Here is a 184,899-nt window from a genome sequence, read left to right on the forward strand (position 1 = left end):
ATGAGAGACTCCATTTGAATCAAGAATTTAAATAATCTGAGGGGAATTAATTATGTTCGCATCTAAAGAAGGTCAAGCAGTACCACAAGTTACTTTCCACACTCGTCAAGGTGACCAGTGGGTTGACGTAACAACTAACGACCTATTTGCTAACAAAACAGTTATCGTATTTAGCCTACCTGGCGCATTTACTCCAACATGTTCTTCTAGCCACCTACCTCGTTACAATGAGTTAGCATCAGTATTTGCTGAAAATGGCGTAGATGACATCCTTTGTGTATCAGTAAACGATACATTCGTAATGAATGCTTGGAAAGCAGACCAAGAAGCAGAGAATATCACTTTCGTTCCAGATGGTAATGGTGAGTTCACTCAAGGTATGGGTATGCTAGTTGAGAAAGAAGACCTAGGTTTTGGTCCTCGTTCATGGCGTTACAGCATGCTAGTTAAGAACGGCGTAATCGAAAAAATGTTCATCGAAAATGAAGAACCAGGCGACCCGTTCAAAGTATCTGATGCAGACACTATGCTGAAGTACATCGCTCCTGAGCAGAAACTACAAGAATCTATCGCTGTATTTACTAAACCTGGTTGTCCTTTCTGTGCAAAAGCAAAACAGAATCTAATCGACAAAGGTCTACAGTATGAAGAGATTATCCTAGGTAAAGATGCAACAACTGTATCTCTACGTGCAATCTCTGGCCGCAGCACAGTTCCTCAAGTATTTATCGGTGGTAAACACATCGGTGGTAGCGAAGAACTAGAAGCTTTCCTAGGCTAAGACGTCAAAATTAATAATAACAATTGCTTATTTTAAGGAGCTGATTGCAGCTCCTTTTTTATTCCAACGAGAGAGAAAGTCATGAAAACCCTAAACGTTGATGTTGCTGTAATTGGTGGCGGTACTGCAGGTCTAGGCTCTTACCGTGCGGCTAAAGCTTACACTGATAGTGTCGTAATGATTGAAGGTGGTCCGTACGGTACAACATGTGCTCGTGTTGGTTGTATGCCATCAAAACTACTTATTGCTGCGGCAGAAAGCGTACACCAAATTGAAAAAGCACCTGGCTTTGGTGTGCACCCTCAAGGTGAAATTGTCATTAATGGTCGTGAAGTGATGGATCGTGTTAAACGCGAACGTGACCGTTTTGTTGGCTTTGTGCTTGAAGGTGTAGACGAAATCCCTGCCGAAGATAAGATTTCTGGTTACGCAAAATTCATCGATAACAACACCTTAATGGTGGATGACCATACAAAAATTATCGCTAAACGCATCGTTATCGCGACGGGTTCTCGTCCAGCCTACCCTGCAGTATGGAATGAACTGGGTGATCGCCTTGTGATTAACGATGATGTCTTTGAGTGGGATGACCTACCAAATTCAGTAGCAGTCTTTGGCCCTGGTGTTATCGGCTTAGAGCTTGGCCAATCACTTAAGCGCCTTGGTGTTGAAGTGGTGATGTTCGGTCTTGGTGGTCAAGTCGGCCCATTAACCGATCCTGAGGTGATGGCCTATGCGAACAAAACCTTTAATGAAGAATTCTATCTAGACCCTGATGTTAAAGTAGAAAGCATGGTTCGCAATGGCGATGCTGTTGAGATCAAATATCTGGGTAAAGATGGTCAGCTAAAAGAGATCACCGTTGATTATGTTCTTGCAGCAACGGGTCGTCGTCCAAATGTTGATAAACTTGCGATTGAAAATACCAGCTTAGAACTGGATGATCGTGGTGTGCCAAAAGCTGATTACTACACCATGCAAACCTCTGTTGATACGATTTTCATCGCAGGTGATGCAAGTAACCAAATTCCACTATTGCATGAAGCAGCCGATCAAGCTCGTATTGCAGGTGATAATGCAGGTCGTTTCCCAGATATTCGAGCAGGTCTTCGTCGTTCTAAGTTATCTGCAGTATTCTCCGATCCTCAGATTGCGATGGTAGGTGAAACATACAAAGAGATCACGACACGTTTAGGAACTTGTGGTTGTTTCGCAACAGGCGATGTTTCATTTGAAAATCAAGGCCGTTCACGTGTCATGCTACGTAACAAAGGCATGTTGCATGTTTATGGTGAACAAGGTACGGGGCGTTTCCTTGGCGCTGAAATGATTGGCCCAGATGCTGAGCACTTGGCTCACTTATTAGCATGGGCGCACCAAAATCAGATGACAATATCTCAAATGCTGGATATGCCATTTTATCATCCGGTAATTGAAGAAGGTTTACGTACTGCTCTGCGCGATCTCAATGCAAAACTCAACTTAGGCCCTGAGATGATTAAGCACTGCCTAGACTGTGGTCCTGGTTGCTAAGTGATAAAATAATCACAATTACCTCACATTTCCTACGCAAAGCCCTCTTGTCAATGAGGGCTTTTTTATATTTAGGCTATTTCATATTGTGGCTTAAGCCACATTAATAGTGGGGATTTGCTGTGATTGATCAAGGCGCATTTCTAACGCCACTTCATCACAGGCGTGCTGTCGTGGACAACGATCGCAATCTTTCATCACCTTTTCTGGCAATAATGATTTTGAGGTTGGGATAAAGGCTTGCTTCATAAAGAATTCTGGTACTCGGGTCAGTACAAACACTTTACTGATTGCCATTTGTTTCGCTTTTTCAATTAGGTAATCAACAATGGCTTTACCTTGACCTTGCTGCTGCCAACCGGCTTCTACCCCTAAAGATCGGATCTCAGCCAACCCAGAGTCATACACATACAGCGAGGCACATCCAGTCACAACACCGTGATGTTCAGCGACAGCAAACGAGCCAATATCTCGAACTAACTCATTTCGATTACGCGGTAAATTCTCACCCAGTCCAGCCCAGTAAACTACCATACCTTCAATGGCATCAAGATCAGTTAACCGCGCCCCTCGCACTTTAACACTTGGCGAATAGCGCTGCTCTAAACGTTTCTCCGCTTGACCAATCGCATAATCCACTTGATTTGGCGCCACCCCGCCAAGAGCACAGCGTTTTTCCAAACAAGAATCTATGGTCAAAATAGGATACACATCCTCACTGATAACAGGAGATAAACTCTGCAACTCTTCAAGGGAAAGCGCTTCTAATGCACAGCCTTTATCAATTGCCATCACCACGGCAACACCGACAATATGGTGAGCCTCCCTAAATGGGATCCCTTTAGCCACTAAGTAATCGGCTAACTCTGTTGCATTAGAGTAACCTTGCATTGCTGCTTCTAAGGTCCGTTCTTGATTGATTTTGATCCCTTCAAAACACAGCGCAGCCATTTCCATGCATTCATGCCAGCTATCTAGAGCATCAAATAGCCCTTCTTTATCTTCTTGCATATCTTTGTTATACGCTAATGGCAAAGCTTTAACCGTCATCATCATCCCAGCCATAGCCCCATATACTCGGCCACATTTACCGCGAATCAGCTCTAAAGCATCGGGGTTTTTCTTCTGTGGCATTAAAGACGAACCTGAGGTTACCGTATCGGATAGCTCAATAAAATTTGACTCACCCGAGTTATAAAAGATCAGGTCTTCTGCCATCCGTGATAAATGCAGCATCGAAATAGAAGCGGTTGATAGCAATTCCATCACATGGTCACGATCGGAAACGGAATCAAGACTGTTACGTGTCGCCCGGGAAAAACCTAAGTTATGTGCTAGTTGTTCGCGATCAATTGGATATGCAGTCCCAGCCAATGCACCAGAACCCAGTGGACAGGTATCAAGTCGTGCTAAAGCGTCATGCAAGCGCGAATAATCACGTTCGAACATTTCAACATAAGCTAAGCACCAGTGGGCAAAAGTCACCGGTTGTGCTCGTTGTAGATGGGTATAACCAGGTAAAACAGTAGCTTGGTGAGCTCGTGCGACAGTCACTAGCTGGTTTTGTAATTTATCTAGCATTAACAACAGCTGCTGACCTTGCTGGCGACACCAAAGCTTGAGGTCAGTTGCAACCTGATCATTACGAGAGCGCCCGGTGTGCAATTTCTTACCCAGATCACCGACCTTAGCAATCAATTGTTGCTCAACCCAACTGTGAATATCTTCGGCGTCCGATTGTAATATCTGTGCCGGATTTTCCATCACCGCTAATTTGATCTCATTTAATGCCAGTTCCAAATCTAGCTGCTCTTGCTCTCCTAATACCCCAACCTGACGTAAGGCTTTAGACCACGCAATAGACCCTATGATATCTTGTTCTGCTAAACGGTAATCAAAGCGTAAAGAATCATTGAACTGCTTAAATCTGATATCGGCCGCTTGACTGAAACGTCCACCCCATAGTGCCATAATTGCTTCTCCTTGCTGTGACCTATCAGCTTACTCTAGTCGTTATAGAGCTCTTTACACAATTGGTGACTAAGAGCTCGAGTTCGATCATAATTTATCGATTACGCTTTATTTTGATTGTTCATCGCACGAATACGACTGGCTAGAGAATACAGGCGAATAAAGCCACCAGCATGGCTATGATCATAGACTTCGTCTTCCCCAAAAGTTGCAAATTGTTCGGAATACAAACTGTTATTTGAGCGCTTCTGCACCACTGTTGCTTGGCCTTTGTAGAGTTTAATCACGACTTCACCCGATACATCTTTTGCCAATTCATTTGCCGCAGCAAACAGCGATTGGCACAAAGGAGTAAACCAGCGACCGTCATAAATTAAGTGAGACGCTTTGAGACCCACAGTTTGACGAAATTCAAAAGACTCTTTATCGAGAACCAGTTGTTCTACCCCACGCAGAGCTTCCATCATAATGGTGCCCCCTGGAGTTTCATAGCAACCACGAGATTTCATCCCAACCAGACGGTTTTCAACAATATCGATTCGACCCACACCATGCAGAGCCCCTTTCTCATTAAGGTATACCAGGGCGTTATATGGCGTCATTGGCTCACCATCTACCGCGACAACTTCGCCGTGCTCAACGGTAAGTGCGACAAATTCGGCTTGTTCAGGAGCTTGTTCAGGATCGTTCGTCCAAACCCAACAATGCTCATTCGGCTGATTCCATGTCTCTTCTAATACACCACCTTCGGTTGAAATGTGCCATGCATTGGCATCTCGAGAATAAATTTTTTCAAGCGATGCACTACATGGGATCCCACGCTCTGCCAAATAGTCGAGCAAGGCCTCACGACTACGTAAATCCCATTCACGCCAAGGGGCAATAACCGATAGTTGCGGAGCCAAAGCGGCATAAGTACTTTCAAAGCGAACCTGATCGTTACCTTTACCAGTACAGCCATGACACAAAGCGTCGGCCCCTATAGCGAGGGCGCACTCAACTTGTGCTTTCGCAATAATAGGACGGGCCATTGAGGTTCCGAGCAGGTATTTACCTTCATATGTCGCGCCCGTTTTTAGGCTCGGGTAAATATAATCTTTTACAAACTCTTCTTTGAGATCAGCGATATAACAACTAGAAGCTCCTGATGCGATGGCTTTGGCTTCAATACCATCGAGCTCTGCTTCACCCTGGCCCACATCAGCGACGAATGCAACGACCTCACAATCATAGTTCTCTTTTAACCATGGAATGATGGCTGAGGTATCCAGACCGCCAGAATAGGCTAATACTACTTTATTAATTTGACTCATCATTACTCTCCTTGTCACCTTGACGGTCTCACATCACAGGCGAATTAATTACAATGTCTTAAATTTGGCAATTCGCCTTAAACTGAAAATTTGGTTCCAATACTTTGGCCTGAAAATAACAGTGCAAGCTTGTCAGGGTAGCGCCAACTGGCTACCTCAATGGAACGCCCCAACTCTTGCGCCGCTAAAAAAGCAGCGCGTACTTTAACGACCATGCCATCGGTAATTACCGCCTGAGCAATTAGCGCCTCAGCATCATTTTGGGTTAATGACGCAATTAACCGCCCCTTACCATCAAGTACCCCACTCACATCGGACAGTAACACCAACTCTCCATCAATGGCTTTTGCCACTGCTACCGCCGCCTGATCCGCATTAACATTCATCAGCTCACCCTCTGCGGTTAAACCAATTGAACTCACAATAGGAAGGTAGCCGTTTTGTAGTAGGCTTAGAACTAACGCTCCATCACCTGCTTGCGCCTGTCCGACCGCTCCCAATTCGGGATCGAGCTGACTAACCTGACATAAGCCACCATCAGCCAAACTGAGACCAACACTTGGTACTTGAGCTTTTATCGCTTGAGCTTGCAGTAACTTATTGGCCGTGCCCGCTAGTGCCCCCGTAATTAACTCGATTTGGTCGTTAGGCGTAACTCGCAATCCCTGTTTTTTTACCGTTGGTAGAGCCAGTTTTTTTAAAAGCTCATCAACCAAATATCCACCACCATGCACCAAGACAATTGGACGATGCGCTGCTGCTTGATATTGGCTAATTGCGAGAAATAACTTGCTCAATGTCTCCTGACAAGAGAGCACAGCACCGCCTAATTTGATCACTAAAGGACATAAATCTGCCATTGTTTGCTCCTATACAATCGCGGTCATGGGTGGAAAATTGTTACGAATATTTATGCATTGAATAGCCTGTGATGAAGCCCCTTTAAGCAGGTTATCAATAGCTGAAGTTAAGATGAGATACTGGTCATTAACATGCCAACTCAAGTCACAGAAACCGGTATTAACAACAGCCTGTAAATTGGCCGTATTTTGATAGCACAAACGAACCGCATGAGCTTTATCATTAGTCAGGTAAGCTTGCTCCATCGCCTGAGTGATATCAGCAAGAGTCACTCCCGGTTTTAGCTTGGCGGTTATGGTGGCTAAAATGCCACGCTTAAATGAGCCCAAATGCGGCGTAAAAATCACAGGGCAATCAAGATGAGTGCTAATTTCTGGCTGATGACGATGATTAAACACCCCATAAGCCTGAAGGCTCACTTCACAAAAGCTATTATTGAGACTCGCCTTACGCCCCGCTCCTGATACACCACTAATGGCGTTAATAACGGGTGGAACTTGGGGATCAAGTAGATGTGCGTTACAGATTGGCTTTAGCGCTAATTGGCTTGCAGTCGGATAACAGCCAGGCACCGCAATAAGTTGACCTTTAGCAATAGCCTGATAGTTCCACTCAGCCAATCCATACACGGCTTCATCAAGTAAATTAGGGAATTGATGAGTAAATCCATAAAAATCTTGATAAAAGCTGGCTTGATTTACCCGATATGCTCCTGACAAATCAAACACTTGGCAACCAGTTGCTAAAAAAATAGGCGCTAATTGATGGCTAACCTCATGCGCTGTTGCTAATAAAACGACATCTGCCGAGCTAGCTACCGCTTGGGGATCATCGAGAGGTAACAACGGCATTTCTACTACACCACTTAACTGACGATGTAGCTGCGCTATTGACTGATGAGCATCAAGACTTTGACTTGAAACATACAAGCCCGTTAGAGCAAGGTGTGGATGACGTTGAACAAGCGTCGCTAACTCAGCGCCAGTATAACCACTTGCACCAATTACAATGGTTTTAAGCATAGGTAAATCCATTTATCTAAAAAGTAACCGTATAGGTCGAGATATTGCTGCCAGAGAGACAGCTAAAGAGGTAGGCGCAGACGCCCCAAGCGAAGAATTAACGTCGTCGTAACGAGATAAAATTGTGAAGATTCGCCTGGTTCATAACAAAAGCATCCTAATCATCGAAGGGAGTAGACCATCCTGGTCATAAGCAATATTAAATTCACAAGTAGAGTTTTGCGTTTTTATTCAGCCCTCTTGCATTAATATGTTTACCGTCTATTTATTGAGCTGTCAACACTTAGTCAGCCATTTTTCATATAATCTTTTTGTTACATTTTATTATCATTTATTCTTAGCAAGCCCAATGTAACAATCAACAGAAAGAGTTATCTTCTAATATCAAGCACATACCAAATGTGCTTAACCGTTTAATTTAGAAACAAAATTACAGATTCAGGACAGAATTATGACCAAAATCAATGTAGTTTCGGTTTATTACTCGTAAATGTAATGTATATTGACCTTGAAGTGCGATCACAGCTAGATTGTTACCAAGCCTTAGTGCAAGGATGTAACAAAATTACGAGATGGATAACGATATGAACGAAAAATACAGTGCGTTAAAAAGTAACGTCAGTATGTTGGGACACCTGTTGGGTAACACCATCAAAGATGCCCACGGTGAAGAGTTACTTAATAAAGTAGAAACCATTCGAAAATTGTCAAAATCTGCTCGCGCAGGCAATAGCGATGATCGTGCTAAATTGATCAATGAGCTTCAGAATCTACCTGATGATGAATTACTTCCTGTCGCTCGTGCTTTTAGCCAATTTTTAAACCTCACGAATATTGCTGAACAATACCATACGGTTTCTCGCCACTGTGAAACCAGTGTTTGCAGCCCAGACTCAATTGATGGACTCTTTACCCAGTTAGAGCAAGGTGACATCAGCCAGTTTGATACCATTAATGCCATTCGCAATCTTAAAATTGATTTGGTTTTAACCGCTCACCCTACAGAGATTGCTCGCCGCACCATGATCCATAAACTGGTGCAAATCAATAAGTGTCTATCAAAATTAGAACTCAGTGAACTTTCTTCTGCCGAGCGTCAACGCGTCGAAACTCGTCTTGAACAACTTATTGCTCAAGCATGGCATTCCGATGTCATTCGTCAGCAGCGCCCAACCCCTCTTGATGAAGCAAAATGGGGCTTTGCGGTAGTAGAAAATTCACTCTGGCAAGCCGTACCAGACTTCTTGCGCCAATTTGATGATAAGTTGGAAGCACACATCGGTGAAGGCTTACCCATTGATGCAGCTCCTGTGACATTTTCATCATGGATGGGTGGTGACCGCGACGGTAACCCATTTGTGACGTCACAAGTTACCCGTGAAGTACTGCTTCTTTCTCGCTGGAAAGCAGCTGACCTCTACCTTAAAGATATCCAAGAGCTCGTTAGCGAACTCTCTATGGTTAAGTGTAACGAGCAAGTTCGCGCACTTGCTGGGGATGAACACGAACCATACCGAGCGATCTTAAAGAACCTTCGTTCACAGTTGACTCACACTCGCGATATCCTAGACGCTCAGATCAAAGGACAGAGTGTTGCCCTGCTACCGATTATTTCGGATGAATCACAACTTTGGGATCCTCTGTATGCCTGCTACCAGTCTCTGCATGAGTGCGGTATGGGTATTATTGCTGATGGTTTACTGCTGGATACCCTACGCCGTATTAAGTGTTTTGGTATTCATCTGGTTCGTCTTGATATTCGCCAAGAAAGTACTCGCCATTCAGATGTAATTTCAGAGTTGACTCGCTATCTTGGTTTGGGTGATTACGATCAGTGGAGTGAACAAGATAAGGTTGCATTCCTTGTTCGTGAACTCTCATCAAAGCGCCCTCTTCTGCCTCGTCATTGGCAGCCATCGCCTGAAGTACAGGAAGTGATCGATACTTGTAAAACGATCGCCAAGCAACCTAAAGATGCGCTAGGTGCTTATGTTATTTCGATGGCACGTACTGCATCAGATGTACTGGCCGTACACCTACTGCTACAAGAAGCTGGCTGTCCATTTAGAATGGATGTCTGCCCATTATTTGAGACCTTAGATGACTTAAATAATGGCGCGGATGTTATTGAGCAGCTTCTTAATATCGACTGGTACCGTGGCTTTATTCAAAACCATCAAATGGTCATGATTGGTTATTCAGACTCAGCTAAAGATGCGGGTGTTATGTCTGCGGGTTGGGCTCAATATCGCGCTATGGAAAAATTGGTTGATGTATGTGAAAAGGCTGGCGTTGAACTGACTCTATTCCATGGCCGTGGCGGCACAATTGGTCGAGGTGGCGCTCCTGCTCATGCGGCTCTATTATCTCAACCACCACGGAGCCTAAAAGGTGGATTGCGCGTCACTGAGCAAGGGGAAATGATCCGCTTTAAGTTAGGATTACCAGAAGTAGCAGTAAACAGCTTAAGCTTATACGCCAGTGCAACACTGCAAGCTAACTTACTGCCACCTCCAGCGCCGAAACAGGAATGGTGTGAATTAATGGATTCACTTTCTGAGGTATCTTGTAAAGCATATCGTGATGTGGTCCGCGGCAATCCTGAGTTTGTCCCTTACTTCCGCGCAGCAACGCCTGAACTGGAACTGGGTAAATTACCTCTTGGTTCTCGACCTGCCAAACGTAATCCAACGGGTGGCGTTGAAAGTTTACGTGCGATTCCATGGATCTTTGCTTGGAGTCAGAACCGTTTACTGCTTCCTGCTTGGCTTGGTGCTGGTGAAGCGATTCAAAACTCTATCGATCAAGGCCACACTGAATTGCTTGAAGAGATGTGCCGCGAGTGGCCATTCTTCTCAACACGTTTGGGTATGCTAGAAATGGTATTTACCAAAACCAATGTTGGTATCGCACAGTACTACGATCAACGACTCACCGATGAAGCGTTATGGCCATTAGGACAAAAGCTTCGCGATCAATTACAGCAAGATATTAAAACGGTTCTTACTGTAGAAAATAACGATCACCTGATGGAGCAAGATCCATGGGGCGCTGAAGCGATTCGTTTGCGTAACATCTATGTTGAACCATTGAACATGCTGCAGGCTGAATTACTGTACCGTAACCGCCAGCAACAAGAGAGCAGTCCAATAATGGAAGAGGCATTAATGGTGACCATAGCAGGTATTGCTACCGGGATGCGTAACACTGGTTAATTAATCAGCAAACAATAAAATTAAATCGAAAAAGGTCACTGTTTGTGGCCTTTTTTTATGATATTTGTCCAATGACTCAAAAATGACACATCCATTTTTTCTACTTCTACGCTAGGCTAGAAACATACAGCATACAAATTAATAGCACTCAAATAGGATGCAACACTACAAAAAATCGATTTTTGTAGTATAAAGTCTCAAAGATATGCAAAGTAATCGGTATATCTAGGATTGAAAACGATGATATCCTATGAAGTCTCAGTTTGGCACTGCAACAAAGCGATTATAAAACGTCAACAAGAAACGTAACAAAAAGTCGCTGCCTTATATTGAGTTTTTACTAATTATAATTTTAACGGATAGAAGAGATGTCACTACCACACGTTATTTTAACTGTGCTGAGCAACCGCGAAGCGACAGGGTACGATATTACCAAAGAATTCTCACACAGCATCGGCTATTTCTGGAAAGCGAGCCACCAGCAGGTGTATCGCGAACTGAATAAAATGGCTACTAATGATCTGGTAACTTGTCGCCTTGAGCCTCAAGAGGGTAAGCCAGACCGTAAAGTATATTCCATTACCGATTTGGGTCGTCAGGCATTGTTTGCTTGGTTCCAAGAGCCAGCACAAAACCCAACAACTCGTGATGAATTCTCAGCAAAACTGCTGGTTTGTGGAGTTCATAACTCAGAACCAATGCAGCAACAATTAGAAGCACTGATTGAAGAATCTCGCGCTCTAATTAACCATTACCATGAGTTGGAAAAAGTACATTTCCCAAATCACCGTAGTCTTGATCGCCAAACTCGTCTTGAGCGTTTAACACTACGTCGTGGTATCCATAATCGTCAAGCTTGGATTTACTGGGCTGAAGAAGTACTGGCTGAACTTAAAGATATGGACAGTTCTTCAAGTGCAGTAGCAATTAACTAATCTTGCTACCACAATGACTGATTGCTAAAGCCGCTCAATATGGGCGGCTTTGCTTTATTCCCAAATAACCACAAACTTAAATACGCTGGGCTGCCGATAGCGCCTGTTCTAAATCTGCAATCAGATCCCGACTATCTTCTAATCCAACCGATAAACGCAATAACTGAGAAGTGATTCCAGCTTCTTGCTGTGCTTCATCCGACATTGCTCGATGAGTCATACTCGCAGGATGAGCAATCAAGCTTTCTGTTCCGCCCAAAGACTCTGCTAATGAAAATAACGTTAAGGCTTTAACAAAACACTGTAGCTGCTCAAAGCTTCCAGCAAATTCAAAGCTAAGCATAGAACCAAAACCCAATTGCTGCTTATTAGCGATTTCGTGGCCAGGGTGCTCGGGCAAACTTGGATGGTAAAGGGTACCGATTAGCGGATGCTGTTGTAAAAAACCCATCACGGCTTGGGCATTTTCTTCATGAAGACGAATTCGAGGGGCAAGCGTACGTAGACCTCGCAACGTTAAATAAGCATCAAAGGCCGCCCCTGTTGCACCAATACAGTTTGCCCACCATGCAATATCTTCTGCTTGCTGTGAATCTTTACTAATTAAGACCCCACCAACAACATCAGAGTGACCATTAATGTACTTGGTTGTTGAATGCACGACAAAATCAGCACCGAGTGTCAGTGGTAACTGTAATATTGGAGAGAGAAATGTATTATCAACCGCAACTTGTGCCCCAACCGCCTCAGCCTGTTGGCAAATATTAGTAATATCAACCACGCGAAGCAGCGGATTCGAGGGGGTTTCGACCCAAATCAGTTTAGGCTTAAGACTTAATGCTTCAGTTAACGCTTGAGGATCGCCTTGATTAATAAAGCGAACCTTAAAATCCCCTTTTTGTGCCCGCGTATTTAGGAGGCGATATGTACCTCCGTAGCAATCATGAGGGGCAACAACCAGATCATTTGGGCCAAGTAGTGCTGACACCAACAAATTAATCGCTGCAGTACCACAGTTAGTCACTACCGCGCCAGCTCCCTGCTCTAACTGAGCTAATGCCTCAGCTAAAGTATTACGGGTAGGATTACCAGAGCGAGAATAGTCGTATTGAGGCACTTCTCCTAATGCATTAAAGCTGTAAGTTGAGGTAAGATAGATCGGCGGCACGACCGCATTGTATTGGCTATCACAATCAATACCGCTACGCACTGCAATGGTTGCACTTCGTTTATTACTCATACTTGCCATCCCTAGCCCTTTATTGTTGAGTTTTTATTCATCCTGTTCCCACCTTAACCACTAACATTTAGGACGTCAATACTTCCAGACGGCTAAACACCTTTACATATAGCAGTAAGTCCAGCTAAAATTTAGGTCTATTTGGCTCTTGTTATCGACGACAGACCACAGTTATTACTCTTTAGACAAGACAAATAGGTAATGTTGACGTAATATCGCGCCCTCATTATAACAGCGCACATCAATAGCTAACTGAGATTGTCGATTAAGTAAAAGAAGGTAAGACATGGCAGAGTGGAATGGCGAATATATTAGCCCATACGCAGAACACGGTAAGAAAAACGAACAAGTAAAAAAGATCACTGTGTCTATTCCATTAAAGGTGCTCAAAATTCTTACTGATGAACGTACTCGTCGTCAGGTAAATAATTTGCGTCATGCAACAAACAGCGAATTGCTATGCGAAGCATTCCTTCATGCATACACTGGGCAACCACTGCCAACTGACGATGACATTCGTAAAGATCGTCCAGACGATATTCCATCAGAAGCCAAAGCTATGATGGATGAAATGGGGATCAGCTACGAAAATCCAGATGAATAACTCATCACTGCTCACCGCTTAGCTCAATAAAAAACAGCGCCCACTTAATGGCGCTGTTTTTGACTTACAATCGCGGCATATTGTTATTATCACTAAGCGACTCGACCGACCAATAGACTCAATAAAAAGATACTGATCACCGCAGCTAACAGTTTAAGCTCTCGACTCTTCATAACGCTCCTCCTCACTTTGGCTAGTTGGAGTTACAATCAGATAACGAACAACCATAATAAATAAGCCCGTCATCACTAAATTCAATGCCAGAGATAACATACTGATCGTGATCATCGGCCCACCAAACCCGTAACCCAAACTGATCATCAATACACCTGCGCCAACTTCACCTCTTGGCCACATACTAATGGATAACGCTAGACGCTCACGCAAAGTTGCCTCTTTGCGGTAACAAAACAGTGGGAACATTTTGCCTAGATTAGCCAACACCGATATCACTAAAACATGATAGATAATTTCTTTCATCCCCATCGCAGGCATCGCCATTGACAATGATGTTGTAGCAACGGTTTCGCTAACAGCATTAAACAGAGGTGGTAAGCTTAGACCCACCAGCACCATAAATATTGCGGCAACCCAAGTAGAGACTTTTTCATCTTGCTTGGATTCATGCTGTGATTTCATCAAGCATCCCAACACAAAAGCAGGAAGAAGTACCTCGAAATGTATCCCAGAGCGTAAGTAAAACAGCTCACAAACGACAGCGATAATGACAGAATAAAATAAAATGCTACGAGCAGATGATGGAATACTCCATTGATGTAAATAGCGATAACCTAATATCAGCAAAGCAAACATCAAAAATAACGTAACCCCAAGTGCTGGCTGCCAACCTACAATTAAAATAGACAATGGAATCATAAGCAGGACGGTATCGAGATCATCAAAAATCGCTAAGATACGAGCTTTACTGAACATCCAAGTCGCACCAAGCCCAGCCGCTGCTAACATGGCAAATAAAACACCCGCTGATGTAGGAGCGGCAAAGCGTCCAATAACGAGTGTCTCTTTCCATGCATCCGCATTAGTCCAGAGTTCTGCTGGAAATAAGACAAAAATAAAATAAACAACTACTGCAATCCAAGGGAATGTGGCGGTTGTCATCGCAACAATATAATCCCAACGATATTGTTTTAAATTATTTTTATCAATTTCAAATTCACGCCCTACATTAATCATAATATAAGACAATGCGGTCATCGTTGATATCATAATTAATGATTGCAATTGATTATAATGAGTAAAAATATTTGGCAGAAGTTGAGAACCAAATAAACCAACAATTAATAACAACGAGTAGATAATAACTTTCCTCACTCAACACCTCGCAATAATGTTAAATATAACAGCAAAAATAAAAGTTGTTTGTTGCTATTAAAGTTAACGCAAAAAACAGCATCTTTGCGGGACATCACAGTAATATAGCGGGAATAGCGTACTTCTATGATTAATATCAAACTAATTATCTTAAATGAATATCGAGATGCAACTTAATGTAAAATTAAATTAATAAGAGGTAGGTTAAGTTGAATTAATTATTCGTTTTTTACGAAATTAATTTTTAATTTAACAGCGATAATAAATAGCACTTATAAAGGTTAATAAATATAGATAATTGTGGATTTATAAAAGTTATTTTTTGTAATAATAAGTAAAAATAAGATATAGCTATCGATTAAAAGATAAAATTATCAATCTAAGGTAATGAAGTAATAAAGAGTGATTAAGATCGATATATATTTTTATTAGAGAAACTACACTATGGCCAAAACAGATTAGTTTGCTAATTTACCCATAATATAGAGGTGGCTTATGCTCGATTCGCTTATCACCACAATAGGAATGTGCTTAATCGGTGGAAAATACATTTTAATGATCTTTTTGGCTCTACTGACCTTCACAACCTCCGCATCTCCCGATCTACTATTTGGCTATACATGGCCAGATTCTGAGTAGAACCTCAAAAAAACATAAAAAAAAGGATGCCTAAGCATCCTTTTTTTCGAAATTCAATCGAGCAATTACTTGCTAGATAGCGCACCAAAACGCTTGTTGAATTTGTCGATACGACCACCAGTGCTAACTTGACGCTGCTTACCAGTGTAGAATGGGTGACACTTGTCACATACGTCTAGGTTGATATCTTTACCTAGAGTAGAGTTGAATGCGAAAGTGTTGCCGCAAGAACAACGAGCGTTCACTGCAGTGTATTCTGGGTGAATACCTTGTTTCATGGGATAACCTCAGTAGTAAGGCCGTGTCGCTCTCCCGATCCAAAGCCGGGCACCACACGTCGTTAAAAATAGTTGCCACTGATGTGACAAATTAGGCGGCGTATAGTAATCAATCACACGTCACAGATCAACTAATACGCTAGTTTTTTCACCACTTTTTTCATCGTCCTCGTTCATCCTCTTATCCCCTATCTTGCTTCCTGCTATGATGAGCTGTTTTTCTCAAATTCATGGCGACTTAATGACTGGAAATATTGCTCAGGTTGCGTTACCTGTCCCACTAGATAAACGCTTTGACTATAAGATCCATCCACAGCAATGTCCGGTTGTTGGCGGTCGTGTAAAGGTCCCATTTGGTCGCCAACAACTGGTTGGCATTGTAACCAAAATTAGCAATAGTTCTGACTTTCCACTTGAGCAATTAAAAGCGATTAATGAGGTAATTGACAGCCAACCATTATGGTCTGACTCTCTCTACCAATTACTCAATTGGGCCAGTGGATTTTACCAGTACCCTTTAGGTGATACGCTTGCCAATGCTATGCCTACGTTACTGCGTAAAGGGCGAGAGGCTGAGTTAAGCAGTATTAAATATTGGTCCATTACTGAAGAAGGTAAAAATCAAGAGCTCACCTCAGTTGCCAAAAAAGCGCCCAAACAAGCGCAAATTCTTAATTTATTACATGCGGGCAATATGAGTCATGAACAACTTCTTGATGCAGAAGTGAGCCCTGCTGCGCTAAAAACACTCAACGAAAAACAGTGGATCACCACATTTGAGCAAAAACCAAAAACACAAGATTGGCCACAGCAGTTTGCAATTACAGAGCAAAAGCCCCAACTCAATACCGAACAAGCTCTTGCTGTTGCGACGGTAAATGCCAACCCAAACTTTGGTTGTTATCTTCTAGAAGGAATCACAGGTTCAGGAAAAACTGAGGTTTATCTCAATCTATTAGAACCGGTTCTTGCTGCTGGAAAACAAGCGCTTATTTTAGTTCCAGAAATTGGCTTAACACCCCAAACTATAAACCGCTTCCGCCGCCGCTTTAATGTGCCTTTAGAGACCATCCACTCAGGACTCAACGATACTGAACGATTAACGGCTTGGCTTGCTGGGCGGGATAATCAAGCAGGTATCATTATCGGTACTCGCTCTGCCCTATTTACCCCTTTTGCAAATTTAGGGATTATTATTGTTGATGAAGAACACGATGCTTCTTACAAACAACAAGATAGTTTGCGCTATCACGCCCGAGATTTAGCCGTAATGCGAGCAAGCCAAGAAAATATTCCCATTGTGCTTGGCTCAGCAACACCCGCATTAGAAACCATCAACAACGCCAAAAGCGGTAAGTATCACCATCTCACTTTAACCAAACGAGCAGGTAATGCCACTAAAGCTCGACAAGGTGTTATTGATGTCAAAGGCCTGTATCTAGAGGCTGGGTTATCGGCCCCCTTAATCGCTGAAATGCGCAAACACTTAACAGCGGGAAATCAGGTTATCTTGTTTCTTAACCGCCGCGGATTCTCCCCAGCTTTAATGTGTCATGAGTGTGGCTGGTTAGCTGAATGTCCACGCTGTGACGCATACTACACCTTACATCAACAGTCAGGTGAGCTCCGCTGCCATCACTGCGCAACACAGCGCCCGATTATGCATCAGTGTCAAAATTGTGGTTCAACCCAACTGCATGCGGTCGGTGTGGGTACTGAACAACTTGAAGCACAATTGGCTGAGCTTTTCCCTGAATATAAAACGGTACGAATTGATCGCGATAGCACCCGTCGTAAAGGCAGTCTAGAAAATTATTTAGAAGCTATCCGTCGCAATGAATATCAAATTCTGATTGGAACCCAGATGCTGGCTAAAGGTCATCACTTTCCCAACGTCACCTTAGTTGGTCTTATTGATGTTGACGGAGCTCTGTTTAGTAATGATTTTCGTGCTTCTGAGCGTTTAGCCCAACTTTATGTACAAGTGGCTGGTCGAGCTGGACGTGCCAGTAAACCAGGTGAAGTGTTATTACAAACCCATCACCCTGAACATGCTCTACTGCAATCGCTATTGCGCCAAGGTTATGATTCATTTGCCGAACATGCTCTTATTGAGCGCAAACAGGCGATGCTGCCGCCATACAGCTATTTAGTTTTATTTAGGGCGGAATCGAACCACAGTGATCAAGTTCAACAATTTTTGCAGCAAGTGCGCTCAATTTTTGAATCGAGCCCTCTGTTTGATAGCGACAGTTTTGTGATGGGCCCAAATCCTGCCCCTCTGGCACGCCGTGCTGGTCGTTATCGCTGGCAGCTCATAGTACAAGCACCAAGCCGTAAGGTGCTGCAAAATATGCTAAATATCGCAAAGCCTGCTATCAATTTATTGCCACTAGCGAAAAAAGTACGCTGGTCAATTGATGTTGAGCCACAGGATCTAACTTAACGCGCAGAATGGGAACAAGATCACATTAAGCATGTAATTAATGCTATTCGGAGCATGTTTAATCTTTTGTATAATCTCTACAATGAACGCTGCAATTTTGCTCAGCGGTGATTTATCTTATCGGGTTTGGTATCTGCTAAGTTGGCCAAGATCCTCCGATAGACCTTATTTGAGAGAAAGAATTTAGAGAGGAACTGCACTATGGCGACAATGAAGGATGTTGCCCAGCTTGCTGGAGTTTCAACGGCTACGGTTTCACGAGCCCTAATGAACCCAGAAAAAGTGTCGGCCTCGACGAGAAAAAAAGTCGAGCAAGCCGTCATGGAAGCGGGATATTCCCCTAACTCATTAGCACGTAATTTACGTCGTAACGAGTCCAAAACTATCGTAACTATCGTGCCTGATATTTGCGACCCCTATTTCACTGAGATTATTCGTGGCATAGAAGAAGCTGCGATGGAACACGGTTATCTTGTTCTGCTTGGTGACAGTGGTCAGCAAAAAACACGAGAAAATTCCTTTGTTAATTTGGTCTTCACCAAACAAGCTGATGGCATGCTCCTACTAGGAACCGATCTGCCGTTTGATGTAAGTAAACCTGAGCAAAAGAATCTTCCACCATTGGTTATGGCGTGTGAATATGCCCCAGAGCTTGAACTGCCTACTGTTCATATCGATAACCTGACCGCCGCATTTGAAGCTGTGAACTACTTAACTCAAATGGGTCACCGTCGTATTGCTCAAATTTCTGGTCCTAGCAAAGCGGCATTATCAGAGTTTCGCGCACAAGGCTATCAACAAGCCCTACGCCGAGGTGGGATTGAACTTAACCCAGCCTATACCATCACCGGCGATTTCTCATTTGCCGCAGGCGCTCGTGCTGTTACCAATTTATTGTCACTACCAGAGCCACCAACCGCCATATTCTGTCACTCAGATGTGATGGCTATTGGCGCTATGCAGCAGGCTAAACGTCTTGGACTTCGTGTACCTCAAGATATTTCCATTGTCGGCTTTGATGATATTCAATTTGCTGAGTTTTGCGATCCACCATTAACCACGGTTTCCCAACCTCGTTATGAGATTGGTCGTCAGGCCATGTTGATGTTATTGGAATTACTGAAAGGAAAAGAAGTGCAGGCGGGTTCCCGTTTACTTGATGCGAAACTTGTTATTCGTGAAAGTGCCGCTCCGCCTTTGCGCTAATTCTTAAGGGATAAGACACTGTGGGCTTACTCATTTGCTAAGCCCTCCTCATATTTTGCACCATTTTGACGTAACTTTGGCGGTTTTACGTCGCAATGACTAGTCAGTTTCCGTTCAAGTTTGTACCATATATCCTATATCGTTCCTTAACTTATTTGTTGTTATCGTGGCCACTAAAGATTATGTAAAACGCGGTCGAGTGCAGAAAAAAGCGCCGACACGCCAAAGCCGAAAGGCTCCAACAACTGTAGCAGATAGGTTTCCTAAAAAATTAGGAGCGCTGGCGCTTGTCTTAACCGGTTTACTCGGTTACGGACTTTTTTACCTTTCGCACTCTCCAGCCCCTGAAGATAAAACACCTGAAGCATCAGTCACAAAAGAGCAAAAGCAGCTCGATCAACTGATTGAAAAAGTACAGCAAACAGAGAAGAAAAAAGATCAACTGCCGCCTAAACCTGAAGAGAAATGGCGTTATATCAAAGAGTTGGAAAATAAAGTCATCCAACTACCGACCCAAGATGAAAAGCAACGCTTAGCGGCAGAAAAAGCTCAAGCAGAAAGAGCTCGTATTGCAGCTGAAAAAGCAGCTCGAGACAAAGCAGAAGCAGAACGCCGTAAGCAACAACAAGAGGCGGCACAGAAGTCAGACGCTATAAAACCGACGGTGAGTCCAACAGCAGATAAAGTTGCGGATGTAGCAAAACCAAAGCCGGTTCAACCAACTACACCAGTTGTCCCAACCGAGCCTGTTAAGCCACAACCAAAACCTGAGACAAAACCCGTCACGAAACCTAGTGTGCGTTATATCGTTCAGTGTGGTGCGTATCACTCAGCCGATCAAGCCAATGAACGTAAAGCTACTATTGCTTTCCAAGGCTTTAATAGTCAAGTCAGTACCGTAAAAACCTCTTCTGGTACCTGGCATAAAGTCTTTATAGGGCCTTATCCAGATCGCGACCAAGCACTAAAAGCCAGAGGTCGTTTGCAGAGTTCTGGTATTGAGCCTTGCGCAATTCTAAGCTGGAAATAATAGAGAGAGATGCCTTCGGGCATCTTTTTTTATCTCAACTTCTCCTCTTCTCCCCCTTGAAAAAAAACCAATCCTCCCCAAGATCATAAATAACGTCTAATTCGGAACCATATCCGAAGAGAAACAGAAGGATTACACCGTGACAACTATCGTATCTGTACGTCGCAACGGTAAAGTGGTCATTGCTGGTGATGGCCAAGTATCACTAGGCAATACCGTAATGAAAGGTAACGCCCGTAAAGTTCGCCGTCTTTATAACAACAAAGTATTAGCCGGTTTTGCAGGCGGTACTGCTGATGCATTTACTCTATTTGAACGCTTTGAGCGCAAACTTGAGATGCACCAAGGTCATCTACTAAAAGCGGCTGTAGAGCTAGCAAAAGATTGGCGTACTGATCGCATGCTACGTAAGCTTGAAGCGTTACTGGCTGTTGCCGATGAAACAGGTTCGCTGATCATCACAGGTAATGGTGACGTAGTTCAGCCAGAAAATGACCTAATTGCTATTGGTTCTGGTGGTAACTTCGCGCAGGCAGCGGCTCGTGCTCTATTGGAAAACACAGATTTAGATGCACGCGAAATCGCCGAAAAATCGCTGAATATTGCAGGTGATATTTGTGTATTCACAAACCATCATCACACCATCGAAGAATTAGACTACAAGTAAGGAAGTGGCTATGTCGGAAATGACACCTCGCGAAATTGTTCATGAGCTTGACCGTCATATCATTGGTCAAGATAAAGCTAAGCGCGCTGTAGCAATCGCACTACGTAACCGCTGGCGTCGTATGCAGCTTCCTGAAGCATTACGAGTAGAAGTAACACCAAAAAATATTCTGATGATTGGTCCAACGGGCGTAGGTAAAACCGAAATTGCTCGCCGTTTAGCAAAATTAGCTAACGCACCATTTATCAAAGTAGAAGCGACAAAATTCACCGAAGTGGGTTATGTTGGTAAAGAAGTTGAGACAATTATCCGTGATCTCACTGATGTTGCAGTAAAAATGACACATCAGCAAGCAATGGAGAAAGTCCGTTACCGAGCTGAAGAACTGGCAGAAGATCGCATCTTAGATGTATTACTTCCACCTGTTCGTGATGCTTGGGGCCAAAACGAAAATAGCGACACTAATTCAGCAACACGTCAGTCATTCCGTAAAAAACTGCGTGAAGGTCAATTAGACGATAAAGAAATTGAATTAGACATCGCAGCGCCGCAAATGGGTGTGGAGATCATGGCTCCTCCGGGCATGGAAGAGATGACAAACCAACTACAAGGTATGTTCCAAAACCTTGCCGGTAACACAACCAAAAAACGCAAACTAAAAATTAAAGACGCATTAAAAGCTGTAACCGAAGAAGAAGCAGCTAAATTAGTGAATCAAGAAGAGCTAAAAGAGCAAGCAATCCACGCAGTAGAAAACAACGGTATCGTCTTTATTGATGAGATCGATAAAATCTGTAAGCGTGGCGAAAGCTCTGGCCCTGATATTTCCCGTGAAGGTGTACAGCGTGACCTACTTCCTCTTGTGGAAGGTAGTACAGTATCGACCAAACATGGCATGGTAAAAACAGACCATATTCTGTTTGTGGCATCTGGTGCATTCCAAGTTGCAAAACCATCAGATTTGATCCCAGAATTGCAAGGTCGTCTACCGATTCGCGTAGAATTAGAAGCGTTAAGCAGCCATGACTTTAAACGAATTCTAACCGAGCCTAATGCTTCTCTTACTGAGCAATACAGAGCCTTAATGGCAACAGAATCTGTCAATATCGAATTTACAGAAGAAGGTATTGATGCTCTAGCTGATGCTGCATGGCAAGTAAACGAGCGTACTGAAAATATTGGTGCACGTCGTTTGCATACAGTGATGGAACGCCTAATGGAAGAGCTATCCTATGATGCAACTGAAAAATCAGGTGAGAGCTTCAAAATCACTGCAGAATATGTGAAAGAGCGTTTAGGTGAATTTGTTGAGGATGAAGACCTAAGTCGTTTCATTCTTTAATTCATACCTAAAAAACATATTAAAAGGTGCTCAAACGAGCACCTTTTTTTGTTTTTAAGCAAACTGTTGGTCAGATTTATTTGCTCTAGGCTATATTTTCGCCATAATAGTTGTTCGATCTTTTTTTAAGTTGAGAGTTTATGAAAGCATCTTCTTCATTTGCAATCTGGCTTGATGCAGCCCGTCCGAAAACTTTACCTCTTGCGGTTGCGTCCATTGTCTGTGGTAGTGCTGTCGCGGCATGGCATGGTAGTTTCTCTGCTGCAATCTCGCTTCTCGCTCTGTTGACCGCCCTTTTGCTACAAATTTTGTCGAACTTAGCTAACGATTATGGAGATGCCGTTAAAGGAACTGACAATGACAACCGCTTAGGTCCACAACGAGCGATTCAATCGGGTTTAGTTACCCCAAATGCAATGCGCAAAGCGATGGGACTCAATATTGTCTTAACGGCAATAAGTGGCCTTTCGCTAATCTATATCGCTTGCGACAATGCCCATGAGATGTTTGGATTCTTACTATTAGGTTTAATGGCCATTGCCGCCTCGATTGCCTATACCGTTGGTAACAAGCCTTATGGTTATCAAGGTCTTGGAGACTTATCCGTTCTCATGTTTTTTGGTTGGCTAGGCGTTGCAGGAACTTATTACTTGCAAGCTGGCCAAATTGATTCCGTGGTTATGTTGCCTGCTACCGCTTGTGGTTTACTCGCTGTTGGTGTGCTTAATATCAATAATCTACGTGATATCGATAACGACCGTGAGTGTGGCAAATTAACGTTAGCTGTTCGTATGGGGCCTCTTTGGGGGCGCAAATACCATCTGTTCTTATTAGCAGGTAGTGTTCTCTGTATGGCTCTTTTCGCCCTATTTGAGCTTCACTCACCTTTTGGTTGGTTGTTTATTCTCAGCACACCGTTGTTGTTTAAACATGGTAAGCAAGTCTTCCAATCAACTGATGGTGCTGCATTACGTCCTATGATGGCCACCATGGTGAAATGCGCATTAATCACGAATCTATTATTTGCCGCAGGTCTAATTTTAGCGACAGCTTAGCATTGCAATGGATATGCAACTGATTATACTTTCACCAAGACACGGCTCATTTTTTAATTAAAGATAAGTACAAAGCTTATCTTTAATTACCCATTTTCTTTTTGCCGATATAAGAAGTGTGCTTATGGAATACAATACCTCTGAGTTATGTGATATCTACCTGGACCAAGTGGATGTTGTCGAACCAATGTTCAACTCTTATGGTGGTCGTGGATCATTTGGCGGTCAGATTACGACGGTTAAATGTTTTGAAGATAATGGTGTACTACGCTCAGTCCTAGAACAATCTGGAGTGGGCCGTGTTTTACTGGTTGATGGTGGCGGTTCACTTCGTCGAGCTCTAATAGACATCGACATTGCACAACTTGCAGCAGAAAACGAATGGGAAGGCATTGTTGTCTATGGCTGTGTTCGCCACGTTGATGAGCTAGATGAGTTAGATTTGGGTATTCAAGCCCTCGCTTCTATGCCTGTTGGCGCAGATAACCAGAGCGTGGGAGAGGTTGATGTTCCTGTTAACTTTGGTGGGGTTACATTCCTACCTGAAGATCATCTGTATGCGGATAACACCGGAGTAATTCTTTCTCCAGAGCCACTTGATCTCGATTAAGGTACAGATAGAAAAAGACCCTGCAGATTGTTGTTCCTGAAGACAATCGGCAGGGCCCATAAAAGACGATGTAAAAAACCTCGTCTCTTATTCTACATGTTCCATTTTACCTAGAAGAGCACGTACACGCTCTTGCCATGCATTGTGATCTTCACGCAGCTTCTCGTTGTCATGAACTAATGTTTCGCGACCAGAACGAAGATCTTGCGCTTCAGCTGCTAGGCTCTCATTTTTTTCTTTTAGTTCTTCAATTTCCATTTGTAGAAGAGCGATAGTATCTACAGCAGACTGGACTTTGGCTTCCAGCATTTCCAACATTTCTAGAGACATATTGTTCACCTGATCTAAGCCCATATCATTATCCTAACCCATTTAGGACAATACCACACGAGCATGGTTTTAATTCCTATTACCTTATTCTAACGGGGCAGAACACTTTGAGCATCTACTAATCCCGTAGTTTGTGGTAATCGCTGACTTTTTGTTCAATATTGATTGAATTCTTGCAATCATCATAATAATAAATACTCAAGCCATCTTATATCAATATGATAAAAGCAAGTTATCGCTAACTTATCACAACAGAGAAGACGCACATTGATGCTGTTCACACAACCAAAGATGGCTTGAGCAATGTTAACAGACTAACAATATACGCAATAGTTCCCCTTTAAATAGCGATTCAATTATAAAATCCACTTGTCATAACTTTATCAACCTCAAACCACTTTGCCTTTCTGGTCAATTTTTAACACTCATCCACCCGCTATTTTTTAGAAAATGAGAGTTTAATCATGAAATGAGCAAACGATTGCCAAAACAGTTAAAGCGAAATTGTTTTCATGCTCGAACGCACATTTTTCAGTTAAGAATATTTTAATAATAATGAAGTCGGGTACATTACCGACCATAAAAATAATAAGCACTACCCCCTACAATCATTATAAGGACTGAGAGATGACGACTTCGAAGCAACACACCCTGATGGGCGAGTGTATCGCTGAGTTTATCGGAACAGGTTTGCTGATCTTTTTTGGTGTTGGTTGTGTTGCCGCACTGAAATTGACTGGCGCAGACTTTGGTCAATGGGAAGTTAGCGTTATGTGGGGTCTAGGCGTTGCCTTGGCTATCTACTGTACCGCTGGCGTTTCTGGTGCTCACCTAAACCCAGCTGTCACACTGTCCCTAGCCGCTTTTCATGGCTTTGATAAACGCAAAATTGCTCCATTCATTATTGCCCAACTTTTAGGTGCATTTTGTTCTGCTGCATTAATCTATGGTTTATACAGCAATTTATTCACCGAGTATGAAGCAACTCATCAAATTGTTCGCGGTTCACAAGAGAGCTTAGCGACTGCTGGTATCTTCTCAACCTACCCTCATGCAGCCTTAAGCTTCTTCGGTGCATTTGCAGTTGAGTTCACCATTACCGCTGTTTTGATGTTTGCTATTTTGGCCATTGGTGACCAAAAAAATGGAGCTGCACGTGGTGCTCTAGGCCCAATCCTAATTGGTGTATTAATCGCCGTAATTGGTGGTTCTCTTGGTCCACTAACAGGCTTTGCAATGAACCCAGCTCGTGACTTTGGCCCTAAATTCTTTGCTTTCTTAGCTGGATGGGGTGACATGGCACTGACTGGTGGTAAAGATATCCCTTACTTTATCGTCCCAATTTTAGCGCCTATTTGCGGTGCACTCTTTGGTGGCTGGCTATATCCAAAAGCTATTGGTGTTTACCTACCAGGCAATAACTGCACTTTACCAAATCAATGTGAAGGCGCAGAAGAGATCAAACAAGAGGCGGCATAATCCCCCTCTGCACTAAGAAAACGAACATAACTATAGGTGGCAACCTAAAAGGATTGCCACCAACCTACTACCCTATATAGAGACCCATTAGAGGAATTGATCATGACTACTGAGCAAAAATACATTGTGGCACTGGATCAAGGCACCACCAGCTCTCGAGCAGTTGTACTCGATCAAAATGCCAATATCATTTGTAGCTCTCAGCGTGAATTTACCCAAATTTATCCAAAATCAGGATGGGTTGAGCACGATCCTCTCGAAATTTATGCAACTCAAAGCTCGACCTTAGTTGAAGCTTTAGCAAAAGCAGGTATCCGCAGCGATCAGGTTGCTGCAATTGGTATTACCAACCAGCGTGAAACCACCATCGTTTGGGATAAAACTACCGGCAAACCGGTTTATAACGCGATCGTATGGCAATGCCGTCGTACGGCCTATATTTGTGAAGATTTAAAACAACAAGGCCTAACGGATTATATTCGTGATAACACAGGTCTTGTGGTCGACCCTTACTTCTCTGGTACTAAGATCAAATGGATTTTAGATCATGTAGAAGGTGCTCGCGAACAAGCAGAAGCTGGTAACTTATTGTTTGGTACTGTCGACACTTGGCTAATTTGGAAGATGACCCAAGGCCGTGTCCATGTAACAGATTACACCAACGCATCTCGTACCATGCTATTTAACATCAATACGCTAGAGTGGGATGAAAAACTACTCAAAGCGTTAGATATTCCACTTTCAATGATGCCTGAGGTAAAACCATCATCTCAGGTCTATGGCCAAACAAATATTGGTGGTAAAGGCGGTACTCGTATTCCAATCGCAGGTATTGCAGGTGACCAGCAAGCGGCATTATTTGGTCAAATGTGTGTAGAACCAGGCCAAGCGAAAAACACCTATGGTACTGGCTGCTTCTTGCTTATGAATACAGGTAAAGAGAAAGTCTCTTCTAGCAATGGTCTATTAACTACGCTGGCTTGTGGTCCAAAAGGCGATGTAGCTTACGCTCTTGAAGGTGCGGTCTTTATGGGTGGCGCATCCATTCAGTGGCTACGCGATGAAGTGAAGTTACTCGATGATGCAAAAGACTCCGAATACTTTGCCGAAAAAGTTGGCAGTGCAAATGGTGTTTATGTTGTACCTGCCTTTACAGGTCTTGGCGCGCCATATTGGGACCCGTATGCTCGTGGTGCAATCGTAGGTCTAACTCGCGGTGTGAATTCAAACCATATTATCCGCGCAACGCTTGAAAGTGTGGCTTACCAAACACGTGACGTACTTGATGCTATGCAGGCAGACTCAGGTATTAAACTGGGCACATTGCGTGTTGATGGCGGTGCAGTAGCTAATAACTTCTTAATGCAGTTCCAATCAGACATTCTAGCGGCAGAAGTACATCGCCCAGTTGTGACTGAAGTGACCGCATTAGGGGCTGCATACTTAGCAGGTCTTGCGGTTGGTTTCTGGGATTCAATTGATGAACTCCAAAACAAAGCACAGCTAGATCGTAAATTTGTACCTTGCCAAGACGATAATAAACGTAATCGCCGTTACCGTGGTTGGAAACGTGCCGTTGAATGTGCTAAAGGTTGGGCACTAGACGAAGAGTAATCCTCTATCACATAAGTAACATTAGGGCTTGAGTATTTTCTTAAGCCCTTTTTTATTACCCTCTTATTTATACCTACCTTTGATATCTGCGACTTCCGTTATGTTCTCTCCGATTTTTATTTCTGATGACTTAGGCAAATTAATCTAGATCACGGAAAATCGGATCTTTTTAAAATACGCAAACGATTCACTGGCAATTGTGTTACACTTCGCGCCAGTTCAATATCCCACAATTGTTTTATTTTGGAGTGATCATGAAACGCGATTTAGCAATGGCATTTTCTCGTGTTACCGAGGGAGCTGCACTGGCTGGATATAAATGGCTGGGCCGAGGTGATAAAAACGCTGCCGATAATGCAGCGGTTGAAGTAATGCGTACTTTGCTAAACCAAACTGAGATCGATGGTGAAATCGTGATTGGTGAAGGTGAAATCGATGAAGCGCCAATGCTGTACATCGGTGAAAAAGTGGGAACAGGTGGCGATGCAGTTGATATTGCGGTTGACCCAATTGAAGGGACTCGCATGACGGCTATGGGTCAGAATAATGCTCTTGCAGTTCTTGCCGCAACGGAAAAAGGCGCCTTCTTAAAAGCCCCTGATATGTACATGGAAAAATTGGTTGTAGGTCCTGCTGCTAAAGGGGTTATTGACCTAGATGCACCACTGGCTGACAACTTAGAAAAAATCGCAACTGCTTTAAATAAATCACTCCATGAGTTAGTGGTCATTACTTTAGCAAAACCACGTCATGATGAAGTTATTGCTCAAATGCAAGCCATGGGTGTTCGCGTGTTCGCAGTACCCGATGGTGATGTTGCAGCTTCTATTCTTACCTGCATGCCAGACAGTGAAGTTGATGTGATGTACTGTATCGGTGGAGCCCCAGAAGGTGTGGTATCAGCGGCAGCTATTCGTGCTTTAGGTGGTGATATGCATGGTCGTCTACTTCCTCGCCATCAGGTGAAAGGAGACTGTGAAGAAAACCGTCGCTTAGGTGAAGATGAAATTCGCCGCTGTCATGAAATGGGGATTGAGCCTAATACTCTACTGCGCATGGAAGACATGGCAAAGAGCGATAACGTAATCTTTGCTGGAACAGGTATTACTAAAGGAGATCTGTTAGAAGGTATCCATCGCCAAGGTGATATCGCTACGACAGAAACGCTATTGATTCGTGGTAAATGTCGCACCATTCGTCGCATTAAATCGACTCACTATCTTGAGCGCAAAGACGACGCGATCAAACAACATATTCTATAAGGTTTTTGCACAATAAAAGCAAAAGCTATCGCAAATATAAAAACGTGCTTCGGCACGTTTTTTTTATCGCTGTTGATTTTGTAAAGTAATTGCTTTATTTACTAGGCTATAGGGATAATACTCTACATTGAACTTGATCATCAGGACCTTGCTGGGAGTCGCATGAAAACCAACGACAAAATACTTCACTTACTTAAGCGCGAAGGTGCAACCACAGCAAAAAGTATTGCAGAGCGTTTTGAATTGACCACGATGGGGATCCGTCTCCAGTTACAAGCTTTAGAGCAACAAGGCTTAGTGGAATATTTTGATGTTAAAGTGAAGGTAGGTCGTCCACAACGTCATTGGCAACTCAGTCAACAAGGCCATAACCAATTCAGTGATCGCCATGACGATCTGTTAATTCAAACCTTTGATGCAGTAGAAAATCTATTTGGTCATGATGGTCTTACTCGGGTGATCAAAGAGCGAGAACAGCAAAGTTTATTGCACTATCAAGCGCATATACCAGCAGATGCCACGCTCGCAGAAAAACTTAAGCTCTTTAGTGCTCTTCGAGATCAGGAAGGATATATCACAGAGCTGATCCCTCAAGAAAACGGCTTCCTCTTTGTAGAGAATCATTGCCCTATTTGCCAAGCAGCAACGCGCTGCCCCAATTTATGCCAATCTGAACTCTCAATTTTGACTCAAGTATTAGGAAAGCAATATCAAATAGAACGGTCAGAACATATTGTGGCAGGACAACGCCGCTGCGCTTATTGGATTTATCCCATGTCTTAGGAGGTCATTATGGCTAACTGGGTTGAAGCAACTGTTATCAAAAATCATCATTGGAATGACGATTTATTTAGTCTCACGTTAGATGCACCGGTTGAAGCGTTTACGGCGGGTCAATTTACTAAACTGGCCCTCGATATTGATGGCACTCGAGTTCAACGTGCATATTCTTATGTTAATTCCCCTAATGCCCCACTTGAGATTTACGCAACTCGAGTCGCTGATGGTCTGTTATCACCAAAACTCCACGCATTAAAAGAAGGTGATAAAGTCTTCATTACGCCCCAAGCCAATGGTTTCTTCACATTAGATGAGGTTCCAGAGGGTGATATCTTATGGTTATTTGCTACCGGAACCGCAATTGGCCCTTACTTATCAATCTTAGGCGAGTCTACTGTATGGCAGCGTTTTAACACCATTGTATTAGTTCATGCAGTTAGATACCAAGCAGACCTAAGCTATCAACAAACCGTTGCCAAATTCCAAGCCGATCATCCTAATCAGCTTTACTATCAACCTTTTGTTAGCCGAGAATCAATTGCCAATACCTTAGCTGGACGAATCCCTCAAGCAATCAGTAATGGCAGTCTTGAGCAAGTTTTAGAACTGTCACTCATTCCTGAGCACAGTCAAATCATGTTATGTGGTAATCCACAAATGGTTCGCGATACTAGAGAAGCGCTAGAAGGCAAAGGATTTAAGAAAAATCTTCGTCGTAAACCCGGGCAGATTACGATGGAAAATTACTGGTAATCAAACCGAAATCTCAGTAAAACTTCATACTTACCAATATTTCATTGCTGACTATACTCAAATAAGGCATGAGATATTGGTAGGTACCTATGGCATCACTTCCCTCTTTCGATGACTTAATGCAACTGGCTAAAGAAGACCCCAAACAACTGACCATATTACGTCAGCAGTTGTGCCAAGAATTTATTGCCTCTTGTCCTGCATCTAACCAAACACAGCTACAAGCACAACAACATCGCCTAAATCTGTTAATTGCTCGCAGCCAGCACCCACTTCATACCAATGCTCTACTTCGTCAAGAGTTGTTGCGGTTATTGCAACGACTAACCCTAGCAATTGACAGTCCTGAACAGCTTAGTCAGCACAGCGCCAAACTTCATCACATTGCAGAAGGCCGTAAAGTGAAGAAGATCAAATAAGGGTGCCATCTTGCCTCGAACTCAGGCTATAATAATTCCCATTCGAGTGTGTCGATGACCTTTCTGGAATCAAACGGTAGAAACTGTTTTTGCAAAAATATTGCGAACGTTCCATTCACATTTGCTGTGGAAAAAGGTACAAACAAGCACATTAATGATTTTGGACAGTAAAAATATGCATAATGACTGATATATTTTTACTTAATTGATTTCATTTATTTCATCAAATTGACTTGGAGAAAAGCTATGCGCCATCCTGTGGTTATGGGTAACTGGAAGCTAAACGGTAGCAAGGAAATGGTATCTAACCTAATTAAGGGCCTAGACGCTGAACTAAACGGTGTTGAAGGTGTAGATGTAGCGATTGCTCCACCAGTTATGTTCCTAGACCTAGCTGAGCAGCTAATCAGCAAAGCAAACAACAAGATCATTCTTGGTGCACAGAACGTAGACATCCACGAAAGTGGTGCATTCACAGGTGATATCTCTCCTGCAATGCTTAAAGAGTTCGGTGCAACTCACATCATCATCGGTCACTCAGAGCGTCGTGATTACCACAACGAATCTGATGAGTTTGTTGCTCAGAAGTTTGCATTCCTTAAAGAGCACGGCCTAACTCCTGTTCTATGTATCGGTGAGTCAGAAGCACAAAACGAAGCTGGCGAAACAGTAGCTGTATGTGCTCGTCAAATCGACGCTGTGATCAAAACTCAAGGCGTTGATGCGCTAAACGGTGCAATCATCGCATACGAACCAATCTGGGCTATCGGTACTGGTAAAGCAGCTACAGCTGAAGATGCACAGCGCATCCACGCTGCAATCCGTGCTCACATTGCAGAGCAAAGTGAAGAAGTTGCTAAGAACGTTGTTATCCAATACGGCGGTTCTGTTAAGCCAGAAAACGCAGCTGCATACTTCGCACAACCAGACATCGACGGTGCTCTAGTTGGTGGCGCAGCTCTAGATGCAGCAAGCTTTGCTGCAATCGCAAAAGCAGCAGCTGAAGCGAAAAAATAATTTATCGATATTTCGATAAACAAAAGGCCACGATTGTGGCCTTTTTTGTATTTGAATTAAAACAAAAAGCCGATGATAAACATCGGCTTTAATGCAGAATAATAACTATTTTATTAGAATAGCTTGTCTGCAAGAGCGTACAGATCTTTACGAACTGGACGCTTCATGTTTTCAATCGCATCGATGATGTCGTGGTGAACCATCTCTTCGTGTTGAATACCAACACAACGACCACCTTCACCTTGAAGTAGAAGGTCGACAGCATAAGCACCCATGCGAGACGCTAGGATACGGTCAAATGCAGTTGGCTGACCACCACGCTGGATATGACCAAGAACAGTAGCACGTGTTTCACGGCCTGTTTCATCTTCAATGAACTTAGCCAGCTCATTAACATCTGTCATTAGCTCAGTGATTGCGATAATAGCGTGCTTCTTACCCTTATCGATACCTTCTTTAACGCGCTCTAGAAGCTTGTCTTTATTTAGACCTGTTTCTGGCGTAATGATGTACTCACAACCACCTGCAATTGCAGACATTAGAGTTAGATCACCACAGTGACGACCCATCACTTCTACAATAGAAATACGCTGGTGAGAAGAAGAAGTATCACGTAGACGGTCAATTGCATCGATAACAGTATTCATTGCAGTCATGTAACCGATAGTGTAATCAGTACCTGCAACGTCGTTATCGATTGTGCCTGGAAGGCCGATACATGGGTAGCCCATCTCAGTTAGCTTCTTCGCGCCCATGTAAGAGCCGTCGCCGCCGATAACAACAAGAGCATCGATACCGTGAAGCTTTAGGTTCTCAATTGCTTGAGCACGAACGCTTTCATCTTTAAATTCAGGAAAACGTGCTGAGCCAAGGAAAGTACCGCCCTTGTTGATTACATCAGAAACACTTTGACGATCCAGTTTCTTAATTTTGTTCTGGTGTAGGCCTTGGTAGCCATCAAACACACCAAATACTTCTAGACCTTCTGTTAGTGCTGCACGAACAACACCGCGAACTGCTGCATTCATACCAGGTGCGTCACCACCACTGGTCAAAACACCGATCTTCTTAATCATGGTTACCCTCTGATATTGGGAATTGAAAAATCAAATCCGAGACGAGTGATCGAAGTTCCCCCCTATCGATCAAGCACCACTATGATGCTTCGCTACTCGTGAAAACTGTAACTTTCTTACTATTGTCGAAATATTACAATTTTGCTAAAACTTTTCGTTGATTCATATCACGATCACTGGCGACAAAATGACTAAAGTTACCAATCTTATGTTACATAATTTGATAACAATTAAAGCAATGAAACGAATAAATCGCTCAACCAATGGCCGCGAGATATGTAGATTATGCGCTAGTTTACCCTGTTTATTGTAATTATCGAAAACGTATTTTTTGTTACGAAACCACAATAAGCTAACCTCGTACTTTGACAGTAATAGAGAGTTAGTAACAAACTGGCAAACTCATGATGACCATTTTAAGTCATCGCTTATATTATCTCTTGCCGAAGTATAGCGGTTTTTATTGAAAACTTAATCACAAAACCCGATGTAACTGTCATTTTTCTATTCATCTTTTGTTATTTATTAACAAACTTTCGACCAAAGACAAAAAAGCCACAGCAATAGCTGTGGCTTAAGGCAACATAAACTTAAGATTATTTCGCGTCTTTATTCCAGCGTTCCGCACACTGCTTAAGATTTTGCTGACGCAACTCCTTGTACTTTTCTTTTTGTTCAGGAGTCAAAATATTCAATATTTTTTGGCGATTTTCTAACATCTGAACACGACGCTCAACTTGTTGCTGTGACATTTTTTCAGCTAGAGCACGCGCTTGACCTTCATCAAAAGAGCTTGATAGAACTAAATCTTGCATCTGATCATGGTACGCCTTCATCTCTTGACGGTGCTCACCACGATGACTTTTCATTTCAGCTCGGTTTTCTTGACGCAGCTCCTTCATTTTCTCTTTTTGCGCGTCAGTAAGGTTTAGTTGGCTGAAGATTTTTTTCCCGCCATGCATTCCACATTTATCCGAACCATGGTCACCATGATGTTTACCACCAAAAGCCATTGCAGATGCTGAACCTACAACCATTGGTAGAGCAATCGCCATTACAAGAACTTTATTTAATTTAGCCATGAGAGTTATCTCCAAGTGTTATTCGGTTAGCAGGGCTATCCCCTGTGCTTGAGATAAATACTACACCCTATAAAGTAAATGGCTGTCTAACAAACGTAAAGCTGCGTAAAGCTAAAATAGACAACTTGGCGCTTTCACAAAGATTCGCGATACTAGAGTCAGATAATCGCTCGATATATAAGGTCAGATAATGGCAAAAGTTCTCCTAGTCGATGACGACACCGAATTAACAGCACTATTACACGATATTTTAGAAATGGAAGGCTTTGAGGTTGAGCAAGCCAACAATGGTGAACAAGGACTGGAAAAGATCAATGCTAGCATCGATCTAGTGCTACTTGATGTCATGATGCCAAAAATGAATGGCACTGAAATGCTACGCCGGTTACGTGAGAAATACAGTACACCAGTATTAATGCTTACTGCTAAAGGTGATGAAATTGATCGTGTACTAGGTTTGGAACTTGGTGCTGATGACTATCTGCCAAAACCTTTTAGTGATAGAGAATTGTTAGCACGTATGCGAGCGATTTTACGTCGAACTCAAGCTTTAGATAACCGAGTTACACATGGAGATACCATTGATTATCAAGACATTACTATTTATCCAGGTCGACAAGAAGCTTTTTGCCAAAACATCGCTCTCGATGTTACAGGTACTGAATTAGCATTATTGAGTTATTTTATTCAGCATCCTGGAAAAATCATCTCAAAAGAGGAGCTTAGCTTAGAAGTCTTAGGCAAACGGCTGGCTCAATTTGATCGCGCAATCGATATGCATGTCTCGAATCTACGTAAAAAGCTGCCGGAACGCTTAGATGATAAACCGAGAATTAAAACATTACGTGGCAAAGGCTATCTTTTAGTTGAGGAAGGTTAATGCGATTTCCTGCTTTAAACAGTCTCTATGGTCGTATTTTTACTATTTTTTGGCTCACCCTATTAGTGGTCGTCATTGCGGTACTCTTGTTACCCAATCTAGATCCAAGAGCACAGCACACCATTCCTACCTCTCATTTAAAACGCTTACAGCAGATGGCACACAATATTGGTGAAGAAATAGATCAATCGCCAATATCACTACCGAGAACACTCAAAGAGTTAACCAGCCACGAAAAACACCGTAGTGCACAACTCTATTTCACCACAGAAGACGGCGAAATCTTAGCACCACTCAAACGCAATCGGGCGCTACGCAACTTTATTACTATTGCCGATAACCCTAAATCACCTCGCCAACGACTGTATGGCCGCTGGATGATGGCTGGCCCCTTTGTTGTTCAGACTCAGCAGCAAAATCTTCTGCTATATGTTGGTCGAGTCTGGCGTGAGCCACCACCATTTTTCATTCAAATTTTAGATAAGCCATTTCAATTACTGCTAGCGACCATGATTGTCAGTACTCCTTTTTTACTGTGGCTAGCTTGGGTTGTGTCACGCCCAGCCTATCGCTTACAACAGGCTGCTGAACGTGTCGCCAAAGGAGAATTTGAAGTGGACCCTAAATTAGAGCAAGGGCCTCGTGAATTTAAGCAAGCTGGCGCAAGTTTTAATCAAATGGTCGGAGCCCTTAACCATATGATTTCAGGTCAACAGCGCTTGTTATCTGATATTTCTCATGAATTGCGATCGCCCCTAACACGATTACGGATGGCAACCGCGCTTGCGACCCGAAAGCAAGGCAGTAGCAAAGAGCTCGATCGTATCGATACCGAAGCTGAGCGACTTGAAAAAATGATCGGAGAACTATTAGAACTCTCGCGAATGCAGGTCAATAGTCACCAAGAACGCCAACACTTTGATGCTCACTCTCTCTGGTTTGAAATGCTGGAAGATGCTCGTTTTGAAGCTGAACAAAATCATAAGCAGCTAACCTATAATCAACTAGAAGATTGGCCTATTTGTGGCAACCCTAATTTATTGATCAGCGCGTTAGAAAATATCATCCGTAACGCCATCAAATATGGTAACGATCAAATCGAAATCCATTTTCACCAGCAGCACAATCAACTGATTATAACCGTTGATGATAATGGAGAAGGCGTTCCAGAAGAGGAACTAAACGATATATTCCGCCCTTTTTATCGCGTATCAACCGCTCGCGATCGCAGCAGTGGCGGAACGGGATTAGGTCTTGCGATAACGGAAAGTGCTTTACGCCAACACAGTGGTAGCGCACAGGCAAGTCGCAGCCCTCTTGGTGGATTACGTATTACACTGCAACTGCCGTTAGCGAAATAGCCATACAATTGATGACGAGATATTTGCTTGTTGACTTAAGCCTTGTCACAATGCGGTATCACATCGCTAATGTTTAAATAAGTACCAAAGATCATGTTTGATATTGCGCTTTATGAACCAGAAATTGCTCCAAATACCGGTAATATTATCCGTTTATGTGCAAACTGCGGAGCTAACCTACATTTAATTGAGCCTTTAGGTTTTGATTTAGAAGAGAAAAAGCTACGTCGCGCGGGTCTCGATTATCATGACTTAGCACATGTATACCGTCATAAAGATTTTGCGGCATTTAAAGAAGCGATGGGCGATCGTCGTTTATTTGCCTGCACTACAAAGACGACCAATTACCATACCAATGCAAAGTTCGAGCAAGGTGATGTGTTGATTTTTGGTCCTGAAACTCGTGGTTTACCCGCTGAATTTATCGAAAGCCTGCCATTAGAACAACGTCTACGTATTCCGATGCAACCTGATAGTCGCAGCCTAAACCTTTCTAATGCGGTTGCAATTATCGCATTTGAAGCTTGGCGACAGATGGACTTTGCAGGCGCAATCTAATTCAACGATAGATTAAAAAAGGCGATCTTAAGATCGCCTTTTTTGTGGTTATAACATTTAAATACCATCGCCAGAGGTAAAAGTCTGGGCATTGCCATTAAATTGCTGATCCATATCCATTGCGGGTTTAGAGCTACTTGGTCGACCCACAATTTTAGCCGGAACACCTGCAACAGTAGTATGTGATGGCACGGGATTGAGGACTACCGAACAAGAGCCAATTTTAGCCCCTTCTCCAACCTCGATATTACCAAGAATCTTAGCACCCGCACCTATCATGACACCTTCACGAATCTTAGGATGACGATCACCGCTCTCTTTACCGGTACCACCTAACGTCACATCTTGCAGAATTGAGACATCATTTTCGATAACCGCAGTTTCACCAATAACAATACCCGTTGCATGGTCAAACATGATCCCTTGACCAATTTTTGCAGCCGGATGGACATCAACTTGGCAAGTCACCGAAATCTGATTTTGCAGATACACAGCCAAAGCCACGCGATTTTGTTTCCACAGCCAGTTAGCCACACGGTAACCTTGCAAAGCGTGGAAACCTTTTAGGTACAATAACGGTATAGAATACATAGCTACAGCAGGGTCACGCTCGACTACCGCACGGATATCATGGGCTGCAGATTCTGTGATCATACAATCTGCAGCAAACGCCTCTTCTACTACTTCACGAACCGCCATTGCAGGCATTGAAGGGGTGGCCAGTTTATTGGCTAAAATGTAACTTAATGCTGCAGCAAGGTTATCGTGTTTAATGATAGTGGCATGATAGAAACTTGCCAGCATCGGCTCTTGTTCAGCTTGCTCTCGAGCTTCTTGCTTGATTGCTTGCCAAACCTGGTGTTGATGACATACCTTCACAACGTCCTCAAGCTCTTTTGATTTAGGGTATTTACTTAACTTTAACCATTTCTTAAAAAAAAACAACGCGAGCTTAGCACTCACGTTGTTTGATTTTGTTTAAATGTTTAGCCGTTAAACCAAGCATCTAATTATTCGTATTTTTTCTCACGAGCCAGCAGATCTTTTGCCGCGATACGAGCATCTTTACCTTGGTACAACACCTGATAAATCTGCTCTGTAATTGGCATTTCAACCCCAAAGCGCTCTGCTAATGCGTGCACTTCTTTGGTATTGCGATAGCCTTCAACAACTTGACCAATATCGATTTGCGCCTGTTCAACCGATTCACCTTTACCTAAAGCAAGGCCAAAACGGCGGTTACGAGATTGATTATCGGTACAAGTTAATACTAAATCACCAAGGCCAGCCATCCCCATAAAGGTTTCTGGATGAGCGCCAAGAGCTGCACCTAAACGGCACATCTCAGCAAGGCCTCGAGTAATTAACGCAGTACGAGCATTAGCACCAAAGCCAATCCCATCAGACATACCAGCACCAATTGCGATAACGTTCTTAACTGCGCCACCTAATTGCATGCCGATAAAATCGCTGTTGCTGTAGACACGAAATGTCTGACTACAGTGAATTTTATTTTGCAAGTCTGCGACAAACTGGCTGTCAGGTGACGCCACAGCAATCGCCGTTGGCATACCAGCTGCAAGTTCAGTGGCAAACGTAGGGCCAGACAGCACCGCTAGCGGAACCTCTTCACCTAGAGCCTCTGTTGCTACATCTTGCAATAAGCGACCAGTTTCTGGCTCTAACCCTTTGGTTGCCCAACAAACTCGTGAATCTTCGCGTAAAAACGGTTTCACTTGGCGTAGCACCGTACCAAACACATGGCTTGGCACAACCACTAATAAGTCGCGGCTGGCTTGTACCGCAGCTTTAAGATCTGCGGTAACAATCAAAGAGTCAGGAAAAGCAACGCCAGGAAGAAACGCTTCATTTGCTCGATCAATTTCTAGCTGTGCCATATGTTCAGGCTCATGGCCCCATAACACAACATTCGCACCATTACGGGCAAGAGAAATGGCCAAAGCGGTACCGTATGAGCCAGCACCTAAAACAGTCATGGCAATCGGTGAATCTGCGTTTGTATTCATCTTGGTCACACTATTTAATTAAATTATGCGTCAGCTTCTGTATTTGCTTCAGCTTGACTTTGTAGGTAGTTCATAAACAATGCATCAAAGTTAACTGGTGCAAGGTTTAGTTGAGGGAACGTACCTTTAACCACTAGGCTTGAAATTGTTTCACGCGCATATGGGAATAGGATATTTGGACAGAATGCACCTAGACAATGTGCAAGCTGTGGAGCTTCCATACCTAGAGCTGTGAAAATACCGCCCTGCTGAACTTCACATAGGAATGCGTTATCGCCTTCATTCTGTACAGTTACAGTCAGACGTAGCACAACTTCGTATACGCCTTCACCTAGCTCACGGCTTTGAGTATCTAGGTCTAGCTTAACTTCAGGATTCCACTCTTTTTGGAATACATCTGGAGAGTTTGGCGCTTCAAAAGACACGTCTTTTAGGAAGATACGTTGAATTTGGAAGTTTTGTTGTGCATCGTTGTTTGCAGCTTCTGCCATGGTGGAAATCCTTCTTTTTATCTGATCCTGTCAAACCAGGGAAAATATACATGCAACTGCGGTATCCCACCGTCGCTTAATCTTTGTTCTAATTACTTCTTGCTCTTACCGCGAACCAAAGGAAGATTCGCTTCATTCCAAGAGATTAGACCATCTTTTAGCAAGTTTACTTTGGTAAAACCGGCTTTATGTAACAGGTTTGCACTCTCTTGTGCTGTTTGACCTGTCTTGCATACAACTACAATTGGGGCGTCTTTGTAGTTTTCAAGGTTTGCAAAATTCTGATCTTTGATCTGGCTCGGTAAAATGTGAACTGAACCCGCAATATGGCCCTTACGAAACTCTTCTTGCGAACGAATATCGACAAAAACACCCTCTTCGCGGTTAACCAGTAAAGTGGCGTCATTGGCAGTCACTACTTGGTAGCCTGCTGTTTTTTGTTTTACTAATGAGGCAATGATTGCCACTACCAGACCAATCCAAACTATAGATAGCATTGAGTGGCTTGATACAAATTCCATAAATTGTTGCATGTTTATCGCTCTGCTTAAGTCTGACCGTTCGCAATAACAGTCAAGGGGTACATAATAAAAGACGATCGAGTATACCCATCAACATCGGCTTGTACAGATTTCCCCGTCGATTCTGAGCGCTCTCTCTCGCATCCTACAGCCAGTATAAAAGCGAAATTCGCTGTCACCTATTACTAAAATAGAAAAAAACTGTGATTTAAGACTTACACTTCTTGTCATAAATGAATATATTTTGCATTGAAAGATAACATTCCGTTGACAGGTTTGTTTGATCTTAAGCTACAGTTTTGTTCCAATTCTGTAGTAAAATTACGTCAACAACGATAGCAATTGCCTTAGTTTTGCTTTTGACTCAGAAAGTTAAGGCAATTGATATGAATTTTCATTTACTGTACGAGGGGACAGAACATGTCTGCTAAAAAACCACTGGCTCTTGTAATCCTAGATGGTTGGGGTTACCGCGAAGATGCTGCAAACAATGCAATCGCTAATGCAAATACACCAGTAATGGATAGCCTAATGGCTAACGAAGCTCATACTCTGATCTCTGCATCAGGTATGGATGTTGGTCTTCCTGACGGTCAAATGGGTAACTCAGAAGTAGGTCACACTAATATTGGTGCAGGCCGTGTGGTTTACCAAGACCTAACTCGTATTACTAAAGCTATCTCTGATGGTGAGTTTTTCGAAAACGACGTTCTTGTTGCAGCGATGGATGCGGCAATTAAAGAAGGTAAAGCGGTTCACATCATGGGTCTAATGTCACCAGGTGGTGTACATAGCCATGAAGATCACATCAAAGCTGCGGTTGAAATGGCAGCTAAACGTGGTGCTGAGAAGATTTACCTACACTGCTTCCTAGATGGTCGTGATACTCCACCACGTAGTGCACAACACTCTCTAGAGCGTTTCCAAGAGCTATTTGCAAAACTAGGCAAAGGCCGTGTTGCATCACTTGTTGGTCGTTACTATGCAATGGACCGTGACAACAACTGGGATCGTATAGAACAAGCATACAACCTACTAACCGCAGCACAAGGCGAGTTTACAGCTGAGAGCGCAGTTGCAGGTCTAGAAGCCGCTTACGCTCGTAACGAAAACGATGAATTTGTAAAAGCAACGGTTATCCGCGCTGAAGGTCAAGAAGACGCTGCAATGCAAGATGGCGATGCGGTAATCTTTATGAACTACCGTGCTGACCGTGCACGTCAAATCACTCGTGCATTTGAAGCTGGTTTTGAAGGCTTTGCTCGTAAGCAATTCCCACAACTTGCTGATTTCGTAATGTTGACTCAATATGCTGCAGATATCGAACTATCAACAGCATTCCCACCAGCAAGCCTAGACAATACTCTAGGTGAGTGGCTATCTAAGAAAGGTAAAAAGCAGCTACGTATCTCTGAAACAGAGAAATATGCTCACGTAACTTTCTTCTTCAATGGCGGTGTTGAGAACGAATTTGATGGCGAATCACGTCAGTTAGTTGCTTCACCTAAAGTAGCAACATATGACCTACAACCAGAAATGAGTTCTCCTGAGCTAACAGACAAACTGGTTGCTGCAATTAAAGGCGGCGAGTTTGACGTTATTATCTGTAACTACCCTAACGGTGACATGGTTGGCCACACAGGTGTTTATGATGCAGCGGTTAAAGCGTGTGAAGCTCTTGATGGTTGTATCGGCCGTGTAGTTGAAGCAATCCGTGAAGTTAACGGTCAGCTACTGATCACTGCAGACCACGGTAATGCTGAAATGATGATTAACCCAGAAACTGGCGAAATCCACACAGCACACACTAACCTTCCAGTACCATTAATCTATGTTGGTGATAAGTCTCTAACATTAAAAGATAACGGTAAGCTATCAGACCTTGCACCAACTATGCTTGCACTGTCTGATATGGAAATCCCTTCAGAGATGTCTGGTCAGGTGCTGTTTGATCTGAAATAATCTCCTTCATGCGAGATATGATTAAACACCTCAACCAAACTATCCGCGCCGGTGCTCTATGCACTGGCGCTTTGCTATGTCTTGCATTTGTAACGCCAAGTTATGCCACTAGCCCAAACCAGCTTGATAGCGTGAAACAGGAAATTGCACGTCAGAAAAGTCAGCTGGCTAAAAAGCAACAAGAGTTTGCTGCCTTGCAAAAGGAACTTCGCCAACATGAGCTAGGTATTGGCAAAACCGCGAAGCAAATACATCAGGCACAAGCACAACTGGAAACCCTAAAGCGCTCTATTGCTCAATTAGAATCGGAGCAAAAGAAGCTAGAAGCTGAACAGAAAAAGCAACAGCAACAGCTAAAAGCTTTACTGGATGCTCAGTACCGACAGGGTAAAAACAGTGAAATCGCCAACTTATTAAGTGGTGAAAACTCATCAACCTTAGATCGAATGACAGCCTATGCTGAAACTTTCAGCTTAGCGCAGACCAAAGCTCTAGAAAATCTAGAAGTCACCAATACTGAGCTACAGATGAAGTTGCATCAGCTCTCAACACAGCGCGAACAACAACGTGCTATGTTAGGCCAACTGCAACAAGAAAAGGCCGAGCTTGATAGTCAACAAAAAGCCCGAGAAAAAACCTTAGCTGGTATTAAAGGTAAAATTCGCACTAGCAACGACTACATCAACGACTTAAAAGCTAACGAGCGTCGAATGTTAGCAGCCATCGCAAAAGCTAAAGCTGAGGCGGAAGCAAGAGCTCGGGCTGAAGCTGCCGCGAAAAAAGCAGCTGAAGCAGCCAAACGCCTACCTATGAATGGCTTAAGTAGTAGTAAAGGTAAATTACCTTGGCCTGTTCGTGGCAGTGTTATTCACAATTATGGTGACCGTCAACAAGGTGAACTACGCTGGAAAGGCATGGTTATCGCTAAACCTGTAGGCAGCCAAGTGAAGGCAATAAGCTCAGGTCGTGTTGTTTTTGCCGACTGGCTACGTGGTTATGGTCTGATGATCGTAATCGAACACGGCAAAGGCGATATGAGTATCTATGGTTATAACCAGACCTTACTTAAGAAAGTAGGCGATCCTGTCTCGGCGGGTGAACCTATTGCACTGGTTGGTGATAGTGGTGGTCAAGATCGATCTGGATTGTATTTCGAGATCCGTCGTAAAGGATCACCCGTTAACCCAAGAAGTTGGCTTAAATAAAGACTAAAAAACCCCGTCACTCTGGCGGGGTTTCTTTTATAGTAATCAAGATAAACCAAGTAGTTACTGATGTTCTTGCTGCTGAGAATTGTAGTATTCGCGTAACTGTTCAACCCGTTCACGCCCTTTTTCTGTAGCCAGTGGTCGTACAATATTCAGCATTTGAATCACACCATGATAAATCACCTTTTTAGTAATTTTCGCACCTGGCGCTTGCGTAGTCTGATAGCTAATCCAACTTGAAGCAACAAGCTTTAAGGTATCAGCAAGAGCTTGTAGGTCTTCATCATTGAGATTGACCAACCCCATTTGACGAAAGTTTTGCATTAGTCGGGCAATATTATAGTGAAGTTGCTCTTGAGCGGTTAAATACTTAACTTGTAGCACTTCATCTCGACGTAGGATATCGGGTAAGTTGGCGTAGAAAAAACGATAACGCCACATTAAAAAAAACACGCCATCGAGGTAGCCTAACAAGCCATCAGAGGATTCATCCATATTCTGCGGCTGAAAGCGCACACTGAGCTCTTGAGCATATTCATCGAAAATACAGTGTATAATCTCTTCTTTATTACGAAAATGATAATAGAGATTACCCGGGCTAATTCCTAAATGGGCGGCGATATGGTTAGTCGTAACATTTGACTCGCCTTGCTCATTAAAGAGCTCACGCGAAGCCAAAATAATTCGATCTCGTGTTTTCATTATGACAGACTTCCTTCGCCCATTAATTGATACATAATGGTATCATAGATAACAGCGAATATTTACAATAGTAGCGGTAAGCTAAGGTTCAAGAATCTCATTTTACTATTAAAAGCGCTATAACCTTAGAGCACCGATTTACTCAATACCACTAATACAGATATGGCCTTTATGTTAGATCACTACGATAAACAAGCTTATCACCCACAATTTTCTTGGCACTTTCTTCATCCAAAATATTGGGGAACTTGGCTAGCTGTATTTTTTTCAGCGCTATTTTGTTTACTACCCCATAATGCACGTCGTGCTTTAGCAACCCTCTTTGCTAAACAAGCCATTAAGATTAAAAAAGGGGCCAATCTTCGAGCAAGAGTAAATTTATCCCTTTGCTTCCCAGACAAAACAGAGGCTGAACGTGAAGAGATTTTACTGCAGAACCTAATTACTGCAGGCTCTTTCTTGTTAGGCTTTGCAGCATTAAGTATGCGCAACCGCCAATGGTTAGAGGATCATACCGTCATTCGTGGTATGGACAACCTTACTTCACTAACAGAACAAGGACAGAGTGTTATTTTGCTAGTGCCTCATACATGGGCAATCGATATTCCTGCTGTATTACTTGCTTCCCGTGGTCTTCCTGTTTCTGCAATGGCAAAAAAACAGAAAAATGAAGTTTCTGACTGGCTCATGCACAAACAACGTGTACAGTACGGTGGTCGAGTTTATGAACGTAGTGGTGGCATTAAGCCATTTATTAAATCAATTCGTGAAGGTTACTTAGGTTACTACCTACCTGACGAGGATTTAGGTCCAGAACACAGTGTTTTTGTTGATTTTTTTGCAACTAAAAAAGCCACTATGTCCGGCCTTGGTCGTGTTGCAAAACTAAGTCGAGCTAAGATTGTTCCGCTGTTTTCAATGTATAACAGTGAGACAGGGAATTATGAATTAGATTTTTACCCTGCACTGCCATTTCCAACTGACAGTGAAGAACAAGATGCCCGAATGATGAATGAGTGTATTGAACAGTACGTAACTGAACGTCCTGAGCAGTACATGTGGATTTTACGCCTCCTAAAAACACGCCCAGAGGGTGAGTGTAATCCTTACCATAAACAGTGATGGACCCAATGAAAGATAGAGTATTTTCGTTTTTTATCCTATTGCCTTTTATTTGGCTCTCAACCGGAATGTTGATCCTGAAAAATGGCGATAAGACTATGGTCGCAATGATTATTATTTCAATTATTGCAACAGTCTGCCGATATGGCTTAACCAGTATTAAACAAAACCTATCAAATAAAATGTTATGGCTTGTCATTGCCATCGCAGCTTACACACTGTTTTCCTATGCTTATCATGGACTGAGTTCTAGAGAGCTAAGAGCAATTATCGGCTCGTTACTTTTCTTATTGTTTTTACCAACACAATTAATTACGCAAAACCGTTTAATTGGGTTAGTTGTTTTAGGCTCCATTGTCAGTTCATTATATGCTTGGTATTACGGGATTTATTTGGGGCTAGGTCGTGAATGGCCAATTAACCCTATTCCATATAGCACCTTAATTGCTTCTTTTGCCATAATGTCTCTTGGACTTATGCTGGCGAATACAAATAAATTGGTTAAGCTATTAACTTTATTAGCCTTTTTGTGCTGCTGCTTTGCTTTAATTATTGGTGAGACTCGTGGTATATGGCTTGCTACTCTAGTCGCTTTGATAGCAATTGCTACTTATAATATGATCAAATTTTACCAACCTAAATACTGGTTATATTTAGGCGGGTTAACACTACTCTTGATAATTGCAGGGTTCGCTGTTAAACCACAAATTGAACAACGAATTGTTCAAACAGAACAAGAATACCAAGCAATCCAATCAGGAAATCTTTGCACCTCCATCGGTCTAAGATTACAAATGTGGCAAGCAGCATCTATTTTAGTAGAAGATGACCCAATTTTCGGTCTTGGTGATGGGCATTTAAATAAGATTAATGCGCTATATAAACAACACCGCGTTAGTCAATGTTTATACGACTATCAGCCCCCACACTATCATAATCAGTATTTAGATCGCTTTGTAAAAAACGGAGCGATTGGTGCTCTGCTTCTACTAGGACTACTACTTGTACCGTTAAAGAACATAAAATTATGCACAACGACCCAGCAATATTTTTTAGTTGGGATTATTTCGGTCTATGCCAGTGCCTCGTTAACGGATGTACCGCTTAATCACGGACAGACTTTATTTATGTATTTCTTTTATATTTTTGGGGTTGGCAACTGTTTACCATCGCCACAAAGAGAACTTAATTCATGATCGATATTTTTGTTATTAATCTTCCCTCTTCTATAGAGCGTAAAGAAAATATTAGCAAACAATTGCGCCAACTTGATCTGAGTTTTGAGCTCTTTAAAGCGGTAAATGGACATAAAGAGTCATCCCCTCTTTTTAAACTCTATGATGAAGAACTGAGTCAACAATGCCGGGGAAAATCACTCAGCAAGGGACAGTTAGGTTGCTATGCTAGCCACTATCTATTGTGGCAAAAGTGTGTCGAGCTCAATAAACCTATCATTATTCTGGAAGATGACGCTCTTATCTATCCAGAACCTTTTTTAGATATTATTGAAAACGCAGATAAATTAGCAGAACGATTTGAATGTATTCGCCTTTTTGATAATAAGCGCAAAACATTTAGGCATGCAGTTGAATATCCATTACCTCATACAGCTGTACACAAATTTAGTAAGGGGCACATGAGTGCTACTGGGTATTTTTTAACCCCAACTGGGGCAAAGAAATTTCTTACGCACTCTCAAGCTTGGTATCTTGCAGTTGATATCTATATGGATCGTTTTTGGGTTAATGATGTCAATGTCTACGGTACTGTTCCTGCTTGTTTAAGCAATGATCCTAAATTCGATTCAGATATAGGTTATGGTGCTAAACCTAAACGTGACCTGTATTGTCGTTTCAAACGCGAAGTTTTCAATTTAGCCGAACTTTTTCGCCGCGAATATCATAACGCTTGCTACAAAATACGAACAAAGAGAAAACCATAACGATGAAAATTTTAATTGCCAGTTCTTACCAACACGCATGGAACAGTGTGCGACCTGAAGCAGAAATGTTTATTGAGATGGTCAAACAAGGTCATGAAGTAACGATTGCGACACAAGGTGATGCAGATTATGTAGCTCGCTTTCGCGACTGTGGCGTAAAGGTTATTGATTGCTACCCAAGTAAGAAAATCTGCCCAAAAACCATTAAAACACTGCACCATGAATTAAAAAATGGCAATTATGACATCTGTTATGGTTTTAACTCAAAAACCATTCCCAACTTAGCTTTTGCATCCATTGGTACCAAAGCAAAGTTAGTCACTTATCGTGGTACAACGGGGGGTTTATATCGTCACGACCCAAGCGCTTATCTCACCCATCTACATCCAAAAGTAGAAGGGATTATTTGTGTATCTAATGCGGTTCGTGATGATGTACATAAACATGTTTGGCACAATAAAGATCAAGTAGTTACAATTTACAAGGGCCATCAACTGGCCTGGTATCAAGTGCCTCAAACTGAACGTTCCGAATTTGGTTTAACTGATGACCATATCATCGCAGTGTGTGCAGCTCATGTTCGACCAAGTAAAGGTATCTCAGTACTTATTGAAGCCACTCATCATATCAATAACCCTAATTTCCATCTTTTATTGGTTGGCAGTGGTTTTGAACCTCATTTTGATGAAATAAAACAAAGCCCGATGGCTGAGCGAATTCATCTTATTGGTCACCGCCAAGATGTACCATCTATTATGGCAATGGCTGATTTTCAGGTTCAACCATCAATTAGCGGTGAAGGCTTACCTCGAACTATTATTGAAGCGATGGCGAACGGCACAACATCTGTGGTAACAACAGCAGGAGGCTCGCCAGAATTGGTTGATGATGGTCAAACTGGATTTGTGGTACCAACAGGTGATGCACAGGCTTTTGCTGAGGCGATGAATAAACTGATCAATGATAAAACTAAGATCGAGCAATTTAGTATCGCAGCTAAAGAAAAATTAGACCGAGAATTTAATGCCACAATGACTGTTAAGCATCATATTGAGTTTTTTGAGCAGCTACTCAACAAGCAATAATCAAGTAAGGAAATAAGATGAAAAAGTTAGTTGTCGACTTAGATGGCACAATCACCTTAGCCAATACCAATGATTATGCGAACGTAGCTCCTAACTTAGCAGTTATAAAGCAATTGCGTCACTACAAAGCATTAGGTTTTACTATTACTATCAGCACAGCTAGAAATATGCGAACTTATCAAGGTAATGTCGGTATGATTAATATTCATACTCTACCAATCATTACTCAATGGTTGGATCAACATCAAGTACCTTATGATGAGATTTTAGTTGGCAAACCATGGTGTGGGCATGACGGTTTTTACATTGATGATCGTGCAATTCGTCCGTCAGAGTTTTCCTCTTTGTCATTAGATGAAATTAATACGCTCCTGGAAAAGGAAAAGTCATGTTCCTAATCATGTCAGCTGCTTATATTACTTTAGAGTTAGAATCTGAGTTTGGTACTATACCCCCCTCTTTTCTACCTTTGGGTAATCGACGCCTATTCCAGTATCAAGTAAAACTAGCACCTGAAGGATCTCAGATTTATCTGAGCATTCCTGAACATTACCAAGTTAGTGAGTATGATGCCAACTGGTTAAAAAGCAATAATGTGAATCTACTTCGCATCCCTGAAGGTCTATCTTTAGGGGCTTCTTTGATGTCAGCGCTTGCATTATCTGACTTAGTATCAACAACACCACTGCATATTTTATTTGGTGATACACTACTCACTCAACTCCCTGAAGGTAATGATCTTGTTACCATATCTCAAGTTGAAAATAGCTATGACTGGGCGATGGTTAGTCAAGACAGCTCACACTGGCTTAATACCGTTGAAGATAGAAAACTGCTCACATCAACAAATGTCGTTTGTGGCTATTTTAAATTTAATCAACCTCGATACCTGGTAAAAGCGCTTACTATGGCTCATTGGGACTTTATCCAGAGTCTTAATTATTACCATGAAAAACACCATTTAAATTCCGTTGAAACTCAAGATTGGCTCGATTTTGGCCATCTAAATACCTATTACAGCTCTAAGGCTAAATTTACAACACAGCGAGCATTTAACCAGCTAAAAATTACTGATAAGTGGATTCAAAAATCCAGTATCAAAAACAATAAAATTGCAGCTGAAGCAAATTGGTTTGCCACGGTTCCAGCCCCACTACGCGTTTACTTACCTCAATATTTAGGTTCAAGCGAAGAAAACAATACCCTTTCTTATCGATTGGAATATTTGTACAACACCGCCCTAAATGAGCTTTATGTCTTTTCAGCTCTACCCGAATTGGTATGGCAACGAATCTTAACCAGCTGCCTTGAATTTATTGATGAATGCAAAACGCACCAAGCAGCAGATGATGGCCATGCTAATCAATTACAGGATTTATTTGGCAATAAAACTCAACAAAGACTCAATGAATACTGCCAGTCCATTCAGGTGCAATTGAATACACCATGGATATATAACGGCCACCTTTCCGCCTCATTCTCAGACTTATTGGCTAAAAGTGAACGATACTTACCAACAGAAAATCAAATCGGCTCGGTGATGCATGGCGATTTTTGCTTCAGTAACATATTGTATGATTTTCGCAGTAATAAAATAAAAACAATTGATCCACGAGGTATTGATTTACAAGGTAATCTGACTATTTTTGGTGATACGCGCTATGATCTAGCCAAGCTAAGTCACTCAATATTAGGACTTTATGACTGGATTATTGCGGGTTATTATCAGGTTGATGTCGACTATATTAACCATAGTATTCAATTTGATATTCAGCCATCTGACGACATTGCTGCAATTCAAACATTATTCATTGAAATGATTGCCGAGCGTTATCAACTATCCGCCAATGCTTTATATGCGATGCAAATTCAACTTTTTCTATCAATGCTGCCTCTACATGCTGATGATCCTAAGCGCCAACAAGCTCTTATGGCTAATGCATTCCGCCTATATTTACTGATAAAGGATTCAACATCATGATTGTTATTCCAATGGCAGGGTTAAGTTCTCGTTTTTATAAAGCAGGTTATACTCAACCTAAATATATGCTTCAGGCCCACGGGAAAACATTATTTGACCATGCCCTCAATAGTTTTGAGCAATATTTTGCAACAGAGCCATTTTTGTTTATTGTGCGAGATATCGACGGTACGGTGGATTTTGTTAAACAGTCAGTCGAAAAACTGGGAATCCAGCATAGTCATATTTATGTTTTGCAAGAACCCACTCGAGGCCAAGCAGAAACTGTCTATTTGGGCTTAAACTCAGTACCTGAGTATCAAGGTTCTATTACGATTTTTAATATTGATACTTTTCGTCCTGATTTCCATTACCCAAAAGAGCTTAAGCAATGGGATGGGTATTTAGAAGTATTTCAGGGTGAAGGCGATAATTGGTCATTTGCAGAAGCAGAGTCTCCATTATCAACAAAAGTCATTAAAACAGCAGAAAAAGAACCTATTTCTGACTTATGCAGTACAGGGTTGTATTACTTTTCAGATAGCGCGTTTTTTATTGAAAGTTACCAACAATATATACAGCAACCAGTAGAAACATGGGCGAAAGGCGAACTTTATATTGCGCCCTTATACAACTATTTAATTCAGCAAAACAAAAATATTCACTACCATTTGATTCAGCGTGATGATGTTATCTTTTGTGGCGTACCAGATGAATATACAGCATTTTTGGAGACATCCTTTTGAGGCAACAAACATTTGAACAGATCTCCGTGGTCGTACAAGGCCCCGTTCAAAATTATCAAGGGCGAACCCATCATGAAGAAGGGATAACTCAGCGTTGCCTAGAAAGTATTAGAACACATTTACCCGGTGCGAAGATCATTCTATCAACCTGGCCTGATCAAGATTTAGCAGGGTTAGACTATGACCAGCTTGTGATCAGCCAAGATCCAGGTGTTAATTTAGTTGATGGATTGCCACAATTTCCAAAAAACTATGATCGCCAATTAGTATCAACGCAAGCAGGTCTAGCGCAAGTTACAACCCCATACGCAATAAAACTGCGTTCTGATAACTATTTAATTGGTAATGAGTTTGTAGCCATCCAGCACAGCTTTCTAAAAAGTGAATCAGAACACAAAGTGTTTGAAGAAAAGATCGTTATCAATTCAAACCTGTTTCGTCGAACCTCTCATGGGCGCTCAGTACTCATGAGCCCTAGTGATTTCTTTTATTTTGGTCGTACGGCCGATCTTAATAAAATTTGGCAACAGCCATTACTATTGGATAACTCTATTGCCCAACATGTTATTCAGACCATGCAGTCGGCTCCCAAATCGAGCTATCCATTAGAAGCTGAACAAGTTTATTGCCAGATTTGGCTAAAAGCATTACTGCCAGAAACTCACGTAATGCGACATAGATTTGATTATAATAAACACGATATAAAGACTTGGCAGAAATTTCTAGCCAGTAATATCATTATTGCAGATCCAGAAAGTATGGGGCTTGGTTTACGAGCAATATCGAAGAGAAAACTTAAGCGAGCAAATGAATTTAGCCATATTGACTGGCTTAAGTTATATAAAAAGTATTGTGATAATACTGTTGTAATCCATAAAGACCGTCATCAATGGTTGTTAGAATTACGTAGAGCCTTTAAATTACCATTGAGTAACTTGACATCCAGTCTTAAAAACAAATAAATATGATTAAGGCATGGAACTAACTCCATGCCTAACTTCTTCTAACTGCGATCGTTTTCTAACAGCCACAAACCAACATACTTATTAAAGTTCACCTGCGCATAGGTCATCGCAACGATAAACCCAACACTGCCATCAAGAAAGCCACGGCGAATGATATAAATATGGAAAAAAGTCCATATCGCACGGAGTAGAGCCAAAACTAAACCATGAGATTTTTTTCCTTTACGGTGATACTTTTGTGAACCAAGCCATGCATATTGTGCAGCTTTATCAAGACCATGCCCATAATCTCGGTGCGTGTAATGCAGTAATAATCCCTTTAATGTACCGATCTCGCCAGAAGCTGGAATAACCGTTTCATGCACTTCATCTAAAGTATATTTTGCCCCTTCGCGCTTAAATAAACGCAATACTGAACGAGCACTACGACCATACTTTAATGTTGTTCCATATAAAGTTACACCCCAAGGTAGACGATAAGCTGTTTCTTGGATCGACTGTTGTGATAACAATTGAATCAATGCTTGCTTCATCTCCTCATCAAGAGCTTCATCTGCATCAATAGATAAAACCCAATCACAACTTGCCTTCTCTAACGCTCGTTGCTTTTGCTTACCAAATCCTGGCCAATCGGTAATCGTAATGTCATCGGTATAACGGCGACAAATTTCGACCGTATCATCGGTAGAACCACTATCCAGCACAATAATTTCATCAGCAATATCAGCAACTGAGCGTAAACAAACCTCAACACGATCTGCTTCATTTTTGGTGATTAAAATGACCGATAACGTATGTTTTTTCATTAAAATATCCCACTATAGTAGCTAGCTTTTCCCATTGAGAAGATTTGATATGTATTCTGCTCTTTGCTGATATAACGTACCACTGATGTATTTTTCTCGATACGTTTGTTTCGCAACATAAGACGATTTAAAGCTTGTTATCTCTTCATACATTTCTGCACATAAATTATGTTGCTGCTCGATATATTGCCAAGCCAACTGATTATGAGGCAACTTAACAACCTCATTAAATAAATAAAATAGCCAAAAATAAGGGGCCGCATATTTACTTTCAAGATAATTTAATAAAGCAAAGCCAGAGTGATGCTTTGATATAAATTGTGTTCCTTGCGCTAATTGTAATGTAGTTTTTAAGCCAACAATATCTAACCGATAAGGCCTTGGCTGAATTAAGTAATCTAGCGACGCATTAAGAAGGTCAGTAATAATCGGATCCCCTGCTTTTGCGGCTAAAAACCAAGACACTAAATTACGATCATTAGAATGCTTTTCTCTGAAGCAGAAGAAGCTAGTTTGAGAGAGATCTAGCCATTGTGAAAGCGGCTTGATACAAAACGTTGTTGCATCTGCCCATACACCACCATAGCGATTAAGCAGATATAAGCGTAACAAATCACTCTTACCCGCAGCCCCTAACTTTACTGACAACATAGGAAAAATATCATTAAAATCAAAATCTAAATATTGTTCTATATTTGCATTACTCAGTAAAACAACTTGATAATCTGGATTAAATTGACACCAACTTTGATGACTCAGGCGAACAACTTCAGGTGCACTATCGAGACCCGTGTCCCAATACATCCAAATAACCTTGTTTTCCTGTTCAGATAACGGCTGTTTTTTTCTCAATTCAAGTAAAGCTTTTTGGCCTTTACTTTGTATCTCTGCAGATAAAACAGGCTGGGAGCGAAATCTGCATCTTACTTGACGAAATTTTTCTTTAATTTGTCGACTTAACTGCCCCATTTAAAAGCCCCAAAAATGTAATTTTTTACGCATTTTGAATTCACGAATCATATTTAATGGCTTATTTTTTAATCCTACTAGCCCTGATTCTATCATCTCATCAGCAGCGGCTAATACTCGCTCACTTGATTTACCATCATAGTAAGGATGAATCATCTGACAATATTGCTCTATTTCTGCCATTAATTCAGGCGGTCGAGTTAAAGCTTGTGTTAATGCATCTTCAACTAAGTTAGCTTGCTCAATATTGATTAAGTGAGGCTTTGGCGATTGATTTCGAAAAGTCACGACAGGTTTTCGCTGCAATAAAAACATCAATAGAACCGAAGAAGTATCACACAACATAACATCAGCCGCTTGCAACAAAGGAATAACATTATCGGTTTCGACAAAGGTCAAGTTAGGGCCTTGTAGTGCCTTATATTGTTCCACAATGGCAGAGTCCATCTTCGGATGAAATTGAATCAGCCAACGCCATTTACCCGACTGAGACAGCCGTTTAATTGTTTCAATAAGATGTGGCGCACACGTCAGATTTCGAGAAAATGTTGAACACATTAAAATCGTAGGTCGCTCATCTTTCTTATCAAGATAAGGATTATCATGGGTCGGTTGAAACAGAGGATCCATCATCGGCCAGCCCGTTTGCTTCACTTTGAAAAAACCATACTCTTTGGCTAATTGTTCAAATTGTAATGTCGTATCTGGCCCTTGAGTACAGTAGAGATCAAAACATCCTCGAATCTCAAAGTGATCTTCACGCCCTCTACGATTTATTTTTCCAGCATTAAAACCATGAAAAACGCCAACTTTAATCCCAGGAACAAAGCGAGGAACTACGTTTCCAGGAACAAAAACAGCATCAGGTTGCCACGCTTTAACCTCCGCTATCGTATTTAGACGACGCTCATTGGGAAGAAGGAAATTGGCATCAACCTCTTTTCCCTCTAAGAACCAACACACTTCACCACCCTGATGCAAAATAGCTTCTTGCAATGGTCGCAAAATGGCATAGGAATAGTTTTGAGCGATATACATTAAATATCGTTTGGCCATAGCAGCATTAACCTGATGTTATTAATGGACATTAAGAGAGGTATTCTACCTTAACTCCGTAATTTTTTTGTTAGCGCAATAGGGATTCTGTGCCAATACCATCATATTGCGAATTAAGTTCGTTATAATAACGCCTAACGACATGAAAAATGATGATAACTTTATGCTATTTCGCCTGCTATATTCCCTATTATTAGCTTGTGCTGCACCTTTTTTATTGTACTCGCTATATAAAAAGAAGCCTGGAAAACCACAAATTGGAGCTCGCTGGCGTGAACATTTTGGTATTACACCTAAGATAAACGCAGTCGCCCCTATCTGGCTTCATACCGTATCCGTCGGTGAATCGATTGCCGCGATTCCTGTTATAAAAGCACTTAAGCAGGCCTATCCTAATAAAACGATTATTGTTACCACCACCACAACGACAGGTGCTGAGCAAATCGCAAAATTAGGTAATTTGGTGGAGCACCGCTATATGCCGATTGATTTTTCCTGTTGTGTACAGCGCTTTATCAACACGATTGAGCCTTGTGCCTTACTTATAATGGAAACTGAGCTATGGCCCAATACGTTAGCAACGGTTGCTAAAGCTAATATTCCAATTACTGTTATTAACGCACGTTTATCAGAGCGTTCAGCGCATCGATATCAACAATTCTCTTGGTTATTTGCCCATATAGGCCCTTACTTAAATCACGTATTATGTCTTCATCAAGATGATGCCAACCGCTTTATTCAATTGGGTATAGACCGAGATAAAGTTGCTGTCACAGGTTCAGTAAAGTTTGATATAGAAATTCATCCTCAGGTTCGACAACAAGCTCAACAATTACGCCAACAACTGGGAATGGAACGACCAATCTGGATTGCCGCAAGTACTCATAAAGGCGAAGATGAACAACTTCTGGACGCCTTTAAAACCATAAAACAAAATATCCCTAATGCCTTACTGATTTTGGTTCCTCGCCATCCAGAACGTTTTGATTCTGTTTTCACACTATGCCAGCAATACGGTTTTGTAACCCAAAGAAGAACGCAAGATCATAGTGGCTTGCTAAATAGTGACGTGTATCTTGGTGATACTATGGGTGAAATGTTGACACTTATGGGAGCTGCAGATGTGGTCTTTATGGCAGGAAGTCTCATTGGGGATGCAGTCGGTGGACATAATATGCTGGAGCCTGCAGCCCTTGCTAAACCTATTTTAACAGGGCCAAGCTTTTATAACTTTACTGATATTACAGAACAATTAGAACAGGCTAATGGATTGATCATCTGTCAAAATAGTGAAGAGATCAGTCATAATATATGTCAGCTGTTAAGTCAAAAAGCTCTTCAACAGCAGATGGGGCAAGCAGCCTTACATGTTGTAAAATCAAACCAAGGTGCCGTTGCAAAAACCGTTGCAGCTATTGCCCCTTATTGCCATTAACCCTGATAACCTTGCAATAACCACTGCCAGTTATCTTCGTTAAATAAGATCCCTCGCTTGCCTTGCTCTTTAATAAAAGAACGATGCAAGCGAGCCAGATTTTTTTCCTGCCAGTTCGCACCTTCTAGGCGATAACATTTATCAAAATCAATAATCCACACGGTCTTATGATCGTCGAGTAAAATATTATGGCAGTTAAGATCTGTATGGCACACGCCAGCATCGTGCATTCGCTTAATCATGGCGCCAACATCAAACCAAACCTGCTGAGATAGTGTTTCTTGGCCAAGAATTCCAACCAAGTCTCGACTATTTGCGATCTTTTCAACCAATATATCCGCTTGATAACGAAACCACCCCAAGCGAACAGCTCGAGCAGCTACTGGTTTAGGTACATTCACTTGATGTGCAATCAGATGGTTCAATAACGAAAATTCTGCCACACTACGAGTCTTATCCCAGCCTGAAAACAGATAACTGTCTGCCACTAATTTCCCAAACAAACCACCACGACGATAATGGCGCAGTGCCATAGCCAATTTTTCACCTTGGACAAACCATGTTGTACCGCGACCTTGTGCACTGCCAATGATCTTATTCTGTTGTTGCCAAAACTCTGATGAAAATGCCATTTCTGGGGTTTCAGTTAATAATTCAGGGTTGTAACAGATATATTGCTGTTTCGTTTGTATGATTTGCACAAGTTATCTCCATCAATGGCAATCAGAGTATTTTACAATCAGTTCATCGAACTGCATAATTTGTGTTAATTCATCTGTTGAGAACCGATTTATGGCATTATTTTCTGCCCAACCACAGTCTATTTGTATCTTAAGACTTTCAGCTATTGGCGATGTTTGTCATGCCATTTCCGTGGTACAAGCAATTCAAAAGCACTGGCCAAAGACAAAAATCACTTGGGTGTGCGGTAAAATTGAAGCCCAATTAATTGGTGATTTACCTAATATCCGTGTTGTCATTTTTGATAAAAAAGCGGGTTATAAAGGCATGAAATCAGTTTGGCAGCAACTAAAGTCGGAACGTTTTGACGCCTTACTTGATATGCAAGTAGCATTGCGTGCCAGCGCACTATCTTTAGGTATTAAAGCAAAATATCGTATTGGTTTTAGTAAAAATAGAACAAAAGAAGGTCAATGGTGGTTTACCAATCGCCATCTACCAGATACACAAAGCTTTCATGTTCTGGATAATTTTGCCGATTTTGCTCGCTATCTTGGCGTACCATTTACAACACCAAGCTGGCATATACCGCAGAGCCAAGATGATATTCAATTTGCTCAAGCACATATACAACAACCAACACTGATCATATCACCTGCAGCAAGTAAAGATGAACGTAATTGGTTAACAGAGCGTTATGCTGCGATTGCCGATTATGCACAAGAGAAACAGCTACAGGTGATTTTATGTGGCTCTCCTGCAGCAAGAGAGGTGAAATTAGGCGAAGATATCTGTGCTTTATGCAATCACAAGCCTCTGAACCTCATTGGTAAAACAAGCTTAAAACAACTCACAGCTTTATTGGGGCAAGCGACTGTTGTTATTGCGCCAGATACTGGACCTGCTCATTTAGCAACAACTCAACTTACCCCTGTTATTGGCCTGTATGCACACAGTAACCCTCAGCGTACCGGCCCTTATAATAGCTTAGATACCGTTGTTAGTGTGTATGATCAATTTGCTCAGCAGCAATACGGAAAATCGGTAGCAGAACTGCCTTGGGGAACTCGCGTTAAGGGGGATAACCTCATGCAAGCGATCACAGTTGATGCTGTTATTGAACAACTTAATAAATTTATTTAGACATTATTTGGAAAATCACATGACCACACGCGTAATTTATCCAGGCACTTTTGATCCCATCACCAATGGTCATCTTGATCTGATTGAGCGAGCAGCAGCGATGTTCGATACGGTCATTGTCGGTGTGGCGTATAATCCAACCAAAAAACCGCTTTTCGATTTAGACGAGCGTGTTGCACTGGCTCAGTCTGTAACTCAACATCTTCCTAATGTGGAAATTGTTGGTTTTTCAGGATTACTGGTCAATTTTGCCAAAGAACACAGTGCCAATGTTTTAGTACGAGGTTTACGCGCAGTATCGGATTTTGAATACGAATTTCAATTAGCCAATATGAACCGCCGCTTGATGCCAGAGCTAGAAACCGTCTTCTTGACCCCAGCTGAAGAGAACTCATTTATATCTTCGACCATAGTTAAAGAAGTCGCGCTTCATAAGGGTGATGTTAGCCAGTTTGTTCCCCAAGAAGTTAGCGTACAACTAGACAAAAAATTAGCACTCAAACACTAGAAATGTTGAGGAATAAGAAGTAGGAACACAAGCTTCTTATTCCTAATGCTGATATTATCGCCATTAATTATCAGTATTAGTTAATAGTAGAGATGAAAACCCATCTTTTTTCCAATAATAATCCCTTAGCATTTATTCAGCGCATTCGATCTCATTTAGCCTGTTTTATAAAAAAATCCGTAATTTATATCAGTAAACTGCATACTAATCAGGTTGAAATTACAGCCCCTAAAAAATCTCTGATTAAAATACGATTTAAAAAATCACAACAAAACCGCGTCATAATTGATGAAAACTTTCAGGGCCACCTCACCCTCAATTTTAGTGGTAATAATAACCACGTATATATAGGCAAAAATGTTTCGTTAGATCATAGCTCTATCAACATTACCCAAAATAACAGTCGGCTAATTATTGAAGATAACGTGACTATTGGCCGCGAAAATAAAATCAGTCTAAATGATGTTGCAGCCTCACCTATGATCAAAATCGGTCGTGATTGCATGCTATCTTCTAATGTCAGTTTACGAACTTTTGATTCGCACCCGATCTACGATTTAAACGATCAACTGCTTAACAGTGGTAAAGGAGATCTTGTTCTACAGCCCCATTGCTGGATAGGGCAAGATACTAAGATTCTAAAAGGAGTGACGATCGGGAAAGGCTCCGTGATTGGAACTGGCAGTATTGTTACAAAATCGCTCCCTAGCCATACTATTGCTGCGGGAATTCCAGCCAAAATTATCAAGCAGGGTGAATTTTACTGGGCAAGAGAACATAGTCCATTATCCCAGCAACAAGGCAAGACATTATCATTTGAATAAAAAAAGGAGGCTCATCAGGCCTCCTTCTTATTTAAACGAATCATTACTTCTGATAGTAAGCTCGATACCAATCCACAAAGGCTTTTACACCCTCTTTTACTTTCACTTCAGGTTTGTAGCCTGTTGCGTTAAATAAATCTTCTGTATCAGCATAAGTCATGTAAACATCACCCGGCTGCATATCCATAAAGTTTTTCTTCGCTTCGATGCCTAGCGCCTCTTCAAGCGCTTCGATGTAATCCATCAGTTTTACAGGGCTACCATGGCCAATGTTATACACTCGATAAGGTGCTGAACTGGTCGCTGGAGAGCCTGTCTCTACTGTCCAATCTGGATTTGATTCAGGAATCACATCTTGAATACGCATAACCCCTTCGACAATATCATCGATATAGGTAAAGTCTCGACGCATATCTCCGTGGTTATACACATCAATTTCTTTCCCTTCCATAATGGCATTAGTGAACTTAAATAGTGCCATATCTGGACGGCCCCATGGACCATATACGGTAAAGAAGCGTAGACCCGTCGTTGGAACACCGTAAAGATGAGAATAGGTATGCGCCATTAATTCATTGGATTTTTTGGTCGCAGCATAAAGCGAAATTGGGTGATCAACACTGTCTGAGGTATTAAAAGGCGTCTTGTGATTTAAGCCATATACCGAACTAGAAGAGGCATAAACCAAATGTTTAACCTTGTGATGGCGACAACCTTCTAGAATCGTTAGATGCCCCACCAAGTTACTATCGGCGTAAGCCAGAGGATTATCAATAGAATAACGGACTCCTGCTTGCGCCGCCAAATGGATCACTTTATCAAATTGCTGATCTGCAAATAACTGAGCCACACCTTCACGATCCGCAAGATCCAATTCAATGAAAGTAAACAATGGATTAGCGGCACGCTGCAGACGCGCTTGTTTTAAAGACACATCGTAATAGTCATTAAGGTTATCAACACCAACAACCTGATGGCCTAAAGCGCATAAACGCTCAGTTACTGCACTTCCAATAAAGCCCGCAGCACCGGTCACTAAATATTTCATTGCTTACTTCCTTACGAGATCATTGCTGAAATGATCAACCAATTATCAATACTGATTTGATCATAGCACTATCACCTGTTAAGAGATATCTTTAGGTAAACCACTTACCATCAATATTACTGAACCTATAGTTTGTTATTGCTGACACTGTGGGCAATAAACCGTTGCCCTCTGGCCGATTTTTACCTCGGCAAGTTCAGTACCACACTTAGGGCACGGCAAGCCACCTTTGCCATATACTTGTAGTTCTTGAGCAAAATAGCCTGGTTTACCATCAGCATTTTTAAAATCTTTTAGCGTTGTACCACCTTGTTGAATGGCAAAGGCTAATACGGCTTTAATTTCATCCACCAGCACAGTCAATGCTTGAGGAGTTACCTCTCCAGCCGCTTTTTGAGGATGGATACCCGCCGAAAACAATGACTCATTGGCATAGATATTACCAACACCCACCACAATGTGATTGTCCATAATAAATTGCTTTATCGCGGTGCGCTTACCCTTCGCTTTTTGCTGTAAATAATCAGCAGTGAATGCATCGGTTAACGGCTCAGGACCTAATTTCGCTAAGACATGATGTTTTGTATCAACAGGTTGCCATAACCAAGCCCCAAAACGACGTGGATCGTTATAACGTAGGATTTCCCCGCTCGATAGTACCAAATCAACATGATCGTGCTTTTCAGGAGCCGTTCCAGCAGGTAAAACACGCAAACTCCCCGACATTCCCAAATGCACAATGGCACTACCAACAGGCGTATCTAATAACAAATATTTCGCTCGACGGCGTACTTTAGTAATCGGCTGTTGCTTTATTTGATTAATATCATCTGGAATTGGCCAACGTAAGCGTCCATTACGAATAACAATATCCGTTACTGTTTGATGTAAAACATGTGGGGTAATTCCTAAACGGGTTACCTCAACCTCAGGTAATTCAGGCATGAAATGACTTCCTTTTTTATTCTTTTAAGGAAATAAATACCCGTTATCGACGCTAATTGCTAGCCATTTACCTTGTGGATTTTGCATTAACCAAAACTTAGGTAGTTGATAAACCGTAATACGTGCCGGTTCATTATGACCAACTAAACCTATTTCAACCGTTTGCGGGTCTGTTAGAAGCGGCTTAAGTTTTGCCAACATCTCAGGCAGAACTTCGGTACCTTGTAATGATTGCCAATGATTAACGAACGTCTCAGGAGCTTGTTGTGAGCTCGGCCTGATACGCCAACCATAGGGTAATAAATCAATATCATACTGGCGAAAACGCAATTGATTAATATGAGTGTTGGCAGGTAATAGTGAAATGATATGAGCTTGGGGAGCTTGAGGCGTACTTGTTTTGGCTAAGTGAGCCTTAATTAACTCAGGAAGTTGAATAATCGCAATAAAACTGATGACGCCGATAATCATGACATTATTCCAGCCTCGACGAGTGAGTTTCATAACGTTTCCTTACCTAATAACATTAAATAGGCGAAATAGCCTTCAAGGTGATTGGGTATAGCATAGATTTTAGATATAAAAAAACCCAGTTACTAATAACCGGGTTTTTATCAAAAAAGCAGAGAACCAATTACTTGATTTTAGCTTCTTTGTACACAACGTGCTGGCGAACTACTGGATCAAATTTCTTGATCTCAAATTTGCCTGGCATGTTACGCTTGTTTTTGTCAGTTGTGTAGAAGTGACCTGTGCCAGCAGATGATACTAGACGGATCTTCTCACGAATGCCTTTAGCCATTGCTTAGATTCCTCTTAAACGTTCTCGCCGCGAGCACGCATATCTACAAGAACAGCATCGATGCCTTTCTTGTCAATGATACGCATGCCTTTCGCAGAAAGGCGTAGTTTAACGAAGCGTTTTTCGCTTTCTACCCAGAAACGATGAGTTTGCAGGTTCGGCAGAAAACGACGCTTGGTGGCATTACGTGCGTGTGAACGGTTGTTACCCGTTACAGGACGCTTACCAGTTACTTGGCATACTCGGGACATTACTGTCTTCTCCAAATCGTTTCAGCTCGATATCAACCGTGGTCAAATATAAGTGTGAAAAAATGCTTTCACGAATAACCACAGCTATCAAAGGTCGCGCATTATACTAAGTCTAAACCTGTTGCTCAAGTCCCGAGCAGATCCTTTCTCACTTTTTTAATGAAAAATAGTGCAGATTATAGCCAACCTCGTTCAGCAAACGAGACTAACTCCCCATCACCAATGACAAAATGATCTAGGACGCGAATATCAACTAAAGCCAGTGCATCACTGATCTTTTGTGTAATTCGGCGGTCAGCTTGACTAGGTTCCGCAACGCCTGATGGGTGATTATGCGCTAAAATGGCCGCGGCTGCATTAAGTTCTAGCGATCTTTTTACAATTTCTCGCGGATATACGCTTGCACTGTCAATTGTGCCGAAAAAAAGCGCTTCTCCACAGATAACCCGATGCTGATTGTCTAAAAAAAGAACAAAAAAAACTTCTCGGTGTTGGTCGCGCAGCTTATGACTGAGGTAATTTCGGGTCTGTTGAGGAGATGATAAGACATCGAAACGTTTTAATGTCTCTTCTAAATGCCGTTCATTCATCGCAATCACGGCTTGCAGTTGAGCATATTTTGCCGGCCCTAATCCTTTATGCTGACAAAACGTTTTTTGATCGGCACTAAGCAATGCTCGTAATGAGCCAAATTCTTTTAATAAAAAATCAGCCAACTCAATGGCGTTCATTCCAGCGATTCCCGTTCGCAAAAAAATCGCCAGTAATTCGGCATCGGTTAACGCTTGAGCACCACGAGCCAATAATTTTTCTCGAGGCAAAGATTCATTGGGTAATAATTTAAGTGACATCGCTCGCTTCCTAATTGAACCAAGCAGAGGACAAGATTTACCAACGAAATTCAATATAGATCTAATGAATTGCCTCTATGGTGAGATCTTTTTCACGATCCAAGGATCTTTTGCCGATCTACCTTTCAGGAAAAACCTAACTCGGTCGAAATATACCCAAGCTAGCCGACTTTGTCGGTCGACTTTGATTTCAGCTCATGACCTCTTTCGGTTTTGGTGCTATTTTGTTGCACTTCTTAAGGCTCACAGAAACAGGCTAAATGATGCAGACATTAGCAGGAAAAAAGATTCTCTTAGGGATCAGTGGTGGTATAGCCGCGTACAAATGTGCCGAACTGACTCGTCGCTTAATTGAGCGTGGTGCTCAAGTACAAGTAGTGATGACCAAAGCGGCTAAAGAATTTATTACCCCATTAACCATGCAAGCCGTCTCAGGCAACCCCGTCTCTGACAGTCTGCTCAATCCTGCTGCTGAAGCGTCTATGGGTCATATTGAATTGGCAAAATGGGCCGATATCGTTTTACTTGCGCCAGCAACTGCAGATTTAATCGCTCGTGTCAGTGCGGGAATGGGTAATGATCTGTTAACCACATTATGTCTTGCTACCGATGCACCTATTGCCGTTGCTCCTGCAATGAACCAACAGATGTATCGCAATATTGCCACGCAAGAGAACATCGCAACACTGGCTCGTCGCGGTTTTGAAATTTGGGGACCAGCTAGTGGCGAACAAGCCTGTGGTGATGTGGGCCCAGGTCGTATGTTAGAGCCAATGCAATTGGTTGAACGTATCGAACACTACTTTGCACCCAAAGCACTAGCTGGGGTAAAAATTGCGATTACCGCAGGACCAACATGTGAAGCGATAGATCCCGTTCGTTATCTAACCAATCACAGCTCCGGTAAAATGGGCTACGCCATTGCTGAGGCTGCGGCAAAACAAGGCGCAGATGTCACCTTAATTAGCGGGCCTGTCAATCTTGCTACACCAGCAGGGGTAAAACGCATTAATGTCTTTAGCGCTAAAGAGATGCATCAAGCTGCACTAGAGCAAGCAGTCTTACACCAAATCTTTATCGGTTGCGCCGCTGTAGCCGATTTCCGCCCAGCAGAAGTAGCTGAGCAAAAAATGAAAAAACAAGCAGATAGCGATGAGATGGTTATCCGCTTGGTGAAAAATCCAGATATTATTGCCGCTGTTGCCGCCCTTGAGCAGCAGCGTCCATTTACGGTAGGCTTTGCAGCTGAAACCCAAAATGTTGAGCAATATGCGATGGATAAGCTAAGTCGTAAAAAACTGGATCTTATCTGCGCCAACGATGTCTCAGCCCAAAATCAGGGGTTTAATAGTGACAATAATGCACTAACCCTATTTTGGCAGACAGGACAAAAAGAGTTACCTCTGTGCTCTAAAGCAGAGCTTGGCCAGCAACTTATCGCTGAAATTGCAGCCTTGTATCAACAATCAACGACATCATTGAGCTAAGAGTAAAAGCATGAAAAAAATCGACCTGAAAATTCTAGACCCACGAGTTGGTAACGAATTTCCACTGCCAGCATACGCAACTGAAGGCTCTGCTGGATTAGACCTTCGTGCTTGTTTAGATCAGGCATTAACTGTTGCACCCGGCGAAACTCACCTCGTACCAACCGGTTTAGCAATCCATATTGCCGATAACAGTTTAGCTGCCACCATTCTGCCTCGTTCTGGCCTAGGTCATAAGCATGGCATCGTATTAGGGAACTTAGTTGGTCTAATCGACTCTGACTACCAAGGTCAATTAATGGTATCAGTTTGGAACCGTGGTCAATCAACATTTACGATTGAACCTGGCGATCGCATTGCCCAATTAGTCTTTGTGCCTGTGGTACAAGCTGAGTTTAACTTGGTAGAAGATTTTTCGGCAACAGACCGTGGTGAAGGTGGTTTTGGTCACTCTGGCCGTCAGTAAGCTGAGTTATTTTTCAGTTTAATCGATCAGAGCTAATACTTTCTTAACCATATAAAAGCGTGAGCAGTTAGCTTACGCTTTTTACTGATTAAGCCCCCAATATCTTGATTTGAATCTTTTCATAATTGAGGGTGATCGTTAATATGAGCGGGTTTCAAAAACTGTCGACAGGCAGTCACATAGAGAAAAGGAACGGTAATTCATGGCTGGCAACAAAAAAAATAATCGCCGCGAAGAGATCCTACAAGCATTAGCACAAATGCTGGAATCTCCTCAAGGTAGCCAACGCATTACAACAGTAAAACTGGCCGCTCAAGTCGGCTTTTCTGAGGCGGCACTGTATCGCCACTTCCCTAGTAAAGCTCGCATGTTTGAGGGGTTAATTGAGTTTATTGAAGACTCAATCACCACCCGTATTAACCGTATCCTTGATGACGAGAAAGACACCCTAAACCGCTTGCGTATGGTGTTACAACTGATTTTGGTGTTTGCAGAACGTAACCCAGGTCTGACTCGTATCATGACAGGTCACGCGTTGATGTTCGAACAAGATCGTCTTCAAGCTCGTATAAATCAGCTATTTGAACGTATTGAAACTCAACTGCGTCAGATTCTTCGAGAACGTAAACTGCGCGAAGGTAAAGGCTTTCCGGTAGATGAAAGTATTCTTGCCGCTCAGTTATTAGGACAAGTGGAAGGCAGCTTAAACCGTTTTGTTCGTTCAAACTTTAAATACAAGCCGACCGAAAGCTTTGATGATTACTGGCAGCTACTAAGTTCACAACTTGGTTAAGAGGCTAGTAGCCAAAACAGTAACTAAAAACAACAAGGGCTCATATTCTGAGCCCTTGTTTATTTTATTGCTTACTTAATAACTGTATTACACGCCGTATTGTTCGCGGTATGCTTGTACTGCAGCAAGGTGATCTGTCATACCTGGTTGTTCTTCCAAATAACGAACCACATCACCTAAAGAGACAATAGAGATAACGGCACAACCAAAATCGCGCTCAACTTCTTGAATCGCAGAAAGTTCACTCTTGCCTTTTTCTTGGCGATCGATAGCCACTAATACACCAGCTAAATCCGCGCCATTAGCTTTGATAATTTCCATCGATTCACGAATTGCAGTACCGGCTGTGATCACATCATCAACCAGCATAATACGGCCTTCTAATGGGCTACCCACTAAATTGCCACCTTCGCCGTGATCTTTTGCTTCTTTACGGTTAAAGCAGTAAGGCGTATCGATATCGTGTTGATCCGCTAGCGCAACTGCCGTTGTTGTTGCAATTGGAATGCCTTTATAAGCAGGACCAAATAGCACATCAAATTCAATCCCAGCATCAACTAAAGCTTCAGCGTAAAAACGACCTAAACGAGCCAAGTCACGGCCAGTATTAAATAAGCCCGCATTAAAGAAATATGGACTCTTACGGCCAGATTTCAGTGTGAACTCACCAAACTTAAGTACGCCCTTTTCCAAAGCGAATTCGATGAACTGACGCTGATATGCTTTCATTGTGTCTCCTTAAACAACTTTCTAAATGTTACGCCAATTACGTATGGCAACACGCTGGGGTTTTGGAGATATTCCTCACTCCCATAAATTTTGCTCAAAAAAAAGCGGCTCCAATAGGAACCGCTCTACAATCAGTTAGCTAACGCTTGTTTTTGCTGGGCAATGATTTCGTTAATGCCTTCTTTGGCCAGAGCCAGCATAGCTAATAACTCTTCATGGCTAAAGGCTTCACCCTCTGCCGTACCTTGAATCTCAATCATCTTACCCTCTTCGGTCATCACCACATTCATATCGGTTTCTGCCGCAGAGTCTTCAAGATATTCTAAATCACAAATTGGCTCGCCGTTGTAAATACCAACCGACACCGCCGCAACCATCGTTTTCAGAGGGTTCTTCTTAATCATGCCTTTCTCTAGCATGTAGTGAATTGCATCAACTAAGGCAACCATCGCCCCAGTAATAGAAGCAGTACGAGTACCACCATCAGCTTGGATAACATCACAGTCAACCGTGATCATCTGCTCACCCAACACTTCTAAATCTACTGCAGCACGCAAGCTACGTGCAATCAGACGTTGGATTTCCATGGTGCGACCGCCCTGCTTGCCACTTGCAGCCTCACGACGATTACGTGAATGAGTTGCACGAGGTAGCATGCCATATTCTGCCGTTACCCAGCCTTTACCTTGTCCTTTTAGCCAACGTGGTACATTCTCTTCCACACTAGCCGTACAGATAACTTTCGTATTACCAAACTCAACCAACACTGAACCTTCAGCGTGAGCGGTAAATTGACGAGTAATAGTAATTGGACGGACTTGAGACGCACTTCTTCCGCTTGGACGCATGATGGTCTTTCCTTTAGCTGGATAACATTAACCGGCGATTATAGCGATATGTCGCCGGGACTGCACGAAAAACTCATCGAATACGTTGGTCAAAAGTAGCGCAGCTAAATGGTTTTTGCATATAATCAAAGTCACTTGTGTATCGACGCACTTTCTCATTGACTACACACTGTCTATCCATGCTTGTTAGCCAGTTTGAGCCGTCGCTACTCGTTTTAATAAAGGGGCCTAAAGCCAATGATCCATAGTATGACTGCCTATGCCCGTCGCGAAGTAAAAGGCGACTGGGGTACTGCTGTATGGGAAATCCGTTCCGTCAATCAGCGCTATCTTGAAACTTACCTACGTATGCCAGAGCAATTTCGTGGTCTAGAACCTGTATTGCGTGAGCGTTTCCGTCAGCGTCTAGCGCGCGGTAAGGTTGAATGTAATCTGCGCTTTGAAGCAAACCCTGCAGCTAATACTAATCTAACGATTAATGAAGCACTGGCAAAGCAAGTAATCAATGCGGCTAAGTGGGTCAAAGATACCTCAGGTGAAGGTAGCATTAATCCGTTCCAAGTTTTGAACTGGCCGGGCGTAATGGAAGCACCAGAGCAAGATCTGGATACTATTAATAAAGATCTTCTTGCTGGCTTTGATGCTGCAATCGATGACTTTATTGCAGCGCGTGCAAGCGAAGGCGATAACATGCGTGCCCTTATCGAGCAGCGTTTAGATGCGATCTCTGCAGAAGCAGGTAAAGTTCGTGCATTGATGCCAGAAATCATGACCTGGCAGCGCGAACGTATTATGTCTCGTTTAGATGAAGCAAAAATTGAACTTGATGCTAACCGTCTAGAGCAAGAGTTAGTAATGCTAGCGCAAAAGAGCGATGTCGCCGAAGAGCTTGATCGCCTAGACTCTCACGTAAAAGAGACACAAAAAATCCTAAAGAAAGGTGGCGCATGTGGTCGTCGTCTAGACTTTATGATGCAAGAGTTTAACCGTGAGTCAAATACCCTAGCCTCTAAGTCAATCAATACCGATGTGACTACAGCTGCTGTTGAGCTAAAAGTGCTTATCGAGCAAATGCGTGAGCAAATTCAAAACATCGAATAAGGTTTTTTGAGTCTCTTTAAGCTTACTTAATCTTACCAAGCCCCTGTAAATAGGGGCTTTTTTATTTTCAGGATATTTCAGGTCTTTGCCTGTATTTTCAACCAACTGGTGAGTTTAGTGGTGAGTAGGATTGATCTAGTATGCCCTTAAATGGTGAGTAACTTTCCATGATAAGGAGAACTATATGGGCAAGCTCAACGCACGAAAAGTCGCCGCTTTAGCCAAAGATGAACCACGCAAAACCGCAGATGGTAATGGCCTCTACTTCGTTGTACCCGCATCTGGAGAACCGTTTTGGATCTTGCGATTTTCAATCAACGGCAGTCGTCCAGAAATGACACTTGGGTCCTACCCAGAACTATCCCTTGCTGACGCACGCGATGCCGCCTTCCAGCAGCGAAAGCTCATTAAACAAGGCATAAATCCACTGGCCGAACGTCAACGCCGTCAATGGTCATGTATAGAAACCGTCGAGCAACTGTTCGATGATTGGTATAAAAACGATCTTCAAGTAAGACTGCAACACGCCAACATCCCCAAGCGTATCTACACCAAAGAAATCCACCCAGTGATGGGCAAAATAAGAATCGATCAAGTCACTGCTCTTGATGTAAGAGAAGTAATCAAGCGCGTCGTAGATAGTGGCCGCAAAAGCATCGCAAATGACACCTTGATGTACATGAAACAGCTTTTTCGACATGCAAACAAACTCGACCTCACACAGTTCAACCCGGCAGCAGCTTTTCGTGTCAACGACGCAGGAGGTGTTGAAAAAAGTCGAGAGCGTGTTTTGACCGAAGACGAGATAGCAACTGTGTTTCGAGTGTTCAGAGAGAACAATGTAAGCTTTACACGAGAAAACTATCTAGCTTGCTGCTTATATCTAGTGCTAGGCGTCAGAAATAGCGAGCTCTGCCAAGCGCCTTGGGATGAGTTTGATTTAGATAATGGGATCTGGGAGCTCCCCAAAGAGAGAACCAAAAATGGCATACCATTAACTATCCCACTTCCTCGCCAAGCTGTGGAATGGCTGCAAGAACTCAAAATCAGAGCTCTTGATTCCGATTATGTATTTCCGAGTAGAAGGAGGAGCAAAAATCCATACATGGGCTCAGATACAATAACCACCGCTATTAAATATTTGTTTGGTCGTGACAAAGAGAGGCCAACCAAAAATAAAATGGAAGGGGTTGATTACTTTGTTGTCCATGACCTGCGTCGTACCTTCAGAACACTGGCTTCAGCCGAGGGCATTGATGGTCAAGTGGCTGAAAGGTGTCTAAATCACAAACTCAAAGGGGTTGAAGGCATCTACAACCGCCACGATTTTCTGGAGGAGCGACGAGAAGCACACCAGAAAGTTGCAGATCGTATATGCCACTTACTATGATCGACAAGGGTACGCATTCTTAAATGCATCATACAAATTTACCCTTAAACCAGGCCCTGTAAGCAATGTACTGGGCCCTGGAGTAAAATCAGGCTGTTCTCGATACAGCAGCTCAAGGGATCGATCGACATGAGATCTTACTGATTCAAACTGAATGTTTCTTGGTAAGCAAAGCTGACCATTATCTTGAGGCATACTGACCCAACGCACGACATCATTTGCTCTTTTAAGATCAGGGCGAAGTAACGCCGCATCTTCAACCCACTGACTCCAAAAAGAAGCTGATTGCAAAAAACCTTTTAGGAAAAAGTTGCACGCTTGGTTAGGCTGACCACACATCTGCTTCCAGTCACCATATGTGAGCTCATAACTAGGCACAGCATATGCTTGGGCAGATAAACCTACCGATAAACATACACTGAGGACTTTCAACGGTACACCACTTCTCATTTTTCTTTTAAGTGCAAACTTACTAGGCATTTTTGCTCTCCATGACTATTCCATCAACCACAAAGCTTAGATATCCTAAGTATACAGAATCATAAAAAACTTAGAAGATCTAAGCATCTAGAGATTGTCGATGAATGTGATTTGCCAAACCCAAGCCCCCTACCAATACGCCTTAAAGAGGCAAGAACGCGAGCAGGCATCAGCCAAAAAACGCTCGGTATTCGTATTGGTATGGACCCAAGTGTGGCGAGTGGACGCATGAACCATTATGAGAAAGGCCGCCATACGCCTGATATCAACACGTTAAGACAAATGGCAGAAGAACTAAACGTACCCATTGCGTTCTTTTTCTGTGATTCGCAAAAGACAGCTGAACTTCTATGCCTTATAGAAAATCTCTCAGAAGAAGAAAAAAGCACACTAATTCAAAAATTAGCTAGTAACCAGCCACACACCTCAAGTAAATCCTAAATTCACTGGGAAATTGGGATACGTGGGAAATAGGGAAAACTATCCATCCTTGTTACTCTCACCCCGCTTTGCCTGATATGCGGCATACCAGTAGACACATCCAACAGCACCAACTGTCAAAAGCAGACCTGCGAACCAATACCAAAGCAAATCCATACAACCTCCTTAAATCGTTGAATCAAATGGGTCGCAGCTAATACCACCACAGTCAAAACTGGTATCAATGCTAGTCATACTGTCATCCCCAAACACATTACCGCCGATATCAATGCAGGAGTTTTCCACCATGGGAAGACCGCTTGCTGGATTGGTATAACCACACCAAAATGATGGGCTCGAATCAGAACTGGAATCTGCGATATCAGGCATCAATTCTGCACTCGCTGCACTGACCAATCCAGCTCGGTATACTCCTGAACTTGATAAGCCAGATAACGAACCATCTCGCATCGACATTTGTCCATGTCCAGCGAACCTTCGCCCCCTTCTTGATCTGCCATAACGTCGATGTAGCTTGTTCACGTAATAAGCTGCGGTAAACAGGATAATCAAAAATGAAATTGGGCTGGGCAAGGCAAACAACAGCGTCACAAAAAGAACCAATTTTACTATCACTTTGAGCGGCCAAAGCCAATCAACACGCATCGTTGTCTCCACCTCTTTTTCGGTGAAAGCATGAGGTTCAATACCAGCACTGCCAGGGTGCTTTGAAGACACGTCAGCAGAAACGGCGTTCATCTTCAGAATCATGCCGCCTCCTTAGTCATAGAGTGACTCAAATGGGAAAAAACTGTCACGACCAGCGAGTGAGTCTCCTGTGGCACTAGCAAGAAATATAGATCTCCCGTCGGGTGGTGCCAGACTTGGCTGCCATCGTCTCCGTACTTCAGCAGTTTCTGAAATCGTGTACGTTCTGAGAGTCTCGCTTGGCGCAATTCGGGGTTACAAAGCTGTCGTTGCAGGCTTAACCAAGGAGACTTCGTATACCCATGTTGAAAGCGCTCCTGATAACGCTGTATGGCATGGCGACTGATTGCCACTGGTCCCAAAACTGGTGAATCAAACACGGGCTGAGGTGAACGATATGGCTGGATCACAGGTATCTGTTCAGTAGAAGCAGCAACACCGACAATTTCATCTGGTTTGAGTTGAGCACCGTCCAGCCACGTCTTTAAATACTGACTCGCTCGCAGCAACTCATCACTTGAGCACTGCTCCAAAGACTGAAAGGTCGTATGTGGAAACCCTATCTCAAGACCTTTACCGCTACTAGGGCGATATCCGAAGACCTGACAGTCCCAGAGCAAAGAGCGTGCTGCTGTTAACTCTGCAATAGCCACACGGTTCTCAACTCGTCCAATTTCAACATCAACTATCCCATGCTTTGACAATCCGACGAACCATGCAACGCTGACTTTTCTTTTATTGGCAGATACTGACTGAACTTTTAATTTCATCACTGGCATATCCTCCTTTTTAATACCAGCGTATCATCGAATTTTAAAATGCAACCCCACTCTCAATAAAAAATAAAAGCCTCGCCACTAATTTAGGCAAGGCTTCTTTAAACGTCAAACAACACCATGATTTAATTGACTTTGTTCTGAATGAACATTTCAAGCTTATCAATAGGGGGTAAAAGCTGTAATAACTTCTTCTCAAAGTCTGAAATAAAGTCCGCACGCACTTTCATTTCTTCTATTTGCAGACATAAGTGGTAATACATTTGTCGTTCCCAATCAGCGACGTTACTCATCCTTTTTTGCTTCAAAATGTTCCCTGTCAACATTTCTAGCTTTGCTGGTTTGTCCCTATTAAAAACTATAACTTTAAACCATTGAAAGTTAGGTAGGTTATCCTCGATATACACAGTAAAGACAAACCGAAACGGTTCCTGTCCGGAGTGCTCTTTCTTTAATTTCTCCCTGTACTTGTTGAATGACTCTTCCAGAGCGAAAGCTGAGCGTTTTAAATCACGTCGCTGTGCGATTAACTCATCTTTCATCTTTGAAATGTACGCAGATAACAATCCAGAATCATAGATATTGATCGTTAGGCTATTTAAATCAACTTGAATATCTTTATCAAAAATACCGACTAATGGGTCTTCTAAACTCATTTAGGTTCCTCCATCAACTCAAAATGATCTCGCAGCTTGATAAAACGACGCTGACACATTTCAACTTTTTTTCTGATGTTATCCATCTCATGTCGGATTTCTCGGAGAAGCTGGAAAGCATCCTCTGCATAATTGATTTTCACCTTTTCCCAATCTTGAGCTTTAGAAAAACTGCTTGGGCGATAGCGACTACTAGGCCCCTTCGGAATATGTACTGACCTAACTCTTTGGTGTTTGTTTTTTCTGCGCTTCATGTCTTCTTCATCGAGGAAAACATTGATGTACCATGAAGCTTCAAACTTATTGTCTTTGACTCTCACGCGACAACCAAATCTACCTGGCAATTCTGGAGTTTCAGGTGAGCGATGATGTCGATTGAAACGCCAAAAGTTATTGGCGAAGCAACTAGCCATGAATTCGAGCCGAAAGGGCTCCTGATGTGTGATTTTAGTTATTTCTTCGAGGAGTAATTCCGATTGGGCCAGAGCTTTTTCAAAGTACTCTGATTCATTAAACTTCTCACGATAGTGGGCTAACTGGTGCCAATTAGACGCCATCTGATCTAACTTTGAGTAATCTTGCATAATAAGCCTCCTTTTTTGCGACTGCTACGGGTTACAGTCTAGCGAGGCTTACTAATTTGATTGCACTGCGAAAATGCCCAATCAGGACAGTTTGAGCGTTTTTTGCTTTCATTGCCCCAATAATAATGCAGCGCGTCGATAGCATATCCTCACCGGGACCTAGCCAATCACTTTCCAATTAACTATCTAATGTGGGGCCTAGGTGATTACTTTCACCCAAAATAGTAGTAGCACTCTGGGGCTGCTAGATTTTGTTTCTATATCTATGTGGGACCTTGGAAATCAAAGCTGAAGTGGACGGAACATTAACTGGTATTATCCAAACTTATGTGGGGCTTTGCCTGCATGTTTTCGATAGCGCTTCTGACTTTCACATGTGAAAGTCCCATACCTATACCTAGTACTGTTTAATTCTGAAAATCACCTAAAAACGACTTCTCAATGCAGGTTATCAACTCGTAAGCACAACAAGAAATCCAAAAGCTACCTAGTGGTTGCTTTTTGGTAACCACCCTGGTTGACAAAAACAAAAAAAGGCATAGAATGAGTTTACATTTCACAACTTTTGCATAATTTAACCCAGCATACGGATAGAACGAATGACCAAAAAACCTGAATTTTATGCTCCAGACCTAACGGAAGAACGCTTGCACGTATTGAGTGAAAACCTACTAGATGTGCTCGATGAAGCCCATCATTACTCAGAAAGTCCCAATGCGACGGCCTGGTTTAAAGGCACTGCAAATTATGGTTTACCACAGGGAATGCTAATCCGTATGCACTCGGACAGTGCTTATCCATGGCTCACACTTGCCAACCAAACAATGGATTACACTGCTAGAGTTGGAAACACTCTTGTTCAATTTGTTGTGGATGACCCTCACTCACCTCGCAAGCAACATCGCCTTAAACGCAATGCTGTTGAAAAGCATCAAATATCTCTTGAATTAGAGGAAGACTATGTTGATACCCCATTGATTTGGCGATTTTACTTAAATCCTATATCTAATGGTGTTGATTATTCCCCATCTATTTCTTTGTTGGGTTTCAACGGCAATGGCAACGTTATATGCAGTTGGGAATACGACACAGTTGTAACTGGTCCAGTTGTTATAGACAAACCCGAATCGGTTGAAATTGATGAGCCATTATTGGTTCGAAAAAAGAAAGTACAAAAAAAGGTCTCTGATGAGTAAAAGAAATGATTTATCAAGCTGTTAATCGTTTTAACGGCGAGCAACTAAAATTGGCGCGAGTAGCTGCTGGTCTATCGCTAGCAGATGTAGGAGAAGCTTTACAGGTAACAAGACAATATGCGTCTAGGCTAGAAAACAATGCTTCTCCATCGGATGCACAAATAGAACTTCTTAGTAGTCTTCTTTCGGTCAATACAAGCTTCTTCTTTAGGCCGAGAGCAAAGACCATTGAAGCTGAACAATGCCATTTTAGAAGCTTGAGATCGTCAACTCAGACACTCAAAAAAACAATAATGGCTCAAGTAGAAATGCTTGATAGTCATTTTGTTTCTGCCATAGAAGATGAAGTAGGCTTTCCGGAAGTAAGCATCTTTTCAGCAGAAGATCATGAGTTCAGGTCGGTGAAAGATATTGAGCTTCTCGCTGAACGCGCAAGAAAAGAGTTCGGTCTTGGCTTAGGCCCGATATCTAACATGATAAAATTGCTAGAGAAACTAGGTTGTATTGTTGTCAATCTTGCTGATGCTGATGAACGCATTGACGCATTCTCTATATATACGTCTCGTCCATTAATTGTAAGAAATACAACGAAACAGAGTCCAGGTAGGCTCCGCTTTGATTTTGCACACGAGTTAGGCCATCTAATTATGCACCAAGGTATTGAGACAGGTTGTCGAACCACTGAACAACAAGCCAATAACTTTGCTAGCGCATTTTTAATGCCAAGAAGCTCTTTCGTTGCAGAGTTTCCAAGAGTAAGAGGCTCATACTTTAATTGGGATGCGCTTGTTGAAATGAAAGTTCGATGGGGCGTCAGCCTTAAGGCAATTCTATATAGAGCAAAAGCTCTCGGACTGATAACTAGTGACAAAGCTAAATCAGGTTATATCTACCTCTCAAGAAATGGCTTTGCAAAGGTTGAAAGGGGAGATGAACTGATGAATATAGAGCACCCTATGATGCTTCAAAGAGCTATAGAGTTACTAGATATTCACACTCTTGAAAACCTTATCGCTAATAGTGGTTTAAGCCGACAGCTTTTGAAGGAGCGTTACAGTCTAATGTTACCCCCTCCACCTTTGCGTTCCGTTTAAACTATCTTAAATGGCCAATTAATAACCCATCTTAGGGGACACCGATTGGCCATTTAACAATCCATACCGGAAATTAGTTCATGTAGTCAAAAGCCAACTCACTTTCGAAAAGCGATTTAGCATTATCTGAATCTAAAACTTGTTTTCTCACCGTTGGCTCCATGAGATCTAACACCTTTAACTTCCCATTAAAGGCCGCAACAGACTCTATTCGACGATATTTCCCTGCATGTTTCTCTGCATATTCTGCAAGTCCCTTCAACTTAGGCAAGGCATCGCTTAAATGCAAGCTATGTGGATCGACGATATCAACTGCAATCGTTCCGTCAGGCTTTCTCGCGAAGAAGATAAAGTCCGGTCGCAATAATTTATATTCACCATTATCGAGATATGCTATGCCTAAACTATCTTGGCTGCCTCGAGATGGATTTCTGTACCATGCTTCAAATCCATCTCTATTAGTCTCATGTTCTATTACCTTAATTTCCCAATCATTTAATATAGCAGGGAAAAGACCATCGTCCTTCGACATTAAATGAGAGTCAAAAGTTGGCAAAAGCACTTCCGAACCGTCAGCAAGCCTTTCCGTTGTTGGTTCCATCCATGTTTTAGGAAGAGATAGATCGACGTCCTGAGGCTCTTTGCTCATCTCTCGAATTTGGCGATAAACATCTTGGCGCACGTCCGTGAGGTTCTTTATTGAAACTCGATGCTCTTTGAACCATTGATTGGCCAATTTTTCAGCTTCTGAGTTTAAGTATTCAGAAACCTCCTTAACCAATCCAAGAGCTGCAATGTCAACATGAGCATCCATTAAAGCCTCTTCTCTTGAATCAGCAACTGGATTGTTATCCGCGAGGTGCTCAGCATATGTTCTGGCTAAATCTGGACTAAACGCTCGAGCTGCACGTTTGTACGCATCTTCAATTACTGCGTAATCGGCCTCTTCAACGAAGTCATCAAAAGACATACTCTTTCCACCTAAATCGGCTCTCAAGCTTTTTCCATCTACTGTCAGTACATCTTTTCTTGCTTCCGCAACCTGTGTTGAATAACGTGCACACGCAGCATTTAGCACTTTGTGCATCTCTTTATGAGCTCTCTTTCCTGCGTTTTCCAACAATTGATCCTGCGATAACTCATGTGCCAAAGCAGTCAAACGCTTGATAGGCTTGGCAACTTTCTGTGGTAATATCTGGGAGGGGATATTTGAAAAAATTTCCCAGATATCGTTGCTAACTTTAGTGTTAGGCTCCAACTTAACAGGATTAATAAGCACACGACGCCCTTGGATAGGCGCTTCACCTTCGCTAAAGCTCCCATGCATTAATGACTCTGCCACTGCTTCAACAGACTTCTTGTCGAAAAATGGCAGCAAACAATCCACAGCATTTAGCCTATCGTTACCAGGAATTCTACGAGCTAACGGTGTTCGAACCATTCGCCCTAGTAACTGCGTAATGTGGGTTTGATCCTTCGCAGGTCTAAACGAGACCATCACTTCAGCTCGAGGGCAATCCCACCCAGTACTGATTGCATCTTTTGCAATCAGTACTCGTATTTCTGTATCATCCTGAACTCTTTCTGGTTGCGTGTAATACACTGTATGACGGCCAAAGTTCATCGTGGTTCTTTCACCAAATACATGAGCAATATTTGTATTTTTAAGATCAGGCCAACGTTCAAAAATAGTATCTAATGCACGACTGATATCATCTGGGTTAGGCTTGTTTGGTACTTGAAGTATCATCAAGGGTAACATTGGCTGAAGCCCTTCAGCAGCTGTATAATCGGCCCAAGCTTGGCTTGATTCAACAATCTTATCTGTCGCTCTTCTCACCAGAACTGTATCGAATTGACCTGCTTCATCAGGAATATCGAGGATAATCGTATCCTTTAGCAATCCCGACTCTTGGACTCTCGAAGGGTCAACAACAACATTAGGTAGTGTACTTCGCCCTTCAGCTACACTCATAGCTTGATTAAAACGCTCTACTGTCGCGGAAATACCCCAAACAACAGGAATTGCAGGCACAGAGCCGGAACCATTAATTAGTCTTTTAACAATGGTTGACTTATCATTCTGAGCAGCTTTGCTCTTAGAGCCCATACCACGATGCGCCTCATCAAGAACGAGATACAAGGTTAAATTGGCGTCTTCAATTGTGTTGCGAATCACTTCCCAGATTGTGTGTGAACGCAGATCTGGGCGAATCTCTGGGAATAACTCGTTTTGCGCAGAATTTTGAGCATCGGGATCGTATCCCCGAACTAGAAGGCTGTTTTTACTCAACTTCTGAGTATTTAGAAAGTACACTTTCCCAGGCTCGAATTTCTCCAGACTGAAAGAATTCTCCACCACAACAAGATCTGTATGGTTTAGTTTGTCAGCCGCTTCCATTAAACGAAAGCGTGTTTGCTCATTCAAAGATGGATCATCACTAAACCATATAACAACCGCACCGGGGTCAGCTTCAAAATCAAATTCATCATCCCCATAGAACAATGCCTCGAATGCAGCCGCAGCCATAACTGTTTTACCTGCACCAGTGGTCGCCGTTAACGAGAACGCATGTATATCATCATCCTCATGCCAACGCTTTTTAGCTTTAGTCAAATTATTGAGCGAGTCATGTACTGCCTCACGTTGGTAATCTTTTAACGTAAATTTCACGACTTACTCTCCATTAGTGAACTGAAAATTGTTTAGATAAGCTTCATACAAGCGAACAGGTTCCACATTTTTAGGAAGATTTCTCGCTACAGACTGAAAGCGGCGATCATCATTGGTAACTATGTAAGCAATTCTCATGTCTTTACTTTCGGTTGCTCTTACACAAAACTCCTGACTCTTATCGAGATCTGCCAGCACGCCGTAGGTTTCAGCAATATCCCATCCTTGCGGGGGAAGCTCCTCAATCCTTTTACCCTTAGAACCCGCCCTTAGCCAAAGCAATGGTGCAATTTTAGAAAATGCAAGATTATGGTTTATTGCTATTGGTGTTTCGTAAGTAAGCGTAAAAAACTCTGCGTTTTCTGACAATCCATCGGAAATAGAAAATTCATCATTATACTTATATGTACCTTTTATCTCTTGACCATCAGGGGTCACGCCTCGAATTGCCGAGTTTATACGTGGTTTTGTAATATACTCGCAGATTCCCCATCGCTCCCATTTAGTATCACCAGGGCGATACCCTTTTTCTCGCAAAGACCTCTGTTCTTCCGCCGCAACCTCATTATTTGTAATAGATATACATTGGCGCTCGCCACTATCTTGCTTGTTCAAGCGCATGACTGCATGCGCTGTAGTTCCAGAACCAGAGAAGAAGTCTAGAACTACAGCTTTTTTCTTGTCTTTAACAAAAAATCTCAAACAGTCTTCAACCGCATATAAAGATTTAGGGAATGGAAACCTTCTCCCAGGGATTAAAGCTGACAGAATCAAGGTTCCAGCAGTTTGAGCATTATGCGATTCTTTATTCCAGGTTGTTTTTGGCATGACTTCAGCTTCTCTAAATGAGCCGCTAACTGCTCCTTGATAATCTTTTCCATCGATAACAACTTTTCCATCTCGAATAGCTTTTACAGTTCCACTTGCGAGATATTGAACGGATGCTTTTCCCTGACCTTTATCTGCATTTTTTACTCGCGCAAAACCATCAGCCACCAAACTACGTAAAGACTCTGGCGTGACACCCCATAGCATTTCAGTTCCATCAGGTTTTAATGGAAATAATGCATAACACCCTTCCGGAACTTCAACTTCCTCTCTGCTAATATGCGGTGCAAGTGGTTCACTAATACTGTGTATTGAATTTCTTTTTTTATCTATAAAAACGGCATAGAACTGATTAGGTCTAGCTGCTCGCACACTAGTATTTTCACGTCGTCTTAAGTTTCGCCATTCAATTTTCTTATCATTATTGTTTGTAGTCCGACCCGACATATCATCATTGTGTGGCCTAACTTTTGCTTCTCCAAACATCACAAAGTAAACGAACTCATTTGTTCTAGAAAACTCTCCAGTGCGGTTAGTTCCTTCAGGCTTGATAATCGTACTTACCATCTGAATTCGAGCTTCAGGGAAAATTTGTTCTAGAAGCAAGCCTAGTCTTAAATATTCCTTTTCATCAATACTTGCAATCAATACCGAACTCTTGGGATTCAGTAGCTCTTTAGCTAAACGTAACCTGCGCTCCATAAACGCTAGCCATTTGGAGTGACGGTATAAATCCTCAGACTCAACATAATCGTTGTTGTATTTCCAATCTTTGGCACCAGTATTGTAGGGTGGATCAATATAAATGGCGTCAATTTTGCCCCGGTGGGTAAAAGTTAAGGCTTTCAAGACATGGTAGTTCTCACCATTAATCACAGAATGAAACGGTTTGTCGCCCCCTCTCTCAACTTTCCCAGTACTCACAAGTCCTGGATAAATCTTGTCTCGAAATTCAGCTACAACAACAAGATCAGTAACGTCCACTTGTTTAGTCTCTGGTTCTGCTGCATAGCGCTCAACAAGATGAGCAATTTTTTTATCATCCAGCATTTCAAATTGTTTCACGACCCAAAGCCTTTGATCACCTTTGGATGTATCACCGCGAGGTGGTAGTACACGTACCTTGTCACCTTTGCGCACAGGACTCTGCGGAAGTTCAACGTTTTCAGGGCGGTGACGCTCGAAATTCAAACCAAATGAACGACGTGATGAAAGAGCCTTAAACTCTCGCTCTAAATCAGCGCCCATTTGTGGGTCTTTTGCTTTTGCTTGGGCGATGAGGTCAGTTAATCGTGACACACCTACTCCTTAGAATTATTGTTAATACTTTTATAAAGTTAATTGGAGTTGGCTTGCTTAAGCCACTCATCAAGTACAGACTCTAATTTAGTTAGCTGCTCTACATGTTTTTCTTGATTCTTAGCTAACTTAGCTATGTTTTGTAGCTTCCAGCGTATAGCTGGCAGTTCTGCTGCATCTGGGTAGTCAAACAGTGACCAATCAGGACTCCCTTGCTTGAATGACAACAAAAATGAGCGATCTTTTTCTGTGAAATGGGCTTGTAGTGCAGCTACCATCGCTGGCCTTATAGAAATTAAGTCGTTTAACTCAACAGGTTCAAAGGTCATGCCATCGAACTCAGCTTGAAACTTATCATCAAGAGGTTGCCAGTTAGGAGCCATAACCTCATTGATAGGTCTTGGGTGGCTTAGTACGTAAGTAATGAATCCAACAAAGATATCTCGTGAAATACCTTCCTCTGCAAGCAGCATACGAACATCAAACAGGTCGCGAGGGTGCTGGCGATCCATGGCAGCACATAGTTTTCCGCCATAAAGATCGGGCAGACTAACTACAGGAATCTCTGCATAACCAAACTCTTCTTCGACTGATTCTTGGACAGCTAAGCTATTAGGTTTATGCAACGTACCTCTTGCTACCGGAGAGACTTCTATTTTAATTGTTGCATTAGGACTTGTAACAACAATACGTAATTCATCTAACCTATGGTCCTGCAATACAGCTCGGTTCTCAGGTTCTTTGTTGATTAAATCGGTTATACGTTGCAATGCTGCTTTTACATTTGCTAGAGCTTCATTTCTGGGCTCAAGAGGAAGATAAGCAAGATCAATATCCACAGACAAGCGTGGAAAATCCCTCACAAATAAGTTGATAGCTGTACCACCTTTAAGTGCAAATGAAGGTTCTGTTGCAACCACTGGTAACATTCTAATCAGCAGTGAAACCTGCTTGTAATAAGGGCTCTCTCTATCCATTGTTTGCTTCTTCTTTTTTTACACTTAATATTTCTGGCACAGTGATTTGGTAACGCTCATCAAATCGCCCTTGTTCTACCACCTGACGCTTTCCTGAACCTAATGCGATCTTTGTTTCATCAATACGCTGAGTCCACTGATGCCCATGATAATGACTCAAGAACAAAAACACTCTATTGGTTTGAACCGAGCTACTACGTTCAAGAAGAGATTGCACCTTTCTAGGACTCAGGTTTACAAGGCCTTGAAAAAGCTCTGCTGCATGCTCAAAAGAAATTTGCTTCCCGATTGCATCAACAACTTCGTAAGCAGCAAGCTCTGGGCAACTAGCTTTTAGCTCTTTTCCTTTAACCGTAATCACTTTTAGGTCCTTGTCAGAGACAGCTTCAAGCTTATGGTTACCACAATAAAACCAATTTTGATTGGGAAATTCACGAAACCACTTAGGCAATGATTGTTTGTTCTTCACCCCTATCCAAACTTGTTCTTTACTAAACTGTAAATAGTGGCTCAGCCCTTGGTGAGTTAAGCTGCTTAACCCAGCCAGATGAACACGATGGTGCAACTGTGTGTCCATCGCTTGTAGAGCATCCACCCAGCCCGGCTTAACATCATCTCTTGCGCTTGGCCGATAATAAACGCCTGAAGATAGCTTCCTAAGCCAACCACTCTGCGCATATTTTTGAGCTAAGGAATAGCTAATTCCGTTCTCAGTCAGCCATTGCTGTAGCACAAGGGCTCCAGGATATGCATTGGCTACCAACCAGTTTATCTTGGATGACATTTTAACACCTAAGGTATGAATATTATACGCAAACCAAACCAGAGGTTTACTCCAGGTGGTATTATAACACCCTAGGTATTAAAAAAAACCACAAGATAAACAAAAATCAAAAAAACAGCATTACTCCATGTCAAGCTCTCTTCAGTACCAAAATGGGCAATTACAGATGCCATCTTTCACCTCAGAAATCGGTACCATCATCACGTCGACGAAATCAATTGAAAAGATCTGAAACTATTGCGCTGCAGCCAATCCACTGAGGATTTGCAATGAACTTAACAATCGAGAAACGAGATGAGGGGTTGATGTCTTTACCTGAAGGCGCACCACCAGAACTAATAGCGGGACCTATCTCTGTTAAAGCTCACACGTATGACCCAGATTTTAAGAAAGGATTTGGCATTCTAATCCAATGGCGCTCAAGAGTGGGCGAGCATCACGAACGAGTCTTCAAAATGAAGGATATTCTTGCTGATGGAGGGCGTTCTATGATTCAAACACTTGCTGATACGGGCTTATACATACATTACAGGCAGGGTTACTGGAAACACATCATTGACTATATTTTGTCATCATCACCAACAGACACTGTAGTTACGGTTGATCAAACTGGTTGGTATTACGATCAATTTGTTACACCAAGCTGGGTAGCGGGCTTTAGTGAACAAGAAGTGATTTTCCAAAATGATTCCGCAGAGAAGTTGAGTTCCAAAGGTACATTTATGGATTGGCAAGAGTCCGTTGCCCGCTTATGCCAAAACAATGCTTTAATGACTTTTTCACTGTGCTCAGCTTTCGCTGCTCCTTTGCTATCCAAATTAGATTGGGACTCATTTCTAGTACATTTTCTAGGCAGTTCTAAAAATGGCAAAACTACCTTATTGCGACTTGCGGCTTCTGTTTGCTCTGACTTTAATTACTGTGATTCTTGGAGTAGTACCAGCAACGGCCTCGAGGCCAGAGCTAAGTCACGCAACAACATGATTGTTCTGTTGGATGAATTCCAACAGGCAGATCCTGAATCGGTACTGACCGGCGTTTATCAACTAGGCAATGGCACATCAAAGCTAAGAGCGACCAAAAGTGCCAACCTGCAAGAGCAGTATCACTGGAACATTGTGGGGCTCTCGACAGGAGAAATTAGCCTTGCTCAAGTTCTAGCCCAAGCAAACCGAAAGGTTCAAGCTGGACAGCTTATGCGATTTTTTGAAATTCCTCTGTTTCAAAAACATGGAGCCTTCGAGCACATACATGGACTTTCCTCCGCTAAAGAATTTGCTGAACACATAGCCCAAGTAACATCACAGCAGCATGGTACAGCGCTTCAACCCTTTCTAAACCAGGTCGCGTCCATTGGTGACATCAGGGAAAAACTAACCTCAAGAATTAAATCAATATCATCGATGTGGTTTGATTGCTACGAACTAGCAAAAAACAATCAGATAAGTTTTGCTGCTGACCGCTTCGCCTTTGTCGCTTCCGTTGGCGAGCTTGCCATTGAATTAGGTGCGCTTCCGTGGAGTAAAGGCAGCGCCATTATGGAGATCGGGAAAATCTTTGAGGCATGGGTAGCCAACCAGGATGAAGATTGTGACTTTGAAGAACGACATATAAAGAACCAGCTGCGGCAAATCATTCCCAAGTGGCAGTATTCAATGAGTTTACCCGGTGAAATAGCCAAAAATGGATGGTGGCGATACGAGAGAGGCGAGCTTTGCTGGCATATCCATCGAGATGCGTTCAAGCGAGCTTTTAAGCTAGATTTTGACCATCAGGTCATTCAGACAGCGCTATTTCTGAAAAGGCAAGGCTGGCTGCAAACCAATGAGCCTGCTCGCGGCACATTCAAAAGCAATGTTTCTGGCCGTGCAGCTCGAAACTTTAAAATCTTCCCGACTAGGATTACAGAACAACTAGATCTCGATGTTGACTTCAGCCGCTTTCAACAAGGAGGCGAAGCATGATTTCCCACTTTCCCATTTCCCAGAAGGAACGAGCGGAAGCTAAAGCGCTTCTGGCAGATATCAAAACCGCAACAGAGGAGCTGCGCACCCTGATCACATCGCAAAAGCAGTTTCTTAGCGCTGAAGAAACCGCCCAATACACAGGTTTGTCAGTTAAGTACATATATAAGCTGACCCATGCCAAGCAGATCCCGCACTATAAGCCAAATCGCAAGCTGTACTTCAAGCGCGATGATCTCGATGCCTGGTTGATGTCCCACCGGGTGGAGGAGGAAAAATAAATGCCTTATACTGAACCGACGTTGACACAAAGAGCAGAGATCTTGAACGCCTATGGTGAGTCAGAGCGCTTGGTAAGAGAAGCCGAGCGTAAACAACTCACCTCCGTCAGCAACACCACTTGGTGGAGGCTAAGCCGAAAAGGCCAAGTCCCGGTAGCCAAGCAAGTTGGTACAACCAAGTCTTGGTTACTGTCCGATCTTCTGCTTTGGATGCAACATCGATGATGTTAACCAAATTCTTTTTGGTGAGTATATCGGTGAGTAACGTGATACAGTTACTCACCATAATCGCTTGAAAGCACTGGTTTCATAGGGCATTGCCAATGCTATTCTGCGAGCAAATTCAGAATATTGAATAGATTCACCTCTACTCCACACACTTCCACAAAGCTCTTATTTACTAAGGGCTTTGTTATTTTTACCAGCCATGAAATTCATCAACAACCACGAACAAACGGGTAATATAATGGATAGTGAAGTGGCAAATGCACTCAATACAAAATGGATGTGAAAACGACAACAGAGGCAAGATAGGCTATCTGCTCGTACTGGGGCATTGAATCTATGCACTGGATTTAGATGCCAGTATGGGTGAAGATGCTTGTCAGATTTATAGAGCAAAAACATCGCTGAAAACTTGGCGACATTAAGGTATATGGTACCGAATATACTCAGAGGGGAGTCAACCAAGATTAGCGTACCGATGAAACAAAAGCGGTGCATAATAGAATCAGCCTACTTGGAACAAGTTCTTATGGCTGGATTTACATGAATGGCTAAGTCTTAACCATTCATGTGGACACCCTGACCCAATATCTATAATTGATATCGGGTTTTATCTTGATTAATCTTTAATACAGATCAATCCATAATCATTATTAAATTTCACAGATCGAGATATCTTATTTCTTACAAATGAATCATGATTAGAGAAGTCAATCACATCAGCTGTATCATCAGACCACTTTTCTGCGCCAATATATTCACTTGTTTTTAATGTATTCTCGGTATCTTTAATATATAAATTCCATAACTCATTAGAATCAGCTTTTTTCGATGCACGAGAACCCTTAATCTGTTCGGGACAAATATATTTAGCTTCTTTTACTTCAAAATCTTTATTTATTCTTTCAATTGACAAATCATAATATTGTTTTCCACTTAGTGTTACAAACACAGGATCTTCAGGATATATTTCTTCTGTTTCTAGTCTTTCAGTATACATATAATCATAATTTGAAGATGATAACTGAATATAAGTTAACGTTTGAGGTGTTTTTAAAAATTTAATATCATAAAAAACCTTACCATCATATTCATATAGTCTGTCTTCATAACTTATTGCTTGAGTATTTAACACAGTAATATTTATGTCAAACACATCAACATCTGGCTTAGATAACACTTCATAACTAATAATACCATTTTGATTACCTATCTTATTCAAAATAACATCTGGCGTTTTCTTTGCCGAAATATTTTCCACATCCGACACTGGAATATGTAAGTTTTTAAAATCTCGGCCGTAAATTTCAGAGAAACCATATGTCATCCCTGATTCATGATCAAAGTTATACCCGTGAGCTGGTTCATGAAACATTGTTTTATAGATATCATAGCTATTAGGAGCAAACTTATCATTATCTTTGCTAATAGTACCAAACCATATACTAGCCCATCCTCTGCTTATTGCCTCAGATGTATACATAGGATCTAAACCAGAATTTGCCCAATTACCACCAACCCCTAACACATGATCTGATTCATGGTATAAAACGCTAAACTTTAATTGATGGCCTTTAATTGCCATTCTTAAATAATTATCATGAGCTTTGTTCCCATGAGCTGCACATCCATATAGATCGTCTGCACAAAATTGATCATATGATTCTTTTAATAATGGAAAAAAATATTTAGAATTAAAAGAATTGTGCATATTCACTAAAATACGTTCATATATCTTTTGTTGCTCTTCTGTTGGCCAAGCATAGCATCTATCACTATCAACAGGTAAGCATTTAGACGAATCGACTTCGTCACCTTCATTACCCCAGATAATTACAGGTTGAAACATTGTATCGCCAAATAATGGCGTAATAGATAATATATCAACATTAGTAGAATATTCCGCTTTACTATAACCACTTAATACTTTATCTAATTTAATGTAATAAATATTTTCATTGATTTTTGCATAAAAATCATCGAGCAAGAAAGGGGTATAATTTTCAATAAGAATAGATTTATCATTTTTAGTTAGAATAATGTCATTAAATAAAAATTTAGTATGCTCCTCGGCTCCAATCTCAATATTACGCTGAGTAAGTTTTTCCTCGTTTCCTTTTATGGAAAAATCTATTTTTTGCGCTTTTGCAACATAGTCTTTACTAACAAGATTAACCATCGAACTGGACTGCCCGAGATGCTCATTCATGACTGGTATACTATCACTACCATCAATTATAGATGAGTCATCACCACCATCAATTATAGATGAGTCATCACCACCATCAATTATAGATGAGTCATCACCACTATCAATTATAGATGAGTCATCACCACTATCAATTATAGATGAGTCATCACCACTATCAATTATAGATGAATCATCATCACCACAACCAGAAACTAATAAAACCAATAAAACTAATAACGCAGACTTATACTTAACCAAGTTACTTTCTCTATATTTCAAAAAATAAAAACGTACTTTTTTTAAAAAAGTAGAATAACATAAATATGAGAAAGCATTTTACCATCAGAGGTCATTTTATTTGTAATAATTAATATTTATTCAGCAAGTATGAACATTTTAATTAATCTGAATATAATAAATGTAGGGCTTATCATCGACAGGATCTTAAGAGCTAAGTAGAAAAAATGCCGATTATGATTATCTCACTTAAAAATCAACTGGGGTTGAGTTTAATATCTGCTCTGAGTAAAAGAAGCTGTACTTCAATTGCTGACTTATTAGGTGTCAAATCAGCATTACTGCTGTATTAGTTTCTATAAAGACAAACAATAAATTCTCCTAAGATAATAGACGTTGTTCTTTCCTTTGGCTGTGCCTAATTTATCACTACACACTTTCCATCAAGGCATTAGGCTATTCTATCTATTGCTAGGTTACTCAAGTTGTAATGATCTACTATTAGATATCTGTTCGTCACAGCCAAGTTTTTTGCTTCCTTCAGATTTCACCTCACGGTGATCCCCCTTGCATAGGTTAACAGTTCTCGCTCGACAAAGCCCGTAGAGATCTTTCACCTCTTCATTAGGGGGAGCTCACCCTAAAGCATCCATTGGAGACATTGACCAAAGTCTATGGTTAGCTAAATTCCCAAGCAGTTATGATGAGTATAATATTGGACTATGGGAGCTCATTGTCTATCAGATGGCTTTAGACATGGGAATTAATATGTCCAAGTCCAAAGTTGAAGCGATCGGAGTGCATCATATTTTCTTGAGTAAGCGATTTGATCGAACTAATGATGGCAAAGGCTTCATTTTAGTTCGACTATGACCCAACTAGAAGATTTTGATAGTCATTTAAGAAATCATGGTTTTATTCTGAAGCAACGGGATGGCGACTTTCGCCAGCATATGATATTAACCCAACATTGAGTGCAACAGGATTACATCTAAATATAGATGAGACAAGTAATGCTATTGATATTAATCTCGCCTTTGAAGTTGCTGATTATTTTCAAGTCAAAGCACAAAAAGCACATGAAATTTTTCAACAGCTGATTCAAATCATTTCAGGATGGGAAAGCCTAGCGCAAAAAGAAGATATACCAAAAGGCGAACGTAACCTTATGGGCGAATGTTTCATCACAGATGAGTATTTAAAAGATTCATAAGGCTAAAACTAACCTCACTAGCAGATATGGCACTAAAAAACATTTCATCTAGGCTTATAAAAAGGCTAACGCAATGGCAGTTCGTGCGAAAAAAGATGAAATTTCAAACAAGCTGCTAATTTCAATTGTGCGCAGATCATGATAATCTGCGCGCCCTTCTATCACTGAGTGAAAATAGGCAATGAGCAAAGGTACTCTATACATCGTGTCGGCTCCAAGCGGTGCTGGTAAATCAAGTTTGATTAACGCCCTTCTGGAACAAAACCCGACCTATGACATAAAAGTATCCGTGTCCCACACTACACGTGGAATGCGTCCGGGTGAAGAACATGGCGTTCATTACAATTTCGTTAGCGTAGAAGAATTTACTGATTTGATTGGCCAAGGTGCATTCCTTGAACATGCTGAAGTATTTGGTAACTTCTACGGCACATCACGTCTATGGATTGAAGAGCAACTAAGCAAAGGCATCGACATCTTTTTAGATATCGACTGGCAAGGCGCACGCCAAATTCGCCAGCTAATGCCTAATGCAAAAAGCATCTTTATCCTGCCACCATCAAAAGAAGAGCTGGAGCGTCGTTTGAATGCTCGAGGTCAAGATAGTAGCGACGTTATTGCGGGCCGTATGCAAGAAGCTCGTTCTGAAATTTCTCACTATGACGAGTACGATTATGTGATCGTTAATGATGATTTCGACGTAGCTTTAATCGATTTTAAAGCGATTATTCGTGCAGAACGATTGAAGCAAGCGAAACAAGCTGCTAAATATAAGAGCATGTTGGCTGCACTACTGGCAGATCAATAAGTATTTTTGTACAATTTTCCCTCTTTTACTTATATAACCACTGGAGTCCTCCATGGCACGCGTAACCGTTCAAGACGCTGTTGATAAAATTGGCAACCGTTTCGATCTGATCCAAATTGCTGCTCGCCGCGCACGTCAAATGCAAACTGGCGCAAAGGATCCACTGGTTCCAGAAGAAAACGACAAGTACACAGTAATTGCACTTCGTGAAATCGAAGAAGGTCTAATTACTAAAGACATCCTAGATGCTCGCGAGCGTCAGGAACTGCAAGAGCAAGAAGCTGCTGAACTTGCAGCTGTAAGTGCTATTGCTGGCGGCAACCGTTAATTCAGGGAACCAGGCGAATTGTATCTATTTGATAGCCTGAAAGAAGTCGCAATTGAGTACCTGCCAGAGCCTCAGATCGAGGCTCTTAGGCAGGCTTATTTAGTTGCGCGCGACGCCCACGAAGGCCAAACACGCTCAAGCGGCGAACCTTACATTATCCACCCTATTGCTGTAGCTCGTATACTGGCAGAAATGCGTTTGGACTACGAAACGCTAATGGCAGCCCTTCTCCACGATGTAATTGAAGATACCGAAGTAACCAAGGATGACTTGGCAACACGCTTTGGCGATACAGTTGCAGAACTGGTAGACGGGGTCTCTAAGCTGGATAAGCTAAAATTCCGCGACCGTAAAGAAGCTCAAGCAGAAAACTTTCGCAAAATGATCATGGCAATGGCTCATGATATTCGCGTGATTCTGATTAAACTGGCCGACCGTACACATAATATGCGTACCCTTGGTGCTTTACGTCCGGACAAACGTCGTCGTATTGCCCGTGAAACCCTCGAAATTTTTTCTCCCCTCGCTCACCGTTTAGGTATTCATAACATCAAAACCGAACTCGAAGAACTCGGCTTTGAAGCACTGTACCCAAATCGTTATCGAGTGCTGAAAAATGTCGTCGCCGCGGCCAGGGGCAACCGCAAAGAAATGATCAATAAGATTCACGCTGAAATTGAGGGTCGTCTCGTTGATGCGGGAATTGATGCGCAAGTATTAGGTCGAGAGAAAAACCTGTACTCCATCTATAACAAGATGAAAAACAAAGAACTGCGTTTCCACTCCATTATGGATATCTACGCATTTCGAGTACTGGTTAAAGACATTGATACCTGCTATCGCGTCTTGGGTCAGGTGCACAACCTGTATAAACCACGCCCAAGTCGAATGAAAGACTACATCGCAATTCCAAAAGCCAATGGCTATCAGTCACTCCATACTTCATTAGTTGGCCCTCACGGGGTGCCTGTTGAAGTACAGATTCGTACCGAAGATATGGATCAAATGGCCGATAAAGGGGTTGCAGCACATTGGGCATACAAGAAAGATGGCGCAGGCTCTAGCACAACTGCTCAGCTAAAAGCGCAACGTTGGATGCAGAGTTTAATTGAATTACAGCAAAGTGCCGGTAACTCATTTGAATTCATCGAAAACGTTAAATCTGATCTCTGCCCAGATGAGATTTATGTCTTTACACCTAAAGGCCGTATTGTTGAACTGCCGATGGGCGCAACAGCGGTGGACTTTGCTTATGCCGTTCATACTGATGTCGGTAACTCTTGTGTCGGCTGTCGTGTTGAACGTCAACCATACCCATTAAGCAAGCCACTGAAAAATGGCCAAACTATCGATATCATCACCGCACCAGGCGCACGTCCAAATGCCGCTTGGCTCAACTATGTGGTAACTTCTCGCGCTCGTACTAAGATTCGTCAGGTACTGAAGACCATGCGCCGTGAAGAATCTATTACTCTTGGTCGTCGTTTGCTAAATCATGCCCTTGGTGGTGTGAAGCTCGATGAGCTACCAAGTGAAAATATCGATAAAGTGCTAAGCGATCTTCGCATTGAATCAACCGATGAACTTCTCACTGAGATTGGTTTAGGCGAATTGATGAGTGTGGTTATTGCCCGTCGATTATTGGGTAATGCCGATGAGCTTAATGCCAAAGATAACCACCACCGCCTACCTATCCAAGGGGCTGATGGTATCTTGCTAACGTACGCTAACTGTTGTCACCCAATTCCGGGCGATCCAATTGTTGCTCATGTTAGCCCAGGCAGAGGTCTAGTCATTCACCGTGAAGAATGTGCCAATATCCGAGGCCACCGTAAGGAGCCCGATAAGTACATGGCGGTAGAATGGAGCGATGATATTGAACAAGAGTTTGTCACCAACCTAAAAGTGGATATGCACAACCACCAAGGCGCACTGGCAGATCTTACCAATACCATTGCAGCAACAGGCTCTAACATTCAAGGCTTAGCCACCGAAGAAAAAGATGGTCGTCTCTACACCATCACAGTTCGACTGACCACCAAGAGTCGAGTCCATTTGGCAAGTATTATGCGCCGTATTCGCGTTATGCCAAACGTGGTACGAGTATCACGTCAAAAGAACTGATTTTTCTGAGCCATTTACGATCACAAACGCCCTTAACTGGGCGTTTTGTTTATCTCCCATGCAAGAAAAAAAGCTGGGTTTTCTTATAGGATTTATTTATGACTCCTGAGCGCTTTGAACGCATTTCACAAGTCTTAGCCACACGCCAACCCGACCTCACGGTTTGCCTTGAGCAGGTCCATAAACCAAATAATGTTTCTGCCATTATTCGTACTGCAGATGCCGTTGGTGTTCATAAAGTTCATGCTGTATGGCAAGCAGAACAACTGCGTCTTCATAGCCACACCTCTGCCGGTTCTCGTAACTGGGTAGAACTTGAAACTCATGCCAATATTGCTGATGCAGTACACGCGATGAAAGCACAAGGAATGCAGGTTCTGGCAACCAACTTATCTGAGCGAGCGGTTGATTTTCGCGAGATAGATTACACAAAACCGACTGCAATTATTCTCGGCGGCGAAAAACATGGGATCACTGCTGAAGCTTTAGCCCTTGCAGATCAAGATATCATTATTCCAATGGTGGGCATGGTACAGTCGTTAAATGTATCGGTAGCCAGTGCCTTGATTCTGTATGAAGCACAACGTCAGCGCCAAAATGCTGGGATGTATCAGCGCACAGAAACACTATTGCCTGATGAAGTGGTTCATCGTATTTTATTCGAACGTGGCCACCCAGTGCTAGCTAACGTCGCCAAACGTAAAGGACTGCCTTATCCTGAGCTTGATGCCGAAGGACAAATTGTGGCAGATGATGCTTGGTGGGCAACCATGCAAGCGGTCGAACCAAAGAAAAACAAACAAAAATAAACCATAGGATACGGGATGAGCGGACAACTTCTCGATACCATCGCAGTCAGCGAGTTAAGCGGCGTTGGTGCCAAAATGGCGGAGAAACTTAGCAAAATAGGCTTAAATTCGGTGCAAGACTTACTCTTTCACCTGCCTTTACGTTATGAAGATCGCACCCGTATTTGGCCTATGGGACAGATAAAACCAGGGCAGCACTTAACCGTTCAAGGTGAAGTCCTAACTTGTAATATGACCTTTGGCAAACGCAAAATGCTAACGGTTAAGATCGGCGATGATACTGGAGCGGTGACATTACGCTTTTTTAACTTCAATGCCGCTATGAAAAACAGCTTTATTGAAGGTCGCCAGGTCAAAGCTTATGGCGAAATCAAGCGGGGTCAATACGGCTTAGAAATCAATCATCCAGATTACCGTGTTTTCTCTGAGCCGACTGAATTGCGAGTAGAAGAAACGTTAACTCCTGTCTACCCAACGACCGACGGATTGCGTCAACTCACCTTGCGTAACCTTACCGATCAAGCATTGAAGTTATTAGATAAAGCGGCAGTGCGAGAGTTACTTCCAGAAGGACTCTATGATCGACAAATGACGCTAGCGCAAGCACTACACACTATGCACCGCCCAACTCCAGATATCTCTTTGGATCAACTAGAGGCGGGAAAACACCCAGCGCAACAACGCCTTATCTTAGAAGAGCTTTTAGCGCAAAATTTATCGATGCTGGCTCTACGCAGTAAAGGTCAACAGCACAACAGTTGGCCGTTATCTGCTACAGATACATTAAAACAACAACTGCTTAGCGCCTTACCCTTCACCCCAACTCGCGCGCAACAACGTGTAGTGGCTGAGATTGAAAACGACCTAAGTCTAACCCAGCCTATGATGCGCTTAGTACAAGGTGATGTAGGCTCGGGGAAAACCTTGGTAGCGGCGCTCAGTGCTTTACGAGCAATTGAACATGGCTATCAAGTGGCATTAATGGCTCCAACTGAACTGTTAGCCGAACAACATGCGATCAACTTTGCCAATTGGTTTAACCCTCTTGATATTCAAGTCGGTTGGCTAGCGGGTAAGTTAAAAGGCAAAGCACGAGAAAAAGAGTTAGAAAAAATAGAATCTGGCAGTGTCAAAATGGTGGTCGGTACTCATGCTCTGTTTCAAGAGCAGGTCAAATTTGCCAATCTTGCTTTGGTGATCATTGATGAACAGCACCGTTTTGGTGTCCACCAGCGGTTAGAATTGCGAGAAAAAGGGGCAAATGACGGTCGTTATCCCCATCAGCTAGTCATGACGGCAACGCCAATTCCGCGCACATTAGCCATGACCGCTTACGCCGATATGGATACCTCAGTAATTGATGAGTTACCACCGGGACGAACACCTATCACGACTGTTGCGGTACCTGATTCCCGTCGTGATGACATCATTGAACGAATTCGTCACGCTTGCCAAACCGAAGGTCGTCAAGCGTATTGGGTCTGTACGTTAATAGATGAATCTGAAGTACTTGAAGCACAAGCCGCATCCGATACCGCTGCCGATTTAACGGCAAAATTACCTGAACTAAACATTGGCTTAGTTCATGGCCGAATGAAAGCGCAAGAAAAACAGCACATCATGGCGCAATTTAAAGCAGGTGAATTGGATTTACTGGTCGCAACAACGGTCATTGAAGTGGGCGTGGATGTGCCTAATTCCAGCTTAATGGTGATTGAAAACCCAGAACGATTAGGTTTGGCTCAGCTCCATCAGCTTCGAGGTCGCGTAGGTCGAGGTAATATTGCCAGCCACTGTGTCTTGCTTTATAAATCACCGCTTTCGAAAACAGCGCAAAAACGACTTGGTGTATTACGAGAAAGTAACGATGGGTTCGTTATTGCACAACGGGATTTGGAAATTCGCGGCCCAGGTGAATTATTAGGTACTAAGCAAACAGGTATTGCTGAATTTAAAGTCGCAGATCTGGTACGTGACCAATATATGATTCCACAAATTCAAAAGTTGGCTCGTTATATTCATCAGAACTATCCAGATAACGCCAAAGCTATTATTGATCGTTGGCTTGCTAATCGAGAAAACTACTCTAACGCCTAAAGATTGGTCTAGAAAGCGCGAAAAGTAGGAGCTAGCTTGTTCCTACTTTTCCAACAACAGCAGAAATCCCCCCATAGCATACCTGATAATCATCTCCCTACTCCGCCATAAATAAAACAGACGCAAACGTTTGCTATTTTGTAAAACTACTCTAAAATAGCGCTCGACTCTCAACCGCTCAGCATTTGGGGTCTTAGACGTTCTGAGTAACAGCAATCACAGATATCGGCGTCTTTGATCTTTTGTCGCCCATTCAGCGCAGCAAAACCAAGCAATTGAGCCAACACAATTAGGAACCATGGCAATGTCGAGCCAACCAAAGCGCAATAGCGATCTTATTTATGGATTAAACGATCGCCCTCCTTTTGCCCAAAGTCTGTTTGCCGCAACCCAACATCTGCTGGCAATGTTTGTCGCAGTGATCACCCCATCATTGATTATCTGCCAATCATTAGGTTTGCCTGCCAGCGATACCAATACCATCGTCAGTATGTCGTTGTTTGCTTCTGGTATTGCCTCGTTTATTCAAATTCGCACCTTTGGCCCTGTTGGCTCAGGACTGCTTTCAATTCAAGGCACCAGCTTTAACTTTTTAGGTCCTATCATTGGTGCAGGGCTAGCATTAAAAGCAGGTGGCGCTGATATCCCAACCATGATGGCCGCTATTTTCGGCACGATCTTATTTGCCTCTTTAACCGAAGTGGTGATTTCACGTATTTTGCAACATGCTCAACGCATTATTACTCCTTTAGTCTCTGGCATTGTGGTTACCCTAATTGGTCTAACTCTGATTCAGATCGGACTAACTTCTATCGGTGGTGGTTATAGTGCAATTGAAAGTGGCACCTTCGGCAGCTTAAATAACCTTCTGCTTGCCGGTACTGTACTGGGCTTTATCGTATTACTTAACCGAGTACGTAACCCTTATTTACGCGTCTCTTCTATCGTGATTGCAATGGCGATGGGTACCCTATTAGCGTGGTTTATGGGCATGGTAGATAGTTCTAAAATGGCGCAAACTGATCTGATTGCCATTCCAATGCCGATGCAATACGGGTTGGGCTTTGACTGGGGACTGCTTATTCCTCTGATGATCGTTTTTGCCATCACCTCACTAGAAGCCATTGGTGATATTACCGCAACCTCCGAAACCTCAGAGCAGCCTGTTGCAGGTCCGGTCTATCTTAAACGAATCAAAGGCGGAGTTCTTGCCGATGGTATTAACTCAGCACTTGCTGCCGTGTTAAACAGTTTCCCTAACTCAACGTTCAGTCAAAACAACGGCATCATTCAATTAACGGGTGTGGCAAGTCGATACATTGGTTACTTTGTTTCTGCCATGCTGGTGCTGCTAGGTCTGTTTCCTGGCGTTGCAAATTTGGTTCAGCTAATTCCTGAGCCAGTACTGGGCGGAGCCACCATTGTGATGTTTGGTACCATTGCCGCATCAGGTGTTCGTATCATCTCCCGTTGTCATCTCGATCGCCGCGCAATTTTGATTATGGCACTCTCTTTTTCGATGGGTCTGGGTATCGCTCAAAAACCTGAAATCTTGCAGTTTATGCCTGACATCGTCAAAAGTATCCTCTCTTCAGGCATGGCTGCAGGTGGCATTACCGCTATCTTGCTTAACCTGATTTTGCCAGAAGAGCACATGCAAACTCAGGCAGAAACAGAACAAGAATTAGAACAACAAGTTGCGTCAAACTAAACGCCTCATCTCCCTCTAACGGGAAAAACGTTCCAACAAAAAGCCCACAGTTCATTGCAAACTGTGGGCTTTATTATTTAGCTCGATTCATTATCAATGAGTAAGCATTGCCAGCTATACGATTACAGTAAGGTTAACTTGCTGCCTTTTCCGTTTGCAAGTGGCAGATTAATCTGTACTCGCAATCCACCTTCACTGCGGTTGGTCACATTGATGGTGCCTTCATGCTGATCGATAATGCGCTTTACAATTGCCAAGCCCAATCCTGTACCTTCTGCATCACTGCCACGGGCAGAATCGCCTCGGGTTAAAGGTTGGAACATGCGAGTCACTTCATCAGGGGCAATACCCGGGCCATTATCTTCAACACAGAACCATGCAGTTTGTCGATCGGCAGAAGCTCCACTGCTTATCTTAATCCAACCGTCACCATAACGAATCGCATTAACAACCAAGTTAGACACACAACGTTTCAGGGCTACGGTATTGGCTCGGACAACACCAGGGACTTGTCCTAGCTCTTGTTCGATATGTCGCTCATACCCACCTTCAGCTTCAGCAACTTCTTGCAATAAGGTATTTAACTCAACATCCTCTTCTTCCTGCTTTTTAGTCGATTTTAGGTAATCCATAAACTGACTGATGATCTCATTACACTCTTCAGTATCTTTGATCATACTCTCAGCCAGATACCCATCTTCAGGCGACATCATTTCGGTAGCAAGACGAATTCGAGTCAAAGGTGTACGTAGGTCATGACTAACCCCTGCCAATAATAGAGCGCGATCATCTTCAAGCTGCTTAATCCCTTCAGCCATCTTATTGAAAGCCTTCGTGACCGCTCGAATTTCAGATGCGCCTTGGACCGGTAATGGTGGTGGAATATCGCCTTTTGCTACCTGCATCGCGGCTTGTTCTAGTGCCATTAACGGCCTATTTTGGATCCGAATAAACATCCAACCGCCAACAATCACCATGACCGCAATAACCAAGCTATAGATAATTAATGGAGAAAAATCATCTTCTTGCAGAGCCGATAGTGGTACCCGAAGCAAATAATTAGGCATGGCCTCACAGTGCATCCACAGCTCATAACTGTCGGCGCCTAATAATAATCTGACATCGGTGGGAGATTTAAGCTCATGACTCATCTCTTCACTGAGATAATCAATGTGCGTTGCTTGTTCAAACTCTTTAGCTTCTGGGCTGTTTACCGCAACCACGGTTACCCCAAGTTGCTCAAGTAACTGACGTCTAACAGGACGATCAAGGTGGAATTTTTCCCCATCGGCCATATCCAAGTCTTCTTTCATCATCAAGCGAACCTCATAAGCTAAGATTCGGTTAAATTGTTGAATACTCGGTAATAGCGCGTAATTAACTACAGTAAGATAGGAAAAAATCTGGCTTGCGATCAGCAAGCCAGCTAGCAAAATGATGGTACGAGCAAGCGTACTATGAGGCGAAAGACGCATGATTACGCCTCTTGTCCATCCGGTACAAACACGTAGCCAAGGCCCCATACAGTCTGAATGTAACGTGGACGACTTGGATCCTCTTCTACCATTCGACGTAAGCGAGAGATTTGAACATCAATTGAACGCTCCATTGCCGAATACTCTCGACCACGAGCCATGTTCATCAACTTATCACGCGACATCGGCTCACGAGCATTGGTCACAAGCGCTTTCAGTACAGCAAATTCGCCCGAGGTTAATGGCATTGGTTCATCGCCACGGAACATTTCACGGGTACCGAGATTTAAACGAAAGTCACCAAACTCAATCACTTTGCTATCAATGCTTGGTGCACCTGGTGCTTCAATCGTCTGACGTCGTAATACGGCGCGAATGCGAGCTAACAACTCACGCGGGTTAAACGGTTTTGGCAGATAATCATCCGCGCCAACTTCTAAACCCACAATGCGATCAACTTCGTCGCCTTTTGCTGTTAGCATCAAAATCGGTAGCATATTATTGGCGTTACGCAGACGACGGCAAATTGATAAGCCATCTTCACCCGGCAACATTAAGTCGAGCACCATCAAATGAAAGTTTTCACGCGCCAATAAGCGATCCATCTGTTCACCATTTGCCACGCTGCGTACTTGAAAGCCTTGTTCTGATAAATAGCGCTCAAGCAAAGCACGTAGACGCATATCGTCATCAACAACCAGAATCTTAAAATTTTCCTGCATATATCACCTTCATTGATCGTGCCGTTAACACGAAACCTAGTGTACGTGACAGACGCCAACTCATGCTGAATTTCGTCATTAAAACGTTCACTAAATTGTTACAGATTATGTCGACTCATCGCAGCAATATCACCATAGGCGTAAGACAAAACGGTCCATCTGGCGATGAAAAAACACAATAAAATCATTTATTCATGTTATAGCACTTACAAAACAACAAGATAAGATAGATTTCACCTCTTGCTGATATAGCCATAACCAAGCAATCACTTATGGCTCGCAACCATAATTTGTGGTTTATTATTACTTAAAGGCATACATAAATCGAAATCTATCGATAGTCAATCAGTTAGAGGTAAAGTCATGTCACAAGTAACACTTCAAGGTCAGCCAATTGAAATTCAAGGCCGTTTTCCACAAGTTGGAGAACCTGTTGCTGACTTTTCTCTGGCTGGAATCGGTTTTGCCCCAGTGAACCTATCAGATTTTGCAGGGAAAAAAGTCGTTCTTAATATTTTCCCAAGTGTTGATACCCCTATTTGCGCCATGAGTGTGCGCATGTTTAATCAGCAAGCAGCGAGTAAAGAAAACACTGCAGTTATCTGTATTTCTGCCGATCTACCTTTTGCTGCAAGCCGTTTTTGTGCCGCAGAAGGTATTGAAAATGTCACTATGGCTTCGTTTTTCCGTGCACCGAATTTTACACAAAGCTATGGTGTCAAAATTGCTGAAGGCCCTATGGCAGGTTTAGCCGCTCGAGCCGTTATCTGCCTTGATGAAACAGGGAAAGTCAGTCACTGTGAGCTTGTTTCTGAAATTAAAACAGAGCCAGACTATGATGCAGCACTTGCTGTCTTATAATTTGCGATCTCAATAATGAGCAGAATATATAACCGCTCGTTTTTTTATTGACCGCGCCCCATTTCACCGTCACTATTTTGGCTCTGCAACTAAGCAGAATGAACGTTAGAGGCTTAGATGAAAACCAATTTGGTGACCCGTGAAGGTTATAACAAGCTAAAAGCTGAACTTGATTATCTCTGGCGAGAAGAGCGTCCTGAAGTAACCAAAAAGGTAACTTGGGCCGCAAGCCTTGGTGATCGCAGCGAAAATGCTGATTATCAATATAATAAAAAACGTCTGCGTGAAATTGATCGTCGAGTACGCTATTTAAGAAAACGTCTTGAGATAATGCAGGTTGTTGATTATTCACCACAGCAAGATGGCAAAGTCTTTTTTGGTGCTTGGGTCGAAATTGAAAACGAAGAAAGTGAAACACTCACCCTACGCATTGTTGGCCCTGATGAGATTTATGGTCGTAAAGATTACATCTCAATCGACTCACCAATGGCCAGAGCTCTACTGAAAAAAGAAGTGGATGATGAGGCTATAGTGCAAACCCCTCTGGGTCAAAAGTTGTGGTTTATTAATGCAATTCGCTATCAAGCATCTTAATGATTTTACACCGTGCGATAGACCCTCTTTAGGCTATCGCATATTTTTTTGCTATAAGCTTACTGATCTGCGTCTAAACAAGCTCCGCATATAACACAGTTCTAACTTGCCTCCCCTCAATTCCCCCGTAGAATGACTGCAGTTATCGACAAAGTAAGAGAAATAACGGATGAATAACTCTATCAACCAGCTTATTGCCTCCGAATTGAATGTTCGCCTAGAGCAGATCAATGCGGCAGTAAGCCTGCTAGATGATGGTAATACGGTGCCTTTTGTTGCCCGTTATCGTAAGGAAGTGACTGGCGGTTTAGACGATACTCAACTGCGTAACCTTGAATCTCGTCTTGGTTATCTACGTGAGCTCGATGATCGCCGTAAAGTGATTTTAAAATCTATCAGTGAGCAAAATAAGCTAACGCCTCAACTAGAAGCAGAAATAAACCAGGCCGACAGCAAAACTCGTCTTGAAGACCTTTACCTACCTTATAAACCAAAGCGTCGTACAAAAGGACAAATTGCGATTGAAGCAGGTATTGAGCCTCTTGCAGACCTATTGTGGCAACATCCAGATACAGATCCTGAAGCAGCAGCGCACAATCATATTGATGCCGATAAAGGATTTGCAGATACCAAAGCGGTTCTAGATGGCGCACGAGCTATCTTGATGGAGCGTTTTGCTGAAGATGCGGCTCTACTTGAGAAGATCCGCCGTCATCTCACAGAACAAGCTGAGCTAACGTCACGTGTTGTTGATGGAAAAGAGCACGAAGGCGCAAAATTCAAAGACTATTTTGAATACAGTGAGAAAGTTAAACAGATCCCATCTCACCGTGCCTTAGCGCTATTTCGTGGTCGTAATGAAGGCTTTTTACAGCTATCACTTAATGCCGACCCAAACCAAGATGAATCCGTACGTGGCTCACATTGCGAAGTGATTATTGCCGATCACTACAAAGTTCAGTTAGGCACTAAGCCAAGTGATGCATGGCGTAAACAAGTGATCAGTTGGGCATGGCGCATTAAAATTCTAATGCACATGGAAACTGAGTTAATGGCAGCCCTACGCGAACGCGCAGAAGACGGTGCAATGCAAGTGTTTGCCGATAACCTTAAAGACCTATTAATGGCAGCGCCTGCCGGTCCTCGTGTCACGCTTGCTATCGACCCGGGTCTACGTACAGGCTCAAAAATTGCCGTAGTTGATGAAACCGGTAAGTTATTAGATACGGCAACAATCTATCCTCACGCCCCTCACAACAAAATTGCTGAAGCGGGTAAAGTGGTACTGGCTTTCATTGCTAAATATCAAGTAAATCTGATTGCTATTGGTAATGGTACAGCTTCTCGTGAAACCGATAGCTTTGTGGCTCAGCTGATCAAAGATAACAGCTTAAAGGTCCAAAGTATCATGGTTAGTGAAGCAGGAGCTTCGGTTTACTCAGCATCAGAGCTCGCGGCTAACGAGTTCCCAAATCTTGATGTGTCTATTCGAGGTGCAGTATCTATCGGTCGTCGCCTACAAGATCCCCTCGCTGAATTAGTGAAAATTGATCCTAAATCCATTGGTGTGGGTCAATACCAACATGATGTTAGTCAGAGCATGCTGGCAAAACGTCTTGATGCTGTCGTTGAAGACTGTGTAAACGCCGTGGGTGTCGATGTTAATACGGCATCAGCACCATTACTCACTCGCGTGGCAGGTCTTAATGCTACTATCGCGCAAAACATTGTTAATTATCGTGATGAAAATGGCCGTTTTGAAGCACGTACTACGCTGAAAAAAGTGGCGCGATTAGGGCCGAAAGCATTTGAGCAGTGTGCAGGTTTCTTACGAATCATGAACGGTAAAAACCCACTCGATGGCTCTGCTGTTCACCCGGAATCTTATGAAGTTGTAAAACGCATCGCCAGTGCAAACGACAAATCGTTAGACGCCATTATTGGTAACAGCGAATTTCTGCGCACCTTAAAAGCGGTTGACTACACCGATCAGCATTTTGGTTTACCAACAGTAACTGACATCATTAGTGAACTTGATAAGCCGGGCCGAGACCCTCGCCCTGAGTTTAAAACGGCAACCTTTGCGGAAGGCGTTAATGAAGTTAAAGATCTGATCCCAGGTATGATCTTAGAAGGGGTTATCACCAACGTAACTAACTTCGGTGCCTTTGTTGATGTTGGCGTACACCAAGATGGTTTAATTCACATTTCAGCCCTATCCGATAAGTTTGTTTCTGACCCTCGTGAAGTGGTTAAAGCGGGCGACATCGTAAAAGTAAAAGTGATGGAAGTGGATCTACAGCGTAAACGTATTGGTATGTCGATGCGTTTAAATGACGAACCTGGCGCAGAAAAGCCAACTCGCCAATCACGTCCACAAGCTGATCGCCGTCAAGAGAATCGCCCTCGTAGCAATCACTCAGATCGCAATCAAAACAATACCGACAGTGCTTTTGGTGGTGCTTTTGCGGCTGCATTTGCTAACGCTAAGAAAAAGTAATCACTAGCAAGTTGAACTATCATGCCCAGCGTTTATCGGTGGGCATTTTTCGATTCATGCATCCAACTAAATAACACTAATGGCTCCAAGTACCGATACTATTGTTCTAACTCTTATTACCGTAACGTTCTTTAGATATTAACTAAGACTAAATTTTCACCAACATTGCATTAGGCGGATTGGGCACAGTCGCAAGCGCATAATGATGGCTAATCACCCCTTTCGTTCGCTCCACCTCACTAATTTGCGCCAACTTTTCCAATAACTCTCGTGGCAACTTAATGTGCATCGAATAGCCATGATCACTCTCGGCTAAATAGCTATCGGCAGACAGTGCCGCAACTAAGGTTTCTAACCGTTGTTGATAGCCCCGATGCTTAGCCCACTGCTTTTGCTGCTCAATTGGCGGGCGCTCTTCTTCTGCTATCGAACGATAAGCCCGCTCATCACCTTGAACACCCCGTTCTTGCAAGTTAGCTGTAGGCTCGGTGGTCGCCACAATTTTTTCTCGCACCCGATTTTCCCGCGCAGCTTGTTCTGTCGGAGGATTCACCGAAGGCGAACTGATCGGCGTACCAGCTTGAATAGGAGAAATAATCATATGTTCAGTCTATGCCAACCTAGGGAAAAGAGAAAAAGTGAACTATGGCTAACGATACTATCGGCAAGACTGAACAAAAATTGAGCTTTAAATTACGTTTATTAGCTATTAATTATGGATGGCAAAATGCCAATAACGGATCGATAAACTGCTCGGGATGAGAAATAAAAGGGGCGTGAGAAGCTTGCTCAAACACAACCGCTTGAGATTGTGGTGCCAGTCGCTCCATTTCAGTACACGTTTTCACTGGAACCAAACCGTCTAAGCGACCATACAAACGCAACCAAGGTTGGCAAATAGCTCCCAGTTGTGGTCGTAAATCCTGCTCAGCTAATAACTGTAATCCAATCTGTAACGCGGCTAATTGCGGTTGAGGCTTGGCCAGTACCGCTTGTTTTACTTGTTTAATATCTTGTCGTGCACTCGGGCTGCCCATAGCCTGTAATGCCATAAAACGTTCAATGGTAGGCTGAAAATCAAGTTCTAATTGCGCCATAAACGCTTGTAACACCGCAGGCTTAATTCCTTTCCAATTTTCAGAAGCAGCAAAACAAGGAGAACTGGCAACCGTAATAAGATGACTCACTCGCTCCGGAGCTTTCAAGGCAATGTCGGTGGCAATCAATCCACCTAGTGACCAACCAAGCCAAGCGGCTTGCTCAACTGGAGCTGATTGATACACCTGCTTGGCAATTTCAGTAAGGCTAGATGCAGAAGGCAATGTACTCTCACCGTAACCGGGAAGGTCACAACAATGCACCGTAAAATGCGACGTTAAGAGCGGCATCACAGGTTGCCATACCGCACTGTTCATTCCCCAGCCATGAATGAGAACCAAATCAGGTCCTTGCCCTTGAGTGTGCCAAAATAACTCTGCTGCCATGTAAGCTGGTTCCTTATTTATAAACGGTAATTGATGATGTGGCACTCCATTCTATCTAAGCTCAACCCAGAATCAATTTTGGCTTGGCACTGCCGATTATGTCGCTTACCGTTAAGTTCCGGACAACAGTTATGGTGTGATAACTGTCGCCGTCATATCGAGCAATTGCATTATTGCCAGCGTTGTGGGGCTACATTAACCCAATCAGCATCGACATTGATTTGTGGCCGATGCTTAGTGTCCCCACCCCCTTGGCATCATTTTTATCGCCTTGGTCTTCATCAATTTCCCCTTAAGCAAGTCGTACACCAATTTAAATTCCAACGCCAATTTTATCTTGCAGCACCTTTAGCCCAGTGGTTGGCACAACAAATTGAGCAACCAGCACCTGTGTTACTACCAGTACCACTGCACCGTTATCGACTTTGGCAACGAGGGTTTAACCAAAGTACGCTGCTGGCTTGGTCTTTAGCTGAAGCGCTAAATAGCGAATGTCTATCTCATGGTTTCATCCGTACTCGTCATACACCACCACAAAAGAAGCTTAAGCGTTCTGAACGACAGCAAAATTTAAAAGGGGCATTTCAATTACAAGCAAAGCAACTGCCACCCCATATTGCACTGGTCGACGATGTTGTTACCACAGGAAGTACCTTAAAAGAACTCATCAGCTTATTACCATCTCATATAGAACGGATCGATGTGTACGCTTTGAGTTATACCCCAGTAACACAATTTCAAGTTTCTCCTCGCAAATCGGACAAAACTGGGGTTAAATCATAGATGATACTATTAGATGGTGATAGAAAAGCGATTCAATAGTACAATAGCTAAATCTTACTAAATAAGTCGGGTATTACGTCGTGTCAATGATCACTATTTCTGCCAGCGCTCAGGAGCACTTTGGCAAACTGCTAGCTCAACAACCTGAGGGCACCAATATTCGAGTATTCGTAGTTAACCCAGGTACGCCTAATGCGGAATGTGGTGTTTCTTACTGCCCACCAGAAGCAGTAGAAGCTAACGATACTGAAATTAAGTTCGATTTGTTCTCCGCTTTTGTTGACGAGCTAAGCTTGCCATTCCTAACAGATGCGCAGATCGATTTTGTTACCGATAAAATGGGTTCTCAGCTAACACTTAAAGCTCCGAATGCTAAAGTGCGTAAAGTAGCTGATGATGCTCCACTTATGGAACGCGTAGATTACGTAATCCAAACCCAAGTAAACCCTCAACTTGCAGGCCATGGCGGTCACATCTCTCTAATTGAGATCACTGAAGATGGCATCGCTGTCATTCAATTTGGTGGCGGTTGTAACGGTTGTTCTATGGTTGATGTCACGCTAAAAGAAGGCATTGAAAAAGAACTATTAGCTCAATTTGAAGGTGAGCTAAACGCCGTTCGTGATGTAACCGAACACGCTCGTGGTGATCACTCTTACTACTAATTCAGTTAAGAATGACCATCATAAAAAAAACCGCAATATCTGATGAGATTGCGGTTTTTTTATCGTGATTATTTACTGTCGATATCTACAGAACGGTTAAGGTGACTTTTCGTCGTCCCCACTGCTTAGCAGCCCGAATATCTTTTCCCATATAAATATCGATTTTATTGCGCCAGCGGTGATGCATTTTATCTAGCACCACATATTCACCGGGTAACCCAGAGATTTTGACTTTCGTTCCTCGCTTTAGTCCTTTCCCTAATAAATCTCGTGATACAGCAATGGCTTTCATGCCTGGCTTTAATCTATCGCCCCATGCTGCAATGCTGGGATTTGAGTTAGTTTGTGCTCGTACTGAGTTATAGGCTGTCGCCGTCACTGTCATTTTACGGGCTTTACTCGCATACGCTGTCGAGGTAAAACTGACACTCATTAAGAGGACAAAAAGTAATAAAAACGCTTTTCTCATCTCTTCCACCTGTGCAAAACTTGAGCGCATTTTAACCAAAACGCCCTTCAGATAGATAGTGTTTTTTGCTCTTTTTGTTGTAAATTTATGCGATCCATCTATAACTACTTGTTTATTCAGGACAGTGATAGAAAGATATTTTTCCGCCATTGATAAGCAAAAACCACGGCAAGAGTCAGACCTCGCATCGCCATAAAGGCTAACATCGCAGCCCAAAGTGCATGATTTCCGTAGCTAGATAGCGCCCACCACACCACAAAAAATGTGCAAATAGCGACAAACATACTATTGCGCATTTCACGACCTCGTGTCGCTCCAACAAAGATGCCATCTAATAGAAAACACCACATCGAAACCAGCGGTACAGCAGCAAGCCAAGGAAGATAAATAGCAGCCTGTTGTTGAACCTGAGGAATGCTAGAGATCAGATTAATAATCGATGACCCAAAACAGACAAAAGCCAAAGTCAGTAACAGTGAGATCACCAAGCTCCAAAATGTGGTTCCCGTTAAATAACGACCAAGCTCTTGTTTATCCTTGGCTCCCACTGCCTTACCGACTAACGCTTCCATGGCATAAGCAAAACCATCCATCGCATAAGAGACCAACATTAAAAAACTCATCAGTACCGCATTGGCTGCTACTACATTATCGCCCAGCGTTGCCCCTTGAAAGGTCATAAAAGTAAAAGCGGCTTGTAAACATAAGCTACGTAAAAAGATATCTCGATTGAGTTTGAGTAAACGCCCCATGCCATGACGTAATGCGCTGAGTTTTTCTTTTAACGGTGGTAATTGCTGCTGTTGCCACTGGCGAGCAACAAAATAGAATCCCAAGAACATGCCACTATAATCGGCGATGACAGAAGCACTTGCTGCACCTTGCACCTTCCAATGCAGCCCTAAGACAAAGAACACATCGAGGACAATATTAACGAGGTTGGTAACAATCAATAACCACATCGGTGCACGAGCATTTTGGGCCCCCAACAGCCATCCCATGATCACCAAATTGGCTAATGCTGCAGGTGCGCCCCAAATACGAATAGAAAAATATTGCCCGGCATACTCTTTAACTTGCGCACTAGCATCACTGAAATGGAAAATAAGTTGGCTAACGGGCTGATGGAACACAATTAAGAGTAAAGCCAATAACCAAGCTAACCCAATCCCCTGAACAAAGATGGTCGCTTGACCTGATCTATCTTGGCGACCAACGGCTTGCGCATTAATCCCTGTGGTTGCCATACGTAAAAAACCTAACAACCAGAACGTCACATTGATCATGGTGCCACCTACGGCAACCCCACCTAAATACCAAGCATGTTCTAGATGTCCAATAACCGCCGCATCAACAAGGCCCAACAATGGTACCGTAATATTAGAAAGCACCATCGGCAGTGCTAAAGCAAACACTTGGTAGTGGAGAGATTTATCTTTTAATGCCGCAAGCACACACACCTCTTTAGTTGGCAAACTCGCCATTCTTTTATCAATTGAGATCAGAAAAGAAAACCAGTGTACCTAGAGGCCTAACAGAACAAAAGAAGATAACTTACGCTTTGCGTGAAACGGCTACACACTTAACCAATGATCCAGCAGTAACACCACAAAAAGGGCTAATAAATGCCAAATTGAATACTTAAATGTTGCCCATGCATGACCTTCACTGTCGGCAAATTTAAGCTTTAACGCATATCCAACAAAGCCAAGATTGAGCACGCTACTGGCCAACAGATATACCCAACCACACATGCCCGTTAGCCAAGGTAATAAACCAACGGCAAACAAAATAACGGTATAGAGCAACACCATGGTCTTAGTAAACTCAATACCATGAGTCACTGGCAACATAGGGATCTCGGCTTTAGCATAATCATCTCGGCGGTGAATGGCTAAAGCCCAAAAATGCGGTGGCGTCCAAGTGAAAATTAACATCACCAACAGCAAAGCATGCGGATCAACAGAGCCCGTAATCGCCGTCCAACCTAGCAGTGGTGGCGCAGCACCTGCAATGCCACCAATAACAATATTTTGTGGCGTTGCGTGTTTAAGCCAAACGGTATAAACCAAAGCGTAGCCCACTAAACTAGCAAAAGTTAGCCAAGCAGTTAAGGCGTTAAGTAGCCAAAGACAGTAAAATCCACTGACCATTAGCGTTGTGGCAAATAGCACTGCCTTCCAAGTCTCAATACGCCCTTTTGCCAGTGGGCGGTGATAGGTTCGCGCCATTTTGGCATCAAAGCGGCGATCTAAAACATGATTAAATGCAGCAGCTGCTGAAGATTGCAAACCAATACCCAGCAGACCAAGCACTAGGTTTTTCCATGGTGGTAAACCGGGTACGGCAAGACACATTCCCACTAATGCGGTGAGCACTAACATAGCAACCACTTTCGGTTTAGTCATGGTTAAATAGTCTTGCCACACAGCAACGCGAGGACGAGATGAAGTTGTTGCAACAGACAATAATTTAGCCATTGATGCCTCCTTCCATGGAGTGGAGCGTGTGATAAGAGTCTGCCCGACGACAGAGCCAAACTTGGTAATTTGCTTTGATAACCACAAGCAGTAGAGTCAATCCCATTACATTGTGCGCCACAGCAACACTTAAGGGTAAAGAAGCAACAACATTGGTGATTCCTAACCCTACTTGCAGTAGCAACACAGTACTTAAGCCATAACTGAGTAAACGTAGATGACGCCATTGCCAGAGCCAAATCACCGCCCCGATAGTAACAATTGCTGTTACTATTGCCCCTATCCGGTGTGCGACATGAATCGAAACGCGCTGCCCATAATCCAAAATGCCATATTGATAACTACTAGCAGGGTATGGAATGGGATCAAAGGCTGACAGTTCAAATTGACCGACCCAGTTCACTTGGCAAATCGGCAAAGAGGTACAAACTAATGCGGCGTAATTGGCGGCAGTCCAACCACCTAATGCAATTTGTCCAATCACAATCACCAGCAATAAACCTAAGTAACCTTGTAATAATCGAGTCTTATCAGCGGGCAAGGTTTGAACCACCTCAGTATGGCGTTTCTGATGCCAGAGCCAGAGCAGAGAAACCAAAGTAAAGCCCCCTAATAGATGCCCCATAACTACTATCGGCATCAAATTTAGGGTGACAGTCCACATCCCAAGCGCACTTTGAAACAACACCAGAAGTAGTAACAGTTTTGGTAATAACGGCTCTTTTGTTTGCCAACGCCAAGCAAGAATATTGAGTAATAAAATCAAAACACCCAAGGTGCCTGCAACATAACGATGGACCATTTCATACCAGGCTTTACTCGCTTCAACAGGTTGCTCTGGATACAGTTGTTGTGCTTGTCGCAACTCATCACTGTTGCTAGGTACCGCAAGAAAACCATAACAACCGGGCCAATCAGGGCAACCTAACCCTGATTCAGTAAGGCGAGTAAATGCACCAAGCCCCACCACAACAATGGAAAAAATAAAGGTCGCAACAATGAAACGAGATAACCATATCTGATGGACATGAGAACCAGTCATCAGCCCTCCTTAGCCAATTTTCGACACCTTAAGCAGTCGTTTTAAATCTCGCAATACGTCTTTTCCTTGCGCCAAAATCGCTGTTTTCTCCGAGGCCAGCGGATACGCCATCATAATGTTACCGAGCGGATCTATCAGATACAGGCCAATGCCAGCAAACTGCAATTGGCTCAATGCCTGTTCTAATTTGGGGAAACTCGGTAACACAGAAAACTGATAGTTCTGCAAATTTTGAGTTTGAAATAATTCGCTGAGTTTAATCTTCTGGTTAATGTCAGCTAATGATGTTTCACGTGAAACATAGACTTTGCTGATCACCCGATCACGCTCAGGCCCTATCGCTTGTGGAACTTGCTGCAACGTAAACAAAGCTCCTAAACACGCTTGCTGACACTCATTGGGTAATAAATAGATCAGTTGCCAACGGGCATCTTGTTGTAATTGAGGAATGGTTATCGGCTGGGCAACTAAAGAGCCCTTGTTGGTGACCCCGCCTTGATACCATTTTTTTTCTAACATGACTTTTGCCAACGCAATAGGCAGCAGAAAAGCCATAATGAGTCCAAAGATAGAAAGGTAAGATTTACGCTGTTTGGCCATGTTTGACTCTCCTTTGCCACCATAGACTTAACAGTAATATTGCCACGGCAATTAACCCCCACTGCAGCGCATAAGCGTAATGTTTCTGAGGCCCCATCACGACGGCCTGCCAATGTTGTTGTAAGGCCAGTTGATGATTTGGGTCTAATTGCAAAATCCAAGGCTCTAACGGTTTTTGCAGTTTTTGTGCCAGCTGCTCAAGATTTAGATTTTGTACCCGCAATACTTGTTGCTGCAGAGAATTGGGCTCTTGAATCAGCTCTTCTAGCTCATCAACTTGCTCGCCTAGTTGTAATAACGACTGAGGAATATCAATCAATCCAGTTAACCGAATAGGTAAAAAATAATGAGGGATGGGCGGCAGTTGTTCCCGGTAACGGGGAGCGGCAAGCCAACCTAAATTAACTAGGAAAAGACGCTGTTGACTGACAAAAGGCAGTAAAACTTGATAGCCCACTCGTCCTTGATGGATCTGATTATCTAATAAGATTGCATGTTGCTGATCAAATTGCCCCATCACATTTAATTGATACCAACGCGGATCCTTGGGCAAACTATTAATATGGTGATAGGTTTGTTCGCTACGACGCTCCAGCATCACTTGTCGTTGTGATTTTTCTTGTGCTCGTTCGACTTGCCACCAGCTTAAACGCAAACAGAGCGCTACCATCAATAAGGTAAACAGCAAAAAGCTTATTCGCTTCATCTTGCTCCCTCCTATGCAAGCGTCTAGGCTTAAAGTCATCACCCCATCTCAATAGAGAGGACAATAATGATCATTAAGATTGTTCTTATTGCGCTGTTACTATTTACTGTGTTCAATCTGTTTCGTGCTTTACCTCGACTTCTTAATCCTCAATCACAACAAGCCATGAGTAAAACGTTAGGATGGCGTGTCGCTTTATCTGTATTACTTCTGGTTGGTATTATCCTTGCGCTTGCACTTGGTTGGATTACCCCAAATCCGCGTCCTTACTAAGCGCTATAAAATATAAACAAACACAAAAAGACAAAGCCAAACCACATCAACAAAATGCCAGTACCAAACCCCAGCTTGGAAAGCAAAATGCTTGTGCGCACTAAAATGCCCCATCATGACGCGACACCAGACAATAAACAGCAATACGGCACCTAGCGTGACATGCAACCCATGAAAACCAGTTAGCATAAAGAAGGTATTACCATAAATTCCCGCATCAAGAGTTAACCCCATCTCTTGATAAGCATGAAGATATTCCACCCCTTGTAAATAAACAAACAGAGCACCAAGTAAAACAGTAAGCAACAAAAATAGGATCACTCGGGGGCGTCTGTTTTGTTCCATTGCCATATGAGCAATATGAATAGTGACCGAGGAAGTCAGAAGAATAAGCGTGTTATAAAGTGGCAAACCCAGAGGTCCCATTGCTTGAGTTGTACGGCCATCTGGTGTGGTTTCTAGCGGCCATATCGCAACAAAATCTGGCCACAATACAGCGTGAGTCATCGCATTGTTACTGGCTCCCCCTAACCAAGGAACAGCTATCATTCGGGCATAGAAAAGAGCCCCAAAAAAGGCCACGAAAAACATCACTTCAGAAAAGATAAACCAGCTCATACCTTGGCGAAATGAGCGATCTAATTGCGAACTATAAAGCCCTTGCCTCGACTCAATAATCACATCACGAAACCAACCAAACAGCATGATCAGCAAAATACCCAGCCCGGTAAGCAGTATCCACGGTCCATTACCAGCCAAGAGATTGCCAACCGTAGTCCCTGCACCAAGCGCGATCAAAAACAGAGCAACGGCACCAACAATAGGCCAGATACTCGAATCAGGAACATAATAAGATGGTTGCTGTGGTGACTTATCCATAAGTAAACCTCATTGATTACGGGCGATAGTCAAGGGTAACGAAACGACTTGATTAGTAGCGTTTTTAGATAGTGCAGTCTTAGTGTTTTCCTCACCTTTCATCTCAAACAAGGTATAAGCTAAGGTGAGCGTCGAAATGGAATCGGGTAGCTTAGGATCAACATAAAATAGCAAAGGTAATTCTGCACTTTCTCCCCCCGCTAAGGGCTGACGATTGAAACAGAAACATTCCACCTTATTGAGATATTGCGCGGCCAATCCGGGGGAAACGGAAGGAATAGCTTGTCCTACAACCTGTTGAGTGTTGAGATTTCTTGCTCGATACTTCACTAACGTATTCGCTCCAGGGTGGACGGTGATCTGATTGACCTCAGGTACAAATTCCCACTGCAAACCTGGCGAAATATAAGCAACAAATTCAACGGTAACTTCACGGCTGGTATCTATTTGCAGGCTTTGCTGGGCTTGTTCTCCCGATGTTTTGCCATTAATTCCTGTGATATCGCAAAACACGTCATATAACGGTACTAAAGCAAAGGCAAAGCCAAACATGGCACAAGCGGCAAGCCCCAATTTGAGTGATGTTCGCAAATGTTGTTTGGCCATAAGCTCACCTTAATCAATTTTGGGTGGCGTACTAAAAGTATGGTGCGGGGCTGGCGAAGGTACAGTCCATTCTAACCCTGTCGCCCCTTCCCATGGTTTGGCTCCTGCTGGTTCGCCGCCACGTATACATTTGATCACCACCGCCACAAACAGCAATTGTGATAAACCAAATAAGAAACCTCCGATACTGACTACTGCATTGATATCAGCAAACTGCAAAGCGTAATCGGGAATACGACGCGGCATACCTGCCAAGCCTAAAAAATGCATCGGGAAAAAGAGGATATTGACCGAAATCAGTGAGCACCAAAAATGCCATTTAGCCAATCGTTCATCGAACATATGTCCGGTCCATTTAGGGAGCCAATAATAAGCGGCTGCCATAATGGAAAAGATGGCACCAGAGACAAGAACATAGTGGAAATGCGCCACCACAAAATAAGTATCATGATATTGAAAATCAGCAGGTGTTATGGCGAGCATCAAACCTGAGAAGCCACCAATGGTAAACAGCACAATAAAAGCAATAGCAAAAAGCATTGGTACTTCAAAAGTAATCGAGCCTCGCCACATGGTTGCCACCCAGTTGAAAACTTTGACTCCAGTTGGGACCGATATCAACATGGTGCAATACATAAAGAACAATTCAGCGGCCACAGGCATTCCCGTGGTAAACATATGGTGAGCCCACACCAAAAAGCTCAGGCCTGCAATGGAAGCTGTGGCATACACCATGGAGCTATAACCGAACAAAGGTTTACGAGAAAAGGCAGGCACAATGGCTGAGATAATCCCAAAACTTGGTAAAATCATGATGTAGACTTCTGGGTGACCAAAAAACCAAAAGATGTGCTGAAACATTACTGGATCGCCACCACCTGCGGCATCAAAAAAGCTGGTGCCAAAGTATTTATCCGTCAACACCATGGTCACAGCCCCAGCAAGTACGGGCATTACCGCAATCAGTAAAAACGCAGTAATCAACCAAGTCCACACGAATAAGGGCATTTTCATATACGTCATACCAGGGGCGCGCATATTCATAATGGTAACAATCACATTAATGGCTCCCATTATGGAGCTGATCCCCATTATGTGAATGGCAAAGACGAATAACCCAGTACTCGGAGGGCTGTAAGTTGTCGAAAGTGGCGCGTAAAACGTCCAACCAAAGTTAGGCCCGCCGCCCTCCATAAAAAGCGAAAATAACAGTAACGAAAAGGCAAATGGTAAGATCCAAAAGCTCCAGTTATTCATCCGAGGCAGAGCCATATCTGGTGCCCCTATCATCAAAGGCACCATCCAATTTGCTAACCCAGTAAAAGCTGGCATTACCGCACCAAACACCATAATTAAACCATGAACTGTGGTCATCTGATTAAAGAAGTTGGGCTCGACCAGTTGCAAACCGGGCTGAAATAATTCGGCTCGAATAACCATCGCCATGGCACCACCCACAAAAAACATGGTTAAGCTAAACAGCAAATATAAGGTGCCAATGTCTTTGTGATTAGTTGTCAATAACCACCGCTTTAATCCTTTTGCGGGAGCATGGTGATGGTCGGCACTCAGTTCAATCGCGGTTTCGTTTTGCTCTTGCTGGTTCGGTTTTACAATCTCAGACATAACTCAATCCCTATAAGTCTTGTGCATTTTTCACCGCTTGCACATCCGCAGCTTGTACCGTCTCTTTGGTATCATTACCCCAAGCATTCCGCTCATAGGTCACAACCGCTGCAAGCTCTTGAAGCGTCAACTGCTCACCAAACGCTTGCATTGCTGTACCTTTACGACCATGAACCACAATTTCTATATGCTCAAGTCGCTTGCTGCTATCGATGGAGATCCCTTCTCCAGCGAGCGCAGGAAAAACCCCATCAATGCCTTTGCCATCGGGCTGATGACACATAGCGCAGCGACTTAAATAGGTTTTTTCACCCAAAGCCATCAGCTCATCTAGAGGCATCTCCATCGCCAATAATTTTTGCTCTTCTTCATACGCTTGTTTTTGCGCGATCTGGGTCTGTTCAAGCCATGTTTGATATTCTTGCGGCTCTTTCGCAATCACTACAATCGGCATAAAGCCATGGTCCTTACCACACAGTTCAGCACATTGACCACGGTAGATGCCTGGCTTATCGATCAGCGTCCAAGCTTCATTAATAAACCCAGGATTAGCATCTTTTTTTACTGCAAAAGCAGGAACCCACCAAGAATGGATCACATCTTGCGAAGTAATCAAAAAACGCACTTTCTGCCCCACAGGAAGAACTAAGGGACGATCCACTTCCAGCAGATAATTGTTGCGCTTAGGTCTTTGATCATAAATTTGCTGATTTGACGTCGCGAGTAGAGAGAAGAATTCAACATCGTGGTCAAAATAGCGGTAGTGCCATTTCCACTGCGACCCCGTTACTTGAATAGTGAGATCAGGCTTGGTGGTATCTTCCATGGCTAACAAGGTTTTCGTGGCTGGAATGGCCATACCGATTAAAATTAGGAAGGGAATCAAGGTCCAAATAATCTCGACCTTAGTGCTTTCATGAAACTTAGCAGCCACCGCACCTTTTGATTTACGATGGTGCAAAATCGCCCAAAACATCACACCAAAAACAATCACCCCAATCACAACACAGATGTAAAATATCGTCATATGTAAGTGATAAACTTCTTGGCTTATTTGGGTCACCCCTTGCGTCATATTGAGCGGCATCGATGTCTCTGCCCGACTAGAGAGCGAGAATAATCCGGCGAATAGCGCAATGATCAGTGGCTTTATCATCCTCCTGATCCTCCTTGGTCATCCTGACTACAAACAAGGGAAGTGCATCTATTTTTATATTAAATTAACACTTCTTTTACATTTAACTTAGGCAGAAATGTGACATTACGCAAAGGATGGAAGGCAAATAATAACCCTATTTAAGATATGGAATTTATTGAATATATGACAAAAAGCCTAATGAAATAGAGACATAGGCTTTATCCAATAGAAAAAATTAATATTAAGAAATGGCATATAGTTAGGTTCGTAAGTGAATAAGAACCGGAGTGAGGCGATACTTAAGCTGAGTACATTTTGCGACCCAGCGCTGCCAATAACGCCAACGAGCACAACCGTAATCGAGAGGACTATAACAGCCTAACAATTCTGCCCACGGTAACCAATTAATAACCTGTTGTGCAGGCTCTCGCAAACCGTGTTGATAGGTAACCGTTCCCAACTTTTGCGCCACATTGGTTGTAGTCTGATCCCCTGCAACCACCAAACAAGCTTCAATATGACCTAATCGACACGCCACATGCTGAATAAACTGCGCGACTTGTTGTTCACTGCATTGTAATAAAGCTTGATCACAGAGTAATAAAGTTGGTGTTCCCTGTTTAAGAGGAAGCGCCTTTAACCAACTGAGTTCGACTACCGAGCCTTGTTGCAAAGTATAGCGTTCACTTCGATGAAACAGCTTTTCACGCCACAATAGGTTTTCATCAGTATCAAGCTCAAACCAACGACACCGACCGTTATCTAAGCGATAAAAGCGCGTATCAAGCCCTGCCCCAACATTCACCACTAATCCACTTGGATGACGACGTAAAAAATCTTGTACTAGACGATCACACTGCGCAGTTAACGTTGCGTGCAGTAACTGACGAGCAGGAATATGTTGATTGACACAGTCGGGAACTAACTGACATTGTCGGCAAGCTTGCGCAGCAACAGGATCGTAAATGAGCCCATCATCAGCTAAGCTCTCCAAACTTCTCAGCCATAGAGGTTGCAATAAATCGGCTGGAATTTTATAGCGGGTAGACTTTACCATCTTGACCTATCTCCCAGTAGACAGATAAAGATGATAATAACTCTCATTATCTTTTGCAAAGCAAATTATGCAGAGAATTAATAAAAACAAAAAAAGCGCAGAGCCAAAACTCTACGCTTATCATACAGGTCACTCGATGATGGGACTGAATTACATCCAATCCGCGTTACGAATCACACCAACCGCAATACCTTCAATCGCCAATTGTTGATGTTCTAAATCAACTACGATTGGATCAAATTCTTCGTTTTCAGCATGCAGCAGTACTTTGCGCCCTTGTTTATCAAGACGCTTCACCGTAACGTCATCATCCACACGGGCAACGACAACTTGGCCATTACGCACATCTTGAGTTTTATGCACAGCAAGAAGATCGCCATCCATAATACCAATATTTTTCATACTCATACCGTTCACACGCAGTAAAAAATCAGCACGAGGTTTAAACAACGTTGGATCGACATCATAATGACATTCGACATGCTCTTGAGCCAAAATCGGCTCACCAGCTGCGACTTGACCAATAAGAGGTAAGCCAGACTCTTCCACATCGCTATCGTTAGCACCAACCAAAAGGCGAATACCACGAGATGCTCCTGGAACAATCTCTAATACGCCTTTACGAGCCAGCGCTTTTAAATGTTCTTCAGCGGCATTTGCTGAACGGAAGCCGAGTTCACGGGCAATTTCTGCTCGCGTTGGTGGCATTCCTGAATCTTCAATTTTTGCTTTGATAAGATCAAAGACTTCTTGTTGGCGCGGTGTTAATGGTTTCATGAGTTACCCTGTCTTTTTATACAGTTCACTGTGAGTATATCCAGTGTTTAGCCATATTAAAAGGCAATTGTTTACGAAACCAGCAATTTGTCATTTTTCTTTTTTGCATTTTTCAATCAAGACCAGAGAGCCATCACCGGATTTCTACGACAAAAGAGACAGTTAAAATAAAATCATAAGAATCAATAACCTTGCATTAACTGGTCGTGCCAGATTGATTTTTCAACAAGTCTAATCATCAGTCAAAGTACATAAATTAAGTTAAAAAAACTAAAATTACGTATGATCTCAATGATTTTAGCTCTATAGCAGAGACCTTTTTCTGCTATCCTTGCGGCGCATTAAGAATTCGAGGTTCGTAATAGATTATGTCAACGTGGCAAAAAATTTCTCGACAATTACTTAGATTGCCATTGTCATTATTGGTAAAAACCAATTCCATTCCCTCTGATCCGGTAACCGATTTAGAGTTGGATTTAGAGCGCCCTATCGTCTATATCCTGCCATTTCGTTCTACCACGGATCTGATGACATTGCGCAGTAGTACCCAAGAGTTGGGACTACCCGATCCCCTATCACCACTAGAGATTGGTGATAAACAACTTGCGCGCTATGTGTTTGTCGCTAAAGGCCCGAGTATTTTTGGTTCAAGCAGTGATCTGCCTGCTGAGTCAGTAGAGTTATTTACTGAATTGCTTGAGCTACATAAACAAAACCCTGAGCTTAACATTCAGCTTGTGCCTGCTTCTGTACTTTGGGGCCGAAAGCCTGGTAAAGAAAAAGAGACTGGACCAATTCTACGTCCTTTAAATGGTCCTAAAAAATTCCTCGCGATCTTAGCGCAAGGTCGTGACTGTTTAGTTCGTCTAAGCACTCCAGTATCACTGCGATATATGGCAGATAACCATGGTACCGATGATGCCATTGCGCATAAATTGGCACGAGTGGCTAAAATCCATTTCTCACGTCAGCAAATTGCAGCTTCGGGCCCTCGTCTACCCGATCGCCATGAATTGTTTAAACGTTTATTAGCGTCAAAAGCCATTGAGAAAGTGGTTACTGAAGAAGCCAAATCACGCGATGTTCCAGTTGAGAAAGTGCGTAAAGAAGCCATCGAAATGATGGAAGAGATTGCCGCTAACTTCTCTTACTCGCTGATTAAACATGGCGACAGCTTCTTAGGTTGGCTATGGAATAAACTGTACCAAGGTTTAAATATCCATAATGCTCAGCGTGTACGTCGTTTGGCACAAGACGGTCATGAGATTGTTTATGTACCTTGTCACCGTAGCCATATGGACTACTTGCTACTTTCTTATGTCCTATATAACGAAGGATTGGTGCCTCCGCATATTGCCGCTGGAATCAACTTAAACTTCTTCCCAGCAGGTCCTATTTTCCGTCGTGGTGGCGCCTTCTTTATTCGCCGCAGTTTCCGTGGCGATCGCCTGTACTCAACCGTATTTCGTGAGTATCTAGCAGAACTGTTTGCCAAAGGTTATTCGGTTGAATACTTCAGTGAAGGGGGCCGTTCTCGTACCGGTCGCTTGCTTCCAGCTAAAACGGGCATGCTATCGATGACCATTCAAGCCATGTTACGCGGCCTAAAACGTCCAGTGACTTTGGTTCCGGTTTATATTGGTTATGAACACGTTATGGAAGTAGGTACCTACGCCAAAGAGCTGCAAGGTAAACGCAAAGAAAAAGAAAACGTCGGTCAAGTTATCCGTACCATTCGTAAGCTACAAAATTTAGGACAAGGCTATGTAAACTTCGGTGAGCCCATTCCGCTAAATCAGTACTTAAACGATAACGTACCAAACTGGCATCAAGACATCGATCCAATTGAACCAAGTAAACCACAATGGTTAAATCCCGTGGTGAATGATTTGGCAATTAAGATGATGACTCATATTAATGATGCCGCAGCAACTAACGCCCTAACCTTATGTGCCTTGGCGTTGCTCTCTTCTTATCAACGCGCATTAAGTCGTGAAGAGCTAGAAGAACAGATCGATTGTTATCTTGAACTGCTACGTAATGTACCTTACTCAAGCCAATGCACTATGCCAAAAGAGTCGGCAAAAGAGTTAGTCGACCATACGCTAGAAATGGGTAAATTTATTGTTGAGCGCGATACATTAGGTGACATTATCTCGCTAGATCGTAAGCAATCGATTTTAATGACTTACTATCGAAATAACATCATCCACCTGTTCGCGCTGCCATCACTGATTGCTCATATTGTGGTATCACATCAGAGCTTAACCAATGATGAGATTCATGAACAAGTTGAACTGCTCTACCCATTCTTAAAAGCGGAACTGTTCTTACGTTACAACAAAGAAGAGTTGGATCCTGCGATTGATAACATCATCGCAGAGCTGGTTCGCCAAGGTCTGTTGCTAAACGATGGTTTAAATATCTCAATGAATGAGGCGCGCATCGGTCCACTACAACTGCTTGCTCGCACCATAAAAGAGACACTACAACGCTATGCTATTACTCTGACACTGCTACGCGCAGAACCAGAAGTGATCAAGAGTGATTTAGAGCAGCAAAGCCAAATGCTGGCGCAACGTTTAAGTCGAATTCACGGTATTAACGCTCCTGAATTCTTCGATAAAGGTGTGTTCTCAACTCTGGTTAAAACGCTACGTGCTGAAGGTTATCTCAACGATGAGTGTCACGCACTAACACGCCCAGTTGAAAACTTAACTGAAACATTGACCGCTCTGGTTTCTCCTGAAGTGAAACTAACTATCTCTGCGGTAATGAACCACACACCAGCACCAGAACAAGAAGAGCAAGTGGACTGAATTAACCACTAGTTACTTGTTAAGAAAAACAAAAAGGCCTAGCAGTACTAAACTGACTAGGCCTTTTTTATACCATTCGAATAACTAGATAATTAATTTAACAACACACTTACCGCTAAACCAATACAAATGACCATGCCAACATAATTGTTATTTAAGAAAGCGCGAAAACAGTCTTCACGTTGGCGTTGTTTAATCAACATCTGTTGGTATACAAACAACATTGCTGCCAATAATAGGAACCAGTAGAAAATCTGCGATAAACCCAATACGCCACCAACCGCGGTCAGTAGAAGCAAGGTACCTAGCTGTAACATACCAATGATCATCTTATCAAAACGACCAAATAAAATGGCGGTCGATTTGATACCTATTTTTAAATCATCATCACGATCAACCATGGCATATTGAGTGTCATAGGCAATGGTCCACAAAATATTAGCGGCAAATAATAGCCATGCAGCAAGAGGTAATTGCCCAGACTGCGCCGCATAAGCCATTGGAATCGACCAACCAAATGCTACCCCCAACACCAACTGAGGCAAATGGGTATAGCGTTTCATAAATGGGTAAGCTGCCGCTAACGCCAAACCAATCACCGACAAACTGATGGTCAGGGTATTCATGGTCAGAACCAACAAAAACGAAATCAGCACCAGTAAGCCAAATAGCCCAAGCGCTTCTCGCTCCGAGACTTTTCCAGATGGCATTGGTCGCTGACAAGTACGTTTTACATGGCCATCAAAATTACGATCGGCAAAATCATTGATCACACATCCTGCCGCACGCATAAAAATTACGCCCAGAACAAAAACCACGAAAACATGTGGACTCGGCCAACCATCAGCAGCCAGAAATAATGCCCATAAGGTCGGCCATAACAGCAATAAACTACCAATAGGACGGTCAAAGCGAGCCAATTGCCAATAAGCTCGAGCTTTTGTCATCTCTAACATTCACTATCCTTTGCATAAATCGGAGCTGACTCTAAAAACAGTTCAGCCACCAATAGCGGTTTATCATTGAGCCATAACCGTGAGCGACGAGCCCATAACGGTGATGTTTCACCACGGATGTTAGCAATAACAAGTGCATCTCGTCGTGCATTATCTGCGGTAAAAACTCGATAACCTAACGGCTTCTCCCCCAATTGAGCAAGATCTTGTTCATCTCCAGTTAGGGTAGAAAGCGGAATTAAGGTACGAGCAAAGACCCAAGGAACCCCATCTCCATTTAAAATAACTTTACGCGATAAACAATCGATATCGCCAACTAATTCTTTTTCTTCAATACTGAGCTGCTGCTTTTCTACCATCACTTGTTCAAGGACTGTAACGGTAAAATTCTGACAACATTGAGCTAAACGTTGTGATAGCGACTCAGTTTCAAGCAACCAGGGTGCTAATTGAGAGCCAATCAGCTGTGCCAATTCCGGCACCTGCCATTGGGCCTTCTCAAGTAAGGGATTGTACAACTGTTTGAAATCCGACATCTTTCTTCTATCAGAAACAAGCAAAAGAAATGATTAACTCTTGGTTGAATCCGGTTATTTTATTACCATGTTGACTGGCTATTGTAGCAAGGTGTTCCAGCTACGAATATCGTTACGATCGAAAGATCACAACTCTTTTTCAAATCACCAACCAACTGAACGACTGTTATGATGAAATCTTTGCTATTGGCGCTCTCGATTGTGCTAACCAACGGACTGATAAGCAATTGGGCATATGCGGCAGATAATGACACTACAGCGGCAGAACCGGCTTTTGTCTACTACACTTTAAACCCAGATATCACAACTAACTATGTCACCTCAGGCAAGCAGTTGGGATACCTTCGGGTTCAAGTCGACCTCATGCTAGCGAATCCTTCTCAGCTAGAACTAGTTAAACATCACGAACCTTTAATTCGAGACGCCATAATTCAAATTATTGGTCAGCAGCCAGAAATAAAAGTGAAATCCTTGGCAGGACGAGAGGAAATTCGCAAGCAGTGCCTGCATAAAGTAAATGATTTGCTTGTGGCTGAGGCGGGAAATAAGTTGGTAACAGAATTGCTCTTTACCAAATATCTCTATCAATAGAGCTCTTAATAAAGAGACGAATAGAAACAGCAACGCTCAGCCGTTTGTGCTGAGCGTTAAAATAAACACTATCGCGGTTAGGCCGCACTCTCAGAAGCAGCTGCTTGCCCTGCTATAAGATATTCTGCGACCCGCTGTTGTTGCTCCTTCGTTAAGTACAACCCCATTTTACTGCGACGCCACAGCGCATCTTCTACAGTTTGTACAAATTCATGCTGTATCAAATACTCTAATTCTATCTGATAAAACTGCTCACCAAAGTCTGTTCCCATATCGGCTTCGCATTGCACCTGTGCCAGCATGGTATTGGCGCAAACACCGTAGTTGGTCGCCAATCGTAGGCAAGTAAACTCAGTCAGCCATGGATAGCGCTGTTTTAATTCACGAGCAAAAGTCTCACGAGTAAAACCATCAGCACCGCCAGGTAAATAACTATCAGCAGTCCAACTTGGCCCCATCTGAGGGAAGAATGGCGCCAGTTTTACCATTGCAGCCTCTGCTAATTTACGATAGGTCGTGAGCTTCCCACCAAAAATAGAAAGCAGCGGCGCTTGAGTTCCTTCTTGCTCTAATTCTAATGTGTAGTCTCGGGTAATGGCTTGCGGGGAGTCAGACTCATCATCGCATAATGGTCGAACGCCACTGTAGATCCACACAACATCTTGACGCTCTAATTGCTTTTTAAAATGGCGGTTATACACATCTAGCAAGTAGCCAATCTCTTGCTCATCTATCGCCACATCGCGTGGATTGCCTTGATACTCAACATCTGTAGTACCAATAATAGAGAAACGATCAAGATATGGGATTACAAAGACAATGCGGTTATCTTCATTTTGCAAGATGTAGGCTTGAGTTTGCTCATGAACCCGAGGCACAACAATATGGGAGCCTTTGATCAAGCGAATATTACGTGGAGATGTAAGATCAGTGCTTTGGTCAAAGAAGGTTTTAACCCAAGGCCCAGCCGCATTCACTAAGGCGTGAGCTTGTCGTTCAAACGTGTGATCGGTTAATAGATCACGAATAGTCACTTGCCAAATATCACCCACCCGCACCGCACGTTCAACTCGGCAACGGTTACGAACCTCTCCACCAGCTTGAGCCACACTCATCGCATTTAAAATAACCAAACGCGCATCATCGACCCAGCAATCAGAGTATTCAAATCCTTTGGTAATTTCGGGCACTAATACCGAATCGGCACCAAAACGCAAACCACAACTGGCTGGTAACGTAGTGCGCTTGCCTAAATGATCGTAAAGAAACAGGCCAGCACGAATCATCCACGCTGGACGCAAATGGGGTTGATGCGGTAGACGAAAACGCATTGGATGGGCGATATGAGGCAGTTTTTTTAGCAAGACTTCACGCTCAGCCAGCGCTTCGCCTACCAAGCGAAATTCGTAATGTTCAAGATAACGCAAACCACCGTGAATCAATTTAGAGCTTGCAGACGAGGTAGCAGATGCAAAATCAGATGCTTCATATAAGCCAACTCGTAGCCCACGACCTGCTGCATCTGTAGCAATACCAGCCCCGTTAATGCCGCCACCCACGACGATTATATCGAGAATTGAGTTATCTTGAGCCATATCATCACCTGTTTCACTATTATTATAAAACGAACATAAAAATGAGCGTTCGAGCATTTACAACAGCATAATAGCGGACAAATTGATCAAGATCATCTAAAAAGTGACCAGTTTTTCTCTTTAGTATGATCTTTATCGCACCTTTTTGCGTAAAAAAATGGGCCAGATTCTCATCTGGCCCATTTTCAGGATGTTCTATTTTTTGAGCTCGATAAATTAATTAATAATTTCCATCGTTAACTCACACTCTTGCAAGCGCTGCATTAGCTCTGCAGGTGGCTCTTGATCGGTAAACAGCATATCAATTTGGCTAATATCGCCAAGATTAACCATCGCATTACGACCAAACTTAGTGTGATCAACCCCAAGCATAACGCAACGGCTGTTCTCAATGATCGCCTGCTTTACTCGTACTTCATGATAATCAAAATCCAGTAATGAGCCATCTAACTCAATACCACTGATACCTAAGATACCGAAATCTAACCGAAATTGAGAAACAAAATCCAAGGTCGCTTCACCAACAATACCGCCATCTCGGTTACGTACTTCACCGCCAGCTAAGATGACACGAAAGTCTTCTTTTGCCATAAGAGTGCCGGCAACATTAAGGTTGTTAGTAACAATACGTAAATCGTTATGGTTAAGCAACGCACGAGCAACCGCTTCTGGCGTAGTACCAATATCAATAAACAGCGTGGCACCATCAGGAATATGCGCAACCATAGCTTGAGCAATGCGATCTTTCTCAGCTAACTGCATCACTTTTCGGGTGTTGTATGACGTGTTGACAGAGCTTGATGGAATAGTGGCACCACCGTGATGACGGCGGATCTGATTGGCATCAGCGAGTTCATTCAGATCTCGACGAATTGTTTGAGGACTTACATTAAATCGCTCGACTAAATCTTCAGTGCTGACATAGCCCTGCGTTTTTACAATATCAATAATTTCTTGATGACGTTTACTCTGCTTCACTGCGCGAGGGGCTCCTATCTAACGCAACGCCTCAAAGTATGCACTTCTAGGCATTATCTACAACAAGGCTCCACAATTGCGGAGCCTTGTCATATTACCTATAGCCTAATCAAGATGCCAATGTTGGCGATCATAATTATGCGTTTTGTTGTTTCAGCAGTTTTTCTTTGTGGATCTTAGACTCACCCATCATCGCCAAAATAAAGAAGAAGATAGATAAACCACAAGATACTGTTAGAACTAAGAAACCACCATCCCAGCCAAAATGGTCAACGGTATAGCCAAGTATAGCGTTTGCCGCAACGGCACCACCAAGATAACCAAATAGACCAGTAAGACCTGCTGCTGTACCTGCTGCTTTTTTCGGAGCAAGCTCAAGTGCATACAGACCAATCAGCATAACAGGACCGTAGATTAAGAAACCAATAGCAACCAACGCCATCATATCAATCGTTGGGTTACCAGCTGGGTTAAACCAGTACACTAATACGGCCAAAGTCACCAACACCATAAATAGAATACCAGCAGGTGCACGACGTCCTTTAAAGAACTTATCTGACATCCAACCGCACAATAGCGTACCTGGAATACCTGCCCACTCATATAGGAAGTAAGCCCAAGAAGATTTATCTACCGTAAAGTCTTTTGCTTCACTTAAATACACAGGAGCCCAATCCAATACTCCATAACGAATAAGATAAACAAAGGCGTTAGCAATAGCGATGTACCACAACAATTTGTTATTGAATACGTACTTAAAGAAGATCTCTTTTGCCGTCATCTCTTTTTCAAATGACGCATCATATGAGTCTGGGTAATCGTTTTTGTACTCTTCAATTGACGGCAAACCGCATGATTGTGGAGTATCTCGCATCACGATCAAAACAAAAGCAGCGACAATTAAAGCACCGAATGCTGGCACATAAAACGCACTGCGCCAATCATCGTGAAACAGCCATAAACCCAATAAGAATAAAGGACCAATTAGACCACCACCCACGTTATGCGCTACGTTCCACACTGAAACAATACCGCCGCGCTCTTTATGTGACCACCAGTGAACCATAGTACGACCACAGGCAGGCCATCCCATACCCTGGAACCATCCATTTAAGAACAGCAAAATAAACATGGTTGCAATACTGCCTGTTGCCCATGGCATAAAACCAAAACACAGCATCACAATTGCTGACATTGATAAGCCTGCCGCCAAAAAGTAGCGCGGGTTAGAACGGTCGGAGACGTTACCCATTAAAAATTTAGACAGACCATAAGCGATAGATACCGCCGCCAATGCAACCCCAAGATCGCCACGACTATAACCGTACTCTTCAATCAAATAAGGCATCGCCAAACTGAAGTTTTTACGGACTAAGTAGTAGCCGGCATAACCGAAGAAAATACCGATAAATAACTGCCAACGCATGCGTTTATATATCGGGTCGATTTGCCCATCAGGTAATCGTTCTTTGTGTGCAGCTGGTGTAAACAAGCCAAACATAAGAGGTTCCTTTAGATTTTTGTCGTTATTATGTCTTTTCTTAAGATCACATCATGTCGATCATTTGGATAGAAAAGAGTCGTTTTTTGCTCGAACGCAAATGTAGGGTTGAGCAAATTAGTTTTCTTTCGCTCAATTGTTACGAATTATTGCGCATTCGATTATGAAAAAATGTGAAAACAATCAAAATCGCGAAGTTATTTATCGCAAATAAGCGTGCAGAAATGGACAATTATTGCAGAATTAGAGATAGGTATACTAATCAACAGAATTAGTAAATACCTGCTATCAATATATTCTGATAGCAAGTATTTATTCAACAAAGCGGTTATGAATGATGCTTAAGAGGTTTTTTTGCATCATACAGAGCGATTAAACAGCCACTTGCAAGACCAAATAAATGCGCCATGTTTGCCACAGAAAATCCTAAAATATCGGTAAATCCTAGAATTAACCACACCAACATAAAGACAACATAAGAACGAGGTATGGTAAGTCCACGTTTAGGCGCTAACCACCCCATCCACCATAGATAGCCCATCAGCGCATAGACGACACCAGAAAGCCCGCCGAAATTGGGGCCGACAAACCATGCTTGAGCAAAACCAGATAACAGTGATGACAGCAAAAAGATCTGCACTAACTTACTGCTACCGCTGTGTTGCTCTATCTTTCCGCCTAATAACCACCACCATAGGCAGTTAAAAATAATATGTAAGGCAGAGAAATGCAGCAAAGCGTGAGAAAAATAGCGCCAGAGCTGCCACTGATCACCATCGGCAAAAAAAGGAAAATGCAGGGCAGTAAACAGAGGTTGTTCAAACCCAATCAACCATAGGATATAAATCGCAATAACGGCCACCATCACAGATAAAGTAAAAGGACCTGCTTGCGCTCTAATCATATTAATCAAGCTAGGGTTAGCATAATGGAACTTAGCAGTTCGGCTCTCTGCCATATCCCAAGATGCAGCTTGATACTTATCTGCCGTTGGATCATGCAAAAAGGCTTGTAACTCCGCTTCTGCTTCCACTAAATACTGCTCATCTTTGAGCCACAGGGCAAATAAGCCTTCAGGCTCAGGAGACATCACAACTTCAATCTTGCGTGATGCCATATAATCGATGAAAGCTTGTGCCAATCTTGGGTTACTAAGCCCGATAAGTCGATGCATTAAAACTACCTCTATTTAATTTTCCGACGTCTTAATCTCCAAGTGCCATAGGTAATTGCGCACGACGCCATGCCTCAAAACCACCTTCAAGGCTATATACCTGCTCGAAACCTTGGTGAAGTAAATATTGAGCTGCACCTTGGCTACTGATGCCGTGATAACACATCACAATCACAGGTTGTTCAAAATCGACTTCATCCATAAACGACACCATAGTGTCATTAGTTAAATGAAAAGCCTGCTCAGGATGAGCCTGACTAAAGGACTGAATATCACGAATATCTACTAAGACCGCATCAGAATCATTTTGTTGTAATAACTGATAGGCATTTTCGGCACTAATAGGCGTAAACTGTTCCATACTTTTCCTTTCTCTAAGCTGAAGGTCATTATCATTATTAAGCGCAAGATCCGATCCCTCTGAGCATGTCAGGATCATGTTGAACTCAAGCACTTATGTTTATACATTTCGATCTATTTTACCTTACTTTGCGATCTCTACTCGACTCTCTTTTTTAGGTTATCCACAATCGTTTCTCCGCTCCTTGTTTCGGCTTACCAGATCTGGCAAGGGGTTCTGATCGAATTGCGCAAACCAATGTTTATATTTTAACCATCTGTGGAAAAGCCTGTGAATAGCGTTGATAATGTGTTTTTGTTATTTTGGATCCACTACATGTAGATCGGATCCGATCAAAAACTGTGGATAAATCTGTTTTTAACTTCTTACTCAGTGCGAAAATGTGACTGAATTAACATTAATATTTGCTGTTTTTGCATCTTGAACAACTTTTTGCAATTTGTACTAGGATCCTTTTATTAAGATCCAAATAACTGATCTTTATCATCCCTATTGCTTTAATCATTCCAAATTACAGAGACAAAAAAACCGGCACATCTGGCCGGCTTTTAACAAAGGAAAACAAGAAAACAATCAGTAGATATCGTCACCAACGGCTTCTTTTAGTTTTTTCATCGCATTTTTTTCTAACTGACGAATACGCTCTGCTGATACCCCAAAGCGGTCAGCAAGATCTTGCAGAGTCGATTTATCTTCATCAAGCCAACGCGAACGTACTATAAATTGACTGCGCTCATCCAAGCTCGCTAACGCTTGTGACAAACGATTCGTCGCATGAGTTTCCCAGTTATTCTCTTCATAACTGCGTGCGATATCTGAGCTTTTATCTTCTAAATAGTAAGCTGGAGCTGCCGGTGCAAAATCGCGATCATCATCGTCATTCGACATTTCAAAAGTAGCATCTTGAGCAGCTAAACGCGATTCCATTTCTCGCACTTCACTCGGCTCTACTCCCAATTGATCCGCAACCATATTGATTTCTTCATTATTAAACCAACCTAAACGCTTTTTCGACTTGCGAAGATTGAAGAAGAGTTTACGTTGGGCTTTGGTGGTTGCAACTTTAACGATACGCCAATTTCGTAAAACAAACTCATGGATCTCTGCTTTGATCCAGTGGACAGCAAATGAGACCAAGCGAACCCCAACTTCTGGGTTAAAACGCTTAACAGCCTTCATTAAGCCAATATTCCCCTCTTGGATCAGATCGGCCATAGGTAAACCGTAACCAGAATAACCACGAGCAATATGCACCACAAAGCGAAGATGAGACATGACAAGCGCTTTCGCGGCATCAATATCACCATCAAAATGCAGACGTTCAGCCAACTCTTTTTCTTGCTCAGCAGTAAGCATTGGGTAACGGTTAACGGCTTGGATATAGCTATCTAAACTGTCGGCCGCAACCAGAGCCATTGAAGGCATCTCAGTGGACATGCAAAAACCTCGTGTGTTTTTTATTCAAAAGTAACGTAATTTAAACCCGTGTTCTTATTACGTGAACCCGCAATAATGCCAATAAAAAGGGGTTGATTGCAAGTAAGTCTGCAAATCAACCCCGGATTAGGTCATAAAAATAAAATTATACTGGCTCAATTTCGCGTAGATGGCGTCCAGCAGATAAGCGCGCAGCCAATAAACCAAGGAAAGCTGCTGACATAATAAGAATCAGCATTTCATCCCAGCCAAGACCAATCAAACGATAATGGCTAGCATACAAATTGGCTAAGGTAGCCACAGCTTGATCAAGTAATAAGGTAATTGCAAAAGTTAACCCAATAGCAATCACTGAAGCGATCAGACCATACCAAACCCCAACATACAGGTAAGGTCGAAGGATATAGCTATTGGTTGCGCCAACCATTTTCATTACTTGGATTTCATCTTTATGGCTAAGCACTTGCAAACGTAAGGTGTTACCTACAATCAAGAATACTGCAAACAGCATCAAGCCCGACATGACCAAGGCCAGCGTCACAGCCAAATCTTTAATGGCAGCTAGGCGTTGTAACCAATCGCTATCTAAACGCACTTCACTAACTTGTTGCTGGTCACGTAGCTTTGTCGCTAACACTTGTGCTTGTTCGTTACTTTGCCACTGAGGCTTAGGTTTAATAATCACCACAGAAGGTAATGGGTTAGAATCTAGCAGTGCAATGGCTTTTGCAAATCCTGCATTTTGACGAAACTCTTCTAAACCCTGTTGTGGTGAGATGAACTCAACGGTTTCAACCTCTGGCCATCCTTTAAGCTCATCGGCAAAGGTTTTTGCTTGCGCTTCAGGAACCGAATTTTGCAAATACAACGTTAACTGAGTTGGGTTCTGCCATGATTGAGCAACGATTGTGACGTTTTTTGCCAACAGATAGAAGGTTGCTGGTAGAGTTAAGGCAAACGCCAGTACCAACAGTGTTAAAATATTGCCTAATGGGCGACGAAACATATCTTTCAATGCACCGCCACCTTGTTGTTTATGAATGGCAAAGAAGCCTTGTTTATTCTGCGCCACGAACGATCTCCCTTAAATGTCCCTGTAGAAGATCCAATCGACGATAATCGTGACTGGCTAATAGTGAAGTATCGTGAGTTGCCATTAACACACTCACGCCTACTCGATTAAATTCTTCAAATAAACGCATCACTTGCTGAGATAAATCGGCATCTAGGTTACCTGTCGGTTCATCGGCCAGTAATAACATAGGTTTATTCACCACGGCACGAGCAATACCCACGCGCTGCTGTTCACCGCCCGATAACTGAATCGGTGTACACTTTGCTTTATCCAGTAAGCCCACTTTATCTAATGCGGCTGATACTCGGCGTTTAATTTCATGCTCTGATGCCAATTCCACTCGTAATGGCAAAGCAACGTTTTCATACACGCTACGATCCATCAACAGCTTATGGTCTTGGAAGATGATCCCGATATTACGACGTAAAAACGGGATCTGCTTATTAGGAATACGGGTAATATCATGGTCATTGAACAAAATTTTGCCGTCACTTGGGCGTTCAATGGCACAAATCAGTTTCAGCAGGGTACTTTTACCTGCTCCTGAGTGGCCAGTCAGAAAAGACATTTCACCACGACCAAGATGGAAGTTTACTCGCTGAAGTGCTTGCCTACCTCCTCGATAGGCTTTACTTACCTGCTGAAACTGAATCACTGTTTATTCCTCGTCTGTAAATAGCGCTTCGATAAACTCGTCGGCAGCAAATGGGCGCAAATCATCAATACCTTCACCAATACCAATATAACGGATTGGGATATGGAACTGATCGGCAATCGCAAAGATCACCCCGCCTTTTGCTGTACCATCAAGTTTCGTTAGCGTAATACCTGATACTGGAGCAACCTCACTAAATAGCTTTGCTTGGCTAATTGCGTTTTGGCCGGTACCTGCATCGAGAGTCAACATAATTTCATGCGGCGCATCAGGATCAATTTTCTTCATCACACGCACAATCTTACGTAACTCTTCCATTAAGTTAGCTTTGTTTTGTAAGCGACCCGCAGTATCTGCAATGATCACATCAATATTTTTTGCTTTTGCCGATTCAATCGCATCGAAGATAACAGAAGCACTGTCTGCACCCGTATGTTGGGCAATAACAGGAACTTGGTTACGCTCACCCCAAACTTGAAGCTGTTCAACAGCAGCGGCACGGAATGTATCACCAGCCGCCAGCATCACAGATTTTCCTTCACTTTGGAATTTCTTCGCCAGCTTACCAATAGTCGTAGTTTTACCTACACCATTAACACCCACCATCAAAATAACATATGGCTTTTTGCTGGTATCGATCTCAAATGGCTGTTCGACTTTTGCGAGCATCTCAGCCAATTCATCTTTCAATAAACCGTAGAGTGCTTCACCATCTTTAAGTTCCTTGCGAGAGGCTTTCTCGGTTAAGTTTTCAATGATCTTAACCGTAGTGTCCATTCCCACATCAGCAATCAGTAATTGCTCTTCAAGCTCTTCAAACAGCTCATCATCAATTTTTTTGCCTTTAAATAGACTGAAGAAGCTCGAACCGAAATTCTCCTTAGTCTTACGTAAACCACGCATTAGACGGGCAAAGAAACCTTCTGATTTTGGTTTTTCCTGCTCTGCAATCGCAATAACTGGAGACTCAAGCTCGGCGTTATTTTCTGTCTCTTCATTACGAAGATGCTCAGCGCTCTCTTTTGCTTGTAATTGCTCACTCACAATTTCAGCTTCAATCTGAGCATCATCACTAGCAGCATCAGCATTGATACTCGCTAGCTCAACTTGTTCCTCAACCGCTTCTAACTGAGAAATCGAAGCCTCTGCCTCGGGTTCTGCTTTAGCAACTGGCTCGGTTACGGTATCCTTAGCACTGTCGGCTGCATCATTTTTTGCATCATCATTATGCGCAATTTCAGCATCCTTGGCGTCAGAGGTTTGTGATTTAGGGCTTTCATCCTGCCCCTCGATTACCGAGTTAATTTCGGTAGTTTGTTCGCTGTGTTCGCTCTTTTCTTCTGAGCCAAAACCCAGCCACGAGAATAATCCGCGTTTCTTCTTTTCTGCCATTGGCAAATCCTAGAGATTGATTGGTACAATTTGCAGCCTAAAAACTGATGTATACTAACATTTTCTAAGCGGTCAAAAAAATCTATGACGAAACGTAGACAACAAACAGGTAAAAAACCACAAAATAATCGCCAGAGCGGGTTCGTCAGAATCATCAGCGGACAATGGCGTGGTCGCAAACTGCCCGTCCATGACGTCGAAGGACTTCGACCTACCACTGACCGTGTAAAAGAAACACTTTTCAACTGGTTAGCGCAAGATATTTATCAAGCAAAATGCTTAGATCTCTTCGCCGGTAGTGGTAGCCTGAGCTTTGAGGCCTTATCCCGTGGTGCAGAAAGTCTGACCATGATTGAACTGGACCCAAAAGCTGCCGCGCAACTAAAACAAAATTTAACCGCAATTGGGGCTACTAACGCAACCTTACACAATACCAATAGTGTAAATTTCCTCAATCAAGCAGGTACTCCTCACGATTTGGTCTTTATTGATCCACCATTTCGTAAGGACCTTATTCAACAAGTTATTGCTGCGCTTGAAGCTAATCATTGGTTAAGTCCTAATGCGTTGATTTATATTGAAGCAGAAAAAGAGCTCGGTAGCATTGATGTACCGCCAAGTTGGCATCTATATCGCGAAAAAACCGCAGGACAGGTGTGCTATCGTTTATTTATTCGAGAGGAAGAAGAATGAAAACCTTAATCTTATTAGCTAAGGCCGCGATTGCGTTTGTCTGGTTGGTGTTGTTAGTTAATATTGTCCACCCATTTCCAGGGGCAGCGGCAATGGCGCTTTACATCATGACTGCATTTTTATTTATGATGCATGGCCTACAAATGTTGATCTTTATTGGTGCTTTTGGCGATAAGATTACGATGTCTGGTTGGGAGAAATGGTCGATTCTTATTTTTGGTATTTTCGCCTTGCTTGATATTCGCCGCAAACACATGATGTAACACTCTCAATTCCAATAAAAAGCGAGCCCGATATTTGGCTCGCTTTTTTTATATCTCTGAGTTTTATAACTCTTAGTGGTGACACATACGAGCCGGGTTAGCTGTTAGCTCCTCATCCACCAGCATAATCTTACCCTTCGCAAGTAAGAAATCGAGAAGTTGCTGTAAGGTCAAATCTTGTTGGCTGCAAGTATGAAAACGAACATCTGCTCCATACTCAGCTTCAATCTCTGCCGTTAAACTTGCTGGTGTGTAGTGCTTATTTTCATCTAATAATTTATGAAGCACTTCATGACCATGAACAGATTCTGTCATTGTTCTCTCTCTTCCAATCTAAAACATATATACCCAAGTTATTTCAAGATGCACGGTTCAGTGAGAATGACTTGGAGATATAACAATAGATCACTACGTTGATTACCGCGTTGACCTAACTCAATTATATTGCATATTGAATATATGTTTAAACTATTTAAGATAATCTTTCAGCCAATCGTTTACCTTCTTTTTTTTAGCTAAACACGCTATTTCTTATTATTAAAGGTAAGCATTTATCTGCTAATCATGTTCAAAAACAATATCTCCATCTAAACTAACCTTTTGATTTATTATCTCATCCTGTAAAAAAAACAGAGAAACATTCATCTATAAGTTCAAATCATAATTCTTAAATCATGAGAAAATTAAGTGAATTAAAAAATAAAAAATAGATTAAAAACCAAACGGTTACATTCGCTTACTGTGATCTCATTAAAATTTTTTGTGGTAGCAATAAAAGATAAATTAAGATTACTTGGCATATAATAAAGCAGAAAGAATTTACTTCCATTTTTGCAATCTACATATTCCATTAACAATAACAGCGCCAACAAAAAAACAAAACAGACCAATAAAATCATAAAGTTAAAACAACATCACTTTTATCAAAAACAATGAGCTCAAAAACCAAACAGAGAGAAAAACACTGTTTACTTAGATAAAAAACCACTTAAACACGTCATGTTTTTGCAAAATAAGCCACTAAACCAAGATCTAGCTTGATAAGCGATCAAAAATCATGCTATTCTTTTTATCAAGTTAAAGATAACGGTTATAGGAGAGCCAAATCATGTTTACAACATCTCAAAAACAAGGACTTATGATGATTGCGGTTATCCTAGGTCTAATGACACTACCTGTTATCTACTAAGATAACGAACAAATATCAAAAAAGGCGCTTATAGCGCCTTTTTTCGTTTTTGAACAATATTGCGGTGGGTAATATAGGATAAAGCCCCTATCGTATAACCATTAGGGAAGAAGAGAGATGCGATGCCAGTGAAGAGAGTAAAACCAAATAGCTAGCGCGGTAAAACCAAAGACCAACAATAGAGCCACCCCCCATACCACTCGATTACTACGTGGTGTAAGCCCCTTCTCACAGCGCTTACACATGGCAATAAACTCATCCTCATTTGCTAAGCGAAAATGATCTTGTTGAATAGACTGCTCTCTAATTTGAGCGATATGTTGTAACTCTTCAATTAAGTTTTGCGGCAGACGCTCATCGCAGAACTCAATCAGTTCCGTCAAATTACTGCCCTGTGCGTGATAATGAGAACGCAGTAAATACTCGATACGACGGGTGCGTTTAATGACGCTCGCAATATTAGACATAATCACTTTCTCTTCAACATCCTATGTTCTTTTCTTACCTTACTAACCCGTCACTAGAAAGCAAGAACTATCCCTCTATTTTGCGAAGGGATAAGTCTTGTCTAAACCGCGCGCACATACTCCATTAAATCATAGTCAAACTTCGAGTTAAGCGAAAAAGATTCCGTCAGATCACGATTTTATCGCGTAATGCTAGAGCCAAGAATAAAGTCATGAATAATATGAAACCAATGACTTTAGTCTCGAACTTAAACGACTGAGCCCAAGTCACTTATACCGTAATAATTGGGTATCAATGGATATAATCGGATAGAACAATAAAAGGATTTTTACCATGCCAACCATGCTACTATTGGCTTTAGTAACACTACTTGTCGTTGCCATTAGCTATTTTATCTACACCTATCGTCGTCATACTCTTGGAACTCATGCTCCAGAGAAACACATTGAAGTCATGATTCTCGATAAGCAGAGCAATCCTATTTTTGGTGCTCAACCGGGAGAAGATGACGAAGAATATTGGATCTATGTTCAACCAGTAAAAGGCGGCCCAAAGCGTGAATTTATGGTCGGCATTCACTACTATCACGCTCTAAATCCGGGTGATAGCGGCGTGATGACCTACAAAGGCCGCCAATTTATGCATTTTGCTCTTAATCGCAGCTAGCTCGTTACGCTAAGGCACAAGCCAAGCACTGTAGCGACTTTTGCTCAATAGCCAACTGCTCAATAGAGCCAATCCGCCGCACACCAGAGTCCAAAATGGAATGGTGATCAGCGGCGGAGCAAAATACCAATTAAGATGAATTACCGGCCATAAAAATAGTGGATGTAATAAATACACCCCTAAACTATAACGACTAATAAAACTGATCCCCTGTTTAGCCGTTACGGACCACTCACAGTGCTCAGCCCACCAGCGACAACCAACAAACACCAAACTGGCAATGAGTACGGTATTTAATGTTTTATAAGAGAGCCAACGACCTACCGTATACTCACCCGCAGCCAGACTTAAATGTACTACCATCCAATCCGTTAATAGCAGTGCCACCACACCCAATGGCAGTAGCCAAACCAGTTTTGGCCGTTGATATTGGTACAGCCCATAGCCAAGAAGTAAGTACCCACTATATAAAACATACTGGTTACTCCATGGCCCATCGACTCTTAATAAGAATAGCAAGGTAAAAATAAGCCACACGCCGATAACCGCTCGAACTTGACTCGGCTCTGCACGATGAACAAAGAAATGAAATAGAGGAACGAGCAAATAAAGAGGAATAAAGTAATAAAAGAAACCTAAGTGGTAATACGTTTCATGAGTAAATGCGTGTTTTAACAGATTGATACTCACAGCCCCATCAAAACCCGATAACGAAACTCCGGCAAGTCCAGCATAGAACAGAGACCAAGCCACAAACGGAATTAATACCTTGCTCACTCGCCGAGTAATAAAATAGTTGGCTTCAATCGGTTTAGGGTTACTAAGTAATAGCGCTCCAGAGATTAAGATAAAAACAGGAACTGTCCAGCGACTAAAACTATTAAAAGTGATGGCGGTAATCCAATCAAACTGCGATATCTGCCCTAATTGCTCTCGATAAGGCCCAAGTACATGAATAATCACAACAGCAATGGCAGCAACACAACGCAATAAATCAAAGAACCAAATTTTTTTGGCTGCCATACATTCACCTTTTCACCCAATAAAAATGCCATCATTGACATAATCAATGATGGCACCTTTCTTAAACCTGACCAAAAGGAAAATGATGGTCAGTGGTAATTATGGTTGTTGGCGAGTCGCCGCTAGCACAATCTCACGGATACACAGATTTTGTGGCTGGTTGTAGGCATAACTGATAGCGTTAGCAATATCACTTGGTGCAATAACACCGCCCATACCTTCTTTCCACTCTTCGTAGCCAGATTTAATTGCATCACTCGTGGTATGGCTTAGTAGTTCCGTTTCAACTGCGCCAGGGGCAATAGTAATGAAACGAACATTATCATCGGCAACTTCTTCACGAATATTTTCAGTAATGGCATGAACCGCAAATTTAGTACCACAGTAAGCGGCATGATTTGGGAATGTTTTACGACCTGCAATAGAGCTAACGTTGATAACTGTGCCGTGCTTGCGTGCTTTCATCCCCTTAAGAACAAGATGAATACCGTTTAGCATCCCCATCACATTAACATCAAACATGGTTTTCCACTCTTGTGGATCCTGCTCATCAGCAAGGCCTAACAGCATCATACCAGCATTATTGATAAGACAATCAACAGGGCCAAACTTCTCTTCAGCTTCAGCAATAGCATTTTGTAGCGCGTGAAGATCGGTCACATCAACTTGGCGACATAGAGTATTAGGTAGGGCAAGTGCCTCTAAGCGATCCAAACGACGAGCAAGAAGCAGTAAGGGATAACCTTCACCAGCTAATTTACGCGCAGTTGCTTCACCAATACCAGAACTTGCACCTGTAATGACAATAAGAGGTTTAGACATAATAGAGACCTTTTCTTTGTTAGAATAATTTAAGTATGGCGCACACTCACGCCGCGACCTTGGTTACTACTATACAAAGCGCAATCTTGGCTGAAAAATACCGATTTCCTCTGTTTATCATAAAAAAAAACTATGGATAACCGTCACTCTTACCCTCGAAGCCATTTGCAATTACCGTCATATGTCAGACTACAGATTGCTAACATCATCACAAAACAGGCCTGTCTCGATCTTCAATCAATAACTTAACCCCGAATCAACATCAACAAATTGCATTTAACACAGAATATATAGAAGGGAAAAAGCCTTTCCCACTTGATTTCCCACCACAAACAGCAACATTAAAGATACAAAAAACCAACCAGTGAAACATTTAGACACATTTTAACCTTGCATTTACATTTAACAATATCGTAACCTTGCACCAGTTTTGAAGCTCCCAGTGACGGGAAGTAATCGATAATGGAGGAAGGATGTATCCATCGACTTCGCAACAACAATCACCTCAACCGAGTAAAAAAAATCTCTTTACCCGCTTTTTAGATACCGTTGAGTGGTTAGGTAATTTACTGCCTCACCCGATAACCCTATTTGCTATTTTCTGTGTTGCTATCTTGCTCGCTTCGGGCATTGCTGGCTACTTTGGTGTGTCTGTGATTGACCCTCGTCCAGAAGGAGCACCAGGACGAGCTGCAGATGGAATGATTCATGTTGTCAGCCTACTTAATGCCGAAGGCTTACAGCTGATTGTGGCTAACTTAGTGAAAAACTTTACCGGATTTGCGCCTCTAGGTACGGTATTGGTTGCCATGTTAGGTGTTGCTATTGCTGAACACTCAGGCCTACTTTCTTCGGCTATGCGCGGTTTGGTTATGGGAGCCTCTCGCCGCATGGTTACTCTAGTAGTTGTGTTTGCTGGTATCATTTCTAACACCGCATCAGAGCTTGGTTATGTAGTTCTGATCCCTCTTGCAGCCATGCTATTCCACTCTTTAGGTCGTCACCCACTTGCAGGTCTTGCCGCAGCTTTTGCCGGGGTTTCAGGTGGTTATAGTGCAAACCTACTATTGGGTACTGTTGACCCGCTATTATCAGGTATCACTCAAACCGCAGCCCAAATGATCGATCCGAACTATCTCGTTGGCCCAGAAGTAAACTGGTACTTTATGTTTGCATCCACCTTCGCCATTACCATTATGGGTGCCTTTGTTACCGAAAAAATCGTTGAGCCAAAGCTGGGCAAATATCATGATGAAGAAGCAAGTGAAGATCTTAGCCACGATAAAATGGGCAAGCTGACCGATATTGAGAAAAAAGGCCTAAAAATGGCGGGTCTTGCTGCGCTAGTTGTGGCGGCGTTGCTGGCATTAACCATAGTGCCAAGTGATGGTGTGTTACGAAATCCAACCACAGGTTTAGTTGCTGGATCACCGTTTCTCAAAGGTATTGTCGCCTTCATCTTTGTCTTCTTTGCCATTCCTGGCTTTGTTTACGGCAAAGTAGTCGGCACGATGAACAATGATCGTGATGTGATTAATGCGATGGCTAAGTCCATGTCTTCAATGGGTATGTACATTGTTCTGGTCTTTTTTGCCGCTCAGTTTGTCGCTTTCTTTAAGTGGACTAACTTCGGTCAAGTATTCGCAGTTGGTGGAGCAGATTTCCTTCAGTCCATTGGTTTAACAGGCCCTGCGCTGTTCTTTGCTTTCATTTTAATGTGTGGCTTTATTAACTTAATGATTGGTTCGGCTTCTGCACAATGGGCTGTTACCGCACCGATCTTTATTCCAATGTTGATGTTAGTCGGTTATGCACCAGAAACCATTCAGGCGGCATACCGAATTGGTGACTCAGTGACTAATATCATTACGCCAATGATGAGCTACTTTGGCATGATTTTAGCTGTTGCGACCCGCTACCAGAAGAACTTAGGTCTAGGTACATTAATCTCAACCATGCTGCCATACTCTATCGTATTTGTTATTGGCTGGAGCATCATGTTCTATGTGTGGGTCTTTGTACTCGGTATTCCTGTCGGTCCAGGTGCTGCAACCTACTACAATGTTGCCGGTTAATTCTGTCCTTTAACTCTTATCAAACAACTTAGATCAAAGCCGAATCCACCCGATTCGGCTTTTTTTGTTATGATAAGTTTACGTTATGGCTCACTAAACCAAGAGAATTTGGATGGATTTACGACTACTGCGCTTCTTTACTGCGGTATATGAAGAGAAAAATATTACTTTAGCGGCAGAGCGCTGCTTTGTATCCCAACCGTCCATCTCTAGTGCCATTAAACAGCTGGAACAAGAGTTAGACACCACCCTTTTTATTCGCCATAAAAAAGGAGTCAATCTAACAGACGAGGCACATTACTTATATCCATTAGCCATTCGCCTGCTCAATGATGTTAATCGCTTGCCCCAACTGTTTCAGCAACGCACCGAATGTTTACCCCTCACCTTGGCGAACTTTCCCGATTTGAGCCAAACCGAATTAGCCAATTGCTTTGCTCTGCTCAATCAACAGATCCCTAACTTATTATTAGAGTTGGTTGATCATAATGCTCCTGCCGATGCGCGCCTAACGTTAGATATGTTCAAGGCTGAAGATGAAATATTTCTTCCTCTGTGGGATGAAGACTATGTGCTATGTATGCTACCGGATCATCCATTAGCACAATTAGAAAAAGTCACCCCAGCAGAGTTACATCTACACGATTTTATTGAATGTCCACCCTGTGAAGCGCACCAGCAAACCATTGGCCTATTAGCATGCGATGGCCTGGCCGTTAACCTAGTGGCCAAGGCAGAACACAAAACCCAAGTTATGCATTTAGTTCAAGCTGGATTGGGGATCTCTTTTTTACCAACAGGAGTATTAGAAACAGCAAAACAACTTGTAACCGTTCCACTTGATGGTCCGCGGATGTTTCGCCGTTTAGGCTTATGTTATCCGGCCAATAAGACCTTAAATCCAGCTCTGTCTGCTGCAGTCAAAGTATTGAGTCAATACAACCAACATAAGGTTAAATAATACCTATCACAGCAATAAGAAAAATCGACTGTCGATTCATATAAGCAAGATTTATTCTAGTCCGTATCTTGTCATCTTTGCTAAAACGGTCGGTTATGAACTCTCGCAACTCATCAAGAGCCCTTATTGTTGAAGGCGGTGCTATGCGCGGTATTTTTGCCAGCGGCGTACTCGATGCCTTCTTAGAAAATAATTATATGCCTTTTGATTTTGCGATTGGAGTATCGGCAGGTTCAACCAATCTGATCGGCTACCTTTGTGGACAACACGGTCGTAGCCATACCATTATTACCGACTACTCTCGCCGCCATGACTTTATTAATTTTGCTCGCTTTACCCAAGGTGGCCATTTAACAGATATTGACTGGCTATGGCGTACCACGACACGTCATTTGCCTCTGAATCTGTTCAAATACGAGCAACGCAATATTCCGCTCTATGCAACAACAACTAATTTAGAAACAGGTCAAGCGGAATACATTGCTGTAAGCCGTGAAAATATTACCGAAGCCATGGAAGCAACCTGCGCTTTACCTGTTGCTTATCGTCATAATCCAACGGTAAGTGGTGTGGCGATGAGTGATGGTGGAATTGCCGACTCTATTCCAGTGATTGAAGCGTATAACCGCGGCGCCCGAGAAATAACCGTTATCTTATCTAAACCATTAGGTTTTCATAAAAGCGAAACCAAACTACCTTGGCTGATTAAGTCTATGTTTCATGATCACCCTAAGTTTGCTGAAGCGGTACTTTCCCGAGCAGAACGTTATAACGCAGCCTTAGATTTTATTGCCAATCCACCAGCAGACTGCAAGTTAACCGTTATTGCACCGAAAGAGAGTTTCCAAGTCGGTCGTTTAACTCGCAATTTAGAGAAGCTTGAGCAAGGCTATCAAATGGGTCGAGAGGCGGGTTACCGTTTATGTGGCTTAATTCCATGTTATGGCGACAATTGCTATCAATCAGAACGACTAGAGCAAGCGGCTTAAATCCCTACCCTTATCATAGGTATAGGCGATTGAATCAATAAAAAGCAACGATTATACCTATGAACGGATTTTTCTTAGTATAACTACATCGAAACGAGAGAGGCGTTTCACCCAATTTATACTGAGGAGAAGTACCATGACCCAACAAATTAACTTGATCGGTCTTGATAGTGACAAGGCAAAAGCACTGGCTGTACACCTCAACCAGCTACTGGCTCATTATCAAGTTCTTTACATGAATACTCGTGGTTATCACTGGAATGTAAAGGGCCAAGAATTCTTTGAATTACACCTTAAATTTGAAGAGATTTATACCGATCTTCAAACCAAGATTGATGAGCTTGCAGAACGAATTCTAACTCTTGGTTTTACCCCAGATCACAGCTTTAGCCGTTACTTAGAGCAAAGCGAAATAAAAGAACACCGCGATATTACAAACGGTAAAGAGTGTGTGAAAGGCTTAGTTGAAGGCTTTAGCAAACTACTGGTAAAAGAGCGTGAAATTTTAGCTCAAGCAGGTGATGCCGATGATGAAGGTACAACTGCACTAATGAGTGATTATATCCGCGAGCAAGAAAAATTGATGTGGATGTTAAACGCATACCTTCAATAATAAGAATCAGAGGTGATGAGTTAAGTCTCTCATCACCAAGCCTAAATGATTAACACTAGGATTCGTGCTACTTATTTAGGTCTGATACCAGCTTTAAAGTTAGTCGTTTAAAGTTGGCTAAATCTTAGATGTTATGTCCCTACATTTAAGATCTGATATCCCGCAAGGGATCTCTATCTCTCTGACTGCAAATTGCAAAACACTTATGGTTCTTTGTTTGGGGGTACTGCTATACCCCCTTTTTTTATCGGTTAAGCCTGAGCTGATGCAAGCAAAGCACCGCAGCCGATAAACATTGAGCCAAATACCCGATTCAAACGATTCATTACTCGCGCAGAACGAATATAGCGACTGAGCTTTGCAGCTAGCGTCACGTAAAACAACATCACACAACCATCAACGACTAAAGTCGTAATACCTAAGATCGCTATTTGTGGCAGTTGAGGCTCAGTAGGTGATAAAAATTGAGGAAACAGTGCCACTAAAAAAACAATCGTTTTAGGATTAGTTAAATTTACCAGTACGGCTTGGCGAAATAACGTTTGAGCACTCACCGCTTTATTACTGGTAGAAATATCTATTGCTGAATGCTCACGCCACTTTTGAATACCAAGCCATACTAAATATGCCGCACCGACCCATTTAATAGCGGTAAATAAGGCAGCGGATTGGGCAACAATCGCCCCAAGGCCAACTCCAACCAATAAAATATGCACGCTCATCCCCAGTTGCAGACCAGCAATGGACGCTAATGATTTACGAAAACCATGAACCATACCATTGCTGATGGAGTTCACCGTGCCCGAGCCTGGAGCAAAACTAAAGACAATTGCGGTGGCTAAATACGCGAGCCAAACTTCAATACTCATATTTTTATCGCCATTAATGTGAGATAGACCAGAATATGCGCTTATATACCGTAACAACTGCCGATAAAGCAATCAGCAACTTATGATGTTGTTAACAAAATTAAGATATACTTAATAAAACGCTGTACTTCATTTAACCATTAACAATCGAGCCGACTCATGACCGACACTTCGTCTTATCCACTCTCACAGGAAGCGCAATTTAGCCAAACTATGCAAGGTCCTGTGGCAGAACTGTGGCAACATCGCCAAGAAGGTATTTTCCATGGCGTGGATGGGCTACGTATTGGTTGGATGGCCATGACTCATACGAAAAATGACAAAGTGATTGTGGTGGTTAATGGTCGCATTGAAAGCTATTGGAAATACCAAGAAACCATCTATGACCTATTTCAACAAGGCTATGATGTTTTCTCTCTTGATCATCGCGGTCAAGGCGTATCCGATCGCCTCACTACTATCCATGACTTAGGGCATATCGCAGAATTTGATGATTATGTTACCGATCTAAAGACCTTATTTGATCAGATCATCACCCCTCGCGGTTACCAGCAACATTTTATGCTGGGTCATTCCATGGGCGGCACCATCAGTTCTCTATTTCTCTCGCGTTTTCCAAATATTATTGATCGCGCAGCAATGACAGCTCCAATGCATGGTATCTATCTTGATAACCCTGTAATGAAGAAAATCTCTTACCCATTACTGCGTCTTATTGATAGTCTACAAACTCAACCACAATATACCTTTACTCAAAAAGGCTATGTGGCAAAGCCGTTTATTGATAACCCATACACTCACAGTGAAGTGCGTTATCAATGGTTTCGCGATCTATACCAACACAAACCAGAGCTCCAAATCGGTGGGCCAAGTTCACGTTGGGTGTGGCAAGGTATGCGAGCAAGCCAGCACTGCATCGAACAAGCCACTAATATTCAAGCACCGTTATTGATTATCCAAGCTGGGAATGATCGCATTGTTGATAACGACAAACAGCAACAATTTCTCGCCGCAATGCAGTCAGGTAAAGGTCAATTAATAACGATAGACGGGGCAAACCACGAGTTATTATTTGAAAGCGATATCTATCGTAATCAATCACTTAATGCCATTCTGTCTCATTTCGCTAACCAGAGCACAGTATCTCAATAGAAACTCTGGCATTCTTAGTCAATTTAGCCTAAAAGCGGAAAAAGTAGGCCCTAATATTAGCCTCCTTTTTCTGTTTAAATCTAAGATAGAATTTCTATCAAGTTGAGCTATTCCTCGTGAGTGGCTCTGGCACCACAGACCGAGAATATTCATGTATAAAATTGTTGCATCTGATCTAGACGGTACGTTACTGACCCCCGACCATAAATTGGCTCCATTCACTCAAGAAACGCTAAAACGCCTCCATCAACAAGGAAAAACCTTTGTCTTTGCAACTGGCCGCCATCATATTGATGTGGCAGAAATGCGAGAGAAAATAGGTATTCCGGCATACATGATTACGTCAAATGGTGCGCGAGTTCATAATGGTGATGGTGAAGAGATCTTTAGCCAAGACTTAAGCCCTGAAGTCATTAAAGGCGTTATTGACATAGTTAAAGACGATCCAGAAGTGCTGATCCACATGTATCGTGGTAATGACTGGCTCCTTAACTGTGAAGATAACACGCTACGTGAATTCCATGAGAGCTTTAGCTATATCGTATTTGACGTTAATAACCCACCAACAGAGCACGTTGCCAAAGTATTCTTTACTCGTAACGATCACAGCCACGAAAAAATGGTGGTGTGGGAAGAGCGCCTCAATCAAGCTTTTGGTGATAAAGCTAATATCGCCTTTTCAACCCCATGGTGCTTAGAAGTCATGGCAGCAGGTGTATCAAAGGGTCATGCATTAGAGGCCGTAGCAAAACAGCAAGGGCTAACTTTAGCTGACTGTATTGCCTTTGGTGATGGTATGAATGATGCAGAAATGCTGGCAATGGCAGGTAAAGGACTGATCATGGGAACCGCGCATGAGAAAGTGAAACAAGCGCTGCCGAATAATGAAGTCATTGGTTCTTGTGCCGATGAAGCCGTAGCACATTATCTGAACGATAATCTGCTATAACCTTTGACTTAAATCCTCGCCCTTAATACAGCATTTATTCGATATTAAGGGCAAGGTTTACATCAAACTAGAACTGTCCTGTCATCTGTAGAATTTCATCCCATTGCGCATCGGTAACTGGCATAATGCTCAAACGACTGCCTTTCTTAACCAATGCCATATCAGTAAGAGCTGGATTGGCTTTTAATCTTTTTAAACTCACCAAGCGTAAATGTCGTTGGTAAGCAATATCGACCATAATCCAACGTGGGTTTTCCGGATCAGACTTAGGATCAAAATAAGGGCTGCTTGAGTCAAATTGAAAATGGTCGGGATAAGCCTCTTTAACGACGGTTGCAATACCCACTACCCCAACATCTTTACAAGATGAGTGGTAGATGAAAACCTCATCCCCTAATTTGATCTCATCGCGCATCATATTACGTGCTTGATAGTTACGAACCCCTTCCCAACAAGAAACTTTTTGCTGTTTTAATGTGTCTATCGAAAAGGTATCGGGTTCAGTTTTAAATAACCATTTTGCCATCTGTGATCTCGAATCATACTATGTTGAGCCAACTCTTAGCCTAACATATCCCTAACCGACTATAGAGACATGTCCATGAAAATTGCTCATCACCACCGAAGCGCCACCTTACTTGCTCTTATCACGCTATCCCTTTCTGGTTGTGCAAGTTGGCAACCAAGTCAGTTATTACCCGATAGCTGGACATCCAGTGAAACAGACCAATCAACTTGGCAGGGCACTTATCAAAGCCAAGAGCAAATGGGGCTGATCACCACCTTGGAGCTAAACCAAGATAATAGTGCCAAGACTATCTACTCCTATACTAATGGCGATCCTGATCTGATCGAAACAGGTCACTGGCGTGTACTTAATAGCCAGCAACTGGAAGTTACGATGACCACTCATCAAGGCCATCCGCTTGATAGCCAACGTATTTATCAATTCGATCCTAAAACCAACCAGCTAATTGCAACCCAAGAGACGGTTAATGGTCAGAGTTATAGCTTAGGAGAGAATGGACTGGTACTGAGTAAGCAGTAGCATCTGCAACAGCATCTGTGTCACACTCTCTTTTTTATTCCAATAAATTAGAGAGTGTTATGGCTTGCCCACGGTGTGGATTTGTTCACAATTGCATTTGTCATCTTGAACCGACATTGTCTTGCTCTGCCCATTTTGTGCTACTGACTCATCCAAAAGAACTTAATAAAGAGACCAATACCGGGGTGTTAATGACACGCACTCTGCCTCACTGCCAATTAATCACTTGGCATCGTACCGAGCCGGACGCAACGCTAATAGCACAGTTAAACTCCGATCAGTATCAACCTTGGCTGCTATTCCCTGCCGATGAGCAAACTCCAGCAACACATTGGCAACCGGATATGAGTAAAACCCCACTCTTTATTATTTTAGATGCAACCTGGCAAGAAGCCCGCAAAATGGTACGTAAAAGCCCATATTTACAGTCATTGCCCCGCTTACAACTAAATACAGAACGCCCATCTCACTATCAGCTACGCCGCAATCAACAGCCGGGAAATTTATGTACCTGCGAAGCGGGCATTGAGCTACTCAAACTGTTACAATACCCTGAGCAAGCCCAGCAACTTCAACAGTACTTTACTGGCTTTATTGATGTATTCCATGCCGATAGAAATGGTCATCATATTTCTCAATAACCACTTCAATCACCATCTCAACTGTTTGAGAGTGAAATTGTAAGCAAATCCCGATTTCCGCTGTCATAATGAACATAGACTCAGTTTGTTCGTCATAACCAAGGAGGCTGTTATGACCGCGGTACAATCGACCCAAACCTCAGATCCCACTAACAAGACCAAAGAAAACGATGAGCTATTGGATCTAAACCAACTATTTACGGCCCAACAGCAAGCCTATGCCAGTGAACCGTATCCAGAGTTAACTCAACGTTTGGCTTTATTAAAGCAGTTAAAACGCCAGCTCCTTGCTTATAAAAAGCCATTGTGCCAAGCATTGCATCAAGATTATGGCAATCGTAGCCAGTACGATACGTTACTCTCTGATATTTTACCTTGCGTACAAAACATCAACTACACCATCAAGCATCTCAAGCGTTGGCTCAAGCCAAGTAAACGCCATGCAGGACTACTGCTGATGCCGGCCAAACTGCAAGTGCACTATCAACCTCTTGGTGTTGTCGGCATTATTGTGCCGTGGAACTTTCCCGTAATGCTAAGTATTGGTCCTTTAATCGCCGCAATTGCAGCAGGTAATCGGGCTATGCTCAAATTGAGCGAATTTACACCACAGACCAATCAAGTTTTACGAGAGTTACTAGCTAAGGTCTTTACCCCAGATTATGTTGCCGTTGTCGAAGGAGAAGCCGATATTGCTCAAGCCTTCAGTCAACTGCCTTTCCATCATTTACTCTTTACCGGTTCGACCGCCGTTGGCCATCATGTGATGCATGCTGCTGCTGATAATTTAACCCCAGTAACATTGGAACTTGGGGGTAAATCGCCTGTGGTTATCGCACCAGATGTTCCACTAGAATTAGCCATTGAAAGACTTATTTTTGGTAAGTGTCTAAATGCAGGGCAAATCTGTGTCGCGCCTGATTATGTTTTGCTACCACAAGAGAAAATAGAGGAATTTATTTCCCTATTTAAACAGAAATATCGCACCCTTTATCCACATGGCATAACCGGACAAGACTTTGCATCAATTATTAATCAGCGCCAATTTGATCGCTTATACCATTTACTTCAAGATGCAGAGGCACAAGGAGCAAGGATCCATCCATGCCATGAGCCAGCTATCGATTTTGAAGGCCGTCGTTTAGCGCCTCATTTAATTACCAATGTTTCTGATCAAATGGCTGTGATGGAGCAGGAAATCTTTGGCCCACTGCTACCGCTTATTCCTTACCAGAGCCAACAGCAAGCCATTGAGTTTATAAATCAAAGACCTCGTCCATTAGCTTTATACGTGATGAGTTTCGATCCCTCTTGGCAACAAACCTTTATTTATCACACCCATTCAGGCGGTATTGCCATTAATGATACCGTGTTCCATGTGGCGGCAGATGACGCACCTTTTGGCGGAATCGGTCCTTCAGGAATGGGGCATTATCACGGTCATGAAGGGTTCTTAACTTTCTCTAAAGCCAAAACCGTGCTCACCAAAGGCAAATTTAGTAGCGGAAAATTCATCTTCCCGCCTTACGGTCGATGGTTACAACGACTTATTTTAAGCATCTTTTTGCGTTAATTTTGTTGCCAGTGACGACTCTTTCACCGCGCTGGCAATATTCCCATCACACATCACTGATGATAAAACAATCAGCTCATTAGTTAATTTCCGATCAATTTGAGCGAATAACAGAAACGTTATAAAAAGTTCTGACCAATAATGAAAAAAAGTTTCTGCTTTATCTTGCTTTATTTATGCATAACTATATTCATCCAAAATCGTTTTTGTCTTACAAATTATGTTTTGCCAAGGTGATTTTGTGTGACAAACTCCACATAAGTTATTAAAAAACTAATAAGTTTTTAAAGTTCATCATACTTTAAAACCCTATTTAAGCATTTTTAACGCGATTTATGCAAAACAGAATATAAATTACTTTTTCTTACTTTGTGGCTGAAATTGCAAAAACTCATTCCATTTTTGGGGTTTTTCTTTATCAGTTTTAGCGTGACAATAGTCACAACTTCAGAGGCGGGATAATTTATGCCAAGCATATTAATTACCCCGTTAATCCGAAATTAATCTACGGATTAACGACATTGTAAATTGTAATAAACACTTCAATGCCGAAAAGTAATTAATTAATCAGATAATGAAAAAGTGAATTAGTTAATTATTCCCCAAGGATTGGGTTGAGTTAAATATTAATTTCCTCATCATTACTAATAGGCAAAATTATGTCGACTGAATCAAGTAATAAAAAAATGGGGGTCGTTGGATTAACAGTTCTTGTGGCTGTTAATATGATGGGCTCTGGTATTATTATGTTGCCAGCGAGTTTGGCACAAGTCGGTGCAATCTCAATGCTTTCTTGGGTTGTTACTGCACTAGGTGCAATGTGTATTGCATACACTTTCGCTAAATGTGGTGCTCTATGTAAGCGTGCTGGCGGTATGTCAGCTTATTCTGAAGAAGCACACGGTAAATCCTCTTTCTTTATCTCTTCTTATACATACTATGTGTGTTTGGTAATTAGCTGTGTAGCAATTGCCGTATCAGCTGTTGGTTACATCAAACCGTTTATGCCTTGGTTAGATACTCCAGTACATACCTTCATTGGTGTGTGTGCGGTGCTTATCCTAACTATGGTGGCTAACTTCGGTGGCGCTAAAATTACTGGTCAAATCTCATCTTTCACAGTATGGGGTATCATCATTCCAGTATTTGGCCTATCAATTATCGGTTGGTGGTGGTTTGATCCACAAACTTTCATGAATGCATGGAACCCACACCACGACACAACAATGCACTCAGTATCTTCAGGTATCGCGCTAACTCTATGGGCATTCCTAGGTATTGAATCTGCAGGTGCTAACTCTGACGCAGTTGAAAACCCAGAGCGTAACGTACCGCTAGCAGTACTATTTGGTACCAGCTTCGCCGCTATCGTTTACATTCTATCTACTGGTGTTATCCAAGGTATTATTCCTAACGCAGAGCTTGCAGCATCAACAGCACCATTTGGTCTAGTATTCAGCCACATGTTCAACCCAATGGTTGGTAACATCGTAACACTAGCAGCTGTAATCGCATGTATCGGTTCTCTACTAGGTTGGCAGTTCACTAACGCTCAAGTATCAAAAGCAGCAGCAGATGAAGGTCTATTCCCTAAAATCTTCGCTAAAACTAACAGCGCAGGTGCACCTATCGCAGGTATGCTAATCATGTTAGCTGGCGAGTTAATCCTAGCGGTAATGACTATTTCTCCTGACTTGATTAACCAGTTCAACTCGCTACTAAACCTAGCAGTATTTATCAACATGGTACCTTACATCCTATCTATGACAGGTCTGGAAGTAATGCTACGCAAGAACATGGTTTCTCCAAAGCAATACCGTCTTGGTGCGGTAGTGGGTACTCTAGCGGTTATCTACAGCATCTACGGCGTATATGCTTGTGGTATGGAAGCAGTGTTCGGCGGTACTATCTTGACTCTATTCGGTTACATCTTCTACGGCTTCATTGCAGCTCGTGATGTTAACCCAGGCGTTAAAGCAAACTAATTAAGCGAAGGAAATAAATAATCGAAATTAAATTAATTAAAAACTTAATTATTCAATTTCAAACCATGGTTATTTATTTCCTTACTCTCCTATTTAAATAAACAATATTTAAGTTAAATCCAATTTAAATACCTTTTCACATCTATTTAATTTGGGTTTATCGAAGCGCGAAAAAACCAGGTATATATTTATGAGCAATATAAATGTAATGCGCGCTCTTATCGTAGAGCACCAAAATATTGAAGCGAACAGCTACGCAGACCGTACTACTCAGTCTCTAGCTCAAGAATTAAAAGATCGCTCAATTGAAATCATCACTGCAACCTCTTATGACGATGCGAAAGCTATTATTATGGCGAATCAAATCGACAGCTTGGTGCTAGCGCTTGATAAAACTGAAGAACAATTAACAAATTCAACTGAAGAACTAGAACTTCTTGCAGTACTTAAAGAGCGTCAAGCTGAAGTACCTGTATTTGTTCTAGCTGAACGTGCTCGTACTTCTGTTCTTGCTAACCGCAAGCTAATGGAACGTATCGACGAGTGTTACTCAGTACTTGAAGACACTGCAGATTTCGTTGCTGGCCGTATCGTTGCTGCAATGAAGCGTTATCGTGATGTTGTTATTCCTCCATTTATGAAAGCGATGATGGAATACAACGACGTTCACGAGTACTCATGGTCTGCTCCTGGTCACCAAGGCGGTATCGGTTTCACTAAGACTCCAGCCGGTAATCAGTTCTACCAATTCTACGGTGAAAACCTATTCCGTACTGATATGGGTATCGAACGTGCTTCTCTAGGTTCTCTACTAGACCACACTGGCGCATTCAAAGACTCAGAAGTAGAAGCAGCGAAAATCTTCGGTGCTCACGAATCTTACTCAGGTATCGTAGGTACTTCTGGTTCTAACCGTACTATCATGCAAGCGTGTCTAAAAGATGACGACGTTGCTATCTGTGACCGTAACTGTCACAAATCAATTGAACAAGGTCTGATCCTAACTGGTGCTCGCCCTGTTTATATGACACCTAGTCGTAACTGTTACGGTATCATCGGTCCAATCAGCAAAGCGCAAATGAGCAAAGAGTCTCTAGCGAAGAAAATTGCTGAGAAAGCACCTGAATTTGACCTAAACAAAGATAAAGCAAGCTACTCTGTAGTAACTAACTGTACTTATGACGGTATGTGTTACCACTCAGAAGTGACCGAAGCACTTCTTGCTGAATCTGCAAGCCGTATCCACATGGATGAAGCTTGGTTTGGTTACGCTCGCTTTAACCCTATCTACAAGGGTCACTTTGCGATGCGTGGCGATGCAAAAGACCACAAAGGTCCAACAGTATTTGCAACTCACTCAACTCACAAGTTGTTGAATGCGCTGTCTCAAGCATCTTACATTCACGTTCGTAACGGTGAAAACGCTATCGACTTTGATCGTTTCAACCAAGCGTACATGATGCACACTTCAACTTCACCACTATACGCAATCTGCGCATCTAACGATGTTGCTGCGAACATGATGAAAGGTGAAAGTGGTCTGTCTCTAACTAACGAAGTGGTTCGTGAAGCGGTTATCTTCCGTCAAAACGTACGTCGTCTATTCAACGATTACACTTCTGAAAACGATTGGTTCTTCAAGCCTTGGAACGCAGAAACTGTTACTGAAACTAACGGTGACAAAGTGAAGTTTGAAGATGCATCTGTTGAAGCGTTAATGACAGTTCAAGACAACTGGAAACTACACCCAGGCGATCAATGGCACGGTTTCGATGACATCGATGATGACTGGTGTATGCTTGACCCAATCAAGGTGAGCCTACTAACTCCAGGACTTGATGACAAAGGTCAATTCCTAGATAAAGGTGTTCCAGCAGCACTTGTTAGCGCATACCTAGGTCGTTTCGGTATCGTACCAACTCGTACAACTGACTTCCAAGTAATGTTCCTATTCTCAATGGGTATTACTAAAGGTAAACGTGACACACTAATCAACACCTTGTTGTCATTTAAGCGTCACTACGATGCAAACGCAGATCTAGAAGTGATTCTACCTGAGCTAGTTGCAAGCAACCCTGCAGCTTACAAAGGTCTTGGTCTGAAAGATCTAGGTAACAAGATGTTTGAATACCTAGTTCGTCACAACCCAGGTCAAGTGCTAAACAACGCGTACTCAAGCCTACCAGAAATGGAGCTTAAACCACGTGATGCTTACCAGATGATCGTGTCTAACGACGTTGAGCTAGTTGCTTCGGATGAACTTGTTGGTCGTGTTGCAGCGCACTCTGTTATCCCTTACCCACCAGGCATCCCAATGCTAATGGGTGGTGAAAACTTCGGTGACGAAAACAGCCCACAAATCCAGTACCTAAAAGCGCTAGAAGCTTGGGATGAAGAGTTCCCTGGTTTCGAACACGAAACTGAAGGTGCTGAGATCGAGAACGGTAAATACCACGTTCTATGTATCAAAAAAGATGCACTAAAATAATCAATAACTTATTGATTAAATGAAAAAAGGCTAACGTGAAAGCGTTAGCCTTTTTTAATGGGTGTTAATTGTAATATTGCAAATTATAGAGACTCGATAACAAAGAGCTTCTTCCTCTAAAAATCTTCAGAGCCAGCAACTAACACAAAGCTTACTTATGATTCTGCATTTACGCAGCGCTCTGCTTTTGCAAAAAGAGTGTCGCATTTTCTTTGCTGCTTCTCGTGTTCAACGGTACCAACAGGCAAGGTACTTAATACCTCTTTAGCCTTATGATAGTCTTCTACAATAAGTGAAAATCGCTCTTCAAAAGTATTTTTTTTGATTTTTTTAGTTGGTTTACGCATGATAATCTCGTCATATATCTTGTGATTTTAGAGCAAAGACAAAAGACAATTGCATAAATAAGTAATGATGAAAAGATAACACAGAGTGAAGATAACGATGTAAATCGAAAGGAAACTGGGAAGCTTTTAGATTAAATATCTGATTAAGAGTTATTGTCTGAACTGAAGCCAGTCTACATATAATTTGTATATATAGATACAAAAACCATGTCAAAACAATTTTCTTTATTTATTTTTCATTACAATTCAATTTGTTATAAAAACAACAAAGGCGAGGTTCTCTCCTCGCCTTTGACTTGATAATAAAATAATCCAATACCGATTATTTCAATACATTACCGCGCTCGCGGCCTTCTTCTGCTAACCACTCAGCGACACGCTTGGCAAAATACGTTAATACACCATCTGCACCGGCACGCTTGAAGCAAAGGAGTGATTCCATAATGGTTTCACGCTCTTTTAACCAACCATTTTGAATCGCAGCCATGTGCATCGCATACTCACCCGATACTTGGTAAGCAAAGGTTGGTACTTGCAGTTCAGTCTTCACGCGACGTACTACATCAAGATATGGCATACCAGGCTTCACCATCACCATATCTGCGCCTTCATTTAGATCCATTGCAACTTCATGTAAAGCTTCATCGCTGTTTGCTGGATCCATTTGGTAAGTCTTCTTATCACCGCCTTTTAGGTTACCAGAAGAGCCTACCGCATCACGGAAAGGACCGTAGTAGTTTGAAGCATATTTAGCTGAGTACGCCATAATCTGGGTATGAATATGACCTGCTTCTTCTAATGCTTCACGAATCGCACCGATACGACCGTCCATCATATCAGAAGGAGCAACGACATCAGCGCCCGCTTCAGCATGAGACAACGCTTGTTTGATCAGTATTTCAGTTGTGATGTCATTGATCACATAGCCTTCTTCATCAATGATGCCGTCTTGACCATGCACCGTAAATGGGTCAAGCGCTACGTCTGTGATCACACCCATCTGTGGTGCTGCAGCTTTAATCGCACGAACAGCTTGTTGAACCAAACCATTTGTATTGTATGCTTCTTCTGCCATTAACGACTTAAACTCAGCCGAAACAACAGGGAATAGAGCGATAGCAGGAATACCAAGATCTGCTAAGTATTTAACTTCTTCAACCATTAAATCAATCGATAAACGCTCAATGCCTGGCATAGAATCAACGCTTTGACGACGATTCTCACCTTCAAGGATGAACATTGGATAGATAAGGTCATTCACAGAGATCTGGTTTTCAGCCATCAAACGACGACTAAAATCGTGTTTACGAATACGACGCATACGGCGAGCAGGAAAAGAACCCTGAATAGAAACAGCCACAGCATACTCCTTAGGAAAATTAATAGGCTGACCGACTGTGCGATTGATTAAGCTAAATAACTTAAGACGCTATTTTGTCTAATCAATACTCCACAGCCATATATTTCGTATGATAATAACACCCTAGTTTAGCGACCGCGAATATTAAAAAAACGCTCGCTATTAATTCGAGTTTGCGCAATTAACTGCTCTGGATTTTGACCTCGACACTGGGCGATCACCTGAGCTATATGAGGCAAATATTGTGGCTCATTACGACTTGATTTTGGCTTTGGACGCAAATCGCGAGGTAAGAGATAAGGACAATCAGTTTCAACCATCAAACGCTCATCAGGGATATGTTTCACCACATCTCGTAGCTCTAAGCCACGGCGTTCATCACATACCCAACCTGTGATACCAATATGTAGATCAAGAGCTAAACACTGTTTGAGTTCTTGCTCTGTACCTGTAAAACAGTGCAATACTGCAGCGGGTAATTTATCGCGCCAGGGTGCCAGTATTGCCACAAAACGCTCATGCGCATCACGACAATGCATAAACACAGGCATGTTCAGCTCAGCAGCTAAAGCCAGTTGCGCTTCAAACACAGCCTCCTGTATTGGTCGTGGCGAGAAATCACGATTGAAATCCAAACCACATTCGCCAATTGCGACCACTTGAGGAAGCAGAGCTAATTGACGCAAAGGCGCTAGGCTTAAATCAGTCACCGACTTGGCATCGTGGGGATGAACTCCAGCGGTGCTAAAACAGTAATCAGGCCACATAGTTGCAAGTTCGGCGGCATGCTGGCTCTCTTCAATGTTGGTGCCTGTTATCACGATGCCAGTAACACCCGCTTGTTGAGCTCGTTCAATCAGCTCTGGGCGGTCTTTATCAAACCGATCGTTGGTCAGGTTTACCCCGATATCAATCATCCTTTACTTCCTCTGTGATACAAAAAAACCGGCAAACAGCGCCGGTTTTTTACTATTACACATAAATGCGTTTAGTCATCATATTGTTCTTCTTCTGCTTCGTCATTATCACGAACATAGTAACGAGAGAAGAATAAGCCTACTTCAAACAGCAGACACATAGGCACAGCCAATAAGGTCTGTGAAATGATATCTGGCGGTGTCAGTAGCATACCAACGACAAATGCAGCCACAATAATATATGGACGTTTTTCACGTAAACTTTGTGGGTCGGTTGCGCCAGTCCAGCATAGCAAAATAATTGCTACAGGCACTTCAAACGCAATACCAAACGCCATAAACAGAGCGAGAACAAAGTCCAAATAGCTCATAATATCTGTGGCAACTTGTACCCCAGCAGGCGCTGTACTGGTGAAGAATTTGAATACTAAAGGGAAAACCACAAAGTACGCAAACGCTACACCGACATAAAACAGAACCGAACTCGATACCAGCAGTGGCACGATCATTTTACGTTCGTGCTTATACAAGCCTGGCGCTACAAAAGCCCATACTTGATATAAGATCATTGGTACAGCAATGAAAACTGATGTGACCAAGGTTAGTTTAATTGGAGCAAAGAAAGGTGACGCAACATCAGTCGCAATCATTGTCGCACCAGCAGGCATACGCTCGACTAGAGGTGCTGACAAGAAAGTATAGATGTCATTCGAAAACCAAACTAAGCACAAGAAAACCACTAGGACACTTAATAGGGAACGCAAAATGCGATTACGTAGCTCAAGTAAATGGCTAAATAACGGCTGCGTTTCTTCAACTGTCGACATAGTGATGTATTTTATTCCTGCTTGTCAGAAGTCGTTGCTGAGGTTTGCTCGCTTTTTTTGGCTTCAGGAGAATATGGACGCTGCACCTCATCGGCCGCTTTTTTCAATTCATCTACTGATTTTTGTAGATCAGGAGACAAATCTTTCATATTCATCTGTTCAGCTTTACGAAGGTTTTCCTGCAATTCCTGAATTTTCAGTTCTTGTGATAACTCATCTTTAACTGAATTTGCCATATTACGAACAGCACCTATCCACTGCGAAACGGTACGAATCGCAACGGGTAGACGTTCCGGCCCCAGTACTACTAATCCCACCACCGAGATAAGTACTAACTCCCAGAACCCGATCTCAAACACGTCTTAAACCTGCTCTTTGTCTTTTTGGTCTTTTTGAACGTTTTCAGCTTGCTGCTTTTCTTCAGTAAGTTTCTTCTGTTCAAAGTCTGCGTCATCTGCTGCTGTTTTCTTAGCAGTAGTGTCGTCTTCGTCGCTGATCGCCTTCTTGAAGCCTTTCACTGCAGAGCCTAGGTCACCACCTAGTGTGCGAAGCTTCTTCGTACCGAATAGAAGAACGATGATTAAAGCAATGATTAACAATTGCCAGATACTGATACCACCCATGCTTGTTTTACCTCAGCTCTTTGTGGTTAATAACGAAAGGTTGTTGCTATTGTAAAGGTTGTTTACTTTACCGTCTATCGGCGGCAATTTCGCCAACCTAAAAACCAAAATGTGACGCCAACACCCGCAGAAATTGCCGGATACGTTGCCACGTGATTACTAAAAAGTATGGCAGAACATATAATAAGCGTTGCACCGATACCAAAATAGAACCGAGCTTGGTTCTGATAGCGTCGATTTGTCATGAAATGCTCATAGAGTTTATCGACACGTTGATTCATTGCCTTGCCTTGGCGCAAACTGTCATACAGTAATTCAGGTAACTCGGGCAGCTTCTCAGCCCAAAATGGCGCTTTATTTTTCACCGCATCCATAATGGCTTGAGCCCCGACCTGACGTGACATCCAGTCTTCTAAAAATGGTTTAGCTGTAGCCCACAAATCAAGTTGCGGATACAACTGACGCCCCAACCCTTCAACATACAACAAGGTTTTTTGCAGTAAAACCAGCTGTGGTTGCACTTCCATATTAAAGCGGCGCGCGGTATTAAATAAATTCAGCAACACATGGCCAAATGAGATCTCACACAGAGGCTTCTCAAATATCGGCTCACACACAGTACGAATCGCAAACTCAAACTCATCAATATTAGTATCGTGCGGAACCCAACCGGAATCGACATGTAATTCAGCCACTTTGCGGTAGTCTCGATGGAAAAAAGCCAGCAAGTTTTCTGCTAAGTAGCGCTTATCTTCTCGATTAAGCGTTCCCACAATACCACAGTCAAGTGCGATCCATTGTGGTGTCTCAGGGTGCTCGTAAGAAACGAAAATATTCCCTGGGTGCATGTCTGCGTGGAAGAAACTATCACGGAATACCTGCGTAAAGAAGATATTCACTGCATTTTCCGATAATAATTTTAAATTGGTTCCGTTTGCTTTCAGAGCCTCAATATTGGAAACCTGAATCCCATAGATGCGTTCCATCACCAATAAGTTGGTTCGACAGTAGTCACTAAAGACTTCAGGTACGTATAATGTCTCATCACCAGCAAAGTTACGACGCAGCTGAATGCTGTTTGCCGCCTCTCGCATCAAGTCTAATTCATCGATCAGCGTCTTTTCGTACTCACGGACTACTTCAACTGGACGCAGCCGACGCGCTTCAGGTGCCAGTTTTGCCAACAAACGCGCCATACGATACATCAATTTAATATCGGCTTGGATCACAGGCAAGATATCTGGGCGAATCACCTTAAGAACCACTTCGCGCCCATTTTCTTTTAAGACGGCGGTATGAACCTGAGCAATAGAGGCTGATGCTAACGGCTCAATAGAGAAATCATCGAACCACTGTTCAAGCGCACCACCAAGAGCTTGCTCCATCTGTGCTTTTGCCAACTCACCATCAAAAGGCTCTACTTGGTCTTGCAGTAGAGCAAGCTGATCGGCGATATGAGGCGGAAACAGATCGCGGCGAGTTGATAGCATCTGCCCAAATTTGATCCACACCGGACCTAACTCTTGCAGAGCCAAACGTAATCGCTGACCTAATGGCTTATCTTGATGTTCGTTCTTGAGCCAGAAAAGGCTTTTGCGTAATTTTTTCGGTAGTTGCACCCGAGGATCGTCAGGGAGCAATTCGTCTAAACCATAACGCAACTGTACTGCGGTAATATGGTAAAGACGACGTAATTCGGAAAAGGTCATCATGGCCTTTTAAGATTCCAATAGTCGATTTAAACGAGCTTCTAACCGAGCGGTTGCTGACTTAACATCATCCACCTGATCAGCAAAATAGGCGATCTCAAGTGGTGATGGTACGACTTTCCACTCTTCAGTTAAGGTTTCAGCCAACTGCTGCTGACGGCGGGTTAAAATGCGTTTTACTTGCTCAGCCCCACCTTTAACTGATGACACGAGCGTATGAGCCACAATATCTCCAGTATAGTGAGATAGTTTTTCTTCCACATCGGGCTTTAACCCACCAAGCAGCGTAGCAAACTGTTGTGCCAATTGAATATCACCCGATAGCATTAATTTATCGGCTTTAATCAATTGAGTCAGCTGGCTAGATTGACGCAGCTGAGGCAGTACCGCCAAATTCAATGCCAATTGACAATCGACCTCACCTTCAAACGCGGCAAGGACATCAATTTGCTGACTAAAGACAAAAAACAACGTCTTATTTAGCTCATTAAAAGTCACACTGATCACTTTACCGCGTAGGCGATTAAGGCGACGACCACTGTCTGCATCTTCTTTTAGCAGTTGATTCAGCGCCGTTTCTACCGTTCCAGTGACAAATACATCAATTGGCATAATGGTCCTTAAAACTTATAACCACGGTGTAGGGCAACAATTCCCCCCGTTAAATTGTAGTAAGTTGTTTGTTCAAACCCAGCATCTTCCATCATACCTTTTAAGGTTTCTTGATCTGGGTGCATACGAATAGATTCAGCCAAATAGCGGTAACTTTCGCTGTCATTCGCTACTAACTCACCCATTTTTGGCAAAATATGGAAAGAGTATGCGTCATAAATCTTTGATAGCGGCTCAACAATAGGTTTTGAGAACTCCAATACCAATAAGCGACCACCAGGCTTCAAAACACGAAACATCGAGCGCAAAGCTTTATCTTTGTCGGTCACATTACGTAGACAGAAGCTGATAGTAATACAGTCAAAGTAATTATCAGGAAATGGCAATTCTTCTGCGTTAGCTTGAACATAACCTACGTTCCCAACTACACCGATATCACGCAACTTACTGCGACCAACTTTTAGCATCGAGTTATTGATATCAGCCAAAATAACTTGACCATCATCACCTACAATGCGAGAGAATTTAGCGGTTAGGTCACCAGTACCACCACCCAAATCCAAGATGCGCTGGCCACGGCGTGCGCCACTGCAATCAATGGTGAAACGCTTCCACGCGCGGTGAATACCAAAAGACATAACATCGTTCATCATGTCGTATTTTGCTGCAACCGAGTGAAATACCTCAGCAACCATGGCAGCTTTATCGTCTTTCGCTACTGTACGAAAGCCAAAGTGGGTCGTTTCTTGAGTGGTGTCCGTCATGTTAAATCCGTTCTATAAAACCTATCTGGTTATCCTTAGCTGAACCGATAGGCCTATCATCATATACTTCGGTGACCCTAGTGTACTTGATGCTTGCGAATTGCTCAAAGCACTAGCGTCATTCATTTATCGTCTTGATGGGTCAAAGCGTCAACTTGCTCGGCCAATCCCCCTTCAAACATCGCTCTTTCAGTCAGTTGAGGGTTAATATCGCGCTTCACTTCAACCCCAAGTTGTTTGAAGCTTTCAGCTTGACGCAACACATTTCCTCGGCCAGAAACCAACTTATTCATCGCACCTTGATAGCTCTGATTGGCTTTCTCTAATGACGCCCCCATTGCTTCCATATCGGTTACAAACAAGCGCAATTTGTCATAAAGACGGCTTGCTCGCTCTGCAATCTCTTTGGCATTTTGGTTCTGTCGCTCATTGCGCCATAAATTATTAATCGTACGTAGAGCCACTAATAGCGTTGTTGGACTAACCAACATAATATTTAAGTCCATGGCATCACGGATTAGCGCAGGATCGGCCTCAATTGCGGCTTGAAATGCAGGTTCAACCGGAATAAACATCAGCACATAATCTAGGCTTCGAACGCCATGAAGCTGATGGTAGTCTTTACGACTGAGCCCTCGCATATGACCCCGAACCGATGCAACGTGCTCACTGAGCGCCAGTTCACGCTCTGCTGCCAATTCAGCATGATAAAAACGCTCATAAGCCACTAGTGACATCTTGGCATCAATGACCACATCTTTATTTTCTGGAAGACGAACGACAACATCTGGCTGATAACGCTTCCCTTCATCATTTTCTAAGCTCACCTGTGTTTGATATTCATGGCCTTCGCGCAAGCCTGATTCAGACAATACTCGAGCTAAGATCACCTCACCCCAATTACCTTGAGCTTTGTTATCGCCTTTGAGCGCTTGAGTTAGGTTTACGGCTTCTTTTGCCATTTGTTCATTAAGTTGTTTTAAGCTGTTGATCTGATGAATCAAGGTGTGACGTTCACGAGCTTCGTAACTAAAACTGTCGTTAACTTGCTTTTTAAACCCTTCCAACTGCTCTTTTAATGGCATTAACAAGCCTTCAAGACTGATGCGGTTTTGCTCATCCACACTGCGACTTTTTTGCTCAAACAAGCGATTGGCTAAGCTTTCAAATTGAATGCGTAACCGCTCTTCAGCATTTTCTAGCAGCTTGATTTTTTCTTCTGCCGCTTTCTGCTCTTCAAAATGGCGAGCGTATTGCTCACGTAGATCAGCTTCTAAATTCGCATTGGCAGCTCGCGCATTCTCTAGCTGCTCAGTCACATACTGCTTTTCGGTTTTTAACGCTTCGAAATAACGCATTTTCTCAACAGCCGCCGCCAAACGACCATGCATTTGTCGCAATTCAGCAGTCAATCGATCCCGCTCGACATCCATCTCATCCAACTCTTCGTTACTCTGTTGGAGTTGTTGTTGCAATTGTGCTTCACGAGCTTGACTCAATTTGAGTTCATTGTCGGCTTGTTGCTCTACCAGCGCCAACTCTTGTTCATAGCGACCTCGCAGCCACATTGTGGTAATAATGCTTGCAATCGTTGCGCCAGATAGGGCTGCCAGAGTGGCCAATCCTCCGCCACTTAGCCATTCGGTCATGATAAGGTCTCAACTACTTATACGTTAAAGATGAATAGGTTAAGGCTAAGTGGATACTGGATAAATGTCCAGCAATGTTACGGTTAAATCGCTCAATAATAGGACACTTTTCTGTGGTTATTATCACAGCTCATAGCATTGTTTACTGCCGATTAAGCCAAAGCTATCTACACTAGCGCCGCTTAACCGATTCAATGCAAGGATGTGAATTATATGAACGAACGTAAGGCTCTTCTCTACGGATTGAGCGCAGTCCTGTTGTGGTCAACCGTTGCCACCGCATTTAAAATTACTCTTAACTATTTTTCGCCGGTGCAAATGTTGGTGGTAGCCAGTGCCGTATCAGCAATTGCTTTAACTGGAATAAGCTTCTATCAGGGTACCTTATCCCAACTAAAGCGCACATTATTACTACGACCTTGGTACTACCTCGCTCTAGGTTTGATAAACCCACTCGCCTATTACTTAGTGCTATTTAAAGCGTATGAACTGCTACCTGCATCGCAAGCTCAACCGCTAAATTACAGTTGGGCCATCACCTTAACACTGATGGCGGCCCTCTTTTTAGGCCAGAAAATTCGTCGCCAAGATTGGATTGCTTGCTTATTTGGTTATCTTGGGGTGATTGTTATTGCCACGAAAGGTGATATCACCGCACTGCAATTTGATAGCCCAACCGGGGTCGCTTTAGCACTATTATCAACATTACTTTGGGCGCTGTATTGGATCATAAACACCAAAAACAGTGCCGATCCAGTACTTGGAGTGTTACTTGGATTTTTATTATCACTGCCGTTTTCTTTGGGGTTAAGTTTTGCCATCGATACTTGGCATGCCGTTCCTTGGCAAGGTTGGCTAGCGGTAAGTTATGTCGGATTATTTGAAATGGGAATTACATTTGTATTGTGGCTAAGCGCCCTAAAGCTCACGACCAATACAGCCAAAATCAGCAACCTTATTTTTATTTCTCCGTTTATCTCACTATTGCTGCTGGCGACCATCATTGGTGAAACTATTGCACCTTCAACCATTATTGGCCTTGGCTTAATTATCGTAGGATTGATGATTCAACAACTCAAAAGCTCCAAGCAAAAAAAAGCCTGTCACAACTGACAGGCTAACAGGCAAGTGGGTTGTCGAGACCCGGTGCTCTTAATCGAGCATCTATTAATTCAAATTGGTACTAATTCAGACTTGGCGCAGCATGCCAGCGGCGACCAAGTTTGGAGACCAAAATCAGTAAGCCAGGGATCAACAGCCACATTTGTAACGTCATCAAATACGGTGGGGTTAAATCAAGACGTTGAGTTAAACTCACCATGGCACCGGCACCACTCATTTGGAATAACCCCAACAATGCTGCAGCCGTGCCAGCTCTATCACCAAATGGTGCTAACGCTTTACCCGCCGCTGAACCTAAAACAAATGCAAAACCAAATGAAGAGACAAAAATCGGCACCATAAACGCCCATGGTTGCATAATGTTAGCCATCACCAGCATTGCGCCACCAGCGAGCAATAAAATGATCAAACCGATTTGTAACGTTGCTCGTGAGCCCAATTTATCCATCACTTTTGGTGCTAGCATACAAGCGGCGATATTGAGCGCGGCATTTAAACCAAACCAGAAGGTAAATTGATTCATGGTTTGGCCTTGCTTCATCATCAACCACACAGGGGCTGAAGTGACATAAGCCAAAATCACCGCCATAGCCAACATACATAAGATGGCATGGAACAAAAATACTGGCTCACGCAATACCGAAAAGTAACGACTCCAACTAATTAATGCACCCGATGTTTGAGTGTCCGTTGGACGGGTTTCTTTAAATAACACCCACAATAATGTGCCAGCGATAACCGCAAAACCGGCCATAAAACTGAAATTTGAACGCCAACCAAAATGGTGAGTCAACCAAGTGCCCAACAGTGGCGCAAGTGCGGGAATAAAGCAGATCGCCCCATTTAAGTAGCTGATCATACGACCACTTTTTTCAGCACCAAAGCTATCGCGTACAGCGGCAAATGCTGCGACCGATGTAGCACATGCACCAAAACCTTGGCACAGACGAGCCAGTAACAGTAAATCAAGTGTTTGCGCCCCATAAGCCACTAACGCACTTATGGCATAAATCACAACACCACCTAAAGCGATAGGACGGCGACCAAAACGATCGGCAAGAGGGCCTGCCAGCAACTGACCTAACCCCAAACTAACCATAAACCAAGTCACCGTATCTTGAACTTGAGTTCCGGTGACCGAAAATGTCTCTGCCATCGCAGGCAAAGCTGGTAAATAAATATCGATTGCCAGTGGGCTAAATAGCACTAGCAATACCATAAGCGCGACTAAACGAGTGTTTTTTAAAGAAGATGGTTGGCTCATGAAGGTTCCCTAACTGTGTTTCGGCACCAAGTCTACGGTTTTCACGATATGAATTGAAATGGTTTATATTCAATAGTGATTTTCCATTTTGGAATACCATAGATTAACCCTCGACTCTATTTGCAGCCACACGCTAAACACGCTAACGTAATCAATAACAGAATAAGCGCTGCTAAACGCGCGGATCTCACAGTAATTACGTCGGAATATGAACAACATAACGGCATTACAGGTAAAGGAATCTCAAATCATGCAAGCAGTTATCGCACAACGTGTCGAGCAGCTGCGTCAATGGCTTATCGCTAATGATTATGACGCACTGCTGATCCCTCATGAAGATGAATACTTAGGCGAATACATTCCAGTTCATAATGAACGTTTAGAGTGGGCAACAGGTTTTACCGGTTCTGCGGGAATGGCAATTATCACCCGAGACCAAGCCGCTATCTTTGTTGATGGTCGTTATGTGGTACAGGTACGCAAGCAAGTTCCAGGCGATGTTTATCAATACCGTCACCTTATCGAAGAACCACCAATGCAGTGGGCGTTAGAAACCTTAGCATCAGGTAGCAAAATCGCTCTTGACCCACGTTTGCATAGCCAAGCTTGGTTTGAACGTACTCAGCAACAAGTAGGAGAAGAGCTCGATCTTATTAGCATCGACGCCAACCCAATTGACAGTCTGTGGATCGATCGCCCTGCTGCAACGCTTTCTGATGCCATCTTAATGAGTGAGCAATATGCTGGCGTAAGCTCAAGAGAGAAACGAAACCAAATAGCTGCGGTTTTAAAGAAAAATAAAGCGGATGCTGCGGTTATCAGTCAAATCGATGCCATCGCTTGGTTACTTAATATTCGAGGTAACGATGTGCCTCGTCTCCCAGTACTCCTCTCCAATCTGATCATTGATGCCAATGGCGATGTAAGTTTCTATATTGATGCTAACCGACTTCCTGCCGAATTTGCAGCTCATGTTGGAGCTGGTGTTACGGTGAAATCTCCTGAGCAATTACAGGCCGATCTCGCAGCCTTTACCAAACAAATCGTAATGGTTGATCCAAACAGTTGTAACGCATGGACAGTGCAAGAATTACAACAAGCACAAGCAAATATTTTGCCTGCGGCAGATCCTTGTGCCCTACCCAAAGCGATGAAAAACCCAACTGAAGCGGCAGGTATGAAGGCGTGTCATATTCGTGATGGCGTGGCAATGGCGAAATTCTTAGCTTGGCTTGATGCTCAAGTGGCGCAAGGAATTCTACTTGATGAAGGCCAACTTGCAGATCAACTATGGGCATTTAGAGCACAAGACCCAAGTTGCAGTGATATGAGCTTTGATACAATTTCTGCGGCGGCAAGTAATGCAGCAATGTGTCACTACAACCATCAAAATCAGCCACAGCCGAGTGCTCTTGAGCTCAACAGTTTGTATCTTGTAGATTCAGGTGGTCAGTACCCAGATGGCACCACTGATATCACGCGTACCGTAGCCATTGGCACTCCAAGTGCAGAGCAAAAGCACGCCTTTACACTCGTTCTTAAAGGCCATATTGCTTTAGCCAGTGCCCGCTTCCCAAAAGGCACTACAGGCTCACAGCTTGATGCCCTAGCCCGTCAGCACTTATGGGCTCATGGTTTTGATTATGATCACGGCACAGGCCATGGTGTTGGTCACTTCTTAAGTGTGCATGAAGGGCCTCAACGCATTGCTAAAGTCTACAACCCAACGGCTCTGCAACCAGGTATGGTGCTTTCCAATGAGCCAGGTTATTACCGTGCAGATGCGTTTGGTATCCGTATTGAGAACTTAGAGATCGTAGTTGAAATCCCAACCCAAGGTGATATGACAGTACTTGGCTTTGAGTCATTAACTCGTGCACCTATCGACAAACGAGTGATTGATACCGCCCTGATGACCGACGGTGAAATTGAGTGGTTAAACCAATATCACCAGAAAGTTTGGCAAGATGTGAGCCCTGCATTAACTGGCGAAGATCTGACTTGGCTTGAGCAAGCAACAGCCCCATTAACTCGCGGCTAACCACTCGCTTTAGGCTTTACCGCCTTAGATAGAAGCTTGCACCAATAAAAGAACCGCTCATTGCAGCGGTTCTTTTTTATGCTAATTTAACCACAACTTAGTGATATTGATGCTGCCAATCTTTCCAGACCGGAGTTAACCCTTGCTGTTGTAAACGAGCAGCTACATCTTGAACTGAGCGGGCATCGTCAATCGTAAATTGCTCTAATTCACTTAAAGCTTGCTCTGCGTATCCGCCCGGCTGAGTTTTAGATTCGGCCGACATAGTCGTAATCCCCAAAGATGCCACGTTATCACGGAAAAAAGCCGATTCTCGGGTCGATAACGAAAGCTCAACTTCCCCATTAAAAAGGCGATAAGCACAGATAAGTTGCACCAACTGGCGATCTGTCATCACCGATTTTGGCTCAACCCCACCAGTACAAGGACGCAAGCGAGGAAAGGAAATTGAGTAACGACTTTGCCAGTAGCGCTGCTCTAAGTATTGCAAATGACGAGCAACAAAAAAGCTATCCACTCGCCAGTCTTCAAGTCCAATTAAAGCGCCCAAACCAATTTTATCTATCCCAGCTTGAGCCAACCTATCTGCGGTTTCTAAGCGATAATAAAAGTCTTGTTTTTTACCGCGCAAGTGATGTTTGGCGTATTCTCGCTGATGGTAAGTCTCTTGATACACCATCACTCCATTTAAGCCAAGAGCTCGCAGTTGTGCGTACTCTTCTTGCTCTAACGGCTGAACTTCTAGTGCTAAATAACTAAAGTATGGCTTGATCTGCTCAACCGCTTGGGCCAAATATGTCATTCCCACTTTGGTTTCATGTTCACCAGTAACCAGCAAAATACTATCAAACCCTTTACGTTTGAGCGCTTGGCACTCTTGTTCTATTTCAGCGGCATTAAGCACTTTGCGTTTAAGCTTATTCTCCATGGAAAAACCACAATAGGTGCATGAGTTAGCGCATAAATTAGAGAGATAAAGCGGGACATAAAGCCCCATGGTATGACCAAATCGTTGCCGAGTTCGCTCTTGAGCTTTGATGGCAAGTTGCTCCAAATAGGGTTCAGCGGCTGGAGAAATTAACGCTTGAAAATCATTTAGATCACACCGCGTTTTACTCAATGCTCGTTCAACATCTTGCGCTGTTTTACTGTATATATTGAGCCGAAGATCATCCCAATTGAGTTGCTGCCAAATCGAACTAAAACTCATCTTAGACCCCATCAAGAAACCCAGTTAGAGGGCTAGAAGCTTGGGCCGTTTGATAAGCTTGAGCAAGCCCTGCTTGATAACCTAATCGACCACTACTGACCGCTAAACGAAAAGCTTGAGCCATTAGTAATGGGTCTTGCGCTGTAGCAATGGCTGTATTGACCAACACTGCATCTGCGCCCATTTCCATTGCAAGAGCAGCATGAGATGGCGCACCAATACCAGCATCAACCACCACCGGGATCCGAGCTTGTTCAATAATGATGTCGAGAAAATCGCAACATACTAATCCTTTATTCGAGCCAATTGGCGCACCTAACGGCATAACAGCTGCGCAACCCACCTCTTCCAAACGTTTAGCCAACACCGGATCGGCATGACAATACGGCAGTACCACAAACCCCTCTTTCACCAACGCTTTGGCCGCTTTTAAGGTTTCAATTGGATCGGGCAATAAATATTTTGGGTCGGGGTGAATCTCTAATTTTAACCAGTTAGTACCAAGAACCTCGCGAGCTAAACGAGCGGCAAAGATCGCTTCTTCTGCCGTTTTTGCTCCGGATGTATTAGGTAATAATGCAACTCCTAACTGCTTAAGTGGTGAGAGAATATCGTCGTATTTTTTCCCCAACTCTACCCGCTTGAGTGCCATCGTCACTAACTGAGAGCCACTTTCAGCAATCGCCGCAGCCATAATATCGCCATTGGCAAACTTACCTGTGCCAGTGAAAAGACGAGAGGAAAAGCATTTATCAGCAATCGTTAACATCTTAACCTCCTGCTATCGCTTGAAAGACATCAATATGATCGCCATCATTGAGGGGCTGTTGCGACCATACCGAACGAGGAATAATCTGCTGATTTAATGCCACTGCAATCGTATGTGGAACTAATTGATAATAAGTAATGAGTTGCTCAAGAGAGACAGCATCAACCATCTCAATCACTTCGCCATTAAACCAAAGCTTCATTTTCATTCTCCTGCTGACACACTAGGCAACTCACATCGCTACCACACTGTACGCTTTGCCTCTGATTGTTCAGTCCATTGAACCGATATAACTCGCCCCATGTTATAGACTGGGGCACTGTAAAGTACTTAATAGCTTCTAATGCTTGAAAAGCGCCTATAACGCCAACCAATGGACCAACAACTCCCATAGTCTGACAATTTTGTTTCGTTTGAGTCTTAGCCATTTGAGGATACAAACAGTGGTAACAAGGCGAGCTAGATTGATGAAAACCAAAGCTAATTACTTGACCTTGCCAGCCAATTGCAGCTCCGGAAATTAATGGGATTTGACACTCCATACAGGCTTTATTGACAGCATATCGAGTGGCAAAGTTATCACTGCAATCAAGTACGAGATCGACACGACTAATTGCAGCGCGTAACCCATTGTCGTGTAAATGAGAAGTAAGTGGGACAATACTAACCGTTGAGTTAAGTTGGCTCAGTTGAGTGCTGGCTTGTACGGCTTTATTTTGGCCGAGATCGCTTTCACGATACAGGATCTGCCTTGCTAAATTAGACAATTCGACCTTATCGCCATCGGCAAGCCAAAGCGCGCCAATACCTGCGCCAACCAGATAAAGAGCGGCAATGGATCCTAAACCACCAGCACCAATGATCAGTACTTTTGCCTGCGCCAACTGAGACTGCCCTTGTTCTGAAATTTCAGGCACCATCAGTTGGCGGCTATAACGCAGAAATTGGTGATCAGTTAACGGTGGCGTCATCCAACCCTCCTCGATACTGATCTACCTTCTCTTTTAAGCGCTTAATCGCCTCTTCAACATTCTTTGCCTGAGTGATAGCACGTACTACAGCAACGCTATCCACCTCACAACGCAGAACCTGTTCAATATTGGTTAAATCAATACCACCAATAGCAACGGTTGGAACCACACCCGTAAGTAGTTTCTGATACAAAGCCAAACGCACAACACCTTGGGGACTTGATTCCATCTCTTTGGTGGTCGTTGCAAAAACATGACCCAGGGCGATATAACTAGGTTTCAGCTCAATCGCTCGTAAAATCTCATAATAACCATGAGTTGAAATACCCAACCTTAGTTGTGCTTGAGCGATCATAGTCAGATCTGCGGTATCTAAATCTTCTTGACCTAAATGCACCCCAAACGCTTCAGCCTCAATAGCTTGTTGCCAATAGTCATTAATAAATACTTGGCTGTGATAAGTATGACCACTATTAACCGCTTGCGATATTTGTGCGGTTAAATCGGTCGTAGCAGACTCTTTAATTCGCAATTGAGCCGTTGTCACCCCGCACGAAAGCACCTTATCTATCCAAGTCGCACTATCGACCACAGCGTAAAGGGTAAAATCTTCTCGATTCACAGGCTCAAAACAGACCGGAGATGATTGCTCACCCAATAGCGTTAAAGCTTGCTCATGAGCACGAGTCACCACCCGAGGAAATAGTGTTAAGCAATCGGGCCAATGCAGTAGGCGATCTCTATCTTGGTCTAAATAGCGACGCGCATAAGCTCGGGCGAGCACACAAGCATCTTGTAATGGATAATCCAGTGCTAGAGCAGCAAGCAGCATTGCCCGATGCGGTTCATTAGCCCCAAGGTGATGACAAAAGGCCATTTCCACTTTGCCATTGTGATGCCAGAGGTCAACAAAGCCATCTGCTACAGGCAAGCCAGATACAACCAGTTGAGGTTCATTCAAGACTTTTTGTTTGATCTCATCTAACGATGGGTATGGTGCTAACCATTGATCCAATACCCGTAACAAAACATCACTGGATTGATCTTGATGGTGGGCATTAAATACAACTTGCCAATTCTGCTGGGCTGAACGAATAAAAACGGCTTCATGATCAACTAGCGAAACATCCACTTTTTCACCCAAACCAAACTGCTCAGCAGTCGCTAAAATTGGGTCGATATGCATTAATAGTGGCATTAAATTTTCAGATAGACGTAAAGCACTCATACATTTTCCTTTTTGACAGGGTGATATAACTCACTTCCTCTCGCCCGGAATTCATCGGCTTTTTGTTGCATGCCCTCAAGAGGATCGTCCAATACAGCAACAGTGATCTCTTGATCTTGAGTTAAGTTTGAGGCGTAGTCGCGAACTTCTTGCGAGATCTTCATCGAACAGAATTTCGGTCCGCACATCGAACAAAAGTGAGCAACTTTGCCCGATTCTTGCGGTAACGTCTCATCGTGATAAGCCTTTGCGGTATCGGGGTCAAGACTTAAATTAAATTGATCCTGCCAGCGGAACTCAAAACGTGCTTTAGATAACGCATTGTCACGAATTTGAGCCCCTGGATGCCCTTTCGCCAAATCAGCAGCATGGGCGCATAGTTTATAAGTGATCAATCCGGTTTTAACATCTTCTTTATTCGGTAAACCTAAATGCTCTTTAGGTGTGACATAACAGAGCATGGCGCATCCGTACCAACCAATCATCGCCGCACCAATACCTGAAGTTATATGATCATAGCCAGGAGCAATATCTGTGGTTAACGGCCCTAAGGTATAAAATGGTGCTTGATGGCAATGTGTCAGTTGTTCATCCATATTAGCTTTGATCATCTGCATCGGCACATGACCGGGCCCTTCAACCATCACTTGCACATCGTATTGCCAAGCAATCTTGGTCAGTTCACCCAGTGTTCTCAGCTCTGAAAATTGCGCTTCGTCATTAGCATCAGCTACCGAACCAGGCCGTAACCCATCACCAAGCGACAGAGACACATCGTATTGAGCACAAATCTGACAAATTTCCGAAAAATGGGTGTAGAGAAAATTTTCTTGATGATGAGCAAGACACCATTTAGCAATAATGGAACCACCTCTTGATACAATTCCGGTTACGCGCTGTGCCGTTAGTGGGACATAACGCAATAACACGCCAGCGTGGATAGTAAAGTAATCAACGCCTTGCTCAGCCTGTTCAATCAAGGTATCGCGCATAATTTCCCAAGTAAGGTTTTCTGCAATTCCATTTACTTTTTCTAAAGCCTGATACATGGGAACCGTCCCAATTGGAACTGGGCTATTGCGTAAAATCCATTCTCGGGTTTCATGAATATGGCGGCCAGTAGAAAGATCCATTACGGTATCCGCCCCCCATCGCGTCGCCCAAACCAGCTTCTCAACTTCTTCTTCAATCGATGAAGTGACCGAGGAGTTACCAATATTGGCATTTACTTTCACCAGAAAATTTCGCCCAATAATCATAGGTTCAGCTTCAGGGTGATTAATATTTGCCGGAATGATTGCTCGCCCTTGAGCCACCTCCTGTCGCACAAATTCAGCACTGATTTCGGTTGGAAGTGAAGCCCCAAATGACTGACCATCATGTTGCTGATTTAAAACTTGATCACGATATTGAGCCCGTCCCATATTCTCGCGCAAGGCAATATATTCCATCTCCGGCGTAATCACACCTTGCCTGGCATAATGCAGTTGAGTAACGCAACGATTGGTTTTGGCACGAAAGATAGGAGTTGTGTGATTAAATCTTAAATCGTCTAACAGGGGAGCATCTGCTCGTTGTTGAGCAAAAGCGGAACTTCGTTCAGTCAATTCTTCACAGTCTTGGCGCTCTGCAATCCAATTTGTTCGTAACTTAGGTAAGCCAGAATAGAGATCAATAATATGGTTGGGATCAGTATAAACGCCTGAAGTATCGTAAACCCGAATCGGTTGATTAGCTTGATATTCTGGATGTTCTCTACTGCCACCGATTAAACTATCTGCCAACGCGATTTCACGCATTGCAACCCGAATATCAGGGCGGTGTTTAGCTGAAATATAGATTTTTTGGGAGTTGGGATAAGGTGATACCGACAAAGTATCAATGAAATGTTTGGCATGTTGCCTAGCTTGCTTTCGATTCGACATAGCACTCTTTCCAAATGAATAAAGAAATGCTTATCGGACAAATGCAACAAGAGATACAGCGCCCCATTAACCACCAGCCACAACTGACAGTTTCAATAGCGCACAACAAATTATCTTCTCTTGTTCCCTTCGCAGGTATTAGCCTGATCAGGTTCAACGGATCCCGTTTATACGGTCTCAGCCACATGGCACTCCGACAAGTTGAGCATCAGTATAAGAAAGCTCAACTTGAGGTGCAAGGCTTGTGTTACGTTTATTTAACAAAATAAAAAGCGCCACCAAAAGGTAACGCTTGATAATAAAAAAGACTATGGATTGATTAACGACATGTCAGTACATCACACTCAAGATGTTTAGAAAGCTCGTCAGCTACATCACCAAAGATATGAAGAAAGGTTTTGTGATAACCAACAATAACCAGTTTTGCATCCACTTTCTTTGCCAGTTCAACCAAATGTTTCGCCACATCACCATCGGCAAGATACATTTCCCCTACCGGATATGGAGATTGCTTAGCAAGATCAGCCAACTGTTGCATTCGTTTAATTTCTAATGCGTTATGAACTTCATCGAGCTCTAACTCCACATCCATATAGCTTACATTGCCAATACCCGGCTCAACATAGGCTAAATGAAGCTCAGCATTATTTTGCTCTGCGATTACTGCTGCCTTAATCATCAGCTTATGAGCTTCTTTATCATCAGGATTTACCGCGAGCAAAATGGTTGGATATAGCGACATATCAGCCTCCAAATGGGGAATGTAAATGTTATGGTTATATTTAAGTGCTATAACTAGTTTATACTCAAGAAACTTAAGTATGTAACAATTATGCCGCTAACGATTAAACAAAGTGGCATACAATCAATGATTGCAAAAATAGCACGATAAACTACAACCATCAAAACGTGATCATGGTTATAGTATGCGTTTTCCAATTTATAAAAAATGAGATCCCCATGAGCCAATTTGTTTTACTCGGTTTTATCGCTCTTGGCGGTGCGTTTGGCGCCTGCTCCCGTTACTTAGTATCTGAGCTGTGCGTGGTACTGTTTGGCCGTGGCTTCCCATATGGAACATTAACTGTAAACATCGTCGGCTCCCTAATTATGGGTTTGCTGATGTCGGCATTAAATCAAGGAATGATTGAAGCTGCGCCATGGCGTCCAATCATAGGCCTTGGTTTCCTTGGAGCTTTAACAACTTTCTCAACCTTCTCAATGGATAACGTCGTTATGATTCAGCAAGGTGAGTTTGTTAAAGCCGGACTTAACATTATCCTCAACGTAGTGTTAAGTATCACCGCTTGTTATGTTGGCTACCAATTAATGATGAAGAGCTAAACTTATCATTACGAGTTAGCAAAACGCCTCGCCATTGCGGGGCGTTTTTGTATCTACTCAATGGGGTAAAAATGGAGCTAAAGATCGGCTTTACTCGGTTTTAGGCGAAAAAAAACCTCGCATTAAGCGAGGTTTCTTTATCGCAGTTGGTAAAGAACCAGATTCTGACGATCTGTGAACACCAACCAAAACCATGACATTGCTCGAAATACAAAGTGTACTTCTTTGCTTGGTTTTTAGATGTAAAAAAGCCTCGTTTTTCAACGAGGCTTTCTTAATAGTGGTCGGTGAAGAGGGATTCGAACCCCCGACCCTCTGGTCCCAAACCAGATGCGCTACCAAACTGCGCTATTCACCGACAATGTTTTAGGCTTTAAGCCAAGGTGCTTAGAACTGCTAAGAACCTAAATAATGGGGTGACCAACGAGGATCGAACTCGCGACAACCGGAATCACAATCCGGGACTCTACCAACTGAGCTATGGTCACCAATGTAAGTGGTCGGTGAAGAGGGATTCGAACCCCCGACCCTCTGGTCCCAAACCAGATGCGCTACCAAACTGCGCTATTCACCGAAAACTGTTTTTGAGCTTTCGCTCTGAAAAGCCGATAATATCAACTCTTCGTAATATGGGGTGGCTAACGAGGCTTGAACTCGCGACAACCGGAATCACAATCCGGGACTCTACCAACTGAGCTATAGCCACCAATGTTTTTTGCCAACTTTTATATTCCGGATGGCGCGCCCGAAAGGATTCGAACCTTCGACCTTTGGCTCCGGAGGCCAACGCTCTATCCAACTGAGCTACGGGCGCATGCCCTGTCGGCGGAGACGAATATTACGGATTAGCCCCCTCTTCGTCTAGTCTTTTTTTCATTTTTTTTTGCGTTCGGTGTATTTATAAACAAAAACTGATTGATTCGTATCATACAAATACAGCCCAGTTATTTCATCTCATTGGTAAATTTCTTATAATTACTTTATGTTTACAATTTAAACATTTATTTAAACTCATATAAATAGTCAATTCTAAGAATAATCCAAGTTGGTTAAATGCCATCTAAAAGCAAAACGATTACAAGGAAGTAAACCATGAGCTTAAAGCGATTTTCTTTATTCTCTGCCCTAACCATCCTTTTTACTGTCGGATCCGTTATTGCAGCAGATATGTCTAATGAAGCAATAGAACAACGAATCAAACCCGTTGGCTCTCTGTATCTAGAGGGAGATGCTCCTATCGTAAAAGTTGCGGCAGGTCCTCGTGGCGGAGAGCAGGTTTACAACACCTATTGTTCTGCTTGCCATACTAGTGGGGTAATGAATGCACCGAAAAAGGGTGATGCTGCAGATTGGAAAGATCGTCTAGCACAAGGCCAAGAAATTCTCGCAAAACATGCCATCGAAGGTTTCAATGCTATGCCAGCTAAAGGATCTTGTATGGACTGTAGTGACGAAGAGATCATTGCTGCTATTAACTATATGACCGAAGGATTAACGCAGTAATAAACAAAAAAACCACCGCACTATTGGCGGTGGTTTTAGAAATAACAAAATTAACGCGGTTTACCCGTGTTGTTAATTTAGTCTTTATTAAACATGGCTCGAATATTGGCAATATGCGCCTGACCGCGCTGCATACGCTCTTGAGCAGTAACAGGTTTCTTTTCTGTATCCCACTCCAGATCATCTTGTGGCAATTCATACAAGAAGCGACTTGGCTCAGGCTTAATCAGCTCACCATATTGACGGCGCTCTTTACACATGGTGAAAGTCAGTTCTCGTTGTGCTCGGGTGATGCCCACATAAGCGAGACGGCGCTCTTCTTCAATATTGTCTTCATCAATACTGGTTTGATGCGGCAAAATTCCCTCTTCAGAGCCAACAAGATAAACATAAGGGAACTCCAATCCCTTTGAGGCGTGCAATGTCATTAGCTGCACCTGATCTGCATTATCGTCATCTTCCCCACGCTCCATCATATCGCGCAAGGTCATACGCTGAACCACCTCTTTTAAACTGCGCTCTTGCTGGTCATAATTATCACCTTCAAGATCAGCTGTGATCCAACTATACAGATCAGAGACATTTTTCATGCGCATCTCAGCGGCTTTCGGACTGGCTGATGTCTCATACAACCAATCTTCATAATGAATATCCCGCACTAACTGACGCACAGCTGCAACCGTATCGCCACGCTCAGCATTATCTGCTAACTCAACCACCCAACGCGTAAATCGCTGCAAAGACTCTAAACCTCGACCAGACAAATGCTGTTCAAGACCCAGCTCAAAGCTTGCGGCAAATAAACTCTTGCCACGCATATTGGCGTAATTACCCAACTTTTCTAACGTTACCGGGCCAATTTCACGACGAGGCGTATTCACGATACGTAAAAAGGCGTTGTCATCATCTTGGTTGGTGAGCAACCGCAGATACGCCATAATATCTTTAATTTCTGCACGCGAGAAAAACGATGTGCCACCTGAGATCTTATACGGAATACGGTTTTGCATTAATGCTTTTTCAAACAAGCGGGACTGATGGTTGCCTCGATACAAAATGGCATAATCTTTATAAGCTGTGTTATTTAAAAAGCGATGGGCAATCAACTCACCAACCACTTTTTCAGCCTCATGCTCTTCATTTTTAGCCGTGATAACCTTGAGTAATGCCCCTTCTTCCAACTCTGAAAATAGCGTTTTCTCAAAGACGTGTGGATTATTGGCAATCAAGATATTCGCCGTACGTAAAATACGGCTGGTTGAGCGGTAGTTTTGCTCAAGTTTGATCACCTTAAGGCTTGGGAAATCTTTATTTAGCAAGGCTAAGTTTTCTGGCTGTGCACCACGCCATGAGTAGATAGACTGATCATCATCACCCACCACGGTAAATCGAGCGCGTTCTCCAACCAGAAGTTTTACAAAGATATATTGACTGGTGTTGGTATCTTGATATTCATCCACCAGCAAATAACGAATTTTATTTTGCCAGCGACTGCGCACTTCTTCATTGTCTCGCAGTAGTAATACAGGCATTAGAATCAGATCATCAAAATCTAACGCATTATAAGCTTTCATTTGACGCTGATAGAGATGGTAGCAGTGAGCAAATAGCTGATCTCGCTCTGAACGCGCGCGCGCTGCGGCATCGGCTGGAGACAGCATGTCATTTTTCCAATTTGAAATAGACGACAATAGCTGTTTCAAAAGATCTTTATCACCATCTAATTCATCTTCTGTCAGCTCTTTTAGTAACGCCATCTGATCTTGGTCATCAAACAGAGAAAAGTTCGCCTTAAGACCCAGCGCTTTGTATTCACGACGAATAATATTGAGACCTAAAGTGTGGAAGGTCGATACCATTAACCCTTTAGACTCTTGCTTACCTAAGGTTTGACCGACACGCTCTTTCATCTCACGCGCCGCTTTATTGGTAAAGGTTAAGGCAGCAATATTACGTGCTTTATAGTCACAATGCTGAACCAAATATGCAATTTTATTAGTGATCACTCGCGTCTTACCCGAACCAGCACCTGCTAGCACTAAGCAAGGACCAGAAACGAATTTTACCGCCTCATTTTGCCTTGGATTCAGTTTCATCTTTCTACCTTATCGTCACGATTTTCTCTGTCAGCGTCGCATTGTAACCAGAATAGTATGATTGTCTATTTTGCTCATGACACTGCAGTATTTTTTTTCAATTTAATTAAAACTTGCACAAATTTGAGAGCCAACTAAAATTGGTGAATGAACGTTCACTCATCAATAAATTAGCGATTAGATATCACCATGAATGATAAAAAAGAGCGTATTTTGCAAGCCACAGAAATGTTACTTGCAAAGCACGGCTTTCATGGTCTCTCGATGCAAAAAGTCGCACAAGAAGCGGGTGTTGCAGCAGGGACAATCTATCGTTATTTTGCCGATAAAGATGATCTGCTCTATCAACTTCATGATCATATTTTAGGTTATGTGGCACAAAAAATAGTGCAGGATTTAACCGATGACATGAGTTTGAAACAGCAATTTCGCACCATATGGCTCAACATTTGGAATATGGCGATAAATGGAGAAGCTCCTTTAATCAATCGAGGTCAGTTTGAACACCTACCTCGACGAGATTCATCTGAGCAACGTCTTCGTGAAAAGCTGCTGTTTGCTAAAGTCGACCAAATGTTCGAACAAGGCAAAAAAGTAGGTCTTTTTAAGCAACTTGATAACGATATTTTAAGCGTGTTAAGCCTAGAACCTAGTGCTTGCCTCGCTCGTAAGAAAATGAATGGAATTCTTGATGTCACCCCTCAACAGCTGGAAGCAGCAATTGAAGCGGCATGGGATGCCATTGTTCAGCATTAATAATAATTGGAGCACACCCAACAATGAAAAAATGGATAGTGATGCTACTTCTCGCCCTCCTGCTATTTGGGAGCGTGATTGGTTTCAATCTATTTAAAGAAAAGAAGATAGCCGAGTATATGGCCAATATGCCTGAACCAGACTATCCGGTTACAGTCACAACGGCGCAAAATACCAATTGGGTGCCATCCATCGAAGCTATCGGTTTTATCGAACCAAACCAAGGTGTAACCATTACTACCGAAGTTTCAGGTATTGTTGACAAAATTGATTTTGATTCTGGTATGAAGGTGAAAAAAGATCAGCCTTTAGTTACGCTAGATTCTGATGTTGAAAAAGCGCAATTGCAAAGTAATGTAGCTCGTCTACCAGCAGCAAAAGCTAAATACATCCGTTACCAAGAATTGTATAAGAAAAATTCGATTTCAAAAGAAGCTTATGAAGATGCTCAGGCGTCTTACTTCTCATTGAAAGCGGATATTGAAAGTCAACGCGCACAACTTGACCGTCGCACTATCAAAGCCCCATTTAGCGGTCAGGTAGGTCTACGTAATGTGTTTCTTGGTCAATATATCCAGCCAGGCACTGATGTGGTTCGCCTAGAAGATACTTCTGTGATGAAGCTACGCTTTACTGTACCGCAAACAGACATTTCTGATATTCATTTAGGTCAAGATGTTGAGATCTTTGTTGATGCATACCCTGAAACTCCATTCAGTGGCAAGATTAGCGCTATTGAACCAGCAGTTAATTACCAAAGTGGTTTAATTCAAGTTCAAGCGAATATCCCAAATAATGATGGCCAGCTACGTAGCGGTATGTTTGCCCGTGCTCACATCATTCTGCCAACCCTCAAAGATCAGATTATTCTGCCACAAACAGCGATCACTTATACCCTATACGGTGACAATGTGTATATCGCAGCAAAAGATGACAAAGGCACGCTACGCGTTAAGCAATCTGTTGTGAAAACCGGTGAGCGTAAAGGTGATGTTGTCCATGTTCTTAGTGGCGTAAAACCTGGTGAGGTGGTTGTTACCTCAGGCCAAGTTCGTCTAAGTAACCACGCAAAAGTACATGTGGTTGAAAGTGACGCGCTGAAGAGCCCAGCAGAAACCCCAATGCTGTAATCTGGAGGAACAATGCGTTTTACAGATGTTTTTATTAAACGTCCTGTTCTCGCGGTATCTATCAGCTTCCTGATTGCCCTGCTTGGCCTTCAAGCCATTTTCAAAATGCAGGTGCGTGAATACCCAGACATGACAAATACTGTAGTAACGGTAACCACCAGTTACTACGGTGCTAGTGCAGACCTAATTCAAGGCTTTATCACTCAGCCATTAGAACAGGCTATCGCACAGGCAGATAATATCGATTATATGACTTCATCTTCGGTGCTGGGTTCTTCCACCATTACCGTCAACATGAAGCTTAATACCGATCCCAATGCGGCACTTGCTGATATTCTAGCGAAGACAAACTCAGTTCGTTCCCAGTTACCAAAAGAAGCAGAAGACCCAACGGTTACTATGTCGACGGGTTCTGGTACTGCGGTAATGTATATTGGCTTTACCAGTGATGAATTGTCATCAAGCCAGATCACTGACTACCTACAACGCGTAGTAACCCCACAGTTATTTACCGTAAATGGTGTATCGAAAGTTGATCTATACGGTGGTATGAAATACGCCCTTCGCGTATGGCTAGATCCTGCCAAAATGGCCGCTTATAACCTAACAGCAGCTGATGTGATGAATGTGCTAAACAGCAATAACTATCAATCAGCAACAGGTCAGGCTACGGGTGAATTTGTGTTATACAACGGTTCTGCAGATACTCAGGTGAAAAATACTGACGAACTGAAAAAACTGGTCGTATCAACCCAAAAAGGCCAAGTGATCCGTTTAGGCGATATCGCTAAAGTAACGCTAGCGAAAAGCCATGATCAATACCGTGCAACTGCCAATGGTCAGGAAGCCGTTGTAGCCGCAATTAACGCAGCACCAACAGCTAACCCGATTAATATTGCCCAAGGTGTGTACCAAATCTTGCCAGAGCTTGAGCGTAATATGCCAAGTACTATCAAGATGAACATCATGTACGACTCAACTATTGCGATTAACGAGTCTATTCACGAAGTAATTAAAACTATCGTTGAAGCTGCTGTTATCGTATTAGTGGTAATTACTCTGTTCCTTGGTTCTATCCGTGCAGTATTAATTCCAATTGTAACCATCCCGCTATCACTGATTGGTGTTGCTATGGTTATGCAAGCACTGGGCTTCTCATGGAACTTGTTAACCCTACTGGCCATGGTTCTAGCCATCGGTCTGGTAGTAGATGACGCCATCGTTGTACTTGAAAACGTTGACCGTCACATTAAAGAAGGCGAATCACCGTTCCGAGCAGCAATCATTGGTACCCGTGAAATTGCCGTCCCTGTTATCGCTATGACCCTAACCTTAGGTGCTGTATATGCTCCTATCGCACTGATGGGTGGTTTAACAGGTACGCTATTTAAAGAGTTTGCGCTGACTCTAGCTGGTACTGTATTCATCTCAGGTATTGTGGCTCTGACCCTATCACCTATGATGTGTTCAAAAATGCTAAAAGCGAACGTAGCACCAAGTAAGTTTGAACAAGTTGTTCATGCATTCTTAGATCGTATGACGCTGCGTTATGAAAAAATGCTGCACGGTATTATGAAGATGCGTCCGGTGGTTATCTGCTTTGCGGTCTTGGTATTTGCCAGCCTACCAATCCTGTTTAAGTTTATTCCAAGTGAATTAGCGCCAGCAGAAGATAAAGGTGTGGTTGTTCTGATGGCAAACGCGCCATCAAATGCGAACTTAGACTACATTGAAAATACGATGGAACAGGTTAATAAAATCTTAACCGAGCAACCAGAAGTAGCCTTTGCTCAGGTATTTTCAGGTGTTATGACCTCAAACCAGGCCTTTGGTATTGCATCATTGGTGCCATGGAGCGAACGTACGGCAAGTCAGGCAGAAGTAGCTAAACGTGTAACAAACCTAGTAAAAGACGTACCACAAATGGCCGTAACCGCATTCCAGATGCCGTCACTACCAGGTGCAGGTTCTGGTCTACCAATGCAGTTTGTTATTACAACACCGAATAACTTTGAAAGTTTGTTCCAGGTGGCAAGTAGCTTCTTGGCTAAGGTGAAAGAGAACCCACAAATTGTCTACTCTGATCTTGATTTGAACTTTGACTCAGCAACGATGAAAATCAAAATCGATAAAGACAAGGCAGGTGCTTACGGTGTGACAATGCAAAGTATTGGTCAAACACTAAGTACTATGATGGCCGATGGTTATGTTAACCGTATCGACTTAAATGGTCGTTCTTATGAGGTTATTCCTCAAGTAGAACGTAAATACCGTTTAAACCCTGAGAATCTAAAGAACTACTATGTTCGAGCAGCAAATGGCGACTCTATTCCTCTAAGTAGCCTTGTGACCATCAGTGTTGTTTCAGAGCCTCGTTCGCTACCAACATTTAACCAGCTAAACTCAGCAACTATTGGTGCAGCATTAGCTCCTGGGGTTGCAATGGGTGATGCGATTAATTGGTTTGAAAGTACAGCACAAACGCTACTTCCTGCAGGTTATCAATATAACTTTATGGGTGAAGCACGTCAGTTTGTAACTGAAGGTAATGCGCTATACATGACCTTCTTGCTTGCACTTGCGATCATCTTCCTCGTACTGGCTATTCAGTTTGAATCAGTTCGCGACCCGCTTGTTATTCTTGTTTCTGTTCCGTTAGCTATTTGTGGTGCATTAATTGCGCTAGCTTGGGGAGCGGCAACAATGAATATCTACTCGCAGGTCGGTTTGATTACCTTGATAGGTCTGATAACCAAACACGGTATCTTGATCTGTGAGGTTGCAAAAGAAGAACAGCTAAACCATAAGAAATCGCGAATGGATGCGGTAATGGAAGCGGCAAAAGTTCGTTTACGTCCAATCCTAATGACGACAGCTGCGATGATTGCAGGTCTTGTGCCTCTACTTTATGCATCTGGTGCAGGTGCTGCATCGCGCTTTAGTATTGGTATTGTTATTGTTGCTGGTCTTTCTGTAGGTACCTTGTTTACTCTCTTTGTACTACCAGTTATCTATACATATTTGGCAAGTGTTCATAAACCACTGCCTGTATTTGTAGAAGATAAAGATTTGGAGAAACTAAAACGTGTTGATGAAGCCCGCAATGCTTTAAAAACGCGTGAAGAGTAACGCTAAAGATTGAAGAATAAGAGGTCGCCATGTGCGGCCTCTTTTATTTTTCGCAATAGTGAGCGACAAATGGCGAACCTTTACATAGAATGAAAGCAGTTATGAAAAAGCCGTTATGGAGTAACCCCTAACCATGTTCGATCCGAAAAAACTTGAGCAAGTAGCCAAGCAGATCCATGAGTCAATGCCACAGCCGGTAAAAGATCTCGGTAACGACGTTGAGCAAAAAGTTCGCCAAGTGATCCAATCTCAACTTGGCAAACTGGATGTTGTTAACCGTGAAGAATTTGATGTGCAAACTCAGGTTTTACTGCGTACTCGTCAAAAGCTAACTGAGCTTGAGCAAAAAATGGCCGAGCTTGAAGCAAAGTTAAATGGCAATAAAGACGCTTAATCACTTAGCGCACAGATAAATAAAAAGGGCCTGCATGTTTGATGCAGACCCTTTTTTAATATTTATGGTTAAGTTTATTACTCACCGCCCACCGCGATGCGTTTCATATCTGTCATATAACCGCGTAGCGTATGACCAATAACCTCAACAGGATGCTGACGAATAGTGTGGTTTACTTCAATTAACGTTTGATTATCTGCCCATTGCGAATGAGAGCTTAAACCACGACCAATCTCTTCTGTTGATACTCTTGCCATGAACTTTTCACGAAGCAAAGGAACAGCAACATTCGCAAAAAGATAATTACCGTATTCAGCAGTATCAGAAATAACAACATTCATTTCGTATAGGCGCTTACGAGCAATCGTATTGGCAATCAACGGTAATTCATGAAGTGATTCGTAGTAAGCAGACTCATCAATAATGCCAGATGCTGTCATAGCTTCAAACGCCAATTCAACGCCAGCACGTACCATCGCTATCATCAAGATACCGTTATCAAAATACTCTTGCTCTTCAATATGAAGATTAGAACTTGGGTAATTTTCAAATGCAGTCTCGCCCGTTTCACTACGCCAAGTCAGTAGATTGATGTCATCATTAGCCCAGTCAGCCATCATGGTTGCTGAAAAATGACCAGAAATAATATCGTCCATATGCTTATTATAGAGAGGACGCATCAAATCTTTTAACTCTTCAGATAATTCAAAAGCACGCACTTTTGCAGGATTTGATAGGCGATCCATCATATGTGTAATACCGCCAAATTTTAGAGCTTCAGTAATGGTTTCCCATCCATATTGCAGCAACTTACCCGCATAATCTGGCTCAATACCATCAGCAATCATTTTTTCATAACAAACAATAGAGCCCGCTTGTAGCATGCCACACAGTATCGTTTGCTCACCCATAAGATCCGATTTTACTTCTGCAACAAAAGAAGATTCTAGTACTCCTGCTCGATGGCCTCCCGTTGCCGCCGCCCACGCTTTTGCAATCGCTAAACCCTCACCATTAGGGTCATTTTCAGGATGAACAGCAATTAAAGTTGGTACGCCAAAACCACGCTTATACTCTTCACGCACTTCTGTACCTGGACATTTAGGGGCAACCATAACCACGGTCAGATCTGAGCGAACTTGCATGCCTTCTTCAACGATATTAAAACCGTGAGAATAACCTAATGTCGCTCCCTGCTTCATCAGAGGCATTACCGCATTAACAACGTTTGTATGCTGCTTATCTGGAGTTAAATTAATGACAAGATCAGCTTGAGGGATCAGTTGCTCGTAGCTGCCAACCTCAAAACCATTATCTTTAGCATTACGATAGGATTGACGCTGCTCATCAATTGCTACCTGACGAAGCGCATATGCGACATTCAGCCCAGAATCACGCATGTTAAGACCCTGATTGAGGCCTTGAGCACCACACCCTACAATAACAACTTGCTTACCCTTTAGATAATCCGCTTCTGCAGTAAACTCTTCACGCGCCATAAAACGGCAACGACCAAGTTGATCTAACTGCTCACGTAGATTTAGGGTATTAAAGTAATTTGCCATATAACCAACTCCATGACTAAATAATAAAAGCGACGTACCTGTCGATAGCTTTGATACTAGATCAGTCTTTTTGTTGCGAAAAGTGCTATATTCACAACAACGAATTGCAAAAAATGCAACATGGATGATGAACCTAAAAAACTTGCAACACTTTATTCACCTAGCAGAATCGAAAAGCTTTACCGTCACAGCGCAAAAGACTCATATCAGCCTCTCGGCCTTAAGTCGTGTTATTCAGCGTTTAGAACAAGAGCTGGAGCAAAGCTTATTTATTCGTGACAATCGCAGCGTTGAACTCACCGCTGCAGGGAAAGAACTATTACCAGTTGCAATAGGCATCGTTGAACAATGGCACCAACTTAAAACTCAGCTTTCAACCGACCAACATTTGTTAAGAGGAAAACTCACTCTTTTTTGTTCTGTTACCGCAAGCTATAGTCATTTACCTCAACTCATCACAGAGCTACGCCAAACTCATCCACAAATAGAGATTCAGCTATTAACCGGCGATCCAGCACAAGCGATAGAAAAAGTTCTCAATGATGAGGCAGATATTGCAATCGCAGCAAAACCTAAACACCTCTCAAACAAATTAACCTTTATCGAGTTTGATCAAGTAACCTTAACGGTCATCAGTCCATTGCTGGTAGGACAGTCATTGCAACCAACCCATAGAATACCTACTCAGTGGCAAGAGCTACCTTTTATCCTTCCAGAATCGGGAACAGCACGAGATCATTCTAATGATTGGCTTAGAGATAACCAAATAGACCCAACAATCTATGCTCAAGTTGCAGGTCATGAAGCGATTGTAAGTATGGTTGCTTTGGGATGTGGGGTGGGTATTGCCCCTGATGTTGTGATTGATAATAGCCCAATGAAAGATCGCGTATTTAAACATAGCGATCAAAATATCAAGCCACTGGCTCTTGGACTGTGTTGTAAAAAAAGCCGAGCTCACGAGCCTTTATTAACCGCTTTAATGCAGCTGTGCCAATCACAGTAGTAGTATGAGCTATAAACAAGGATGTACGTTTTTGCCAGCCAGCTCAAGAGCTTCAATTTATTTTTAACAAATGGCAAAAAGGCTCATATCTTTCGATATGAGCCTTCTTAAATATGGCAGGGGTGGAGAGATTCGAACTCCCAACACGCGGATTTGGAATCCGCTGCTCTGCCAATTGGAGCTACACCCCTGTTGTTCGTATTTAATGAGACGACTCTCAAATAAGTGGCGGAGCGGACGGGACTCGAACCCGCGACCCCCGGCGTGACAGGCCGGTATTCTAACCAACTGAACTACCGCTCCACTCAAACTACCGTATGTTCAGTACGATAGTTTAAATTGGGT

General features: G+C 42.7%; 175 protein-coding genes, 7 tRNA genes, 1 pseudogene and 1 riboswitch. Of the genes and pseudogenes, 86 read left to right on the forward strand and 97 right to left on the reverse strand.

Going from position 1 to position 184,899, the window contains the following annotated elements; translation table 11 throughout:
- Positions 1 to 52 precede the first annotated feature (52 nt).
- Both WAX86_RS14045 and WAX86_RS14050 read left to right on the forward strand, forming a co-directional pair.
- Positions 53 to 781 (forward strand): glutathione peroxidase, encoded by a 729-nt coding sequence (locus tag WAX86_RS14045; protein WP_065172425.1) that lies wholly within the window; start codon positions 53 to 55, stop codon positions 779 to 781.
- An 81-nt stretch (positions 782 to 862) separates the two neighbouring features.
- Positions 863 to 2,314: a dihydrolipoyl dehydrogenase gene (locus WAX86_RS14050; RefSeq protein ID WP_068945320.1), complete on the forward strand. Its 1,452-nt coding sequence runs from the start codon at positions 863 to 865 to the stop codon at positions 2,312 to 2,314.
- A gap of 93 nt (positions 2,315 to 2,407) precedes the next feature.
- Here the strand turns inward: WAX86_RS14050 and argH are convergent, their stop codons facing one another.
- The 4 genes from argH to argC form a co-directional block, all read right to left on the reverse strand.
- Positions 2,408 to 4,285, reverse strand: a complete 1,878-nt coding sequence (gene argH, locus WAX86_RS14055; protein WP_106223331.1) for an argininosuccinate lyase — start codon at positions 4,283 to 4,285, stop codon at positions 2,408 to 2,410.
- A gap of 101 nt (positions 4,286 to 4,386) precedes the next feature.
- The gene (locus tag WAX86_RS14060; RefSeq protein WP_036764699.1) at positions 4,387 to 5,598 is read right to left on the reverse strand and encodes an argininosuccinate synthase; all 1,212 of its coding nucleotides are present in this window, start codon (positions 5,596 to 5,598) and stop codon (positions 4,387 to 4,389) included.
- A gap of 77 nt (positions 5,599 to 5,675) precedes the next feature.
- Entirely contained in the window at positions 5,676 to 6,458 is a 783-nt protein-coding gene (gene argB, locus WAX86_RS14065) for an acetylglutamate kinase (RefSeq protein WP_237042099.1), read from the reverse strand.
- A gap of 9 nt (positions 6,459 to 6,467) precedes the next feature.
- Positions 6,468 to 7,481 (reverse strand): N-acetyl-gamma-glutamyl-phosphate reductase, encoded by a 1,014-nt coding sequence (argC, locus tag WAX86_RS14070; RefSeq protein ID WP_341488929.1) that lies wholly within the window; start codon positions 7,479 to 7,481, stop codon positions 6,468 to 6,470.
- Between the two features lie 584 nt (positions 7,482 to 8,065).
- On the opposite strand from argC, the gene ppc reads away from it, so the two are divergent.
- Both ppc and WAX86_RS14080 read left to right on the forward strand, forming a co-directional pair.
- Positions 8,066 to 10,696, forward strand: coding sequence for a phosphoenolpyruvate carboxylase (gene ppc, locus WAX86_RS14075; protein WP_065172494.1), 2,631 nt, complete (start codon positions 8,066 to 8,068; stop codon positions 10,694 to 10,696).
- 368 nt (positions 10,697 to 11,064) lie between these two features.
- Positions 11,065 to 11,631, forward strand: a complete 567-nt coding sequence (locus WAX86_RS14080) for a PadR family transcriptional regulator (RefSeq protein WP_036764698.1) — start codon at positions 11,065 to 11,067, stop codon at positions 11,629 to 11,631.
- A gap of 76 nt (positions 11,632 to 11,707) precedes the next feature.
- Here the strand turns inward: WAX86_RS14080 and WAX86_RS14085 are convergent, their stop codons facing one another.
- Positions 11,708 to 12,871, reverse strand: coding sequence for an O-succinylhomoserine (thiol)-lyase (locus WAX86_RS14085; protein ID WP_065172429.1), 1,164 nt, complete (start codon positions 12,869 to 12,871; stop codon positions 11,708 to 11,710).
- Positions 12,872 to 13,157: 286 nt separating this feature from the next.
- Between WAX86_RS14085 and metJ the strand changes: the two genes are divergently transcribed.
- Positions 13,158 to 13,475 (forward strand): met regulon transcriptional regulator MetJ, encoded by a 318-nt coding sequence (gene metJ / locus WAX86_RS14090; RefSeq protein ID WP_005302629.1) that lies wholly within the window; start codon positions 13,158 to 13,160, stop codon positions 13,473 to 13,475.
- Between the two features lie 153 nt (positions 13,476 to 13,628).
- Here metJ and WAX86_RS14095 read toward each other — a convergent pair whose 3' ends face one another.
- A complete protein-coding gene (locus WAX86_RS14095) occupies positions 13,629 to 14,807 on the reverse strand; it encodes a sodium:proton antiporter (RefSeq protein WP_341488930.1) in 1,179 nt (392 codons plus the stop codon).
- 704 nt (positions 14,808 to 15,511) lie between these two features.
- On the reverse strand, positions 15,512 to 15,724 hold the full coding sequence (gene rpmE, locus WAX86_RS14100; RefSeq protein WP_005302627.1) for a 50S ribosomal protein L31: 213 nt from the start codon (positions 15,722 to 15,724) through the stop codon (positions 15,512 to 15,514).
- A gap of 241 nt (positions 15,725 to 15,965) precedes the next feature.
- Between rpmE and priA the strand changes: the two genes are divergently transcribed.
- The 7 genes and pseudogenes from priA (at position 15,966) to rraA (ending at position 24,080) form a co-directional block, all read left to right on the forward strand.
- Positions 15,966 to 18,170, forward strand: a complete 2,205-nt coding sequence (priA, locus tag WAX86_RS14105) for a primosomal protein N' (protein ID WP_341488931.1) — start codon at positions 15,966 to 15,968, stop codon at positions 18,168 to 18,170.
- 198 nt (positions 18,171 to 18,368) lie between these two features.
- Positions 18,369 to 19,376 (forward strand): annotated as a pseudogene (gene cytR / locus WAX86_RS14110) (DNA-binding transcriptional regulator CytR); the annotation flags it as partial.
- Between the two features lie 166 nt (positions 19,377 to 19,542).
- Entirely contained in the window at positions 19,543 to 20,406 is an 864-nt protein-coding gene (gene ftsN / locus WAX86_RS14115; RefSeq protein ID WP_044174061.1) for a cell division protein FtsN, read from the forward strand.
- A gap of 139 nt (positions 20,407 to 20,545) precedes the next feature.
- Positions 20,546 to 21,073 carry an ATP-dependent protease subunit HslV gene (hslV, locus tag WAX86_RS14120; RefSeq protein WP_005302619.1) on the forward strand — a complete coding sequence of 176 codons (528 nt, stop codon included), beginning with the start codon at positions 20,546 to 20,548 and terminating at the stop codon, positions 21,071 to 21,073.
- A gap of 10 nt (positions 21,074 to 21,083) precedes the next feature.
- Positions 21,084 to 22,415 (forward strand): HslU--HslV peptidase ATPase subunit, encoded by a 1,332-nt coding sequence (hslU, locus tag WAX86_RS14125; RefSeq protein ID WP_341488932.1) that lies wholly within the window; start codon positions 21,084 to 21,086, stop codon positions 22,413 to 22,415.
- Positions 22,416 to 22,555: 140 nt separating this feature from the next.
- Positions 22,556 to 23,470 (forward strand): 1,4-dihydroxy-2-naphthoate polyprenyltransferase, encoded by a 915-nt coding sequence (locus tag WAX86_RS14130; protein WP_005302615.1) that lies wholly within the window; start codon positions 22,556 to 22,558, stop codon positions 23,468 to 23,470.
- Between the two features lie 124 nt (positions 23,471 to 23,594).
- Positions 23,595 to 24,080, forward strand: coding sequence for a ribonuclease E activity regulator RraA (rraA, locus tag WAX86_RS14135; protein ID WP_005302613.1), 486 nt, complete (start codon positions 23,595 to 23,597; stop codon positions 24,078 to 24,080).
- An 87-nt stretch (positions 24,081 to 24,167) separates the two neighbouring features.
- Here rraA and zapB read toward each other — a convergent pair whose 3' ends face one another.
- Complete coding sequence (gene zapB / locus WAX86_RS14140) at positions 24,168 to 24,410, reverse strand: cell division protein ZapB (protein WP_044176973.1); 243 nt, start codon at positions 24,408 to 24,410, stop codon at positions 24,168 to 24,170.
- Positions 24,411 to 25,037: 627 nt separating this feature from the next.
- Here zapB and WAX86_RS14145 point away from each other — a divergent pair.
- From WAX86_RS14145 to tpiA, 7 genes are all read left to right on the forward strand, one after another.
- Positions 25,038 to 25,889 (forward strand): MIP/aquaporin family protein, encoded by an 852-nt coding sequence (locus WAX86_RS14145; protein ID WP_065172434.1) that lies wholly within the window; start codon positions 25,038 to 25,040, stop codon positions 25,887 to 25,889.
- A gap of 102 nt (positions 25,890 to 25,991) precedes the next feature.
- Positions 25,992 to 27,503: a glycerol kinase GlpK gene (gene glpK, locus WAX86_RS14150; RefSeq protein WP_065172435.1), complete on the forward strand. Its 1,512-nt coding sequence runs from the start codon at positions 25,992 to 25,994 to the stop codon at positions 27,501 to 27,503.
- Positions 27,504 to 27,757: 254 nt separating this feature from the next.
- Positions 27,758 to 28,765, forward strand: a complete 1,008-nt coding sequence (gene glpX / locus WAX86_RS14155) for a class II fructose-bisphosphatase (RefSeq protein ID WP_065172436.1) — start codon at positions 27,758 to 27,760, stop codon at positions 28,763 to 28,765.
- Positions 28,766 to 28,927: 162 nt separating this feature from the next.
- Positions 28,928 to 29,548: a metalloregulator ArsR/SmtB family transcription factor gene (locus tag WAX86_RS14160; RefSeq protein WP_005302604.1), complete on the forward strand. Its 621-nt coding sequence runs from the start codon at positions 28,928 to 28,930 to the stop codon at positions 29,546 to 29,548.
- A 9-nt stretch (positions 29,549 to 29,557) separates the two neighbouring features.
- Positions 29,558 to 30,298 (forward strand): ferredoxin--NADP(+) reductase, encoded by a 741-nt coding sequence (locus tag WAX86_RS14165; protein WP_044174045.1) that lies wholly within the window; start codon positions 29,558 to 29,560, stop codon positions 30,296 to 30,298.
- 89 nt (positions 30,299 to 30,387) lie between these two features.
- Positions 30,388 to 30,717 carry a DUF3135 domain-containing protein gene (locus WAX86_RS14170; RefSeq protein ID WP_341488933.1) on the forward strand — a complete coding sequence of 110 codons (330 nt, stop codon included), beginning with the start codon at positions 30,388 to 30,390 and terminating at the stop codon, positions 30,715 to 30,717.
- Positions 30,718 to 30,963: 246 nt separating this feature from the next.
- Entirely contained in the window at positions 30,964 to 31,734 is a 771-nt protein-coding gene (gene tpiA / locus WAX86_RS14175; protein ID WP_005302597.1) for a triose-phosphate isomerase, read from the forward strand.
- Positions 31,735 to 31,847: 113 nt separating this feature from the next.
- On the opposite strand, the gene pfkA is transcribed toward tpiA, so the two are convergent.
- A complete protein-coding gene (gene pfkA / locus WAX86_RS14180) occupies positions 31,848 to 32,810 on the reverse strand; it encodes a 6-phosphofructokinase (RefSeq protein ID WP_005302595.1) in 963 nt (320 codons plus the stop codon).
- 596 nt (positions 32,811 to 33,406) lie between these two features.
- Positions 33,407 to 33,892, reverse strand: a complete 486-nt coding sequence (locus WAX86_RS14185) for a CpxP family protein (RefSeq protein ID WP_341488934.1) — start codon at positions 33,890 to 33,892, stop codon at positions 33,407 to 33,409.
- Positions 33,893 to 34,082: 190 nt separating this feature from the next.
- Here WAX86_RS14185 and WAX86_RS14190 point away from each other — a divergent pair, with 190 nt between their 5' ends.
- The 3 genes from WAX86_RS14190 (at position 34,083) to trmL (ending at position 36,691) form a co-directional block, all read left to right on the forward strand.
- Positions 34,083 to 34,772, forward strand: coding sequence for a response regulator (locus tag WAX86_RS14190; protein WP_106223338.1), 690 nt, complete (start codon positions 34,083 to 34,085; stop codon positions 34,770 to 34,772).
- Positions 34,772 to 36,133 carry an envelope stress sensor histidine kinase CpxA gene (cpxA, locus tag WAX86_RS14195; RefSeq protein WP_005302590.1) on the forward strand — a complete coding sequence of 454 codons (1,362 nt, stop codon included), beginning with the start codon at positions 34,772 to 34,774 and terminating at the stop codon, positions 36,131 to 36,133. The genes WAX86_RS14190 and cpxA overlap by 1 nt, the downstream gene beginning before the upstream one ends.
- Positions 36,134 to 36,226: 93 nt before the next feature.
- Complete coding sequence (trmL, locus tag WAX86_RS14200; RefSeq protein WP_005302588.1) at positions 36,227 to 36,691, forward strand: tRNA (uridine(34)/cytosine(34)/5-carboxymethylaminomethyluridine(34)-2'-O)-methyltransferase TrmL; 465 nt, start codon at positions 36,227 to 36,229, stop codon at positions 36,689 to 36,691.
- Between the two features lie 57 nt (positions 36,692 to 36,748).
- On the opposite strand, the gene cysE is transcribed toward trmL, so the two are convergent.
- From cysE to WAX86_RS14220, 4 genes are all read right to left on the reverse strand, one after another.
- Positions 36,749 to 37,570, reverse strand: a complete 822-nt coding sequence (gene cysE, locus WAX86_RS14205) for a serine O-acetyltransferase (RefSeq protein ID WP_106223345.1) — start codon at positions 37,568 to 37,570, stop codon at positions 36,749 to 36,751.
- 131 nt (positions 37,571 to 37,701) lie between these two features.
- Positions 37,702 to 38,718 (reverse strand): NAD(P)H-dependent glycerol-3-phosphate dehydrogenase, encoded by a 1,017-nt coding sequence (gene gpsA / locus WAX86_RS14210; protein WP_036764694.1) that lies wholly within the window; start codon positions 38,716 to 38,718, stop codon positions 37,702 to 37,704.
- A gap of 23 nt (positions 38,719 to 38,741) precedes the next feature.
- A complete protein-coding gene (gene secB / locus WAX86_RS14215) occupies positions 38,742 to 39,209 on the reverse strand; it encodes a protein-export chaperone SecB (protein ID WP_005302581.1) in 468 nt (155 codons plus the stop codon).
- 92 nt (positions 39,210 to 39,301) lie between these two features.
- Positions 39,302 to 39,742 (reverse strand): rhodanese-like domain-containing protein, encoded by a 441-nt coding sequence (locus tag WAX86_RS14220; protein WP_036764692.1) that lies wholly within the window; start codon positions 39,740 to 39,742, stop codon positions 39,302 to 39,304.
- A 408-nt stretch (positions 39,743 to 40,150) separates the two neighbouring features.
- Between WAX86_RS14220 and gpmM the strand changes: the two genes are divergently transcribed.
- Complete coding sequence (gene gpmM, locus WAX86_RS14225) at positions 40,151 to 41,692, forward strand: 2,3-bisphosphoglycerate-independent phosphoglycerate mutase (RefSeq protein ID WP_341488935.1); 1,542 nt, start codon at positions 40,151 to 40,153, stop codon at positions 41,690 to 41,692.
- A gap of 17 nt (positions 41,693 to 41,709) precedes the next feature.
- Positions 41,710 to 42,897 (forward strand): peptidoglycan DD-metalloendopeptidase family protein, encoded by a 1,188-nt coding sequence (locus tag WAX86_RS14230; protein ID WP_068969689.1) that lies wholly within the window; start codon positions 41,710 to 41,712, stop codon positions 42,895 to 42,897.
- A gap of 63 nt (positions 42,898 to 42,960) precedes the next feature.
- Here the strand turns inward: WAX86_RS14230 and WAX86_RS14235 are convergent, their stop codons facing one another.
- Positions 42,961 to 43,602 (reverse strand): TetR/AcrR family transcriptional regulator, encoded by a 642-nt coding sequence (locus WAX86_RS14235; RefSeq protein WP_005302573.1) that lies wholly within the window; start codon positions 43,600 to 43,602, stop codon positions 42,961 to 42,963.
- A 171-nt stretch (positions 43,603 to 43,773) separates the two neighbouring features.
- Here WAX86_RS14235 and lpxM point away from each other — a divergent pair, with 171 nt between their 5' ends.
- The 8 genes from lpxM to WAX86_RS14275 are packed head-to-tail and all read left to right on the forward strand — an operon-like array spanning position 43,774 to position 51,419.
- Positions 43,774 to 44,724: a lauroyl-Kdo(2)-lipid IV(A) myristoyltransferase gene (gene lpxM, locus WAX86_RS14240; RefSeq protein ID WP_237029630.1), complete on the forward strand. Its 951-nt coding sequence runs from the start codon at positions 43,774 to 43,776 to the stop codon at positions 44,722 to 44,724.
- Between the two features lie 8 nt (positions 44,725 to 44,732).
- Positions 44,733 to 45,920, forward strand: coding sequence for an O-antigen ligase family protein (locus WAX86_RS14245; RefSeq protein WP_341488936.1), 1,188 nt, complete (start codon positions 44,733 to 44,735; stop codon positions 45,918 to 45,920).
- Positions 45,917 to 46,666, forward strand: coding sequence for a glycosyltransferase family 25 protein (locus WAX86_RS14250; protein ID WP_148109311.1), 750 nt, complete (start codon positions 45,917 to 45,919; stop codon positions 46,664 to 46,666). The genes WAX86_RS14245 and WAX86_RS14250 overlap by 4 nt, the downstream gene beginning before the upstream one ends.
- A 2-nt stretch (positions 46,667 to 46,668) precedes the next feature.
- Positions 46,669 to 47,751, forward strand: a complete 1,083-nt coding sequence (locus tag WAX86_RS14255) for a glycosyltransferase family 4 protein (protein ID WP_341488937.1) — start codon at positions 46,669 to 46,671, stop codon at positions 47,749 to 47,751.
- Positions 47,752 to 47,768: 17 nt separating this feature from the next.
- On the forward strand, positions 47,769 to 48,149 hold the full coding sequence (locus tag WAX86_RS14260; RefSeq protein ID WP_068969655.1) for a capsular biosynthesis protein: 381 nt from the start codon (positions 47,769 to 47,771) through the stop codon (positions 48,147 to 48,149).
- The gene (locus WAX86_RS14265; protein WP_237029628.1) at positions 48,140 to 49,732 is read left to right on the forward strand and encodes a capsular biosynthesis protein; all 1,593 of its coding nucleotides are present in this window, start codon (positions 48,140 to 48,142) and stop codon (positions 49,730 to 49,732) included. Before WAX86_RS14260 ends, WAX86_RS14265 begins: the two co-directional genes overlap by 10 nt.
- The gene (locus WAX86_RS14270) at positions 49,729 to 50,457 is read left to right on the forward strand and encodes a glycosyltransferase family 2 protein (protein WP_068969653.1); all 729 of its coding nucleotides are present in this window, start codon (positions 49,729 to 49,731) and stop codon (positions 50,455 to 50,457) included. The genes WAX86_RS14265 and WAX86_RS14270 overlap by 4 nt, the downstream gene beginning before the upstream one ends.
- The gene (locus WAX86_RS14275) at positions 50,454 to 51,419 is read left to right on the forward strand and encodes a WavE lipopolysaccharide synthesis family protein (protein ID WP_341488938.1); all 966 of its coding nucleotides are present in this window, start codon (positions 50,454 to 50,456) and stop codon (positions 51,417 to 51,419) included. Before WAX86_RS14270 ends, WAX86_RS14275 begins: the two co-directional genes overlap by 4 nt.
- A gap of 41 nt (positions 51,420 to 51,460) precedes the next feature.
- On the opposite strand, the gene WAX86_RS14280 is transcribed toward WAX86_RS14275, so the two are convergent.
- From WAX86_RS14280 to WAX86_RS14290, 3 genes are read right to left on the reverse strand one after another with little or no spacing between them, the layout of a single operon-like run.
- Positions 51,461 to 52,228 (reverse strand): glycosyltransferase family 2 protein, encoded by a 768-nt coding sequence (locus WAX86_RS14280; RefSeq protein ID WP_065172448.1) that lies wholly within the window; start codon positions 52,226 to 52,228, stop codon positions 51,461 to 51,463.
- 21 nt (positions 52,229 to 52,249) lie between these two features.
- Positions 52,250 to 53,197 carry a capsular polysaccharide synthesis protein gene (locus WAX86_RS14285; RefSeq protein ID WP_341488939.1) on the reverse strand — a complete coding sequence of 316 codons (948 nt, stop codon included), beginning with the start codon at positions 53,195 to 53,197 and terminating at the stop codon, positions 52,250 to 52,252.
- Positions 53,198 to 54,253 carry a UDP-N-acetylglucosamine 2-epimerase gene (locus WAX86_RS14290; protein WP_065172450.1) on the reverse strand — a complete coding sequence of 352 codons (1,056 nt, stop codon included), beginning with the start codon at positions 54,251 to 54,253 and terminating at the stop codon, positions 53,198 to 53,200. It lies immediately after the preceding gene.
- Between the two features lie 163 nt (positions 54,254 to 54,416).
- Between WAX86_RS14290 and waaA the strand changes: the two genes are divergently transcribed.
- The gene (gene waaA, locus WAX86_RS14295) at positions 54,417 to 55,688 is read left to right on the forward strand and encodes a lipid IV(A) 3-deoxy-D-manno-octulosonic acid transferase (protein WP_341489388.1); all 1,272 of its coding nucleotides are present in this window, start codon (positions 54,417 to 54,419) and stop codon (positions 55,686 to 55,688) included.
- Here waaA and WAX86_RS14300 read toward each other — a convergent pair.
- Positions 55,685 to 56,389 (reverse strand): 3-deoxy-D-manno-octulosonic acid kinase, encoded by a 705-nt coding sequence (locus tag WAX86_RS14300; RefSeq protein ID WP_044174004.1) that lies wholly within the window; start codon positions 56,387 to 56,389, stop codon positions 55,685 to 55,687. The two genes, waaA and WAX86_RS14300, sit on opposite strands and share 4 nt — an antisense overlap.
- A gap of 91 nt (positions 56,390 to 56,480) precedes the next feature.
- On the opposite strand from WAX86_RS14300, the gene WAX86_RS14305 reads away from it, so the two are divergent.
- The 3 genes from WAX86_RS14305 (at position 56,481) to WAX86_RS14315 (ending at position 58,844) form a co-directional block, all read left to right on the forward strand.
- Positions 56,481 to 57,512 carry a glycosyltransferase family 9 protein gene (locus WAX86_RS14305; protein ID WP_065172451.1) on the forward strand — a complete coding sequence of 344 codons (1,032 nt, stop codon included), beginning with the start codon at positions 56,481 to 56,483 and terminating at the stop codon, positions 57,510 to 57,512.
- A 19-nt stretch (positions 57,513 to 57,531) separates the two neighbouring features.
- Positions 57,532 to 58,020: a pantetheine-phosphate adenylyltransferase gene (coaD, locus tag WAX86_RS14310; RefSeq protein WP_341488940.1), complete on the forward strand. Its 489-nt coding sequence runs from the start codon at positions 57,532 to 57,534 to the stop codon at positions 58,018 to 58,020.
- Between the two features lie 92 nt (positions 58,021 to 58,112).
- Positions 58,113 to 58,844 carry an acyltransferase gene (locus WAX86_RS14315; protein ID WP_341488941.1) on the forward strand — a complete coding sequence of 244 codons (732 nt, stop codon included), beginning with the start codon at positions 58,113 to 58,115 and terminating at the stop codon, positions 58,842 to 58,844.
- A 43-nt stretch (positions 58,845 to 58,887) separates the two neighbouring features.
- Here the strand turns inward: WAX86_RS14315 and WAX86_RS14320 are convergent, their stop codons facing one another.
- The 6 genes from WAX86_RS14320 to radC form a co-directional block, all read right to left on the reverse strand.
- Positions 58,888 to 59,892: an NAD-dependent epimerase gene (locus tag WAX86_RS14320; protein ID WP_065172452.1), complete on the reverse strand. Its 1,005-nt coding sequence runs from the start codon at positions 59,890 to 59,892 to the stop codon at positions 58,888 to 58,890.
- Between the two features lie 135 nt (positions 59,893 to 60,027).
- Positions 60,028 to 60,837: a bifunctional DNA-formamidopyrimidine glycosylase/DNA-(apurinic or apyrimidinic site) lyase gene (gene mutM / locus WAX86_RS14325; protein ID WP_005302542.1), complete on the reverse strand. Its 810-nt coding sequence runs from the start codon at positions 60,835 to 60,837 to the stop codon at positions 60,028 to 60,030.
- 24 nt (positions 60,838 to 60,861) lie between these two features.
- Entirely contained in the window at positions 60,862 to 61,341 is a 480-nt protein-coding gene (locus tag WAX86_RS14330) for a hypothetical protein (RefSeq protein WP_341488942.1), read from the reverse strand.
- Between the two features lie 130 nt (positions 61,342 to 61,471).
- A complete protein-coding gene (rpmG, locus tag WAX86_RS14335) occupies positions 61,472 to 61,639 on the reverse strand; it encodes a 50S ribosomal protein L33 (protein ID WP_004728408.1) in 168 nt (55 codons plus the stop codon).
- Positions 61,640 to 61,653: 14 nt separating this feature from the next.
- On the reverse strand, positions 61,654 to 61,890 hold the full coding sequence (gene rpmB, locus WAX86_RS14340; RefSeq protein ID WP_005302534.1) for a 50S ribosomal protein L28: 237 nt from the start codon (positions 61,888 to 61,890) through the stop codon (positions 61,654 to 61,656).
- A gap of 176 nt (positions 61,891 to 62,066) precedes the next feature.
- Positions 62,067 to 62,741 carry a DNA repair protein RadC gene (gene radC, locus WAX86_RS14345; protein ID WP_005302532.1) on the reverse strand — a complete coding sequence of 225 codons (675 nt, stop codon included), beginning with the start codon at positions 62,739 to 62,741 and terminating at the stop codon, positions 62,067 to 62,069.
- A 263-nt stretch (positions 62,742 to 63,004) separates the two neighbouring features.
- Between radC and coaBC the strand changes: the two genes are divergently transcribed.
- The 3 genes from coaBC to slmA all read left to right on the forward strand — a co-directional run bounded on the left by coaBC (position 63,005) and on the right by slmA (position 65,487).
- Positions 63,005 to 64,228 carry a bifunctional phosphopantothenoylcysteine decarboxylase/phosphopantothenate--cysteine ligase CoaBC gene (coaBC, locus tag WAX86_RS14350; RefSeq protein WP_068945339.1) on the forward strand — a complete coding sequence of 408 codons (1,224 nt, stop codon included), beginning with the start codon at positions 63,005 to 63,007 and terminating at the stop codon, positions 64,226 to 64,228.
- Positions 64,229 to 64,238: 10 nt separating this feature from the next.
- On the forward strand, positions 64,239 to 64,694 hold the full coding sequence (dut, locus tag WAX86_RS14355; RefSeq protein WP_044173979.1) for a dUTP diphosphatase: 456 nt from the start codon (positions 64,239 to 64,241) through the stop codon (positions 64,692 to 64,694).
- Positions 64,695 to 64,896: 202 nt separating this feature from the next.
- The gene (slmA, locus tag WAX86_RS14360) at positions 64,897 to 65,487 is read left to right on the forward strand and encodes a nucleoid occlusion factor SlmA (RefSeq protein WP_005302526.1); all 591 of its coding nucleotides are present in this window, start codon (positions 64,897 to 64,899) and stop codon (positions 65,485 to 65,487) included.
- 87 nt (positions 65,488 to 65,574) lie between these two features.
- Here slmA and pyrE read toward each other — a convergent pair whose 3' ends face one another.
- Both pyrE and rph read right to left on the reverse strand, forming a co-directional pair.
- On the reverse strand, positions 65,575 to 66,216 hold the full coding sequence (gene pyrE / locus WAX86_RS14365; RefSeq protein ID WP_005302524.1) for an orotate phosphoribosyltransferase: 642 nt from the start codon (positions 66,214 to 66,216) through the stop codon (positions 65,575 to 65,577).
- A 131-nt stretch (positions 66,217 to 66,347) separates the two neighbouring features.
- Positions 66,348 to 67,064 carry a ribonuclease PH gene (rph, locus tag WAX86_RS14370; RefSeq protein ID WP_005302522.1) on the reverse strand — a complete coding sequence of 239 codons (717 nt, stop codon included), beginning with the start codon at positions 67,062 to 67,064 and terminating at the stop codon, positions 66,348 to 66,350.
- A gap of 237 nt (positions 67,065 to 67,301) precedes the next feature.
- Here rph and WAX86_RS14375 point away from each other — a divergent pair, with 237 nt between their 5' ends.
- Complete coding sequence (locus tag WAX86_RS14375) at positions 67,302 to 68,165, forward strand: YicC/YloC family endoribonuclease (protein WP_341488943.1); 864 nt, start codon at positions 67,302 to 67,304, stop codon at positions 68,163 to 68,165.
- A gap of 184 nt (positions 68,166 to 68,349) precedes the next feature.
- Complete coding sequence (locus tag WAX86_RS14380) at positions 68,350 to 69,555, forward strand: site-specific integrase (RefSeq protein ID WP_276458967.1); 1,206 nt, start codon at positions 68,350 to 68,352, stop codon at positions 69,553 to 69,555.
- Here WAX86_RS14380 and WAX86_RS14385 read toward each other — a convergent pair.
- Complete coding sequence (locus WAX86_RS14385; protein ID WP_169695165.1) at positions 69,550 to 70,035, reverse strand: hypothetical protein; 486 nt, start codon at positions 70,033 to 70,035, stop codon at positions 69,550 to 69,552. The two genes, WAX86_RS14380 and WAX86_RS14385, sit on opposite strands and share 6 nt — an antisense overlap.
- Positions 70,036 to 70,146: 111 nt before the next feature.
- On the opposite strand from WAX86_RS14385, the gene WAX86_RS14390 reads away from it, so the two are divergent.
- Entirely contained in the window at positions 70,147 to 70,476 is a 330-nt protein-coding gene (locus tag WAX86_RS14390; RefSeq protein ID WP_077639853.1) for a helix-turn-helix domain-containing protein, read from the forward strand.
- Between the two features lie 165 nt (positions 70,477 to 70,641).
- On the opposite strand, the gene WAX86_RS14395 is transcribed toward WAX86_RS14390, so the two are convergent.
- The 4 genes from WAX86_RS14395 to mobI form a co-directional block, all read right to left on the reverse strand.
- Positions 70,642 to 71,226, reverse strand: coding sequence for a hypothetical protein (locus WAX86_RS14395; protein ID WP_252374652.1), 585 nt, complete (start codon positions 71,224 to 71,226; stop codon positions 70,642 to 70,644).
- Positions 71,223 to 71,933: a hypothetical protein gene (locus WAX86_RS14400; RefSeq protein ID WP_026027137.1), complete on the reverse strand. Its 711-nt coding sequence runs from the start codon at positions 71,931 to 71,933 to the stop codon at positions 71,223 to 71,225. The genes WAX86_RS14395 and WAX86_RS14400 overlap by 4 nt, the downstream gene beginning before the upstream one ends.
- 131 nt (positions 71,934 to 72,064) lie before the next feature.
- Positions 72,065 to 72,595: a hypothetical protein gene (locus WAX86_RS14405; RefSeq protein ID WP_017042091.1), complete on the reverse strand. Its 531-nt coding sequence runs from the start codon at positions 72,593 to 72,595 to the stop codon at positions 72,065 to 72,067.
- Complete coding sequence (mobI, locus tag WAX86_RS14410) at positions 72,592 to 73,179, reverse strand: conjugative transfer protein MobI(A/C) (protein WP_017042092.1); 588 nt, start codon at positions 73,177 to 73,179, stop codon at positions 72,592 to 72,594. The genes WAX86_RS14405 and mobI overlap by 4 nt, the downstream gene beginning before the upstream one ends.
- 599 nt (positions 73,180 to 73,778) lie before the next feature.
- On the opposite strand from mobI, the gene WAX86_RS14415 reads away from it, so the two are divergent.
- Both WAX86_RS14415 and WAX86_RS14420 read left to right on the forward strand, forming a co-directional pair.
- Entirely contained in the window at positions 73,779 to 74,375 is a 597-nt protein-coding gene (locus tag WAX86_RS14415) for a hypothetical protein (protein WP_077639852.1), read from the forward strand.
- A gap of 5 nt (positions 74,376 to 74,380) precedes the next feature.
- On the forward strand, positions 74,381 to 75,469 hold the full coding sequence (locus WAX86_RS14420; protein ID WP_017042094.1) for an ImmA/IrrE family metallo-endopeptidase: 1,089 nt from the start codon (positions 74,381 to 74,383) through the stop codon (positions 75,467 to 75,469).
- Positions 75,470 to 75,542: 73 nt separating this feature from the next.
- Here WAX86_RS14420 and WAX86_RS14425 read toward each other — a convergent pair whose 3' ends face one another.
- The 4 genes from WAX86_RS14425 to WAX86_RS14440 are packed head-to-tail and all read right to left on the reverse strand — an operon-like array spanning position 75,543 to position 82,031.
- Positions 75,543 to 78,143 (reverse strand): DEAD/DEAH box helicase, encoded by a 2,601-nt coding sequence (locus WAX86_RS14425; protein ID WP_258484730.1) that lies wholly within the window; start codon positions 78,141 to 78,143, stop codon positions 75,543 to 75,545.
- Between the two features lie 3 nt (positions 78,144 to 78,146).
- Positions 78,147 to 80,270, reverse strand: coding sequence for a site-specific DNA-methyltransferase (locus tag WAX86_RS14430; RefSeq protein WP_258484731.1), 2,124 nt, complete (start codon positions 80,268 to 80,270; stop codon positions 78,147 to 78,149).
- A 38-nt stretch (positions 80,271 to 80,308) separates the two neighbouring features.
- Entirely contained in the window at positions 80,309 to 81,247 is a 939-nt protein-coding gene (locus tag WAX86_RS14435) for a nucleotidyl transferase AbiEii/AbiGii toxin family protein (protein WP_017043868.1), read from the reverse strand.
- Entirely contained in the window at positions 81,240 to 82,031 is a 792-nt protein-coding gene (locus WAX86_RS14440) for a type IV toxin-antitoxin system AbiEi family antitoxin (protein ID WP_017043869.1), read from the reverse strand. Before WAX86_RS14440 ends, WAX86_RS14435 begins: the two co-directional genes overlap by 8 nt.
- A 269-nt stretch (positions 82,032 to 82,300) precedes the next feature.
- Between WAX86_RS14440 and WAX86_RS14445 the strand changes: the two genes are divergently transcribed.
- From WAX86_RS14445 to WAX86_RS14455, 3 genes are read left to right on the forward strand one after another with little or no spacing between them, the layout of a single operon-like run.
- Complete coding sequence (locus WAX86_RS14445; protein WP_017043870.1) at positions 82,301 to 83,995, forward strand: DUF927 domain-containing protein; 1,695 nt, start codon at positions 82,301 to 82,303, stop codon at positions 83,993 to 83,995.
- Entirely contained in the window at positions 83,992 to 84,276 is a 285-nt protein-coding gene (locus tag WAX86_RS14450; protein ID WP_017043871.1) for a helix-turn-helix domain-containing protein, read from the forward strand. Before WAX86_RS14445 ends, WAX86_RS14450 begins: the two co-directional genes overlap by 4 nt.
- A complete protein-coding gene (locus WAX86_RS14455) occupies positions 84,277 to 84,501 on the forward strand; it encodes a hypothetical protein (protein ID WP_017043872.1) in 225 nt (74 codons plus the stop codon).
- 619 nt (positions 84,502 to 85,120) lie between these two features.
- Here the strand turns inward: WAX86_RS14455 and WAX86_RS14465 are convergent.
- Entirely contained in the window at positions 85,121 to 86,950 is a 1,830-nt protein-coding gene (locus tag WAX86_RS14465; RefSeq protein WP_341488944.1) for a hypothetical protein, read from the reverse strand.
- A gap of 639 nt (positions 86,951 to 87,589) precedes the next feature.
- Between WAX86_RS14465 and WAX86_RS14470 the strand changes: the two genes are divergently transcribed.
- The 8 genes from WAX86_RS14470 (at position 87,590) to WAX86_RS14505 (ending at position 96,019) form a co-directional block, all read left to right on the forward strand.
- Positions 87,590 to 87,802 (forward strand): HipA domain-containing protein, encoded by a 213-nt coding sequence (locus WAX86_RS14470; protein WP_341489389.1) that lies wholly within the window; start codon positions 87,590 to 87,592, stop codon positions 87,800 to 87,802.
- 97 nt (positions 87,803 to 87,899) lie between these two features.
- Complete coding sequence (locus WAX86_RS14475; protein ID WP_341488945.1) at positions 87,900 to 88,142, forward strand: hypothetical protein; 243 nt, start codon at positions 87,900 to 87,902, stop codon at positions 88,140 to 88,142.
- A 181-nt stretch (positions 88,143 to 88,323) separates the two neighbouring features.
- Positions 88,324 to 88,950: a guanylate kinase gene (gene gmk / locus WAX86_RS14480; protein WP_065172456.1), complete on the forward strand. Its 627-nt coding sequence runs from the start codon at positions 88,324 to 88,326 to the stop codon at positions 88,948 to 88,950.
- A gap of 52 nt (positions 88,951 to 89,002) precedes the next feature.
- The gene (gene rpoZ, locus WAX86_RS14485) at positions 89,003 to 89,278 is read left to right on the forward strand and encodes a DNA-directed RNA polymerase subunit omega (protein WP_005302516.1); all 276 of its coding nucleotides are present in this window, start codon (positions 89,003 to 89,005) and stop codon (positions 89,276 to 89,278) included.
- An 18-nt stretch (positions 89,279 to 89,296) separates the two neighbouring features.
- Positions 89,297 to 91,402, forward strand: a complete 2,106-nt coding sequence (gene spoT / locus WAX86_RS14490) for a bifunctional GTP diphosphokinase/guanosine-3',5'-bis pyrophosphate 3'-pyrophosphohydrolase (RefSeq protein WP_005302514.1) — start codon at positions 89,297 to 89,299, stop codon at positions 91,400 to 91,402.
- 98 nt (positions 91,403 to 91,500) lie between these two features.
- The gene (gene trmH, locus WAX86_RS14495; protein WP_065172457.1) at positions 91,501 to 92,211 is read left to right on the forward strand and encodes a tRNA (guanosine(18)-2'-O)-methyltransferase TrmH; all 711 of its coding nucleotides are present in this window, start codon (positions 91,501 to 91,503) and stop codon (positions 92,209 to 92,211) included.
- Between the two features lie 15 nt (positions 92,212 to 92,226).
- Entirely contained in the window at positions 92,227 to 94,308 is a 2,082-nt protein-coding gene (gene recG / locus WAX86_RS14500; RefSeq protein WP_341488946.1) for an ATP-dependent DNA helicase RecG, read from the forward strand.
- 304 nt (positions 94,309 to 94,612) lie between these two features.
- Positions 94,613 to 96,019, forward strand: a complete 1,407-nt coding sequence (locus WAX86_RS14505; protein ID WP_176284258.1) for a uracil-xanthine permease family protein — start codon at positions 94,613 to 94,615, stop codon at positions 96,017 to 96,019.
- 122 nt (positions 96,020 to 96,141) lie between these two features.
- Here the strand turns inward: WAX86_RS14505 and envZ are convergent, their stop codons facing one another.
- Positions 96,142 to 97,494 carry a two-component system sensor histidine kinase EnvZ gene (gene envZ / locus WAX86_RS14510; RefSeq protein WP_065172460.1) on the reverse strand — a complete coding sequence of 451 codons (1,353 nt, stop codon included), beginning with the start codon at positions 97,492 to 97,494 and terminating at the stop codon, positions 96,142 to 96,144.
- A gap of 2 nt (positions 97,495 to 97,496) precedes the next feature.
- Positions 97,497 to 98,216 (reverse strand): two-component system response regulator OmpR, encoded by a 720-nt coding sequence (gene ompR / locus WAX86_RS14515; protein ID WP_005302504.1) that lies wholly within the window; start codon positions 98,214 to 98,216, stop codon positions 97,497 to 97,499.
- A 363-nt stretch (positions 98,217 to 98,579) separates the two neighbouring features.
- Here ompR and tpx point away from each other — a divergent pair, with 363 nt between their 5' ends.
- The 3 genes from tpx (at position 98,580) to WAX86_RS14530 (ending at position 102,171) form a co-directional block, all read left to right on the forward strand.
- On the forward strand, positions 98,580 to 99,077 hold the full coding sequence (gene tpx / locus WAX86_RS14520; protein ID WP_065172461.1) for a thiol peroxidase: 498 nt from the start codon (positions 98,580 to 98,582) through the stop codon (positions 99,075 to 99,077).
- 117 nt (positions 99,078 to 99,194) lie between these two features.
- Complete coding sequence (greB, locus tag WAX86_RS14525; RefSeq protein ID WP_065172462.1) at positions 99,195 to 99,671, forward strand: transcription elongation factor GreB; 477 nt, start codon at positions 99,195 to 99,197, stop codon at positions 99,669 to 99,671.
- 169 nt (positions 99,672 to 99,840) lie between these two features.
- Positions 99,841 to 102,171, forward strand: a complete 2,331-nt coding sequence (locus WAX86_RS14530) for a Tex family protein (RefSeq protein WP_341488947.1) — start codon at positions 99,841 to 99,843, stop codon at positions 102,169 to 102,171.
- A gap of 148 nt (positions 102,172 to 102,319) precedes the next feature.
- Here WAX86_RS14530 and WAX86_RS14535 read toward each other — a convergent pair whose 3' ends face one another.
- Both WAX86_RS14535 and bioH read right to left on the reverse strand, forming a co-directional pair.
- Positions 102,320 to 102,772 (reverse strand): hypothetical protein, encoded by a 453-nt coding sequence (locus WAX86_RS14535; protein WP_036764677.1) that lies wholly within the window; start codon positions 102,770 to 102,772, stop codon positions 102,320 to 102,322.
- 112 nt (positions 102,773 to 102,884) lie between these two features.
- Complete coding sequence (gene bioH, locus WAX86_RS14540; RefSeq protein ID WP_138241869.1) at positions 102,885 to 103,655, reverse strand: pimeloyl-ACP methyl ester esterase BioH; 771 nt, start codon at positions 103,653 to 103,655, stop codon at positions 102,885 to 102,887.
- 33 nt (positions 103,656 to 103,688) lie between these two features.
- On the opposite strand from bioH, the gene WAX86_RS14545 reads away from it, so the two are divergent.
- Both WAX86_RS14545 and nfuA read left to right on the forward strand, forming a co-directional pair.
- Positions 103,689 to 104,438: a ComF family protein gene (locus tag WAX86_RS14545; protein WP_341488948.1), complete on the forward strand. Its 750-nt coding sequence runs from the start codon at positions 103,689 to 103,691 to the stop codon at positions 104,436 to 104,438.
- A gap of 86 nt (positions 104,439 to 104,524) precedes the next feature.
- Entirely contained in the window at positions 104,525 to 105,103 is a 579-nt protein-coding gene (gene nfuA, locus WAX86_RS14550) for a Fe-S biogenesis protein NfuA (protein ID WP_005302497.1), read from the forward strand.
- A gap of 85 nt (positions 105,104 to 105,188) precedes the next feature.
- On the opposite strand, the gene WAX86_RS14555 is transcribed toward nfuA, so the two are convergent.
- From WAX86_RS14555 to WAX86_RS14580, 6 genes are all read right to left on the reverse strand, one after another.
- Positions 105,189 to 105,572 carry a 3D domain-containing protein gene (locus tag WAX86_RS14555; RefSeq protein WP_036765226.1) on the reverse strand — a complete coding sequence of 128 codons (384 nt, stop codon included), beginning with the start codon at positions 105,570 to 105,572 and terminating at the stop codon, positions 105,189 to 105,191.
- Between the two features lie 116 nt (positions 105,573 to 105,688).
- Complete coding sequence (gene dinF, locus WAX86_RS14560) at positions 105,689 to 107,026, reverse strand: MATE family efflux transporter DinF (protein WP_341489390.1); 1,338 nt, start codon at positions 107,024 to 107,026, stop codon at positions 105,689 to 105,691.
- A 120-nt stretch (positions 107,027 to 107,146) separates the two neighbouring features.
- A complete protein-coding gene (gene cyoE / locus WAX86_RS14565) occupies positions 107,147 to 108,052 on the reverse strand; it encodes a heme o synthase (protein WP_065172467.1) in 906 nt (301 codons plus the stop codon).
- Positions 108,045 to 109,094 (reverse strand): COX15/CtaA family protein, encoded by a 1,050-nt coding sequence (locus WAX86_RS14570; protein WP_341488949.1) that lies wholly within the window; start codon positions 109,092 to 109,094, stop codon positions 108,045 to 108,047. The genes cyoE and WAX86_RS14570 overlap by 8 nt, the downstream gene beginning before the upstream one ends.
- Positions 109,095 to 109,103: 9 nt before the next feature.
- Positions 109,104 to 109,694 (reverse strand): hypothetical protein, encoded by a 591-nt coding sequence (locus WAX86_RS14575; RefSeq protein ID WP_065172469.1) that lies wholly within the window; start codon positions 109,692 to 109,694, stop codon positions 109,104 to 109,106.
- Positions 109,678 to 110,400, reverse strand: coding sequence for an SURF1 family protein (locus WAX86_RS14580; protein WP_341488950.1), 723 nt, complete (start codon positions 110,398 to 110,400; stop codon positions 109,678 to 109,680). The genes WAX86_RS14575 and WAX86_RS14580 overlap by 17 nt, the downstream gene beginning before the upstream one ends.
- A gap of 66 nt (positions 110,401 to 110,466) precedes the next feature.
- Between WAX86_RS14580 and WAX86_RS14585 the strand changes: the two genes are divergently transcribed.
- Positions 110,467 to 110,673, forward strand: coding sequence for a DUF2909 domain-containing protein (locus tag WAX86_RS14585; RefSeq protein ID WP_148109295.1), 207 nt, complete (start codon positions 110,467 to 110,469; stop codon positions 110,671 to 110,673).
- A 3-nt stretch (positions 110,674 to 110,676) separates the two neighbouring features.
- Here WAX86_RS14585 and WAX86_RS14590 read toward each other — a convergent pair whose 3' ends face one another.
- The 6 genes from WAX86_RS14590 to lexA all read right to left on the reverse strand — a co-directional run bounded on the left by WAX86_RS14590 (position 110,677) and on the right by lexA (position 116,756).
- On the reverse strand, positions 110,677 to 111,552 hold the full coding sequence (locus tag WAX86_RS14590) for a cytochrome c oxidase subunit 3 (RefSeq protein ID WP_341488951.1): 876 nt from the start codon (positions 111,550 to 111,552) through the stop codon (positions 110,677 to 110,679).
- A gap of 9 nt (positions 111,553 to 111,561) precedes the next feature.
- Positions 111,562 to 112,158, reverse strand: coding sequence for a cytochrome c oxidase assembly protein (locus tag WAX86_RS14595; protein WP_065172473.1), 597 nt, complete (start codon positions 112,156 to 112,158; stop codon positions 111,562 to 111,564).
- Positions 112,159 to 112,167: 9 nt separating this feature from the next.
- The gene (gene ctaD / locus WAX86_RS14600; protein WP_065172474.1) at positions 112,168 to 113,784 is read right to left on the reverse strand and encodes a cytochrome c oxidase subunit I; all 1,617 of its coding nucleotides are present in this window, start codon (positions 113,782 to 113,784) and stop codon (positions 112,168 to 112,170) included.
- A gap of 10 nt (positions 113,785 to 113,794) precedes the next feature.
- A complete protein-coding gene (gene coxB, locus WAX86_RS14605) occupies positions 113,795 to 114,940 on the reverse strand; it encodes a cytochrome c oxidase subunit II (RefSeq protein WP_065172475.1) in 1,146 nt (381 codons plus the stop codon).
- Between the two features lie 241 nt (positions 114,941 to 115,181).
- Complete coding sequence (locus WAX86_RS14610) at positions 115,182 to 115,979, reverse strand: class I SAM-dependent methyltransferase (RefSeq protein ID WP_005302478.1); 798 nt, start codon at positions 115,977 to 115,979, stop codon at positions 115,182 to 115,184.
- A gap of 150 nt (positions 115,980 to 116,129) precedes the next feature.
- Complete coding sequence (gene lexA / locus WAX86_RS14615) at positions 116,130 to 116,756, reverse strand: transcriptional repressor LexA (protein ID WP_005302475.1); 627 nt, start codon at positions 116,754 to 116,756, stop codon at positions 116,130 to 116,132.
- Positions 116,757 to 117,124: 368 nt separating this feature from the next.
- Between lexA and plsB the strand changes: the two genes are divergently transcribed.
- On the forward strand, positions 117,125 to 119,575 hold the full coding sequence (gene plsB, locus WAX86_RS14620; RefSeq protein WP_065172476.1) for a glycerol-3-phosphate 1-O-acyltransferase PlsB: 2,451 nt from the start codon (positions 117,125 to 117,127) through the stop codon (positions 119,573 to 119,575).
- 92 nt (positions 119,576 to 119,667) lie between these two features.
- On the opposite strand, the gene ubiA is transcribed toward plsB, so the two are convergent.
- Together ubiA and WAX86_RS14630 are read right to left on the reverse strand one after the other, a co-directional pair.
- Positions 119,668 to 120,531 (reverse strand): 4-hydroxybenzoate octaprenyltransferase, encoded by an 864-nt coding sequence (gene ubiA / locus WAX86_RS14625; protein ID WP_068969631.1) that lies wholly within the window; start codon positions 120,529 to 120,531, stop codon positions 119,668 to 119,670.
- Positions 120,525 to 121,067, reverse strand: coding sequence for a chorismate lyase (locus WAX86_RS14630; RefSeq protein ID WP_065172477.1), 543 nt, complete (start codon positions 121,065 to 121,067; stop codon positions 120,525 to 120,527). Before WAX86_RS14630 ends, ubiA begins: the two co-directional genes overlap by 7 nt.
- Before the next feature lie 168 nt (positions 121,068 to 121,235).
- Between WAX86_RS14630 and WAX86_RS14635 the strand changes: the two genes are divergently transcribed.
- A complete protein-coding gene (locus WAX86_RS14635; protein ID WP_065172478.1) occupies positions 121,236 to 121,658 on the forward strand; it encodes a flagellar basal body-associated protein FliL in 423 nt (140 codons plus the stop codon).
- Between the two features lie 77 nt (positions 121,659 to 121,735).
- Here WAX86_RS14635 and glpD read toward each other — a convergent pair whose 3' ends face one another.
- From glpD to ftsY, 9 genes are all read right to left on the reverse strand, one after another.
- Positions 121,736 to 123,253: a glycerol-3-phosphate dehydrogenase gene (gene glpD / locus WAX86_RS14640; RefSeq protein ID WP_341488952.1), complete on the reverse strand. Its 1,518-nt coding sequence runs from the start codon at positions 123,251 to 123,253 to the stop codon at positions 121,736 to 121,738.
- Positions 123,254 to 123,469: 216 nt separating this feature from the next.
- Positions 123,470 to 124,231 (reverse strand): DeoR/GlpR family transcriptional regulator, encoded by a 762-nt coding sequence (locus tag WAX86_RS14645; protein WP_036764671.1) that lies wholly within the window; start codon positions 124,229 to 124,231, stop codon positions 123,470 to 123,472.
- A gap of 136 nt (positions 124,232 to 124,367) precedes the next feature.
- A complete protein-coding gene (gene glpT / locus WAX86_RS14650) occupies positions 124,368 to 125,732 on the reverse strand; it encodes a glycerol-3-phosphate transporter (protein ID WP_044173914.1) in 1,365 nt (454 codons plus the stop codon).
- A gap of 328 nt (positions 125,733 to 126,060) precedes the next feature.
- Positions 126,061 to 126,906 (reverse strand): rhomboid family intramembrane serine protease GlpG, encoded by an 846-nt coding sequence (gene glpG / locus WAX86_RS14655; protein ID WP_065172479.1) that lies wholly within the window; start codon positions 126,904 to 126,906, stop codon positions 126,061 to 126,063.
- A 31-nt stretch (positions 126,907 to 126,937) separates the two neighbouring features.
- The gene (glpE, locus tag WAX86_RS14660) at positions 126,938 to 127,267 is read right to left on the reverse strand and encodes a thiosulfate sulfurtransferase GlpE (RefSeq protein WP_036764669.1); all 330 of its coding nucleotides are present in this window, start codon (positions 127,265 to 127,267) and stop codon (positions 126,938 to 126,940) included.
- Between the two features lie 573 nt (positions 127,268 to 127,840).
- The gene (gene rpoH, locus WAX86_RS14665) at positions 127,841 to 128,704 is read right to left on the reverse strand and encodes an RNA polymerase sigma factor RpoH (protein WP_341488953.1); all 864 of its coding nucleotides are present in this window, start codon (positions 128,702 to 128,704) and stop codon (positions 127,841 to 127,843) included.
- Positions 128,705 to 128,849: 145 nt separating this feature from the next.
- A complete protein-coding gene (gene ftsX, locus WAX86_RS14670; protein ID WP_068945357.1) occupies positions 128,850 to 129,776 on the reverse strand; it encodes a permease-like cell division protein FtsX in 927 nt (308 codons plus the stop codon).
- Positions 129,763 to 130,434: a cell division ATP-binding protein FtsE gene (ftsE, locus tag WAX86_RS14675; protein ID WP_065172481.1), complete on the reverse strand. Its 672-nt coding sequence runs from the start codon at positions 130,432 to 130,434 to the stop codon at positions 129,763 to 129,765. Before ftsE ends, ftsX begins: the two co-directional genes overlap by 14 nt.
- 3 nt (positions 130,435 to 130,437) lie before the next feature.
- Complete coding sequence (gene ftsY, locus WAX86_RS14680; RefSeq protein WP_005302443.1) at positions 130,438 to 131,826, reverse strand: signal recognition particle-docking protein FtsY; 1,389 nt, start codon at positions 131,824 to 131,826, stop codon at positions 130,438 to 130,440.
- An 84-nt stretch (positions 131,827 to 131,910) separates the two neighbouring features.
- Between ftsY and rsmD the strand changes: the two genes are divergently transcribed.
- Together rsmD and WAX86_RS14690 are read left to right on the forward strand one after the other, a co-directional pair.
- A complete protein-coding gene (gene rsmD / locus WAX86_RS14685; RefSeq protein ID WP_341488954.1) occupies positions 131,911 to 132,519 on the forward strand; it encodes a 16S rRNA (guanine(966)-N(2))-methyltransferase RsmD in 609 nt (202 codons plus the stop codon).
- The gene (locus tag WAX86_RS14690) at positions 132,516 to 132,782 is read left to right on the forward strand and encodes a DUF1145 domain-containing protein (protein WP_036764667.1); all 267 of its coding nucleotides are present in this window, start codon (positions 132,516 to 132,518) and stop codon (positions 132,780 to 132,782) included. The genes rsmD and WAX86_RS14690 overlap by 4 nt, the downstream gene beginning before the upstream one ends.
- 72 nt (positions 132,783 to 132,854) lie before the next feature.
- On the opposite strand, the gene WAX86_RS14695 is transcribed toward WAX86_RS14690, so the two are convergent.
- Together WAX86_RS14695 and WAX86_RS14700 are read right to left on the reverse strand one after the other, a co-directional pair.
- Positions 132,855 to 133,097 carry a YecH family metal-binding protein gene (locus tag WAX86_RS14695; protein WP_065172483.1) on the reverse strand — a complete coding sequence of 81 codons (243 nt, stop codon included), beginning with the start codon at positions 133,095 to 133,097 and terminating at the stop codon, positions 132,855 to 132,857.
- A 975-nt stretch (positions 133,098 to 134,072) separates the two neighbouring features.
- Positions 134,073 to 134,438 (reverse strand): DUF4145 domain-containing protein, encoded by a 366-nt coding sequence (locus WAX86_RS14700; RefSeq protein ID WP_237034975.1) that lies wholly within the window; start codon positions 134,436 to 134,438, stop codon positions 134,073 to 134,075.
- A gap of 334 nt (positions 134,439 to 134,772) precedes the next feature.
- Here WAX86_RS14700 and WAX86_RS14705 point away from each other — a divergent pair, with 334 nt between their 5' ends.
- Complete coding sequence (locus tag WAX86_RS14705; RefSeq protein ID WP_044173890.1) at positions 134,773 to 135,105, forward strand: DUF2500 domain-containing protein; 333 nt, start codon at positions 134,773 to 134,775, stop codon at positions 135,103 to 135,105.
- Positions 135,106 to 135,114: 9 nt separating this feature from the next.
- Here the strand turns inward: WAX86_RS14705 and WAX86_RS14710 are convergent, their stop codons facing one another.
- Both WAX86_RS14710 and WAX86_RS14715 read right to left on the reverse strand, forming a co-directional pair.
- On the reverse strand, positions 135,115 to 136,128 hold the full coding sequence (locus WAX86_RS14710; RefSeq protein ID WP_341488955.1) for an acyltransferase: 1,014 nt from the start codon (positions 136,126 to 136,128) through the stop codon (positions 135,115 to 135,117).
- A 99-nt stretch (positions 136,129 to 136,227) separates the two neighbouring features.
- The gene (locus tag WAX86_RS14715) at positions 136,228 to 136,950 is read right to left on the reverse strand and encodes an SDR family oxidoreductase (RefSeq protein WP_044173886.1); all 723 of its coding nucleotides are present in this window, start codon (positions 136,948 to 136,950) and stop codon (positions 136,228 to 136,230) included.
- A gap of 473 nt (positions 136,951 to 137,423) precedes the next feature.
- Here WAX86_RS14715 and WAX86_RS14720 point away from each other — a divergent pair, with 473 nt between their 5' ends.
- The 4 genes from WAX86_RS14720 to WAX86_RS14735 all read left to right on the forward strand — a co-directional run bounded on the left by WAX86_RS14720 (position 137,424) and on the right by WAX86_RS14735 (position 141,588).
- Positions 137,424 to 139,025, forward strand: coding sequence for an AbgT family transporter (locus WAX86_RS14720; RefSeq protein ID WP_068969624.1), 1,602 nt, complete (start codon positions 137,424 to 137,426; stop codon positions 139,023 to 139,025).
- 112 nt (positions 139,026 to 139,137) lie between these two features.
- Positions 139,138 to 139,986, forward strand: coding sequence for a LysR family transcriptional regulator (locus WAX86_RS14725; RefSeq protein ID WP_112163824.1), 849 nt, complete (start codon positions 139,138 to 139,140; stop codon positions 139,984 to 139,986).
- A 95-nt stretch (positions 139,987 to 140,081) separates the two neighbouring features.
- Positions 140,082 to 140,975 carry a patatin family protein gene (locus tag WAX86_RS14730; RefSeq protein WP_069532387.1) on the forward strand — a complete coding sequence of 298 codons (894 nt, stop codon included), beginning with the start codon at positions 140,082 to 140,084 and terminating at the stop codon, positions 140,973 to 140,975.
- Positions 140,976 to 141,111: 136 nt separating this feature from the next.
- Positions 141,112 to 141,588 carry a Dps family protein gene (locus WAX86_RS14735; RefSeq protein ID WP_252690037.1) on the forward strand — a complete coding sequence of 159 codons (477 nt, stop codon included), beginning with the start codon at positions 141,112 to 141,114 and terminating at the stop codon, positions 141,586 to 141,588.
- Between the two features lie 251 nt (positions 141,589 to 141,839).
- Here WAX86_RS14735 and rhtB read toward each other — a convergent pair whose 3' ends face one another.
- Complete coding sequence (gene rhtB / locus WAX86_RS14740) at positions 141,840 to 142,457, reverse strand: homoserine/homoserine lactone efflux protein (protein ID WP_005302417.1); 618 nt, start codon at positions 142,455 to 142,457, stop codon at positions 141,840 to 141,842.
- Between the two features lie 159 nt (positions 142,458 to 142,616).
- Here rhtB and WAX86_RS14745 point away from each other — a divergent pair, with 159 nt between their 5' ends.
- Both WAX86_RS14745 and WAX86_RS14750 read left to right on the forward strand, forming a co-directional pair.
- Positions 142,617 to 143,609, forward strand: a complete 993-nt coding sequence (locus tag WAX86_RS14745) for an alpha/beta fold hydrolase (protein ID WP_005302414.1) — start codon at positions 142,617 to 142,619, stop codon at positions 143,607 to 143,609.
- 151 nt (positions 143,610 to 143,760) lie between these two features.
- Positions 143,761 to 144,558, forward strand: a complete 798-nt coding sequence (locus tag WAX86_RS14750) for a Cof-type HAD-IIB family hydrolase (protein WP_341488956.1) — start codon at positions 143,761 to 143,763, stop codon at positions 144,556 to 144,558.
- 67 nt (positions 144,559 to 144,625) lie between these two features.
- On the opposite strand, the gene WAX86_RS14755 is transcribed toward WAX86_RS14750, so the two are convergent.
- Entirely contained in the window at positions 144,626 to 145,084 is a 459-nt protein-coding gene (locus WAX86_RS14755; protein WP_036764655.1) for an EVE domain-containing protein, read from the reverse strand.
- Between the two features lie 75 nt (positions 145,085 to 145,159).
- Here WAX86_RS14755 and WAX86_RS14760 point away from each other — a divergent pair, with 75 nt between their 5' ends.
- The 5 genes from WAX86_RS14760 to adiA all read left to right on the forward strand — a co-directional run bounded on the left by WAX86_RS14760 (position 145,160) and on the right by adiA (position 152,293).
- Positions 145,160 to 145,606: a hypothetical protein gene (locus WAX86_RS14760; RefSeq protein ID WP_050787779.1), complete on the forward strand. Its 447-nt coding sequence runs from the start codon at positions 145,160 to 145,162 to the stop codon at positions 145,604 to 145,606.
- Positions 145,607 to 145,665: 59 nt separating this feature from the next.
- Positions 145,666 to 146,247 (forward strand): DTW domain-containing protein, encoded by a 582-nt coding sequence (locus WAX86_RS14765; protein WP_341488957.1) that lies wholly within the window; start codon positions 145,666 to 145,668, stop codon positions 146,245 to 146,247.
- Between the two features lie 112 nt (positions 146,248 to 146,359).
- Positions 146,360 to 147,820: a coniferyl aldehyde dehydrogenase gene (locus WAX86_RS14770; protein ID WP_341488958.1), complete on the forward strand. Its 1,461-nt coding sequence runs from the start codon at positions 146,360 to 146,362 to the stop codon at positions 147,818 to 147,820.
- Between the two features lie 659 nt (positions 147,821 to 148,479).
- The gene (gene potE / locus WAX86_RS14775) at positions 148,480 to 149,805 is read left to right on the forward strand and encodes a putrescine-ornithine antiporter (RefSeq protein ID WP_341488959.1); all 1,326 of its coding nucleotides are present in this window, start codon (positions 148,480 to 148,482) and stop codon (positions 149,803 to 149,805) included.
- Between the two features lie 190 nt (positions 149,806 to 149,995).
- Positions 149,996 to 152,293 carry an arginine decarboxylase gene (gene adiA / locus WAX86_RS14780; protein ID WP_080551743.1) on the forward strand — a complete coding sequence of 766 codons (2,298 nt, stop codon included), beginning with the start codon at positions 149,996 to 149,998 and terminating at the stop codon, positions 152,291 to 152,293.
- 155 nt (positions 152,294 to 152,448) lie between these two features.
- Here the strand turns inward: adiA and WAX86_RS14785 are convergent, their stop codons facing one another.
- The 10 genes from WAX86_RS14785 to rmuC form a co-directional block, all read right to left on the reverse strand.
- Positions 152,449 to 152,640: a hypothetical protein gene (locus WAX86_RS14785; protein WP_036764650.1), complete on the reverse strand. Its 192-nt coding sequence runs from the start codon at positions 152,638 to 152,640 to the stop codon at positions 152,449 to 152,451.
- Positions 152,641 to 152,962: 322 nt separating this feature from the next.
- The gene (gene hemB / locus WAX86_RS14790) at positions 152,963 to 154,000 is read right to left on the reverse strand and encodes a porphobilinogen synthase (RefSeq protein ID WP_005302391.1); all 1,038 of its coding nucleotides are present in this window, start codon (positions 153,998 to 154,000) and stop codon (positions 152,963 to 152,965) included.
- A 128-nt stretch (positions 154,001 to 154,128) separates the two neighbouring features.
- Positions 154,129 to 154,917, reverse strand: coding sequence for a 3'-5' ssDNA/RNA exonuclease TatD (gene tatD / locus WAX86_RS14795; protein WP_341488960.1), 789 nt, complete (start codon positions 154,915 to 154,917; stop codon positions 154,129 to 154,131).
- A gap of 71 nt (positions 154,918 to 154,988) precedes the next feature.
- Positions 154,989 to 155,744: a Sec-independent protein translocase subunit TatC gene (tatC, locus tag WAX86_RS14800; RefSeq protein WP_005302385.1), complete on the reverse strand. Its 756-nt coding sequence runs from the start codon at positions 155,742 to 155,744 to the stop codon at positions 154,989 to 154,991.
- 11 nt (positions 155,745 to 155,755) lie between these two features.
- A complete protein-coding gene (gene tatB / locus WAX86_RS14805; protein WP_036764644.1) occupies positions 155,756 to 156,103 on the reverse strand; it encodes a Sec-independent protein translocase protein TatB in 348 nt (115 codons plus the stop codon).
- A gap of 3 nt (positions 156,104 to 156,106) precedes the next feature.
- On the reverse strand, positions 156,107 to 156,367 hold the full coding sequence (gene tatA / locus WAX86_RS14810) for a Sec-independent protein translocase subunit TatA (RefSeq protein WP_005302381.1): 261 nt from the start codon (positions 156,365 to 156,367) through the stop codon (positions 156,107 to 156,109).
- Positions 156,368 to 156,441: 74 nt separating this feature from the next.
- On the reverse strand, positions 156,442 to 158,079 hold the full coding sequence (gene ubiB, locus WAX86_RS14815) for a ubiquinone biosynthesis regulatory protein kinase UbiB (RefSeq protein ID WP_171027715.1): 1,638 nt from the start codon (positions 158,077 to 158,079) through the stop codon (positions 156,442 to 156,444).
- Between the two features lie 6 nt (positions 158,080 to 158,085).
- Positions 158,086 to 158,688, reverse strand: a complete 603-nt coding sequence (locus WAX86_RS14820; RefSeq protein WP_068946561.1) for an SCP2 domain-containing protein — start codon at positions 158,686 to 158,688, stop codon at positions 158,086 to 158,088.
- Between the two features lie 8 nt (positions 158,689 to 158,696).
- A complete protein-coding gene (gene ubiE, locus WAX86_RS14825) occupies positions 158,697 to 159,452 on the reverse strand; it encodes a bifunctional demethylmenaquinone methyltransferase/2-methoxy-6-polyprenyl-1,4-benzoquinol methylase UbiE (RefSeq protein ID WP_044173849.1) in 756 nt (251 codons plus the stop codon).
- Between the two features lie 122 nt (positions 159,453 to 159,574).
- Complete coding sequence (gene rmuC / locus WAX86_RS14830) at positions 159,575 to 161,101, reverse strand: DNA recombination protein RmuC (RefSeq protein ID WP_341488961.1); 1,527 nt, start codon at positions 161,099 to 161,101, stop codon at positions 159,575 to 159,577.
- 213 nt (positions 161,102 to 161,314) lie between these two features.
- On the opposite strand from rmuC, the gene WAX86_RS14835 reads away from it, so the two are divergent.
- Positions 161,315 to 162,214, forward strand: a complete 900-nt coding sequence (locus tag WAX86_RS14835; protein WP_005302367.1) for a DMT family transporter — start codon at positions 161,315 to 161,317, stop codon at positions 162,212 to 162,214.
- 70 nt (positions 162,215 to 162,284) lie between these two features.
- On the opposite strand, the gene WAX86_RS14840 is transcribed toward WAX86_RS14835, so the two are convergent.
- A complete protein-coding gene (locus WAX86_RS14840; RefSeq protein WP_238056994.1) occupies positions 162,285 to 163,487 on the reverse strand; it encodes a multidrug effflux MFS transporter in 1,203 nt (400 codons plus the stop codon).
- A gap of 250 nt (positions 163,488 to 163,737) precedes the next feature.
- Between WAX86_RS14840 and WAX86_RS14845 the strand changes: the two genes are divergently transcribed.
- Positions 163,738 to 165,528 carry an aminopeptidase P family protein gene (locus WAX86_RS14845; RefSeq protein ID WP_341488962.1) on the forward strand — a complete coding sequence of 597 codons (1,791 nt, stop codon included), beginning with the start codon at positions 163,738 to 163,740 and terminating at the stop codon, positions 165,526 to 165,528.
- A 97-nt stretch (positions 165,529 to 165,625) separates the two neighbouring features.
- Here WAX86_RS14845 and thiH read toward each other — a convergent pair whose 3' ends face one another.
- From thiH to WAX86_RS14880, 7 genes are all read right to left on the reverse strand, one after another.
- A complete protein-coding gene (thiH, locus tag WAX86_RS14850) occupies positions 165,626 to 166,738 on the reverse strand; it encodes a 2-iminoacetate synthase ThiH (protein WP_341488963.1) in 1,113 nt (370 codons plus the stop codon).
- A gap of 1 nt (position 166,739) precedes the next feature.
- Positions 166,740 to 167,507, reverse strand: a complete 768-nt coding sequence (locus WAX86_RS14855; RefSeq protein ID WP_044173835.1) for a thiazole synthase — start codon at positions 167,505 to 167,507, stop codon at positions 166,740 to 166,742.
- Between the two features lies 1 nt (position 167,508).
- Positions 167,509 to 167,709: a sulfur carrier protein ThiS gene (thiS, locus tag WAX86_RS14860; protein WP_036764639.1), complete on the reverse strand. Its 201-nt coding sequence runs from the start codon at positions 167,707 to 167,709 to the stop codon at positions 167,509 to 167,511.
- Positions 167,693 to 168,478: a HesA/MoeB/ThiF family protein gene (locus WAX86_RS14865; protein ID WP_341488964.1), complete on the reverse strand. Its 786-nt coding sequence runs from the start codon at positions 168,476 to 168,478 to the stop codon at positions 167,693 to 167,695. The genes thiS and WAX86_RS14865 overlap by 17 nt, the downstream gene beginning before the upstream one ends.
- On the reverse strand, positions 168,459 to 169,706 hold the full coding sequence (gene thiE / locus WAX86_RS14870; protein WP_341488965.1) for a thiamine phosphate synthase: 1,248 nt from the start codon (positions 169,704 to 169,706) through the stop codon (positions 168,459 to 168,461). Before thiE ends, WAX86_RS14865 begins: the two co-directional genes overlap by 20 nt.
- Positions 169,703 to 171,631, reverse strand: a complete 1,929-nt coding sequence (gene thiC / locus WAX86_RS14875; RefSeq protein WP_341488966.1) for a phosphomethylpyrimidine synthase ThiC — start codon at positions 171,629 to 171,631, stop codon at positions 169,703 to 169,705. Before thiC ends, thiE begins: the two co-directional genes overlap by 4 nt.
- Positions 171,632 to 171,738: 107 nt before the next feature.
- A riboswitch (TPP riboswitch) is annotated at positions 171,739 to 171,837 on the reverse strand.
- Positions 171,838 to 171,950: 113 nt separating this feature from the next.
- A complete protein-coding gene (locus WAX86_RS14880) occupies positions 171,951 to 172,373 on the reverse strand; it encodes a universal stress protein (RefSeq protein WP_044173822.1) in 423 nt (140 codons plus the stop codon).
- A 218-nt stretch (positions 172,374 to 172,591) separates the two neighbouring features.
- Between WAX86_RS14880 and crcB the strand changes: the two genes are divergently transcribed.
- On the forward strand, positions 172,592 to 172,975 hold the full coding sequence (crcB, locus tag WAX86_RS14885; protein WP_036764635.1) for a fluoride efflux transporter CrcB: 384 nt from the start codon (positions 172,592 to 172,594) through the stop codon (positions 172,973 to 172,975).
- A gap of 281 nt (positions 172,976 to 173,256) precedes the next feature.
- Here crcB and WAX86_RS14890 read toward each other — a convergent pair.
- From WAX86_RS14890 to WAX86_RS14910, 5 genes are all read right to left on the reverse strand, one after another.
- A tRNA-Pro gene (locus WAX86_RS14890) sits at positions 173,257 to 173,333 on the reverse strand.
- Positions 173,334 to 173,387: 54 nt separating this feature from the next.
- Positions 173,388 to 173,463: transfer RNA gene (locus WAX86_RS14895), tRNA-His, on the reverse strand.
- A gap of 9 nt (positions 173,464 to 173,472) precedes the next feature.
- A tRNA-Pro gene (locus WAX86_RS14900) sits at positions 173,473 to 173,549 on the reverse strand.
- 56 nt (positions 173,550 to 173,605) lie between these two features.
- A tRNA-His gene (locus tag WAX86_RS14905) sits at positions 173,606 to 173,681 on the reverse strand.
- A gap of 31 nt (positions 173,682 to 173,712) precedes the next feature.
- Positions 173,713 to 173,789 (reverse strand) — tRNA-Arg (locus WAX86_RS14910).
- A 278-nt stretch (positions 173,790 to 174,067) separates the two neighbouring features.
- On the opposite strand from WAX86_RS14910, the gene WAX86_RS14915 reads away from it, so the two are divergent.
- Entirely contained in the window at positions 174,068 to 174,478 is a 411-nt protein-coding gene (locus tag WAX86_RS14915; RefSeq protein ID WP_044173818.1) for a cytochrome c5 family protein, read from the forward strand.
- Between the two features lie 77 nt (positions 174,479 to 174,555).
- On the opposite strand, the gene rep is transcribed toward WAX86_RS14915, so the two are convergent.
- On the reverse strand, positions 174,556 to 176,574 hold the full coding sequence (rep, locus tag WAX86_RS14920; RefSeq protein ID WP_341488967.1) for a DNA helicase Rep: 2,019 nt from the start codon (positions 176,572 to 176,574) through the stop codon (positions 174,556 to 174,558).
- 189 nt (positions 176,575 to 176,763) lie between these two features.
- On the opposite strand from rep, the gene WAX86_RS14925 reads away from it, so the two are divergent.
- From WAX86_RS14925 to WAX86_RS14940, 4 genes are all read left to right on the forward strand, one after another.
- The gene (locus WAX86_RS14925; RefSeq protein ID WP_044173814.1) at positions 176,764 to 177,330 is read left to right on the forward strand and encodes a TetR/AcrR family transcriptional regulator; all 567 of its coding nucleotides are present in this window, start codon (positions 176,764 to 176,766) and stop codon (positions 177,328 to 177,330) included.
- A 23-nt stretch (positions 177,331 to 177,353) separates the two neighbouring features.
- On the forward strand, positions 177,354 to 178,460 hold the full coding sequence (locus WAX86_RS14930) for an efflux RND transporter periplasmic adaptor subunit (protein ID WP_044173811.1): 1,107 nt from the start codon (positions 177,354 to 177,356) through the stop codon (positions 178,458 to 178,460).
- 12 nt (positions 178,461 to 178,472) lie between these two features.
- The gene (locus tag WAX86_RS14935) at positions 178,473 to 181,589 is read left to right on the forward strand and encodes a multidrug efflux RND transporter permease subunit (RefSeq protein WP_068946582.1); all 3,117 of its coding nucleotides are present in this window, start codon (positions 178,473 to 178,475) and stop codon (positions 181,587 to 181,589) included.
- A gap of 133 nt (positions 181,590 to 181,722) precedes the next feature.
- Positions 181,723 to 181,983, forward strand: coding sequence for an accessory factor UbiK family protein (locus WAX86_RS14940; protein WP_044173805.1), 261 nt, complete (start codon positions 181,723 to 181,725; stop codon positions 181,981 to 181,983).
- A gap of 77 nt (positions 181,984 to 182,060) precedes the next feature.
- Here WAX86_RS14940 and ilvC read toward each other — a convergent pair whose 3' ends face one another.
- Positions 182,061 to 183,548, reverse strand: a complete 1,488-nt coding sequence (ilvC, locus tag WAX86_RS14945) for a ketol-acid reductoisomerase (RefSeq protein ID WP_238071452.1) — start codon at positions 183,546 to 183,548, stop codon at positions 182,061 to 182,063.
- Positions 183,549 to 183,675: 127 nt separating this feature from the next.
- Between ilvC and ilvY the strand changes: the two genes are divergently transcribed.
- Positions 183,676 to 184,554 carry an HTH-type transcriptional activator IlvY gene (gene ilvY, locus WAX86_RS14950; protein WP_065171776.1) on the forward strand — a complete coding sequence of 293 codons (879 nt, stop codon included), beginning with the start codon at positions 183,676 to 183,678 and terminating at the stop codon, positions 184,552 to 184,554.
- A gap of 114 nt (positions 184,555 to 184,668) precedes the next feature.
- Here ilvY and WAX86_RS14955 read toward each other — a convergent pair.
- A tRNA-Trp gene (locus WAX86_RS14955) sits at positions 184,669 to 184,745 on the reverse strand.
- A gap of 35 nt (positions 184,746 to 184,780) precedes the next feature.
- Positions 184,781 to 184,857 (reverse strand) — tRNA-Asp (locus tag WAX86_RS14960).
- Between the last annotated feature and the right edge of the window lie 42 nt (positions 184,858 to 184,899).

Origin of the sequence: Photobacterium damselae subsp. damselae (assembly GCF_038086725.1) — a bacterium.
Classification (GTDB): domain Bacteria; phylum Pseudomonadota; class Gammaproteobacteria; order Enterobacterales; family Vibrionaceae; genus Photobacterium; species Photobacterium damselae.

Excerpts from the sequence above, each read along its gene's own strand:
- WAX86_RS14165 (WP_044174045.1), top strand. The coding sequence starts at position 29,558 with ATGGCTAACTGGGTTGAAGCAACTGTTATCAAAAATCATCATTGGAAT.
- WAX86_RS14610 (WP_005302478.1), bottom strand. The coding sequence starts at position 115,979 with ATGGTAAAGTCTACCCGCTATAAAATTCCAGCCGATTTATTGCAACCT.
- WAX86_RS14060 (WP_036764699.1), bottom strand. The coding sequence starts at position 5,598 with ATGAGTCAAATTAATAAAGTAGTATTAGCCTATTCTGGCGGTCTGGAT.
- WAX86_RS14935 (WP_068946582.1), top strand. The coding sequence starts at position 178,473 with ATGCGTTTTACAGATGTTTTTATTAAACGTCCTGTTCTCGCGGTATCT.
- tpiA (WP_005302597.1), top strand. The coding sequence starts at position 30,964 with ATGCGCCATCCTGTGGTTATGGGTAACTGGAAGCTAAACGGTAGCAAG.
- WAX86_RS14280 (WP_065172448.1), bottom strand. The coding sequence starts at position 52,228 with ATGAAAAAACATACGTTATCGGTCATTTTAATCACCAAAAATGAAGCA.
- WAX86_RS14700 (WP_237034975.1), bottom strand. The coding sequence starts at position 134,438 with ATGTCTAATATTGCGAGCGTCATTAAACGCACCCGTCGTATCGAGTAT.
- thiH (WP_341488963.1), bottom strand. The coding sequence starts at position 166,738 with ATGAGTTTTAGTTCGATTTGGCAGCAACTCAATTGGGATGATCTTCGG.
- pyrE (WP_005302524.1), bottom strand. The coding sequence starts at position 66,216 with ATGAAAGCATATCAGCGTCAGTTCATCGAATTCGCTTTGGAAAAGGGC.
- WAX86_RS14535 (WP_036764677.1), bottom strand. The coding sequence starts at position 102,772 with ATGATTATTTCTCCTATTCAAGCTGGTACGCCGATCAGTTCGCCTTCG.
- rpmB (WP_005302534.1), bottom strand. The coding sequence starts at position 61,890 with ATGTCCCGAGTATGCCAAGTAACTGGTAAGCGTCCTGTAACGGGTAAC.
- WAX86_RS14145 (WP_065172434.1), top strand. The coding sequence starts at position 25,038 with ATGACGACTTCGAAGCAACACACCCTGATGGGCGAGTGTATCGCTGAG.
- WAX86_RS14635 (WP_065172478.1), top strand. The coding sequence starts at position 121,236 with ATGATGAAATCTTTGCTATTGGCGCTCTCGATTGTGCTAACCAACGGA.
- slmA (WP_005302526.1), top strand. The coding sequence starts at position 64,897 with ATGGCTGGCAACAAAAAAAATAATCGCCGCGAAGAGATCCTACAAGCA.
- WAX86_RS14595 (WP_065172473.1), bottom strand. The coding sequence starts at position 112,158 with ATGGCCAAACAACATTTGCGAACATCACTCAAATTGGGGCTTGCCGCT.
- rpoZ (WP_005302516.1), top strand. The coding sequence starts at position 89,003 with ATGGCACGCGTAACCGTTCAAGACGCTGTTGATAAAATTGGCAACCGT.
- WAX86_RS14570 (WP_341488949.1), bottom strand. The coding sequence starts at position 109,094 with ATGACTGGTTCTCATGTCCATCAGATATGGTTATCTCGTTTCATTGTT.
- tatA (WP_005302381.1), bottom strand. The coding sequence starts at position 156,367 with ATGGGTGGTATCAGTATCTGGCAATTGTTAATCATTGCTTTAATCATC.
- rmuC (WP_341488961.1), bottom strand. The coding sequence starts at position 161,101 with ATGACCGAATGGCTAAGTGGCGGAGGATTGGCCACTCTGGCAGCCCTA.
- WAX86_RS14730 (WP_069532387.1), top strand. The coding sequence starts at position 140,082 with ATGAACTCTCGCAACTCATCAAGAGCCCTTATTGTTGAAGGCGGTGCT.
- priA (WP_341488931.1), top strand. The coding sequence starts at position 15,966 with ATGACTGGAAATATTGCTCAGGTTGCGTTACCTGTCCCACTAGATAAA.
- adiA (WP_080551743.1), top strand. The coding sequence starts at position 149,996 with ATGAGCAATATAAATGTAATGCGCGCTCTTATCGTAGAGCACCAAAAT.
- WAX86_RS14320 (WP_065172452.1), bottom strand. The coding sequence starts at position 59,892 with ATGAAATATTTAGTGACCGGTGCTGCGGGCTTTATTGGAAGTGCAGTA.
- WAX86_RS14245 (WP_341488936.1), top strand. The coding sequence starts at position 44,733 with ATGAAAGATAGAGTATTTTCGTTTTTTATCCTATTGCCTTTTATTTGG.
- WAX86_RS14725 (WP_112163824.1), top strand. The coding sequence starts at position 139,138 with ATGGATTTACGACTACTGCGCTTCTTTACTGCGGTATATGAAGAGAAA.
- trmH (WP_065172457.1), top strand. The coding sequence starts at position 91,501 with ATGACTCCTGAGCGCTTTGAACGCATTTCACAAGTCTTAGCCACACGC.
- WAX86_RS14880 (WP_044173822.1), bottom strand. The coding sequence starts at position 172,373 with ATGTCGCTATATCCAACCATTTTGCTCGCGGTAAATCCTGATGATAAA.
- gpmM (WP_341488935.1), top strand. The coding sequence starts at position 40,151 with ATGTCTGCTAAAAAACCACTGGCTCTTGTAATCCTAGATGGTTGGGGT.
- rph (WP_005302522.1), bottom strand. The coding sequence starts at position 67,064 with ATGCGTCCAAGCGGAAGAAGTGCGTCTCAAGTCCGTCCAATTACTATT.
- WAX86_RS14820 (WP_068946561.1), bottom strand. The coding sequence starts at position 158,688 with ATGCCAATTGATGTATTTGTCACTGGAACGGTAGAAACGGCGCTGAAT.
- WAX86_RS14435 (WP_017043868.1), bottom strand. The coding sequence starts at position 81,247 with ATGGATAGAGAGAGCCCTTATTACAAGCAGGTTTCACTGCTGATTAGA.
- WAX86_RS14080 (WP_036764698.1), top strand. The coding sequence starts at position 11,065 with ATGTCACTACCACACGTTATTTTAACTGTGCTGAGCAACCGCGAAGCG.
- crcB (WP_036764635.1), top strand. The coding sequence starts at position 172,592 with ATGAGCCAATTTGTTTTACTCGGTTTTATCGCTCTTGGCGGTGCGTTT.
- WAX86_RS14940 (WP_044173805.1), top strand. The coding sequence starts at position 181,723 with ATGTTCGATCCGAAAAAACTTGAGCAAGTAGCCAAGCAGATCCATGAG.
- plsB (WP_065172476.1), top strand. The coding sequence starts at position 117,125 with ATGTCAACGTGGCAAAAAATTTCTCGACAATTACTTAGATTGCCATTG.
- dut (WP_044173979.1), top strand. The coding sequence starts at position 64,239 with ATGAAAAAAATCGACCTGAAAATTCTAGACCCACGAGTTGGTAACGAA.
- WAX86_RS14580 (WP_341488950.1), bottom strand. The coding sequence starts at position 110,400 with ATGAAGCGAATAAGCTTTTTGCTGTTTACCTTATTGATGGTAGCGCTC.
- WAX86_RS14130 (WP_005302615.1), top strand. The coding sequence starts at position 22,556 with ATGAAAGCATCTTCTTCATTTGCAATCTGGCTTGATGCAGCCCGTCCG.
- glpG (WP_065172479.1), bottom strand. The coding sequence starts at position 126,906 with ATGCATCGACTTATCGGGCTTAGTAACCCAAGATTGGCACAAGCTTTC.
- rpmG (WP_004728408.1), bottom strand. The coding sequence starts at position 61,639 with ATGGCTAAAGGCATTCGTGAGAAGATCCGTCTAGTATCATCTGCTGGC.
- WAX86_RS14585 (WP_148109295.1), top strand. The coding sequence starts at position 110,467 with ATGATCATTAAGATTGTTCTTATTGCGCTGTTACTATTTACTGTGTTC.
- WAX86_RS14710 (WP_341488955.1), bottom strand. The coding sequence starts at position 136,128 with ATGGCAGCCAAAAAAATTTGGTTCTTTGATTTATTGCGTTGTGTTGCT.
- waaA (WP_341489388.1), top strand. The coding sequence starts at position 54,417 with ATGCTATTTCGCCTGCTATATTCCCTATTATTAGCTTGTGCTGCACCT.
- WAX86_RS14415 (WP_077639852.1), top strand. The coding sequence starts at position 73,779 with ATGACCAAAAAACCTGAATTTTATGCTCCAGACCTAACGGAAGAACGC.
- gpsA (WP_036764694.1), bottom strand. The coding sequence starts at position 38,718 with ATGAATACAAACGCAGATTCACCGATTGCCATGACTGTTTTAGGTGCT.
- WAX86_RS14085 (WP_065172429.1), bottom strand. The coding sequence starts at position 12,871 with ATGAGTAATAAACGAAGTGCAACCATTGCAGTGCGTAGCGGTATTGAT.
- ubiB (WP_171027715.1), bottom strand. The coding sequence starts at position 158,079 with ATGATGACCTTTTCCGAATTACGTCGTCTTTACCATATTACCGCAGTA.
- WAX86_RS14285 (WP_341488939.1), bottom strand. The coding sequence starts at position 53,197 with ATGGGGCAGTTAAGTCGACAAATTAAAGAAAAATTTCGTCAAGTAAGA.
- metJ (WP_005302629.1), top strand. The coding sequence starts at position 13,158 with ATGGCAGAGTGGAATGGCGAATATATTAGCCCATACGCAGAACACGGT.
- WAX86_RS14745 (WP_005302414.1), top strand. The coding sequence starts at position 142,617 with ATGACCGACACTTCGTCTTATCCACTCTCACAGGAAGCGCAATTTAGC.
- mutM (WP_005302542.1), bottom strand. The coding sequence starts at position 60,837 with ATGCCTGAATTACCTGAGGTTGAGGTAACCCGTTTAGGAATTACCCCA.
- WAX86_RS14735 (WP_252690037.1), top strand. The coding sequence starts at position 141,112 with ATGACCCAACAAATTAACTTGATCGGTCTTGATAGTGACAAGGCAAAA.
- WAX86_RS14230 (WP_068969689.1), top strand. The coding sequence starts at position 41,710 with ATGATTAAACACCTCAACCAAACTATCCGCGCCGGTGCTCTATGCACT.
- rhtB (WP_005302417.1), bottom strand. The coding sequence starts at position 142,457 with ATGAGTATTGAAGTTTGGCTCGCGTATTTAGCCACCGCAATTGTCTTT.
- WAX86_RS14760 (WP_050787779.1), top strand. The coding sequence starts at position 145,160 with ATGAAAATTGCTCATCACCACCGAAGCGCCACCTTACTTGCTCTTATC.
- glpX (WP_065172436.1), top strand. The coding sequence starts at position 27,758 with ATGAAACGCGATTTAGCAATGGCATTTTCTCGTGTTACCGAGGGAGCT.
- WAX86_RS14715 (WP_044173886.1), bottom strand. The coding sequence starts at position 136,950 with ATGTCTAAACCTCTTATTGTCATTACAGGTGCAAGTTCTGGTATTGGT.
- WAX86_RS14220 (WP_036764692.1), bottom strand. The coding sequence starts at position 39,742 with ATGCAACAATTTATGGAATTTGTATCAAGCCACTCAATGCTATCTATA.
- ppc (WP_065172494.1), top strand. The coding sequence starts at position 8,066 with ATGAACGAAAAATACAGTGCGTTAAAAAGTAACGTCAGTATGTTGGGA.
- WAX86_RS14840 (WP_238056994.1), bottom strand. The coding sequence starts at position 163,487 with ATGAGCCAACCATCTTCTTTAAAAAACACTCGTTTAGTCGCGCTTATG.
- WAX86_RS14290 (WP_065172450.1), bottom strand. The coding sequence starts at position 54,253 with ATGGCCAAACGATATTTAATGTATATCGCTCAAAACTATTCCTATGCC.
- WAX86_RS14770 (WP_341488958.1), top strand. The coding sequence starts at position 146,360 with ATGACCGCGGTACAATCGACCCAAACCTCAGATCCCACTAACAAGACC.
- WAX86_RS14420 (WP_017042094.1), top strand. The coding sequence starts at position 74,381 with ATGATTTATCAAGCTGTTAATCGTTTTAACGGCGAGCAACTAAAATTG.
- WAX86_RS14835 (WP_005302367.1), top strand. The coding sequence starts at position 161,315 with ATGAACGAACGTAAGGCTCTTCTCTACGGATTGAGCGCAGTCCTGTTG.
- WAX86_RS14765 (WP_341488957.1), top strand. The coding sequence starts at position 145,666 with ATGGCTTGCCCACGGTGTGGATTTGTTCACAATTGCATTTGTCATCTT.
- WAX86_RS14045 (WP_065172425.1), top strand. The coding sequence starts at position 53 with ATGTTCGCATCTAAAGAAGGTCAAGCAGTACCACAAGTTACTTTCCAC.
- ubiA (WP_068969631.1), bottom strand. The coding sequence starts at position 120,531 with ATGTTAGAGATGACAAAAGCTCGAGCTTATTGGCAATTGGCTCGCTTT.
- thiE (WP_341488965.1), bottom strand. The coding sequence starts at position 169,706 with ATGAGTGCTTTACGTCTATCTGAAAATTTAATGCCACTATTAATGCAT.
- WAX86_RS14925 (WP_044173814.1), top strand. The coding sequence starts at position 176,764 with ATGAATGATAAAAAAGAGCGTATTTTGCAAGCCACAGAAATGTTACTT.
- ilvY (WP_065171776.1), top strand. The coding sequence starts at position 183,676 with ATGAACCTAAAAAACTTGCAACACTTTATTCACCTAGCAGAATCGAAA.
- tatC (WP_005302385.1), bottom strand. The coding sequence starts at position 155,744 with ATGTCGACAGTTGAAGAAACGCAGCCGTTATTTAGCCATTTACTTGAG.
- coaD (WP_341488940.1), top strand. The coding sequence starts at position 57,532 with ATGACCACACGCGTAATTTATCCAGGCACTTTTGATCCCATCACCAAT.
- WAX86_RS14260 (WP_068969655.1), top strand. The coding sequence starts at position 47,769 with ATGAAAAAGTTAGTTGTCGACTTAGATGGCACAATCACCTTAGCCAAT.
- WAX86_RS14385 (WP_169695165.1), bottom strand. The coding sequence starts at position 70,035 with ATGCCTAGTAAGTTTGCACTTAAAAGAAAAATGAGAAGTGGTGTACCG.
- rraA (WP_005302613.1), top strand. The coding sequence starts at position 23,595 with ATGGAATACAATACCTCTGAGTTATGTGATATCTACCTGGACCAAGTG.
- cpxA (WP_005302590.1), top strand. The coding sequence starts at position 34,772 with ATGCGATTTCCTGCTTTAAACAGTCTCTATGGTCGTATTTTTACTATT.
- WAX86_RS14690 (WP_036764667.1), top strand. The coding sequence starts at position 132,516 with ATGAAAACCTTAATCTTATTAGCTAAGGCCGCGATTGCGTTTGTCTGG.
- WAX86_RS14505 (WP_176284258.1), top strand. The coding sequence starts at position 94,613 with ATGTCGAGCCAACCAAAGCGCAATAGCGATCTTATTTATGGATTAAAC.
- zapB (WP_044176973.1), bottom strand. The coding sequence starts at position 24,410 with ATGTCTCTAGAAATGTTGGAAATGCTGGAAGCCAAAGTCCAGTCTGCT.
- glpK (WP_065172435.1), top strand. The coding sequence starts at position 25,992 with ATGACTACTGAGCAAAAATACATTGTGGCACTGGATCAAGGCACCACC.
- ilvC (WP_238071452.1), bottom strand. The coding sequence starts at position 183,548 with ATGGCAAATTACTTTAATACCCTAAATCTACGTGAGCAGTTAGATCAA.
- WAX86_RS14455 (WP_017043872.1), top strand. The coding sequence starts at position 84,277 with ATGCCTTATACTGAACCGACGTTGACACAAAGAGCAGAGATCTTGAAC.
- lpxM (WP_237029630.1), top strand. The coding sequence starts at position 43,774 with ATGTTAGATCACTACGATAAACAAGCTTATCACCCACAATTTTCTTGG.
- hslU (WP_341488932.1), top strand. The coding sequence starts at position 21,084 with ATGTCGGAAATGACACCTCGCGAAATTGTTCATGAGCTTGACCGTCAT.
- mobI (WP_017042092.1), bottom strand. The coding sequence starts at position 73,179 with ATGCAAGATTACTCAAAGTTAGATCAGATGGCGTCTAATTGGCACCAG.
- ftsY (WP_005302443.1), bottom strand. The coding sequence starts at position 131,826 with ATGGCAGAAAAGAAGAAACGCGGATTATTCTCGTGGCTGGGTTTTGGC.
- lexA (WP_005302475.1), bottom strand. The coding sequence starts at position 116,756 with ATGAAACCATTAACACCGCGCCAACAAGAAGTCTTTGATCTTATCAAA.
- argC (WP_341488929.1), bottom strand. The coding sequence starts at position 7,481 with ATGCTTAAAACCATTGTAATTGGTGCAAGTGGTTATACTGGCGCTGAG.
- secB (WP_005302581.1), bottom strand. The coding sequence starts at position 39,209 with ATGGCAGAAGCTGCAAACAACGATGCACAACAAAACTTCCAAATTCAA.
- potE (WP_341488959.1), top strand. The coding sequence starts at position 148,480 with ATGTCGACTGAATCAAGTAATAAAAAAATGGGGGTCGTTGGATTAACA.
- WAX86_RS14235 (WP_005302573.1), bottom strand. The coding sequence starts at position 43,602 with ATGAAAACACGAGATCGAATTATTTTGGCTTCGCGTGAGCTCTTTAAT.
- argB (WP_237042099.1), bottom strand. The coding sequence starts at position 6,458 with ATGGCAGATTTATGTCCTTTAGTGATCAAATTAGGCGGTGCTGTGCTC.
- WAX86_RS14265 (WP_237029628.1), top strand. The coding sequence starts at position 48,140 with ATGTTCCTAATCATGTCAGCTGCTTATATTACTTTAGAGTTAGAATCT.
- pfkA (WP_005302595.1), bottom strand. The coding sequence starts at position 32,810 with ATGATTAAGAAGATCGGTGTTTTGACCAGTGGTGGTGACGCACCTGGT.
- WAX86_RS14330 (WP_341488942.1), bottom strand. The coding sequence starts at position 61,341 with ATGAAACTCACTCGTCGAGGCTGGAATAATGTCATGATTATCGGCGTC.
- WAX86_RS14305 (WP_065172451.1), top strand. The coding sequence starts at position 56,481 with ATGGCATTATTTTCTGCCCAACCACAGTCTATTTGTATCTTAAGACTT.
- WAX86_RS14255 (WP_341488937.1), top strand. The coding sequence starts at position 46,669 with ATGAAAATTTTAATTGCCAGTTCTTACCAACACGCATGGAACAGTGTG.
- recG (WP_341488946.1), top strand. The coding sequence starts at position 92,227 with ATGAGCGGACAACTTCTCGATACCATCGCAGTCAGCGAGTTAAGCGGC.
- WAX86_RS14270 (WP_068969653.1), top strand. The coding sequence starts at position 49,729 with ATGATTGTTATTCCAATGGCAGGGTTAAGTTCTCGTTTTTATAAAGCA.
- WAX86_RS14555 (WP_036765226.1), bottom strand. The coding sequence starts at position 105,572 with ATGAGAAAAGCGTTTTTATTACTTTTTGTCCTCTTAATGAGTGTCAGT.
- thiS (WP_036764639.1), bottom strand. The coding sequence starts at position 167,709 with ATGAAGCTTTGGTTTAATGGCGAAGTGATTGAGATGGTTGATGCTGTC.
- cyoE (WP_065172467.1), bottom strand. The coding sequence starts at position 108,052 with ATGGCTAAATTATTGTCTGTTGCAACAACTTCATCTCGTCCTCGCGTT.
- nfuA (WP_005302497.1), top strand. The coding sequence starts at position 104,525 with ATGATCACTATTTCTGCCAGCGCTCAGGAGCACTTTGGCAAACTGCTA.
- WAX86_RS14755 (WP_036764655.1), bottom strand. The coding sequence starts at position 145,084 with ATGGCAAAATGGTTATTTAAAACTGAACCCGATACCTTTTCGATAGAC.
- glpT (WP_044173914.1), bottom strand. The coding sequence starts at position 125,732 with ATGTTTGGCTTGTTTACACCAGCTGCACACAAAGAACGATTACCTGAT.
- WAX86_RS14720 (WP_068969624.1), top strand. The coding sequence starts at position 137,424 with ATGTATCCATCGACTTCGCAACAACAATCACCTCAACCGAGTAAAAAA.
- rpmE (WP_005302627.1), bottom strand. The coding sequence starts at position 15,724 with ATGAAACAAGGTATTCACCCAGAATACACTGCAGTGAACGCTCGTTGT.
- rsmD (WP_341488954.1), top strand. The coding sequence starts at position 131,911 with ATGACGAAACGTAGACAACAAACAGGTAAAAAACCACAAAATAATCGC.
- WAX86_RS14380 (WP_276458967.1), top strand. The coding sequence starts at position 68,350 with ATGGGCAAGCTCAACGCACGAAAAGTCGCCGCTTTAGCCAAAGATGAA.
- rpoH (WP_341488953.1), bottom strand. The coding sequence starts at position 128,704 with ATGTCCACTGAGATGCCTTCAATGGCTCTGGTTGCGGCCGACAGTTTA.
- WAX86_RS14930 (WP_044173811.1), top strand. The coding sequence starts at position 177,354 with ATGAAAAAATGGATAGTGATGCTACTTCTCGCCCTCCTGCTATTTGGG.
- WAX86_RS14630 (WP_065172477.1), bottom strand. The coding sequence starts at position 121,067 with ATGTCGGATTTCAAACAGTTGTACAATCCCTTACTTGAGAAGGCCCAA.
- WAX86_RS14865 (WP_341488964.1), bottom strand. The coding sequence starts at position 168,478 with ATGACGCCACCGTTAACTGATCACCAATTTCTGCGTTATAGCCGCCAA.
- WAX86_RS14315 (WP_341488941.1), top strand. The coding sequence starts at position 58,113 with ATGAAAACCCATCTTTTTTCCAATAATAATCCCTTAGCATTTATTCAG.
- coaBC (WP_068945339.1), top strand. The coding sequence starts at position 63,005 with ATGCAGACATTAGCAGGAAAAAAGATTCTCTTAGGGATCAGTGGTGGT.
- WAX86_RS14845 (WP_341488962.1), top strand. The coding sequence starts at position 163,738 with ATGCAAGCAGTTATCGCACAACGTGTCGAGCAGCTGCGTCAATGGCTT.
- WAX86_RS14575 (WP_065172469.1), bottom strand. The coding sequence starts at position 109,694 with ATGGCCAAACAGCGTAAATCTTACCTTTCTATCTTTGGACTCATTATG.
- WAX86_RS14405 (WP_017042091.1), bottom strand. The coding sequence starts at position 72,595 with ATGAGTTTAGAAGACCCATTAGTCGGTATTTTTGATAAAGATATTCAA.
- WAX86_RS14785 (WP_036764650.1), bottom strand. The coding sequence starts at position 152,640 with ATGCGTAAACCAACTAAAAAAATCAAAAAAAATACTTTTGAAGAGCGA.
- envZ (WP_065172460.1), bottom strand. The coding sequence starts at position 97,494 with ATGCGTCTTTCGCCTCATAGTACGCTTGCTCGTACCATCATTTTGCTA.
- tpx (WP_065172461.1), top strand. The coding sequence starts at position 98,580 with ATGTCACAAGTAACACTTCAAGGTCAGCCAATTGAAATTCAAGGCCGT.
- ctaD (WP_065172474.1), bottom strand. The coding sequence starts at position 113,784 with ATGTCTGAGATTGTAAAACCGAACCAGCAAGAGCAAAACGAAACCGCG.
- ubiE (WP_044173849.1), bottom strand. The coding sequence starts at position 159,452 with ATGACGGACACCACTCAAGAAACGACCCACTTTGGCTTTCGTACAGTA.
- WAX86_RS14705 (WP_044173890.1), top strand. The coding sequence starts at position 134,773 with ATGCCAACCATGCTACTATTGGCTTTAGTAACACTACTTGTCGTTGCC.
- gmk (WP_065172456.1), top strand. The coding sequence starts at position 88,324 with ATGAGCAAAGGTACTCTATACATCGTGTCGGCTCCAAGCGGTGCTGGT.
- WAX86_RS14050 (WP_068945320.1), top strand. The coding sequence starts at position 863 with ATGAAAACCCTAAACGTTGATGTTGCTGTAATTGGTGGCGGTACTGCA.
- WAX86_RS14190 (WP_106223338.1), top strand. The coding sequence starts at position 34,083 with ATGGCAAAAGTTCTCCTAGTCGATGACGACACCGAATTAACAGCACTA.
- WAX86_RS14170 (WP_341488933.1), top strand. The coding sequence starts at position 30,388 with ATGGCATCACTTCCCTCTTTCGATGACTTAATGCAACTGGCTAAAGAA.
- trmL (WP_005302588.1), top strand. The coding sequence starts at position 36,227 with ATGTTTGATATTGCGCTTTATGAACCAGAAATTGCTCCAAATACCGGT.
- WAX86_RS14375 (WP_341488943.1), top strand. The coding sequence starts at position 67,302 with ATGATCCATAGTATGACTGCCTATGCCCGTCGCGAAGTAAAAGGCGAC.
- rep (WP_341488967.1), bottom strand. The coding sequence starts at position 176,574 with ATGAAACTGAATCCAAGGCAAAATGAGGCGGTAAAATTCGTTTCTGGT.
- radC (WP_005302532.1), bottom strand. The coding sequence starts at position 62,741 with ATGTCACTTAAATTATTACCCAATGAATCTTTGCCTCGAGAAAAATTA.
- WAX86_RS14590 (WP_341488951.1), bottom strand. The coding sequence starts at position 111,552 with ATGGATAAGTCACCACAGCAACCATCTTATTATGTTCCTGATTCGAGT.
- ompR (WP_005302504.1), bottom strand. The coding sequence starts at position 98,216 with ATGCAGGAAAATTTTAAGATTCTGGTTGTTGATGACGATATGCGTCTA.
- argH (WP_106223331.1), bottom strand. The coding sequence starts at position 4,285 with ATGGCACTATGGGGTGGACGTTTCAGTCAAGCGGCCGATATCAGATTT.
- thiC (WP_341488966.1), bottom strand. The coding sequence starts at position 171,631 with ATGTCGAATCGAAAGCAAGCTAGGCAACATGCCAAACATTTCATTGAT.
- WAX86_RS14545 (WP_341488948.1), top strand. The coding sequence starts at position 103,689 with ATGATGTGGCACTCCATTCTATCTAAGCTCAACCCAGAATCAATTTTG.
- glpD (WP_341488952.1), bottom strand. The coding sequence starts at position 123,253 with ATGGCTCAAGATAACTCAATTCTCGATATAATCGTCGTGGGTGGCGGC.
- WAX86_RS14855 (WP_044173835.1), bottom strand. The coding sequence starts at position 167,507 with ATGTTAACGATTGCTGATAAATGCTTTTCCTCTCGTCTTTTCACTGGC.
- WAX86_RS14185 (WP_341488934.1), bottom strand. The coding sequence starts at position 33,892 with ATGGCTAAATTAAATAAAGTTCTTGTAATGGCGATTGCTCTACCAATG.
- bioH (WP_138241869.1), bottom strand. The coding sequence starts at position 103,655 with ATGGCAGCAGAGTTATTTTGGCACACTCAAGGGCAAGGACCTGATTTG.
- WAX86_RS14440 (WP_017043869.1), bottom strand. The coding sequence starts at position 82,031 with ATGTCATCCAAGATAAACTGGTTGGTAGCCAATGCATATCCTGGAGCC.
- WAX86_RS14750 (WP_341488956.1), top strand. The coding sequence starts at position 143,761 with ATGTATAAAATTGTTGCATCTGATCTAGACGGTACGTTACTGACCCCC.
- WAX86_RS14400 (WP_026027137.1), bottom strand. The coding sequence starts at position 71,933 with ATGAAATTAAAAGTTCAGTCAGTATCTGCCAATAAAAGAAAAGTCAGC.
- WAX86_RS14445 (WP_017043870.1), top strand. The coding sequence starts at position 82,301 with ATGAACTTAACAATCGAGAAACGAGATGAGGGGTTGATGTCTTTACCT.
- greB (WP_065172462.1), top strand. The coding sequence starts at position 99,195 with ATGAAAACCAATTTGGTGACCCGTGAAGGTTATAACAAGCTAAAAGCT.
- WAX86_RS14395 (WP_252374652.1), bottom strand. The coding sequence starts at position 71,226 with ATGATTCTGAAGATGAACGCCGTTTCTGCTGACGTGTCTTCAAAGCAC.
- WAX86_RS14160 (WP_005302604.1), top strand. The coding sequence starts at position 28,928 with ATGAAAACCAACGACAAAATACTTCACTTACTTAAGCGCGAAGGTGCA.
- coxB (WP_065172475.1), bottom strand. The coding sequence starts at position 114,940 with ATGATAAAGCCACTGATCATTGCGCTATTCGCCGGATTATTCTCGCTC.
- glpE (WP_036764669.1), bottom strand. The coding sequence starts at position 127,267 with ATGGAACAGTTTACGCCTATTAGTGCCGAAAATGCCTATCAGTTATTA.
- WAX86_RS14695 (WP_065172483.1), bottom strand. The coding sequence starts at position 133,097 with ATGACAGAATCTGTTCATGGTCATGAAGTGCTTCATAAATTATTAGAT.
- WAX86_RS14450 (WP_017043871.1), top strand. The coding sequence starts at position 83,992 with ATGATTTCCCACTTTCCCATTTCCCAGAAGGAACGAGCGGAAGCTAAA.
- WAX86_RS14915 (WP_044173818.1), top strand. The coding sequence starts at position 174,068 with ATGAGCTTAAAGCGATTTTCTTTATTCTCTGCCCTAACCATCCTTTTT.
- tatD (WP_341488960.1), bottom strand. The coding sequence starts at position 154,917 with ATGATTGATATCGGGGTAAACCTGACCAACGATCGGTTTGATAAAGAC.
- WAX86_RS14530 (WP_341488947.1), top strand. The coding sequence starts at position 99,841 with ATGAATAACTCTATCAACCAGCTTATTGCCTCCGAATTGAATGTTCGC.
- WAX86_RS14250 (WP_148109311.1), top strand. The coding sequence starts at position 45,917 with ATGATCGATATTTTTGTTATTAATCTTCCCTCTTCTATAGAGCGTAAA.